Source organism: uncultured Psychroserpens sp. (assembly GCF_947492715.1).
In the GTDB taxonomy this organism is placed as follows: domain Bacteria; phylum Bacteroidota; class Bacteroidia; order Flavobacteriales; family Flavobacteriaceae; genus Psychroserpens.
In genome coordinates, this window is sequence record NZ_CANLNS010000006.1 from 115,343 (window position 1) to 309,097 (window position 193,755).

The 193,755-nt window shown below is 34.0% G+C and carries 191 protein-coding genes and 2 tRNA genes (1 of these 193 running past the window's edge); 88 read left to right on the top strand and 105 right to left on the bottom strand.

Going from position 1 to position 193,755, the window contains the following annotated elements; genetic code table 11:
- The 38 genes from Q0787_RS14770 to rpsL all read right to left on the bottom strand — a co-directional run.
- Nucleotides 1-841 carry the 5' portion of a T9SS type A sorting domain-containing protein gene (locus Q0787_RS14770; RefSeq protein ID WP_298903611.1) on the bottom strand. 1,922 nt of this gene lie to the left of the window's left edge, so only the first 841 of its 2,763 coding nucleotides appear in the window; the start codon lies at nt 839-841; its stop codon lies off the left edge, out of view.
- Between the two features lie 22 nt (nt 842-863).
- On the bottom strand, nt 864-3,212 hold the full coding sequence (locus Q0787_RS14775) for a T9SS type A sorting domain-containing protein (protein WP_298903612.1): 2,349 nt from the start codon (nt 3,210-3,212) through the stop codon (nt 864-866).
- Between the two features lie 96 nt (nt 3,213-3,308).
- A complete protein-coding gene (locus Q0787_RS14780) occupies nt 3,309-4,070 on the bottom strand; it encodes a LytTR family DNA-binding domain-containing protein (protein WP_298903613.1) in 762 nt (253 codons plus the stop codon).
- A 20-nt stretch (nt 4,071-4,090) separates the two neighbouring features.
- A complete protein-coding gene (locus tag Q0787_RS14785; protein WP_298903614.1) occupies nt 4,091-6,070 on the bottom strand; it encodes a tetratricopeptide repeat protein in 1,980 nt (659 codons plus the stop codon).
- Between the two features lie 432 nt (nt 6,071-6,502).
- Nucleotides 6,503-7,795, bottom strand: a complete 1,293-nt coding sequence (eno, locus tag Q0787_RS14790) for a phosphopyruvate hydratase (RefSeq protein ID WP_298903615.1) — start codon at nt 7,793-7,795, stop codon at nt 6,503-6,505.
- A gap of 158 nt (nt 7,796-7,953) precedes the next feature.
- Nucleotides 7,954-9,057, bottom strand: coding sequence for a glutamine-hydrolyzing carbamoyl-phosphate synthase small subunit (carA, locus tag Q0787_RS14795; protein WP_298903616.1), 1,104 nt, complete (start codon nt 9,055-9,057; stop codon nt 7,954-7,956).
- A gap of 86 nt (nt 9,058-9,143) precedes the next feature.
- Nucleotides 9,144-9,614: a 50S ribosomal protein L17 gene (rplQ, locus tag Q0787_RS14800; RefSeq protein ID WP_298903617.1), complete on the bottom strand. Its 471-nt coding sequence runs from the start codon at nt 9,612-9,614 to the stop codon at nt 9,144-9,146.
- Nucleotides 9,615-9,679: 65 nt separating this feature from the next.
- Nucleotides 9,680-10,672: a DNA-directed RNA polymerase subunit alpha gene (locus tag Q0787_RS14805; RefSeq protein ID WP_298903618.1), complete on the bottom strand. Its 993-nt coding sequence runs from the start codon at nt 10,670-10,672 to the stop codon at nt 9,680-9,682.
- Between the two features lie 94 nt (nt 10,673-10,766).
- Nucleotides 10,767-11,372, bottom strand: coding sequence for a 30S ribosomal protein S4 (gene rpsD / locus Q0787_RS14810; protein WP_298903619.1), 606 nt, complete (start codon nt 11,370-11,372; stop codon nt 10,767-10,769).
- Nucleotides 11,373-11,542: 170 nt separating this feature from the next.
- On the bottom strand, nt 11,543-11,926 hold the full coding sequence (gene rpsK, locus Q0787_RS14815; protein WP_298903620.1) for a 30S ribosomal protein S11: 384 nt from the start codon (nt 11,924-11,926) through the stop codon (nt 11,543-11,545).
- A gap of 105 nt (nt 11,927-12,031) precedes the next feature.
- Nucleotides 12,032-12,406 (bottom strand): 30S ribosomal protein S13, encoded by a 375-nt coding sequence (gene rpsM, locus Q0787_RS14820; protein ID WP_230936862.1) that lies wholly within the window; start codon nt 12,404-12,406, stop codon nt 12,032-12,034.
- Between the two features lie 2 nt (nt 12,407-12,408).
- Entirely contained in the window at nt 12,409-12,525 is a 117-nt protein-coding gene (gene ykgO / locus Q0787_RS14825) for a type B 50S ribosomal protein L36 (RefSeq protein WP_081990159.1), read from the bottom strand.
- A 4-nt stretch (nt 12,526-12,529) separates the two neighbouring features.
- Nucleotides 12,530-12,745, bottom strand: a complete 216-nt coding sequence (gene infA, locus Q0787_RS14830; RefSeq protein ID WP_026753784.1) for a translation initiation factor IF-1 — start codon at nt 12,743-12,745, stop codon at nt 12,530-12,532.
- An 86-nt stretch (nt 12,746-12,831) separates the two neighbouring features.
- Nucleotides 12,832-14,184, bottom strand: coding sequence for a preprotein translocase subunit SecY (gene secY, locus Q0787_RS14835; RefSeq protein WP_298903621.1), 1,353 nt, complete (start codon nt 14,182-14,184; stop codon nt 12,832-12,834).
- A gap of 12 nt (nt 14,185-14,196) precedes the next feature.
- The gene (gene rplO, locus Q0787_RS14840; protein ID WP_298903622.1) at nt 14,197-14,649 is read right to left on the bottom strand and encodes a 50S ribosomal protein L15; all 453 of its coding nucleotides are present in this window, start codon (nt 14,647-14,649) and stop codon (nt 14,197-14,199) included.
- Between the two features lie 9 nt (nt 14,650-14,658).
- A complete protein-coding gene (rpmD, locus tag Q0787_RS14845; protein ID WP_298903623.1) occupies nt 14,659-14,841 on the bottom strand; it encodes a 50S ribosomal protein L30 in 183 nt (60 codons plus the stop codon).
- Between the two features lie 11 nt (nt 14,842-14,852).
- Nucleotides 14,853-15,377: a 30S ribosomal protein S5 gene (rpsE, locus tag Q0787_RS14850; protein ID WP_298903624.1), complete on the bottom strand. Its 525-nt coding sequence runs from the start codon at nt 15,375-15,377 to the stop codon at nt 14,853-14,855.
- Between the two features lie 6 nt (nt 15,378-15,383).
- Nucleotides 15,384-15,740: a 50S ribosomal protein L18 gene (gene rplR, locus Q0787_RS14855; protein WP_298903625.1), complete on the bottom strand. Its 357-nt coding sequence runs from the start codon at nt 15,738-15,740 to the stop codon at nt 15,384-15,386.
- A 10-nt stretch (nt 15,741-15,750) separates the two neighbouring features.
- Nucleotides 15,751-16,293: a 50S ribosomal protein L6 gene (gene rplF / locus Q0787_RS14860; protein WP_298903626.1), complete on the bottom strand. Its 543-nt coding sequence runs from the start codon at nt 16,291-16,293 to the stop codon at nt 15,751-15,753.
- Nucleotides 16,294-16,311: 18 nt separating this feature from the next.
- Nucleotides 16,312-16,710: a 30S ribosomal protein S8 gene (gene rpsH, locus Q0787_RS14865; protein WP_298903627.1), complete on the bottom strand. Its 399-nt coding sequence runs from the start codon at nt 16,708-16,710 to the stop codon at nt 16,312-16,314.
- 92 nt (nt 16,711-16,802) lie between these two features.
- Nucleotides 16,803-17,072 (bottom strand): 30S ribosomal protein S14, encoded by a 270-nt coding sequence (gene rpsN / locus Q0787_RS14870; protein WP_099563531.1) that lies wholly within the window; start codon nt 17,070-17,072, stop codon nt 16,803-16,805.
- Between the two features lie 3 nt (nt 17,073-17,075).
- Nucleotides 17,076-17,627 (bottom strand): 50S ribosomal protein L5, encoded by a 552-nt coding sequence (gene rplE / locus Q0787_RS14875; protein WP_298903628.1) that lies wholly within the window; start codon nt 17,625-17,627, stop codon nt 17,076-17,078.
- Nucleotides 17,628-17,629: 2 nt separating this feature from the next.
- Nucleotides 17,630-17,941 (bottom strand): 50S ribosomal protein L24, encoded by a 312-nt coding sequence (rplX, locus tag Q0787_RS14880; RefSeq protein ID WP_298903629.1) that lies wholly within the window; start codon nt 17,939-17,941, stop codon nt 17,630-17,632.
- An 11-nt stretch (nt 17,942-17,952) separates the two neighbouring features.
- The gene (rplN, locus tag Q0787_RS14885) at nt 17,953-18,321 is read right to left on the bottom strand and encodes a 50S ribosomal protein L14 (protein ID WP_028871112.1); all 369 of its coding nucleotides are present in this window, start codon (nt 18,319-18,321) and stop codon (nt 17,953-17,955) included.
- A 2-nt stretch (nt 18,322-18,323) separates the two neighbouring features.
- Nucleotides 18,324-18,581 carry a 30S ribosomal protein S17 gene (gene rpsQ / locus Q0787_RS14890; RefSeq protein ID WP_087491761.1) on the bottom strand — a complete coding sequence of 86 codons (258 nt, stop codon included), beginning with the start codon at nt 18,579-18,581 and terminating at the stop codon, nt 18,324-18,326.
- A gap of 18 nt (nt 18,582-18,599) precedes the next feature.
- A complete protein-coding gene (gene rpmC / locus Q0787_RS14895; RefSeq protein ID WP_040278737.1) occupies nt 18,600-18,791 on the bottom strand; it encodes a 50S ribosomal protein L29 in 192 nt (63 codons plus the stop codon).
- A 13-nt stretch (nt 18,792-18,804) separates the two neighbouring features.
- Nucleotides 18,805-19,224 (bottom strand): 50S ribosomal protein L16, encoded by a 420-nt coding sequence (gene rplP, locus Q0787_RS14900; protein WP_298903630.1) that lies wholly within the window; start codon nt 19,222-19,224, stop codon nt 18,805-18,807.
- Nucleotides 19,225-19,246: 22 nt separating this feature from the next.
- On the bottom strand, nt 19,247-19,966 hold the full coding sequence (gene rpsC / locus Q0787_RS14905) for a 30S ribosomal protein S3 (RefSeq protein ID WP_298903631.1): 720 nt from the start codon (nt 19,964-19,966) through the stop codon (nt 19,247-19,249).
- An 8-nt stretch (nt 19,967-19,974) separates the two neighbouring features.
- Nucleotides 19,975-20,382 (bottom strand): 50S ribosomal protein L22, encoded by a 408-nt coding sequence (rplV, locus tag Q0787_RS14910; RefSeq protein ID WP_298903632.1) that lies wholly within the window; start codon nt 20,380-20,382, stop codon nt 19,975-19,977.
- A 6-nt stretch (nt 20,383-20,388) separates the two neighbouring features.
- Nucleotides 20,389-20,667 carry a 30S ribosomal protein S19 gene (rpsS, locus tag Q0787_RS14915; RefSeq protein ID WP_298760247.1) on the bottom strand — a complete coding sequence of 93 codons (279 nt, stop codon included), beginning with the start codon at nt 20,665-20,667 and terminating at the stop codon, nt 20,389-20,391.
- 10 nt (nt 20,668-20,677) lie between these two features.
- Nucleotides 20,678-21,505, bottom strand: coding sequence for a 50S ribosomal protein L2 (gene rplB, locus Q0787_RS14920; RefSeq protein ID WP_298903633.1), 828 nt, complete (start codon nt 21,503-21,505; stop codon nt 20,678-20,680).
- Between the two features lie 10 nt (nt 21,506-21,515).
- Nucleotides 21,516-21,806, bottom strand: coding sequence for a 50S ribosomal protein L23 (rplW, locus tag Q0787_RS14925; protein WP_204346315.1), 291 nt, complete (start codon nt 21,804-21,806; stop codon nt 21,516-21,518).
- A 7-nt stretch (nt 21,807-21,813) separates the two neighbouring features.
- Nucleotides 21,814-22,443 (bottom strand): 50S ribosomal protein L4, encoded by a 630-nt coding sequence (gene rplD, locus Q0787_RS14930; RefSeq protein WP_298903634.1) that lies wholly within the window; start codon nt 22,441-22,443, stop codon nt 21,814-21,816.
- A complete protein-coding gene (rplC, locus tag Q0787_RS14935; protein ID WP_298903635.1) occupies nt 22,443-23,060 on the bottom strand; it encodes a 50S ribosomal protein L3 in 618 nt (205 codons plus the stop codon). Before rplC ends, rplD begins: the two co-directional genes overlap by 1 nt.
- A gap of 137 nt (nt 23,061-23,197) precedes the next feature.
- Nucleotides 23,198-23,503: a 30S ribosomal protein S10 gene (gene rpsJ, locus Q0787_RS14940; protein WP_007650482.1), complete on the bottom strand. Its 306-nt coding sequence runs from the start codon at nt 23,501-23,503 to the stop codon at nt 23,198-23,200.
- 12 nt (nt 23,504-23,515) lie between these two features.
- Nucleotides 23,516-25,642 carry an elongation factor G gene (gene fusA / locus Q0787_RS14945; protein ID WP_298903636.1) on the bottom strand — a complete coding sequence of 709 codons (2,127 nt, stop codon included), beginning with the start codon at nt 25,640-25,642 and terminating at the stop codon, nt 23,516-23,518.
- A gap of 8 nt (nt 25,643-25,650) precedes the next feature.
- On the bottom strand, nt 25,651-26,127 hold the full coding sequence (gene rpsG, locus Q0787_RS14950) for a 30S ribosomal protein S7 (protein WP_298903637.1): 477 nt from the start codon (nt 26,125-26,127) through the stop codon (nt 25,651-25,653).
- Between the two features lie 22 nt (nt 26,128-26,149).
- On the bottom strand, nt 26,150-26,524 hold the full coding sequence (gene rpsL / locus Q0787_RS14955) for a 30S ribosomal protein S12 (RefSeq protein WP_008269190.1): 375 nt from the start codon (nt 26,522-26,524) through the stop codon (nt 26,150-26,152).
- 172 nt (nt 26,525-26,696) lie between these two features.
- On the opposite strand from rpsL, the gene Q0787_RS14960 reads away from it, so the two are divergent.
- From Q0787_RS14960 to rlmB, 7 genes are all read left to right on the top strand, one after another.
- Nucleotides 26,697-28,382 (top strand): BamA/TamA family outer membrane protein, encoded by a 1,686-nt coding sequence (locus tag Q0787_RS14960; protein WP_298903638.1) that lies wholly within the window; start codon nt 26,697-26,699, stop codon nt 28,380-28,382.
- A 106-nt stretch (nt 28,383-28,488) separates the two neighbouring features.
- Nucleotides 28,489-31,578, top strand: a complete 3,090-nt coding sequence (locus tag Q0787_RS14965; protein WP_298903639.1) for a SusC/RagA family TonB-linked outer membrane protein — start codon at nt 28,489-28,491, stop codon at nt 31,576-31,578.
- Between the two features lie 12 nt (nt 31,579-31,590).
- On the top strand, nt 31,591-33,111 hold the full coding sequence (locus tag Q0787_RS14970) for a SusD/RagB family nutrient-binding outer membrane lipoprotein (RefSeq protein ID WP_298903640.1): 1,521 nt from the start codon (nt 31,591-31,593) through the stop codon (nt 33,109-33,111).
- Nucleotides 33,112-33,123: 12 nt separating this feature from the next.
- Entirely contained in the window at nt 33,124-33,978 is an 855-nt protein-coding gene (locus tag Q0787_RS14975; protein ID WP_298903641.1) for a hypothetical protein, read from the top strand.
- Between the two features lie 13 nt (nt 33,979-33,991).
- Complete coding sequence (locus Q0787_RS14980) at nt 33,992-35,038, top strand: hypothetical protein (protein ID WP_298903642.1); 1,047 nt, start codon at nt 33,992-33,994, stop codon at nt 35,036-35,038.
- A 143-nt stretch (nt 35,039-35,181) separates the two neighbouring features.
- Entirely contained in the window at nt 35,182-36,834 is a 1,653-nt protein-coding gene (locus tag Q0787_RS14985; RefSeq protein ID WP_298903643.1) for an aryl-sulfate sulfotransferase, read from the top strand.
- Between the two features lie 63 nt (nt 36,835-36,897).
- Complete coding sequence (gene rlmB, locus Q0787_RS14990; protein WP_298903644.1) at nt 36,898-37,632, top strand: 23S rRNA (guanosine(2251)-2'-O)-methyltransferase RlmB; 735 nt, start codon at nt 36,898-36,900, stop codon at nt 37,630-37,632.
- Here rlmB and Q0787_RS14995 read toward each other — a convergent pair.
- Nucleotides 37,629-38,378, bottom strand: coding sequence for a rhomboid family intramembrane serine protease (locus Q0787_RS14995; protein ID WP_298903645.1), 750 nt, complete (start codon nt 38,376-38,378; stop codon nt 37,629-37,631). The genes rlmB and Q0787_RS14995 overlap by 4 nt on opposite strands.
- 94 nt (nt 38,379-38,472) lie before the next feature.
- On the opposite strand from Q0787_RS14995, the gene Q0787_RS15000 reads away from it, so the two are divergent.
- Nucleotides 38,473-39,753 carry a replication-associated recombination protein A gene (locus Q0787_RS15000; RefSeq protein ID WP_298903646.1) on the top strand — a complete coding sequence of 427 codons (1,281 nt, stop codon included), beginning with the start codon at nt 38,473-38,475 and terminating at the stop codon, nt 39,751-39,753.
- On the opposite strand, the gene Q0787_RS15005 is transcribed toward Q0787_RS15000, so the two are convergent.
- From Q0787_RS15005 to radC, 6 genes are all read right to left on the bottom strand, one after another.
- Nucleotides 39,750-40,595, bottom strand: a complete 846-nt coding sequence (locus Q0787_RS15005; RefSeq protein WP_298903647.1) for a hypothetical protein — start codon at nt 40,593-40,595, stop codon at nt 39,750-39,752. The two genes, Q0787_RS15000 and Q0787_RS15005, sit on opposite strands and share 4 nt — an antisense overlap.
- Complete coding sequence (locus Q0787_RS15010; RefSeq protein ID WP_298903648.1) at nt 40,588-42,000, bottom strand: DUF5723 family protein; 1,413 nt, start codon at nt 41,998-42,000, stop codon at nt 40,588-40,590. Before Q0787_RS15010 ends, Q0787_RS15005 begins: the two co-directional genes overlap by 8 nt.
- A 4-nt stretch (nt 42,001-42,004) precedes the next feature.
- A complete protein-coding gene (locus tag Q0787_RS15015; protein ID WP_298903649.1) occupies nt 42,005-42,565 on the bottom strand; it encodes a hypothetical protein in 561 nt (186 codons plus the stop codon).
- 48 nt (nt 42,566-42,613) lie between these two features.
- The gene (locus tag Q0787_RS15020) at nt 42,614-43,303 is read right to left on the bottom strand and encodes a YjjG family noncanonical pyrimidine nucleotidase (RefSeq protein WP_298903650.1); all 690 of its coding nucleotides are present in this window, start codon (nt 43,301-43,303) and stop codon (nt 42,614-42,616) included.
- Entirely contained in the window at nt 43,293-44,510 is a 1,218-nt protein-coding gene (locus Q0787_RS15025) for a polysaccharide deacetylase family protein (RefSeq protein ID WP_298903651.1), read from the bottom strand. Before Q0787_RS15025 ends, Q0787_RS15020 begins: the two co-directional genes overlap by 11 nt.
- A 98-nt stretch (nt 44,511-44,608) precedes the next feature.
- Complete coding sequence (radC, locus tag Q0787_RS15030) at nt 44,609-45,307, bottom strand: DNA repair protein RadC (RefSeq protein ID WP_298903652.1); 699 nt, start codon at nt 45,305-45,307, stop codon at nt 44,609-44,611.
- A gap of 70 nt (nt 45,308-45,377) precedes the next feature.
- On the opposite strand from radC, the gene Q0787_RS15035 reads away from it, so the two are divergent.
- The 3 genes from Q0787_RS15035 to Q0787_RS15045 all read left to right on the top strand — a co-directional run bounded on the left by Q0787_RS15035 (nt 45,378) and on the right by Q0787_RS15045 (nt 47,071).
- Nucleotides 45,378-45,821 (top strand): DUF1569 domain-containing protein, encoded by a 444-nt coding sequence (locus Q0787_RS15035; RefSeq protein ID WP_298903653.1) that lies wholly within the window; start codon nt 45,378-45,380, stop codon nt 45,819-45,821.
- Between the two features lie 27 nt (nt 45,822-45,848).
- The gene (locus Q0787_RS15040) at nt 45,849-46,361 is read left to right on the top strand and encodes an FMN-binding negative transcriptional regulator (protein WP_298903654.1); all 513 of its coding nucleotides are present in this window, start codon (nt 45,849-45,851) and stop codon (nt 46,359-46,361) included.
- A gap of 278 nt (nt 46,362-46,639) precedes the next feature.
- Nucleotides 46,640-47,071: a hypothetical protein gene (locus Q0787_RS15045; protein WP_298903655.1), complete on the top strand. Its 432-nt coding sequence runs from the start codon at nt 46,640-46,642 to the stop codon at nt 47,069-47,071.
- A 66-nt stretch (nt 47,072-47,137) separates the two neighbouring features.
- Here the strand turns inward: Q0787_RS15045 and Q0787_RS15050 are convergent, their stop codons facing one another.
- The 4 genes from Q0787_RS15050 to Q0787_RS15065 all read right to left on the bottom strand — a co-directional run bounded on the left by Q0787_RS15050 (nt 47,138) and on the right by Q0787_RS15065 (nt 51,760).
- The gene (locus Q0787_RS15050; RefSeq protein WP_298903656.1) at nt 47,138-47,779 is read right to left on the bottom strand and encodes a hypothetical protein; all 642 of its coding nucleotides are present in this window, start codon (nt 47,777-47,779) and stop codon (nt 47,138-47,140) included.
- A gap of 108 nt (nt 47,780-47,887) precedes the next feature.
- On the bottom strand, nt 47,888-49,282 hold the full coding sequence (locus Q0787_RS15055) for a hypothetical protein (protein WP_298903657.1): 1,395 nt from the start codon (nt 49,280-49,282) through the stop codon (nt 47,888-47,890).
- Between the two features lie 86 nt (nt 49,283-49,368).
- The gene (locus tag Q0787_RS15060; RefSeq protein ID WP_298903658.1) at nt 49,369-50,724 is read right to left on the bottom strand and encodes a Mur ligase family protein; all 1,356 of its coding nucleotides are present in this window, start codon (nt 50,722-50,724) and stop codon (nt 49,369-49,371) included.
- A gap of 79 nt (nt 50,725-50,803) precedes the next feature.
- Nucleotides 50,804-51,760, bottom strand: coding sequence for a tetratricopeptide repeat protein (locus Q0787_RS15065; protein ID WP_298903659.1), 957 nt, complete (start codon nt 51,758-51,760; stop codon nt 50,804-50,806).
- 193 nt (nt 51,761-51,953) lie between these two features.
- On the opposite strand from Q0787_RS15065, the gene Q0787_RS15070 reads away from it, so the two are divergent.
- Together Q0787_RS15070 and Q0787_RS15075 are read left to right on the top strand one after the other, a co-directional pair.
- Nucleotides 51,954-58,352 (top strand): carboxypeptidase-like regulatory domain-containing protein, encoded by a 6,399-nt coding sequence (locus Q0787_RS15070; protein ID WP_298903660.1) that lies wholly within the window; start codon nt 51,954-51,956, stop codon nt 58,350-58,352.
- A gap of 66 nt (nt 58,353-58,418) precedes the next feature.
- Nucleotides 58,419-58,790 carry a DoxX family membrane protein gene (locus tag Q0787_RS15075; RefSeq protein ID WP_298903661.1) on the top strand — a complete coding sequence of 124 codons (372 nt, stop codon included), beginning with the start codon at nt 58,419-58,421 and terminating at the stop codon, nt 58,788-58,790.
- Between the two features lie 37 nt (nt 58,791-58,827).
- Here Q0787_RS15075 and Q0787_RS15080 read toward each other — a convergent pair whose 3' ends face one another.
- The 4 genes from Q0787_RS15080 to Q0787_RS15095 all read right to left on the bottom strand — a co-directional run bounded on the left by Q0787_RS15080 (nt 58,828) and on the right by Q0787_RS15095 (nt 62,293).
- The gene (locus Q0787_RS15080; RefSeq protein WP_298903662.1) at nt 58,828-59,376 is read right to left on the bottom strand and encodes a DUF664 domain-containing protein; all 549 of its coding nucleotides are present in this window, start codon (nt 59,374-59,376) and stop codon (nt 58,828-58,830) included.
- An 84-nt stretch (nt 59,377-59,460) separates the two neighbouring features.
- A complete protein-coding gene (locus Q0787_RS15085) occupies nt 59,461-59,985 on the bottom strand; it encodes a DUF4136 domain-containing protein (protein ID WP_298903663.1) in 525 nt (174 codons plus the stop codon).
- Between the two features lie 162 nt (nt 59,986-60,147).
- A complete protein-coding gene (gene obgE, locus Q0787_RS15090; RefSeq protein ID WP_298903664.1) occupies nt 60,148-61,146 on the bottom strand; it encodes a GTPase ObgE in 999 nt (332 codons plus the stop codon).
- A gap of 37 nt (nt 61,147-61,183) precedes the next feature.
- Nucleotides 61,184-62,293, bottom strand: a complete 1,110-nt coding sequence (locus Q0787_RS15095) for an adenylate kinase (protein WP_298903665.1) — start codon at nt 62,291-62,293, stop codon at nt 61,184-61,186.
- A 156-nt stretch (nt 62,294-62,449) separates the two neighbouring features.
- Between Q0787_RS15095 and Q0787_RS15100 the strand changes: the two genes are divergently transcribed.
- From Q0787_RS15100 to Q0787_RS15120, 5 genes are all read left to right on the top strand, one after another.
- Nucleotides 62,450-63,604 carry a 5-(carboxyamino)imidazole ribonucleotide synthase gene (locus Q0787_RS15100; protein ID WP_298903666.1) on the top strand — a complete coding sequence of 385 codons (1,155 nt, stop codon included), beginning with the start codon at nt 62,450-62,452 and terminating at the stop codon, nt 63,602-63,604.
- Nucleotides 63,605-63,606: 2 nt separating this feature from the next.
- Nucleotides 63,607-64,086, top strand: a complete 480-nt coding sequence (gene purE, locus Q0787_RS15105; RefSeq protein WP_298903667.1) for a 5-(carboxyamino)imidazole ribonucleotide mutase — start codon at nt 63,607-63,609, stop codon at nt 64,084-64,086.
- 171 nt (nt 64,087-64,257) lie between these two features.
- The gene (locus tag Q0787_RS15110; RefSeq protein WP_298903668.1) at nt 64,258-65,091 is read left to right on the top strand and encodes a hypothetical protein; all 834 of its coding nucleotides are present in this window, start codon (nt 64,258-64,260) and stop codon (nt 65,089-65,091) included.
- Between the two features lie 6 nt (nt 65,092-65,097).
- On the top strand, nt 65,098-67,131 hold the full coding sequence (locus tag Q0787_RS15115; RefSeq protein WP_298903669.1) for a M3 family metallopeptidase: 2,034 nt from the start codon (nt 65,098-65,100) through the stop codon (nt 67,129-67,131).
- A 27-nt stretch (nt 67,132-67,158) separates the two neighbouring features.
- Nucleotides 67,159-67,941: a hypothetical protein gene (locus tag Q0787_RS15120; RefSeq protein WP_298903670.1), complete on the top strand. Its 783-nt coding sequence runs from the start codon at nt 67,159-67,161 to the stop codon at nt 67,939-67,941.
- 1 nt (nt 67,942) lies between these two features.
- Here the strand turns inward: Q0787_RS15120 and Q0787_RS15125 are convergent, their stop codons facing one another.
- Nucleotides 67,943-68,653: a T9SS type A sorting domain-containing protein gene (locus Q0787_RS15125; protein WP_298903671.1), complete on the bottom strand. Its 711-nt coding sequence runs from the start codon at nt 68,651-68,653 to the stop codon at nt 67,943-67,945.
- 116 nt (nt 68,654-68,769) lie between these two features.
- Between Q0787_RS15125 and Q0787_RS15130 the strand changes: the two genes are divergently transcribed.
- From Q0787_RS15130 to Q0787_RS15170, 9 genes are read left to right on the top strand one after another with little or no spacing between them, the layout of a single operon-like run.
- Nucleotides 68,770-69,273 (top strand): ArsR family transcriptional regulator, encoded by a 504-nt coding sequence (locus Q0787_RS15130; protein ID WP_298903672.1) that lies wholly within the window; start codon nt 68,770-68,772, stop codon nt 69,271-69,273.
- 55 nt (nt 69,274-69,328) lie between these two features.
- A complete protein-coding gene (locus Q0787_RS15135) occupies nt 69,329-69,613 on the top strand; it encodes a hypothetical protein (protein WP_298903673.1) in 285 nt (94 codons plus the stop codon).
- 41 nt (nt 69,614-69,654) lie between these two features.
- Nucleotides 69,655-70,008 carry a hypothetical protein gene (locus Q0787_RS15140; RefSeq protein WP_298903674.1) on the top strand — a complete coding sequence of 118 codons (354 nt, stop codon included), beginning with the start codon at nt 69,655-69,657 and terminating at the stop codon, nt 70,006-70,008.
- 3 nt (nt 70,009-70,011) lie between these two features.
- Entirely contained in the window at nt 70,012-70,425 is a 414-nt protein-coding gene (locus Q0787_RS15145) for a hypothetical protein (protein WP_298903675.1), read from the top strand.
- 22 nt (nt 70,426-70,447) lie between these two features.
- Complete coding sequence (locus Q0787_RS15150) at nt 70,448-71,266, top strand: hypothetical protein (RefSeq protein ID WP_298903676.1); 819 nt, start codon at nt 70,448-70,450, stop codon at nt 71,264-71,266.
- Between the two features lie 3 nt (nt 71,267-71,269).
- A complete protein-coding gene (locus tag Q0787_RS15155) occupies nt 71,270-72,172 on the top strand; it encodes a TIGR01777 family oxidoreductase (RefSeq protein ID WP_298903677.1) in 903 nt (300 codons plus the stop codon).
- A gap of 2 nt (nt 72,173-72,174) precedes the next feature.
- On the top strand, nt 72,175-72,873 hold the full coding sequence (locus tag Q0787_RS15160; protein WP_298903678.1) for a DUF2071 domain-containing protein: 699 nt from the start codon (nt 72,175-72,177) through the stop codon (nt 72,871-72,873).
- Nucleotides 72,874-72,932: 59 nt separating this feature from the next.
- Entirely contained in the window at nt 72,933-73,484 is a 552-nt protein-coding gene (locus Q0787_RS15165; RefSeq protein WP_298903679.1) for a sigma-70 family RNA polymerase sigma factor, read from the top strand.
- Nucleotides 73,485-73,488: 4 nt separating this feature from the next.
- Complete coding sequence (locus Q0787_RS15170) at nt 73,489-73,740, top strand: hypothetical protein (protein ID WP_298903680.1); 252 nt, start codon at nt 73,489-73,491, stop codon at nt 73,738-73,740.
- On the opposite strand, the gene Q0787_RS15175 is transcribed toward Q0787_RS15170, so the two are convergent.
- Nucleotides 73,723-74,466: a hypothetical protein gene (locus Q0787_RS15175; RefSeq protein ID WP_366915896.1), complete on the bottom strand. Its 744-nt coding sequence runs from the start codon at nt 74,464-74,466 to the stop codon at nt 73,723-73,725. The two genes, Q0787_RS15170 and Q0787_RS15175, sit on opposite strands and share 18 nt — an antisense overlap.
- A gap of 213 nt (nt 74,467-74,679) precedes the next feature.
- On the opposite strand from Q0787_RS15175, the gene gcvP reads away from it, so the two are divergent.
- The 4 genes from gcvP (at nt 74,680) to Q0787_RS15195 (ending at nt 80,139) form a co-directional block, all read left to right on the top strand.
- Nucleotides 74,680-77,529: an aminomethyl-transferring glycine dehydrogenase gene (gcvP, locus tag Q0787_RS15180; RefSeq protein ID WP_298903682.1), complete on the top strand. Its 2,850-nt coding sequence runs from the start codon at nt 74,680-74,682 to the stop codon at nt 77,527-77,529.
- A gap of 176 nt (nt 77,530-77,705) precedes the next feature.
- Nucleotides 77,706-78,764 carry a 3-oxoacyl-ACP synthase III family protein gene (locus Q0787_RS15185; RefSeq protein WP_298903683.1) on the top strand — a complete coding sequence of 353 codons (1,059 nt, stop codon included), beginning with the start codon at nt 77,706-77,708 and terminating at the stop codon, nt 78,762-78,764.
- Between the two features lie 2 nt (nt 78,765-78,766).
- Complete coding sequence (locus Q0787_RS15190) at nt 78,767-79,291, top strand: methyltransferase (RefSeq protein WP_298903684.1); 525 nt, start codon at nt 78,767-78,769, stop codon at nt 79,289-79,291.
- Complete coding sequence (locus tag Q0787_RS15195; protein ID WP_298903685.1) at nt 79,291-80,139, top strand: glycosyltransferase family 2 protein; 849 nt, start codon at nt 79,291-79,293, stop codon at nt 80,137-80,139. The genes Q0787_RS15190 and Q0787_RS15195 overlap by 1 nt, the downstream gene beginning before the upstream one ends.
- A gap of 1 nt (nt 80,140) precedes the next feature.
- Here the strand turns inward: Q0787_RS15195 and Q0787_RS15200 are convergent, their stop codons facing one another.
- Genes Q0787_RS15200 through Q0787_RS15210 form a run of 3 tightly spaced genes read right to left on the bottom strand, consistent with a single transcriptional unit; the run spans nt 80,141 to nt 82,306 of the window.
- Complete coding sequence (locus tag Q0787_RS15200) at nt 80,141-80,950, bottom strand: DNA/RNA non-specific endonuclease (RefSeq protein ID WP_298903686.1); 810 nt, start codon at nt 80,948-80,950, stop codon at nt 80,141-80,143.
- A complete protein-coding gene (locus tag Q0787_RS15205; RefSeq protein ID WP_298903687.1) occupies nt 80,943-81,746 on the bottom strand; it encodes a hypothetical protein in 804 nt (267 codons plus the stop codon). The genes Q0787_RS15200 and Q0787_RS15205 overlap by 8 nt, the downstream gene beginning before the upstream one ends.
- On the bottom strand, nt 81,743-82,306 hold the full coding sequence (locus Q0787_RS15210) for a sigma-70 family RNA polymerase sigma factor (protein WP_298903688.1): 564 nt from the start codon (nt 82,304-82,306) through the stop codon (nt 81,743-81,745). The genes Q0787_RS15205 and Q0787_RS15210 overlap by 4 nt, the downstream gene beginning before the upstream one ends.
- Before the next feature lie 87 nt (nt 82,307-82,393).
- Here Q0787_RS15210 and Q0787_RS15215 point away from each other — a divergent pair, with 87 nt between their 5' ends.
- The 7 genes from Q0787_RS15215 to Q0787_RS15245 all read left to right on the top strand — a co-directional run bounded on the left by Q0787_RS15215 (nt 82,394) and on the right by Q0787_RS15245 (nt 91,943).
- The gene (locus Q0787_RS15215) at nt 82,394-83,122 is read left to right on the top strand and encodes a hypothetical protein (RefSeq protein ID WP_298903689.1); all 729 of its coding nucleotides are present in this window, start codon (nt 82,394-82,396) and stop codon (nt 83,120-83,122) included.
- Nucleotides 83,123-83,191: 69 nt separating this feature from the next.
- A complete protein-coding gene (locus tag Q0787_RS15220; RefSeq protein ID WP_298903690.1) occupies nt 83,192-85,954 on the top strand; it encodes a CHAT domain-containing tetratricopeptide repeat protein in 2,763 nt (920 codons plus the stop codon).
- Between the two features lie 55 nt (nt 85,955-86,009).
- Entirely contained in the window at nt 86,010-87,632 is a 1,623-nt protein-coding gene (locus Q0787_RS15225) for a vitamin K epoxide reductase family protein (protein ID WP_298903691.1), read from the top strand.
- Between the two features lie 78 nt (nt 87,633-87,710).
- Complete coding sequence (locus tag Q0787_RS15230) at nt 87,711-89,900, top strand: peptidase domain-containing ABC transporter (RefSeq protein ID WP_298903692.1); 2,190 nt, start codon at nt 87,711-87,713, stop codon at nt 89,898-89,900.
- A gap of 84 nt (nt 89,901-89,984) precedes the next feature.
- Complete coding sequence (locus tag Q0787_RS15235; protein ID WP_298903693.1) at nt 89,985-90,251, top strand: hypothetical protein; 267 nt, start codon at nt 89,985-89,987, stop codon at nt 90,249-90,251.
- A 92-nt stretch (nt 90,252-90,343) separates the two neighbouring features.
- Nucleotides 90,344-91,636, top strand: coding sequence for an HlyD family efflux transporter periplasmic adaptor subunit (locus Q0787_RS15240; protein ID WP_298903694.1), 1,293 nt, complete (start codon nt 90,344-90,346; stop codon nt 91,634-91,636).
- Nucleotides 91,637-91,718: 82 nt separating this feature from the next.
- The gene (locus Q0787_RS15245; RefSeq protein ID WP_298903695.1) at nt 91,719-91,943 is read left to right on the top strand and encodes a hypothetical protein; all 225 of its coding nucleotides are present in this window, start codon (nt 91,719-91,721) and stop codon (nt 91,941-91,943) included.
- Between the two features lie 73 nt (nt 91,944-92,016).
- Here the strand turns inward: Q0787_RS15245 and Q0787_RS15250 are convergent, their stop codons facing one another.
- Complete coding sequence (locus Q0787_RS15250; RefSeq protein WP_298903696.1) at nt 92,017-92,817, bottom strand: tetratricopeptide repeat protein; 801 nt, start codon at nt 92,815-92,817, stop codon at nt 92,017-92,019.
- Nucleotides 92,814-93,377, bottom strand: a complete 564-nt coding sequence (locus Q0787_RS15255; RefSeq protein ID WP_298903697.1) for a sigma-70 family RNA polymerase sigma factor — start codon at nt 93,375-93,377, stop codon at nt 92,814-92,816. The genes Q0787_RS15250 and Q0787_RS15255 overlap by 4 nt, the downstream gene beginning before the upstream one ends.
- 285 nt (nt 93,378-93,662) lie before the next feature.
- On the opposite strand from Q0787_RS15255, the gene Q0787_RS15260 reads away from it, so the two are divergent.
- The 11 genes from Q0787_RS15260 to Q0787_RS15310 all read left to right on the top strand — a co-directional run bounded on the left by Q0787_RS15260 (nt 93,663) and on the right by Q0787_RS15310 (nt 105,113).
- Nucleotides 93,663-94,133, top strand: a complete 471-nt coding sequence (locus Q0787_RS15260; protein WP_298903698.1) for a hypothetical protein — start codon at nt 93,663-93,665, stop codon at nt 94,131-94,133.
- A 9-nt stretch (nt 94,134-94,142) separates the two neighbouring features.
- Entirely contained in the window at nt 94,143-96,902 is a 2,760-nt protein-coding gene (locus Q0787_RS15265) for a CHAT domain-containing protein (RefSeq protein ID WP_298903699.1), read from the top strand.
- A 58-nt stretch (nt 96,903-96,960) separates the two neighbouring features.
- Nucleotides 96,961-98,580, top strand: a complete 1,620-nt coding sequence (locus tag Q0787_RS15270; protein WP_298903700.1) for a thioredoxin domain-containing protein — start codon at nt 96,961-96,963, stop codon at nt 98,578-98,580.
- 124 nt (nt 98,581-98,704) lie between these two features.
- Nucleotides 98,705-98,914: a hypothetical protein gene (locus Q0787_RS15275; protein ID WP_298903701.1), complete on the top strand. Its 210-nt coding sequence runs from the start codon at nt 98,705-98,707 to the stop codon at nt 98,912-98,914.
- A 45-nt stretch (nt 98,915-98,959) separates the two neighbouring features.
- A complete protein-coding gene (locus tag Q0787_RS15280) occupies nt 98,960-99,133 on the top strand; it encodes a hypothetical protein (protein ID WP_298903702.1) in 174 nt (57 codons plus the stop codon).
- A gap of 86 nt (nt 99,134-99,219) precedes the next feature.
- On the top strand, nt 99,220-99,420 hold the full coding sequence (locus Q0787_RS15285; RefSeq protein WP_298903703.1) for a hypothetical protein: 201 nt from the start codon (nt 99,220-99,222) through the stop codon (nt 99,418-99,420).
- 81 nt (nt 99,421-99,501) lie between these two features.
- The gene (locus Q0787_RS15290) at nt 99,502-99,687 is read left to right on the top strand and encodes a hypothetical protein (protein WP_298903704.1); all 186 of its coding nucleotides are present in this window, start codon (nt 99,502-99,504) and stop codon (nt 99,685-99,687) included.
- 81 nt (nt 99,688-99,768) lie between these two features.
- Nucleotides 99,769-101,958, top strand: coding sequence for a peptidase domain-containing ABC transporter (locus tag Q0787_RS15295; RefSeq protein ID WP_298903705.1), 2,190 nt, complete (start codon nt 99,769-99,771; stop codon nt 101,956-101,958).
- Nucleotides 101,959-101,960: 2 nt separating this feature from the next.
- Nucleotides 101,961-103,250 carry an HlyD family efflux transporter periplasmic adaptor subunit gene (locus Q0787_RS15300; protein ID WP_298903706.1) on the top strand — a complete coding sequence of 430 codons (1,290 nt, stop codon included), beginning with the start codon at nt 101,961-101,963 and terminating at the stop codon, nt 103,248-103,250.
- A gap of 156 nt (nt 103,251-103,406) precedes the next feature.
- Nucleotides 103,407-103,559 carry a hypothetical protein gene (locus tag Q0787_RS15305; protein ID WP_298903707.1) on the top strand — a complete coding sequence of 51 codons (153 nt, stop codon included), beginning with the start codon at nt 103,407-103,409 and terminating at the stop codon, nt 103,557-103,559.
- Nucleotides 103,560-103,970: 411 nt separating this feature from the next.
- A complete protein-coding gene (locus Q0787_RS15310; RefSeq protein WP_298903708.1) occupies nt 103,971-105,113 on the top strand; it encodes a T9SS type A sorting domain-containing protein in 1,143 nt (380 codons plus the stop codon).
- A 67-nt stretch (nt 105,114-105,180) separates the two neighbouring features.
- On the opposite strand, the gene pafA is transcribed toward Q0787_RS15310, so the two are convergent.
- Complete coding sequence (pafA, locus tag Q0787_RS15315; RefSeq protein ID WP_298903709.1) at nt 105,181-106,860, bottom strand: alkaline phosphatase PafA; 1,680 nt, start codon at nt 106,858-106,860, stop codon at nt 105,181-105,183.
- 109 nt (nt 106,861-106,969) lie between these two features.
- On the opposite strand from pafA, the gene Q0787_RS15320 reads away from it, so the two are divergent.
- Together Q0787_RS15320 and Q0787_RS15325 are read left to right on the top strand one after the other, a co-directional pair.
- Complete coding sequence (locus Q0787_RS15320) at nt 106,970-107,707, top strand: ABC transporter permease (protein WP_298903710.1); 738 nt, start codon at nt 106,970-106,972, stop codon at nt 107,705-107,707.
- Nucleotides 107,707-108,474, top strand: a complete 768-nt coding sequence (locus tag Q0787_RS15325) for an ABC transporter ATP-binding protein (protein ID WP_298903711.1) — start codon at nt 107,707-107,709, stop codon at nt 108,472-108,474. Before Q0787_RS15320 ends, Q0787_RS15325 begins: the two co-directional genes overlap by 1 nt.
- A gap of 1 nt (nt 108,475) precedes the next feature.
- On the opposite strand, the gene Q0787_RS15330 is transcribed toward Q0787_RS15325, so the two are convergent.
- The 7 genes from Q0787_RS15330 to Q0787_RS15360 form a co-directional block, all read right to left on the bottom strand.
- On the bottom strand, nt 108,476-109,957 hold the full coding sequence (locus Q0787_RS15330; protein ID WP_298903712.1) for a DUF389 domain-containing protein: 1,482 nt from the start codon (nt 109,955-109,957) through the stop codon (nt 108,476-108,478).
- 2 nt (nt 109,958-109,959) lie between these two features.
- Entirely contained in the window at nt 109,960-111,039 is a 1,080-nt protein-coding gene (locus Q0787_RS15335; RefSeq protein ID WP_298903713.1) for a mannose-1-phosphate guanylyltransferase, read from the bottom strand.
- Nucleotides 111,032-111,640 carry a SprT-like domain-containing protein gene (locus Q0787_RS15340; RefSeq protein ID WP_298903714.1) on the bottom strand — a complete coding sequence of 203 codons (609 nt, stop codon included), beginning with the start codon at nt 111,638-111,640 and terminating at the stop codon, nt 111,032-111,034. The genes Q0787_RS15335 and Q0787_RS15340 overlap by 8 nt, the downstream gene beginning before the upstream one ends.
- A gap of 7 nt (nt 111,641-111,647) precedes the next feature.
- Nucleotides 111,648-115,682 carry an FG-GAP-like repeat-containing protein gene (locus tag Q0787_RS15345; RefSeq protein ID WP_298903715.1) on the bottom strand — a complete coding sequence of 1,345 codons (4,035 nt, stop codon included), beginning with the start codon at nt 115,680-115,682 and terminating at the stop codon, nt 111,648-111,650.
- A gap of 129 nt (nt 115,683-115,811) precedes the next feature.
- Complete coding sequence (locus Q0787_RS15350) at nt 115,812-116,720, bottom strand: TIGR01777 family oxidoreductase (RefSeq protein WP_298903716.1); 909 nt, start codon at nt 116,718-116,720, stop codon at nt 115,812-115,814.
- A 54-nt stretch (nt 116,721-116,774) separates the two neighbouring features.
- On the bottom strand, nt 116,775-117,452 hold the full coding sequence (gene mnmD, locus Q0787_RS15355) for a tRNA (5-methylaminomethyl-2-thiouridine)(34)-methyltransferase MnmD (RefSeq protein ID WP_298903717.1): 678 nt from the start codon (nt 117,450-117,452) through the stop codon (nt 116,775-116,777).
- Between the two features lies 1 nt (nt 117,453).
- The gene (locus Q0787_RS15360) at nt 117,454-117,975 is read right to left on the bottom strand and encodes a DUF4920 domain-containing protein (RefSeq protein WP_298903718.1); all 522 of its coding nucleotides are present in this window, start codon (nt 117,973-117,975) and stop codon (nt 117,454-117,456) included.
- Nucleotides 117,976-118,091: 116 nt separating this feature from the next.
- Here Q0787_RS15360 and Q0787_RS15365 point away from each other — a divergent pair, with 116 nt between their 5' ends.
- Entirely contained in the window at nt 118,092-119,165 is a 1,074-nt protein-coding gene (locus Q0787_RS15365) for a branched-chain amino acid aminotransferase (protein ID WP_298903719.1), read from the top strand.
- Between the two features lie 27 nt (nt 119,166-119,192).
- On the opposite strand, the gene Q0787_RS15370 is transcribed toward Q0787_RS15365, so the two are convergent.
- Nucleotides 119,193-119,579, bottom strand: coding sequence for a nucleoside triphosphate pyrophosphohydrolase family protein (locus Q0787_RS15370; RefSeq protein WP_298903720.1), 387 nt, complete (start codon nt 119,577-119,579; stop codon nt 119,193-119,195).
- A 35-nt stretch (nt 119,580-119,614) separates the two neighbouring features.
- Here Q0787_RS15370 and Q0787_RS15375 point away from each other — a divergent pair, with 35 nt between their 5' ends.
- From Q0787_RS15375 to Q0787_RS15400, 6 genes are all read left to right on the top strand, one after another.
- A complete protein-coding gene (locus Q0787_RS15375) occupies nt 119,615-119,800 on the top strand; it encodes a hypothetical protein (RefSeq protein WP_298903721.1) in 186 nt (61 codons plus the stop codon).
- A gap of 311 nt (nt 119,801-120,111) precedes the next feature.
- Nucleotides 120,112-121,134: a hypothetical protein gene (locus Q0787_RS15380; protein ID WP_298903722.1), complete on the top strand. Its 1,023-nt coding sequence runs from the start codon at nt 120,112-120,114 to the stop codon at nt 121,132-121,134.
- Nucleotides 121,135-121,144: 10 nt separating this feature from the next.
- Nucleotides 121,145-121,585 (top strand): hypothetical protein, encoded by a 441-nt coding sequence (locus tag Q0787_RS15385; RefSeq protein ID WP_298903723.1) that lies wholly within the window; start codon nt 121,145-121,147, stop codon nt 121,583-121,585.
- Nucleotides 121,586-121,588: 3 nt separating this feature from the next.
- Nucleotides 121,589-123,376 carry a sensor histidine kinase gene (locus Q0787_RS15390; RefSeq protein ID WP_298903724.1) on the top strand — a complete coding sequence of 596 codons (1,788 nt, stop codon included), beginning with the start codon at nt 121,589-121,591 and terminating at the stop codon, nt 123,374-123,376.
- Nucleotides 123,373-123,996 carry a response regulator transcription factor gene (locus Q0787_RS15395; RefSeq protein WP_298903725.1) on the top strand — a complete coding sequence of 208 codons (624 nt, stop codon included), beginning with the start codon at nt 123,373-123,375 and terminating at the stop codon, nt 123,994-123,996. The genes Q0787_RS15390 and Q0787_RS15395 overlap by 4 nt, the downstream gene beginning before the upstream one ends.
- Before the next feature lie 130 nt (nt 123,997-124,126).
- Nucleotides 124,127-124,834, top strand: a complete 708-nt coding sequence (locus Q0787_RS15400; RefSeq protein ID WP_298903726.1) for a hypothetical protein — start codon at nt 124,127-124,129, stop codon at nt 124,832-124,834.
- A 96-nt stretch (nt 124,835-124,930) separates the two neighbouring features.
- On the opposite strand, the gene Q0787_RS15405 is transcribed toward Q0787_RS15400, so the two are convergent.
- Nucleotides 124,931-126,970 (bottom strand): dihydrofolate reductase, encoded by a 2,040-nt coding sequence (locus tag Q0787_RS15405; RefSeq protein ID WP_298903727.1) that lies wholly within the window; start codon nt 126,968-126,970, stop codon nt 124,931-124,933.
- A gap of 104 nt (nt 126,971-127,074) precedes the next feature.
- Here Q0787_RS15405 and Q0787_RS15410 point away from each other — a divergent pair, with 104 nt between their 5' ends.
- On the top strand, nt 127,075-128,094 hold the full coding sequence (locus Q0787_RS15410; RefSeq protein ID WP_298903728.1) for an SRPBCC family protein: 1,020 nt from the start codon (nt 127,075-127,077) through the stop codon (nt 128,092-128,094).
- Nucleotides 128,095-128,097: 3 nt separating this feature from the next.
- Entirely contained in the window at nt 128,098-128,466 is a 369-nt protein-coding gene (crcB, locus tag Q0787_RS15415) for a fluoride efflux transporter CrcB (RefSeq protein ID WP_298903729.1), read from the top strand.
- On the opposite strand, the gene Q0787_RS15420 is transcribed toward crcB, so the two are convergent.
- Complete coding sequence (locus Q0787_RS15420) at nt 128,463-129,068, bottom strand: DUF1684 domain-containing protein (protein WP_298903730.1); 606 nt, start codon at nt 129,066-129,068, stop codon at nt 128,463-128,465. The genes crcB and Q0787_RS15420 overlap by 4 nt on opposite strands.
- Before the next feature lie 229 nt (nt 129,069-129,297).
- Between Q0787_RS15420 and Q0787_RS15425 the strand changes: the two genes are divergently transcribed.
- The 3 genes from Q0787_RS15425 to Q0787_RS15435 are packed head-to-tail and all read left to right on the top strand — an operon-like array spanning nt 129,298 to nt 131,675.
- Nucleotides 129,298-130,509 (top strand): MFS transporter, encoded by a 1,212-nt coding sequence (locus Q0787_RS15425; RefSeq protein WP_298903731.1) that lies wholly within the window; start codon nt 129,298-129,300, stop codon nt 130,507-130,509.
- A complete protein-coding gene (locus Q0787_RS15430; RefSeq protein ID WP_298903732.1) occupies nt 130,506-130,883 on the top strand; it encodes a VOC family protein in 378 nt (125 codons plus the stop codon). Before Q0787_RS15425 ends, Q0787_RS15430 begins: the two co-directional genes overlap by 4 nt.
- A 30-nt stretch (nt 130,884-130,913) precedes the next feature.
- Entirely contained in the window at nt 130,914-131,675 is a 762-nt protein-coding gene (locus Q0787_RS15435) for a DJ-1/PfpI family protein (RefSeq protein ID WP_298903733.1), read from the top strand.
- 2 nt (nt 131,676-131,677) lie between these two features.
- Here the strand turns inward: Q0787_RS15435 and Q0787_RS15440 are convergent, their stop codons facing one another.
- Together Q0787_RS15440 and Q0787_RS15445 are read right to left on the bottom strand one after the other, a co-directional pair.
- A complete protein-coding gene (locus tag Q0787_RS15440) occupies nt 131,678-132,232 on the bottom strand; it encodes a hypothetical protein (protein WP_298903734.1) in 555 nt (184 codons plus the stop codon).
- Between the two features lie 40 nt (nt 132,233-132,272).
- Nucleotides 132,273-132,716, bottom strand: coding sequence for an Lrp/AsnC family transcriptional regulator (locus Q0787_RS15445; protein ID WP_298903735.1), 444 nt, complete (start codon nt 132,714-132,716; stop codon nt 132,273-132,275).
- A gap of 116 nt (nt 132,717-132,832) precedes the next feature.
- Between Q0787_RS15445 and Q0787_RS15450 the strand changes: the two genes are divergently transcribed.
- Complete coding sequence (locus Q0787_RS15450; protein WP_298903736.1) at nt 132,833-133,228, top strand: hypothetical protein; 396 nt, start codon at nt 132,833-132,835, stop codon at nt 133,226-133,228.
- Here Q0787_RS15450 and Q0787_RS15455 read toward each other — a convergent pair.
- The 3 genes from Q0787_RS15455 to Q0787_RS15465 form a co-directional block, all read right to left on the bottom strand.
- Nucleotides 133,225-134,781: a sodium:alanine symporter family protein gene (locus tag Q0787_RS15455; protein ID WP_298903737.1), complete on the bottom strand. Its 1,557-nt coding sequence runs from the start codon at nt 134,779-134,781 to the stop codon at nt 133,225-133,227. The genes Q0787_RS15450 and Q0787_RS15455 overlap by 4 nt on opposite strands.
- A 92-nt stretch (nt 134,782-134,873) precedes the next feature.
- Nucleotides 134,874-135,992: a hypothetical protein gene (locus tag Q0787_RS15460; RefSeq protein ID WP_298903738.1), complete on the bottom strand. Its 1,119-nt coding sequence runs from the start codon at nt 135,990-135,992 to the stop codon at nt 134,874-134,876.
- A 257-nt stretch (nt 135,993-136,249) separates the two neighbouring features.
- Nucleotides 136,250-139,660 carry a methylmalonyl-CoA mutase family protein gene (locus tag Q0787_RS15465; RefSeq protein WP_298903739.1) on the bottom strand — a complete coding sequence of 1,137 codons (3,411 nt, stop codon included), beginning with the start codon at nt 139,658-139,660 and terminating at the stop codon, nt 136,250-136,252.
- Between the two features lie 355 nt (nt 139,661-140,015).
- On the opposite strand from Q0787_RS15465, the gene Q0787_RS15470 reads away from it, so the two are divergent.
- Nucleotides 140,016-141,116 carry an OmpA family protein gene (locus Q0787_RS15470; RefSeq protein WP_298903740.1) on the top strand — a complete coding sequence of 367 codons (1,101 nt, stop codon included), beginning with the start codon at nt 140,016-140,018 and terminating at the stop codon, nt 141,114-141,116.
- A gap of 42 nt (nt 141,117-141,158) precedes the next feature.
- On the opposite strand, the gene Q0787_RS15475 is transcribed toward Q0787_RS15470, so the two are convergent.
- Together Q0787_RS15475 and Q0787_RS15480 are read right to left on the bottom strand one after the other, a co-directional pair.
- Nucleotides 141,159-142,271: a TlpA disulfide reductase family protein gene (locus Q0787_RS15475; RefSeq protein ID WP_298903741.1), complete on the bottom strand. Its 1,113-nt coding sequence runs from the start codon at nt 142,269-142,271 to the stop codon at nt 141,159-141,161.
- An 82-nt stretch (nt 142,272-142,353) separates the two neighbouring features.
- Nucleotides 142,354-143,304, bottom strand: a complete 951-nt coding sequence (locus Q0787_RS15480) for an MBL fold metallo-hydrolase (RefSeq protein WP_298903742.1) — start codon at nt 143,302-143,304, stop codon at nt 142,354-142,356.
- A 44-nt stretch (nt 143,305-143,348) separates the two neighbouring features.
- On the opposite strand from Q0787_RS15480, the gene Q0787_RS15485 reads away from it, so the two are divergent.
- The gene (locus tag Q0787_RS15485; RefSeq protein WP_298903743.1) at nt 143,349-144,056 is read left to right on the top strand and encodes a DUF4197 domain-containing protein; all 708 of its coding nucleotides are present in this window, start codon (nt 143,349-143,351) and stop codon (nt 144,054-144,056) included.
- Nucleotides 144,057-144,064: 8 nt separating this feature from the next.
- Here Q0787_RS15485 and Q0787_RS15490 read toward each other — a convergent pair whose 3' ends face one another.
- A complete protein-coding gene (locus Q0787_RS15490; RefSeq protein ID WP_298903744.1) occupies nt 144,065-144,574 on the bottom strand; it encodes a hypothetical protein in 510 nt (169 codons plus the stop codon).
- 251 nt (nt 144,575-144,825) lie between these two features.
- Between Q0787_RS15490 and Q0787_RS15495 the strand changes: the two genes are divergently transcribed.
- Both Q0787_RS15495 and Q0787_RS15500 read left to right on the top strand, forming a co-directional pair.
- Nucleotides 144,826-145,026, top strand: coding sequence for a Lacal_2735 family protein (locus Q0787_RS15495; protein WP_298903745.1), 201 nt, complete (start codon nt 144,826-144,828; stop codon nt 145,024-145,026).
- A gap of 75 nt (nt 145,027-145,101) precedes the next feature.
- Nucleotides 145,102-145,329: a Lacal_2735 family protein gene (locus Q0787_RS15500; protein ID WP_298903746.1), complete on the top strand. Its 228-nt coding sequence runs from the start codon at nt 145,102-145,104 to the stop codon at nt 145,327-145,329.
- Here the strand turns inward: Q0787_RS15500 and Q0787_RS15505 are convergent.
- The 8 genes from Q0787_RS15505 to Q0787_RS15540 form a co-directional block, all read right to left on the bottom strand.
- A complete protein-coding gene (locus Q0787_RS15505) occupies nt 145,304-146,089 on the bottom strand; it encodes an ABC transporter substrate-binding protein (protein ID WP_298903747.1) in 786 nt (261 codons plus the stop codon). The two genes, Q0787_RS15500 and Q0787_RS15505, sit on opposite strands and share 26 nt — an antisense overlap.
- A 38-nt stretch (nt 146,090-146,127) precedes the next feature.
- On the bottom strand, nt 146,128-146,943 hold the full coding sequence (gene pyrF, locus Q0787_RS15510) for an orotidine-5'-phosphate decarboxylase (protein WP_298903748.1): 816 nt from the start codon (nt 146,941-146,943) through the stop codon (nt 146,128-146,130).
- A 6-nt stretch (nt 146,944-146,949) separates the two neighbouring features.
- Nucleotides 146,950-147,519, bottom strand: coding sequence for a nucleoside monophosphate kinase (locus tag Q0787_RS15515; RefSeq protein ID WP_298903749.1), 570 nt, complete (start codon nt 147,517-147,519; stop codon nt 146,950-146,952).
- 39 nt (nt 147,520-147,558) lie between these two features.
- A complete protein-coding gene (gene prfA, locus Q0787_RS15520) occupies nt 147,559-148,635 on the bottom strand; it encodes a peptide chain release factor 1 (RefSeq protein WP_298903750.1) in 1,077 nt (358 codons plus the stop codon).
- Nucleotides 148,636-149,032: 397 nt separating this feature from the next.
- Nucleotides 149,033-150,211, bottom strand: coding sequence for an AIR synthase related protein (locus Q0787_RS15525; protein ID WP_298903751.1), 1,179 nt, complete (start codon nt 150,209-150,211; stop codon nt 149,033-149,035).
- A gap of 36 nt (nt 150,212-150,247) precedes the next feature.
- Entirely contained in the window at nt 150,248-150,928 is a 681-nt protein-coding gene (locus Q0787_RS15530; RefSeq protein WP_298903752.1) for a Curli production assembly/transport component CsgG, read from the bottom strand.
- A 224-nt stretch (nt 150,929-151,152) separates the two neighbouring features.
- Entirely contained in the window at nt 151,153-151,293 is a 141-nt protein-coding gene (locus tag Q0787_RS15535) for a hypothetical protein (RefSeq protein WP_298903753.1), read from the bottom strand.
- Nucleotides 151,294-151,503: 210 nt separating this feature from the next.
- Nucleotides 151,504-153,690, bottom strand: coding sequence for a glutamine synthetase III (locus tag Q0787_RS15540; protein ID WP_298903754.1), 2,187 nt, complete (start codon nt 153,688-153,690; stop codon nt 151,504-151,506).
- Between the two features lie 189 nt (nt 153,691-153,879).
- Here Q0787_RS15540 and Q0787_RS15545 point away from each other — a divergent pair, with 189 nt between their 5' ends.
- Nucleotides 153,880-154,893: a glutamine synthetase beta-grasp domain-containing protein gene (locus tag Q0787_RS15545; protein ID WP_298903755.1), complete on the top strand. Its 1,014-nt coding sequence runs from the start codon at nt 153,880-153,882 to the stop codon at nt 154,891-154,893.
- A 51-nt stretch (nt 154,894-154,944) separates the two neighbouring features.
- Here the strand turns inward: Q0787_RS15545 and Q0787_RS15550 are convergent, their stop codons facing one another.
- Nucleotides 154,945-155,892, bottom strand: a complete 948-nt coding sequence (locus Q0787_RS15550) for a calcium/sodium antiporter (protein ID WP_298903756.1) — start codon at nt 155,890-155,892, stop codon at nt 154,945-154,947.
- A gap of 167 nt (nt 155,893-156,059) precedes the next feature.
- Here Q0787_RS15550 and Q0787_RS15555 point away from each other — a divergent pair, with 167 nt between their 5' ends.
- Together Q0787_RS15555 and Q0787_RS15560 are read left to right on the top strand one after the other, a co-directional pair.
- Nucleotides 156,060-156,419 carry a BlaI/MecI/CopY family transcriptional regulator gene (locus Q0787_RS15555; RefSeq protein WP_298903757.1) on the top strand — a complete coding sequence of 120 codons (360 nt, stop codon included), beginning with the start codon at nt 156,060-156,062 and terminating at the stop codon, nt 156,417-156,419.
- A gap of 2 nt (nt 156,420-156,421) precedes the next feature.
- The gene (locus Q0787_RS15560; RefSeq protein ID WP_298903758.1) at nt 156,422-158,650 is read left to right on the top strand and encodes a M56 family metallopeptidase; all 2,229 of its coding nucleotides are present in this window, start codon (nt 156,422-156,424) and stop codon (nt 158,648-158,650) included.
- Nucleotides 158,651-158,719: 69 nt separating this feature from the next.
- Here the strand turns inward: Q0787_RS15560 and Q0787_RS15565 are convergent, their stop codons facing one another.
- Complete coding sequence (locus Q0787_RS15565) at nt 158,720-160,660, bottom strand: endonuclease (protein WP_298903759.1); 1,941 nt, start codon at nt 160,658-160,660, stop codon at nt 158,720-158,722.
- A gap of 661 nt (nt 160,661-161,321) precedes the next feature.
- Between Q0787_RS15565 and Q0787_RS15570 the strand changes: the two genes are divergently transcribed.
- Nucleotides 161,322-161,474, top strand: coding sequence for an SsrA-binding protein (locus tag Q0787_RS15570; protein ID WP_298903760.1), 153 nt, complete (start codon nt 161,322-161,324; stop codon nt 161,472-161,474).
- A gap of 39 nt (nt 161,475-161,513) precedes the next feature.
- Here Q0787_RS15570 and fusA (Q0787_RS15575) read toward each other — a convergent pair whose 3' ends face one another.
- Together fusA (Q0787_RS15575) and Q0787_RS15580 are read right to left on the bottom strand one after the other, a co-directional pair.
- Complete coding sequence (fusA, locus tag Q0787_RS15575; protein WP_298903761.1) at nt 161,514-163,586, bottom strand: elongation factor G; 2,073 nt, start codon at nt 163,584-163,586, stop codon at nt 161,514-161,516.
- Nucleotides 163,587-164,390: 804 nt separating this feature from the next.
- Nucleotides 164,391-164,464: transfer RNA gene (locus Q0787_RS15580), tRNA-Arg, on the bottom strand.
- Nucleotides 164,465-164,568: 104 nt separating this feature from the next.
- Between Q0787_RS15580 and Q0787_RS15585 the strand changes: the two genes are divergently transcribed.
- The 7 genes from Q0787_RS15585 (at nt 164,569) to Q0787_RS15615 (ending at nt 172,384) form a co-directional block, all read left to right on the top strand.
- Nucleotides 164,569-165,129, top strand: coding sequence for a YeeE/YedE thiosulfate transporter family protein (locus Q0787_RS15585; protein WP_298903762.1), 561 nt, complete (start codon nt 164,569-164,571; stop codon nt 165,127-165,129).
- 1 nt (nt 165,130) lies between these two features.
- Nucleotides 165,131-165,541 (top strand): DUF6691 family protein, encoded by a 411-nt coding sequence (locus Q0787_RS15590; protein WP_298903763.1) that lies wholly within the window; start codon nt 165,131-165,133, stop codon nt 165,539-165,541.
- A gap of 106 nt (nt 165,542-165,647) precedes the next feature.
- Entirely contained in the window at nt 165,648-167,054 is a 1,407-nt protein-coding gene (locus Q0787_RS15595; RefSeq protein ID WP_298903764.1) for an MBL fold metallo-hydrolase, read from the top strand.
- 125 nt (nt 167,055-167,179) lie between these two features.
- On the top strand, nt 167,180-167,776 hold the full coding sequence (locus Q0787_RS15600; RefSeq protein WP_298903765.1) for a TetR/AcrR family transcriptional regulator: 597 nt from the start codon (nt 167,180-167,182) through the stop codon (nt 167,774-167,776).
- Nucleotides 167,777-167,925: 149 nt separating this feature from the next.
- Nucleotides 167,926-170,274 (top strand): efflux RND transporter permease subunit, encoded by a 2,349-nt coding sequence (locus Q0787_RS15605; protein ID WP_298903766.1) that lies wholly within the window; start codon nt 167,926-167,928, stop codon nt 170,272-170,274.
- A 19-nt stretch (nt 170,275-170,293) separates the two neighbouring features.
- Nucleotides 170,294-171,067 (top strand): outer membrane lipoprotein-sorting protein, encoded by a 774-nt coding sequence (locus Q0787_RS15610; RefSeq protein WP_298903767.1) that lies wholly within the window; start codon nt 170,294-170,296, stop codon nt 171,065-171,067.
- 108 nt (nt 171,068-171,175) lie between these two features.
- A complete protein-coding gene (locus Q0787_RS15615) occupies nt 171,176-172,384 on the top strand; it encodes a hypothetical protein (RefSeq protein WP_298903768.1) in 1,209 nt (402 codons plus the stop codon).
- On the opposite strand, the gene Q0787_RS15620 is transcribed toward Q0787_RS15615, so the two are convergent.
- The 8 genes from Q0787_RS15620 to Q0787_RS15655 form a co-directional block, all read right to left on the bottom strand.
- Nucleotides 172,381-172,656: an ATP-dependent Clp protease adaptor ClpS gene (locus Q0787_RS15620; protein WP_298903769.1), complete on the bottom strand. Its 276-nt coding sequence runs from the start codon at nt 172,654-172,656 to the stop codon at nt 172,381-172,383. The genes Q0787_RS15615 and Q0787_RS15620 overlap by 4 nt on opposite strands.
- Nucleotides 172,657-172,771: 115 nt before the next feature.
- On the bottom strand, nt 172,772-173,809 hold the full coding sequence (locus Q0787_RS15625; protein WP_298903770.1) for a M57 family metalloprotease: 1,038 nt from the start codon (nt 173,807-173,809) through the stop codon (nt 172,772-172,774).
- A 221-nt stretch (nt 173,810-174,030) separates the two neighbouring features.
- Nucleotides 174,031-174,867, bottom strand: a complete 837-nt coding sequence (gene prmA / locus Q0787_RS15630; protein ID WP_298903771.1) for a 50S ribosomal protein L11 methyltransferase — start codon at nt 174,865-174,867, stop codon at nt 174,031-174,033.
- A gap of 12 nt (nt 174,868-174,879) precedes the next feature.
- Nucleotides 174,880-175,629 carry a triose-phosphate isomerase gene (gene tpiA / locus Q0787_RS15635; protein WP_298903772.1) on the bottom strand — a complete coding sequence of 250 codons (750 nt, stop codon included), beginning with the start codon at nt 175,627-175,629 and terminating at the stop codon, nt 174,880-174,882.
- Nucleotides 175,630-175,666: 37 nt separating this feature from the next.
- Nucleotides 175,667-176,158: a TlpA disulfide reductase family protein gene (locus Q0787_RS15640; protein WP_298903773.1), complete on the bottom strand. Its 492-nt coding sequence runs from the start codon at nt 176,156-176,158 to the stop codon at nt 175,667-175,669.
- A gap of 58 nt (nt 176,159-176,216) precedes the next feature.
- Nucleotides 176,217-177,293, bottom strand: a complete 1,077-nt coding sequence (locus Q0787_RS15645) for an ABC transporter permease (RefSeq protein WP_298903794.1) — start codon at nt 177,291-177,293, stop codon at nt 176,217-176,219.
- A gap of 21 nt (nt 177,294-177,314) precedes the next feature.
- Entirely contained in the window at nt 177,315-178,409 is a 1,095-nt protein-coding gene (locus Q0787_RS15650; protein WP_298903774.1) for a BT_3928 family protein, read from the bottom strand.
- Nucleotides 178,410-178,415: 6 nt separating this feature from the next.
- The gene (locus tag Q0787_RS15655; protein ID WP_298903775.1) at nt 178,416-178,961 is read right to left on the bottom strand and encodes a DUF1599 domain-containing protein; all 546 of its coding nucleotides are present in this window, start codon (nt 178,959-178,961) and stop codon (nt 178,416-178,418) included.
- Nucleotides 178,962-179,091: 130 nt separating this feature from the next.
- On the opposite strand from Q0787_RS15655, the gene folP reads away from it, so the two are divergent.
- The 5 genes from folP to Q0787_RS15680 are packed head-to-tail and all read left to right on the top strand — an operon-like array spanning nt 179,092 to nt 182,995.
- Nucleotides 179,092-179,862 (top strand): dihydropteroate synthase, encoded by a 771-nt coding sequence (folP, locus tag Q0787_RS15660; RefSeq protein WP_298903795.1) that lies wholly within the window; start codon nt 179,092-179,094, stop codon nt 179,860-179,862.
- Complete coding sequence (locus Q0787_RS15665; protein WP_298903776.1) at nt 179,862-180,581, top strand: hypothetical protein; 720 nt, start codon at nt 179,862-179,864, stop codon at nt 180,579-180,581. Before folP ends, Q0787_RS15665 begins: the two co-directional genes overlap by 1 nt.
- Nucleotides 180,582-180,616: 35 nt before the next feature.
- Nucleotides 180,617-181,399: a diadenylate cyclase CdaA gene (cdaA, locus tag Q0787_RS15670; protein WP_298903777.1), complete on the top strand. Its 783-nt coding sequence runs from the start codon at nt 180,617-180,619 to the stop codon at nt 181,397-181,399.
- Nucleotides 181,400-182,185, top strand: coding sequence for a DUF3667 domain-containing protein (locus Q0787_RS15675; RefSeq protein WP_298903778.1), 786 nt, complete (start codon nt 181,400-181,402; stop codon nt 182,183-182,185). It begins immediately after the preceding gene.
- Nucleotides 182,186-182,194: 9 nt separating this feature from the next.
- The gene (locus Q0787_RS15680) at nt 182,195-182,995 is read left to right on the top strand and encodes a DUF3667 domain-containing protein (protein WP_298903779.1); all 801 of its coding nucleotides are present in this window, start codon (nt 182,195-182,197) and stop codon (nt 182,993-182,995) included.
- A 1-nt stretch (nt 182,996) separates the two neighbouring features.
- Here Q0787_RS15680 and Q0787_RS15685 read toward each other — a convergent pair whose 3' ends face one another.
- Nucleotides 182,997-184,763: an ABC transporter ATP-binding protein gene (locus Q0787_RS15685; RefSeq protein WP_298903780.1), complete on the bottom strand. Its 1,767-nt coding sequence runs from the start codon at nt 184,761-184,763 to the stop codon at nt 182,997-182,999.
- The gene (gene truA, locus Q0787_RS15690) at nt 184,764-185,513 is read right to left on the bottom strand and encodes a tRNA pseudouridine(38-40) synthase TruA (RefSeq protein WP_298903781.1); all 750 of its coding nucleotides are present in this window, start codon (nt 185,511-185,513) and stop codon (nt 184,764-184,766) included. It lies immediately after the preceding gene.
- Nucleotides 185,514-185,630: 117 nt separating this feature from the next.
- Between truA and Q0787_RS15695 the strand changes: the two genes are divergently transcribed.
- Nucleotides 185,631-186,125 (top strand): metallophosphoesterase family protein, encoded by a 495-nt coding sequence (locus Q0787_RS15695; protein ID WP_298903782.1) that lies wholly within the window; start codon nt 185,631-185,633, stop codon nt 186,123-186,125.
- Nucleotides 186,126-186,195: 70 nt separating this feature from the next.
- Here the strand turns inward: Q0787_RS15695 and Q0787_RS15700 are convergent, their stop codons facing one another.
- Entirely contained in the window at nt 186,196-186,606 is a 411-nt protein-coding gene (locus Q0787_RS15700) for a DUF4293 domain-containing protein (protein WP_298903783.1), read from the bottom strand.
- Nucleotides 186,607-186,828: 222 nt separating this feature from the next.
- On the opposite strand from Q0787_RS15700, the gene rho reads away from it, so the two are divergent.
- Nucleotides 186,829-188,481, top strand: a complete 1,653-nt coding sequence (gene rho / locus Q0787_RS15705; protein ID WP_298903784.1) for a transcription termination factor Rho — start codon at nt 186,829-186,831, stop codon at nt 188,479-188,481.
- Nucleotides 188,482-188,624: 143 nt separating this feature from the next.
- Here rho and rpsT read toward each other — a convergent pair whose 3' ends face one another.
- The 3 genes from rpsT to proS form a co-directional block, all read right to left on the bottom strand.
- Entirely contained in the window at nt 188,625-188,879 is a 255-nt protein-coding gene (gene rpsT, locus Q0787_RS15710) for a 30S ribosomal protein S20 (protein ID WP_298903785.1), read from the bottom strand.
- Nucleotides 188,880-188,904: 25 nt separating this feature from the next.
- A tRNA-Glu gene (locus tag Q0787_RS15715) sits at nt 188,905-188,976 on the bottom strand.
- Nucleotides 188,977-189,121: 145 nt separating this feature from the next.
- The gene (gene proS / locus Q0787_RS15720) at nt 189,122-190,600 is read right to left on the bottom strand and encodes a proline--tRNA ligase (RefSeq protein ID WP_298903786.1); all 1,479 of its coding nucleotides are present in this window, start codon (nt 190,598-190,600) and stop codon (nt 189,122-189,124) included.
- 100 nt (nt 190,601-190,700) lie between these two features.
- Between proS and Q0787_RS15725 the strand changes: the two genes are divergently transcribed.
- Nucleotides 190,701-191,765 carry a hypothetical protein gene (locus tag Q0787_RS15725; protein WP_298903787.1) on the top strand — a complete coding sequence of 355 codons (1,065 nt, stop codon included), beginning with the start codon at nt 190,701-190,703 and terminating at the stop codon, nt 191,763-191,765.
- 40 nt (nt 191,766-191,805) lie between these two features.
- Complete coding sequence (locus Q0787_RS15730; protein ID WP_298903788.1) at nt 191,806-193,323, top strand: OmpP1/FadL family transporter; 1,518 nt, start codon at nt 191,806-191,808, stop codon at nt 193,321-193,323.
- Nucleotides 193,324-193,755: the final 432 nt, after the last annotated feature.

Here is a 193,755-nt window from a genome sequence, read left to right on the forward strand (position 1 = left end):
GAGACACATCCAAATCTGCAAGCTGATTATGATTGCACACTAAAGTTTCTAGGTTACTATTTTGTGTTACATCCAAGTTTGTTAACTGGTTATTATTACATTCAAACCGTTTTAAATTTGTGTTTTGGGATACATCTATTGAGGTCAACTGACTTCCGTAGCAAATTAGAGTTTCAAGATTGATGTTTTGGGATAGATCAATACCAGCCGTTAAAGGATTCCCCACACACTCAAGAACTTCCAAATTTAAATTTTGACTTACGTCTATAGTGGATATCTCATTACCAGAACATTTTAAGGTTTTTAAGTTTAGGTTTTGACTTACATCTAAAGCTCCAAGGGATATATTAGAACAATTTAGATATTCAAGATTTATATTTGGAGATACGTCAAGACTTGTGATATCAATGGCACTGCAATCTAGTGTCACCAAATTTAAATTTTGAGATATATTTAAACTGGTCATTGGATTGCCATTGCAATACAGAGCTATAAGATTGATATTTTGGCTAAGGTCTAGATCTGTCAATATATTGTGCCAACAATGAAATTCAACCAAGTTCACATTTTGAGACAAATCTAGACTCGTTATGCCATTCAAATCACAGTTTAAATATTCGAGATTGGTAAATGCTTCTATTCCTGTTAAATCTGAAATTCCAGATTGGGAGACATCTAAGGTCGTTATTGTTTGAGCTTCACTTTCTTGAATTTCTCCATCAGTATTAACATCAACACCCAAATTAATCAACGCTGTTTTAAAATTGGCATCGGGAATATTGACAATCTGCGCATTGGCAAACCAAGAAGTAAATAATACTATATATAGAACTCTTTTCATACTCAATAATTAATTCAAACCTTTATTGCTTGACGATTTTTTCTAAATGTTCTCCTTTCGTTGTTTTTACTTTTATAAAATAAATCCCATCAGTTAAATTTGAAATATCAATAGTCATTTGAGCCAGATTAGGAAATAAAGATCTAACCCTTCGCCCTTGCAGATCATAAACATCTATATATTTGATAACCGACTGTGTATTGATGTTTATTAGATCTGCTGAAGGGTTCGGGTAAATGTGTATTGTGTTGTCTTCAAATTCGTTTACAGATAGCGCGTCAAAAACAGTATTCGCAACATTTGTTTCGATTGGAAAATTGTAATCGAAGAAAATATTGGCTTTATTATCTACAAAGTCGCCTTGTACTAAGGTTTCTAATGATTTTATTTTGAAAACTATATTGCCTTGACCTTCTGGCGCTAAGTTGATATTATCAAAAAAGAACTCTACAATTTGCCCTTCGATGGTGGTTGTCATGTCATGAGAACTATATAGAACTTCTAATGTATTAATATCTAATTGGGTATTATCAATACTATCTTTAACCGCTATAAATGTTGCAGCAGCTGTCCCTGTATTCTCAAAATTGATATTGTAATGCAGGTATTCTCCAATATGTTCTGGATTTACAATATCGCCTTCTAAGCAAGTAATATCATTAGGATCGTATGATCCTACTACAATTTGATTAAGATCAAAGCTATTATCTGAAGGCAAGTCATCTGTAGCTAAAGGTGAGATACTAGCATTGAATTGTAAAATATCTCCAATATTTACAGCAGGTGTTTCCATAGGAGAATTGACATTTAAAGTCACTTCAATAACTCTACTTTCAAAAGGTTGAAGGTTAAGATAATTCCATGATAAAATACCTGTAGATTGTGTAACTGGCATTTCGCTAGAAAAAATATAATTGAGAACAGCATCATTAAAACTAAAGTCAATACCTCCTGAAACTATTTGGTTTCCATTATTTTTAAAAACAATGTCATAAACTACATCAAAACCAGGTTGAGCAGGAATTATTGGTACGATAACGACCTCTACGTCATTATAAGCACTATTTGTTGTTAAGCAAAAATCTTGAAACTCTATATTATTATTGTCATCAGCAAATGAAATCGATGTTGATGCAGGAGTAATGTTAAACCAAGGAGCACTTGCAAAATCTGGTGCGACATCGAAATTTCCTTCATTGGTATAAAAAACATATGTTCCATCAGCATTAGTGAAAGTTGACCCTTGATTTACGCCATCATCGATAGTAATCTTTATATTAAATTGAGCCGTATCATTTACATCACAACCATTATTATCGCTATCAAAAAATGCTGTACCTGTAATGGTGTTATAGTCACCTCCAGGAGTAACCGAGCAATAATCTGTAAAAAGCACTTCCTGGTCGAATTCAAACGCCATAAAGTATGCAAAGTCGCTATCTGGATCATCAACACACATCACTTCTAAACTTGTTAGATTTTCAAAGTTGCCATAATTATTAGCATCACTATAATTATTATTTCCTGTTTTATAGTTTAAATAGGTAAGATTTGGATTATCATTTATAGAAATATATTGTACAGTAGTTAAACTACTTAAATCTAATGTAGTAAAAGCATTATTTGCACAACTAAAACTCCATAGATTGGAATTAATACTCACATTTATATCTGTCATTTGGTTACCATCACACCTTAAAATATACAATAGAGGATTGCTACTTAGATCAAGGCTAGATAATTGATTATTACTAAGACCTAAAGCGTTCAATAGCGGAAGATTGCTCACATCTATACTAGACATTAGATTTTCACTAGCAAAGACATTTAATAACCCTGTATTGGTACTTAGATCTAATGTTGTGAGTTGGTTCTCATAAATTTCAATATCTGTTAATGACGTAAGGTTAGTTAAATTTATATCACTCAAGTGATTATACATTGCACGTATAGTTGTTAAAGCTACATTACCACTTAAATCTAGACTTTCTATTTGATTAAAAGAACAATCTAAATTCGTTAACGATGAGTTATTGCCAAGATCTAATGCTGTCAATGCATTGTTAAACACATATAATTCTTCAAGATTACTATTATTACTTAAATCCATAGAGGTTAGTAAATTGTCTTGACAAAACAGCTTTTCTAAGTTAGTAAATGCTTCTATTCCTGTAAGATCAGCTATCGCTCTTCCGCTTAAAAATAAATTTTGAACCGTTGCAGCTTCTGTAAACTGTATTTCATTATCTTCATTGGTGTCTATGTCTGTATAGTTAAGCAAGTAATCCTTAAAATTAACATCAGGAATATCGACGATCTGCGCTTGAAGATATCCTACCGTAAAAAATAATAAAAGCGTAATGTTTTTCATGGTTGTTATTTTACATAAATGTACTAATGTTCTAAGGTAATTTTAGGTGTTAATGAGTAAACTAAGGGTTTGACTTAGAATTCGATAATCTCTGACTTAAATTGTTTTTAAAATTTCTTGTAGGCGTTCTTTTTTCCGTTGAGAAATGGGTAAATGACTTTCATCCTCCATAATGACATAGCCTCCATCTCTTTTTATATATGATTTGAGGTATTTTAAGTTGATTAAATGCGACTGATGAATGCGTTCAAAGCCATGTTCTGTAAGAAGTTCTTCATACTCTTTTAGCGTTTTTGAAATGAGAACAGTTTTGGTATTTTTAATATAAAATTTTGTGTAATTATCCTCGCTTTCACAACGTATTATATCGCTAATATTAAACAAGTGAATACCATCAGAAGTAGACAATGCGATACGTTTAAAATTATCAACCTTCTTCCTTATGTTTTCTAACAACAGGTCGATATGAGCATAGTCATTATTTTTTTCTAATACGGCTTCAATTTTCTTAATAACCTTTTGCAATTCTTCTGGATCAACAGGCTTAAGCAAGAAATCTAAAGCACTAAATCGAAATGCTTTTATGGCATATTGCTCGTATGCTGTTATAAAGACAATATTGGAAGTAATAGCACCATTTTTTTTTGCAACTTTTTCTAAAATATCAAAACCCGTTCCGTCGTTTAATTGTATATCTAAAAACACAACTTCTGGTTTTAATGTATCCATAGTAACAATGCCAGATGCGACACTATCTGCTTCACCAATTATTTGGATGCTTGGAGCAAACAATTCTAGCAACTTTTTCATGCCCTCACGGAGATTTTTATCATCGTCAATTAAAATAGCTGTTATCATATTTTAAATTATGTTTTACATTACATACTAATTGTTGTTCTGGTTTCAATGTATTGCAATGGCAATCGAAGTTCTACTTTTGTTCCTTTTACGATATCATCATTGCGAATTTCGTCTATGTGTATTGTTGCTACTTGCGCAGTTGAAGACGTCATCATTTCTAGTCGTTTTTTTATAATATCTAAGGCCATTGATTTATGAGCAACTACTGAGTTTTCTTTATTCTTTTTTGAGGTATGAATACCTATACCATCGTCAACAATTGTGCAAATTAAAATGTCATCACCAAGCGAAAATTTAACCGCTATGTTACCCATTTCTTTTTTAGGAATAACCCCATGAATAATGGCGTTTTCAACAAAAGGCTGTATGAGTAGAGGTGGCATGGATACGTCATCATCAATATGTTCACTTTTATGAATACTGAAATCGAACATGTGATTAAATCTAAGTTGTTCTAGCTCTAAATAATTTTGCAAACTCTCTATCTCTCTATCAATTGGTATTAATGATTCTTTAGAATACTCTAATGTTAATCGCATAAGTTTAGAAAACTTTGAAAGGTATTTAATGGCCGAATCTGTCCCATTTTGTACAATAAAGCTAGATATTGATCCTAAACAGTTAAACACAAAATGTGGATTCATTTGTAAATGCAAGGCCTTTTGTTCATATTCGGCTAGCTCTTTTTGAAGTGTTAATCGCTTTTTAAGTTGAGATCTGTTATAAATTAAAAAGCCAATTCCAAACAGTAAAAGTGCAGTTAAAGCACCAAAAATTAATTTCATTTTTGAACTTTTCGCTTCTTCTTTTAGGCGTATTTCTCGCTTTTCATTTTCTTCTTTTTGAAGTAACTCCTTCTTTTCAAATTCGTACTTCATTGAAGCCTCAACAGACTTTCTAATATTAGCTTCATTGATTAAACTGTCTCTAGCAACACTATATTTTTGAAAATGTTCTAAGGCTAAGGTGGTGTTTCCTTTTTTCTCGTAAATATCACTTAGGAGTTTTTCAGTTGTTGATTTTGCTTCTAGAACACCAATATCTTCAGATAAACCCAAAGCTATTTGGGTCATATGCAATGCTTTATCAAGATCATTTCGTTCATAATAGAATTTCCCTAAAAACAAATAGGTATCAGACAAGCCAAATTTATCATCAAATTGTTTAAACGTAGTTATCGCATTTTCCCAGCTTTCGATAGTCTTTGAATCCTCATTCTGAGATTCGTAATACAAACCAATATTATTATACCATTCCCCTAAAGCTCTAGGGTTTGGATTATTATCCAAACTTTGTTTTGCCAGAGTATAATATTCAAAAGCCTTATTTGGATTAGCTTGATCCTGATAAATATTAGCAATATTGGTTAGAGTAATACCTATATTGGGGTCATTTAATCGCTCTTGAAGATTTTTAGACTTTTCAAAATATTCTAGAGCTTTAGCATATAACGACTGTGATTTATAAACCACACCAATATTGTTATATAATCTAGAGCATTTAACATCATTTTTTAAGCGCTCATAGAGTTTAACAGATTTAAGATAAAATTCTAACGCTCTCGGATAATTACTTTGTTCGGAAAAAACAATTCCCATACTGCCATACGCTTGTGCAAGTCCTTCGGCTACATCATTATTTTGAGCATCCGAACCTTGTTGCCCTTCAAAAATGGTTTTGGCTATCGAAAAATCATCTAGAGATTGTTTATAATTACCTAGAATAATATTTGAGGTACCAATATTTAGGTAGGCGTTAGCCTCTCCTATGGAATTAGAGCTGCGCTTTGATAGTTCGAGTGCTCTATTACCATACTCTGCCATTTTATTCGGGTCTGAGTATTTATAAGCGTTAGAAATAGTATTTAATAACTTAACTCTCTCCAAATCGTTATCAACATCGAGTAACCTTTGTTGCAAACTGTCTAAAGTATGAGTTTGTCCATGTACAGTTATCGAAAAGAGAACTATAAAGAATAGAAGTGCTTTTACTTTCATTTTAAATTTATAGATAAGTTAAAAGTAAAGATTTAGTTGTTTAGATGATGTATTCATTTAGAATTTTAGGGGTTTCACTTAGAATTCGATATAAACCGTATTTTCAGACTTTCTAATAGGAGGTATAAGTTCATCAAATCAGATTGATTCGGGTTTTAGATACCATTAAACTTTAGATTTTAAAACATTTTAGCACAGAATTACCAATAGTTGTTTTCACATCAACAAAATAAACGTCACTAGATACGTTCGAAATATCTATCTAATATGTTTCCGAAATCATCACATCTTGAGCTTTTCCTCCTTGAACATCAAATAAGGTCTATTCTACTATTTGATGGTATAATAGTCTTTAATAAGTACTTGAAGATACAAAAAAAAGCCAGTAATAAAATTATACTGGCTTGTTTAATATGCTTTTGAAAATAGGTCTTATTTCACCTTGAATGCTTTTTCTTGAGGGTAATAAGCGACTTCATCAAGTTCTTCTTCAATACGTAATAACTGGTTGTATTTTGCCATTCGATCACTACGAGAAGCAGACCCTGTTTTAATTTGTCCTGTATTTAAGGCTACAGCCAAATCTGCAATAGTATTATCTTCTGTTTCACCAGAACGATGAGACATAACAGATGTATAACCAGCATTATGAGCCATATTCACTGCAGAAATCGTTTCAGTTAAAGTCCCAATCTGGTTGACTTTAATTAAGATAGAATTAGCGATACCATTTTCAATACCACGAGATAGACGTTCTACATTCGTTACGAATAAATCATCTCCTACTAATTGCACTTTATCACCAATTCTTTCGGTAAGATATTTCCAGCCTTCCCAATCATTTTCATCCATACCATCTTCAATAGAAATGATAGGATAATTATTGGCCAATTCGGCTAAATAATCGGCTTGTTCTTTACTAGAGCGTACTTGTCCAGAATCTCCTTCAAAGATGGTATAATCATATTTACCATCTTTATAGAACTCGGCAGCAGCGCAATCTAATGCAATCATAACGTCATCACCTAAAGTATATCCAGCATTAGATACAGCTTTAGCAATAGTATCCAAGGCATCTTCAGTTCCTCCTTCTAAGTTTGGTGCAAAACCACCTTCGTCACCAACAGCTGTACTTAAACCTCTATCATGTAACACCTTTTTAAGATGATGAAAGATTTCGGTTCCCATTTGCATGGCGTGAGTAAAATTCTTGGCCTTTACTGGCATTACCATAAATTCTTGAAATGCTATTGGAGCATCACTGTGTGAACCTCCATTAATGATATTCATCATTGGTACAGGTAGCGTGTTGGCAGATACACCTCCTACGTATCGATATAAAGGCATTCCCAACTCACCTGCAGCAGCTTTTGCAGCAGCCAGAGATACGCCTAAGATTGCGTTAGCTCCTAATTTAGATTTATTAGGCGTACCATCTAAATCTATCATTAATTGATCTATTCTATTTTGGTCAAATACAGATTCTCCTAATAGTTCTTGAGCAATTATCGTATTGACGTTATTAACAGCTTTGGAAACTCCTTTTCCCATATAAGTATCGCCACCATCTCTCAATTCAACGGCTTCATGTTCACCAGTCGAAGCACCAGAAGGAACTGCTGCTCTTCCCATCATTCCGTTTTCGGTAACGACATCCACTTCAATTGTTGGATTTCCTCTAGAATCTAAAATTTGTCTTGCATGAATATTAATTATAATGCTCATTATATCTAATTTATGTTGTTGTTATTTTAAGTTTCAAATTTACGAAATTGTTGGTCTAATAGCTCCTTATATAAAGCAGATTTACATTATATCTCAACGATAATGTTTTCGTAAAACAAGATTGGCAACGAAATTTAAAATTCATTGCCAATTCTGCATTAGTTGTTTTTTATGTTTTCAATAAAGGTATCAAACAAATATGTTGAATCATTTGGCCCAGGGCTGGCTTCTGGGTGGTATTGTACCGAAAAACAATTCTTATTTTTCATTTTGATTCCGGCAACAGTATGATCATTAAGATGTACGTGTGTAATTTCTATATCGGGATGCTTTTCAGTTTCTTCTCGATTAATAGCAAATCCATGATTTTGCGATGTAATTTCACCTTTAGTAGTTACAAGATTCTTTACAGGATGGTTAATTCCTCTATGTCCATTATGCATTTTATAAGTTGAAATTCCATTAGCTAGAGCAATCACTTGATGTCCCAGACAAATACCAAATAGTGGTAAATCTCTGCTTATAATTTCTTTAGCAACAGCCTGAGCTTCTACCAATGGTTCTGGATCTCCTGGTCCATTTGATAAGAAGTAACCGTCGGGTTGAAACGCTTCTAGGTCTTCAAACTTAGAATTATAAGGAAACACTTTAATGTAAGCATCTCGCTTGGCTAAGTTTCGTAATATATTCTTTTTAATACCAATATCTAATGCAGCAATTTTATAGGTAGCATTTTCGTCTCCAAAGTAATAAGGTTCCTTTGTAGATACTTGAGATGCCAACTCTAAACCTTCCATACTTGGAACTTGAGCTAGTTGTTTTTTCAATCCGTCAATATCATCCACCTCTGTAGAAATTACCGCATTCATTGCTCCATGATCTCTTATATGACTCACCAAGGCTCTAGTATCTACATCTGAAATAGCTAAGAGGTTATTATCATTTAAAAACTCTTCGAGCGACTTGTCGCCTGCTGGTCGAGAATATTCAAAACTGAAGTTTTTACATATGAGCCCAGCAATTTTAATAGAATCAGATTCTATTTCTTCAGATTGGGTTCCATAATTACCTATATGAGCATTAGTAGTTACCATTAACTGACCATAGTATGAAGGGTCAGTAAAAATTTCTTGGTATCCTGTTGTTCCTGTGTTGAAGCAAACTTCACCAAAGGCAGTTCCTTCTTTGCCTATTGATTTTCCATGAAAAATCGTTCCATCTGCAAGAAGGATTAAGGCTTTTTTACGTTTTTGGTATATCATTTTTTTAGAAAAGTTTTACAAAATTGCATAAAAAAAAGGATAATCTAAAATAGATTATCCTTTATATATTAAATGCTTATTAACATTTATTCTTCTTCGTTAGTTGCTTTCGTTTCAACTGGAGCCGCAGCTGGTTTAGAGCCTCCTCTTCTACTTCTTCTAGTAGTTTTCTTCTCTTTCTTACCAGCGTTGTAGATTTCGTTATAATCTACTAACTCTATCATTGCCATATCAGCATTATCACCAAGTCTGTTTCCTAATTTGATGATTCTAGTATAACCACCTGGACGATCTCCTACTTTTACAGCTACATCTCTGAATAATTCAGTAACAGCATCTTTTTGTCTTAATCTAGACATAACGATACGTCTGTTATGAGTTGTATCTTCCTTTGATTTAGTAATCATTGGTTCAACAAATTGCTTTAACGCTTTTGCTTTAGCAACAGTTGTGTTGATGCGTTTATGCTCAATTAATGAGCATGCCATATTAGCTAACATTGCTTTTCTATGAGCAGTTTGTCTTCCTAAATGGTTAAATTTCTTTCCGTGTCTCATGACTTTCTATTTATCATCTTGCTTCCAAACTCATTTTCTGAGGAGCAAAATATGATTATTATAATTTAATCTTTATCTAATTTGTATTTTGCTAAATCCATTCCGAAGTTAAGACCTTTGACATTTACAAGCTCTTCAAGCTCTGTTAAAGATTTCTTACCAAAGTTACGGAACTTCATTAAGTCATTTTTATTGAATGATACTAAGTCTCCTAAAGTATCTACCTCTGCAGCCTTTAAACAGTTTAGTGCACGAACCGATAAGTCCATATCAACTAATTTAGTTTTAAGCAACTGTCTCATGTGAAGTGATTCTTCATCATAAGTTTCAGTTTGAGCAATTTCATCAGCTTCAAGAGTGATACGCTCATCAGAGAATAACATGAAGTGGTGAATTAAAATCTTAGCAGCCTCAGTTAACGCATCTTTTGGATGAATAGACCCATCTGTAATGATTTCAAAAACTAATTTTTCGTAATCGGTTTTTTGCTCAACACGGAAGTTTTCAATGCTATATTTAACATTTTTTATTGGTGTATAAATTGAATCTGTAAAGATTGTTCCAATTGGTGCAGAAGCCTTTTTATTTTCTTCAGCAGGAACATAACCTCTTCCTTTTTCAATTGTAATTTCCATGTTAATATTAACTTTAGGATCTAAGTTACAGATCACTAAGTCTTTATTTAATACTTGGAATCCAGAGATGAATTTTTGAAAATCACCTGCTGTAATTTGATTTTGTCCAGAGATAGAAATTGAAACAGACTCATTATCAACCTCGTCAATTTGACGTTTGAAGTTAACTTGTTTTAAGTTCAAAATCATTTCTGTAACGTCTTCTACCACACCTGCAATAGTAGAGAATTCGTGGTCTACACCTTCAATTCTAACTGATGTAATAGCGAAGCCTTCTAAAGAAGATAATAAAACTCTTCTTAAAGCATTACCTACTGTTAATCCATAACCTGGTTCTAAAGGTCTAAATTCGAATTTACCTTCAAACTCAGTAGAATCAATCATGATTACTTTGTCGGGCTTCTGAAAATTTAATATTGCCATGTATTCTTCGTTTTAATTGTTATTCAGTTGCGCGGTTTAGAGGTTTGAAGAAGGCCAATAAACCCTTTGGCTAAATACCAATATGATTAATTTATTATTTAGAGTATAATTCGACGATGTATTGTTCGTTGATATTTTCTGGAATTTGAATTCTTTCAGGAACAGAAACATAAGTTCCTTGTTTTGTATCATTATTCCAAGTAATCCACTCATATACATTACTAGAATTAGCTAATGAATTTTGAATAGATTCTAACGATTTAGATTTTTCTCTAACCGCAACAACATCACCAGCTTTTAATTGGTAAGATGGAATGTTTACGATACCTCCGTTAACAGTGATATGTCTGTGAGATACTAATTGTCTAGCTCCACTACGAGATGGAGACAATCCCATTCTGTATGCAACATTATCTAAACGAGATTCACACAATTGAAGTAAAACTTCACCTGTAATACCTTGAGCAGCAGTTGCTTTTTTGAACATGTTTCTGAATTGCTTTTCTAAGATACCATAAGTGTACTTAGCTTTTTGCTTTTCCATTAATTGGATAGCGTATTCAGATTTTTTTCCACGACGCTTATTAGCACCATGTTGACCTGGAGGATAGTTTCTTTTTTCGAAAGCTTTATCATCTCCAAATATAGCTTCGCCAAATTTTCGAGCTATTTTAGTTTTAGGACCAGTATATCTTGCCATTTTTAAATTTGTTTTGAGAGTGTTTGTGAATTAAGGTCTTAATCTTATCCTTCGACAACCGTTGATCTCTCGTTGATACTTGTTTGTTATTTTTCAGTTTGCAAATTTACATATAAAAAATGAATATCAACCATTAAAAACAGTTGATATTCATTTAGTATGTATATAAATTATACTCTTCTTCTTTTTGGAGGTCTACATCCATTGTGTGGTAATGGAGTAACATCGATAATTTCTGTTACTTCAATTCCAGAATTGTGGATAGATCTAATAGCAGATTCTCTACCATTTCCAGGACCTTTTACGTAAACTTTAACTTTCTTAAGTCCAGCTTCTTTAGCAACTCCAGCAGCGTCTTCTGCAGCTAATTGAGCAGCGTAAGGGGTGTTCTTCTTAGAACCTCTAAATCCCATTTTACCAGCTGATGACCATGAAATTACGTCACCTTTTTTGTTTGTTAAAGAGATGATGATGTTGTTAAAAGATGCAGCTACATGCGCTTCACCTACAGCATCTACAATGACTTTACGTTTTTTTGTACTTGACTTTGCCATATTTTTCAGTTTCTAGTTGTTAGTTTTTTTGTTTTTAGAATCCTAAACATTACTATTTCAAACAGATTCCTCTAACGGTTAAAACTAATGACTAATGTCTATTTATTATTTAGTTGCTTTTTTCTTGTTAGCAACAGTTTTTCTTCTACCTTTTCTAGTTCTAGAGTTGTTTTTTGTTCTCTGACCTCTTAATGGAAGTCCAGCTCTATGACGTATACCTCTGTAACATCCAATATCCATTAATCGCTTAATGTTTAATTGTGTTTCAGAACGTAATTCACCTTCAATGGTATAAGATCCAACAGCGTCACGGATTGCTCCAATTTGCTCATCTGTCCAATCTTGTACTTTGATGCTTTCGTCTACTTTAGCCGTTGCTAAAATTTCTTGTGCTCTACTTCTACCTACTCCGTAGATATAAGTTAAAGAGATTACTCCTCTTTTCTGTTTTGGTATGTCTACACCTGCAATTCTTGCCATAATTACCCTTGTCTTTGTTTGAATCTAGGATTCTTTTTGTTAATGACGTAAAGTCTACCTTTTCTGCGGACTAATTTACAGTCTGCGCTTCTTTTTTTAATGGATGCTCTTACCTTCATGGTTTTAGTATCTATAAGTTATGCGAGCCTTTGTTAAATCGTACGGGCTCATTTCTAATTTTACTTTATCTCCAGGTAACAACTTAATGTAATGCATACGCATTTTACCCGAAATGTGTGCTGTCACAATGTGACCGTTTTCTAGTTCAACTCGGAACATCGCATTTGACAATGCTTCTATGATTGATCCGTCTTGTTCTATTGCTGCTTGTTTTGCCATATTATATATTTTAGTGTTTAACCTTGGATTAGCAAATACCTTGCCTAAAATTTTTCCGAAGGTTACCCTCTAAATTAGTATTACATTTAAGCTACTGCTTTTCTGTTTTTACCTGTCTTCATCAAGCCATCATAATGTTTATTCAACAGATATGAATTCACTTGCTGCATTGTATCTATTGCAACTCCAACCATAATTAGTAGCGATGTGCCACCAAAGAATAATGCCCATCCACCTTGAACACCCATAATCTTTACAATAATTGCTGGGAACACAGCTATCAATGCTAAGAAAATAGAGCCTGGTAATGTAATTTGCGACATTACTTTATCTAAATATTCAGATGTTTCAGTTCCAGGTCTAATTCCTGGAATAAATCCACCACTTCTTTTTAAATCATCTGCCATCTTGTTCGTTGGAACTGTGATTGCAGTATAGAAATATGTAAAAATGATAATTAATAATGCAAATACAACATTATACCATAATCCAAAAGGATTACCAAACTCGGCTTGCATCCATTGTCCTACTTCACTAGAAGCTCCAAATGATTTTCCAATTAAACTTGGTACAAACATAATTGCTTGAGCAAAGATAATTGGCATTACACCTGATGCATTCAATTTTAATGGTAAAAATTGTCTATTACCAAACACATTTTTCTCGTAACCACCAGAAGCCGTTCTTCTTGCATATTGTACAGCAATCTTACGCACTGCCATAACTAACATTATCGATGCTAAAATGATTACAAACCAAACTACTAGTTCGATTAAGATCATCATTAATCCACCATTTCCACCACCATCTAATCTAGCTGATGCATTTTGTAAGAATGATTGAGGTAAAGTAGCGATAATACCCACCATAATTAATAATGAAATACCATTACCAATACCTTTATCTGTAATCTTCTCTCCTAACCACATAGCGAATATACAACCAGTTACCAAAATGATTACTGACGATATATAGAACGTTGGTCCTGTACCTAATAAGAATGCTGAAGAAGGAATACCAAATGCAGGTTGTAAACTAGCCAAATATCCAGGTGCTTGGAACAAGCAAATAATAATGGTTAACCAACGTGTAATTTGTGTAATCTTCTTTTGCCCACTTGCACCTTCTTTTTGAAGTTTCTGTAAATAAGGAATCGCAATTCCCATTAATTGTACAACAATAGAAGCTGAAATGTAAGGCATAATACCCAATGCAAAAACAGAAGCGTTTGCGAAGGCACCACCAGTAAACATATTAAGAATTCCTAATATCCCACCATCTGCACCATCTTGCAAACCTCCAAGTTGAGTTGCATCAATACCTGGTAAAACAACCTGAGCACCAAAACGGTAAACTAAAAGCAGACCAAGCGTAAGAATGATTCTGTCTTTTAACTCTGTTATTTTCCAAACATTTTTTAATGTATTTATAATTTTCATACTAAAGTGTTCTTATAAAGTTACAGCTTCTCCTCCTGCAGCTTCAATAGCAGCTTTTGCCGTCGCCGTAAATTTATGAGCAGTTACTGTTAATTTTGATTTTAATTCACCACGACCAAGAATTTTTACTAATTCATTCTTTCCCGCCAAACCTAGATCAACTAAAGTTTGAAAATCAACTGCATCCTTTATTTTCTTGTTATCTACTAACTCTTGTAACGTATCTAAGTTTACACCTTGATATTCTACACGATTAATATTTTTGAATCCAAATTTAGGAACTCGTCTTTGAAGAGGCATTTGACCACCTTCGAAACCTAATTTCTTAGAGTATCCAGAACGAGACTTCGCTCCTTTGTGACCACGTGTTGCCGTACCACCTTTTCCAGAACCTTGTCCTCGACCTACTCTTTTACCTTGATTCTTTACAGAACCTTCTGCTGGTTTTAAATTACTTAAGTTCATCTTATATTATTATTTTGTTTCTTCAACAGAAACTAAATGTGAAACTTTACTTACCATTCCAAGAATACTTGGAGACGCATCATGTACTTTGGTTTGACCAATTTTATTCAATCCAAGAGCTTCTAAAGTTCTCTTCTGATTTTGCGTACGATTTATTGCGCTTTTTACTTTTGTTACTTTAATCTTTGCCATCGTCCTATTGATTAACCGTTAAACACTTTTTCAAGTGAAATTCCTCTATCTCTAGCAATTGTATTTGCATCTCTTAATTGTAACAAAGCATCAAAAGTTGCTTTTACTACGTTATGAGGGTTAGAAGATCCTTGAGATTTTGATAATACGTCATGTATACCAACTGCTTCTAAAACTGTTCTCACAGCTCCACCAGCAATTACACCTGTACCAGGAGCAGCAGGAATGATATTTACTCTTGCTCCACCATATTTACCTTTTTGTTCGTGAGGTAAAGTTCCTTTGATAATAGGAATTCTTACTAAGTTCTTCTTAGCATCTTCAACAGCTTTTGCAATTGCAGTTGCTACATCTTTAGATTTCCCTAAACCGTGTCCTACAACTCCAGCTTCATCACCAACCACTACGATCGCCGAAAAACCGAAAGCTCTACCACCTTTTGTTACTTTAGTAACTCTTTGAACACCAACTAAACGATCTTTAAGATCAATTCCACTTGGTTTTACTAATTCTGCGTTTTTATATTTTTGATACATAGTGTCTTAGAATTTAAGTCCGCCTTCTCTTGCGCCTTCAGCTAATGATTTTACTCTTCCGTGATATTGGTATCCTCCTCTATCAAAAGAAATGGTATTGATACCTGCTTTGATTGCTTTCTCAGCTACAGCTTTACCTACTAAGGCAGCTATTTCTGTTTTAGTTCCTTTTTCAGAAGCTATTGCTTTATCTCTTGAAGATGATGCTGCTAAAGTTTTACCTGTAACATCATCAACAACTTGAGCATAAATTTCTTTATTACTTCTGTAAACAGCTAAACGCGGTCTTGCTTCTGTACCAGAAACTACCTTACGTATTCTGCTTTTTATTCTTAGTCTTCTTTCGTTCTTTGTTAATGCCATAACTAATTTTTTAAGCTGATTTACCTGCTTTTCTTCTTAATTCTTCACCAACAAACTTAACACCTTTTCCTTTGTAAGGTTCTGGCTTTCTAAATCCGCGAATTTTCGCAGCAACTTGTCCAACTAATTGTTTATCGTGAGATGTTAATTTAACTATTGGGTTTTTACCTTTTTCTGAAATGGTCTCAATTTTAACCTCTGGTGCTATATCTAAAACGATATTGTGAGAGAATCCTAAAGCCAAGTCTAATTTTTGACCTTGGTTAGATGCTCTGTAACCTACACCAACAAGTTCTAATTCTTTAGTCCATCCTTTAGAAACACCATCAATCATGTTGCTTACTAAAGATCTGTATAAACCGTGTTTAGATTTTTGTTCTTTGTTATCTGCTGAACGTGTTACAAGTACGTTTCCGTCTTCAACTTTAACTTCAACAGCGTCGTATGGTTGTGTTAATTCTCCTAATTTACCTTTTACAGTAATTACGTTGTCTTTAACTTCAACTGTAACTCCTTCTGGAATTGCTACTGGGTTATTTCCTATTCTTGACATTGCTCTTTCTGCTTTAAATTAGTAAACGTAACACAATAATTCACCACCAACATTTTCGCGCTGTGCTTGCTTACCTGTAATTACACCTTTAGATGTAGACACGATAGCAATACCTAAACCATTAAGGATTCTAGGCATTTCGTTTGCGCCAGCATATTGACGTAAACCTGGTGTACTGATTCTTTGAATTTTTTTGATAACCGATTCTTTAGTTTCCTTGTTGTACTTTAAGGCAATTTTAATTGTCCCTTGTACAGTTGAATCGTCAAATTTATAACTTAAAACATATCCTTGATCGAATAATATTTTAGTCATTTCTTTCTTTAAGTTTGATGCAGGAATTTCAACAACTCTATGGTTGGCCTTCACAGCATTTCTGATTCTTGTTAAGTAATCAGCAATTGGATCTGTATTCATTTATATTAATTTGCGGTAATGGTTTTCGACTTTCTGCCGAACCTAAAACCAATTTATAATTCTTGTTTATAATCGCGATAAAACGATTTGGTTTACCAAGATGCTTTTTTAACACCTGGAATCAAACCTTGGTTTGCCATTTCACGGAATGTTACACGTGAAATACCGAAAGTCCTCATGTACCCTTTTGGTCTTCCTGTTAGTTTACATCTGTTGTGCATTCTAATAGGAGAAGCATTTTTTGGTAACTTTTGTAATGCTTCGTAATCTCCAGCTTCTTTTAAAGCCTTACGTTTCTCAGCATATTTAGCTACTGTTTTTGCTCTTTTTACCTCACGGGCTTTCATTGATTCTTTAGCCATATCTTAGTTCTTTTGAAATGGTAATCCCATTTCAGTTAATAACGATTTTGCTTCTTTATCTGTTTCTGCAGATGTTACGAAAGAAATATCCATACCAGAGATTTTATTGATTTTATCAATGTTTATTTCTGGAAAGATAATTTGTTCAACAACACCTAAGTTGTAGTTTCCTCTACCATCAAAACCTGTAGCTTTGATACCATTGAAATCTCTAACTCGTGGTAACGCAGAAGTTACTAAACGATCTAAAAACTCATACATTTGCTCTCCTCTCAAAGTTACTCTGGCACCAATTGGCATTCCTTTACGTAATTTGAAAGATGCAACATCCTTTTTAGACATTGTAGCAACAGCTTTTTGACCAGATATCATTGTTAACTCATCAATAGCATGATCAATTAATTTCTTATCGGCAACGGCAGCTCCCACACCTTTAGATATAACAATCTTCTTAAGTTTAGGAACTTGCATTACGTTTTTATATCCGAATTCTTCTGTAAGAGCAGAAACAACCTTGTCCTTGTACTCTTGTTTTAATCTTGGAATATAAGCCATAACTATATTACTTCATTTGATTTTGTTGAAAATCTTACTTTCTTGTCACCTTCCATTTTGTAACCTACTCTTGTTGTTTCTCCCTTTGCGGTTAACAACGATAGGTTAGACATATGAATTGGTGCTTCTTTTTCTACAATGCCTCCTTGAGGATTTTGTGCACTTGGTTTTGTATGCTTCTTAACCATGTTCACGCCTTCTACGATGGCTTTGTTTTTATCCTTTAATACTTTAAGTACGTTACCTTCTGTACCTTTGTGGTCTCCAGCTATTACTTTTACAGTATCTCCTGATTTAATTTTAAACTTTGTCATTTTATTAGTCATTAAAGCACTTCTGGTGCTAATGAAACAATTTTCATGAATTGTCTATCACGAAGTTCTCTAGCTACAGGTCCAAAAACACGTGTTCCTCTCATTTCTCCAGTTGGATTTAAAAGTACACAAGCGTTATCGTCAAATCTAATATAAGATCCGTCTGGACGTCTAACTTCCTTTTTAGTACGAACAACTACTGCTGTTGACACTGCTCCTTTTTTAATGTTTCCATTAGGAGTAGCATCTTTAACTGAGACAACAATTTTATCTCCAATAGACGCGTATCTTCTTTTTGTACCACCTAGAACACGGATAGTTAATACTTCCTTTGCTCCTGTGTTATCAGCTACTTTTAATCTTGATTCTTGTTGTACCATAATTACTTCGCTCTTTCAATTATTTCTACTAATCTCCAACATTTAGATTTACTCATAGGTCGTGTTTCCATGATCTTTACAGTATCTCCAATGTTACAATCGTTTGTTTCGTCGTGAGCAACATATTTCTTTGTTTTCAAAACGAACTTTCCGTACATAGGGTGTTTTACTTTTTTAACTTCAGCAACAACAATTGATTTTTGCATCTTGTTGCTAGTAACAACACCTATACGCTCTTTTCTTAAATTTCTTTTTTCCATCTTTCAGCCAGAATACAATTATTGTATTTCTCTTTTAGTTAATTCTGTTGCAATTCTTGCTACTGAACGTCTTACGTTACGTAACTGAATTGGGTTATCTAATGGAGAGATTGCATGTGCCATTTTAAGGTCTGCATAACTCTTTTTAGTTTCACCAAGTTTCTCTTGTAACTCAGCTACTGATAATTCTTTAATTTCTGATTGTTTCATAATATCAAATAAATTATGCTTCGTAATCTCTAGCGATTAAAAACTTAGTTTTTACTGGTAATTTCTGTGCAGCTAAACGTAAAGCCTCCTTAGCAACGTCCATTGGTACTCCACCAACTTCGAAGATAATTCTTCCTGGTTTTACTACAGCTACCCAGTATTCTACAGCACCTTTACCTTTACCCATACGTACTTCTAATGGTTTCTTTGTAATTGGCTTGTCTGGAAATACTTTAATCCATAATTGACCTTCTCTTTTCATATAACGAGTTGCAGCAATACGCGCAGCTTCTATTTGACGAGATGTCAAGAAATTAGCATCTAAAGATTTTATTCCAAACATACCATTAGAAAGCATATGTCCTCTTCCGGTATTTCCTTTCATACGTCCTTTTTGGACTTTACGAAATTTTGTTCTTTTAGGTTGTAACATCTTATTACTTTTTCTTTAAAAATTACTTTCTACGACGAGATTTGTTGTTCCCACCGCGTCCTCCAGACTTGCCACCTTGCTTCTTAGACAAGCCAACTAATGGAGAAAGTTCTCTTTTTCCGTACACTTCACCTTTCATGATCCATACTTTAACACCTAATCTACCATAAGTAGTATGTGCTTCAACTAAAGCATAGTCAATATCAGCTCTAAATGTAGATAAAGGAATACGTCCTTCTTTATAGTGTTCTGAACGTGCCATTTCAGCACCGTTTAAACGACCACTAATCTGAATTTTTATTCCTTCAGCATTCATACGCATAGCAGCAGCAATAGCCATTTTAATTGCACGTCTGTAAGAAATACGATTTTCAATTTGACGAGCAACACTAGATGCTACTAAATATGAATCAAGTTCAGGTCTCTTAATTTCAAAGATGTTTAACTGAACTTCTTTTCCAGTAATTTTCTTAAGCTCTTCTTTTAACTTGTCTACCTCTTGTCCACCTTTACCGATAATAATACCAGGTCTAGCAGTAGTGATAGTAACGGTTACAAGTTTAAGCGTACGCTCAATGATAACTCTAGATACACTAGCTTTCGATAAACGAGCATGGATATACTTTCTGATTTTATCATCTTCAGCAAGTTTATCACCATAATCATTTCCACCATACCAGTTAGATTCCCATCCTCTGATAATTCCTAAACGATTTCCGATTGGATTTGTCTTTTGTCCCATATCTCTATTTAAGCTTGTGTGTTATTTTTAGCTCCAATCACTACTGTTACGTGATTAGATCTTTTTCTAATTCTGTGAGCACGACCTTGAGGTGCTGGACGTAATCTCTTTAACATAGATCCTCCATCTACTCTAATCTCTTGCACAAATAAATCTGCTTCTTCCATGTCTGCATCTTCATTTTTTGCTTGCCAGTTAGCAATTGCTGATAACAACAATTTCTCTAATCGACGAGATGCTTCTTTTGAACTAAATCTTAAGATTTGTAGTGCTTTCTCTGCTTCTTTTCCTCTTACCAAGTCTGCAACTAAACGCATTTTTCTTGGTGAAGTAGGGCAGTTATTCAACTTTGCAAATGCAACGTTTTTTCTGCCTTCCTTAATAGCGTCTGCCATTTGTTTTTTACGACTTCCCATAGCTTACTATTTTTTTCCTTTATTTTTTGCACCTGCGTGACCTCTAAAAGATCGTGTTGGTGAAAATTCTCCTAATTTATGACCTACCATGTTTTCTGTTACGTAAACTGGTACAAATTGACGACCGTTGTGAACTGCAATAGTTTGACCAACAAAATCTGGAGAAATCATTGAGGCTCTTGACCACGTTTTGATAACTGTTTTTTTGTTAGCTGCTACATTAGCTTCTACTTTTTTAGCCAATTTATAGTGGATGTAAGGTCCTTTTTTTAATGAACGTGCCATATTATTTCAATTATTTCTTTCTACGTTCTACAATATACTTATTACTCGCTTTCGTCTTAGAACGTGTTCTATAACCTTTAGCTGGAATACCATTTCTTGATCTAGGGTGTCCTCCGGAAGATTTACCTTCACCACCACCCATTGGGTGATCAACTGGATTCATTACTACTGGTCTTACTCTTGGTCTTCTACCTAACCATCTTGTTCTACCTGCTTTACCAGATACAGTTAATTGATGATCAGAATTAGAAATAACTCCAATTGTAGCCATACATTCTGAAAGAATCATTCTTGTCTCACCAGAAGGTAATTTTACTGTTGCAAACTTACCGTCTCTTGCCATTAATTGAGCAAATGCTCCAGCACTTCTTGCCATTACAGCCCCTTGTCCAGGACGTAACTCAATACAAGAAATAATTGTACCTAATGGAATTTGACTTAATGGCATAGCATTACCAATTTCTGGCGCTACTCCTTCTCTACCAGACACTACATTTTGCCCAACTTGTAAACCATTTTGAGCAATGATGTAACGCTTCTCACCATCTTGATAATTCAATAATGCGATAAACGCTGTTCTGTTTGGATCATATTCGATAGACTTAACTTCACCAGGAACACCTGTTTTGTTACGTTTAAAATCGATAATACGATACTTTCTCTTATGACCTCCACCAATTTGGCGCATGGTCATTTTTCCTTGACTGTTTCTACCACCAGATCTTTTGTTCGGAACGAGTAAACTCTTTTCCGGCTTATCAGTAGTTATGGCGTCAAATCCATTTACTACTCTAAATCGCTGAGCTGACGTGATTGGTTTTAATTTTCTTACTGACATTGTTGTCTAATTACATGTTAGTGTATAAATCAATTACTTCACCTTCCGCCAGTTGTACAATTGCCTTTTTAACAGCATTTGTTTTACCATGTTGAATACCTGTTTTTGTATAACGAGTACTACGATCTGGACGGACATTTATAGTACGAACTTTTTCAACAGAGACACCATAAGCAGCTTCAACTGCTTTTTTGATTTCTACCTTGTTCGCCTTGGTGTTCACTTGAAATGTAAAGCAGTTATTCAACTCACTATTAGTTGTTGCTTTTTCAGTGATGATAGGTTTAATTAAGATACTCATTGTCTTCTTATTTACTTAAATTCGATTCAATTCCTTCTAAAGAACTCTCTAAAAGAACTAATTTATTTGCGTTTAAAATTTTGTAAGTACTTAATTCTGAGTTCATTACAACTTCAGAGCCTTTAAAATTTCGTGATGACAAATATACATTATTATTCGACGCACCCAACACAAACAGAGATTTTTTATCTTGTATGTCTAGTGCTTTTAATACAGCTGTAAAGTTTTTCGTCTTTGGCGCATCAAAATTGAAATCTTCCAAAACAACGATATCTTTATCATTTGCTTTCATTGTTAACGCTGATTTACGTGCTAAACGTTTCAGGTTTTTGTTCAGTTTAAAACTGTAGTTTCTAGGTCTTGGTCCGAACATACGTCCACCACCTTTAAATACACCAGATTTGATACTACCTGCTCTCGCAGTACCTGTACCTTTTTGTTTTTTAATCTTACGTGTACTTCCTGTAATTTCTGCTCTTTCTTTAGCCTTATGCGTTCCTTGACGTTGGTTAGCAAGATATTGCTTAACATCTAAGTATACTGCATGATTATTAGGCTCTATAGCAAACACATCTTTAGAAAGGTCTACCTTTCTACCTGTGTCTTTTCCGTTTATATCTAAAACTGCTACTTTCATTACTTCTGAATAATTACATAAGAGTTTTTGTGTCCTGGAACACATCCTTTAACTACAAGTAAGTTCTTTTCTGGAACTACTTTATATACTCTTAAATTTTCAACATTCACTCTTTCGCCACCCATTCTTCCGGCCATTTTCATTCCTTTGAACACTCTCGCAGGATATGAAGCAGCACCAATAGAACCAGGAGCTCTTAAACGGTTATGTTGACCATGCGTTGCTTGACCAACTCCAGCAAATCCATGGCGCTTAACAACACCTTGAAAACCTTTACCTTTTGATGTACCAGCAACATCAACATACTCACCTTCTATAAAGTGCTCTACTGTTATTGCATCACCTAATTTGTAATCTCCTTCAAATCCTTGAAATTCCGCGACTTTAACTTTAACAGAAGTACCCGCTTTTTTGGCATGGCCAATTTCAGCTTTAGTAGCACTTTTCTCAGTCTTGTCATCGAAACCAAGTTGAAGGGCATTGTACCCGTCGACCTCTTCGGTTCTGACTTGGGTAACGATACATGGTCCAGCTTCGATTACTGTACATGGAATATTCTTTCCATTTTCATCGAAAATGCTGGTCATACCGATTTTTCTTCCTATTAACCCAGACATAATTATTAATTTATTTATTATTAGTATTTATTAAAATTCAAGGCCGAAAATACATTCGACCTTGAATTGTATTTTTACCGTTTTTCCTTCGCACGCAGCTCCGGACATGTTCTTTCCACCATTGTGGAATAAGTTCATTACACTTTAATCTCTACTTCAACTCCACTTGGCAATTCAAGTTTCATTAAGGCATCAATTGTTTTAGAAGATGAAGAATAGATATCCAATAATCTCTTGTAAGATGATAATTGAAATTGTTCTCTTGACTTCTTGTTTACGTGTGGTGAACGTAATACAGTGAAAATCTTTTTGTGTGTTGGTAATGGAATTGGTCCAGTTACAACAGCACCAGTACTTTTTACTGTTTTTACAATCTTATCAGCAGACTTGTCAACTAAATTATGATCGTAAGACTTTAATTTTATTCTAATTTTCTGACTCATTTTCTTTTAGTTTTAAGCTTCTACGCCTTTAGCTGCTTTGATTACTTCTTCTGAAATGTTAGAAGGAGTTTCAGCATAATGTGAAAATTCCATTGTTGATGTTGCACGACCTGAAGATAATGTTCTTAATGTTGTAACATAACCGAACATTTCAGATAATGGCACAGTAGCTTTTACAGTTTTTGCACCAGCTCTATCTCCCATATCACTTACTTGACCACGACGACGGTTTAAGTCACCTACGATATCACCCATATTTTCTTCTGGAGTAATAACTTCAAGTTTCATGATTGGTTCCATGATTACTGCTTTAGCCGCTTTTGCTGAATTTTTAAATCCAAGTTTTGCTGCTAATTCGAACGATAATTGATCAGAATCCACATCATGGTAAGAACCATCAGTTAATGTTACTTTCATTGAATCAACTTCGTATCCTGCTAATGGTCCATTAACCATTGCCATTTTAAATCCTTTCTCAATAGATGGGATAAATTCTTTAGGAACATTACCACCTTTAATTAAAGACTCAAACTGTAATCCAACAGTTCCTTCATCTGCAGGTTCTAATGTAAATACAATATCGGCAAATTTACCACGTCCACCAGATTGCTTCTTATAAACCTCTCTGTGTTCTGCACGTTGTGTAATAGCTTCCTTGTACTCTACTTGAGGCTGTCCTTGGTTAACTTCAACCTTAAACTCACGCTTCAAACGATCTACAATAATATCTAAGTGAAGCTCACCCATTCCAGAAATAATTGTCTGTCCTGAAGCCTCATCTGTTCTAGCCGTAAATGTTGGATCTTCTTCAGATAATTTAGCCAAAGCCATACCTAATTTATCAACATCTGCTTTAGTCTTAGGCTCCACAGCAATACCAATTACTGGATCTGGGAAATCCATAGATTCTAAAACGATAGGATTTTTTTCATCAGACATAGTATCACCAGTCTTGATATCTTTAAATCCTACTGCTGCTCCAATATCTCCTGCTTCGATAAAATCGATAGCATTTTGTTTATTAGAGTGCATTTGGTAGATACGAGAGATACGCTCTTTCTTACCTGAACGATTGTTCAAGATATATGAACCAGCATCTAAACGACCTGAATATGCTCTAAAGAATGCTAAACGACCAACATAAGGATCTGTAGCAATCTTAAATGCTAAAGCCGCAAAAGGCTCTTTTACATCTGGCTTACGTAAAATCTCTTCACCTGAATTAGGATCTGTACCTATAATACCTTCTTTATCTGTTGGAGAAGGCAAGTAACGACACACAGCATCTAATAAGAACTGTACACCTTTATTTTTAAAAGCAGAACCACAAATCATAGGAATAATAGACATATCCATAACAGCAGCTCTAAGTGCAGCGTGCACTTCGTCTTCTGTAATAGAATCTTCATCTTCCATGAATTTTTCTAAAAGATTCTCATCATAACCCGCAACTTCTTCGATTAAAAGTGCACGATACTTACGAGCTTCTTCTTTCATATCTTCTGGAATGTCAATAACATCAAAAGTTGCCCCTTGAGTTTCATCATGCCATACGATAGCTCTATTTTTTACTAAATCAATGATACCTTTAAAATCTGCTTCATCACCAATGTTTAATACAATTGGCACTGCATTTGATTTTAACATATCTTTTACCTGCTGACAAACAGCAAGGAAATTAGATCCTTGACGGTCCATTTTGTTAACAAAACCAATTCTAGGAACTTTATAGTTATCAGCTAGTCTCCAGTTAGTTTCAGATTGTGGCTCAACACCATCAACTGCACTAAATAAGAATACTAAACCATCTAATACACGTAATGAACGATTCACCTCTACGGTAAAATCAACGTGACCAGGAGTATCAATAATATTGAAGTGGTATCCTTTTGTATCAGGAGTTGGTTGTCCATTCTCCATTGGGAAATTCCAAGTACAAGTTGTAGCAGCAGAAGTAATTGTAATACCTCTTTCTTGCTCTTGCTCCATCCAGTCCATTGTTGCAGCACCATCATGTACTTCACCAATTTTGTGAGAAACACCTGTATAATAAAGAATACGCTCTGTTGTAGTAGTTTTTCCTGCATCAATATGTGCAGCAATACCTATATTTCTTGTAAATTTTAAATCTCTTGCCATGTCGTTAATTAAAATCTAAAGTGAGAGAATGCCTTGTTTGCTTCTGCCATTTTATGAGTATCAACTCTCTTTTTAACAGCCGCTCCTTCTTCTTTAGCTGCTGCTAAAATTTCAGCTGCTAATTTTTGAGGCATAGATTTTTCATTTCTTTTTCTTGCGTATCCAATCAACCACTTCATTGCAGTTGAAACTTTACGGTCTGGACGAATTTGCATTGGAATTTGAAATGTCGCTCCACCAACTCTACGACTACGTACTTCTACGTGAGGCATAACGTTAGATAAAGCATCTTTCCAAGTCTCTAACGCTGTTTTTTCATCGTCAGTTTTCTTTGATTCTACGATATCAATTGCATCATAGAATACTTTAAAAGCGATAGACTTCTTTCCATCCCACATCATCATATTAACGAAACGAGTTACTAACTGGTCGTTAAATTTTGGATCTGGTAAAAGCGGTCTCTTTTTTGCTGCTCTTTTTCTCATGTCTTCTTCTTAAAGTTTTAAATTACTTCTTAGGGCGTTTTGCTCCATACTTAGATCTACGTTGTGTTCTACCTGCAACACCTGCTGTGTCTAAGGCACCACGAACGATGTGATATCTAACTCCTGGCAAATCTTTTACCCTTCCACCTCTAACTAATACTATCGAGTGCTCTTGTAAATTGTGTCCTTCACCGCCGATGTATGCATTAACCTCGTTTCCGTTTGTTAAACGAACCCTTGCTACCTTACGCATTGCTGAGTTTGGTTTCTTAGGCGTCGTCGTGTAAACACGAGTACACACACCACGTCTTTGTGGACACGAATCTAGAGCAGCCGATTTACTCTTCTTAGTTATTTTGGCTCTTCCTTTTCGTACTAATTGTGAAATTGTTGGCATATATTACTATATATTTTTTATTAAACCCTCTCCTTAGAGGGCTGCAAAGGTAGAAATAAATATCAATAATTCAAATCCACAACGATTAATTTTAGAAAGTTTCTTAATTTATTTTCATTCGTGGATATTTTTACTGATATATTTCCGTTAGATTTGAAGAATATTTCTATTGATGCTGAGAAAAATTAGTCCTTTATTATTACTCCTATATATATTATGGTCAACAAAATTGTGTGCTCAAAATTTATATTTAAGCTCAGTTGGCAACACCGAAAAAGAAACCAAAACCATTGATTCTTTAGGATATAAAAAAACCTTTAGTGATTATCTGTCTTTAGAAAGCGAAGTCAAACAACTTCAAAAAAAGCTAACACAAATAGGGTATATAGAAAACGAATTACTTCATTTAAAAAAGCAGAACGACTCCTCATATCTTGCCAGTTTCAGTTTAAAAACAAAATACAAAACGATTACCGTTTTTCATAACAACCTAGTAGATCCTGCCATTTTAAAACTTACAGATTTTTTAGATGAGAATGCGCTTGTTATTCCAATTGCAAATCTCGAAAGCACGTTACAAATGATTAATACGGAAATAGCCAATCGCGGCAATCCGTTTAGTTCCTTAATAATTAAGGATATAAAAAAGATTGATAAGTATACGCTGTCTGGAGAACTATCTGTTTCTGAACCTAAATCAAGAACTACAGATAAAATTATTATTAAAGGCTATGAAAAGTTTCCAAAATCCTTTCTTAACCGTTACTTGAAAATTAAAACAAATGAAGTTTTTAGTTTAGCAAACATAAAAGACAAAACGGCGGTCTTAAATGATTTGGTGTTTGCAAATCAAATTAAAGACCCAGAAGTGCTTTTTACTCAAGACTCTACCATATTATATATGTATATAGAAAAAGCTAGAAGTAATACATTTGATGGTTTTTTAGGTTTTGGAACCAATGAGTCCACCAATAAAATTGAATTTGATGGGTACCTCGATTTAAACCTTACTAATAATCTTAATTATGGAGAGTCTTTAAAACTTCTATATAAAAGTGACGAAAATGATCAACAAACGTTTGATTTAAAACTAACAACTCCTTATATATTTAATTCGCCAGTAGGACTGGATCTAAATCTAAATATTTTCAAAAGAGACTCCTCCTTCCTAACGGTAAGTCAAACAGCAAAAATAAATTATCAAATTAATAGTAAACATATAATTTCAGCAGGAATTCAATCGGTGACATCAACAGATTTATTAGACATTCCAACAGCATCAATTACCGATTATGACTCTAATCAATACCTTATTAATTATACATTTACTAAACGACAACATTACGATCGTTTATTCCCAATAAACTTCTTATTCGATGTATCTTCTAGTTTTGGAAATCGGTCTTACGAGACTTTTGACGAAAAGCAATCTAATTTTTATATTAATACGTTTAAGATTTTCAATCTTAACGATAAGAATAGTTTCTACGGAAGAATAAATGCCAATTACTTGGTATCAGATACTTATTTAGAAAATGAATTACCCAGATTTGGAGGTATTAATTCTATTCGTGGTTTTGAAGAAAATAGTCTCATTGCAAATTTATATGCCGTACTTAATACGGAATACAGATATAAGTTAAACTCTACCATTTATGTGCATTCTGTAATAGATGCTGCCTACTTCGAAAATCAGATTTCAAATCAAAAAGAAAAACTTTTCGGATTCGGATTCGGATTCGGATTACTCACCAAAGCAGGCTTGTTTCGATTTAACTACACTAGTGGAAAAACAGAGCAAAGAAAATTCAGATTATCGGACTCAAAAATTCATTTAAGTTTAACAACTCAATTCTAATTTGAATGAATTCTTAAAAAAAATCAAAATTTTCTCACGGATTGATTGTTTCTTTAGCTTTTTATTATGAAATTTGGGCTAGACCAATTTTAATCAAATCAACAATATGAAAATAACGCTTAGTAAAGTGCTGACGCTTTTATTGCTGTTAGCTGTGCAACTTACGTTAGCACAAGAAAAAACCATTTCCGGAACTGTCGTAGACAATACCGGTTTGCCAATTCCCGGAGTTAATGTTTTAATAAAGGGAACGACAACCGGAACACAAACAGACTTTGACGGAAATTATAATGTAAATGCCAATGTAGGAGCTATCTTGGTGTTTTCATACGTCGGTTTAAAAACTCAGGAAATCACAGTAGGTGATCCTAATGTCATTAATGTAACAATGTTAGAAGATGCTGAATCTTTAGACGAAGTTATTGTAACTGCTGTAGGTATTAAAAGAAAACCTGATGAAATTACCACAGCCTATGAAAATTTAAAAGCAGACGAGATTAACGCTGCCAACAACCCAGATGCCGTACAAGCTCTTGCTGGTAAAGTTTCTGGTTTACAAATTAACACCATCAATACTGGTGTGACGCCTAACACTCAAATACGATTAAGAGGTACAAAATCTTTATCTGGAGATAATGCGGCGCTTGTAGTAATTGACAATGTGATTTCATCGGCAACGATCTTTTCTAATTTAGATCCAGACATCATCGATAACGTCACAATATTAAAAGGACCTAATGGTGCAGCATTATACGGTTCTAGAGGTGGTAACGGTGTTATTGTTGTCACAACAAAAAAAGGAACTAAAGAAGGTGGAAAAGTAACCGTTGGTGTTAACTCATCAGTTACTTTTGAAGATATTGCTTTTTTACCTCAGCTTCAAGATCGTTACGGTAAAGGATATTGGGGAGAAATAGATGCTATTGATCAAGGATCTTGGGGACCAGAATATGATGGTTCTATTCAACCCGTAGGATTACCTTTCCCAACATTCACAGATTTTAGAGATGAAGTTTATGAATTTAAGAAAGAGAATATAAGACCATTCTTTGACACAGGTATTACGCTACAAAATACAGTTACTGTAAGTGGTGGTGATGCTGAAGGTTACTTCACTTTCTCTGGTAACAAAAGACAAACTGAAGGTATTATTCCTGATGATGAGTACGTAAAGGATTTCTTTAACCTTAATGCAGGTAAAACTTTTGGTAAATTATCAGTAAGTGGTATTGCTAGGTTTATTAAAGAAAGAACAGATGTTGTATCTGGCTATTCTGGTGGTACATTATATGGTAACTTATCACAATTACCTAGTGATGTTGATATTGAAACATTCAGCTCAGGTGATAATGGCGATCACTGGACAGCTTTTGGCGATAGTCCATACTGGATTCAAAATAATTCGAGACGATCTACAAGACAGTTTACAAGTGATTTAAGTGGTGAAATTTCTTATCAATTTAACGATAACATTAGTTCTTTAATCAGAGCCAATGCCGTTAATTCGAGTTATGACTTTACAGATTACACTAACGCTTATACCGCAACATTTACAATTACAGGTGATGGTAGAAATATACAATCGGCGTTACAATTACAAGGTGGTAGATCTAGTAGATTTTATGTGGATTTCATTAATAATTTCAACTACACCCTTACAGATGATATAGAAATGAAATCATTATTAGGTGTTAACTTTACTGAAAGAAAAACATACTTCTTAGATACTCAAGGTAATGATCTTACAATTCCTGGATTGTATACAGCGAGTAACATTTCAAGTGGTATTCAAATTACAGATAATAGAACAATCTCTAGGCAGAATGCAATATTTGCTAATATCGATTTAAGCTATAAAGATTTCTTATTCCTAAACTTAACAGGTAGAGGTGAATGGAACTCTGTATTAGAGTCACCAACAGTAGATGATACATTCTTCTTCTATCCATCAATTGGTGCATCATTTATACCAACAAAAGCGTTCCCAGAAATTAAGAGCGATATTTTACATAGAGCAAAAGTTTCTGCTGGTTATGTAAGAGTTGGTAATGTTGGAGCATTAACACCGCATAGATTATTCGAAATAGGTGTTCAAGGTGCAGGATTCCCGTTTGCAGGTGGTGTTAACTCATTTTTAAGCCCAACTGGAACTGCCGTTGCAGGTATTAAACCAGAATTTGTTTCTACTTTTGAAACCAATCTTAATTTAGAGTTTTTAAATAGAGGTGGTAAACCAAGACTTACACTTGACGCTTCCGCTTCTTTTTATACTAATACCGATCAAATATTAAATACAGCAGTGTCTAGTTCTTCTGGTGCTACATCGTCTATCGTTAATATTGGTAAAACCGAAACAGATGCCTTTGAAATTGATTTAGGGTTTACACCTATCAAAACAGAAGACTTTGAATGGAATGGTAATATTGGATTTAGTACATCGAAAACAACGGTTGTAAAAGTTTCTGATGATTCTAATTCGCTTCCAATATTTGCAGGAGGTTTACCAAATCTTTACGCAATTGAAGGTCAAGAATTTCCAGTAATTCAAGGTAGTGCTTACCAGAGAGATGATCAAGGACGTGTGATTGTAGATGCCAATGGTGTGCCTCAATCGGATCCTTTAAAAATTCTAGGAACTACAACTCCAGATTATATATTAAATTTCGCAACTGAATTTAAGTACAAAGGGTTTAGATTATCTGCTACAGCCGATTTCAGAACAGGTCATGTATTTTATTCTCCAATTTTTAATAACCTAACTGGTCAAGGTCGTTCATTTATTACTGCTGAAAATGGAAGAGGACATTTTATCTTTCCTAATTCAACAGTACAAGGAACAGGAACAGACAATACAACCGTATTAACTGGTCCTTCTTATGGTGGACCAACTCCATATGCACAGTACCAATCTTTTGTTCAAAGTGGTGATTTTACTGGTGTAGATGAAAATTTCATCTTAGATGCTACAGCGTTTAAACTTAGAGAAATTTCTATAGGATATACTGTACCTGCAAAGTATCTTGAAAAGACCTTTATTCAAGGTTTATCATTAGGAGTTAGTGGAAGAAACTTAGTAAATGTTTTACCTAGAGAAAACAGACGCTATAATGATCCAGAAATTGGACAAGGACTAGGAGGTTTTGGACAAACACCTCCAACAAAATTTTATGCTATGAATATTAACTTAACATTTTAAACACTGATAACTATGAAAACATATATAAAACTCTTCGGATTGTTATTGGCATTTGGAATGCTAACACAATCTTGTGAAAATGTATCAGTCAATGAGAATCCAAACGGTGTTATTGTAGATGAATTATTACCTGAGGTAGTAATGCCTGGTGCGCAAGTGAGGCCATCGGCTTTATTGATGTCGCGTATGAACCAATTAGGGAATACTATGATTGCTACTTGGTCAGGAAATGCACAACAAATACAAGCGCCATACTTCGTTGAATTTTCTCAACAAGTAACAGCAGATTTTTACGATGATATTTGGGATGGTCTATACATTAGAACTGGAAACCTTTCTAACATTATTGATTACGAAGGTGAAACCAATTATGATTACTACCAAGCAGCTGCGAAAATATTAAAGTCGTTTTACTTTCAATATTTAGTTGACACCTATGGTGATATTCCGTATTCTGAAGCTCATAAACGTGGAGCAAATCTTTTCCCGAAATATGACGCTCAAGCAGAAGTCTATAGAGCTTTAGTAGATCAAATAGATAGCGCTATTAACCAAATAGATAATACCGATATGTCTACTGTTGTAAATATGGGCGGTAATGATGTTATGCTTAATGGTAACATGGACCTATGGAAACGTTTTGGTAATACCGTTAAATTAAGGTTGCTAGTACGTCTTATGAATCTTGCAGATCAAGATGGAGCAACACAATCTTACCTTCAGGAAGAATTTGCTAGTTTAAATGGCGGTTCTGGCTTTATTGGATTAGGTGAAGATATCACTATAAATCCTGGTTATACAGATGAGAACGGTAAATCAAATCCATTCGCTGCAACATACGGATTTAACCCTGGTGAATTTGGTCAAACTGGTAGTGAATTGTTTGGTAATACCGCTACGGGACCAACAACCTTCTTAGTAGAATTATTAAACGGAACGTCCAATGGTGTGTCTGATGCTAGATTATCTAGACTTTACGAAGTAAGAGGTGGACAAGCCACTATTCAAGGTAACACCCAAGGTGGTGAAGGGCAACCTTCTAAAATAGGACAAGGTCTATTGAGTTCTGCTGTTCAAGATGGTATTATTATGACTGCTGCAGAATCTTTATTCTTGCAAGCAGAAGCTACACATCGTGGTTACTTATCTGGAGGCGCAAGTGCGAAATCATTATTTCAAGATGGCATTACCGCTTCATTTAATAGATTAGGTGCTAACCTAGGAACTTATTTAACAGATTCTGATAATGTTAACGGTATCGGATGGGATGGTACTGCCGATAAAGTTGAGGCCATTGTTACTCAAAAATGGATTGCACTTGGTGGTACTAACGGATTAGAAACTTGGATCGAGTTCAACAGAACCGGATACCCAAGTAATATGCCATTACCAGATATTGCTAGTCAAGCAACTCAACCTAAGCGTATGCTCTACCCTACTTCAGAATATGTAGGTAATACAGCTAACGTTTCTGAATATGGACAAACGAATGCTTCGGCATTTAATACCAGTATTTTCTGGGATGTAAACTAAAAAAATTGAAAGATGAAAAAATTTAAACTTTTATTATTTGCAATTCCACTTTTAACATTTTCATGTTTAGTGGATGACGATGCTCTTCAAATAGAGGAAGACCTTTCCAACACACCTTTTGTTGTTGGATTTAATAATAGCTCTGCTGGTCCTGCTTTTTTAACTGACGGACAAGTAAATCTATTTAGTGAAAATATTGTTTTATTTGGTGGAAATGATTTTTCAACAAATCCAAGTATTACAGTAAACTTTGAAGTCGATCAAAGTTCAACTGCCGTTGCTGGAACCGATTTTGATTTTGTAAACCCGTCTCAGTCAGTAACGATTGATGCAGACAGAGAATTTGCAAAACTGGATATCAATTTCTACTCAGATGTTATAGATGTTGACAATCCGAAAACATTGATATTAAATATTACTTCAGCTACTAATGGTGAAGTTGCAGATGAATTTAGAACATTAGTAATTACTATTAATGGTATTTGTTTTTCAGATATTGGAGGTATGTACAGCGTAACAACTACATATGGATATCATGATTTCTTACCAGCTTACAATCCTCAAACTACCGATATAGAAATTGAGGCCTTAGGTGATGGTATGTATCGTGTATTTGATATGTCTAGCGGTTTGTATAGCTCAGGACCATATGCAGATGCTTATGGTACAGGCCCAACGAGCTTCGATGTTGTTTTTACAGAAAATTGCGGTGAAATATCTTGGGTAGACCAAAATGATCCTTGGGGATTAGTTATTCCTTTAGAAGGAGGCGTTAATTCTGTTGATCCAGATACAGGTGTTGTCACCATATCATGGTTCTGCGAAGGCTATGGCGAAAACGGAGTTTCAGTTTATACACCACTTTAATACTTTGAATAACATGAAAAATATACATAAAAAAATAAGTTACTCTTTAGTTGTTGTATTTCTATTAGGTCTTGTCTCATTTTCATGTGAAAATGATGATTCAATTCCTAGAAGAGGAAAACCAGAACTAAGATTGGCGAACAATTCAGTTACAGTAACTGAAGGAGAAACTGCAGTCTTCAATATAGACGTAGAATACCCAGTTTCAGAAAAAATAGATATCAGGATTGATATTTTAGACGCAGATGGAAATCCAGTACCGACAGCAAACCCTACAGATGGGGATCCTACTACAGGTAACGGTTTCTTAGACAGAATTCAATTTGAATCTATTGAAGTACCTTATCCTACATGGTTTGAATCTGGTTGGTTCCAGTATGGATATTTGGGCGGAACAGGATACGTAGCATCCTTCCCTCCTTTTACTGAAGCTATCGAGCTAAATATTGAAACTATTCAAGATTTCATTCCTGAAGGTGCAACAACAGTTAATTTAAGATTAACAGCTACATCTTTAATGGAAGCAACTATCGAAGAAGATATTAGTATTACTATTAACGACTTTGTTGGAAACGACCTAGTAGCTCGATTAAATTGGGCTGGAGATTACCTCGAAAGCGGTGCTGATCCTTGTGATATAGATAATGGGTTAGACTTAGATTTAGAATTAATCTATGGTGGTGCTTATATTCAAACTAGTTATAACGACTGTCCTGAAGAATTAACTATTCTAGGTTCTGACGCTGATGGTACTTATATCATTGATGCAAGTTTCTGGACTGCCAACGGTAACTCGGCTACAGATAATAGCAATGTTCCAGCTTCTATAGATTTTATGAAAGCAGGTGTATTTGTAGAATCTGTTGATTTATCGTCTTTATTTCCACTAAATGATGGTGGACTTAATGATGGGAACGGTAATGCAATTACATCGTTTACTATAGAAAAAGCAGGAAATACATTTACAATTACTGATAGTAATGATACGCAAATTGCTCAAGGACGTTTTTCTGATCACAGAATGACGATCAACGAAAAACGAGCATTAAAGAATAGATAATTTAATATATCTATACATTAAAAAAAGTCACCTAAATTTAGGTGGCTTTTTTTTGTTAAATATGGCTTGTCTTAACTATTTTTGCCTTTTAAATGTTAGGTTTACAAAAAAAACAGCACTAACCGTTTATCAAATCAATTGCTATGATAAGAAAACTACTCGTCTCTCTTACCTTACTCTTTTATTTTAATTCATCTGCTCAAAACACTTTAGGAACTACATTTATTACAGAAGATGTTTTCGAAGCATTTACCCTTTATACCGTAAATACAAAATCGTATTTATTAAATAATTGTGGAGAAGTCATTAACGAATGGACCAGCGCTTACCTGCCTGGCAATGCCGTATATTTATTACCCAATGGAAATTTACTCAGAGCTGGGCGGCTTGCAGATGGCTCTAGTGATATTTCATTAGGTGGTCAAGGTGGTATTATAGAACTCTATAATTGGGATGGAGATTTACTATGGTCTTATGTCTATAATACAAATACATTTAGACAACATCATGATGTCTTTCCTATGCCTAACGGAAATGTATTAATTCTTGCAGTAAAAACAATTACAGATACCGAAGCTATTGACGAAGGAAGAAACCCTGCTTTATTAGCTGACACACGCCTCTACATGGAGGAAATTTTTGAAGTGGAACCTGTTGGTACCAATCAGGCGAATGTGGTTTGGGAATGGAATATAAAAGATCACTTAATTCAAGATTTTGATAACACAAAAGCTAATTTCGGGGATGTTTCAGCCAACCCTGGAAAAATGGATATCAACTTTTTAAATGGAGGTTCTGGTGGTGAAAATTGGTTACATTTTAATTCTATTCAGTATTATGAAAATTTCGATCAAATTGTAATTAGTTCTAGAAACCTCAGTGAAGTTTTAATTATAGATCATTCTACAACGACAGCAGAGGCTGCCACAAGTTCAGGAGGAAATTCAGGAAGAGGTGGAGATTTCGTATATCGATGGGGAAACCCTCAATCGTACCAACAAGGAACGGCTACAGATCGTATATTATACGGACAGCATTATCCGCATTATATTGCAGATGGCCTAACCGATGAAGGGAAAATAATTTTGTTTAATAATGGCAATGGAAGAGAACCTAATTTCTCTGAAGTTTTAATTATAGATCCTCCTGTTTCTGACACTGGTATCTATTCTTACACGCCAGATACAGCTTATGGGCCATTAGCAGCAGATTATACATATTCCGATTTACCAGCCGATCCTACCGCAGATTCTGATTTTTATTCTGCAATTGTGAGTAGTGCACAACGACTGCCTAACGGAAACACACTTATTTGTGAAGGTCGAACTGGAGAAATTTTTGAAATTGATGCGAGTGATACGATTGTATGGGAATATCAAAACCCAATAAGCAATGCCGACGGAACATCATATATTCAAGGTGAGGCACCACCAGTTAACGGGCTTGTTTTTAGAGCTATTAAATATGCTCCTGATTACCCTGCATTTGTTGGTAGAGACCTAACACCTGGAGCTCCATTAGAACAAAACCCAGATCTTACGGCTTGTTTCAATTTAAGTGTAGATGATTTTGAAATTACTGAAATATCAATACATCCTAATCCAGCAACAGATTACATCAATGTAACATCAACTAGCAATATAGATAAAATTGAACTCTATTCGGTTTTAGGTAAAAAAGTACACGAAGTAAACGATGTTGATACTATGAACCTTTCAAATTTTAATTCTGGAATATATTTCGTTCGATTATATTCTGGCAATAATAGTATCAGTAAAAAAATAATAAAGCAATAAACTTGCTTTACATATATTAAAAACCATTCTATTTTTAGAGTGGTTTTTTTATACCTTTGAACCATGGAAAAAGAAACCACCATTTTTGGTATACGTGCTGTAATTGAGGCCATAAAGTCTGGAGAAAATATTGATAAAATTTTTTTACAAAAAGGATTACGAGGTGAGTTATTTACAGAGCTAGAACAACTGTTAAAAAAGGAGCGTTTAAATAGTTCTTACGTTCCAGTTGAAAAGCTCAATCGTTTATCTAAAAAAAATCATCAAGGTGTTATTGCTCAAATTGCTCCTATTTCATTTTATGATATTGAAAATTTAGTAATGAACGTTATCGAATCTGGAAAAACGCCACTCTTTTTATTATTGGATCAACTTAGTGACGTTCGTAATTTTGGTGCTATTGTTCGTACCGCCGAATGCACAGGTGTTTCTGGTATAATCATTCAAAAGAAAGGTGGTGCTCCCGTAAACGGAGACGCCATCAAAACCAGTGCTGGTGCGCTTTTCAAAATGCCTATTTGTAAGGTAGACCATATTAAAGATGCCGTATTTTATATGCAAGCCAGTGGTATTAAAGTTATTGCTGCTACCGAAAAGACAGATCATACAATTTATGACGTTTCATTTAAAGAACCTTGTGCAATTATTATGGGGTCTGAGGGTAGAGGCATTAATCCTTCAGTGCTTAAAATAGCAGATGATAAAGCGAAACTTCCACTTTTAGGTGATATTGAGTCGCTAAATGTTTCTGTAGCTTGTGGTGCATTTTTATACGAGGCCGTTAGACAACGTCTTTAATCGTTATTCTTTTTAAATGTATACGTAATCGATGGCTTCTCGTTTTCTTCGGAAATAGCCTCCTCCTCTACTTCTGGCTCTAAATTTTCAATAAAGTTTCCGTTTTCATCGAAATGTTTCAAAAAGGGATCATCCTCTTCATTATAATCTGGTTGTTGCCAAACGTAACGTTCAGGCTTAGCAATAGCTTTTCTAAAAATAACGGCAAAAATGAAACCTGAAATAAGACCTCCAAGATGTCCTTCCCATGACATACCATCTTTTACAGGAAATGCGTACCAAATCATACTTCCGTAGAGAAAAATGATAATAAGAGATAAGGCAACAAGTCTAAAGTGTCTTGCAAATATGCCTTTAAAAAAAATAAAACTTACTAGCACATACACCAATCCACTTGCCCCAATATGGTTTGCTGGTCTACCAATAACCCACGTAAACAACCCAGAAAGTACAATGCCAAAAAACAAGACTTTCCATGATATCTTCCTATAGAAGTAAAATAAGGCTACAGACAAGATAAACAATGGAATACTATTATGATACAGATGCTCTATATCTGCATGAATAAACGGACTTGTAAAAATGCCTAGCAAACCTTCTAATTCTTGAGGGTAAACTCCCATGCGTTTAATAGATGGAAAAAAGCGGACTTGCAACCAAAATACGATCCAAATGGAAAGCACGAAAGCAATAGGATAGGCAATAACTCCCGTAGAATATTTAAAATGTTGTTGGTTATTACTCATAGCCATGATCTAATTTAAAACTTTAATATCAAAATACTGTCCATTTATTAAAACTATGAAATATTGTCACCTCTGTTTTTTGTAATTTTACATTATGAATGAACCTCTAGCAGAACGATTAAGGCCACAAACTCTTGATGATTATTTAAGTCAGTCGCATTTAGTTGGCAAAACTGGCGTTTTAACCCAACAATTAAATCAAGGTGTTATTGCATCAATGATTTTCTGGGGACCTCCAGGGACGGGAAAAACAACACTTGCCAATATCGTTGCTAATGAATCTCAACGTCCTTTTTATACTTTAAGTGCCATCAACTCAGGTGTTAAAGATATTAGAGAGGTTATAGACAAAGCCAAGCAAAGTGGTGGTTTGTTTACTACCAAGAATCCCATTTTATTTATTGATGAAATCCATCGTTTTAGTAAGTCGCAGCAAGATTCTTTATTACAAGCAGTAGAAAAAGGCTGGGTGACTTTAATTGGTGCTACAACTGAAAATCCAAGTTTTGAAGTTATTCCTGCCCTATTATCGCGATGTCAGGTTTATATTTTAAACTCTTTCGAAAAAAGTGATCTAGAAGCCTTATTGCATCGTGCACTGAAAGAAGATAATCTTTTATCAAAACGAAATATTACGCTTAAAGAAACCGAAGCCTTAATAAGACTATCTGGCGGCGATGCTAGAAAACTATTAAATATTTTTGAGCTTATTGTTACTTCTTTTGATGAAAAAGAGGCCATTGTCATTACAAATGATGTCGTTTCTAAACGCGTACAAAGCAATACTGTACGTTATGACAAAACAGGCGACCAACATTATGATATTATTTCGGCATTTATAAAATCTATACGAGGTAGTGATCCAAATGCCGCTGTGTATTGGTTAGCTCGCATGATAGAAGGTGGTGAAGATGTTAAGTTTATAGCACGACGATTACTTATCTTGGCGAGTGAAGACATTGGTAATGCTAACCCTACAGCTTTGGTTATAGCTAATAACGCATTTCAGGCTGTTTCTGTTATTGGTTACCCAGAGTCTCGGATTATCTTAAGTCAGTGTACAACCTATCTCGCTACATCTCCTAAGAGTAATGCAGCCTATGAAGCGATTGGAAAAGCCCAACAATTGGTAAAAGAAACTGGTGACCTCTCTGTACCATTATCTATTAGAAATGCACCTACAAAATTGATGAAAGAATTGGGTTATGGAGATAATTATCAATACGCACATAAATACGAGAACAACTTTGTTCCGCATGAATTTTTACCAGAAGAAATTAAAAACACAACGCTCTATAAGCCTGGAAACAACGCGCGAGAAAATGCCCAACGCGAATTTTTAAAATCGCGGTGGAGAGGTAAATATGATTATTAAAATTTCAGATTAATTTTTTTAACACGAAGACGGTTTCCATCATTTTCGGCATAAACCCATCCGCTTTCATTTCTATAAACAACAGCATCTTTGCCCTGAACAATATACATATCGGGAGAACCAGAGTACAATAACATCATGACCTTCTTAGGCTCTGTATCTACAATTTGAAATCCATTGTCAATAGGTTGCGCATATAATATGTCTTTTTTATCCACCACTTCGGAAGTAATAACAGGCTCCTCCTCCTCTTCGATGATTTCAATTTCATCAGGAATTTTAACCTTCTCATCAGCTGCTTTGATTTCAGATTCTACGACTTCAAGTGTTTCTTTACTATCAACTTTAGTTTCGGCCGCTTTTTCTTTCACAGCTTCAACGTTAGTTGTTTTGCTTTCTGAACTTCCGTTATACTTATAATCAAAGTCTTGATACGTAATAAAAGCATCTCTAGTAGCCTTAGTATACGCTTTTTTATAGTTCTTAATTTTAGTAATACCTATTACAGATGTTGCAACGGTGTTATTTTTACAATCCACCAAATCGATCTGAATTTTAGTTACTAGAAACCCACCTTTTACATCCTTTAAAATAGCTTTGAGTGCCATACAGTTGTCTGCTCCTAAATCACTAGGAAACTCATCACTTTGCAAATATGCTTGATAACCATGTTTGTTAAACAAAAATTTGGTTAAGGAGTTCAATTGATATTGATCTTCAGATTTTTGAAAATCATACTGTGTAGGAACAATAATATATTTATAGTTATTAATCGCATCTTGAGCGTAAGTACCAAACTGAAATATAAAGCTAAAGGCAATAAAAAAAAGTATTCTATTCATCTGAATCAAAAATTAGGTTTATTCCGAATTGTAAAGATACACTTTGTGCTCTAGAAATATTTTGCAATTCGGATAAATTATTACCCATGAAGTACATATTAAAACTACCGATATGAAAAGAAGCTCCTAAACCTATGTTATGGTAAGAAAAATCATCCACTGTATAGGTGAGTTTAAGTCTTAAAAAATCAAATAACCTGCGGTAGTAAAATGCTGTAGCCGCAAACTGAGGTTGCCTTGGTCTAAATATTGAAAATAATTGCAAACCTACGGCATTTTGATAAGGCTTTTTCCCTGCGTAACAATCACAATCTTCCCCATTCTCCTTTCCAAAATTATAACGATAAGATGCATTGAATTTTGTTGAACGCCATGTTACATAATTACCTTTTAGTGTATCTATTTTTATATTTTCGTCAAACTCATCTTCCAAATTTTGCCAATATGGCGTTGTTCCTTCGGCATTAATTAAAGGCGGAAACACGAGCTCAACTCCTTCTGTTGTATAACTTCCATTGAGATGATACGTTTCGACATCTTTAGTATGAAAAACAGCACCTAGATCTAACAAGCTACCAGTAATGACATGTTGTTCTTTGGGTTGATATGTAAACCCTACATCAACACCTAAGCCTAAATTACCACCTAGAAAAACGCGTTTTCTAAGCGTTTTTATATCCTCTTTAATATCAGAATTATCATCAGCCAAGAGGGAAGCAATTCCTGAGGTCTGCGCTTTTCCATCCAAAAACTGAAACACGTGTTCATATACATTATCGCCTGTTGTACTTGGACGCGTTGTAAATGTTCCAGAGTTATTTGTACTGTTTACATTTGCAATACTTGAATACAACTTTGCTCTGGCTCCAATGGTTAATTTTTTGCTTACTTGCTTGTTGATTCCAAAATGAAACACAGATAAAACCTCCCCTTTAAAACTCACATCTCCTAAGGAAAATGATTGTCCAATATAATCTGCATTTCCATCCCAAAGTAAAATTGCAAGATCTTTAGGGAAATATGCAATGATATCGGCCTCCTCATATATACCATATGAAAAATATGTGGTTTCATTTTTTCTCCATCCACCATTAATAACCTCTAACTGCTGGTTAAGTGTAAAATAATCTCTTTTAGAGAGAAAAAAAATGGCGTTTCTAATTTTCGTATTAATATTTACACCATCGTCTTTAAAAATATCATAAGCCGAAATACCTGAGCTACCAACATTTAAGTGAAATTGTGATAATAAAGGGATTCCAAAGTGCTTGTCAAAAGATACGAGAGCACCTGGATTTTGATTTAACGTTTGAGGCAGGTCATTAAAATCATACAATAGCTCTTTGTTCTGGCCAATTGCCAATACTGAAAGCAATAATGCTATGTAGGTTATTTTTAGACGCATTCATTTATAATTCGAAATAAAAAGTGGCCTTAGATTCCAATTTCAATGATCCTAAAGTTGTAGCATCAATGGGATTGGTACTTGCTGGCAATGTTATCCTGTAGATTAACTTTGTAGCTTCTTCAAAAGTACTGAGTTCTGGTTCTTCGATTAAAAAACTAGAAGTTACCTCTATAGGTGCGTCATATTGACCAGAAGGCACATCAATTTGAGCTAAATAGCGCTGTTCATCGGCATCAGTAACAAAAACTAAATCGATATTAAAATTTCGATCTATGCTATTGGTAAATTCAAAGGTTAATTCAGTTTTGGCGAGTTGATCAACAAAAAAGTCTGAATTGATATATTCAAGTCGTGTTGTATCTGTTAAAATTAAGACCTCATCTTGAGTAACATCATCAACAAAGCTAGGCCCTTCGAGGTTAGAAAAAATTAAACTGGCTTCAAAAACTGGAGTCGGTAAGATGTTCTCAGCTTGGTCAAAATCTACATCACTCACGCAAGAAGAGCATAGAAGAATACTTGCTATTATAGTAACTAACAATAAGAACTTAGGCTTTTTCATAATGACTTAGGCTTAGTACTTAAACGAAAATCCCGACAGTTAAGTATATCACAAATACTTTTTTAAATCTTCAAGTCGTTTTACCTGTTTAATATGATCTATAGTTTTATAGTCGTGATAATTGTATAAAATTACATCTAACCCCACATCCAATGCTCCTAAAATGTCAGCTTCATAGTTATCTCCAATCATTAAACTTTCATTAGGCTTTGCATTGGCTAAGTTCAGGGCATGGTTAAAAATGATAGGGTTAGGTTTCTTAACACCTGCTCTTTCAGAGTTTGTTATGGTTTTAAAATATTTAGCAATATTGGCATTATCCATTTTTTTCTGTTGTGCCTCTTCGAAGCCATTGGTAATAATGTGCAATTGATAGTTTTCTTGCAAATGCTCCAAAATAGAGATGGCACCATCAAATAGGTGATTAAACGAAGTTAGGTATGTAATATAATCTTCAGATAATTGATTAATAACATCGTCTGTTACAGTATAATTTACCGCATCAAATGAATCTTTTAATCGTTTATATCTCAGGCTCCGTTTATCAATTTTTTCTTCCCTATAAAGTTTCCAATAACTGAGGTTAATGGGCTCATAAGCCGTTAAAAATTCTCTTGCATTAATATCTAATTTATGTATTTCAAAGATCTTTTTAAATGTTAATGCCGAATTCTTATCAAAATCCCAAAGCGTATGATCTAAGTCAAAAAATATATGTTTTACCCCTTCAATTTTCATGTCGTGATTTTAAAATTTGAGTAAATAATTGTCTAAATCCTTTCCACCTCACATCGCTTCCAAAACAATAATTATGAAACACTGGTGTAAATGTTCCATTCACTCCTTTAACGGTATCAATAAGTCGCTGCAATTCTTGAGCTTTATCTAATTGCGATTGGTATTTAAGCAAGGCGTGGTCTAAACAATGAAATGAATGAATTAGCAAAGGTGTTCGCATTTCATAATCGAGATCATAAAACAAAAACGGTGTACAGGTGCCAGCTCTAAAACCTAAATGATTGAGATAACCCATGGTGAAATCATTCTTTATCTCTAACTCTATAAGGTTGCGGTACGAGTTAGGCAAATTGATTTTAGAAAACGAATTTCGGGTGGCATCTAACTCATAGTTTGTAACAAACTCCATTTTCTTCTTTTCTTTTTTCAGAATGGCAATACTATCTAATGAAAAATAAGAAGCCTTAAGTCCAACCTTACAATAATCTGTAATAGATTTGATAAGCGACACAAATTTCTTTTTATTAATATTTATGTTCTTATCGAAAGTAGAATAATCTCCAATTAGAAAAAAAACAATAAACTTAAAATCGCACTGTTTTTGTTTATTTATAATCCACTTAAAAGTATCATACGGATCTCGTTGAAAGCCAAACAGTACTAAAAATCGTTGATAAAATCGTCTTAACTTGAATCTAAATAAATCATTAATTGTACCTCCAACTGTACGCATTAATCCTTTCTGTTTAAAGTAGTACGCCATAGGTACGTCTATAACAGGTTGTATGTTATAAGTACGCTCTGGAAATTTGAAGTCTTCGAATTTCTGTTCTAATATTGCTTTGAACTTATAGGCCCAAATATCTACTACTGGTTGATGCAAAAAATCTTCCTTATACGCTATACTTTCTGTGGCCGTAAATCGACCAAATTCATCTTTAACATGCGGAAGGTATTCCTCATAACGACTTAACAAATAAAACGACGCTGCAAAAATATCAAACGGTAAAGCACTCTTTTCACCTGTTGAAAAAAAGCATTTGGTATCGTCCCAATCTTGAACATTAATATCTATATCTGACAAACCTTGTTCAAATAACAACTCGTGATTTCTTATAAAAATCTCATGGCTCAATGGCTGTCTTGTATAAGACATTTTTAAACTATCGTGCGCTATAAACTCCTCAATGGTTGTTGTAAATGACACAGGTATACCTAGAACCCTTGTACAAAGGTGTTTAAAAGCAAAACGGAGTCGAGGTGTAATTTTATGAGTATAAACGAGTAGCAATAGTCTCTTTAGTTTTAAAGCAGGTTTTCATCTGCGAAACTAAAATATGCTTTTTCTGTGATAATTAAGTGATCTAAGACCTTAATATCTAAACTTTGAGCGGCTAGCTTCAATTTTTGAGTGAGATTTTTATCGGCTATGCTCGGTTTTAAATTACCAGAAGGGTGATTATGCGTTAGTATTAAACCAACAGCACCAGACTCTAAGGCTGTTTTCATTACTAAACGTACGTCGACCAAGGTTCCTGTTATGCCGCCTTTGCTCAATTGCTGTTTTTGAATCACTTTATTAGCATTATTGAGATAAATTATCCAAAATTCTTCATGAGGCAATTCTCCAATTATCGGTTGCATCAATTCAAAGACCGAGTGACTAGAAGTGATTTTATTTTGCAACAAGGCTTCACCTCCTCTCCTACGTCTCCCTAATTCTAAGGCTGCAACAACTGAAATAGCTTTAGCCTCACCAATACCTTTAAAGGCCATTAATTGTTTTAATGTTAATTTTCCGAGGGCGTTTAGGTTATAATCAACACTACTCAAGATTCGCTTACACAAATCAACAGCGCTTTCTTCTCTATTTCCAGAACCAATAAGTATGGCAATCAATTCGGCATCGCTTAAGGCTGGTAACCCCTTATCTCTAAGTTTTTCTCGTGGTTGATCATCCTGTGACCAATTTTTTATTGAAAATGAACCATATTTTTGAGTCATCTTATAAAGATATATTGTAACTTTCTAGAGTATAAATATAATGCATTATATAGAAAAAATACTACACTTTATGAAATCTATATTCAATACTGAGGCACATCAGGAAATTATGGACAGACTCGAACAGCTCAATGAGAATTCTCAAGCCAATTGGGGTAAAATGAATGTTGCACAAATGACATGGCATTGTCAAGGTCCTTTTAATATTATGCTTGAAAAAAACAACTATGGAATGAAACCCAGTTGGTTTGCCAAGATGTTTTTTAAAAAATCACTTTACAACGACAAGCCATGGCGGAAAGGATTACCTACGGCCAAGTTTTTAAAACCTACAGAGGACAAAAATTTTGCTAATGAAAAAGCTAAACTTGCAGAGCTCATCGATGAAACTCATGCGCAACGTGTTAAAAGCGAATGGAATCCACATCCTGCCTTTGGTTACTTCACAGCTGAGCAATGGGGACAAATGCAATACAAACATTTAGATCATCACTTTAGACAGTTTGGTGTATAACTTGAACAAACCTAAAACATTTGAAAATTGAATTATCCTCCTAAATATCATCAAGATAATGACCAAAATCACTTGATTGAGGTTATAAAAACCTATCCTCTTGCGACTGTAATTTCTGTTGAAAACAACCAACCTTTAATTACACATTTACCCCTAATATTTAAAAACGGAAAGCTGGTTGGTCACATTGACGTCTATAATCCACAGGCTAATTTGTTAAAAAACGGTAATGAGGTAACGCTCTTATTTTCTGGGCCAGAATGTTATATCTCACCTAGTGTCTATGGAACAACTCAATTACCTACATGGAATTACATAAAAGTTCATCTCAAAGGACATGTTGACGCTATTGAAAGTAAAGAGGCTTTAAAACAATCATTAATTTCAATGACAGAATTTTTAGAGGCGCCAGATTATAAGTATGTGTTAGAACCAGATAACCCGAGACTAGATCGTAATCTTGATTACATCAAAATGTTTGAGATTAGCATTACGCATTGGGAAGGAAAATTTAAGCTGTCGCAAGATAAAAAAACCTAGTGATACCACTTATGCTCGTGAGGAGCTTATAAGAGCAAACCAAGAGAGTATTAAACAGTTTTTAGACAACGTATTTTAAACGCCTAGACCCAAAACAAATCTGCCCAAATGGGTCAATACACAAACCTCAAATTGTTTTAGAAAATAGGCTTTAGCAGGATTAAAACCACCATCTCGGTTTCTAGTTGAAATGTTAATTTCACATCAGATAAATTTGCTATATCATAAAAATGTCCGAATTTCGTTTTATATTTAAAACAAAAGCAAACTCAAGAACAATGAAAAAGATTTTATTACTAATGCTATTTGTGTGTAGCATTACTTACTCATGCCTTCCAGATGATAGTGACTCTGGTGCAGAACCAGATGGACCAACGATTTCAAATATTAAATTTGAAGTAACAACAACAAGAAATACTGAGGGTATTATCACGACAACTATTAATAATGATACAGAAACCGAAGAGGTAGAAAATTTACCATATAGTCGCACCTATGCTCAAGTGGAGTTAGAAAGCGGTATCTATTTTAAATTAACATTTCTAGAAAACGGAACGTACAGTGCCTCTTCTGGAGGTGGTACTAGTTGGACAGACTATACAGCTGTGCTAACTATTTCTATTGATAATGTTGTGGTTAGAACAGAAATATTTAATATCAATGAAGACAATGCTTCAACCGTAAGAGAAATTGATCTTACTGTAAATTAAAAGCTATATATCAATAAAAAAAAGCCACGACTTAAATCGTGGCTTTTTTTTTTCTACTAAGCTATACTACTCTGCAATAGAATAGCTATCTAAACGTCTTATAACTGATGGTATATCACTACTTACAAAAGATGATGTGTCATAGATTAAACCGAAACCATCTGCATAATAAAAATAATCTACCGCTGGAGAGTTATTGCCATCTGGTAATATGGCATAACGTTGAGAATTAACGCAAGTAAATGTTCCCGCTTCAACATCTAAAGTGCTTTCCCCTTCAGCTAGTTGCTCTACGATATTTCCCCAATTGTTTTCGCTCAAAACCCTAACTGAAAAATCATTATTCGTGAACTTTACATCGCCCACACTCGTTACTAAATTGCCATTGGTTTCTCTTAAATACTCAAAATGTTCTCCGTTTGCATTACAAAAGGTAATGCCTTCTTCATTTCCTGTTGTTAGTCTTCTAAACTTGAAATATGTGTTTCCTGAAATATCTTCGGTAGCAACAATACTAACAGAATCAATAACTCCTGTATCATCATAAACTTCGGTTTGAGGGTTATACCTGTAATTCTTATAAACCCATGAATTGCCAACCGTTAAAGCATAAAAATTGTCCTCTTGAATTTCAGGAGTGGTTGTAGCATCGTTCGAACAAGAAAAAAGGCATGCGGTAAAGCATATGCAGAAAAGAATACGTTTCATAATAATTAATGGTTTTGGTTAATAATTAGTAAACGTAAAAGTGTAGTATAGAATGAGTTGGTTTGGTTGTTGTAAGAATAACGCTATAAAATTTAGTTTATTACAATCCTATAAATTATTTCTTTTATAAGTATCAATCGTATTTATTGGGTACTTATATCTAAGCTCTTCCCGTTCATCAATATAAGCCTCGCTGCTTTTAAATTCATCAAATACAGTTTGCTCTTTTTCTCGTAAATCGTGAGCTGCCCTAAATTGAGCAGACAGCGCTGTAATATACTCTTGATATGTCGTTTCTTCTGAAATGATATAATTAACAACAGTCTCTTTGGAAATATAATTTTTAAATTTTCTAATCAACATAGCGTGAGGAACTACAAGACTATCTATTACAATCTCATTTCCAACGTGGACATTCAAACTATCTTTAAATGACCTATTATTCAGAAACGGCTCAGGAATTGGTGGATAAGATGAAGCATCTCCTGGTCTAAATTGAAGCACATGATTTGTTATAAAATTTCTAAAACTCTGCTGATTGTAATTTCTTGTATAGGGGTTCTCATTATAAACAACATAGCCCACCATATAATACCCCGAAGCGTATAAGTTTGCCTCTATTTGTTTAACATAATTGAGTTTTATGGTCTTGTCTATAGACAGTCTAATCTCTAAATAGTCTCGTAATTCTTCCCTAAACCATAAACTTTTTCTTGCAATTTCACTAGGGATTTTGTGCATTTCGATGGTATTACCTTCTTCATTTTTTATAACGATTTTTCCATCATTATTCTTTATCACCTTAAAATCAATTTGAGGATATCTCCATTGCGTATCACGATAATAAAATGACGTTGGCAGATCTACAACAGGATTAGCTTCTAAGGCTATTTGATCTATGGCTTTATAATTAGTCAAATTAACTCTACTCAACCCTAATGAAAGTAGACAAAGTACTATGGCGTGTACTAACATAAATTTCCACTTTCTTCTTTTCAAAACCTTATTTAAGGTTTTCCATGATTCGAGGTATAAAGCAATAATTAAAATCCCAGCTATTATATATCTAGAATCTGACCAAATGGGATATTCTACACAGCATATTGCAAATGCTCCAAACATGAACCCCAATTTTGCAAACCAATGTGCAAAATTAAAGCCTAAGAAGATTTGTTCGTTTACAATTCGTTTTCGTTTAAAACCTCGCCTCGACATCAATTTTTGAGGTCGACTAAATATAAAACTTAGAGCTATTGAATTACCCAAAATAAGCGATAAGCCGGCAAAGAATAAATTATAAAAATTCCTGTCTGTTTCATTTAGAATATTTGGGTAGAGATCGTAGCTAAAAGATATCACTCTAGACACTTCACGTATGATATAAGAAAAACTATAGATGACAACGCCAGAGGCAAGTCCGATAAATATAGCAACCAATAATCTACGCTTAGACATTTGTCTAAGATTAATATGATCATCATAAAATCGTCGGTTGAATTTCATAAATCGTGCTTATAATTATAAGTACAATCCTGAATCAAAACGTTACAATAATTAATACGCTAATACATTGAATCTTGATCGAGATTTTAAACAATAAGTCCTTTCACCTCGTCAAAATCTAGGCCTCCGTAATTTCCAGAACTCATGAGCAATAATGCTTTATCATCAAAATCTTGAGAAAAGAGATACGACTTAAAATCGTCTGGATTGGTATAAATAATGAGATCATCTCGCTGAAAAGCATTAGCTATTTGGTCGTGTGTGACCTCATCTAATTGCTTGATTTCTACAGCATGCGGAGAATAAAACACAACAGCAATATCGGCGGCATCTAAAGCACCTTTATACTCTTTTAAAAACTCGGCATTCAAACTGCTGTAAGTATGTAGCTCTAGGCATGCCACTAAAGTTCTATTTTGATATTGCTCTTTTACAGCATTTGTTGTGGCTTCAACTTTACTTGGCGAGTGGGCAAAATCCTTGTAAGCAACGCTTTTAGAACTTTCAGCAATTTTCTCCAGTCGCTTACTGGCGCCTTTAAATGTTGAAATAGCCTCATAAAAATCATCTTCATCAATGCCCATATGCTGACAAATCCATTTGGCACCTGCCAAATTATTGAGGTTATGCTTTCCAAAGACTTCAATAGGTAAATCACCTTCTGGCGTAGCAAGCAATGTTTGCCCATTTTCAACACGATACTCAGGCGTATGATAAGCCAGTTTTCTTATGGTATTTTCGCTAGCCTCAACAACATGTTTTACTGCTTCATCTTCTTCGTTATAGTTGATGCTGCCACCTTCAACAATCGAATCTACAAAAATTGAAAACTGTTCTACATAATTATCATACGTTGGGAACACATTGATATGGTCCCACGCAATCCCACTCAATAAGGCAATATTGGGTTTGTATAAATGGAATTTAGGTCGTCTATCTATTGGAGAGCTCAAGTACTCGTCACCTTCTAGCACTATAAAATCATTGTCTTCGGTTAATTTTACCATGACATCAAAACCTTCAAGTTGCGCTCCAACCATGTAATCGACATCTCTATCATGATAATGCATAACATGTAAAATCATGGAAGTAATCGTTGTCTTCCCATGACTCCCTCCAATCACAACACGTGTTTTGTTTTTAGATTGCTCAAACAAAAATTCAGGGTAACTGTATATTTTCAAATTGAGCTCTTGCGCTTTTAATAATTCTGGGTTATCAGCCTTAGCATGCATTCCTAAAACAATAGCGTCTAAATGAGATGTGATTTTTTCTGGAAACCAACCAAAAGATTCTGGTAGCAATCCCTTAGCATCTAATCTTGATTTTGAAGGTTCAAAAATAGTATCATCACTTCCCGATACCTGATATCCTTTATTGTGCAGAGCCAAAGCCAAGTTGTGCATTGCACTACCTCCAATAGCTATAAAATGTACGTTCATTTACTGAATTTTAGACCTTCAAATATACTAATTGAAGCGTTAAAATGAACGAACTATCTCAGAAGATTTTATACAGAAATTATAGCTTTTGAATCTTTTGCTTTTCCTTTTTAAAAACTTTGATCTTTGGCAAACTCAACATGGCTTTATCAATCCATTTTAGTGCTTCTTTCTTTTGACCTTTGTTCTTGTAGATTTGGGCCAATCGATAGTAAGCCCATGCCTTTGGCACACCATCTTTTGCCGAATAATTTTCAATATAAGTTAGCAGGCAGTTTCTTCCTTTATCGAGTTGAATATTATATTCTGCACAGACTTTTCCAATTTGATAATGCATGGCATTACGTTGATGTTTTTTACCAGAAGATTCTAAATTAGCAATAGCTTTTTCAGGCTGGTTCTCTTTTTCATAGAGTTTGGTAAGTTTATCATAGCAGGTTAGAGAACCTCCTACATTAATAGCCAATTTATAATATTTCTCGGCTAATTCTGGCTCATCATCATACTCATATATATAACCTTTAGCTAAATACCCGTCTACCTTAGACAAGGCTTCTAATTCTTTCGCATATTTTAGAGATTTGCTCTTACTTCCACCAATTATACCAGGTAATTGCATATAAAGTTCAACCAGCGCCCAGCGTGTATCAATATGTTTTGGATCTAACTCTGCCGCTTTTAAAAAAGCTGATTTAACATCTCCAATAATCCCTAATGCCTTTATTTTACTTACACTCAGGGCCTTCATTCCTAATGCTCCTCCATATTTATAATGAAAGTTTGCATTGCTAGACTCGAGCTTTGTTAATTTTTTATAGTGTGTAGCTGCTTCGTCCCATTTTTTCTGATGACCATAAGCATCTCCTAATAACTCAAGCCCTTCTTTGTCATTTTGATGTGCTTTTACATACGTTGAAAGTAACTGCTCTGCTTTTTCAAATTTTTTGGCATCAAGAAGTGTCCTAGCATTATTTAATGTTGATGCTTGGCCAAAACTTAATATTGGAACTAACAGAAAAATATATAAATATTTCATACGTCTCTTTAAACAAAATGCATACCAATAATTTATAATTTTAGAAATGGTATTGTTTTTGATTTTCAAGTTGTAAATATAATGCGTTTACGGCTAAAATTCATAACTTCACTCAACCAAACGAGGTAATACCTAATTTGTTGTTTTACAGTAAGTTTTTAAACTTTAGTTTGCACAGAAACAATTGAAACAAATGAAACCATTTATAAGCCTATTAATGATACTCCTTTTTGCCAATTTCTCAAATGCTCAATCTCCTGAAGACTATAATAAGCTCTGGAAAGAAGTTAGCGATTTCGAAAGAAAGGGGTTACCAAAATCAGCTCTAAAAGTTGTCGAATCAATCGAAAAGAAAGCAAAAGCAAGTCATAATACACCTCAAGAAATTAAGACTTTACTTTTCAGAAGTAAATATGCACTAATTCTTGAAGAAGACGCGCAATTTAATATTATCAACGAGTTTAAAACTGTTATTTCAAAAAGTGAAGCTCCAACTAAAAATGTGCTACAAAATATGCTGGCTACACTGTACTGGCAATATTTTAATCAAAATAGGTGGAAATTTTATAATCGAACAAAAACAAGCGAGAAAGTTGATGAAACCGACTTTAGAACTTGGGACCTTCAAACCCTATTTGATGATATCCATTCTAATTATCAGCAGTCTTTACAAAACGGATTGATACTTCAACAAACGCCTTTAAAAGATTACGAAGCTATTTTGGTGAGTGAACCAGATTCTAAATTATATAGACCTACACTTTTTGATCTTTTAGCTCATAACGCCCTTGCATTTTATAAAACAGACGAAACCAATATTGCAAAACCTGCATATAAATTTGAAATTGACAACCCAGAGTTACTAAGTCCTTATAAATCATTTATTACCTTAAAATTAGATGCTAAGGATTCGACATCTCTCCAGTTAAACGCACTAAAAATTTATCAAGATTTATTGAAATTCCATAGGTCTGATGCCTCCCCAAAGGCTTTGGTTGATGTTGATGTAGAACGTTTGTTTTTTACGTATCAAAATGCCACTTTCGATGATAAACAAGACATACTATTAAAGGTTTTAAAAGACGAGAGTGCGCATTGGCATAAGGTTAAATCCGATGTAGCCGCATTATATGATTTTGAAATTGCTAAAATTTATGTTGAACAAGGTCATCAGTATGATCCAAAAAAAGAGGATAACAATTTTCGTTGGAAATTTAAACAAGCATTAGAATTGTGTGAATCTGCTATTAAAGGTTTCCCAGGCAGTAAAGGAGCTCAAAAATGTGAAGTGCTTAAAAACCAAATTTTAGCGCAGTCTTTGCAAATAACAACTGAAAACTTTGTACCTATTGAGACCCACTCATTGGCCTTAATTCGTTATAAAAACATAGCCGATATCGATTTCAAGATTGGAGTTATTAGTGATCCTGAAGATATAAAGATTATTTATAGTCATCGTAAAGACATGCAGTTTGATATTCTTAATAGAATGCACGCAATCCATAGTTGGACGGCAAAACTCAAAGACGAAAATGATTACCAAACACATAGTACAGAAATAGCTGTACCAAAACTTAAAAACGGTCGTTATTTTATTTTTGGTAAAGTCCAAAATAGTAACAATACATATGCTTTTAAAGAAATACAGGCGACTAACATAGCTTATATCCAAAAAGAGCAAAAAGAAGTTACTACCTATCAGGTCATTAATAGAGCAAATGGAAACCCTATAGCTAATGCCAAAATCACTTACTCCTATATTAAGGATTATCAAGGTGATCATAAAACCAATACGTATACGACCGACGCTAAAGGAGAATTTCATATCAAAAGAAAAGTTTACAGGAGAAATAGTATTAAACTCAAAATTGAATCTCAGGATGATATAGCATACTTTGAAAACCTGTATGTAAATCGCTATTACAATAATAGGCCATCTAAAAATCAAGCCTATAAGGGGTTTCTATTTACTGATCGAAGTATCTATAGGCCAGGTCAAACCCTCTATTTTAAAGGCATAACCATGGTAACTAGAGATAACAAATCTATGGTTACCAAGGATCAAGCTGTTAACGTAACCTTATACAACACTAATGGAGAGGAAGTCAAAAAACTAGAACTAACAACAAATGATTTTGGTTCGGTATCAGGAGAATTTATTCTTCCCAACACAGGACTAACAGGTCATTTTTCGTTGCGCCTTACAGGCGGAAATAACTTAAACGTTTATCATTCTTTTTCTGTTGAAGAATATAAGCGTCCAAAATTTGAAGCGACTTTCAAACCTGTTTCTAAAACTTACAAAATAAATGATACCATTAGCGTTAACGGAAACGCACTTGCCTACGCAGGAAGTAATATAACCGATGCTAAAGTAGTATATCGTGTTCATCGAAAGGTACGTTATCCAAACTGGTACTATTGGTACAGGCCTTATTTTAATAGTGAACCTCAAGAAATCACTCACGGAGAAACCACGACAGATGCTTCTGGAAACTTTGAGATTAAATTTAAAGCCATTCCAGATGAAAGTGTAGATAAGGCATCACAGCCTATTTTTAATTATGAAGTCATTGCCGACATCACAGATATTAATGGTGAAACAAGAAGCACTACAACTACTGTAAAGGTAGGTTATCATGGGCTTGTGGCTTCCGTTACTGTAACGGATCGTTTGGATAAAAACGATAAAAAGAACCAAATAAATATCGATACTAGAAATTTAAATGGTGAATTTGCACCTGCCACAGGGTCTGTTAAGATATATAAACTTAAAGCTCCAAATTCTGTTTTAAGAACACGACCATGGCCTGCGCCAGATTATGTTCAGTTTACAAAAGAAGAATTTAAAACCTTATTTCCTAATGAAGCCTTTTCTAACGAGCATAATGTTTTGTTTTGGGAAAAGGGTGAAATGGTTTACTCTAAAGCGTTTGACACGGAAAAATCGAAAGCCTTAGAATTAGGCCGCATTAAACGCTGGAAATCTGGCAAATACCTTGTCATTCTAGAAAGTAAAGATCGTTTTGGGCAAAACATAAAAGATGAAGCCCGATTTTCACTGTATAGTGATAATGATAAACATCTTGCCGACCATCAACTTTTTAGTGTAAGTACTAATAAAAGTTCGTATAAAATCAATGACACTGTCGAGCTTACTTTAGGGTCTTCTGCCAATATTTATGTTACTGTTGATATTGAAAAAGATCATGAAATTATTGATACACAAATCATTCATTTAAATAATGATAAGAAAACCATAAACATTCCTGTAACTCGTAATGACTTAGGAGGTTTTGCTATTCATTATACCTATGCGTTTCAAAATACGCATGCTCAAAGTACCTTAACTATTTCTGTGCCTTACCCAAAAACAGATCTAGATATCGAAACGTTAACATTTAGAGATAAACTACAACCAGGAGTTGATGAAACATGGCGTTTTAAAATTAAAGGACCGAAGGGAGATAAAGTCGCGGCAGAGTTATTAGCTAGCATGTATGATATGTCTTTAGATCAGTTTAAAGCACATCAATGGCATTTTAATCCAATAAGTAATAGGACTTATTATTCTTCATTTAGACCAAATTATGGCCGAAGTTTTAGCGTTCAGCAGTTTAGAGTTGAAAACCTAAAAAGAGACATTGGTAGTTATCACGTTCAAAATTATGATAGATTGAATTTTTTCGGACTCTATTTTAGTCATTACTACTATGGCAGACAACAATACCTAAAACGCCTTAAACATTCAATTCCGTCGACTTATACGAGCAAAACAATTAAGAGTCAGAAAAAAGGAATCATCAAAGGTATCGTATATGATAATGACGGGGTTCCTTTACTTGCAGCAAATATTTTGATAAAAGGTACCTCAACAGGAACTACTACAGATTTCGACGGTAACTTCTCGCTTAAAGCTAAAAAAGGTGATGTATTAGTTATTACATACATAGGTTATAAATCGTTAAACATAAAAATTTCAGAAGACAATTACTTCACCATTACACTTTATGAAGACGGAGACCTATTAGATGAAGTTGTAGTTGTTGCCGAACAAGTTTCTCAACCTAGAGCAGAATCAGGAATACTAAACCTTATTAGTATGGATGATGAGGCCGACAAGGATAGTTTCGGATTTGAGACTAATGGAAAGTTTAAAAATTCTGGAAACAAAAACTTTAGAGATGGTGATTCACGATCTACAGAAGCCTATAAAAAAGAACAAGAAAAGAAGGATGAACAAAATTTTGACGATGTTAAAATTAGAAAGAACCTTCAAGAAACGGCTTTTTTCTTTCCACAATTGCAAACCGATAAAGATGGCAATGTTAGTTTTAGTTTTACGACACCTGAGTCTTTGACCAAATGGAAATTGCAATTATTAGCGCATACTAAAACATTAGACCATGGCACTATGTCTCTAGAAACAGTGACACAAAAAGAACTCATGGTGTTACCCAATATACCGCGTTTTTTACGTGAAGGAGATCAAATTACAGTGAGTACCAAAATTGCAAATCTTACAGATAAAGAATTAAAAGGTGTTGCTGTATTGCAGTTATTTGACGCACTAACAGGAAAATCTGTTGACAGTGAATTATCTAATGCCTATAATGAATTAAGTTTTACGGTTTCAGCGGAAGGAAACACTAGTGTATCATGGAATCTTGATATTCCTTTTGATATTGATGCAGTACAATACAAAATTATTGCAAAAGCAGGCGATTTTAGTGATGGCGAACAAAATGCATTGCCTGTATTAAGTAATCGTATGCTTGTTACAGAAACCTTACCAATGTGGATTAAAAGTAACGAAACAAGAACCTTCACTCTTGATAAACTTAAAAATGTATCGTCGTCTACGCTTAGACATCAAAAGTTAACTTTCGAAATGACTTCGAATCCTGCTTGGTATGCTGTACAAGCCTTGCCATACCTTATGGAGTATCCTTATGAATGTAATGAGCAAACCTTTAGTCGATACTATGCTAATGCTTTAGCAAGTCATATTGCTCATAGTAATCCAAGAATTCAAGAGGTATTCAATCAATGGCGAAATACGGATGCTTTATTAAGTAATCTTGAAAAAAATCAGGAGTTAAAATCTATTTTAATTCAGGAAACGCCTTGGTTACGTGATGCGCAAAGCGAAACCGAACAGAAAAAACGCATTGCCCTTTTGTTTGATTTGAACAAAATGAACAACGAGCTGGCTATGGCTAAGAATAAATTAAAAAATGGTCAAATGGCAAATGGAGCTTGGCCTTGGTTTAACGGAGGACGTCCAAGTCGTTACATTACACAACATATTATAACAGGGTTTGGACATCTCAACAAATTAGGAGTGACCACTAGCGAAGAATCATCAATGATAACTAAGGCTCTTAATTACTTAGACGCCGAATTTGTTCAAGAATACAAGGATCTTAAAAAGTATAATCCTGATGTCGATTTGTCTAAAGACCATCTCAGCTATACACAGCTACATTATTTATATATGCGTAGTTTTTATCCTGAGATTGACGTCACAAAAGAAGTACAGACTATAATAGACTACTACCAAACGCAAATACAAAAGTATTGGTTAAGTCGTTCGCTCTATGCCAAAGGCCTAATGGCACTTGTAACACATCGAATGGATGACAAAAGCACAGCCGAAAGCATCTTAAAATCACTTCGTGAAACGAGTATCACGTCTGAAGAATTGGGCATGTACTGGAAAGCGAATACAAGTTCTTGGTATTGGTATCAAGCACCTATTGAAACGCAAGCCTTACTTATTGAAGCTTTTTCTGATATTGAAAATGATACCGCCACAATCGATAATTTAAAAATATGGTTATTAAAAAATAAACAAACGAATCGTTGGCAAACTACAAAGGCTACAACAGATGCTATTTATGCTTTATTATTGCAAGGCAGTGATTGGTTGAGTGTTACAGATATGGTTGATATTGTTTTAGGCGGACAAGCCATAGAGCCTTCAAAATTGGAGGACGTCAAAGTAGAAGCTGGAACTGGATATTTTAAAACCTCATGGTCTGCTAATGAAATTACACCAGAAATGGCCACTGTTAAACTTACCAAAAAAGGAGATGGTATTGCCTGGGGAGGTTTGTATTGGCAATATTTTGAAGATTTGGATAAAATCACATCTGCCGAAACACCTTTAAAATTGAAGAAAAAACTTTTCAAAAAAGTGAATACAGACACAGGCGAAGAAATTACTGAAATTACAAAGGAGACCGAGTTAAAGGTTGGTGATTTGGTAAGAGTTCGTATAGAACTACGTAGTGATCGTGCGATGGAATTTGTTCATATGAAAGATATGCGTGCGGCTGGATTAGAGCCTATAAATGTGTTGTCACATTATAAATATCAAGATGGATTGGGCTACTATGAAAGCACAAAAGATGCTGCTACCAACTTCTTTTTTGATTATTTACCAAAAGGCGTTTATGTTTTTGAATACGATCTAAGAGTCAACAATGCTGGTCATATGAGTAATGGCATTACCACGATTCAAAGTATGTATGCGCCAGAATTTAGTAGTCATAGTGAAGGCCTAAGAATCTCTGTAGAAAATGATTAACTGTTAGTAAATAAGGTCATTTTCGACAAATTCACTATATTGATATACTAACTAATATTAAATATTATGAATTCAAAGGTGTTTTTGGTCTTGAGAATTTTACTCGGACTGTTCGTTTTAGTTTTTGGACTAAACAAGTTTATTGGGTTTATTCCAGACTTCCCACTAGAAGGTGATGCATTAGCTTATTTTGGTGCATTAACCAACTCTAAAACAATGACGTTAGTTGCGATTGTAGAAATTGTAGCTGGATTAGCATTAATTACTAATAAGTTTGGAGCTTTACTCGCCATCATTTTAATGAGTGTATCGGTAAACGCAGTGTTGTTTCATGCAACGCTAGATCCTGCAAACAGCGCTGGCGCTATTGCGTTGTTGGTACTAAACATTGCTGTGCTTATAGGCTATAAAGATAAATACAAAGCATTATTAAATTAAGTAAAAAAAAGAGAGGCTTTAAAAAGCCTCTCTTTTTTTAGATGCGTTTTACAATAAGTGCTAGTTGCCCCATATGATTGGCCTGATGTTCCATAACATGAAACCAAGCCCAATGATTGGTCATAGTCCCATTTTTTTTCTTAAACCACTTATCGTCTTTTGTTTTTAGTAATGCTTTGGTTTTGGCTCTTACTTTATCATAGATTTCTAAATAGTAGGATATTGGCTTTCCTTTAAATTCCTGTCTAGCTGTATCACCTAGATTTAAAGCTGTATTCCATTGTTTGCGTTCCTCAGCATTAAATCCTCGTCCTTCAAAAGTATACACCTGATAATAGGCTTCGGTGGCTGCTAAATGATAAATAATGGCTCCTGGACTATTAGCTTGATCATCTAAAAGAAAATCGGTGCCTTTTTGATCTAAGCCTCGAACATTTCTTTCGACACGGGCTTTTAAGTTATCTAACATAGATACCATCTGCCCAACATCATTAGAATATCCTTTAGGGATTTTAATTTCAGAACGTTGCGCAAATAATGTGACAGAAGAAAGGAATAGGGCAAATACTAGTGATACTGTTTTCATGGTTATTGTTTTAATTTCTATTAAAAATAAAACAATTCGCAACTCATAGCGATATCATTAACAGCTCCTTAACGCTCTTACTAGTTATTTTGATTCTGGAGGAAATCCTTGAAGTACTTTATCTACTAGAGCAGTAAATAGCGCTTCGCGTTTGTCTGGCGTGGCATTTGGTTTATAGTTCGACTCCGAAACAGCCTGCCAAAAGAGTCCATTTTTACGTTCGTCTACAAAATCAAATATAATTTCTCTTCCTAATTGACTTTGACCGATTGGCAACCCAATAGAAATTCCGCCACCAACATTGCGGCCAGTACCTCCAACGCCTACTCCAACATTATTATTACGTTGTTGTTGAAACTCGGCACTTTTAATATCGATAAAAAAATCTGGTGTTTCCGACAAACTATAACCCTTACTTTGCAAGGCTTGATTTAAAGCATTAATAAGACGCTTATCGTCTAATTCGTTCATACCTGTATTAAGGTTGGTATAATAATTATATGTTTTATAAGCGGAAAAGTCGGTTGTTTTCTCGTAGTCGTAATTAACTCGGATTGGCGCACAAGACGTAAGTAAAGCCAATATGAAGATGATATATATATTTTTCATTGCTTTTTTATTTTAAAGATAATCAAAAAAGTACTATGTCATTACAACTTTAACTTAACCCTATGCGTTAAGGATGGAATCATTGTTGGAGCTCCTCTTAGAGAGCGACTGATGAGAGCCTGACGCTTTGTTGTAAATACGACAAAGGGTAACGCCCAAAAGTTAATCGTTAAGAATTTTCCAGAGTTTATCTTTTAGTTGCATAATACCTTGTTGCGCTACAGAAGAGATAAACATATACTCAATGGGAAGGCTTTTATCCAACTCACTTTTAAGTTCTGCTTTAAGTTCGTCATCCAACATGTCACTTTTTGAAATGGCAATCATGCGTTCTTTATCTAACATTTCTGGGTTATAACGCTTAAGTTCATCTAGCAAAATATCGTATTGTTTACGAATATCGTCGGCATCGGCCGGAATAAGGAATAACAATATCGAATTACGCTCAATATGTCGTAAAAAATAATGACCAAGTCCTTTACCTTCGGCAGCGCCTTCAATTATTCCAGGAATGTCGGCCATCACAAACGTTTGATAGTCACGATATTCTACAATACCCAAATTTGGTTTTAAGGTTGTAAATTCATAATCTGCTATTTTAGGTTTAGCAGCGGTAATCACTGACAACAAGGTTGATTTTCCAGCATTAGGAAAACCTACTAATCCAACATCGGCTAAGATTTTTAGTTCGATGGTAATATCTCGTTCTTGAAGCTCTTCACCAGGTTGTGCATAACGCGGTGTTTGGTTTCGAGAATTTTTAAAATGCCAGTTTCCTAGTCCGCCACGACCACCTTGAACCACAATTTGTTCTTCATGGTCTTCGGTAATTTCGAACAAGACTTCATCTGTCTCGGTATCTTTAATAACGGTTCCGAGCGGTACATCTAAGTAGACATCCTCACCATCGGCACCTGTACTCCTACTCTTACTTCCGTGTCCTCCATGACCTGCTCTCGCATGACGTTTAAATTTTAAATGCAATAAGGTCCAAAGATTAGAGTTTCCTCTAATAATTACATGACCACCACGACCACCATCGCCACCATCTGGGCCACCTTTTTCTATAAATTTCTCGCGATGTAAATGCGCAGATCCTTGTCCGCCTTTTCCAGAAGAAACATGCATTTTAACGTAGTCAACGAAATTGCCTTCAGTCATAGTATTGTATTAAGTAAAATCGTTTACCGATTAAAAATTAAAGCGTATTAATAACGACTTTTAAACGTTCTGTTATGTCGCTAATGCTACCAACACCATCAACACCATAATATTTATTTTGAGTTGCGTAATACTCTTTTAGAATGGCCGTTTTATTGTAGTATTCGGTAATGCGGTTTCTAATGATAGACTCATCTGCGTCGTCTTTTCGTCCACTTGTTTTTCCGCGTTCTAAAAGACGTTCAACCAATACTTCGTCATCCACTTCTAAGGCGATCATTGCATTAATTTGAGAATCCTTATTCTCCATAAGGTTATCCAGAGCTTTGGCCTGTGCATTTGTTCTTGGGAAACCGTCAAATATGAATCCATTAGCACCTGCATTTTTTTCAACTTCAGCGCTAAGCATATCAATAGTAACTTGATCTGGAACCAATTCTCCCTTATCCATATAAGATTTAGCCAACATGCCTAAAGCTGTTTCATTTTTTATATTGTATCTAAACACATCACCTGTTGAGATATGTACAAGATTATAGGTTTCTTTTAAAAAATTAGCTTGTGTTCCTTTTCCTGCGCCTGGAGGTCCAAATAGCACTAAGTTAGTCATGTGTTGTGTTGTTTTTAATTGATATATTTCTGGTAAGTCTCGTCCTAATCCGTTATAGTCTAAACCATAACCGACAATAAATTTATTTGGAATCTCTTTACCAATATAATGCAGTTTATAATCTTTTTTGTAGGCTTCTGGTTTATAAAAAAGTGTTGCTATTTTAAGCTCATCAACACCCTCATTTTCAAAAATGCGATGTACTTCTTCGAGGGTGTTACCAGAGTCGATAATATCTTCTAGTATGATTACTTTTCTTCCAGACAAATCCTGTGTTAAACCAATAAGGCGGTGAATATCCTCGGTCGATTTTAAACCTTCATAAGATGCTAGCTTTATAAATGTGACTTCGCAAGGTTTAGGGTACTTTTTTACAAAGTCGCTCACAAACATAAACGAGCCATTTAAAATTCCAACAAATACTGGTACTTCGTCCTGTAAATCAATTGCAATTTCGTCGACCATACGTTGTACAATATCATCAACTTCTTGCTCAGAAATAAAGGGTTTAAAGTATAAATCGTGTAGTTTAATCACTGGATTTTGATTTTAAAAAAGCAAAGATAATCAATAGATTGGCGATTACCGATTTTTGAATTCTATTTTTGTTAATCCTTTCTATTTTATAATGTATTTTTGTGAAAGAAAAGCAATAGGTTTAACTTTTAGATTTTCTTAGTACAGGAAATACATATGAATTATTTTTCTTCAAATTTCAAACTCGGTATTCTCGGTGGAGGGCAATTAGGTAAAATGATGTTGTATAGCACCAGAACCTTTGACATTACAACGCATGTAATGGATGCTAGCAATGAAGCTCCTTGTAAGCTAGCGTGCAATCAATTTACTTTGGGTGATTTAATGGACTACGATGCTGTTTATAACTTCGGAAAACAAGTAGATGTGTTAACTTTTGAAATTGAGAATGTTAATGTTGACGCCTTAGAATCCTTAGAAAAAGAAGGTGTTCTCGTTTATCCATCATCTCAAACCTTAAGAACCATTCAAAACAAAGCAACTCAGAAGTTGTTTTACAGAGATCATGATATTCCAACATCAGATTTTACAAGGTTCGCCTATCTTTCTGAAATTAAGGACGCTATTGAAAATGGCGGATTAAAACTTCCATTTGTTTGGAAAGCGGCTCAGTTTGGATATGATGGTAATGGCGTTAAAATTGTAAAGCAATTATCGGATTTGGAAGGTTTACCAAAAGGCGAATGTATTGCAGAAGATTTAATTCCGTTTAAAAATGAATTGGCAGTGATTGTAGCAAGAAATAGTTCTGGAGCAATCAAAACCTATCCTGTTGTAGAAATGGAATTTCATCCAGAAGCTAATCAGGTAGAATATGTCATTTGTCCGGCTAGAATTGACGATGCCGTTGCAAGAAAAGCTCAGGATATAGCCCTTAAAGTTTCGGAAGCCTTTAATCATGTTGGATTGTTGGCTGTTGAAATGTTTCAAACTAAATCTGATGCTATTCTCGTAAATGAAGTAGCGCCTAGACCTCACAACTCGGGGCATCAAACAATAGAAGCCAGTTACACCTCACAATTTGAGCAACACATACGAGCCATTTTGAATCTTCCATTAGGAAATACCGAAAGTAAAGTTGGAGGTATTATGGTTAATTTGGTAGGAGCCGAAGGTCATACAGGACCTGTGATCTATGAAAATATAGCAGATATTATGCAACTTGATGGTGTCACACCACATATTTACGGAAAAAAACAAACCAGACCTTTTCGTAAAATGGGACATGTTACCATTGTGAATGAAGATATTGGTGAAGCAAGACGTATTGCTGAAACCGTTAAAAAAACGATTAAAGTTATAAGTAAATAATTATGGGAAAAGTAGCAGTAGTTATGGGAAGTAAAAGTGATCTTCCTGTTATGCAAGATGCCATAGACATCTTAAAAGAATTTCATATCGATGTTGAAGTAGATATCGTATCTGCGCATCGTACGCCTGAGAAATTATTTGATTTTAGCAAGCATGCACATACTAAAGGTATTCAAGTTATTATTGCTGGAGCTGGTGGTGCAGCACATTTACCAGGAATGGTTGCATCGTTATCACCTTTACCTGTAATTGGTGTTCCTGTAAAAAGCAGTAATTCTATCGATGGATGGGATTCTGTATTATCTATACTTCAAATGCCTGGAGGTGTTCCAGTGGCAACTGTTGCCTTAAATGGCGCAAAAAATGCAGGTATCTTAGCCGCACAAATTATTGGAGCTGGAAATGAAAAGGTCCTTAAAACTATAATTGATTATAAAGAAAGTTTGAAGTCCAAAGTTATTGAGTCTTCCAAAAACTTATAGGATAAAACAAAAAAAACCTCGCTGTTACACGAGGTTTTAGAGCTATTAATCAATTCTTACTAAACCTTACAAAAAATAAGTTTTAATAATACTGCAAAAGTAATAATTAATTTGATAAATCGCTCTTAACTAATCGTTAATGATATAATAAAATATTAGACACCCAATTTCATGAAAAAAACAGCATTACTTATACTATTATCTTTCATACTAAGCTGTAGTAGCAATGAGAATCCTGATATTTATTCTGGCGAAATTTCTGCCTTACAAACAGAGGAAGACCTTAAGGCTTATTGGCAAAAACTTCATGATCTTGATCAAATTACCTACTTAAAAGAAACTAAAGGACACCTACAAGGTGATTCTATTTCAATAAGTAATATGATTAGAACGGCACTCATGTTTGAAATTCATGGACCTGAAGTTTACACACCAGACAACGTTGTACCAATTTTGAACTTTGCCCATAATTATTATGGCAAATCAAATATCGCCTTTTGGCCAATTATTCAGGCCTGTAAAAAAACTGGAGGCGTTATCGAATCATTTGGAGGCAAGTTTCCTGCATATCCACTAGAAGCTTTAAGTCTGACTTTTTATGATTTTTCGCTGTTCCAACAAGATGAACGCTATGATGGACTATTAGCGAAACTAAATAACAAAACCTATGATAAAGTAAGTACTACGCTTTTTGAACTTCAAGGTGAACAACGACGATTATCTCAATTAGAAGTTAAAGACGTCATTGGCAAATGGCATATAGAACGTATGAAAAACATTGAAGAAAAAGGATTCTTTGAAATTGTTAAAATGTCGGATAACACACTATACATAAAACGAAAACATCGCTTACAAAGGTTAGTTTCTGTAAAAACAAGCGACAATACTGAACATTACAAGATTGAAGATGAACCTTTTGGTTGGACCTATATACTCAACAATGGAAATTTGAGTTTAGTAGGTGACCAAGGTAGTACGCTAATTGATTACAACATATATAAATAAAATAAGATGAGTATTCTAAATTCTAAATTCGACACACCATACCATACAGCACCCTTTTCACAAATAAAGAATGAAGACTATTATCCTGCATTTTTAAAGGCTATTGAAAAAGCACGTGAAGAAATACATACCATAACGTCAAATTTGGAAGCGCCATCGTTTGAAAATACGATTGAAGCCTTAGATTTTTCAGGTGAGGAATTAGATAGGTTATCGAGTATCTTTTTTAATTTAAATAGCGCAGAGACTAATGAAGATATTCAAAAGATTGCTCAGAAGGTTTCTCCTCTCTTATCCGAATTTAGTAATGACATCACACTTAATGAAGATTTATTTAAACGCGTTAAAGCCATTTATGACACTAAAGGGTCATTAGATTTAAATACAGAACAACAAACCTTGCTCGATAAGAAATATAAAAGTTTTTCTAGAAATGGTGCTAATCTTTCCGAAGCTAAAAAAACAAGGCTTCGAGATATTGACAAACAGTTAAGTAAGCTAAAACTTAAGTTTGGTGAGAACGTTTTAGCCGAAACCAACACATTTGAAATGCATCTTACAGATGAAAGTCAAGTAGCTGGGTTGCCCGAAGGCGCAAAAGAAGCGGCACAACAACTGGCAGAATCTAAAGGAAAAAAAGGATGGGTAATTACACTCGATTATCCTAGCTATATTCCATTTATGACTTATGCTGATAACCGAGAGCTGCGTCAAAAACTAGCTATTGCTGCCGGAGCAAAAGCCTTTAAAGGTGACGACTTAGACAATCAGGAGAATGTTCTTCAAATTGCAAAATTACGTCATGAACGTGCCAACCTTTTAGGTTATGAAACCCATGCTCATTTCGTATTGGAAGAGCGTATGGCAAAAACTCCAGAAACGGTTGAGACCTTCTTAAACGAACTTTTGAGTAAAGCAAAACCAGCTGCAATTCGCGAATTCAATAACCTAGAGGCATTTGCTAAAGAAATGGATGGCATTGATACCCTTCAAAAATGGGATGGCTCATATTATTCGGAAAAACTAAAACAAAAACTCTTTAGTCTTGATGATGAGCAACTTAAACCCTATTTCAAACTTGAAAACGTTATAGATGGTGCTTTTACTATTGCAGAACGGCTGTACGACCTAAAGTTTGAGAAAATTGATACAATTGATAGGTACCATGAAGATGTATTAACCTATAAAGTCACAGATACAAAAGGAAATTTAGTATCTATTTTTTATGCCGATTTTTTCCCGAGGGCAGGAAAACGTAATGGTGCTTGGATGACAGTATATAAGCCTCAGTATATTAAAAATGAGACCAATGACAGACCGCATATCTCGATTGTATGCAATTTTACCAAACCTACTAAAAGCAAGCCTTCGTTACTAACATTTAATGAAGTGACGACCTTATTCCATGAGTTTGGTCATGCCTTACATGGTATTTTGGCAAATACGACGTATCCAAGTTTATCTGGTACAAGCGTGTATTGGGATTTTGTAGAATTACCTAGTCAAGTTTTAGAAAACTGGTGCTATGAAAAAGAGGCGTTAGAATTGTTTGCTACCCATTATGAAACAGGTGAAGTTATTCCTATGGAATTAATCGAAAAGATTAAGGCTTCTGCAACATTTCATGAAGGTATGCAAACATTGAGACAAATTAGTTTTGGACTATTAGATATGTCTTGGCATGGTCAGGACCCATCGCAAATCACCTCTGTAAAAAAGCATGAAACTAATGCTTTTGAGAACACGAAATTATATCCTGATGTTTCTGAAAATTGCATGAGCACTTCATTTTCTCATATCTTTCAAGGTGGATATAGTTCTGGCTATTATAGCTATAAATGGGCTGAAGTTTTAGATGCAGATGCCTTCGAATATTTCTTAGAAGAAGGTGTGTTTAATAAGGATGTAGCTAAAAAATTTAAGGATAATGTTCTTTCGCAAGGTGGCATTGAAGATCCTATGGTACTATACAAACGTTTTAGAGGAAAAGCACCTAAACCCGATGCTTTACTAAAACGTGCTGGTTTAGTTGAAAAATAATAGGTTGGAATTTACGTTAGGTTTTATATGAAACTATTGAGAGCCATAGGGCATCTTATTATCATTATATTCCTTACGGCTTTAACCCAAGTTGGCGGTTTAATTTGGCTTCTGGTCCTGCTGTTAGCATCCAAGTTTAAATTAAAAAAACGCTATCTATTTCCTATTGTGTACTTGGTTTTTAATCTGTTACTTGTTCCGCCAGTAGCCAAGTACTTTGGCAGAGAACAATTACCAGTATTTGATAAAGATCTTAAACCAAGACATTATTTATATCCGCTACTATTTAGAAATTATGTTGTTCCTGAAATGAAAACCCTTCTGGAGCAATCTGCAGAGCATTTAAAATATCAATCTATTGGGATTACTTATTTAGACGCCAATTTTCCATTTTTGGATGGATTTCCGCTTCTTCCGCATTTAAGTCATAGCGACGGAAAAAAAATAGACCTCTCATTTCAGTATGTGAATTCAAAACATCAACCTACAGACAAAAAGCCTTCGCTTTCTGGTTATGGCGTATTTGCTTTGTCGGAGCAAAATTTCACGAGCAACTCATGTATTGAAAATGGCTACTGGCAATACGATTATAGTAAGTATTTGACGTTTGGTACCATTAACGATTTAAATTTTGATAGTAAGAACACAAAACTTCTTATCCAAGAGCTGCTAAAATATCCAAGTACCCAAAAATTATTTATCGAACCACATTTAAAGCAATCCTTAGGATTAGGCCATATGGATAAGATTAGATTTCATGGTTGCCAAGCAGTGCGACATGATGATCATATTCATTTACAGATAAGATAGGTCAATGTTTGAGTAATTTTACTGTCCTGGTTGTTTGCCCTAACGTAAGTTTTACAATATAAATCCCAGCTCTTTTTAAGCCTAAATCATAAGTCACAGTGCCTGTAATTGTGAGTATATCATTCTGAATTAATTTACCAAGAATATCATATACCTTAATAGAATAAGCACCGCTTTTTACGAATTTCAAACTACCATTAAGTACTATTACATCCTCACCTATCAAAAAATCATTTACAGTTAAAGTGGCCGCGTTAAATCCATAATCCGATCCTTTTAAATCGGCCGACTGTCTCGATAAATCGTCTGTTGTAATTAAAAAGTACCAATCATATACTTGTATTCCGTTAGGAACGCTAACTAAGTTTTGAGACACCGCTTCTATATATTGCCTCGTTTTTGGGTTAAAAGTTGCGACATAATACCCCAAAGTATTATCATAAGTTAGAGGAATCATTTGTCCAAGATTGGCTAAAGTAAATTCGCCATCGTTATAGTCCCAAGTAACAGGATCAGCATCGGTTTGTAAACCCGTGTAGAGATATAAATTAGGATTACTAAAAGGGTCAAAAATGGAATAATCGCCAAATTCGCCATACTTAAATGTGAATGTACCTGAATTGATATTACTTGGGTTTGGTTGCAACTCTATTTGAGAAAACCCAAGTGTGGTAAATAAACAGCAGAGTATAAAAAGTAATGGTTTTGTCATAGCAAAGATTTTAGTATGCTTAAATGTAATAAAAAAAATAATTCAAAAATAAACTTTCAATAATTATTGAAAGTTTAAAATATTTTATATATTTGTCATGTAAAACAATTCGAACAATGAATTACGAAGAAGCTAAAATGAAGTTTGTAAGTACCTGGGGAAGTTTAGGTTCTCTTTGGGGCATCAACAAAGCTATGGCTCAAATTCAGGCCTTATTGTTTGTATCAACCAAGCCATTATCGATGGAAGACATCATGGAAGATCTTAAAATTTCACGAGGAAACACAAGCATGAATTTGCGTCAATTAATGGATTGGGGCATTGTAACGAAGGAGATTATTCCTGGTGAGCGCAAGGAATATTTCACAACAGAAAAGGATGTTCAAGAATTGGCGCGCATCATAGCAAAAGAGCGCAGTCGTAGAGAGATTCAGCCAGTAATTAGAGTACTAAAGGACGTCTCTTCTATTAAAGATGATGGCACAGCGAAAACGAAAGAACTTATAAAACAAACTAAAGCCTTGCATGATTTAACCGAAACAGCAGATGATATGATTAATAGATTAGTTAATCAAAAACAAAATTGGATCACCAAGTCTTTACTTAAACTCATTAAATAAAAAAATTTGAACCATACTTTCAATTTTTTCTGAAAGTTTAATACATATTTAAACTATGAAAACAACATTAAAAACATCAAAGATTATCAACATTATAGCGCTGTGTTTGTTAGTATTAGGGCCATATGGGTTACCATTCACTGGCTTTTTACAAGTTATTGCAGCTATTTTATTCTTAATTGTGTTTCCAAAAAACAAAATGATTTACCTCTATTTTATTCTGGTAGGCGTATTCTTTACACTTTGGGACGGAAGTATTACCACCTTAAATTGGTTATTAATCATTCCTCCTTACCTATTAATTCATTTAAGCTTGCTTGTACACACTAAAAAAATTTAAAAGAAACTTTCAAAATTTTTTGAAAGTTTAAAACACAAACCATGAATTATAATATCCTAACATATTGCATTTATCTGCCTGTCATAGCTGTAATTATGATTAAAGTAGGCTGGATGTTTTATACACATGGTGAGGTATTCTTATATCATTTATTTCAACAGCATACAACAATAGTAAAACCAATAAATAACATATTACTCATTGGCTATTATCTCGTTAACCTTGGATATGCCATCATTACTTTGGCGTATTGGGAAACTATTGAGTCAATACCTCAAATGCTTAACACATTAAGTGAACATCTTGGCGTCATCATTTTGGGCTTAGCACTTTTACATTATAACAATGTGTTATGGCTTAATTATCTCGTAAAATCAAAAACCTTAAAACAATAAATCATGGACAATTCAAAAATTATAATCGGATACCTCATCTATTTACCAATTGTGATTATACTCACTATTTACGTATCAAAAATGCTATTCAAAAATGGCAAGTACTTTATGCTCGATATTTTTAAAGGCAAAGAAGATATTGCACTGGCTACCAACAAACTTTTTGAAATTGGCTTTTACCTCATCAATATTGGTTGGGCGCTATTAATTCTCAAAATTAGTTATAGGAGTTCAATAGATATGAGTTCTCAAACTCTGATTGAAATTTTAAGCAAGAAAATTGGTGGTTTTTCTATCTACTTAGGCATCATGTTATTTATCAATTTATTCTTCTTCTTTAGAGGGCGACGCAAATCAAGACAAAGCCATAAAATAGTACCAAAAACACCCGTTTTTGATGCTGGACAGAAACACTAATATAATAGTGAATTAGTATACAATGAAAACGCTAGAAAACCATACATTACTATATGATCAAGATTGTCCTCTATGTCAGATTTACACATCTGGATTTATAAAAACCAGAATGCTCGACACTAATGGACGTACTCCGTTTAGCGATTTTTTTGCTGAAGAATTTGATTTTATAGATATGAAGCGTGCTTCTAATGAAATTGCTTTGGTAAACAAAAAAGAAAAGACTGTAATTTATGGTATTGATAGCTTATTACGTGTTATTGGCGTTAGGTTTCCAATTGCAGAAAAAATTGGAAACTTAAAGCCTATAAAATTTGTACTAAAACAATTGTACTCATTTATTTCGTATAACAGAAAAGTGATTATACCAAGTAAAGAAAAAAGTGATAAAACACTTCAATGTATTCCTAGTTTTAATACTAATTATCGCCTTTCATATATCGTATTAGCTATCTTAATGACAGCGTTTGTCTTATTCTCGTTTTCAAATACAATAACATATTTGTCAGAATCCTCAATAATTAGGGAGAGCTCTATAACCATTGGGCAGATTATTTTTCAAGGTCTATTTATAGTTAAGTTAAATAAAAAAACCGTTCTAAATTATATAGGCAATTTAATGACTGTATCCCTAATGGGCTCACTACTCCTATTACCTATACTCTTACTACAGAGTATAACTTATGTTTCTGATAATATTTTATTGTTATGGTTTGGTATCACGGCAAGTTTAATGTTCTTAGAACATTATAGAAGAATCAAACTGCTTAAACTACCATACTTTTTATCATTTACTTGGGTGTTATATCGCATCCTCATTTTATTAATCATATTAATTTAACTTATGAAGACTATAGTAATAGCAGGAGGTAGTGGTTTTTTAGGACAAGTCTTAGAGCACTATTTTTTGAAAAACGGAAACCGAGTATATATCTTAACAAGGCACCCAAAACGGGAAAATGATGTCTATTGGAATGCCAAAAGTTTAGACAAATGGACTTCCGTTATAGAGGGATCAGATGTTCTTATTAACCTTACTGGAAAATCGGTAGATTGTAGATATAATGAGACCAATAAAAAACTAATCTTTGATTCGCGTATAGATTCTACTCATGTCCTAGGATTAGCCATCAATTTATGTGAGCAACCTCCTAAAATTTGGTTAAATTCTTCTACTGCTACAATCTATAGACATTCGCTTGATAAAGAAATGACAGAATCTCATGGCGAAATCGGAGATGATTTTTCAATGAATATCGCAAAGTCTTGGGAAAAGGCTTTTCATTCAATCATAACACCTAAAACTAGAAAAATAGCATTACGAACCTCCATAGTTATGGGTAAAAAAGGCGGAGCTACACAACCATTAAAACATTTAGTACACTTTGGTCTAGGCGGAAAACAAGGTACTGGAAACCAAAAAGTAAGTTGGATTCATGAACTTGATTTCGCAAGAGCTATCGCGTTTTTAATAGAAAACGAACACCTCTATGGTGACTTCAATTTATCTGTCCCAAAACCAACAGATAACAAGACACTCATGAAAAATTTTAGACATGTTATGAATGTCCCATTTGGATTTTCACACCCCAAGTGGCTTATTAAAATTGGCGCATTATTAATAGGAACCGAACCCGAATTGGTTTTAAAAAGTAGAAATGTAATTCCTGAACGATTGTTAAAAAACGGATTTAAATTCATACATTCAGATATAGAAATTGCGCTTGACGACCTTTTAAACAACTAACTATGAATTTCTTAAGTGCTTATTGGAAAAACCTTATACTCATAAACTATGAGGTAGATCCCTCTATATTAAAGCCATTCGTTCCAAAAGGAACCGAACTAGATCTTTTTAACGGAACTTGCTTCGTAAGTCTTGTAGGCTTTATGTTTATGGACACAAAAGTTCTTGGTTTAAAATTTCCCAATCATATCAATTTTGAAGAGGTCAACCTGAGGTTTTATGTGAAACATAATGGTAAAAGAGGCGTGGTTTTTATCAAAGAGATTGTGCCTAAGTCACTTATTACATTAGTTGCCAACTCAATGTATCACGAACATTATCAAACGTGTAAAATGACACATGCTTGGACCGAAACCGATAAAAACAAATGTTTCGAATATCAATGGAAAACTAAAGACCATTGGCAGTCTATTTCTGTAAAAACTAATAAAGAATTTTCAGATATTACAGACGGTTCTGAGGCCCAATTTATCACCGAGCATTATTTTGGATATACTAAACATGGCAATACAACATTCGAATATGAGGTAGTACATCCATCATGGCGACAACTAGAGGTAACTGATTTTAAAATCAACGTAGATTTCGAAGCCAATTACGGCTCAAACTTCAAATTTCTTAACAAAGCAACACCAACTTCAACGATCTTGGCAGAAGGTTCTAAAGTGCATGTCAAAAACAAAAAAACCATACATAAGTAAAACTTTAGATAAAATCATTTTTTTACGTTATTTTTGAGGTGAATTTTTCAGGAAAAAAAATGCCAAAACACGTCATAGATCCCAATCAGTGGATTAATCTGTATTCCGATTATCTTTTTAATTATACGATTACTCGTGTAAATGATAGAGAGGTTGCTAAAGATTTAGTACAAGATACTTTTGTTGCTGGATTAAAATCTATGAAGAATTTTAAAGGTGAAGCGAGCGAGCGAACTTGGCTCATTTCAATCTTGAAGCGAAAAATTATCGATTATTATCGTAAAATTAATTCTAACAAAGGAAAGGCCGAAGTTAGAATGAGTTATAGTGGTGACGAAAGTGAGGGTGATTGGCTTGAAGAACGAGTTGCCGATCCATTTGATAAAACAGCCGAAGATACTATAGAAAACACCGAATTAGGTATGGCTATACATGATTGTCTAGGTAAGTTACCAGAAAAGCAAGCCAAAGTTTTTAAAATGAAAACTTTATTAAATTTTGAAACGGAAGCAATTTGTAATGAATTAGATATTACTGCGTCTAACCTATGGGTAATCATCCATAGAGCTAGAACTGCTATGGCTGCTTGCATGGAAAAAAATTGGTTTTAAAATTATGACTAAAATAAAATTAGAGTGTCACGAAGCAAATCATATCTGTGACAAAAATCAGTACAAAGAAGCAAACTTTTGGGAAAAAGTGAAGCTAACTGTACACTTAATTTATTGTCGCGCTTGTCGAAAATATACAAGCCGAAATACAAAATTAACAAAGTTGGTGAACAACCCAAAAGTGGATGCTATGGATAGATCTGCTAAAGAAGAATTAAATGCTGCCTTTGAAAAGGAATTAGCAAAACAACAGTAATAATACTAACCAACCTATGGGTATACTCTCTACCCAAAAAGAACTATAATATTCATTTTGATTTTTATTAGCAAACACTAAAAACAATAGTGTAATTGCAGTTATCACACCATTGATCATTAGTCTACAAGTATCAATATCATCTTTAAAATAATTCAAAAAATAAAATACAAAGAGCAATAAAACACCCACAATTTTAGTTTGTTTTACACCTATTTTTTGCGGTATGGTCGCTAACTTCAAGCTATCATAATGTAAATCTCTTATTTCAAAAGGAAGCATTAGTACCAAAACCAATAAAAAACGTTGGATTCCAGTAAAAATGATATCTTCTGAAATAGAATAACCATTATTGATTAGAGGTAAAAAAACGGTAACTCCTGTCCAGACCAAAGCAATAATATAAATTTTCAAACCGCTTATACTCCTTAAATTTTGCTGGTTGTCTAAAAAGATTTTTTTGGGAATTAAAGGAATGGCATATAGAAAGGTCATCGCACCAAAAACACTCACATATATCAAGCTCTGCTTTTCTAATTTTAAAACGTAATAACACAATGCAAGAAAGCAAAGTAGCGAAAAAACCTGAATAGCTTTTAACCAACCCGCTAAACTACGATGATGAAATTTTGCTAGTCCAAAATACTTTACAAAATTATATCCTGTTATCGTCGAAAAAAAAACAAAGTAAAGCACATTTTCATCATATGGAATATTAAATTCCAACAAGGTTAACCACGACAGTGCATATACAGCCAAAGCCACATGAACACTACTATTGATATAAAAATCAAATATCGTTTTTAAAACACGCATATTACAAAAATAGGCAAACTGTTAATAACCGATTCAAATGGTTGAAAAGTTTCATTTTCGTTAACAATTAAAGGCTAATATTTGCTTAATTTTGCGACAACTAAACACAACTTAAATATCTTAATGAATACAACAGATTTTTCACTACGTCACATTGGTCCTAGAGATGAGGATCAACAACAAATGTTACAAACCATTGGTGTAGATTCTATAGAACAATTAGTCTACGAAACTATTCCTGATGACATTCGTTTAAAGTCAAATTTAAATCTTGATGCGCCAATGAGCGAACAAGAGTATTTGTTACATATATACGATCTGTCTAAAAAAAATAAGGTATTCAAAACATATATAGGTTTGGGATATCATCCAACTATTCTACCTGCAGTTATTCAACGTAACATCTTAGAAAATCCAGGTTGGTACACAGCGTATACACCTTATCAAGCTGAAATAGCTCAAGGACGACTAGAAGCGCTTTTAAATTTCCAAACTATGGTCACAGATCTTACAGGAATGGAAATTGCAAACGCTTCTCTTCTTGATGAGAGTACGGCTGCAGCTGAAGCCATGAGCTTATTATTTGCCGTGCGCGAACGTGATCAGAAAAAAGCTAACATCAATAAGTTTTTTGTTTCTGAAAATATATTACCTCAAACTTTGTCTCTGTTACAAACAAGAGCAAATCCAATTGGTATTGAATTAGTTATTGGTGAGGAAGATCGTTTTGAATTTTCTGAAGATTTCTTTGGAGCTATTTTACAGTATCCAGGAAAACACGGACAAATCGCAGACATTAAGTCTTTTATTGAAAAAGCTAAAGCAGCCCGAATTAAAGTAGCTGTCGCTGCTGATATAATGAGTCTTATAAAACTTGAGGCTCCTGGTAAGTTTGGTGCAGATGTCGTTGTTGGTACTACACAACGCTTCGGAATCCCAATGGGATATGGAGGGCCACATGCGGCTTACTTTGCAACTAAAGAAGCATATAAACGTGATATTCCAGGACGTATAATTGGTGTTACGAAAGATACTAATGGAAATAGAGCTCTTCGTATGGCGCTTCAAACACGTGAGCAACATATCAAACGTGCTAAAGCCACGTCCAATATTTGTACTGCTCAGGTACTTCTAGCTGTAATGGCTGGTATGTATAGCGTATATCATGGACCTAAAGGTTTAACATTTATCGCTAGTGATATACACAACAAAGCCGTTACATTATCAAATACACTTAAACGTTTAGGTTTCGAGCAAAACAATACATCCTTCTTTGACACCTTGCATATCAAGGCCGATGCCAAGGTCATAAAAACGGAAGCCGAAAACAATAATATTAATTTCTATTATCCAAATGAAAATGAGGTTGTAATATCTATAAACGAACCAACCACTATTGAGGAATTAAATGACATTATTGCAGTTTTCGCAAAAAGTATTAATAAGGAAACCATTGTAATTTCTAACATTTCTGAAGGAAATGAAATAGACGCCTCCATTGAACGTCAAACAGATTTTTTACAAGAGCCTGTTTTTAATAGTCATCATTCTGAAACCGAGTTGATGCGTTATATTAAACTATTAGAACGTAAAGATTTGGCCTTAAACCATTCTATGATATCACTAGGATCTTGTACTATGAAACTTAATGCTGCTGCCGAAATGCTACCTTTAAGCTGGTTTAAATGGGGTAAAATTCATCCGTTTGTACCTGCGGCGCAAGCACAAGGTTATCATACAGTTTTAAAGGCTCTTGAAGATCAATTAACCGAAATTACTGGTTTTGCAGGAACTTCACTTCAACCAAACTCCGGAGCTCAAGGTGAATTTGCCGGATTAATGGTTATAAAAGCCTATCACGAATCTCGAGATGATCATCATAGAAATATATGTATCATCCCATCATCTGCACATGGAACTAATCCAGCAAGTGCAGTCATGGCAGGAATGAAAGTTGTTGTTACTAAATCTACTGAAGAAGGAAATATAGATGTTGATGATTTACGCGAAAAAGCCGAATTACATAAGGACAATCTTGCGGCATTAATGGTAACTTATCCTTCAACACATGGTGTATATGAATCTGCAATTAAAGAGATTACTCAAATCATTCATGATAATGGCGGACAAGTTTACATGGATGGTGCTAATATGAACGCTCAAGTTGGATTAACAAATCCAGGACATATTGGAGCAGATGTTTGTCATCTTAACCTCCATAAAACATTTGCCATTCCACATGGTGGTGGTGGACCAGGCGTTGGGCCAATTTGCGTTGCCAAACAGCTCGTGCCTTTTCTCCCTGGAAATCCTTTAGTAAAAACTGGAGGAGATCAAGCTATTACAGCAATTTCAGCTGCGCCTTTTGGATCGTCTTTAGCTTGTATTATTTCTTATGGCTATATAAAAATGTTAGGAGCGTCAGGACTAAAAAAATCTACAGAAATGGCAATTCTTAATGCCAACTATATTAAAAAACGTCTTGAAGGTGCCTATGACACTTTATATTCTGGTGAACGCGGACGTGCTGCGCACGAAATGATTATTGATTGTAGACCATTTAAAGCACATGGTGTTGAAGTTGTAGATATTGCAAAACGATTGATGGATTATGGTTTTCATGCTCCTACCGTTTCTTTTCCTGTAGCAGGAACCATGATGATTGAACCTACAGAAAGTGAAAGTAAACAAGAAATGGATCGTTTCTGTGATGCCATGATTGCTATCAAAAATGAAATAGATAACGTTTCTAAAGAAGATGACAATAATGTTTTAAAGAATGCTCCGCATACCATGGATATGATTACGAGTGATGAGTGGTTGTTGCCATATACGCGTCAACAAGCAGCATTTCCTTTAGATTATGTAAGAGATAATAAGTTCTGGCCAAGTGTTCGTCGTGTAGATGACGCCTATGGAGACAGAAACTTAATCTGTACTTGTGCACCTATCGAAGAATATATGGAGGCGTAGTAAAAAAGCAAATATGTAAAAGCGTACCAATAAAGGTGCGCTTTTTTTTAATTTTAGTTAATTAATATCCGTTTTTTTAAGAATTCCGAAAAAAAATTAACTTATTTCCTTAACATTAAATTAAGACATTATTAATTACTACATTAGTAAATCGTAATGTTCAAAAATTACTTAATATGTCGATAAAGATAACAGGAACAGGAAGTTTTATTCCTAGCTGTATTGAAAAGAACGAAAATTTCTATAATCACGAATTTTTAAATGCAGATGGGTCAACAATAAATAGCTCAAATGAGATTATTGTTGAAAAATTTAAAGCCATAACAGGAATTAAAGAAAGGCGTTATGTTAAAGACGATTTATTAAATTCTGATATTGCTTTTTTTGCTTCTGAAAAGGCTATTGCAGACGCAAACATCAATAAAGAAGAAATAGATTACATTATAGTTGCTCATAATTATGGTGACGTTAAACATGATTCGGGACAAAGTGATACCGTACCCAGTATCGCTTCAAGAGTGAAACACTTATTGCAGATTAAAAACCCAAAATGTGTGGCTTACGACGTTCTTTTTGGCTGCCCAGGCTGGATTGAAGGTATGATTCAAGCTAAAGCATTTATTGCATCTGGTCTTGCAAAACGTTGCTTAGTTGTAGGCTCAGAAACATTATCGCGCGTCATAGACAAGCATGATCGCGATTCTATGATTTATAGTGATGGTGCTGGAGCAGTTATTTTGGAAGATATTGACGAAGATGGCGGTTTTATAAATCATGAAACAGTAACATATACCTACGATGAAGCGCATTTTATTTATTTTGGAAAAAGTAATCATCCCGAAATAACGGATCAACGTAGATACATTAAAATGTATGGTCGGAAAATCTATGAATTTGCTCTAACTAATGTTCCGATAGCACTAAAATCTTGTTTGGAAAAAAGTGGTTACTCGATAAATGATGTCAAAAAAATATTGATTCATCAGGCTAATGAAAAAATGGACGAAGCTATTGTAAAACGTTTTTATAAACTTCATGGAATAGAAATGCCAGAAGGGGTTATGCCTATGACTATTAATACACTTGGAAACTCAAGTGTAGCTACTGTTCCAACGTTATATGATATGATTTTAAACGGGCAACTTGAAAACCAAGAAATCAATAAAGGCGATGTGATTATTTTTGCTAGCGTTGGTGCAGGTATGAATATTAATGCCATTGTTTACAAATATTAATAATGTACGAAAAAACGTTTCCTAATAAACGATTTAAACATACCATTCAGTTTTTAAAACAGCATATTGACACCTCTGCATCTATCTTAGATTTAGGTGTAGAAAACCCTTTATCCGATATTTTAAAATCTGAGGGATTTACTGTTAAAAACACCTCTGGCATCGACTTAGATTTAGATACTTCTGAAATAGAAAATTCTCAAGCAGACGTCGTAACGGCTTTTGAAATTTTTGAACATCTTCTATCTCCTTTTACCGTTTTAAAATCAATTAAAGCAGATAAATTAGTTGCAAGCATCCCATTAAAACTGTGGTTTGCCTCGGCATACAGAAGCAAAACAGATATGAGAGATCGACATTTTCACGAATTTGAAGATTGGCAGTTTGATTGGTTATTAGAAAAATCTGGGTGGCGAATTATTGCAACAGATAAATGGACAAATCCAACAAAGAAAATTGGAATACGACCATTATTTCGTTGGTTCATACCGCGATACTATATTGTTTATGCTGAACGAATAAAATAATGAACTTCTATATTGTCATTCCTGCTCATAACGAAGAAAATTCTATTGCCAAGACTCTAGAATCTTTGACAGCACAATCTCTAAAGCCAAAAACAGTTGTCGTAGTTAATGATCATTCAACTGATAGTACACAAAGCATTGTACAAAATTTTGTGTCTCAGTATGATTTTATTTCACTTGTTAATGCAAGTTCTTCCGATGAGCATTTACCCGGTTCTAAAATTATTAACGCATTTTACAAAGGTTACGAGAGACTAGATGACCAATATGATGTTATATGTAAGTTTGATGCCGATCTCATTTTTCCGAAGAATTATTTAGAACAATTAGCAATTCATTTTAATAAAAATCCGCAGTTAGGTATGGCTGCAGGGTTTTGCTATATAGAAAAAAACAATGCTTGGGTCCTTGAAAATCTTACTCGCAAAGATCACATTCGTGGTGCCCTCAAAGCCTACCGAAAAGCCTGTTTTTTAGATATTGGCAAGCTCAAACCTTCCATGGGTTGGGACACTGTTGACGAATTATTGGCAGCATATTACAACTGGGAACTACTAACCGACGAATCTCTTCACGTTAAACATCTTAAACCTACAGGAATAAGTTATAACAAAGCATCTAAATATTTGCAAGGAGAAGCCATGTACAAAATGAGATATGGGTTTGTAATCACTTTAATTTCGGCATTAAAATTGGCTTTTAAAAAGAACAGTTTTAGACTATTTAGAAACTATATGTCTGGTTACTTTAGAGGAAAACGTCATAATCTAAATCACTTGGTGACTAAAGAACAAGGCCGATTTATACGACGTCTACGCTGGAAAGGCATGCTCAACAAATTAAAGTGAATTAATTGAAACTCCAGTCTTTATAGCTACTTGACGCCTCTAACCTATCTTCAATAGCATCGTCTAATTCTGGGAAAAAGTCTATCCCAGTTAGTTTTTCTACAGTATCTACAGATACAACATACTCATATAAGGGTTTGTTAGAATCTTCGTGAGGCATCAAAAATGCAATAACTTTCGTTTTTCCCGTATTATTATCAATAAGTAACTTATAGAATTGATTAGGTACACTTACATCCTCATCTCCAATAGTTTTCATATTTCCGTTCAAAACACCACCAGTGACTACAAAAACACCATCATATTTACGCGCCCAATAGCGCACTTTTTGTTCGAGCTTATTCCATATTCCAGAATTAAATTGATGGTTTTGTGGGCTAATATTACTCGTTAAAAAGGTTTCATCATGAGCTTCTTGGCTAAACCTCCTATCACCTGCAGGGCACAAATGACCTCGATCATATCCCGATTTTTTATAATTCCTCCAATGTGCTGCTCCAGTTTTTACGGCTTTGTCTATTTCAAAATAAGGACGTTTAAAATTTGTTGTAGATAAATGCGACTTTTTTAGCTCGTAGGCCACCCACTCTGCTTGTTCATGAGGTTCACTATAAGATAGTGAATAGCCTTCATGATGCACAATTTGTCCGGTTGTGCTCGTAGGTAAAAAATACTCGTTAGTATCAGTTTTTACAGCTCCTCCCTTTTCAATAACTGCATTAGATGCTTCCTCCTTTAAAAAATGTTCGTAGCTATAAATCCCAACAACTATTAAAATAGCAACAAGGGAATAAATGGTTTTTCTATTCATTATTTAATTCAGATAGTAGTGCTTCTGCTTTTTCATGATTGTCGAGCGATTTTGAAACAATCATACTTAAAATGAATTTTGCTTCGTCTACTCTATCTTGTTTTAGAAGAAGTAACGCTTTATACCAGTGCCCAGCGTTTCCATCAATAGCATTATTAGTTATTAGGGTATCAAACGTAGTCGCTGCTTCATCAAATAACTTTAGTTCAGTTTGCGCTATTCCTGTGTAAAGGTATAATGTAATATTGTTTTTTTCACTTTCTAATAGAGGCTCAAAAATAGTGAGTGATTCCTCGTAATTCCCTTTTTCAAAAAGTTGTTGCGCCGTGATTAATTTTTGTTCAACTTCATTTCCAGAACTTCTCGTTGCAAACGACGGTAAGTCACCATAGTTTATATAATCATTGTATAAATCTTGGTTCGATATATTTTGATTAAAAAAGAGCTGGAACGCTAATAAAACAACTATGGATGCCGCGGCCAGGTAATAGAATGTTGTCTTATTGAATGTATTAGAAGTTTTCTCTTTATTAGCACTAACTTTATCTATGGTATGCTTTAACGCTTGCATATCCTGACCATCCAATAATTGTCGATGCTCCTGCACCTCTTGTGACGTATTATCAACAAAACTCCAATGATCCTTTCCCAAGGTTTCAAAAATTTGTTGCTCAAATTCAAACCCTTCCTTCAAAGCATCATCAGACTGCAATTGTTTTAAAAACGCAGATTCCTCGTCTTTTGATAACAATCCTTTTAAATACTTCTCAATTAAAATATGATCTTCTTCTGTCATAATTTACTTAGTAAAGAAAAACGTTTATCTTTTTTTATGAACGTCTTCAATCTATTTTTACACTTAAAAACACTTTGTCTGGCAACAGTTTCCGAACTATAACTAAATTTTATCACCATGTCCTCATAGGATACTTTGGAAAAGTAGTGTTTTAATATTTGTTTGCATTTTTCAGAAATTAACTCTAAACTTTCAGTGTATAATTCCCAACGCTTTTGTTCCAAAACGGCCATAGCAATGTCTTCATTATCATCCCTCAGTTCTACAATTTCATGTTTTGTTACCCAAATTTTTGACTTATTTAATTCTCTACGCCATAAATTCTTACAAACTGTAAAGAAATATGCTTCAAACGTAGATTGAATGACAAATTTTTCTTTCTTATACCTCACTGCTAATTGCAATAGGGCTTTTTGAAAAACATCTTCAGCATCTGTTCGTTGCCCTTTGTTACTAGCAACAAAGCTTAATACTTGAGAAAACATTTTTTGATAGATTTGAGCAACAACAGCTTCGTTATTGTTTATTAATCCATTCAAGTAATAATCAGGGGTTTTCATTAAATTTATTAATAAATTAAAAAAAAATGCTTTTTTTGGGGTAACAAATATATATATTTATCACAGATGGGTAAAACAATTAATATTATGAAAACACAAACGTTTAAATTATTTACCATTTTAGCTTTATTGCTAACAACAAGTTGTTCTGTTGACAACCTTCAAGATGATTTTGAAAGGGAAACTCTTGAGAGAGAAACCAATGCGAAACCCAATTCGGAAATCCCCAAAGATGCAATGCCTAAAGGTAGTGATGTCGACCAACAACGTGCAGGAAATCCTTCACCAACATACAATCCTAATTTAATTGAATTGAATCCAATTCCATTTGGTGCAGATATCGTAGGAATGTATCTAGATATGGATCAGCAGGAAGCTAATTATAATGGTACCTATTCTGGTTCGTTCAGCTTACACTTCAGAAATGAAATGATGACCCATTTTACTATTTATAGTGTTGAAACAAGTTCAAATCCAGATTGTGGAAATGTAGAATTATGGATAGTGAATCTAGATGAGTATAATGACTATATGGTTTCTATTGGAGGCACTGTAATTGTAAAAGACGTAGATACTGGAGGCAGTGGCACTAGTAATACCGGCAGTAGTGGTGCAACAATTGGAGGTGTTGATAAAAACAAAAAAGACCCTAATGAACCTGATGCTGAAGTTGGAAACAACAATAATAATAACAATGATGATGTCGGAGACCCTGATGTAGAACCAGATAAAGGGATACCAACATATTATTTCAATTCGCCTTATGGTATTATTGCCATGGTTGCACATTGTTTTGAATCTGATATCATTGATTAATAAGAAAAAGGGTAGTAAAAACTACCCTTATTTTTTTTATCAAACTCACTTTGCAATTGCTACTCCAAAATGAAAAACAACATTACTATATTCATTATTTTTATTTTTAGCCTTAATTCTTTTTCTCAAGACCCTTATGATATTGTAAAAGATATTTCTAATAGTAAAATAAGTGAAAACGAAAAACAACAGAAGTTTGACTCAATTCTCAATACACATAAAAAAAACAAAAATTTAGATCAATTACTTAAATACAGATTTGAAATTTTAAAATGGCATAAAAGAAGAAGAAGACTCACAAAAGCTATTGAACTCAACAAAAGAAACATTTATCAAATGGATTCTGTCAATTATCAAGACAGATATGCATATCGAAAAAATTTATACAGTCTAGGTTTTTATGAAAGAAAAAACCATGACCTTGAAGATGCCATAAATACCCTTAAGCGTTTATTAAAGTATAAAGAGCCAGATAAATTTGCTTATTTAGCGGCGTTTCAAATTGCTGAAATTTATTTCTTCTCATACGATCAATATCACACATCTAAAGAATACTTCACATTAAGCAAAACTATAGCTGAGCGCTTAAATAACAATACATTCATCGTTAAAAATGCTATTGGTATAGCGCAATCCTGTAAACTTATAAACACCAGAAAAAGCCTTAAATCAGGTATTAAAGTATTATCTAATACCATTGAATTTACAAATGCCATTAATTGTGATGACGACGGCAATAATAATATTCATAAAAAACATATTCATGGCCTGTACAATCAATTAGGCAATATGTATATTGATAGAACTGACTACGATTTTGACAACGGTAAACTTAATTTGGACAAAGCACTTTTAATTGCTGAAGAATTAAATGAGGATAAAAAACTTTTTAATAAAGAACAATATATCTATAGCACCTATAATGACATTGGTGTTTTATATTTAAAAGACGAACGTGAGGAAGCTGAGTTTTATTTTAAAAAAGCTCTAACATACGAGCCTAATCGATTAATGAAGTCTGTTATATATAGAAACTTAAGTAATCATCATCTATTTTTTAAAGACTATGACAAGGCACTTCGGGATATACAAACTGCACTAGTAACTCTCATTGATTTAGATACATCTGACACTAGAAACCTACCTTCAAAAGTAGATTTGAGTAATTCTAGTGTCAAATTACAATTGATTTCTAATCTTATTGACAAAGCACTAATTTGGACAAAACTTGCAGAAGAAATACCAGAAAATAAAAGCTATATCGATGAAGCCATAAAAACTTTTGAGTTAGCCGATTTTTTAACTGAAAAAGCCAGGATCGATAGTAAAGAATTTAAATCGAAATTGTTTTGGAGAAAAACAGCAACCGATATTTATGTTGGAGCTACAAAGGCAAGTTTTTTATCAAACGATCCTGAAAAAGCGTTTTATTTTATCGAAAAGAATAAAGCATTACTGCTACTTGAGGATGTATCTCTTAAGATGTCAAGGAACAATACTAAAATTCCTGAAAGCATTGTAAAGCAAGAATCGCAACTTAGAACTGATATTGCAGAACTAGAAGAGCGTATAATTATGTCCAAAAACAAAGACGTTATTCAAAGCCAGTTACTTTTGGCTAACGACGATTATGACCAATTTATCAACTCACTAGCCCCTAATTATCAATTTTATTACAAAACCCAAAAACCAGCCGAAATAATAAACTTCAAATCATTTAAATCTACATTACTAGATAATACTAATGCCTATATCGAATATATTTTGGGAGATAAAGAAGGTTTTGGTATTCTCATTACCAAAGATGAAACGCAATTGTTTGAAATAAAAGATTTGGATCGACTAAAACAAAACGCGCGAATCTATCGTCAACTTATAGAACAACCTTTCCTAGATAAAACATCAACATCACAATTCAACACGGTTTCAAATGCACTTTATGAAGCTCTGTTTCCTGATCAAATAAAATCACTAATAAAAAATAAAAAACTAACAATTTTAGCGGATTATTATTTGCAAAATATTCCATTTGAATCCCTTCAAACATCTAAGGAGGATAGGAGTTATCTTATTTTTCAAAATGAAATAAGTTATGCCTATTCGTTATCCTTTCTTAGCGAGAATAATAAAATTGAAAGATCAAATAGGACTAATTTAATAGGGTTCGCTCCTGTTGAATTTTCAGATAAATTAACGTCCCTACCAAATACAGAAGAAGAGCTCAACTTAATTGATAAATTATTTCCATCAAAAGTCTATTTAAATGAGGGGGCAACTAAAGAGCGTTTCTTTAGCGATGGTAAAAATGCAAAAATCATACACATCGCTTCTCACGCAGATGCCAATGATAGTATTAGTCCTTGGATTGCATTTCGTAATTCTAGAGTAGATTTAAAAGGGCTTTATAATTTTAATAATACGGCAGACTTGGTTGTTTTAAGCGCCTGTAACACATCGTTAGGTGAGCTTAATAAAGGAGAAGGTGTGATGAGTTTATCAAGAAGTTTTTTTAACACAGGATCTCATAGTGTATTGCCTACACTTTGGGAGGTTAATGATAAAACAACCGTAAAGCTATTAGAATCATTTTATAAAAATATTCAATTAGGTCAAAATAAATCTTTAGCGCTTCACAATGCAAAATTAGATTATCTTAAAACGAGTACTTCCAATCAATCATTACCATACTATTGGGCATCATTTATTTTAATTGGTGATTCCGGAGCTATTGATATCAACAATGGAATTCCGTCAATATACTACTACATATCTATTGCTATCTTATTGTTAATCATTGGATTAATAATACAACGAAAAAAAATCAAAAATTAAAGGGTAACAAAACTACAAGTCTTGCACAGTAAGGAAACATTAAATATCCAATACTGTGAAAGACACTTTAAGTTACCTCGTATGGCACTTGTTAAAAACGCACAAGATAAGAGTTGATTTTGAAGAATTAACCTTCCAAATAAAAAGTCATCCAACCTACCCTAGCTTGCATGCCGTAACCGGAGTTTTAGACCATTTTAATATTGAGAATCTAGCTTTAGACATTCCTAAATCTGTAGAAACTCTTAAGCAGCTGCCTACAACATTTTTGGCTCAAATAGAAGAAGACAACGAAAAAGCGTTTGTCGTTGTGTCAAAAACTAAGAACACTTACAAGTTAGTTTCATCTAAAAAAGAGGTAAAAACAGAGTCTGCATCTAACTTCCTAAACCAATTTACAGGCATCGTATTAGCCGTTGAGAAAGATAAAATTGAGGTTAAGTCAGATTCACATCGCACTAAAACGCTTATAATTCAAATGCTTGTCATAAGCACTCTAATTTTATGTAGTATTTTATTATTTATTTCTACCAATAGCATCATTAGCACACTGTTTTTATGTCTTTCACTTGTAGGTGCATACCTTACTAAGACCATTTTAAAGCAGGAACAAGGCGAAGCTACAATACTTGGCAATGCTTTTTGTTCTAACACTTCAGAAAAGAAAAATTGCGATGCTGTCTTGTCATCAAAAGGAGCGACAGTAGTACAAGGAATCAAGTTAAGCGATCTAAGTTTTATGTACTTTACTGGCTTAACCCTAGCCAATGTATTGTTAATCATAAACAACTCTGCCTTATCCATTCTAATGCTAGTAAGTCTGATAGCATTACCAATAACCGTCTATTCTATATACTACCAAGCGCTTGTCATAAAAAAATGGTGTTTCTTATGCCTAAGCATTGTAGCATTAATGTGGATGCAGTCTTCAATCTCAGCAATATTCTTTGAACCTGTTTTTGAATTAAAAAGTCTTATAACAGTTTTACTTTCGTTTACAGTTGTTAGCTCACTTTGGCTGGTTCAGTCAAAGTTCCAAAAAGATAATAAGTCACTAATTTATACAAAACTTGAATACTTTAAATTTAAAAGAAACTTTCAGCTTTTTAATAATCAATTAAGTAAATCTAAAACAATAAATACACGAGTTAAAAATACTGAAGAAATCACATTTGGCAATCCAAACAGCGACCTTCAAATAACGATTATTACAAATCCATTATGTGGACATTGCAAACCAGTTCATAAATTAGTTGAACAAATAATACGCCTCTATTCTCAAACTATTAAACTCACACTAAGATTTAATGTAAGTACAAAGAACCCTGAGAATAGATCAGTTCAAATTGCCACACGTCTTTTAGAAATATATTACACTGAAGGTCCAGAAACCTGTATGAATGCGCTGCATGAAATATATGGTAATTCCTTGCCTGATGATTGGTTTAAAGAATGGCAATACTGTTCAGAACCATCAACATATTTATCAACCTTAGAAAGAACATATAATTGGTGCACTGATAATGCGATAAACTTTACCCCTGAAATTCTAATCAACGGCAAAGCTTATCCCACAATTTTTAACAGAAGTGACCTTGAGTTCTTTATTGATGACTTAATAGAACAATCTGCAACCGATAACAAAAACGTCGAGTTTTTACCAATTCAAGAAGCATAATATCATTAAAAGTTTTGAATTAAATGACATACCTGATGTAGCATTTTAAATGTTCATCGCTAAATGATTTATTAAAAATTGAGAAATAAATTCCCTACATATCAACAAACAGAAGCTAAAGATTGCGGTCCTACGTGTATAAAAATTATTGCAAAACACTATGGCAAAACAATCAACACTCAAGAACTCAGGCAGCTTAGTAGCACCACGCGTCAAGGTAGCAGTTTAATGGGCTTGAGCGATGCTTCAGAATCGATTGGATTTCGTTCTTTAGGTATTAAATTAGCTTTCAAAAAATTAATTGAAGCTCCTTTACCTTGTATAGTACATTGGAATAATGACCATTATGTTGTATTGTATAAAATTAAAAACGATACTGTTTATATTTCCGACCCAGCTCACGGGCTCATTACATATACTAAAAAAGAATTTATAAAATCTTGGATTGGTGAAAATGCAAATGAGAATACTGAAGAAGGTATTGCATTAATGATTGAACCTACCCCAACTTTCTACCAAACCGAATTTAATGATGATGAGACGTTTGGTTTCAGTTTTATTTTCAAATATTTATTTAAGTATAAGAAATTCATAATTCAGCTAATCATCGGGTTAGTTGCAGGAAGTTTATTGCAATTAGTTTTACCATTTCTAACACAAAGTATTGTTGATATTGGGATTCAAAATCAAGATCTCAATTTTATTTACCTCATCCTTTTTGCTCAACTAGCTTTATTTGTTGGGAAAGCATCTTTAGAAATAATTAGAAGTTGGATTTTACTTCATTTAAGTACTAGAATCAACATCTCATTAATTTCAGATTTCTTCATCAAATTAATGAAGCTACCTATCTCCTATTTTGATGTGAGAATGACTGGAGATTTATTACAACGTATCAATGACCATAAACGTATTGAACGTATTCTTACGACATCGTCCCTAACAATTCTATTTTCATTTTTCAACCTCATTATCTTCAGTTTCGTTCTTGCCTACTATAGTCTTCAAATATTTGGAGTATTTATCATTGGAAGCGCATTGTATATAGGATGGGTACTTTTCTTCTTCAAAAAACGAAAAGAACTAGACTATAAACGTTTTTCTAAAGTTAGTGAAGAACAAAGTAAAGTGATCGAACTCATTAACGGCATGCAAGAAATTAAACTGCATAATGCCGAACGACGAATGCGTTGGAACTGGGAATATGTTCAAGCAAAATTATTCAAAATTGCCTCAAAAAACCTTGCTTTAGAACAAACACAAAGTGTAGGCTCTAATTTGATTAATGAACTAAAAAACATGTTCATAACCATTTTATCTGCGACATTAGTTGTTGAAGGAAATATTACGTTGGGTATGATGATGGCTATTAGTTATATGGTTGGTCAACTCAATGGACCAATTGTACAACTCATTAATTTCATGAGAGAAGTACAGGATGCCAAAATATCTATCGAGCGTTTAGGTGAAATTCACAACATGGAAGATGAAGAAAAACCTGAAGATCGTAAAATCACTACAATTCCGAAGCAAACCGATTTAAAACTCAGCAATATTTCATTTAAATATACAGGAGGTTTAGATTCTGTAATAAAAGATTTGTCATTAACTATTCCAGCAAATAAAACAACTGCAATTGTAGGCACCAGCGGTAGCGGAAAAACCACATTAATGAAACTACTGTTGCGCTTTTATGACATTGACAAAGGTGACATTCACGTTGGAAATTTTAATTTGAACAGTATCTCACAACGCACATGGAGAGCCAATTGTGGTGTGGTTATGCAAGAGGGATATATTTTCAATGACACTATAGCAAATAATATTGCCGTAGGAGAAGACTACATCGATATTAATCGCTTAAAACATGCTATAGATGTGGCTAATATTTCAGACTATATAGATCAATTACCATTAAGCTATAATACCAAAATCGGAAGTGAAGGTAACGGATTAAGTACTGGTCAAAAGCAACGCTTACTCATTGCTAGATCTGTCTATAAAAACCCAAAGTTTTTATTTTTTGACGAAGCAACCTCAGCGTTAGATGCTAATAACGAAAAAGTAATTATGGAAAAACTCAATGCTTTTTTTAAGGACAAAACTGCTATAGTCATAGCACACCGATTAAGTACTGTAAAACACGCACATCAAATTGTAGTATTAGAACAAGGGAAAATTGTAGAAATAGGCAATCACAAACAATTGATCCAAAATAAAAGTAACTATTATAATCTAGTTAAAAATCAATTAGAACTAGGTAATTAAAAACATTCTCTCGCGAGGAATAGACACAACCCTTGGGTGTCTTTAAATGACCGAGGTTAATTTAATTTATTAAAACATTTTATTATGAAAAATTTAAAAAACTTAGGAAAAACATTAAACAAAATTGAACAAAAAGAAATTTTTGGAGGTATGCTTACGCATTATGATCCAAATTGTGATGATACTGAAACTTATGTAAGTCCAGGTTGTCCATGTTTTGCAAATTCTCAATGTGCAAACATGCAAAATCCAGATCATAATCAAGGATCTTATGATCCACTAGGAGGACCAAATCAAAATGGATCTGTTTTTGTGCAAGGGACTTGTGTAAATGGTGGATGTGTTGCCTAATCCAAAAAGCAATAAACAGGAGGTTGTTTACCAACCTCTTGTTTATTAACCCTTACAACGGTAATTAATCTTTTATTAGACTTATAAAATCCATGGAGATAGAAAACAAACCATTAGAACTTAGAAGTGAACAAATCCAGGAGCTCCTTAGTGCAGTGCCAAATTGGATGATTCGTTATGGAAACATATTGATATTAGGACTTATTATAATGCTTCTCATGCTCTCATGGTTTATAAAATATCCAGATGTTATTTCATCTGAAGCGCAAATAACAACAAAGCTTCCACCTCAAAAAAAATATGCCTTAGTCACAGGAAAACTGGATTCTATATTAGTTAATGATAGTGCTTCAGTTAAAAAAGGAATGATCTTATCTGTTATTGAAAACACAGCAAATTTTGAACACATTCAGCTCTTAAAATCTACGATTGATACTATCAGACCTAATCATAAGTCTTTTACTTTCCCAATAGACAAATTACCAGTTCTATTTTTAGGTGATATCGATTCTCAATATGCCTTATTCGAAAATAGCTACATAGAATATCAGCTAAACAAAAAACTCAAACCTTTTTCCAATGAGCAAAACGGAAATCGGTTCTCTAAGGCCCAGTTATACTCGAGACTAAAAATACTAGAATCCCAAAAAAACATTAATACCACCGAATTGGCATTTCAGAAAAAAGACTTGGAGCGTCAACAACATCTCTTTGACAAAGGTGTTATTGCAAAACAAACATTAGAAAATCAAGAATTAGCCTATCTTCAAGCCGAACGAAGCTATGCCAGCATGGACGCATCTATAGCCCAAATTAAAGAAGCTATAAGCAATGCAAACACAAATCAGGTATCAACGTTAATAAAGAAAACTAAGGAAGAAATTAGTCTACTTAAAAATGTCATTCAATCCTTCAATCAACTAAAAAGAGCCCTTAAAACTTGGGAAATGACCTACACAGTTACTTCTGACATCAATGGAAAAGTGGCTTTTTCTAAACTTTGGGTCAAAAATCAAACTATCAATCAAGGTGAGTTATTATTTACAGTTATTCCCGAAGAAAACTCCTCATACATAGCTAAGTTAAAAACGCCCGCTCAAAATTCAGGGAAAATAAAAGTTGGACAAACTGTGAATATTAAACTAGAAAACTTTCCAGATACAGAGTTTGGGACCATAAAAGGTCATGTAGAAGCCATTTCCTTGCTTACTGATGATCATGGCTATTATTTAATTACAGTAGCACTCCCATCTCAACTTATCACATCCTATAATAAAGAAATTATGTTTAAACATGAAATGCGTGGATCTGCAGAAATTGTTACTGAAGACCTACGATTAATTGAACGCTTTTTTTACCGCTTAAAAAATGTGTTCAAAAACTAAAAACATTCTCTCGCGAGGAATAGACACAAGCCTTGGGTGTCTTTAAATGACTACGGCTAATTTAATTTTAAATATTTTAATTATGAAAAATTTATTGAATTTAGGAAAAGGTTTAAACAAAGCCGAACAAAAGACCATACTAGGTGGAGGGTTAATTCACGTACCAGAAGAAGGACAAGAATGTATTGAAGGAATGTGTGCTAATATGCCAAACCCAGACTATGATTTAGGTCCTACAGGACATAATCCAGGTAATCCTGCCTTCGTACAAGGTGTTTGTAGAAATGGTGAGTGTTTTTACGCTTAATCTAAAAACAATAATCAAGAGGTTGTTTACCAACCTTTTGATTATTAACTTTCTTACAACAGTATTTAATTTTTTACTTCAAATCACTTAACAGTGCTTCCGCCTTAATATGATTATAGTATGATTTTTCAACAATCTCAGTAAGAAGGGCTTTGGCCTCATTAATCTTATCTTGTTTTAAACATAACAGGGCACTATACCAATACCCTTTTGGTGCATCAAGGAGGTCGCTTTTTATAAGTGTATTAAATGTTTGCTCGGCAGCATCATATTGTTCTAATTCAATTTGAGATAGACCTTGGTAAATATAAACTGCACCATTGTCTTTTGACGCTTTCAAGTACGATGTAAATATTTCCGATGCTTCTTCATATTGTTTGTTTTCAAAAAAGGTCTCAGCCTTAAATAAACCGTCCTTATCTTCTTCGCCTCGACTTACGAACGAAGGCAAATTTGAATAGTCTGAATAACTGCTATACAATTCGTCATTAGAGGTACCAAAATCAACAAACCATGACACTGCTAATAGAATAACCAACGAAGCGGCTATAGCATAAAAATAATAATTCTTCTTAGGTGCTACAGATAACTTCTGATTAGATTTGCCAACTTTTTCTATAAGATCTCTAGATTGCTGGCCTTCTTTACTTTTGATAAAATCTATCATGGCCTTTAGGTCTGCAGAATCTTCATTACTATTAAATTGCCAGTCTGTTTCACCTAAATTAGCATCCAGTTGTTTACTCAACTCTATATAAGATTTCAATTCTGAATTCAGCTCCATTTCACGCTCAAAAGCTATATTTTGCTCTTTTGTGAGTAAGCCTCTAAGATAATCTTCAGCACGGTTTATGTCCTTTTCAGATAGATTCATAATAATTTCAATTGCATGTATTTACCATCAGTTTTAATTAACTGTACCAGTTTGTTTTTACATTTAAAAACGCGTTGTCTCGCAACGTTTTCAGAGTTATAACCAAAATTTTGAGCAATATCTTTATAAGGTATTTTTTTAAAATAGCTCTTTAATATATTTTGGCAATTTTCTGATATCAGTTTAAGCTTTTCCTGAAAAAATTCCCATCGCTCCTGTTCAAGAACACTCAACGCAATATCTCTTTCTTCACTAACTTGTTCTTCAATAGAATAATTTGTTACCTCTTTTCTTTTCTTATTTAATTCTCGTCTCCATAGATTTCTACATGACACGAACAAAAATGCCTCAAAAGATGATGTAATTTGAAAAGGTCGTGTTTTAGCTCTTACTATAATTTGCATCAAAGCTTTTTGAAATATATCGTCGGCATCTGCGCGTTGACCATTATTTTTACCAATAAAAACGAGCACTTTATTAAAGGATTTTTGATAAATTTCTTGAACAATATGCTCTTCATTATGGATTAGCCCTTCTAAGTAATAGTTTGGGTCTTTCATAGAATACTACGTTATTTCAGTGTTTCTTAAAGTCACAAATATATAGATTTATCCGTTAGCGCTTTTTATACTTACCTGAATGACGCAAAACTTAATCTACTCCAATTTCAGTTATTTTAAATCAATACATTCCTGCATAAATAAAATATAATAATTTGACTATTATTCATCGCATCATCAAATTGGAATTAATATTTTCAATCTAGTTCAAATAAACTTTTATCTTTGATTGGGTAACAAAATATTCTTTCTAGAAACTATACTAAGAATCAAAAATATTTTATTATGAAAAAAATTAATTTAATGAAGAGTGTTAGTTCTGTATTAATCTTACTACTTGTATGTGCATGTACAAGCGATAATATTAACGAGGACCCCAATAACACCGAAGTTTCAGACACCGTTTTATTGAGAGGCGGAGGCAATTGTTTAGTAGATGATACCATTGAGGTTATTGTGGAGTATGGCTTTCCTTACCATGTGTTACCTAATGGGCAAATTTTGACTATTGCTCCTGAACAACAACAGGAAATTAAAGACGATTATTTTGATGAAATGTCTAGGCTTTTCACAATTTGTCGTGTTCTTAGAAGTAGTTGTGATAATGTAGAAAAGTGGATTGTACTTGAAGATGAGTATAACGCCGCTGGTGGTCCATCTTTGGAAACCAACAATAATTCAACAACTGAAGGAGAATCTGTTCTAAAAAATCCAGAAGATTATACAGGAGATTGTACCTTTAATTCTAAATCTTAAATAAACAAAATGGGAAAGAGAACAATCACTTCATATATTCAATATATACTTGTAATTCTCTTTTCCTTTTTTATTCACTTCTCCAGTGCTGCTCAAGATGCTTCTGAAAGCTACACTAGCATAAAAAATCTAAATCTTCCTTCTAAAGACACTGAACAAAAACTAGATAGTTTGTTTCAATCTTATGAGGATAAACAAAATTACAAAGCGCTATTCAACGATGCTTATCATTATGCCAGATGGTTATATTCTCAAAAGCCGAAGCAAATAGATAAAGCCATAAGTATTAGTCATAAGGCCATAAATTCTACAACAAAAGATTCATCCTATAATGACAGTCGCTTAGGCAGTTTAATGCATAATCTAGCCTATTTTTATAAGTATCAAAATAACATTCCAGATGCGGTAGCTACGTATCAATCGATTACTGAAAAAGTAAAATCTTTGAACCAAGTTTCAGATGCCTATTTAAGACTGGGTGAACTCTCTAGGCTTTCTGGTGATTTATACAAGTCTGCCGAATATTACGAGGCTTCAATTGCCTACGCAAAAAAAGACACCTTAGTCGATCCAAAAATTTCGAGGTCAATAGATGCCAGTATTATATATAAACTTATTGCAACGCCCAAAAGCTACGAACGCGGTATTGAACTATTGGAAGAAGCTGAAAAAGCTATCGTAAATAACACCATAGATGTATCAAAATTAAAAGCTAAAACATCTTTCTTTTTATACAATCATTTAGGCAACATTTACAATGAAAGCGGAAAGCACAATTACGAAAAGGTCAAAACATATTATGATAAAGCATTAGCTATTGCTATTGCCTCTAAAAACACCAGAGATATTGCTTCCATAAATAACGATTTAGGCTTTTTATTAATTCAAAATGAAGACCCGAATGCTATAACTTATTTAGATAATGCTTTGTCCTACCAACCAAATACAGAAACTACAGCCATTATTTATAGAAATAGAACTCGGCATTTTTTGCTTTTAAATGATGAGCAACGTGTTTTTGAGAATCTTCAAAAGTCATTTGAAACGCTTATCCCTAACATAGATAGCGCACAATTAAATAATGAAACCCTATCTCTATGTACATACAAATCAGGTCTATTAACTACGCTCATAATGCAAGGGCAAGCATGGTTGAAATTTTATGATCCTTCAAAACCCGAAACTCATGACTATCTTTCTAATGCGCTACGTGATTTTAAACAAGCAGATGATTGGGTTGATTTAATTCGCTTTAATAGTAATGAACAAAAAACGAAGTTGTTTTGGAGAACCATAGCTTCTGATATTTATACTAATGCAACTAAGGTTTGTTTTTTATTAAATAAACCAGAGGAAGCGTTTTACTTTATGGAAAAAAACAAGTCGTTACTTCTTTTGGAAGATATAACGCTTCAGCAACTTAAAGAAAAAGCCAATATTCCGTTAGATATTCAACAAGAAGAACTTCGCTTAAAACGTAATATAGTTGCTTTTACCGAGGACTTCCCAAAGGAAAAAAGTGCAGATCGCAGAGACACTTTACGATTACAAATGCTCCAGTCAAAAGCCTTATATGAGCGTTTTCTAGATTCAATTAATACAGATTACAAACAGTTTTATATAGGTCAACAACCTGCAAAAATTTTAACATTAAACGAGGCTCAAAAAACCCTTAGTGATGCTGATACAGTATATCTAAATTATATTTTGAATGACCAACATGGTTATGGCTTACTTATTACAAAAGACTCAAGTACTTTTTTTGAAATTGATAAGGTTTCAGAATTACTAAAAGATGCCACTCAATATCGTAAACTATTGGAAACACCTTTTGTTAATCAAGGCAATATCGACCTATACAATGAAGTATCCAAGGCTATGTATATTAAGTTATTTCCTAAATCAATTCATGGCAGTATTGAAGGAAAAAAACTAATTATAATTCCAGATTACTATCTTCAAAACATACCTTTTGAAGCCCTAAAAACCCTGGATAATAACAACTACCTCATTCAAAGTAACGATATTACTTATGCATATTCTATTTCTTTTTTAACCGAAAACAGCAAAAGACAACGTATTAATGACACACAGTTTTTTGGATTGGCACCAATTAATTTCACACAGAATTTGGTGAGTTTACCAAAAAGCAAAGAGGAAATAGAAAACATTTCGAAGTTGTTTTCTTCAAACATTTATATTAATGACAGTGCCTCTTCAAAAAACTTCTTTGATAACATAAACAACCATAGCATTATTCATTTAGCATCGCATGCCAACGCAAATGACAGTTTAAATCCTTGGATTGCTTATTCAGATAAAAAAATATCATTAAATGAACTTTACCTTAGTGAGAACTCTGCAGATTTAGTTGTATTAAGTGCTTGTCAAACGTCACTAGGCACTTTGAATAAAGGCGAAGGCGTTATGAGTTTAGCTCGAGGTTTTTTCAACACTGGTTCAAACTCAGTGTTATCATCGCTTTGGAATGTGAATGATAAATCCAGTTCAGAAATTATGATTGGTTTTTATAAAAACCTAAAACAAGGAAAAACCAAATCTGAGGCTCTGCGTTTATCAAAGTTAGATTATATTAATTCTCATGAGCTTAGTGATGCTTCCCCCTATTATTGGGCATCTTTTGTACTCATTGGGGATTCAGAAGCAGTGCCTTCTCTAGAAGGAAATTCTAAGCATTTGTTACTAATTATTGGTGTCATTTTAACACTTCTACTTTTAGTGTTTTTATATTTTAAGTTAAAAAAATAATTTTTTGGGTAACAGAATTTAAGTTGTTGAAACATTACACAAACAACTTCTATTTTTTATGCAAAATAGCCTAGCATTTTTAACTCAAGAATTACTAAAACGTCATGCTATTTCTATTGACAAGAAAGAACTTTATTTTCAAATTGAAAGCCATCCATCATATCCAAGTTTACATGCTATTACCGGAGTTTTAGATCATTTTAATATTGATAATATTGCTCTCGATATTCCTAAAACAGAAGAAACATTAGCACAACTACCTAAAACGTTTTTAGCTCAAATTAATACAAGCGATGGGCTCGAGTTCGTAATTGCCGTTAATGAGGGTCTCCATTATCAACTTATCAAATCTTCAAAGCAAAAAATAACGGTATCAATAAAAGATTTTTTACAGTTATTTACAGGAATTATTGTTGGTGTTGAAAAATCTGAATTTATAGTTGAAGACACCCAAGCAAATTTAATGTTTAATCAAATTTTAATTGTATTAAGCATCATCACGGTTATAGGCATATTCTTTATGATAAAGCCTCCTATTCTAACGCTTTCTTTTTTAGTAATAAGTTTAGTTGGACTGGTATTAAGTATTGCCATAAAAAAACAAGAACACGGACAAGAGACAGTTTTAGGACAGGCATTTTGCTCTAATGAATCTGAAACCAAAAATTGTAATGCCGTCTTAACATCTAAAGGTGCTTTTCTGTCAAAGAACTATAAATTAAGTGACCTCAGTATTATTTATTTTATCGGACTTTCATTAACCACGTTTAGTCTTATTTTATTGAACCAAACATTAACAGTGCCTTACCTTATAAGTGTGGCAACTCTTCCTATTACCATCTATTCCATTTATTATCAGTCTTTTGTCTTAAAAACATGGTGTTTTCTGTGTTTGAGCGTTGTTGGTATCTTATGGATACTATCTGTTTTTATATTTGTTGATAGTACAAGCGTAGCGATCGATTCTAGTTTAAAAATCCCTGTGGTCTTAGGAGCTTTCAACTTCATAATAACTCTTATAATATATAACATTATATCACCAAAACTTAATGAATTAAAAGCCTTAAATAAAACAAAGGTTGACTTTCATAAGTTTAAAAGAAATTTCACCCTTTTTAATACGCTACTGGAGAAATCAAAACCAATTAATACGACAATAACTCATGATTTTTCAGGCATAATAATGGGCAACCCTGAAGCTAAACTCGAAATAACTATCGTCACTAATCCTTTTTGTGGCTACTGTAAATCTGTTCATACTTCAATTGAAAACATTTACAGAAAATATGGCAAGAATGTTATGCTCCAAATTAGGTTTAATGCTAACCCGAGTGAACAGGATCATAAAAGTACAAAAGTGGTTATAAGATTATTGGAGCTATATCATGTTAACGGTCTAGAATCTTGCATGATTGCCATGAATAGTATTTATAATAATCCAAATGAAATCTCGTGGTTAAAAGAATTCGGTGCATGTAGCAACGCTGAGTACTATAGTGCTATACTAGAAAAACAATATAAGTGGTGTGTAGACAACCAAATCAATTTCACACCAGCAATTTTAATAAATGGTAAGAGCTACCCTAACGATTACAGTAGAGACGATCTTATTTTATTTATTGAAGAATTGCATGAAAACTGTTGTATTGAGCATGCAGATTTACAACTAACAACATAAACAACAAAGCCCTTATAAATAAGGGCTTTGAGCGTTGAACAATATTCTCTCGCGAAGAATAGACACACACTGTGAGTGTCTCTAAATGTTCACAGCAAATATAATTTATTAAAACTTTTTAATTATGAAAAATTTGCAAAACATGAAAGGTGCAAAAGCACTGAGTAAAACACAGCAACAATCAATTAATGGTGGTGGCTTACAAAAAGCAGGAAACGTTTGTAGTCAAGTATGCCCAAATGGAGCCTATGGTCACAGGTGTGATCTTCATGCCGGTTGCCCTGGCTCTAATGATGGCATGTGTGATGGAAATGGTGGTTACTACTTACTGTAACACTTTTTCAGATTTTTTAAATACAAATATTAAAATTTAAACAAAATGAAAAATTTGAAAAATTTGAAAGGAGCAAAAATGCTAAGTAAGCAAGAGCTCCAAACTGTTAAAGGAGCAGGACCATGTCCTGTACCACAAACTCAAGCGCAATGTCAGGCTATAGGTGGTTATTGGCTACCTAACAATATGTGCTTGCACTGGGTTAACTACTGCTTATAAAGCAGAAGAGTTGCATTATTCAGTAGGACGCAAGCTGTGAGCGTCTTTAAATGTTCACAGATTTAAATATTTAAAATTCATATAAAATGAAAAAATTAAAAAATATAAAAGGTGCTAAAGCACTTGATAAAAAGGAACAACAATCTATCAATGGAGGAATGCCAACACCCGTACCAGTCAACAGACCATGTGGTGACACAGGTGGAGCACCAGTATCTTCTCACTGGTGTATTATTGGAACTGGAGGATTCATTTGGTATAACGGCGTTTGCTACGTTTGTTACTAATCATAGAATTTAACAAAGTAACTAGCTCTTTTAATTAAGGGCTAGTTTCTAAAAAAATATAAATATCAAAATTTAAACAAAATGAAAAAGTTAAAAAATTTAAAAGGTGCTAAAGCACTTAGTAGAGAACAACTACAATCTATTAATGGTGGAGATGCCAAGGCTGATTGCGAAAGTGGTGGAGGCACATTTACTTGTGAAGGAGGGCCTTGGTTCTATGTTTGCACTTGTAGTTGTCCAAATCATCACGGTCAACAAAACAAATAAACTTTAGTAGTCGATTCAATTATGAATCGGCTACTATTTAAAAAAATTCAGACTTATTAGAACCTTTTTTAGCATAAAGCATTGAGAAAATTCCCTTCATATAAACAAATAGAATCCAAAGATTGCGGACCAACCTGTATCAAGATTATTGCTAAACACTACGGCAAAGTCATTAATGCAGAGCAACTACGAAAACTAAGTGAAACTACAAGAGAAGGTAGCAGTTTACTTGGTTTAAGTGATGCCGTAGAAAGCATAGGGTTTCATTCTATAGGTGTGAAAATTTCATACGACAAACTAAACGAAGTTCCTTTACCTTGCATTTTACATTGGAATAAGAACCACTATGTGGTTATCTATAAAATAAAGAAAGATATTGTATACATTTCAGATCCCGGTCATGGTCTAATTACATATACCAAAGAAGACTTTATAAAGCATTGGATTGGCAATAACGCCAACGAAAACACAGAAGAGGGTATCGCCTTATTATTAGAACCCACACCCCTATTTTACGAAGAAGAGTTTGATAAAGATGAGAACAGTTTTGGCTTTGGTTTCATTTCAAAATATTTGTTTAAATACAAAAAATTTATTATCCAGCTCATCATTGGACTCTTAGCTGGTAGTCTGCTACAACTTATTTTACCTTTTTTAACCCAAAGCATTGTTGATGTTGGTATCAAAAATCAAGATCTTAATTTCATATACCTCATATTAGTTGCTCAACTGTTTTTATTTATTGGAAAAGCGGCACTTGAAATTATAAGAAGCTGGATTCTTCTTCATCTCAGTACTCGAATTAATATTTCACTAATCTCAGATTTCTTTATCAAATTAATGAAATTACCTATTTCATTTTTTGATGTAAAGATGACTGGAGACCTCCTTCAGCGTATTAACGATCACAGTAGAATTGAACGTGTATTAACGACCTCATCATTATCGATGTTATTTTCATTTTTCAATCTTATTGTTTTCAGCTTTGTTTTAGGTTTTTATAGCCTTCAAATCTTTGGAGTTTTTCTTTTAGGTAGCCTACTCTATATAGGTTGGGTTCTTTTCTTCTTCAAAAAACGAAAAAAATTAGACTACAAACGCTTTTCACAACTTGGTCAAGAGCAAAGTAAGGTTATTGAACTTATCAATGGTATGCAAGAAATCAAATTGCACAATGCCGAAAAACGCATGCGCTGGAATTGGGAATTTACACAAGTTAGATTATTTAAAATTGCAACAAAAAATTTAGCACTGGAACAAACACAAAGTGTTGGGTCTAATTTTATCAATGAACTAAAAAATATGTTCATCACCATTTTGTCTGCAAAATTAGTTATAGATGGTGAAATCACTTTAGGTATGATGCTCGCCATTACTTATATCGTAGGTCAATTAAATGCTCCTATTACTCAATTAATAAGTTTTATGAGAGACATTCAGGACGCCAAAATATCTCTTGAACGTCTGGGAGAAATTCATAATAAAGAAGATGAAGAACATATTAATGATGATAAAATAACCGATATCCCAGAAAATGCATCCATCATTCTCAATAATGTTACTTTTCGATATACGGGTGGTTTAGAACCTGTTATAAAAGACCTTTCTCTTACGATTCCAGCAAATAAAACAACCGCCATTGTTGGTGTTAGTGGTAGCGGAAAAACGACTTTAATGAAGTTGTTACTGCGGTTTTATCATGTCGATAAAGGAGATATTCAAATCAATAATTTTAATCTAAATAATATTTCACAAAAAGTTTGGAGAGACCATTGCGGTGTTGTCATGCAAGAAGGTTACATTTTTAATGACACTATTGCCAATAACATAGCTGTTGGTCACGACCATATAGATAAAGATAAACTGATACATGCTATAGATGTTGCCAACATTTCCGACTTCATTAATGGCTTACCGTTAGGGTTAAACACAAAAATTGGTGCTGAAGGCTCTGGGTTAAGTACTGGTCAAAAGCAACGCCTTTTAATTGCTCGTTCTGTATATAAAAATCCTAAATTTTTATTTTTTGATGAAGCCACATCAGCTTTGGATGCCAATAATGAAAAAGTCATTATGGAAAAACTAAATACATTTTTTGCAAATAAAACTGCCGTTGTAATAGCACACAGATTAAGTACAGTAAAAAACGCACATCAAATTGTTGTTCTAGACAATGGAAAGGTTGTAGAAATAGGTAATCATGAATCTTTAATAAAACAAAAAGGAAACTATTATAATCTCGTTAAAAATCAACTCGAATTAGGAAAATAATTATGCCAATCAATACAACAGATATAGAATTACGAAGTGAAGAAGTTCAAGATGTACTTGAATCTGTACCTCATTGGATGATACGCTATGGTAACATGGTTCTTTTGGCACTCATAATAATGTTGCTATTTATATCGTGGTTTGTTAAATACCCAGATATTATTACCTCTGAAGCTGCTGTAACCACAAAACTTCCTCCTCAAAAAAAATATGTACGGCTATCAGGCAGATTAGACTCGCTGTTTGTAAAAGACAATCAAATGGTAAACAAAGGTGATATCTTAGCACTTATTGAAAATCCAGCTAACTATAATCATATAAAACGTCTTAAATCTACTATAGATACTATAAAACTCAATGACAAAAAATTCTCTTTTCCTTTGGAAGAACTTCCAATTCTATTTTTAGGTGAAATTGATTCTGAATATGCGCTTTTCGAAAACAGCTATTTACAATATCAACTCAATAAAGAACTTCAACCTTTCTCTAATGAACAAAACGGAAATAGGATTTCAAAGGCACAACTATACGCCCGACTTAATACACTTAAAAATCAAAAAACAATTCAGAAGCAGGAACTAGATTTTCAGAAAAAAGAATTAGAAAGGCATCAAAAACTCTTTAATAAAGGTGTGATTTCAAAACAAGAAATTGAATCTAAAGAACTGGTATATCTGCAATCCGAGCGTAATTACGCCAATATGGATGCTTCTATATCTCAAATCCGTGAGGCTATTGGAAATGCAAACACCAATACCATTAACACCACAATAAATCAAACCAAGGAAGACATAGGTCTCCTAAAAAACGTTATCCAATCTTTTAACCAGCTTAAAAGGGCTTTAATTAGTTGGGAAATGAAATATGCCGTGGTATCAGATATGGATGGAAAAGTTGCTTTTTCAAAATTATGGGTTACCAATCAACGTGTTAATCAGGGCGATTTATTATTTACAATTATTCCAGAAGAAAATTCTGCTTATATCGCAAAACTAAAAACACCAGCACAAAACTCTGGTAAAATTAAAACTGGACAAACAGTAAACATTAAACTGGAAAATTATCCCGACACAGAATTTGGAACAATCCAAGGTCATATCAAATCCATATCTCTTTTACCAGATGAAAATGGATTTTACCTTATCACCGTATCGCTTCCAGACAAACTAATAACCTCGTATAAAAAAGAGATTCCTTTCCGATATGAAATGCGTGGTTCGGCAGAAATAATAACAGAAGATTTGAGATTAATAGAACGCTTCTTTTATCAGCTAAAGAACGTATTTAAATAACAATAACATTCTCGCGAAGAACAGACGAGAGCTATGCACGTCTCTAATGAACCATAGCACATTTTAATTTAAACTTTTAATTATGAAATATTTAAAACGCTTAAAAGGTGCAAAAAACACTAAACAAGAAAGAGCAAAAAAGAAATTAATGGAGGTATGACACCAATACAATTATGGGTTGGGACAGGTACTGGCAGTGCTAGTATTGTTAGTCACTCTAGCGCACGTATTAGTTATAAAGGTAAATGTACAATTAACGCTTACTTAGTGGCTTGTACTGGAATTGGAGATCAATTTTGGTTCTATTAATTTTTTTCTGATCTCTATTATTGGGAAAGCGAAAGCTTTCCCTTTAATAATAAATACTTCTTTCACTTTAAAGTCGTTAAAAACTCCTGCCCTCACTTCTCTATTCTACAACATGCTTCCCAAATGTTAAAAATACTTCAAGAGGGTAACAAAGCAAATAAGCCAAGAACTCTTAACAAACAATTTCAATTGAAAAGTTGATTATTAAATGACACTTCAATGTCATATTCATTCATAGTGATATGCGCTAGGTTAAGCCTAAAAAAAATAGGTTTCTAATAGTAACAACTGTTTAACAAGATTTTGTTTAAGATATCAATGCATTATATCCTGTGTCTATCTACAAACACATAATTGTGGGTCGCGGAAACTGAAAAGCGTAAGAGTAAGTATCATAAAATAATGAAAATAATGAAAACTATTACAAAACTGTCATTCTCAGTATTGGTTTTACTTTTAAGTTTAAACCTGAGTTACGGTCAAAAAGGAATTAGACCGATAGATGATTGCAACTTAATTGATATTCATCAACCCTTAAATAATCCTAGTTTATTCAACTGCACATTTAGTTGGCATGTAAAAGAAGATTCTGGTAATACACTTAACTATCAATTTACAGTAAAGAATTTATCCAACAATCAAACCGAAATATTAGCATTTGGTTCTGGCAATAATATCTTTAGTACGTCATTCGACTATAGTAATTATGCTGGAGGAACATATCAAGTATGTCTAACACTTTCTGTCCCAAATGGGTCTAGAACGCCTTGTCAAGAAACTGTTTGTACAACATTTACACTACAAGATGATGATGGTGATAATATACCAAATGAATGCGACAATTGCCCAGATGACTACAATCCTAGTCAAACAGATAGCGATAATGATGGTATAGGAGATGCATGTGAAGATATAACTGTTGAAGGTTGCGAAGCCTCAGTTGATGACATTTGGTGTAATGTCAATAACGGGCCAAATTCTGCAACTTACCCAACACTAATAAATAGTGAAGTATTACTCACAAATCCATTTTCAAATCCAGCTTCTGGTTATGTACGCTGGAATGATGCCTATCTAAACGGACAACAGGCTGCTGGTGGTGTTTTTGGAAACTTGGCTGTTGGTGCCCAAAATCTTCTATTCCCATCTCAATTTTATGTGAATATTTCTACTCAAACAACAAACTGGCCATCTGGATTCTATGTACCAATGGAAGTTAAATATGTAGATAATGTAACTGGAGCTGAATGTTATGTAACGTTAAATCCACTTATTACTGATCCTTGTGATTCTATTGGACAGCAAAGAGATCATTCGGAAGATGGAATTAAGGTTTACCCTAATCCAACAAAATCAAAGGCTGATATTAAATTTGAAGGTATTGATCTTAACGACATAAATTCTATAGAGGTTTTAGATTTACGCGGAAATTCTAAATCGAAAACGAATCCGTCGACTAATACATTACGTTTAAAAAACTTAGCACCAGGCATGTATGTCATAAAATTTGACACTAAAGATGGTGTCAAACTTAAGAAAATCATTGTTGAATAATTTTCTCAGTTGCTAAACAAAAAGCCTTAAATACATCAATATTTAAGGCTTTTTTATTTTATCATTTTTAATCAATAACGAATTCTAGTGGTTGACCAGTAGCGGCATTTGGAAAGCTAATTCCCAAAAGAGCTGATAGCGTAGGCGCAATATCTGGAATTATTGTTTTCTGGTAAGTACTTCCTTGCTTAATTCCTTTTCCGAAGAACAACAAAGGCACATGCGTATCATAATTTAATCCGCTTCCATGAGTAGACCCTGTTCTGCTGTATGAAATAAAGGCTACATCATTAACAACAATAACATCGCCAGAGCGCTTTTGATTATATCCATTTTGTAACAAAGATTCAATCCCTTCTGTAAAATTAGCAGCATTCATTGTTGTTGCCGAATATGCTTTAGCTACATTATCGTATGTTATTTGTTCATTAACAATAGCCTGTTGTACATCGCTCAAATCTAAACCTAGTTCCATTATTTTAGCTCTATTGAGAAAAATTTGATTGTTACTAATATTCTCTAAAATATCTGCAGTCCCATAAGTCGCTTTTAAAAAGGCTTGGAATTTTTCTTTTCTGTCACTATTGCTAACGTAACCAGCAGGAATATTAACCGAACTTAAATATGAAGGTACGTTTACAGCTCCATGATCAGCAGTTAAAAAAACGGTATACTCCCCAGCACCAACTTGTGTGTCTAAATAATTAAATAATCGTTCTAAATCCTTATCTAATCTAATATAGGTATCCTCTACCTCTTTAGAATTTACACCAAAGTTATGACCAACATAATCGGTACTTGAAAAACTTAGTGCTAATACATCTGTAAATTGATCTTTACCTAACCCCTCTCCTTCAATAGCTGCTATGGCGAAGTCTGTTGTTAGACTATTTCCGTAGGGGGTTTCTTTTAAAATATCGAAGCCACTATTATCCATTTTTAATGCAGCCAAATCATATGGAAACACGGCTTTATCTTTTCCTTTAAATCCTCTTTCGAAGGTGTTTTCATCGCTTCCGCTTTCAACATATGTCGATATATCATATAAAGTATTCCATTCTTTAAAATAAGATTCGGCTTTATTAGATGTATTAAAATCTGTTACCCATTGCGGCAAAGCATTCATATAAAATGTACTCGTAATCCAAGCACCTTCATCTTTTCCGTGAAACCAATATGCGGCATTAGCAGTATGACCTGCTGGTAAAATTGCACCTCTATCTTTTAACGATACACCTATGGTCTTTCCTCTCATCTGACTAAATAATCTATTTTCGTCTGCAAATGTTGTCGTTTGCATTCTATGAGGAGACATTTTACCTGCATTATTTGTTGTTCCCACTGGTGCCACATTATCATCTCCTGCACAATAAACAGATGTCTTTAATTCTTTGTCATACCAATAGTTGCTAATAACACCATGGTACTTAGGGGTTGTTCCTGTATGGACTGAAGCATGACCTGGCCCTGTATATGTTGGTATATAATTAAAATGATTATTCTTGCAGTTAAATCCTTCATTAATCATACGTTTAAATCCGCCCTGTCCAAACTTATCATAAAATCGTGTTAGATAGTCATATCTCATTTGATCAACGACAATACCTACAACCAATTTAGGTCTACTATTATTGTCAATAACATCTTGGGTTTCGTTACTACCATTAGAATCTTCCTTCGGCATTTGAGCTGCACAGGACATCATAAAAAGTAATCCGAAAAACAAAAGAAAAATGCGTTTTATCATGGTCATAGAGTTTTGAACTTCAAAAATACAGATTTTAGTTTATCATCTTTTAAACTTAAGGTTAAATAAGTCTATGTAATTTTTTACTTTAGCGGTAACAAATTTCACTATGCAATACCTTCACAATATTGGCGCTTATTTTTTAATGATTGCCGAAATGTTTCGCAAACCCACAAAATGGTCGGTTATGCGTACACTTATCTTAAAAGATATTGATGATTTAATCATTGGGTCTTTAGGAATTGTGGCTTTTATTTCGTTTTTCGTAGGAGGCGTAGTTACGATTCAAACAGCTTTAAATATTAGTAACCCTTTAATTCCGAAGTATTTGGTTGGATTTGCCACAAGACAATCGGTAATTCTAGAGTTTGCTCCCACATTCATTTCTATAATTATGGCTGGTAAAGTAGGCTCTTTTATTACATCAAGCATTGGTACAATGCGGGTTACAGAACAAATTGATGCCTTGGAGGTTATGGGAATTAATTCTTTAAATTATTTAGTATTTCCAAAGTTTATCGCTTTAATGTTATATCCTTTTGTCATTTCTATTGCAATGTTTTTAGGTGTTTTAGGAGGACTGGTAGCTGCGGTTTATGGCGGATTTGGAACATTAGAAGATTTCGTTTTAGGAGTTCAAACAGACTTTATTCCATTTCATATTATCTACGCTTTTATTAAAACATTTGTATTTGCTTTCATTTTAGCAACAATTCCATCATTTTATGGCTATTATATGAAAGGTGGTGCTTTAGAAGTTGGTAAGGCTAGTACAACTTCATTTGTATGGACTAGTGTTGTTATTATTCTGTTGAATTATGTACTAACCCAATTACTCTTAAGCTGATGATAGAAGTTAAAAACATACAGAAATCGTTTGGTGATGCTCATATATTAAAAGGTATTTCAGCAACTTTTGAAAAAGGAAAGACAAGTTTAGTCATTGGACAAAGTGGATCTGGTAAAACCGTATTTTTAAAATGCTTATTAGGTTTATTCTCTCCGGAACAAGGAAGCATAGCCTATGACGAAAAAATATATTCGGAACTTTCTGATGATGAAAAACGAAATTTAAGAGCAAAAATGGGTATGGTGTTTCAAGGTAGTGCACTTTTTGATTCCATGACCATTCAAGAAAATGTTATGTTTCCTCTACGTATGTTTACTAAACAAAGTAAAAGTGAAATGGAGGATCGAGCAGATTTTGTATTAAAACGCGTGAATCTAGAAGGTGCACACCACAAAATGCCAAGCGAGGCCTCTGGAGGTATGCAAAAACGTGTTGCTATTGCAAGAGCAATTGTTAATAATCCAAAATATCTATTTTGTGACGAACCTAACTCTGGTCTTGATCCAAAAACTGCTATCGTTATCGATAATCTTATTCAGGAAATTACAGATGAGTATAATATTACAACCGTTATTAACTCACATGATATGAACTCTGTTATGGAAATTGGAGAAAAAATAGTGTTCTTAAAAGACGGACTTAAAGCATGGGAAGGCTCAAAAGAGACTATTTTTAAGACCGACAATGAGGTTGTGACAGATTTTGTATACTCGTCCAATTTATTTAAAAAAGTACGTCGTATGTACTTAGACGAAAACGATTAGGTTAGTTTCTTTTAATCACAACAGTATCCGTTTTCAGTTCTTTTTGCAACCACTCCTGTAGCGCTTTTTCCTGAACCAGTACTAAACTATCATTTAGAGAAACCTTCCATCTCACATTGGCCATTGTTACTGTATCAATATTGATAAAATCTTTAGACTCTAACATCTTAGAATATCCAAAATACTCCAAATCATTAAATCGAACCTTAGCATCTCTTGATAAATCGGTAAATGATACTGACGTCTGAGAGTTGCTTGACTCCACTTGCCTATTTAAGTTAGTAATACTCTCTTCCAAATTTTTGATTTTTTCATTAAGACCATCGATAATGATTTTCTTCTCATCAAGCTCATCAATAGCCCTATCATAAGCATCAACGATTTTATCAAAACTTCTGTTCTTATTTCCTTCAATGTTTAATTTAAAGTCCTTTATCTTATCATAGTTTTTTATTTTATTTTCTAAATTTCTAACCATTTGATCAGAAACTTCTCCATTAAAATAAAGTGTAATTTCTTTATCCTTCCAAACAGGCATATCATCTTGATTTTGTAACCAAAGTTCATTGTTGGAAGTCACTTCTTCTTTTAAAAATTTCTTATAATCACTTTCTAATCCGCTTTGTTTTATAAAATTTACAAAGGTCCAAATAGCTGGGGCCATAACTAGTAAAGCAACCAAAGAGGCTAATTGGGCAATACGTTTACGTTTTTTTGAATTGGCATATTTGAGCATCGGAAAACGCAAAATTTTCAACACTAAAAACGTTGCTAATGCGATAAAGATGGTGTTAATTGTAAATAAATACATCGCCCCAACGAAAAAGTCCCAGTTATGTGCTAAACCATAACCTGCCGTACATAATGGCGGCATTAAGGCTGTGGCAATTGCAACACCAAAAATCACAGAGGCAATCGTTCCTTTTTTGGTTCGTGCAATTATTAAAGCCGCTCCACCAAAAAAGGCTATAAGTACATCTCTCACATCTGGTTTTGTTCGACCAAAAATCTCATTTGTTTCAATTTCAGCAGTGGGGAAAAATTTAAAAAACAAATAGGCCGTTAATAAACTCAGTACGATCATCGTTGCCAAATTTATAAGCGACTTTTTTAAGGTATCAATATCATTTACTGCAATAGAAAAACCTATTCCTAAAATAGGTCCCATAAGCGGAGAAATTAACATGGCTCCAATCACTACAGCTGTAGAATCTGCATTCAATCCAACCGAAGCCACCATAATCGAACATACTAAAATCCATGCTGTAGCTCCCTTAAAAGGAATATCATTCTTTATCGCTTCAATTGTAGCATCACGATCTGTATCATCTCTAAAATCCAGTAACTCATTTAAAAATCGCTTAGTGCTTTGCCATAGTCCTTCGGCATCTTTTATAACGGCTTCTTTAGACTCTTCTACGGCCTGTTCTTTATTGGCTTTTGAATCTTCCTCAGAAAAATTAAATTTATTTTCGTCACTCATAATTATCCGTAATGTTCTCCAAATTTATCCTTAACTTTTTGGAGTACTTTTTTAATATCTTGTTCTTTAGTCTTAGGAAAGATAAGCAAAACTTCATCTTTATCTACAATAATATAATCTTTCAATCCGTCTACTACAACCACTTTGTCGGTTTTAGTGCGTATCATATTTCCCGAAGCATCCTCTGTTAATGTTTGGGCATTAACCACGGCATTTTCATTTTCATCTTTATCTAATTTATCGTATAGACTACCCCAAGTACCTAGATCGTTCCAATCAAAAGTTGCTGGTATAACAAATACGTTTTTTGAATGCTCCATAATGGCATAATCTACCGAAATATTTTCGGCCTTACCATAATTATCTCGTACGAAATCATCTTCAAAATCGGTATTATAAACATCATAGCCCGATTCAAATAACGCGTAAAGTGTTGGCTGATTATTTTTAAACGCTTCAACAACACTTTTTACGCTCCACATAAAAATTCCTGCATTCCAAAGAAAATTTCCTTGAGCAATGAACGCTTTTGCCGTTTCATAATTTGGCTTCTCTCTAAATTGATTAACGGTCTTGATATTTGTAACGTTAGATTTATCAAACTCGATATAACCATAACCTGTATTTGGAAATGTTGGCTCAATACCTAAAGTCATCAAAGCATTGTTTTGAGAACAAAAATCAAACGCCTCCTTTACATTCTCAGTAAATGCCTGTTCATCCTCAATCCAATGGTCGCTTGGTGCCACAATCATTACGGCATCTTCGTTTTCTTTTTGAATCTTCAATGCTGCATATAAAATACAAGGTGCTGTGTTTCGCATTGCTGGTTCTAAAACCACTTGGCGCTTCGTTACTTCAGGAAGCTGTTCAAGTACCAAATCATTGTAACGTTCGTTAGTAAGAATGAATATATTCTCCTTCGGAATTAACTTCGACAGCCTATTAAACGTTTTTTGAATTAAGGTATCTCCCGTTCCTAACATATCATGAAATTGCTTTGGAAAACCTTGTGTACTCACTGGCCAAAATCTCGAACCTACTCCTCCAGCCATTAAAATGGCATAATAATTTTTATTCATTTACTTCTTTTAATAATTCTACCTCAGCATTAGGGTTGAACAAATACGTACGTCCTGTGTTTAACTCAACACTTTCAAACCGCTTAACCCGTTTATGTCCCATTTTAAACACTCTGCCATTATATAACTTAAAAGTGCTTCCAAAAGGTACTTCAAAAATATAAGTTTTATCGTTAGGTTCATCAAATTGTTTTAAAGCTAAGGCCAATTTTACATCTGTATCGCTACTTGCTTTTGGGTTTTTAAAGTGATTTGCTAGCAAAGGTAACAGGTCTAGCGGAAAAACCTCAGGGTTTAAAAATGGTAACATTAAATGCTGAAATGTTCGTTTCCATTCTATTCCATGCGGTTTTATAGACTTTCCGTAAGTTTTATATGCTTCAAAATGAGCAATCTCATGAATTAAAGTAATTAAAAACCGATAACAATTTAAGTTAGAATTTACAGAAATTTGATGCTTTCCGTTAGGTAACCGTTGATAGTCACCATGCTTTGTTTTCCGTTCTGATTTAACTTTAACAGTTAAATTATCATGATCTAAAAGGGTAATGATTTTAGGGATAGCTTGCTCCGGAATATACGTTTTAAGTGTATGCTGCATAACCAAATTAACGCTTAATAATCAACATTTTAGACTCATCATTAATATTTAGAAAATATAAGCCCGCAGATGTTCCTTTAGGAATCGTAAGTTTTGTAACACTACCAAACTCGTTAAATTCTGTTTTAAGAATATTAACTTGTCTTCCTCTTATGTCGAATATAGTTATCACATCCTCAACCGCAGTGTTGGTTATAAAAATCTCACCATTTGTTACTGGGTTAGGATATATAATTTGCTCGGTAGGTTCAATTACTACGTCTTCTCCACTAAAATAAGGTACGGCGAAAGCAAAAGCATCATTGCCAACTTTCTCTCCAATTAATCGTCCAGGGATGTCATCGGCTGGAGGGTGAATACCTCCCCAAATTCTTGACAAACTCGTTTGGTCCGACGCATCTCTATAAGTGGCCCATTGTAATTTTATATCAACAGAAGGCCCTTGTTCAAATACTAAAAAATCATTTTGCCTCGCTACAAATTCTCCAAGTCCTCCTGGAAAAAATGGACTTCCAGTTACCTTCGTTAGTACTTCAGAAGCTGCTCTAGAATACGTAGAATGACCAGATACATAACCTGCAAAAGGAGGTGTTACAAAAGTAGGACGCTGATAAGGCCACCAATTTTCGGCAAGAATCCAATCAACTCCTGCTATATCTGTCGTTTCGTCATCAATAAAATCTGGTCCTTTCCAAGTAAATAACTTTATCTTACCAACATGCTCGTTATCTTCTCCTCTCAAAGGATCTGATGGTCCGACCACCTCAATATAGCCTTCCATCAATGGCAATCCAGCAACATTATAATTATCCTGAGTCTCGTCCGAGCTTTGACCAAGCAACGCCATATTTCGTATTGCTGAAATCGGCCTAACATAATCATACCATCCTTTTATACTCCAAGCTGAAATAGCAGAATCATGCATAGCTCCTCCCAATATAAAATAGGTTTTTACATCCCATTCTAAATCGGAAAGCACATCCCCTTCCCCTTCAAATTTTTTCTCAAGAAGTGGATGTTCGCTCACATAATTTAAAATAGTAAACCAATGTCCTGGCGGTGTCTCAGAATCTGGTCCGTCTGCCCAAAATTCTGCTAATACTCTTGCGTAATCACCTCTTGGAACCAATTGTGGGTCATAAGGCTCTCCAGTTACCGGATTTATATTATGGCCTGTACCTATATCACCACCTTCTAGAATATTGTAAAAGTTGGGATAATTAGCATAGTTTGTTGGAAACGTTGAAATATCAGTGTTTCCAATAGCACCAGGAGAAATATCCCAAAGAACGCCATCTCCTGGATCAAGGTGAGCCCCCCAAATAGATACCATAGAAAACCCAAGTTTATAAGCATCACTAGATGCGTCGTTTGTTGTTAGATTAAGATATGGCGGATCACTAGGATCATTATAAACACGATAAGAATCACCCTCGCGCTGAAAAATTGTACTATCATCTTGAGGCATGGCAAAAGGGTGTACATTTCCCCATTCCGGGCTTAAAAATTCGACGGTTGAACCCTCTATTAAATTTCCACTCTGATCTATAAACGTATTCAAACTTAAAGGCTGCCAACGATTTGGATCAAACATGAACTCTGTTGTTGGAACATTTGGCGCCAAAGGCTGGTTAACTGAAAAATAGTACTGATTATTAAAAAAATTCAACTCTTGAGAGCCATCTCCATTTCCGTAGTTAATTATCACTTCGGCCACATAATTTCCTAAAGCCGCAGCATTTCCAAACTCATAAAGCGTAGACACTGCAAAGGTCGTTTCATATCCCAACTGTTCCATAACCAAATCAAACAATTCCTGTAGTCGTGACGAATTTGGTGCATTTTGAAACCTATAACTCAATAAACGATACATGGCATAACTTATGGCCTTTTTACGGGATTCTTCAATAGATTCTAACGGAATAAAATCTAGCAATTCTGTCGTAAAGTTATTTACAGTATTTCCTATAAGATATGGTCGCGCTTCATCATCATAAATTGCCCATATATCATACATGGCAACGCTAGAGTGAAACAAATTACGCGCATGAATAGTTGGTCTTGCAAAGTCATTCCTAATTGCTTCTAGTAAAACTTCATTCCATAGTCTAGCAATAGAAACATCCTCAGGAAGATCATTTGCATTTAGCGTAACTTCTAAATGTTGTTCTTCACTAAAACAATTACCATCATTCTCTCTAACACTTAAACTTCCTGTTTCATTTAGATTCCATTTTACAATTACTGTGTCAGTATTCTGTCCATCTAATAGCTCTCCTCCAATAACTGTCCAACTAGCCGTAGAATTAGGTTCTATAGGATATGTATAAATCTCCTCTGCTAAAAAACCAGCGGTTGTATTTCCTGAAATTGCGTTTGGACTCAAATAAGTACAAGTACCATCATCTAATGTAGCTTCTGGATTATATGTACAGGAAAATGGATCTGTACACCCATAAATTTTCTGACTTGGAGCAATATCTAGAACCTCTAAACCTTCACCTTCTATGACTCTAACTGTAGTATCTACATCCAAGTCTTGAAAAACCTCTATCAGGCCAGATGGCCATTTAATTTCCAATTCTACGATTTGAGTCTCTTCTGCTAAGCCAAAATGAACTGCTTGTAAACTTTGAGATAAAAACCCAACACCTGTATAATATCTGCTATAAATACCAGAGTTTGTGGTAAGTTTTAGAATTGTACCAATGGCATCACGGTTGGATACTGTCCCTTGCAACATGACCTTAAACCAATGTAAGGAACTTTCTTCATCAAAGCTAAGAAGTTTGTTTTCGTATAAAATAGATTGCTGATCGGCATTAGTAACATAAATATCTAAATCACCATCATTATCATAATCAAAATCGATGGCTTCCACGCTAACTGTGGCGGCATTAAAATTGACGTTATCTGAAGCGTCTTCAAAACCAGACATTCCTTCTGAAGCCAAATTTGTATAATAGACATTAGCTTCTGTGGTTCGTTCTTCAAATTCGTAACCATTAACAATAATTAAATCTTCATCACCATCTAAATCAAAATCTGCAAATCTTGTTCCCCAAGCCCATCCTGTTCCTGTAATATTATTAATAGCTGTAACATCTGTAAAATTATTAGCTCCGTCATTTTGCAACAAACTATTCTCATCTATTCCTGTAATAAACACATCAAAAGCACCATCGAGATTAAAATCTCCAAAAGCAACTCCCATGTCATCAATAGTATTATCAAGTCCGTAACTTTGAGCATCTTCAACGAATGTCGTTCCATTTTGATTCATAAATAAGCTATTAGGCTCGTTAAAATCATTAGAAACATACAAATCCATCCAGCCATCTTTATCAATATCAAAAGGGACAGCTGTATAACTTGCGTAAACGCCATTATCTTCCATATTAGTCTCAACCGTAACATTGGTAAATGTACCGTTGCCGTTATTACGGTATAATGAATTGGTTCCACAGGCATCCCAGTCGTTCACATAAATATCTAAAAATCCGTCATTATCATAATCAAACCAGGTTGCACCTGTATGTCTACATTCACTAACAGCATCCAACCCCGCACCTTCAGTTACCTCGGTGAAATCGCCTTCCTGATTAATAAGAAGTTGTAATCGTTCAGAATGCGTAAGTAGTAAATCTGGATAACCATCATTATTATAATCTCCCCAAGATGCCCCATGCTTAAACCCTTTCAAACCAAAAAACGGTTCAATATCTTCATCTAAAGATAATAGATTGCTTAAACCAGCCTGACCAGTAACATCTGTAAAAGTACCATCGTTATTATTTCTAAATAATTTAGAAATAGTCGTTTCATCTCCCAATATATCTTTGGTAAGGGTCACAACATAGATATCAAGGTCGAGATCATTATCATAATCGGCTACAGCAACGCCATTATTATTAGCCAAGCTGCCTAATCCCGAAATAACTTGTGCCTGCTCAAACTGTTGAGCATTGAGCAATGCAGTACATACTAAAATAAAAAAAGCAAAGCTCCTTTTAAGAAAGAAAAAAGGTATTGTTTTATTCACGAGTTGGATTTTTTATAAATATAAGGATTCAAAAAAATATACGAAGAACTACGTATTGATTTTATATATAAAACAACCGATTGCGTTTAAATCCTGACTGGTTTAACGTTTTCAACTAAAATTGTACCCTCAACTAAAAATTTCCAACAGAGCTGGTTCTAGATGATGGTAAGTGAATAAGAAACCTGCATTTTCAATTTTAGAAGCACTAACGCGCTGACTTTCAAATAAGAGTATATGCATATCACCTAAGGCTAATTTCATCGCAAACTTTGGAATATTTGGTAGCACCAAAGGTTTGTGCAATATTTTTGCGACCGCCTTGGTTAATTCTGTGTTTGATACTGGGTTTGGGGCAACGGCGTTATAAATACCTTCTAAGTTATTGGTAACGGCGAAAACAAATAATTGAGCGAGATCTTCAATATGAATCCACGATTGCCACTGGTCGCCACTACCAAAAGCTGCTCCAGCACCAAAACGTATTGGTTTTGCAATTTCGGGCAAAGCTCCACCTTTTTTAGAAAGAACTAAACCAATTCTAATCTTAGCCACACTAATTCCTAGGGCAGAAAACTCATCTAAAGATGTTTCCCATTTTTGAACTACTTCTCCTAAAAACGATTTGGATAGATCTGATTCATCTTCTTCGTAATAATTGGTTATGGAATCAGGATATATTCCAATTGCACTAGCTGAGACAATGTGTTTAACAGGAAGCTGATGTTCTATAATGGTCTGCTTTAGTAATCTAGCCGCCATGATCCTACTGGAAATAATTTCAGCCTTATAGCTATCTGTCCATCGTTTTGATATGGCTGCTCCAGCTAAATTAATTATGACATCAATCCCATCAAAACAACGTTCATCAATTTCATTTTTAACAGGATTCCAATAGAATCCTTTATAGTTTTCTTGTGTGCTAAGTTTAGTTTTGGAGGTTGTTAAATAATGAACGACAAGATTTTGGTCGTGGCAAACTTTAACAATTTCCCTACCAATTAAACCTGTTGCTCCTGTAATTAAGACCTTTCTCATAGCTAAGCAAATTTACAGAAATCCAGAACCATGCCCAGCTATTTTAGTAAGGGTTTAACGTTTCACTGCTCTGAGCATATGTCGCTTACCAGGTGGTCCTTGAAGTTTTTCTACCTCAAATCCCAATGACTCCATTGTTCGTCTTACATGACCAATAGCTGCATATGTAGTTAGTACGCCATTAGGTTTTAAAGCGCGATACATAAGTTTAAAAATGGACTCTGTCCAAAGTTCTGGTTGCACACGGGCTCCAAAGGCATCGAAATAAATCACATCAAATGCGTTTTCTTCTGAAATATCTTTAAAGAACATTTGCTGTTTTGTCAAAGTAAATACTTCCGAAATTCTATGGGGAGATTCCCATGAACAGTTATGTAAGATTTCAAAGTTATGCTTATCGGTTTGTAATTCTGAAGCATAATTAAGTTGTTTCAATTCATCCAACGTCACTGGATAGGCTTCAATACCAACATAATTAATACTTTGTTTTAATTCATTCGCCTTAAGCAATGTTAACAGTGCATTTAAACCAGTACCAAAACCAATTTCTAATACTGAAATATTGGTTTTAGGAAATGATTTATTTTTAGAATATAAAAAAAGCAAACCATGTTTAATATACACATGATTTGCTTCCTGTATCGCACCATGAACAGAATGGTACTGCTCATTCCAATCTTCTATTTGAATGGTTTTCGAGCCATCTGCGGTGGTAATTATTTTACGTTGCAAACTACTTAGTTTTCAATAAAACACCGTCTGCTAAAAATGAATACGTTTTTTTTGGTTCGGTAATTTTTGCTATCTCTTCTGGGGTAGCACCTCCATCCTCAGCATAATGACGTTGTTCATCAACAGGAACTTCATTTACAAAGGCTTTTCCATTAATAACCACTTCTTTACCTGAAATATCCTTAGGCATAAAAAAGCCATAGTCCTTAAACTTAACCATAACTTGTTCTCCATTAGGTAAATCTAATTTCATCCAACACCCTTTTGCCTGACAAACCTCATCCACCTTAGCAATCATCTTTGCATCAATCGAGTCACCTACAGTCATATTTTCATAATGTACCGCCATACGTTTTGCTGGAAGAGCATCTGACGCTGTAATTTCTTTGCCAAAAGAAGTATAGGCAATATCTTGAAGCTCTGCTTTTTCTTCTACATGAGTCACATTCTCAGCTTGTTTAGCCTCTTCTTTACAAGACACAAGAACTAAAACCACTAATACTATTGAAAAAATATGTTTCATTTTTATTGTATTTACTTAAAATTTATAAGCACCAAAGTTACGCTTTTTTTGTGAAAATATTATGTTTTATAACCCATCAAAAATGACTATTTTTGCAAAACACAAAACAACCAAAAATGTCAAATATATATACTAGTAATTTACACGTAGAAAAAGCAATTTCTTCAAAGCTTAAAGATGTTAATTTTGAAAATTTAGCCTTTGGAAAGACCTTCACAGATCATATGTTTATGTGTGATTTCATTGATGGAGAGTGGCAACAACCAAAGATAGTTCCTTATGGTCCAATGCCTATGGAACCTTCTGCTCGTGTATTTCATTATGGACAGGCTGTTTTTGAAGGTATGAAGGCATATAAAGATGATAATGGTGATGTCTTTTTATTTAGACCTGAAGAAAATTTTGAACGTATCAACAAGTCTTGTTCTCGTTTGGCAATGCCGGAATTCCCTAGAGAGTTTTTCTTTGAAGGACTAGAAACACTTATCAGTTTAGATAAAGATTGGATTCAGACAGGCGTTGGTAACTCATTATATATTAGACCTTTTGCCATTGCCATAGAACCTGTTATTGCGGCAGCACCTTCTCAAAGTTATCGTTTTATGGTTATCTGCTCACCTGTTTCTCCTTATTACAAAGGGAAAGTTAGAGTTTTAATAGCAGAACATTTCAGTAGATCTGCAGATGGTGGTGTTGGTTATGCTAAAGCAGCCGGAAATTATGCCGCACAGTTTTACCCAACAAAATTAGCACAAGACAAGGGTTATCAGCAAGTTATATGGACAGACTCTAATACGCATACATTATTAGAAGAGGCTGGTACAATGAATGTATTCTTTAGAATTAATGATACGCTTATCACAGCACCTACAAGTGACCGTATCCTAGATGGTGTCACAAGAAAAAGTGTCATTCAGTTGGCTAAGGATAGTGGCATTGATGTTGAAGTACGACCAATTAAGGTGCATGAAATTGTTGAGGCTTCTGAAAATGGCTCATTAAAAGAAATTTTTGGTGCTGGAACTGCTGCAGTTATAAGTGAAATTTCTGCATTTGAATTCCGAGAAAAAGTTCATGAAATTGAAGATTTGGGTGATCAGGGTTTTGCAGCTAAACTTAAAAAGCAAATGTTACATATCCAGCATAATCTGTCTGAGGACAAACATAACTGGAGATATCAAATAAAATAAAAAAAAAGAGCCTAACGGCTCTTTTTTTTATGCTTCTAAAATTTCTTTTATATGAGGTTTAAAATAGTTTGGTCCCTTTAACACTTTTCCGTCGTCTCTATAAATAGGCTCTCCATCTTCGCCGAGCTTACTCATGTTACTACGTTGGATTTCGTTAAACACTTCTTCAATTTTATATTGGAGCCCGTGTTCTATAATTGTACCACAAAGAATATACAACATATCCCCAAGCGCATCAGCCACTTCAACCAAATCATTAGCATCAGCCGCTTCTAGGTATTCTTCATTTTCTTCACGCATTAATTTATAGCGTAACTTATTCTTATCGGCACCTAAATTTGCTTTTGGTGTTTCTCTATGACCTATTTTAAATGCGGTATGAAATGCTTTAACAGCTTCTATTTTATCTTTCATTTTAATTGTCTTAATTTTGCCATAAAAATAGCTATATGTTTACTAATGGTCAATTGATTTTCGGAATTTTATTCGCAGTAGTTTTTGCTATCATCATTTTTGCTGCTTATCGAAAAGATGTAAAACTCCATAGAAAATACTACAAAGGAAGTGTTTGGGTGTTGATTGCCTTTATTGCGTTTATCCTATTAATTGCAGCCATTAAATTTGTGTTTGTTTAAGGCATAACGTTCTCGATTTGATGCTAGCGTCGGAAATTTCTTCCTAAATCTTGTTTTTTTTGTAACTTAATGGATTAAAATACCCATCATCAGGTATGTTTTAATATGCTACTGCGTTGCATATTTGTGGTGTTAACTAATTAATTAATCCAACCAGAATGAAAATTATTTCCTCACATTTGTTATTGCTCCCTAAACAGTGCTGTTTCTTTTTAAAAGATCCATGCTTCTATATTTTCGTTTGTTAATTCTTCGGTGAAAAAATGAAAATTAGTAGATTTTTTATCACAAAAAAGGACGCGAATCTCGCAATGACAGAATACAGTGACTCGTTTATCATTTATGAAGGAATTGAATTTATAGCTGTTTTTAAAAAGAAATTTCTGTTTTGGAAATACTATGTACTACGTGTTGGCTATCTCGAAAACAAAGACGAAAAATCAGTTGAAAGAGTGAAAATCTTTCAAAAAAATATTGACGATATACCTTCATACCTACCAATACCTAATAATAGATTGCACATAACAAGTCCTCTTAATAAAAACGAAACAAAAAATAAACCGAAATATATACGTGTATATAAAAAACCAACAGAAAGAATAAGCATTAAAAATTATAGTGAAAAAGGTAAATATGAATTTTTAAGAGTATATACAGAGCATTATGAAACAGGAGGAACCGTCGGAGGTTTGTTTTCTTTATCTAAATTTCCCAACGAATTATTTGGTATTAGTAATTGGCACGTCATAAAAGGCAAAAGTGGTAAACTAGGAGACCCTATATATAAACACTACATAGATTCTCGTGGAAGATTTGAAGATAAACGTATTGTAGGGAATTTATTTTGGGCTTCTAAATTTAATGAGATAGATGCTGCTATATTCCATTTTAATTTTGACTCTATTAAGGACGAAATTTTAAAAAAAGACATACTACGCGGAGTGCCAATAATTAATAAAATAGGTGTTCCTGAAATTGGAAAACGTGTGTTAAAAAAGGGAGTTCGAACAGGAGAAACGGAAGGCAAAATTTTATCAGATAATACAACCATAAAATTTGAAATAGAGCATGGTAAAAATAAAGAGATCAAAATATTTAGAAATCAAATAATGGTTGAAAAAATATCTGATGATGGGGATAGTGGATCTATATTGTTTTCTGAAGACAAAAAGGCTATTGGATTAATTTTTGCAAGTAATAATTCAGATTCCGGACAGCAAATGTCTCTGGCCTGCAATATTAATGATATTTTAAATCGAGATTTTAAACCTGAACATCCAGGATATTATAGAAAAAAAAATATAACTATTAAAAAATTAATATTAACTAATTAAATTTACAATTATGGCAACAGAAAGAAGACCTATAAGTAAACAAAAAACATCGTTTCAACTCCTACATGGAGATATTAGATTGAAAGAAACTATTTTAGCGGGAAAATTCTATTGGATACCAAATACTGATAATCTTGACAAGGCAGATTTTAAACTCTTTAATGTACAATATGATAAAGAAAGATATGTTTTAGATGACGTTTTGTGGTGCCAAGACGAGAAAAGAATTGAAGTTCACATCACTCGTGACGAGCAGAATGCTCAAGATATAGAGATTAAAAATAGTGTCAATTTAAATGGGATATCATTTAAAAAATATGAGGAAATTAAATTAGTATTTAGGGTAAATGAAAACACAAATCCTCCGCGAAAGCCACATTGTGAAAAACTAAATAATATTTTAAATCCAGATGACAAGGATGGCTCAATATTAGTTGGAAGAAGACCTTAAATATTGAAAAAAATAAAAATCATAGCTCTACTTTTACCAGTAAGTATATTTCTTACTGGTTTTTGCTATTCTCAGAACGCCTCACTTCAGAAGGCTGAGTTTTTTTTGAAACTAAAAAATCAAGACTCTACTATATTTTATTTAGATTCTATTAAAACAGAGGACTTGTCTGCCTTTGAAAGTGCGAAGTTTCAAGAAGTAAGGGGAATTTTAGAAATTCAGAGAGACAATCATGGTTTAGCGTTTGAGGCATTAAAAAAAGCGAAAAATGAATACACCCTAATTGATAGTCTAAAACAAGCAGCTAAAATCAACCTGCACATTATTGACTTACTTGCGCATCAAAGAAACATTAAAGTATCATCACAACCTTATATTGACGAATACTTAGCTTTCTCAGAAAATTCAAATGATTTGATCGACAAAGCAAATGCCTATTCAACTCTAGCTGTAACTTACCTGAAGGCCGATGAAGCATTAGAATCAGAGATCTATTTTGATAAAGCAATAAAAGCAGCACTTTTAGGTCAGGACACTTTATTAGCAACAGATTTTTTGTTTAATAAAGGGGTTGTTTATAATACCATCTCAAAAAAATACGATGAAGCCTTAAAAATTTTCAAACAAGTTATTCCCGTATATAAAAAAAATAATGATTTAACCTTTATCGCATATAGCTATAATAACCAAGCTGAGGCTTATAAAAAAAAGCATGACTATCTAAGAGCTATAAAATATTATCAAAAAGCAGATTCAATTAATTTAAACAAGAATGATTTAAAATCAAAGGCAATATTTTATCAAAATTTGACAGATGTTTATGAAAAAACGAAGGATTACCAGAGAGCTTTAACGTATTCAAAAAAATTAAATACTATAAAAGACAGTATTGATAATCTTGAGCAAAATATTGCAATAAACGACATTCAAGAAAGATATGATAACCAGACTCTTAGAGCCGACAACCTAGAAAGCGAAACAAAACGTTTAGAAAGCGAAGCCAATGCTAGAAAAAAACAAAATCTCGTTTATGGTCTAGGTGGCGCCCTAGCCCTAGGCAGCATCATTGCCTTCCTCCTCTTTAAAAACACCAAACGTAAACAAAAACTGGCTGAGCAAGACAAAGAACTAGAAACTCAAAAATTGACCACAGTTTTAAAAGAACAAGAATTGAAATCTATCGACGCCATGATTGAAGGTCAAGAAAAAGAACGTCAACGCATTGCTAATGACTTGCATGACGATTTAGGAGGACTCATGGCCACAGTTAAACTCCATTTTAATGCACTTAAAGACAAACAAACGCCAGAACTTTACGATAAAACGAACCAGCTTATTGATGAAGCGTATGACAAGGTAAGAACTGTAGCTCATGCGAAAAACTCTGGTGTTATAGCCAAACAAGGACTATTAAAAGCCATAAATGATATGGCTGAGAACATTTCCGCATCAAATAAAATAAAAATAGATGTAATAGATCATGGCTTGGAAACTAGGCTTGAGAACAGCCTTGAGCTCACCATCTTTAGAATCATTCAAGAACTCATTACAAATGTGATTAAGCACGCTAGGGCTTCTGAGGCTACTATTCACATTACCAATCATGAGGACAGTTTAAACATCATGGTCGAAGATAATGGTATTGGTTTTAACCCTAGTCAGGTCACAAAAACCAATAAAGGCATGGGAATTAGCAGTATTGATAAACGCATAGAGCATTTAGAAGGCTCGATGACTATAGAATCTGAAAAAAAACAAGGTACTACTATAATTATTGATATTCCATTATGATACGATTAGCCATAGCCGAAGATCATCAATCGCTTATTGATGGCATACAATTACTTCTTGAATATGAGGATGACATTTCTATTGTTGGCACTGCCAATGATGGTGAAGCGCTTTTGAAAATCGTCGAAAAGAAACGACCTAATGTTGTATTAACAGACATAAGAATGCCCAAATTAGATGGTATTGAAGCCACTAAACGTATTAAAAAAACGAACCCAGAGATAAAGGTGTTATCGTTTTCAATGTTTGATCAAACTGATGCCATACAACAAATGTTAGATGCTGGAGCAACTGGTTATATTTTAAAAAACTCATCGCTTAATGAGGTCTTAAATGCTATTCGCACAGTTGCTAAAGGCGAAACATATTTCGATGCAAATATTAACACTAATATTCTGTCTTCAGAAAACAAAACAAAAACTAAGGGCTTACTAACCAAACGGCAAATAGAAATTCTAGAATTAATTGCCTTAGGTAAAACGTCTCGGGAAATTGCGGATGAGCTTTTTATTGGTGTCCATACTGTTGATACGCATCGCAAAAACATGGTACGTATTCTAGGTTTACAAGGTAAAGGTGAACTTATGCGTTATGCTTTAGAAAAAAAATATAAGTTTTAGCATCAAGTAAACATTAACAGTTAAAAATACCCATTAAAGGGTATTTTTTTGTGCTCAATTGAAACATACTTTTGAGAAGTAACATTTCACTTATTATCGACAGTTTATTGAATAACATAAATCAACTATCATGAAAAAAAAAGCATTATTAATAGTTTTACTTATCTCATTTTCGACGCACACTTTCAGTCAACAAAAAAAATACTTAAAACCATTTAAAAATGACGATGGCGTACTTAGTCTTAATACTGATGACGGCAACGATACTTTAAAAAAGACTGAAATCGATTTAGGAACTATTAATGAAGCCGTTTCCTTTGGGCTAAGCCTTGGCTTTAACAATAGTTTAGAGACTTTATATCTAGCGCAGATTTCACCAGTGAATAGAACTTTAATATTAAGTGACGCTCAGAACACAAGTTTTGTTTTATCTTCTGTTGTCTCTGTTCCGGTCACATTCAAACGAAAAGTTTATAGATTTACAAATAAGGACGGAGATGAAATTGGTGAACTACATAAAATATCTGGATTAAGTTTTATAGGCATTGTAAATCTGGCAACATTTAATGAATCTCAAAATGGCTCTATCTTTAATCAAAAAATAAGTGGCGGTTTAGGAATTTCATATAATTTCAATGAACATGTTGCTATTGGATTATCTTATGAATTGTTATCATACAGAAAACCAAAGGACTTTTTAAGAGCATTATCTGGACAAGAAGTTTTAGAAAATGGGGAAGCCATTGAAAGTATAGACATCTCTGACAACAACTATTTCTTTGATAGATATGCTAATACTTTTTCGCTCAAAATCATTTACAAATTAACAACTAAATAGTAAAGTTGATAAAAACTATAGGGAGAGAACATTTTATCAACAAAAAAGGATGTGACAAAAGTCACATCCTTTCTCCATTTATATAACTTTAACAGTTTAGTTTTCTTCAGGAAGGAAACCGTATGTTTTACTATACTCTAACATCTGTCCTTCAAATGTATCCGGTTGTGTCACTTTAATTGATGTAATGTCTCCATCGTCATTCTTTTCAGCAACTAGAACAGGGTTTACAAAACCACTATAAGGTGCAGATGTAAATTGCTTATTACGCTCTAAAACTTCAGCATGAATATCTTGATCTACTTTTACACCATAGCCTTCTACCAAAGCCTCAACTGCTTCAAAATCACCTTCAGATTTAATACGTTGTGTTTCTCTTAAAAGCTGACCAAATAACTCATGTAGTTTTTCATAATCGTTAATATTGAAATAGGTTTTACCATCTCGTGTCACTTTTTCTATAACATTATCCTCAAGACCTTTCTCAAATACCCATGCAGATACCCATTGTCTATTTCGCATATGCGCTTCTTCTACGTCATCTCCAAGATTCAATCTAATTAACTGAGTCATAAGTCCGTTTCTTATGTAGCCATCGTATGCAGCTTTACCTACGGCCTTCCAATCTTCAACTAAACCTAGCTCTTGAAGTTTTGGATTGTATAAATAGTATAGTCCAACTAAATCGGCACGCCCTTCTTCTAATGTAGAGGCATAGTTTTTTAATGTTTCTTTAGTCTCACCAACACCCTTGTTTAATTGTCCAGATGCATGTCCAATTACTTCATGTAATGCAGTGTGTAATTTATCTGCCAATTGTCCGTATGCTTTTTCAAGTTCATACTCTTCTTCGTCATGAACAAATTCCTTTAATCTTCCGGTACTACCAGCATTATTGTAAGCATGGATAATATTACCTAATGATACAGATTTACTTCCAACTTCCTTTCTTATCCAGTTGGCATTAGGTAAATTCACACCAATAGGTGTGCTTGGAGATGCATCTCCAGCTTCACCAGCCACTGTTACAACTTTATACGTTACTCCAACCACGCTATCCTTTTTATGTTCGTCCATCAATGGAGAGTTATCCTCAAACCATTGTGCATTGTCAGAAAGTACAGCCATCTTCTTAGACATATCAAAGTCATTAATTTGAACGATATTCTCATAAGAACCTCTATATCCTAATGGGTCATTATAAACTTCAATAAAACTGTTAATATAATCTACATTACCAGCAGTAGCTGCTGTCCAAGCAACATTATAGTCATCCCATGTTTGTAAATCACCTGTTTTGTAATATTCAATTAGTAATCCTATGGCATCACCTTGAGCTTTATTTTCGGCAACTCCTTGAGCCAATTCTAACCATTTCACAATTTCATCAATTGCTGCTCCATATAAGCCTCCCGATTTATATACACGCTCTTTCAGAACACCGTCTTCTTTTACCAATTGAGAATTTAAACCATAAGACAAAGGTCTTTCTGAGTTTGGAGACACTTTATTTTTATAAAAACTCTCTACATCGGCGTTGGTCACATCTGGACCATAAAAATTAACCGCTGATAGTAATACATTGTCAACATCTTTTGCCTGATTTACTTTTTTAGAGTCTTTATCATTAAAAATGACATCAAAAGCCTCACCTTCAAGTGTGGTGTTCGTATCTGCTAATAGACTTTGCAGATAATCAGAAGAAAATTCTGGTTTTATTTTATCATTAGAATAATGATGATGTATCCCATTTGAAAACCACACGCGCTTCAAATAAGTCTCAAAGGCTTTCCAATCATTAGATGTTTTATCACCTCCGTAATTAGCGTATACATTTTCTAGAGCATGTCTTATTTTCAAGTTATGTCTGTAGTTTTGATCCCACATAATATCCCGACCTGCTAAACCAGCTTGCGTTAAATAATATACTAATTTCTGCTCTTTTAAGGTCAGGTTTTCCCAACCAGGGATTTGGTAACGTAAGATTTTAATATCTGCAAATTGCTCAACATTAAAGCTAAATTCTTTTGTTTTTTCTACATCAGTCGTGTCTGTGTTTTCGCCTTTTTTATCTTCTCCACATGAGAACATAATACCAGCCATAACAGCACACACTAGTATAAATTTTAATTTCATTGTTAAATATTTAATTGTTGTCTCGCAAATGTAAACATTTATTAACATCTCCTAAAATTGATTATCTTTGAGTACCTAATTAATGTCACATCAAAAATCAAAAAATGAAAGCACTTAAGTATATTCTCTTTTTATTGCTCATCCTTTTTATTGGCTTGTCAATTTATGTAGCCGTTCAGCCAAATTCATTTGAGGTCACACGTACAAAAACGATTAACGCGCCAAGCAGTGTGGTTTACAATAACATTATAGACTTTAAAAATTGGGAATCTTGGTCCTCTTGGGTCGAAGCAGATCCAGACATGGTACTTACACTTCCTGAAAAAACTAGAGGAATTGATGGGTCTTATAAATGGGAAGATGCTGATGGCATCGGAACGATGAAAACCATAGACACAAAAGCCAATGAAGTAATTGTTCAAGAAATGCAATTTGCCGACTTCCCAAAATCTGATATCACATGGAATTTAAAAGACAATACCAATGGTACTACGGATGTGACATGGTCTATTTCAGGTAAAGATTTACCATTTGGTTTTAAAGCGTTTTCAGCATTTATGGGTGGAATGGAAAAACAAATAGGACCACATTATGAAAGAAGTCTTGAAAAACTAGATAGTGTTTTAGTTGCAGATATGTCAAAATACAGTGTTAATGTAGAAGGAATCACCCAACATGGTGGTGGTTTTTATCTGTATAATACGACCTCTTGTAAAATGGAAGATTTTAAACAAAAAATGCAAGACATGTTACCAAAAGTTGGAGGTTATGCTATAGCCAATAATATTACAATGGCAGGAAAACCATTTGTTATTTACCATAAATGGGATGTAGAAAATAATGCAGTAATGTTTTCTTGTTGTGTACCAACAACCTCAAAAATTGTAACTAACGATCCAGACATACTCACAGGTCAAATAGAGCCTTTTAAAGCTGTTAAAACAGTACTACATGGAGATTATGATAATCTGAAAGAGGCTTGGGAAAAAGCGATGGCTTATATTGCCGAAAACAACTTAGTTCAACCTGAAAATGGGATGGCTATTGAAACCTACACAACAGACCCAATATCTACGCCTAATCCAGCTGAATGGACAACCGAAATTTATTTAGAAGTTGAATAACCTATGAAGCAACTTCTATTGGTATTTATTGGTGGTGGATTTGGTAGTGTTCTTCGATATCTTATTGGAAAATTTCTCAATGATTCTGAAAACGGTATCCCTTATGGAACATTTGCTGCCAACATTCTAGGGAGTCTACTTATTGGAATCATACTAGGATTGGCTGCAAAAAATGATGCCCTAAGTTCAAATCAAACTTTATTTTTAGCTACAGGTTTCTGTGGTGGTTTTACAACTTTTTCTACATTCGCTTATGAAAATCACCTTATGTTAAAATCTGGAGATTTCACTTCCTTTGCTATCTATACTATTGCAAGTTTTGCTATAGGTTTTCTAGCCGTATTCTTTGGAATGTATTTAGTTAAATCTTAATGTTTGTCGAAGGTCTTAACACCTGCCTTTATTTCTAAATCTAAATAATTTTCTCTTGGCACTATAGGGCAAGAATAGCGTTCGTTATAAGCACAATATGGGTTATAAGCCTTATTGAAGTCTATAAGTATGCTATTGCCATCTGGAATCCTCAAATCTATATAACGTCCACCTCCATAGCTTTCACCTCCATTGGTATTATCTAAAAACGGTAGAAACAAGTAATCCTCGTAACCTTCTTCTTTAATTAAATCTTGGTTCTGGTAAATGTTCAGCTGATAGCTTTTATCATGAAGCTCAAAAGAAACCACACCATATTTTACATATTCTGGTAAACGACTTGTTGTCGTTTTCATTTTAAACACGTTTTCATTAGGCGTTCTTTTAAAATTAGCTTTGACCACAAACGTAGAGTCGAACTTAAAAAAATCTAAGCCCTTAAAGTTCTTTCTATCCTTTTCCTTTAGAGGCGACGTTGTAGCATCTTTGTACTCTGCGTTTATTTCTTTCTGAAATTCGGTTTCACCTTTAATGGGTCTCTTATCCTGTGAGCAACCTAATGTTGATACAAACATCACTAAGAGTAGTAAATTATGTTTCATAATTATATTTTTCATATCAAAAATACAACTTAAACAATTTTTTCATAGCTTTGGTGCACAATAATTAATAAAAATGCGAAACTATATCGTAACATATTCTCAGAGACAAAAGACCTCTTTTATAAAGAGTCGGGCCTCCTATATGCTATGATAATATAATTATATAACTAATCAATCATAAAAAGTCCGACGATATCGTCGGACTTTTTACATTTATACAACAACCAAAATGAAAACGCTTTTTAACAATTATATAAATACTTTTAGAGGACTCTCTAAAGAAGTCTGGTGGCTAGCACTCATGACATTTATCAATAGATCTGGAACAATGGTAATTCCGTTTCTATCTATATATCTCACCGTCGATTTAGAGTTTTCTCTTACAGATGTGAGCTGGGTTATGAGTTGTTTTGGTCTAGGCTCTGTAGTTGGAACATGGATTGGTGGTAAACTCACTGATCAAATAGGCTATTATAAAGTTATGGTCCGAAGCTTATTAAGTACTGGAATTCTATTTATAGCACTTCAGTTTCTTACTACATTTTCTCAAGTTTGCCTTGGAATCTTTTTAGTCATGGTAGTCGCAGACACCTTTAGACCAGCTATGTTTGTAGCCATGAGTGTTTATAGCAAACCTGAAAACAAAACACGATCTGTTACATTGATTCGTCTTGCTATTAATTTAGGCTTTTCTGCAGGACCAGTTCTTGGAGGTCTAATTATTGCGACCATAGGTTATAGTGGATTATTTTGGGTAGACGGTATTACTTGTATTCTAGCAACTTTATTACTAATAAGAGTACTCAACCCGAGAGTTGCAAAACCTATTGATGATAAAATTACAGAAAACCCAGTTTCAGTTTTTAAAGACGGACCGTTTTGGATATTTTTTGTCGCTATGCTTATTTTCGGAATTATATTTTTACAGTATTTCTCTACCATGCCTTTATATTACAAAGACATTCATCGTTTAACAGAACCTGAAATTGGTTTGCTTTTAGGGCTTAACGGATTCTTTATTTTCGTATTAGAAATGCCGCTCATTAAATGGTTAGAAGATAGCCGCTATACAAAAGTAGGCTTAATGTTATTTGGCTTATTGCTTACTGCACTAAGTTTTTATGTTCTGAATTTAACGAGTTGGATTGGCATACTTGTTATAGGCATGTTATTTATGACAGTTGGAGAAATGATTGCATTCCCTTTCTCAAATGCTTTTGCAATGAATAGAGCAAAAAAAGGAAAGCAAGGTCAGTATTTATCCATGTATATTATGGCGTTTTCAATTGCTCATGTTTTTGGTCATACTCTTGGCCTTAGATTGGTTGATAGCTTAGGGTACGATAACACTTGGTATGTCATGGTAGGTCTTGGAATTTTGGGTGTTTTACTTCTATTATACTTAAGAAAAATTCTTTCAACTAAAAAAGAGCTGACATGAATTTAAACCAAATCACAATACCGTCTTTAGATGTAGAAAAAGCCTCAGAGTTTTATGAAATTCTGGGGCTAAACCTCATCGTTGATGCTTTGCCTCGCTATGTACGATTTGAATGCCCTGACGGAAATGCAACCTTCTCGATTCATAAGGTAGATGAATTACCATCTGGAAATCGTATTAGCATTTACTTTGAAGAAGACAATCTCGATGACATAGTAGGTCATCTTCAACAAAAAGGAATTATATTTACCTCTGAACCTGAAGATAAAGATTGGCTATGGCGTGAAGCCCATTTGTACGATTTAGATGGAAATCATATTATTCTATTCAAGGCAGGCGACAATAGAAAAAATCCGCCGTGGCGTATTAATTAATTATATTTTGACAAGTACAAATTCTAAATTATGAAACACACTATTTATATTTTGATATTGCTCTTTTTTGTGAGTTGTAATATTTCCGAAGACAAGAAAAATGTAAAAAATGAGCAAACAAAAGCCAAAGATTTAGATTCGGAAAAGTACGTTCCTGTGCTAGAACCCAACCGATACAATGTTGCTTTTTTAATAATGGATGGTGTTTATAATACCGAATTAACCGCGCCTTTTGATATTTTTCAACACACTATTTTTAGAGATCGTATTAAACCTATGAATGTATTCACAGTAGCAAATACAAATGCGCCTATTGTAACTTTTGAAGGCATGCGTATTTTACCCGATTTCAACTATACCAAGGATGATTTACCAAAAATAGATATTCTTGTAGTGCCAAGCGCTGAGCATCATTTAGATAGTGATTTAGAGGATACTGTAATGATTGATTTTGTGAAACGTATTGACAAAGATGCACAGTTTATCACGTCGCATTGCGATGGTGCTTTTGTTTTGGCTCAGGCCGGACTATTAGATAATGCTGTATCAACAACATTCCCTAGCGATATAGATACAATGCGCGAACGTTTTCCTGAATTAGATATAAGAAAAGATGTACTATTTGTTCATGATGGCAAATACATCACATCGGCAGGAGGTGCGAAATCTTTCGAAGCTGCACTATATTTATGCGAACACCTCTATGGAAAAGACATTGCTAAAAGTCTAGCAGGAGGTCTTGTAATTGATTGGGAACTTGATAAAGTTCCGCACTTGATAATTAAAGACTGAATTTAGTTTTTATAATTATTATCTTTTTCAAGGCGCTTTAGTTTTTTACCTCGGTTTCGTTTTCTTTCAAGAGTGGCTAAACCATCTTTAATGATTAATTTAAACTTCTCTTGATCTGTTTTCAATTCTTCTTCTGTAAACACTTTAGGCTCTTTTTTTGCCATTAATTTTTGGATACGTTTAAACTGTCTTTTATGACTGTAATCTACCAATTTATACTTAACACCAACAGTCATTAATCCAGGAACTCCATTTGCTTCAACAAAGTAAATTTTTCCAGCTTCAAGATTTGCTTCTAGATAATCTGTGTTTTCTGCTTTCACCCAAAACATATGTTCTCCTGGCTCACACTCATAACGCATATAGTTTACACCTTTAAACTTTCCTAAATACGTCGTATTATCAAAAAATCTAAAATTTAATAGTCCTCCAACACCGCTTGTCCTCATGAAATAAATGACGCTCTTTCCTTCAGTAGGTGGTTCTATAGTAACTTGAGCATTAATAGAAAAAGTAAATAAAAACAAACAAAATAATGTGCTGCATATTAATTTCATAAAAGGGCTTTTTTTTTAAGATGATTACAAATATATATTTTTATTTTAATGGTTTTACCTCATTGTGTTTTACCACATGAGACAGTACAATTTGAGTTTTGGTTTCACCATAAACGATGAGTTGATCAATAAAGGATTCGAGATGCTTTTGGTTTTTTAAAACAACTTCCATTACGATATTTTCATTACCAGTTATGCGATAACAATTAATCACTTCTTGATATGTTTTAACCTTCTCTAAAAACGGCTTTAGCATACCCATAAATGCTCGTAATGTAATCAAAGCCTTAAGTTGATAACCTACTTCAAAAGGAGAAACTAAGGCGTTGTAATTTTCAATAATCCCGGCATCTTCCATTTTTTTTATACGCTCGGACACTGCAGGAGAGCTAATCCCAACTTGCCTCCCAATTTGAGTGTTCGATTGCCTCGCATTTTGTTGAAGGCATTTTAAAATCTTCCAATTTAAGGAGTCTATATACATTTAAAGTAATTAAAAAATATACGTTAATAATTAAATCAAATATACGCTTTTACTTTAAATATTAAAGTGAATTGTCATGACTTGTTACTAATTTTGTTACCATTGCTATTGAAAAAATGAATTATAACCTACCATCGAACTTATCAGAACTGCCTATATATCAAAAGGCTATGGATATTCTTGTATTATCAAGAAACATTTCCACGTACATTAATCAAGATTTATCATATTTGAGACCAGATGGTTCAGAAGATACCGATATCTATTTCTCAGGAGACATCATTCAGCAGTCTGAATCTTTAGCTCCTGAAATAGAAAAGGCACAAGCAGAGCGCTTCTCAGATAAAAAACATAAGCATCTAGCTTCTATAGAGCGGCTAACACACCGTTTACATCTCAACTGTAATCGTCTACAGCACTGTAATAGTAATGGTAGGGACTATTTACCAATACTTCAAAGTGAACTTAAAAAGTTTAAACGTTTGCAGCGCAGTTGGATGATGACACTTTAAGCGCTTTTCTTTAATTTGTCTTGTATTAGTGATTTATATTTTGATAATTCTGCTGCAACCTTTTTGCGAAGTAAAAATAGACCTATCATATTTGGCACTAGCATGGCAAATACCATTGCATCGCTAAAATCTATGACAGCGGTTAATGTTGCTGCTGCACCAATTACGGTAAATACGCAAAACAACAACTTATATGTATATTCTGTTTTTTTTCCTCTTCCAAAGAGAAAGCTCCACGATTGATACCCATAATAAGACCAAGATATCATAGACGAAAAAGCAAATAAAATAACTGCAACAGTTAGCACGTAGGGAAACCAAGAAATACCACTTTCTAAAGCAGTTGCTGTTAAAATAACACCTTGCTCAAAACTTATTTCTGCACTGGTATCGACCTGTCCTGTAATTATCAAAACAAGAGCGGTCATTGTGCATACCAAAACCGTATCAATAAAAGGTTCTAGTAAAGCCACTAATCCTTCGCTAGCCGGATGTTTAGTCTTTACAGCACTATGAGCAATAGAGCTACTACCAATACCAGCTTCATTACTAAACGCTGCACGTTTAAACCCTTGAATAAGTACACCTACAAAGCCGCCTCCAATACCTTGTGGACTAAATGCTCCATCCCAAATTGCGACAAATGCGTCTGGGATCTTAGAAAAATTTATACCTAGAATTACTAAAACGGCTAGTATATAAACCACAACCATTACTGGTACAACCTTATCTGTAACCTTCGCAATTTTTTTAATACCTCCAATAATAACTATACCAACAAATATGGCCATTACGAGTCCGAAAACCCAACCATTCCCAGATAAAAAACTGGTTTCTCCTCCTGTTACATATTCAAATAATTTAAAAGCCTGATTCACTTGAAACATATTTCCTCCGCCGAAGGAACCACCAATACACATAATGGCAAAAACAACCGCAAGGAATTTACCCAATTTCGCAAGTCCTTTTTCAGATAGTCCTTTTTTAAGATAATACATAGGGCCGCCATAAACAGTTCCGTTGCTATCGACTTCTCTGTATTTGACACCAAGTGTGCACTCTACAAATTTAGACGACATGCCCAACAAGCCTGCTAAAACCATCCATAACGTCGCTCCAGCTCCACCAATTGATAATGCAATGGCTACTCCTGCGATATTCCCTAAACCTACAGTTGCAGATACTGCGGCAGTTAAAGCCTGAAAATGACTTACTTCTCCTTCTCCATGCCCTTCAACCCTAATTGTATCTGGTTGATCGCCATCTGCTGTTCGTACTGAGTCTGAAACCGAAATGATCCCAGACTCCTCTAAATCATCATAATTACCTCTTACAACTTTAATGGCCGTAAAGAAGGCTCTAAAATTTATAAACCTATAGTACAATGTAAAATAGCCTGCTCCTAAAATGAGTATGATGAGCACCCACGGAATACCAACGGTTTCAGTAATTGGTATTTCGGCAAGAATAGCATCAACGAACCATTGTGTTCCGTTGCTAAATTGAGTATTAATCTGTTCGTCTAATGATTGATTTTGAACTAGAAGTATCATGAATGAAGTTTTTGGCAAATTGCATTGAAACTTCAAAAAGTGAAAGGTTACGTAGTGCTGAAATTTTAGTCTAGCACTAGTTAACCATGTACTTACTCATTAAACTTTATGGTAGCAAACTGAAGAAAATTATGCTCTTTTGCATAAGCTATTAATTGCTCTTTACCCTCACTGCCCTTTATATTGAGCATCTTTTTTATTTGATGAATGTGCGTTTGAAACCCATCTGCACTAATATGCATCTCTTCAGCAATCTCTGTATAAGATTTATGATGACCTACAAGAGCCAAATTAGCTAAGACCTCCTTTTGTCTATCAGAAAGCTCAATTTTATGCAATTCCCTCAGACCAATCAACTCTTTTTTCATGCTTTTAATGGTATCTAGATGGCTTTCATTTGCTAATGTGATCTTTTCTATGTCAAGTTGTAATGACTTATTGTGCTCTGTTAATTCGTTAACTATGGATTGCTGCTGTTCTTTTTCAGAAAGAAATTTCCAACTATAAAGTAAAATTGAAAACAATAAAATAAAGAGAAATTTAAACGAAATGGCTGTAATACTCCCAACAACGCTCCAAAATTGTTGATCGATTACTTGTATAACTTGATCTTGAGGGATAATACGATGTGATACTGCAACTATAATAAGAAGAAACAATGCGAATGTTGGTAAATACATAAACTTCATCTGCCTACTCTTAAACGCTTTATTCAATTCATAGAGCAATGACAAGGCTACAAAAATTGAAATCGGTATATCTATGAGCCAAATAAAATTATTACTTATGGTTTCATTATTATAAGATGTCGCAACAAAGACAAAGGTAATCATACCTAGAACACCAGAATAAAGTAAGATGAATTCTTTAGTTGAAAAACGCTCAATCAATCTCACAATAATCCCTCTTTTAGCATTGTGTTCAATAGATGGTAAAGACAGTAAGATAAACAGTGAATTAGCTAACGAGATAACAACTCCAAAATAAATAATTAATTTATGACTAGCAGACCAACCTAAAACACTAGTAAAGACGCTATTAAATACTGCGCCTAAACCCCATACAAAAATCGCTAGTCCAAACCACTTAATTCCATTAATAGCTTCTTTGCTGGTGCCTCGTTTCTGTTCTTTTATAAATATTCTCTGAATAATTATTGCCGTAATAATACAAACAATCGATGTTACAGTATATTCTATTATTGAAAGCATTAATCTTTATTTGGAATACTAAATATATTAAAACTTATTCGGCCTTTAATAATTTAATGAACTTTCTCTTTGCCTTAAATTTTTGAAACTCTTGAATGTTATGATATCAACTTCTAGAATTTTGCAGTAAAGATTTTAGAACGACATGAGGTTCAACACGAAAATATAGCTCTGATTTCACTATTTAAAATCAATTATTTATATAAAAAAATCCCGAAATAACTTCGAGACTTTTTTAATATTTGATAGATTTCTAATTACATATTTCTTCTATATTGTCCTCCTACTTCAAACAAAGAAGCAGTAATTTCCCCTAATGAACACACCTTACACACGTCCATTAAAGCTTCAAAAATATTTTCGTTATTAATAGCTTTATGCTGTAAGTCTTTTAACAACGTCTTGGTATCGTTAGCACTATGAAGATGTTCTAATGTATTAATTTGAAATTGCTTTTCTTCCTCAGTTGCCCTAATTACCTCAGCAGGAATAACCGTTGGAGAACCTTTAGAACTCAAGAAAGTATTAACACCAATAATTGGGAACTGTCCATTGTGTTTCAATGTTTCATAATACAAACTCTCTTCTTGAATTTTGCTTCGTTGATACATTGTTTCCATGGCACCAAGCACGCCTCCTCGTTCTGTAATACGATCAAATTCAAGAAGCACTGCTTCTTCAACAAGATCTGTCAACTCTTCAATAATAAATGAACCTTGAATTGGATTTTCATTTTTAGCCAAACCTAACTCCTTATTTATAATCAATTGAATTGCCATCGCTCGTCTAACCGATTCTTCTGTAGGTGTTGTAATCGCCTCATCATAAGCATTGGTATGTAATGAATTACAATTATCATAAATGGCATATAAGGCTTGAAGCGTTGTACGAATATCGTTAAAATCAATTTCTTGAGCATGCAAACTTCGTCCAGATGTTTGAATATGATATTTCAGCATTTGCGCTCTTGCGTTAGCGCCATACTTATGTTTCATGGCTTTAGACCATATTTTTCTAGCCACGCGACCAATAACGGCATATTCTGGATCAATACCGTTTGAGAAGAAAAAGGACAAATTGGGTCCGAATTTATTGATATCCATTCCTCTCGATAAATAATACTCAACATAGGTAAATCCGTTAGCCAATGTAAATGCCAATTGCGATATTGGATTAGCACCAGCTTCAGCAATATGATATCCTGAAATAGACACCGAATAGAAATTACGCACATTGTTCTCAATAAAATACTCTTGAACATCACCCATTAAACGCAAGGCAAATTCAGTAGAAAAAATACAAGTATTTTGTGCTTGATCTTCTTTTAAAATATCGGCTTGAACAGTCCCTCTTACTTGGGCAATAGTTTTTGTCTTGATATCCTGATAAATATCAACTGGCAACACCTGATCTCCTGTAACGCCAAGAAGCATTAATCCAAGACCATCATTCCCTTCTGGCAACTCACCATTGTACTTTGGGCGTTCTTTGTCTTTATAAAGTTTAGCTATTTTCCCTTGAACTTCTTTTTCTAAACCATTTTCTTTAATATAAATTTCGCACTGTTGATCGATAGCTGCGTTCATAAAGAATCCAAGCAACATAGGCGCTGGCCCATTAATTGTCATACTAACCGATGTCATAACATCAGCTAGATTAAAACCAGAATATAATTTCTTAGCATCATCCAAACAGCAAATAGACACACCTGCATTCCCTATTTTCCCATAGATATCTGGTCTGTGATCTGGGTCATTTCCATATAATGTTACACTATCAAAGGCGGTAGATAAACGTTTAGCAGGTAATCCCATACTTACGTAATGAAAACGACGGTTTGTTCGTTCTGGTCCACCTTCTCCTGCAAACATACGTGCAGGGTCTTCGCCAGTTCTTTTAAAAGGATATAATCCAGATGTATATGGAAACTCACCAGGAACATTTTCTTGCAATGTCCATCGCAAAATATCGCCCCAAGCCTGATATTTAGGCAAAGCCACTTTAGGAATTTGCGTATGTGACAAAGACTCTGTATGCGTTTCAATTTTTATTTCCTTATCACGAACTTTAAATGAATATATTGGGTTTTTGTACTTATTAACTTTCTCATCCCAACCTGTAATTACTTCCCAATTATAAGGATCTAAATTAAGTTTTACTCTATCAAATTCTCCAACAAGCAACTTTATAAAATCTTTATTCTCGTTAGACGTTAAAGACGCTGAATCAATACCTGCCTTGTCTAATTCTGGTTTCTCTCCAATAACCGACTCTAAGGTTTTATAGATTCCATAGAGCTTTTGAGCCACTTCCACCTGTTCGTTAGCTGTTTTATCATAAGCACGATTATTTTCGGCTATTTCAGACAAGTAGCGTGTTCGAGACGGAGGGATCACAAAAATCTTTTCACTCATTTCGTTTGAAATATGAAAAGTTGATTTTAAGTCGGTATCTGTTTTTTCTACAATTTTATCCATTATCGCTTTGTAAAGCGTATTCATTCCTGGATCGTTAAATTGTGATGCAATAGTTCCAAACACAGGCAATTCATCTTGCGGCGTATCCCAAAGATTGTTATTACGCATGTATTGTTTTTTAACATCTCGCAAAGCATCCAAAGAGCCTCGCTTGTCAAATTTATTGATAGCAACCAAATCGGCAAAATCTAGCATATCAATTTTCTCTAGCTGTGTAGCCGCTCCAAATTCGGGAGTCATCACATATAAAGAAACGTCACTATGTTCGATAATTTCGGTATCAGATTGTCCAATACCAGATGTTTCTAAAATAATTAAGTCAAATTCTGCTGCCTTTAATACTTCAACAGCCTCATTAACATATTTGGATAGTGCCAAATTAGATTGGCGTGTCGCTAAACTACGCATATATACTCTAGGAGAGTTAATGGCATTCATTCGAATTCTATCACCTAAAAGTGCACCTCCTGTCTTACGTTTTGAAGGATCTACAGAAACGATACCAATCGTTTTTTTAGGAAAATCTATTAGAAAACGTCTTACAAGTTCATCAACCAAACTTGATTTTCCTGCACCTCCTGTTCCTGTAATACCAAGTACAGGTGTTTTTGAATTTTTATTTTTTGTATGAATTTCATCCAAAGTCGTTTTGGCAACGTCTGGGAAATTCTCTGCCGACGAAATAACGCGAGCAATAGCTTTAGGGTTTTTGTTTGGAAGGCTTTCCAATTCCCCATTAAGCGCATCTCCAATGGCAAAATCAGATTGCTCTACTAAGTCGTTAATCATTCCTTGTAAGCCCATCTCACGGCCATCATCAGGAGAATAAATTCTCGCAATACCATAGTCCATAAGATCTTTAATTTCAGAAGGCAAAATAACGCCGCCACCGCCGCCGAAGATTTTAATATGACCAGCACCTTTTTCCTTTAATAGGTCATACATGTATTTGAAGTACTCATTATGACCACCTTGATACGACGTTAAGCATATAGCATTAACATCTTCTTGTATTGCCGTATTTACAACCTCTTCAACGCTTCGGTCATGTCCTAAGTGAATAACCTCAACACCTGTTGACTGGATAATTCGACGCATGATATTAATAGATGCATCATGACCATCAAAAAGAGAGGCTGCAGTTACAATTCTTACTTTATACTTTGGATTATATGGTGCGACTTGCTTCATTCGTAAAATTATGATGTTTTAAAGACACAAATTTACGGAATTTTCAAAAGAAGCGCCTTATTAATTAGAATTCTTTAATAGAAAAAAAGCAACTCCTTAGTATCACTATTAAAAATATTTGTAAGATTTTTTATATTAAAAAATTGTGGTATTTTTTAATATAATGTTAAATTTTTATTAATTTTATAATTAAATATCTTAAAATCAATGTGTATTCGCAAAATTTTAAGAAAACCTCATATTCACTAAAAACTACTACAAAGTGACCTATCGAAAAATTAGGTGTCTAACAAATGGTCAAACAAACTGTATTGATTCAAAATATTATCTATAACCATTAACTAATTTTAATTTTATGAAACAAAAATTATTTTTATTCCTATGCTTGATTGCAAGTGTAGGTTATGTGCAAGCTCAAGGGCTTCCGTCAAATCCAGAACCTGGTAAATGTTATGTTAAATGTATTACTAAAGATACATTCAAAGAAGTTACTGAAACTTTACAAGTTTATCCTGCATACACAACTTTAGAAGTTGTTCCTGCAACATATAAAACTGTAGAAGAAACAGTATTAGTTAAAGAAGCTACAGAAAAATATGTTTACACTCCGGCAACATATGAAACCGTAGATGTTTCTTACGTAAGAAAAGAAGGACGTACAGATTTAAAAGTTGTACCTGCTTCATTTGGTAGAGATTCTAGAACTTTTGAAACTTATCCTGCAACTTCAGGATGGGAGTACAAAATTCTTGAAGATTGTCCTTCAGTAAACAAAGATGACTGTGTGGCTGCATGTTTTGTAGAGTATCCTGCAACTAACAGAGATGTTCCATTCACAACATTGGCAACAGATGCAAGCACTAATGCTGTACCAGTATCTGAGCAAATGACGTCTTACAAAAAACGTGTTATCAAAACGCCAGCAAGAATGGACAAAATAGAAATTCCTGCTGAGTACAAAACTATTACACGTCAAGTTGTTGATGTTCCTGCTAGCACTAGAAGTAACACTATTCCTGCAAGAACAGAAACTGTAACAAGAACTATTCTTGATCAAAAAGGAGGAATTACTACATGGGAAGAAGTTGAATGTGAATTATTAAACCCAACTGTTATTCCTATTTTTTATGAAACAGCGAGTGCTCGTTTAACACCTGCATCTAAAAGAACTATTGATGAAACTTTATTACCTATCTTAAATGATAAGCCAGTAAGTATTGAAATTATGGCTCATACAGATGCTAGAGGTAATGATGATTACAATATGTCTTTATCGCAACAACGTGCTAACTCTGTTGTAAACTATTTAGTATCTAAAGGCATCTCTAGAAGCCGTTTATCTGCAAAGGGATATGGTGAATCTAGATTAACAAACCGTTGTTCTAATGATGTTGATTGTTCTGATTCTGAACACCAGAGAAACAGACGTACAGAATTTAGAGTTCTAAATAACTAATCGTTATTTTATAATATTGGATAATATAAAAAAAAGACACCTTTAAGGTGTCTTTTTTCTTATGGTATAAACTTTATAATTACCTTTCTCTTTATTGACTTTAATACCATAGGTATCTTCCATATCACTCTGCATAAGATTATAAAACCTATGATGTATTTGCCAATCATGGTTCAACTCGTCTGCATTTGCTCCTTTGGTTACAATAGGCAGATCGAGCACTGAGGCCAACTGAAACATCACATCATTAAACGTTACATTATCGGCCTGGATTTGCGTATCGTCTATTAAGTACTTCGCTGTATGTTTCCCCCAATCAATTTGATGAACATCCCAATATTTAATATTAGACAAATCTAGCATTAGTACATCTCCTGTAGCCTCCGTATGAAATAAATCTAATTTCAATTCTTCCAAAATTTGGAATGTAGCATTTGTTCCTTTTTTAATATAAACCTCATAGGTTCTATTCAATTCTGGAGTCAAGTTAATCTGGCTATTTAAGATTTTATATTCTCTAGCTATGATGCTTTTCAAATCTCCTTTGTAATGAACGTACTCCCCTTTAACACGTCTAACCAGAGTTTCGTAGGTTTCGTTTTTAAGTGATTTAATTTCAAAATCAGATGTTGGGATATAATCTGCTTTTGCTGTCTGCTCTTTTATTTCTTGTACTTTAAAAACCTTATCTATTGATTTTTGCTTTACATTTTGTCTTAAAAAACGTTCTAAATCGGATTTTTTAAAATCGGTAGGACTTCCTTTCCACAAGATTTTTCCATTAGCATCAATAAGAAGCCCATATGGCAATATTCTAATGTTATTATCTCTAAAAGTTTCTCCTTTATAATCTATTGATATAGCTAGATCTGTTGGCTTTCTTTTTAAAAATCGCTTAACAACCTCTGGGTTTTCTTCGCTTAGTGAGATGACATAAAAGCGATCTGGATACTGTTTCTGCAATACTCCCAAATATTCAGACGCATAGACACAGGGACCACACCATGTTGCCCAAAAGTCTATAAAAAAAAGTGATGCCTTTGTATCTGTTGCAGATTTAGATACTTGTATTGTTTCAGAAAAACGAATTTGACTATAACCAGAAAACGACAATCCGACACAAAATAATAGTAAAAGAAATTTATTAAAATTCATTCATTTGCTTTTATAACTCCCTTTATATTAACAACTATTGTGCTAAAATAGTATTTTATACGAATTATTCGAACTTTTCTAATTACAATTCGAATTCCGCTCCCTCTTTAGCAAAATTAAATCCTAAATTTTGAATACTGTCTTTTAGTGGATGCGTATCTTTTAGCGTAGGATTTGTGTGATTAAAATGAATAAAATAGATTTTTCGCTTGGTTTCTAAAGATTCATTCTGAAACAAGGTGGTAGTTTCTGTCGTAAACGGATGTGGAATTTTACTCATATCTCGTTTCAACTCTCCATCTCGAAAGAAAGAGGCATCAATAAAAGCATAATCGACGCGCTTAACCTCTTCAATAATATCTCTTTCCCAAAGATGCCATTTATCAATATCTGGAATAAACAATGCCGATTTATGAGGTCCTTTAACCTTGTATCCAACTGTTTCAGAAAATTCATCACGATGTGGCACTTGCAATGGTGTAATCTTTAACGAACTACTAATATTAACTGTAGAGTCTTTTTGAAGCCCATTCAATTTGATATTATTAAAACTAACTAATTGACTCCAAGGGCCATTTGTTTCTAAAAATGTTTTCATCCTAGGCATAGCATAAATAGGAATATCATCTCCACCTAAAGCCTCAAAACCAAAATGCATTAACCCTGTATAATGTCCTATATGAGCATGTGTTAAAAAAACACCATCAATAACATTATTATTATCAAGGTGTTTTGTTTTTAAAATTTGAATTTGCTCTGGCATATCTGGAGTGGCATCGAATAACCACTTCTTTTTAGCTTCTAAATCAACTAGACCCAAGCAAGACACCATTTTCTTAGATTCTTTCTCCTCATAAAAGGACATGCAACACGCCTTTTCACAATCAATTTGTGGAAAACCTGCATCTTGCGCAATTCCCAAAACCGTAATATATTGCTTAAAATCTCTGGCGCCTATAGTTTCAACCTCTTTCTTTTTACAATTAAAAAACAAAAACGTTGTTATTAGGCATAAAATTTGAAAGCTTCTCATAAGTAAAATATCTATATTTGTTAAATATATAAAATCCCAAACCCATGATTCGTAAATTTTTAGCTTTTGTTTTAGTGTTTAATCTTACAGCTTGTGCTGAACTTCAAGATGTTGTTAATAGTCTTCCTCAAGGTGGAGGTGTGTTAAGTAATGCTGATATTGCTTCAGGATTACGACAAGCACTTGACTTAGGTATTGACAAGCAAGTGAGCAAACTAACTCAAAAGGATGGTTTCTTTAGAAATGAATTAGTAAAGATTTTATTACCTGAAGAATTGCAAAAAGTCGACAAAGGTTTACGCGATATTGGCTTAGGAAATTTAGCCGACGAGGGCTTAAAAGTTCTCAACAGAGCAGCAGAAGATGCGGTAAGTGAAGCTACACCAATATTTATAGATGCTGTAAAAGGCATTACATTTAATGATGCGAAAAATATTTTGCTAGGAAACGATGATGCTGCAACACAATATTTAACTTCAAAAACTCAAACAGCACTTTACAACAAATTCAAACCTGTTATCAACAACTCATTTTCTAAGGTTGGAGCAGATCAAATTTGGGAGAACCTCATCAACAAATACAACGCTATACCGTTTACAAATAACGTTAACCCCGACCTTACAGATTATGTAACAGGAGAAGCTTTAAAAGGTGTATATACTATGATTGCTGTAGAGGAAAAAGAGATTAGAAACAAGGTATCCTCTCGAACTACAGACCTATTGAAAAAAGTATTTGCACTTCAAGATTAAGCGATACATTACTTTTTACTTTTCATTTTATAGAGCCCGTCAAAGGCAATAGTAACAGTTTTACCTTCGGTGTATGTTTCCCATAGTTGTCGAACGGATCCATCATCATTTTTTGTCCAGGTAATCTGATGGTAGAAGGATTTACCTTCTTTATTGATCTGGTCATCTGTACGCATGATCATTTGATTTCCTTTTCTGTTACCTTTCAGTTTTAGGTGACCGCCCTGATTATCTATCCACAACTGTTCCCATTGTTTGGTTTTAAGGTTGTAAAAATTCTGGCTTGTTCCTGTATAGCCTCCTTTGGCGCTAGTCCATCGTTCTAACAAAATACAATTGTCTTGAATTTTCTGAATAGAATTTTCGCCAGCAGGACTACCATCTGGATTAGTAACCGTCCACTCTCCTATCCAAAAGTTGAAAGCCTCATGATTTTCAGTACAACAATTACAGGTGTCTTTTTGAGCAAAAACTAAAGAAGAAAAAAGCAACGCAAACGAAAGTAGAATATGTCTCATTATGATGTGTTTATTATAAATCTATTAAATCACTTTTAATATAAAGCTAATATTAACATAACATAAAAATAAAAAATATGGACCATATTTGTATCAGTTAGTAAGATTACATTTCCTTATTCATTACGAATTAGAACATTAGTTAAAAATCGACCATTAAACTTCAGGTCGATTTTTTTTATTAACATTTTCAAAAATTATAGTGTTGAATTACAATATTTTATCTAAATTTAATTACAAATTCCCTCGTGATGGAGTACACGCAAAAAATTATAGACAACCATAACTTGCTGCTAGCTCGTTACAAGTCGCTTATTGAGCAAGCCTATAATTTTCGTCAAACAGATTCTGCCTTGAGTGATATTTCAGAATTTAAAGCAATCAAACTCCTACACAAGATAAACAAACTCAAGTATTTGAATAGAGATTTATCATTAGCGCTTCAAAATTAATTTCACATTTTCTTAACGCTCAACTTTCATCTAAATGCAGTTTTTTACTCGTATATAGATTAAAAACACGTTATCATGAATTCACAATTTTGCAAAGTTGGAAAAATAAGACCAGAGATAAATAAGGTATTTAGCTTAAAAGAATTAGAGGAGAAATATGTTCGTTTTATGGAAGAAGCCTACAACTTAGAATATACTGATATGAGCCTAAGTGATATCTTATTATACGAAGCACATAAATTAAAACAACGCATTCTCAATTTGAAAAAAGCAAACACTAAAGATCTTGATGTAGCTTTTTAAAATAGTCAAATGCATTTTGCAACCTTGAACCATACCAAGAAAAATATTCTCCATCAACTACTATAATTTTGGTATTCTTAAGCTTTTGAGCCAATGATGCCACATGACTTTCATTGAAAGGAAAAGGCTCACTAGACAATAAAACGGCGTCTAAGCTATCATCAAGAGCTTCTATATCGATCTCAGGATAACGTTTTAAATTTTCAAAATAATTTTCGAAACCATTTAGAGAAATCATCTCATCAATAAAGGTCTCTTGCGCCGCAACCATCCACGGATCTTTCCAAATAAAATAGGCTACTTTTAACTTAGGTCTGTTTTCAGTATATTTTGAAAAATCATTTTTAGCGCTTACAATGTTTTGAGTTATAATCGCCGATTTCTCCTCTACTGAGAACAATTTGCCATACATATTAATAAGTTCTAATGCATCTTCTATATTATATATATCGCTAATATGAACTGGTGCAATACTTTCGAGTTCTGATATCATATCTTTCGTATTTTCTTCTTTATTACAAAGAATGATATCGGGATGTAATGCTATGATTTTATCGTAATTCACTTTTTTTGTACCTCCAACGACATTTGTTTTTTGTCTCAGATCGGAAGGATGTACACAAAATTTAGTTACACCCACAATAAAAAATTCCAAGCCTAAATCTACCAACAATTCGGTTTGAGAAGGCACTAAAGAGACTATACGCTTAGGCGTCTTTTTAAGCTCTATAGTACGTTGTAGTTGGTCGAGGTATTTCATATTACAATAACAACTTCAATACTTACTACGAGAGATGATTAATGGTTAATTATGACCTCCATTTGCAGCTGTAACGCTTTCGCTTTTTGAGCAGCAGCTTGAGCAAAATCATCACTTTGTGATGCATATATAATACCGCGTGACGAATTGATCAGTAAACCTACAGAGTCATTCATCCCGTATTTACATACCTCTTGCAAATTTCCGCCTTGAGCCCCAACACCTGGAACCAACAAGAAGTTATTAGGGATAATCTGTCGAATATCTGCCAAAAACTCTGCCTTAGTAGCACCAACAACATACATTAGATTTTCCGAATTACTCCAAGTTTTAGATGTCTCCAGAACCTCTTTATAGAGTTCTTTCCCTTCAATGGTTTTCGTTTGAAAATCAAATGCTCCTTTATTAGAGGTTAATGCTAAAAGAATGGTGTGCTTATTATCAAATGCCAAAAAAGGTTCTACAGAATCCTTTCCCATATAAGGTGCCACAGTAACACTATCGAACGCTAAATCCTCAAAAAATGCTTTAGCGTACATTGTACTAGTATTCCCTATATCGCCTCGTTTAGCATCGGCTATTGTGAAAATTTCAGAATAATTCTCATTGAGATATTCTATTGTTTTTTCAAGAGCCCTCCATCCTTTAAGTCCGTAAGCCTCATAAAACGCAGTATTTGGTTTGTAGGCTACACACAAGTGATGTGTTGCATCTATAATGGCTTTATTAAATGCAAAAATAGGGTCATCTTCTGCCAACAAATGTTTCGGAATTTTATCTAAGTCTACATCTAATCCAATACATAGAAAAGAGTTCTTTTTTTTGATTTGGTTTGTAAGTTGTTCTGTTGTCAATTTTTATTAATTTATTAAACTAGACTTTATATTATTCGTAATAGACGCTATTGTCCCTAAACCATCAAATGTATCAACACTCATTAAAGTGGCCAGATAGTTTATTGCAGGTTTGGTTTCGTTTTCAAAAACTTCAATTCGCTTCACATGTGTATGCTCATCTTTGTCATCTTTACGATTAGAAGTAGCTGCTCTTTTTTTTGCTCTAACAAGCAACTCTTCCTTAGGAACTTCAATATGAAGCACCTTTTCAACATTTAGATTTCTTTCTTTTATTAGCTCTAAAAGGTCATCTACTTGAGGAATTGTTCTTGGATATCCATCCAAAATCATACCTTTTTCATTCAAATTTTCATCAAGCGTCATACCAAATAATGTTTTCATTGTACTATCCGGAACTAAATCGCCATTTTCTTCGTACTTAGACAACAAGAGACCTATTTCGGTTTTATTTGATGTTTCTTTTCTACAAACATCTCCAGTAGAAATATGCTTGTAATTTAAAATGTCTTTTAAAAATTCACACTGGGTCCCTTTTCCCGAATAAGGAGGCCCCATAATAATTAATATGTTCATTTACTCATTAAAAAAGCCTCCAAAATAGAGGCTTAAAGTTTATATATGTTCGTCACTAGCTTTTAACTTTTCTGTATTGTCCGCCAGCATTAATTCATCAATTAATTTCTGAATATCGCCATTAATTATATTCTGCAGGTCATATAGCGTTAATCCAATTCTGTGATCGGTAACTCGTCCTTGCGGGTAATTGTATGTTCTAATCTTTGCACTTCTATCACCAGAGCTTACCATACTTTTACGTTTTTCAGAATCGGCTGCTTGTTTCTTAGCCAATTCTTTCTCATATAAGCGTGAACGTAGTACTTTTAAAGCCTTTTCCAAGTTTTTGTGAGATGACTTTTGATCTTGACAACTTACAATCATTCCTGTAGGTTCATGGTGCAACTTAATTGCCGAATATGTTGTATTTACAGATTGACCTCCTGGTCCAGTTGAAGTTGTACGTTCAATTCTAACTTCAGTCATATCGAGTTCTACATCGAATTCTTCAGCCTCAGGCAACACCATTACAGTGGCAGCACTAGTATGCACACGCCCTTGCGTTTCAGTTTGCGGAACCCGCTGCACACGATGTACACCAGCTTCAAATTTCAAAGTTCCATAAACATCTTCACCAGAAACTTCAAAAATAATTTCTTTATAACCTCCAGCAGTACCTTCATTTAAGTCTACAACACTAACATTCCACCCCTTACCTTCACAGTACTTGGTATACATTCTAAATAAATCTCCTGCAAAGATACTCGCCTCATCTCCTCCAGTTCCTGCCCTTACCTCAACAACAACATTTTTCATGTCATCTGGATCTTTTGGTATAAGCAAAAATCGAATATCTTCTTCGAGCTTAGGAATACCTTCCTTAGCTTCATCGTATTGCATTTTAGCCATTTCAACCATTTCGGCATCACTACCATCCGCAATAATTTCTTCTGCTTCGTTTAAATTATTGGTCAATTCTATATACAACTCGCGCTTATCCATAAGAACGCGCAAATCTTTATACTCCTTATTAAGCTGAACATAACGCTTTTGATCTGTAATTATATCGGGCTGAATGATTAAATCACTCACCTCATCAAAACGCTGTTTTACTATTTGTAATTTCTCTAACATTTATCTTCTAAAATTGTGTTTCAAAAATACGATAATTTATGAATTCATCATAGTGAAAAACTTGTTACTCAAATGAAAAATAATCTCATATGTTTTGACGTTATATCAACATGCAAAAGCAAGTCAAATCTATATTAAACTATTACAAATCAATGGCATTATGGTCATTTATCGTAACGCTTGGAATTACTATAATTAACCCTGAGCTTATCTTAGCGCTATCAACAAAACTATTTTTGGTTTTCGTGCTATGGTTTCTAATTAGCGATAGAAAGGTAAGACAACGTTTACGTTTTTATAGAATACGTGGTGTTTCTAATATGAAATTTTTTACTGTTATCTTTTTGTTTGACGGCTTCTTAACGGTTTCTTTTCTACTTTTAATAAAGGGCTTTATTTAGTATTCAAAAACACCATAAGAGCTTTTTATTGTAAGTTTCTTTTCTCCAGAAGATTCCACGCGACCGATAATTTGAGCATTAACATTAAACGATTTTGAAATAGCAATTATATCTTCTGCTATTTCCGGTGTAACGTATAACTCCATGCGATGACCACAATTAAACACTTGATACATCTCCTTCCAATCTGTTTTGGATTGTTCTTGAATAAGTTTAAACAATGGAGGTATCTCGAACATATTATCCTTAATGATATGCAAATTCTCAACAAAATGGAGAATCTTAGTTTGCGCTCCTCCAGAGCAGTGCACCATACCATGTAACGTTTCCGAAGAAAACTTTGAAAGTATAGCTTTTATAATTGGAGCATATGTACGTGTTGGTGACAGCACTAACTTACCTGCATCTAATGGCGAATTTTCAACAGAATCAGTTAGCTTTGTTTGTCCCGAATACACTAGATCTTCAGGAACAGACGCATCAAAACTTTCGGGGTATTTTTCTGCCAAATACTTATGAAACACATCATGTCGCGCAGAAGTTAATCCATTACTTCCCATACCTCCATTATATTCACTTTCATAAGTAGCTTGACCGAAACTTTCTAAACCAACAATAACATCACCTTCCTTTATGTTTGCATTGTCGATAACCTCGCTTCGTTTCATTCGGGCCGTAACAGTCGAGTCGACGATAATAGTTCTTACGAGATCACCAACATCGGCAGTCTCACCTCCCGTAGAATGTATAGTTACACCAAAGGTCTTTAAATCTTTAATAAGCTCTTCTGTGCCATTAATAATTGCCGAAATAACATCTCCAGGGATACGGTTTTTATTACGACCAATGGTAGAAGAGAGCATTATATTATCTGTAGCTCCAACACATAACAAATCATCTATGTTCATAATAAGTGCATCTTGAGCAATACCTTTCCAAACCGATAAATCTCCTGTTTCTTTCCAGTACATATAAGCTAAAGAACTTTTAGTTCCTGCTCCATCTGCATGCATGATTAGACAATAGTCATTGTCATTCGTCAAATAATCTGGTACAATTTTGCAAAATGCCTTAGGAAACAATCCTTTATCTATATTCTTGATTGCATTATGCACATCCTCTTTAGAGGCAGAAACACCTCTTTGCGCGTAACGTTTACTAATATCTTGGCTCATCTAATTATTTTGAGCCACAAAAATAAGAATTGTTAATTACAATTTGGGTCTATTTTTATCATCAGTTATTGAATTTGATTCAATTTCGGTTGAATAATCTTCCAAGATTTTAGCTTTCTTTTCCGCACCACCAAAATAGAAGTTCATACCAAAGGCAATTCTAAAGTACGTATCATCAGATGCTCCAGCTTCTAAACCATCGAGTGTATCGCTAGACACATAGTTATAATCTGTGTATAATTTAAGTGCAAATTGATTAGATACGATGCACTCCAAGCCTATTCCTCCTTGAACTTTTGGAGCTGTTTGCTTAAAATGATTGGACGCATTATAACCTGCACCTGCGAAAATAAATGGTGAAAATCGCTCATGTGGTATTACCAATAGTTCTAGATTAAGATCAAAAGACATAAAACCTTCATTAAAAAGATCGATATATGCCAAATTAAACTTATGATACCCAAAATCTATTGCTAAATGTGGTGTTAGATGTCGCTTGTAACCAAAATGACTATAAATCTCGAACATAGGATCAATGAAATCTCCATTGATTACAGAAGTTCCTAAAGCCACATCGAAGGCATTAGTTCCTCTTATTTCGTAAAATTTGGTTTTGGGTTCCTTTGGTGTTTCGGATAACTCCTGAGCTACCGACTGACATCCAATTAAACAAACTACTAAGATTAGTAAATTGAAACGAATTTGTTGTGCTATCATCAAATTTTGTTTTGGTTAAACTAAACCAATAACAAAGTGATTTTAGGTTCAAAAGATTTGGTAAGGCGGCTGGCAATATAAAAAATTAATTATCAATGACTTACATTTTTAAGAAAATTAACTGTCCTATATAAAAAAAGACAAATGGATTTATAAAATTCATTTGTCTTTTTAACTGGCAATGAAAACTATGCCAACTAATTTTTGTAAGCATCAGAAATCATTTACGATTCTGCTTGAAATCTCGCTTCGGTCTTTACAACGCTGTCCTGAGTTAGGTCATCTTTAACGTCGTTAGAGTCGTCCTGAGAAAACAACAAGGTAGCAAACATGAGCGCAGCTACGCTTAGTAGTAACTTTTTCATTTTTACAAAAAATTGATTAATAGCATTACAAACTTAACCAATTATGTTAGTGTTTATATAGCTTTAACTATATTTTCGACTAGTTGATAAAATTATGGGGTGAAATACATTAAATAGGGATTGTATATACGTAAGACTACGTACAGATAAGCCTAAATTTCATCCATTTAGCGCTAAAAACCTCAATAAACAGGGCTTTTAGAAACACTTTTATTTTGTAAATAACAACTCTCTATACTTCGTCAACGGCCAAAGTTCGTCATCAACAAGCAATTCTAACTTATCGCAATGATATCTAATATCATCAAAAAGAGGTTTCACTTTATTGCAATAAGCATGAGCCTTATTTTCTAAGTTTTCGATAGCATTGGCTTTCCTCCTTTCCTCTGTCATTTTTGTGACTTTAGAGTTAATACCTTCTATATGACTAGATATATCTTCAATTAAATTCAGTTGTTCTTTTGCCAACTTTTTAAAAGACGCACCATAAATCTCCTTAAGTCCTTTTACATTATCAATCAAAATGTTTTGGTAACGAACGGCTGTTGGCACCACATGATTTCTGGCAATATCACCCAATACCCTTCCTTCAATTTGAATTCGAAGCACATATTCTTCCATTTCAATTTCATAGCGTGCTTCCGTCTCTACACTATTCATTACGCCTAATTCTTCAAAAAGGCGAATGGCCTTTTGCGATACTTTCGCCTTTAAAGCTTCTGGAGTCGTTTTGTTATTGCTAAGTCCTCGTTTTTTAGCCTCTTTCTCCCATGCCTCACCATAGCCATTGCCTTCAAATAGAATTGGTTTCGATGTTTTAATATACTCTCTCAGCACATTAAAAATAGCGTCATCTTTCTTCATGTCCTTCTTAGAAATAAGTGCATCGACCTCATCTTTAAAATTAATTAACTGTCTGGCAACAATAGTATTTAAAACGGTCATCGGATTAGCACAGTTAGCTGTAGAACCTACAGCCCTAAATTCGAATTTATTACCAGTAAATGCAAAAGGAGAGGTTCGGTTCCTATCTGTATTGTCTAACAACACATCTGGAATCTTTCCAACAACATTTAATTTTAAATCGGTCTTTTCTTCAGGAGAAAGTTTCCCATTGGTTACATTTTCTAACTCGTCAAGCACCTTTGTTAACTGTGCTCCAATAAATACAGACATAATCGCTGGCGGTGCCTCATTAGCCCCTAAACGATGATCGTTACTTGCCGAAGCAATTGCCGCTCTTAATAATTCTTCATTGTCGTGAACCGCTTTAATTGTATTAATAAAAAATGTCAAAAATTGAAGATTACTCATTGGGGTCTTTCCTGGACTTAGCAAGTTCACACCTGTATTTGTTCCTAAACTCCAATTATTATGTTTACCAGAGCCATTAACTCCAGCAAATGGTTTTTCATGAAAAAGCACTTTAAAATTATGTCGTTCAGCAATCTTCTCCATAACATCCATTAATAAAGAATTATGATCAACAGCCAAGTTAGCTTCATCGTAAATTGGTGCTAATTCAAACTGGTTAGGAGCCACTTCGTTATGCCTTGTCTTTACAGGAATACCAAGTAACATACATTCGGTTTCTAAATCACGCATATAGGCCATCGCTCTATTTGGTATTGTACCAAAGTAGTGATCATCTAGTTGCTGTCCCTTAGCTGGAGAGTGTCCTAATAAGGTTCTACCAGTGAGCACAATATCAGGTCGAGACATAGCTAAACCACTATCTATCAAGAAATACTCCTGTTCCCATCCTAAAGAAGCATTTACTTTTTTTACATTTTTATCAAAATATTTACAAACAGCAACCGCAGCCGAATCTACTGCCTGCAACGCTCTTAATAATGGTGTTTTATAATCCAGAGCCTCTCCTGTATAGGACACAAAAACGGTTGGTATACATAATGTCGTTCCATAAATAAATGCCGGAGACGTAGGATCCCAAGCCGTATAACCTCGAGCTTCGAATGTATTCCTAATACCTCCATTAGGAAAACTCGAAGCATCTGGTTCTTGCTGTACAAGTTGCCCGCCCTCAAATTTCTCGATTGAAAGGCCATTACCAATTGTTTCAAAAAATGCATCATGCTTTTCTGCAGTGGCACCAGTTAAGGGCTGAAACCAATGTGTATAATGTGTAGCACCTTTGGAAATCGCCCATTCTTTCATACCTGTTGAAATATGATCGGCAATTCTTCTATCGATTTTAGAACCGTTACTAACAGCATCCATAACACTTTCAAATGCTTCTCTAGTTAAATATTGCCGCATCGTAGATTCGTTAAACACATTAGACCCAAAAATTTCAGATCGTCTTGCCTGTTCCTTAATTTGAATTGGTCGATGATTAAATACTTCCTTTAATGCATGAAATCTTAAAGTAGACATATTATTACTGTTTATTAATTTTATTAGGGCAAAAATAACTAATATTTGAAAACATATACAATATACCCCTAAAAAAATAGGGTATCAACAGTTGTTAATAACATTTTATCTAAAATAACCCTCTTTTTTTTGACCAAAACATAAAAATTACAATATTTGTGCTTTCAATTTTTAAAAAAATTAATAAGCATGAGCAAATCTAAGTTAGAATACATTTGGTTAGATGGCTATAAGCCAACTCAAAACATGAGAAGCAAAACTAAGGTTGAAGATAACTTTAGCGGAAAACTAGAAGACTGTCCAATCTGGTCTTTTGATGGCAGTTCTACCCGACAAGCTGAAGGAGGATCTTCAGATTGTTTATTAAAGCCTGTTGCTATTTATCCAGACCCAGCTAGAGAAAATGGTTACTTGGTAATGACAGAAGTTTTAAACGCAGACGGAACAGCACACGAATCTAATGCCAGAGCTACAATAGAAGATGAAGATAATGACTTTTGGTTTGGGTTTGAGCAAGAATACTTTATCATGGATACACATACGCAATTACCACTAGGTTTCCCTATTGGAGGATATCCTGGACCACAAGGTATGTATTATTGCTCTGTAGGTGGAAGAAACACACATGGACGTGATTTTGTTGAAGAGCATGCAGACTTATGCATTGCGGCAGGATTAAACTTCGAAGGTATTAACCAAGAAGTAGCATCTGGGCAGTGGGAATTTCAGCTGTTTGCAAAAGGAGCAAAAATAGCTGGTGACGAAATTTGGATTGCGCGTTATCTTTTAGATCGTTTAACAGAAAAATATGGTTATTATATTGAGTACCACCCAAAACCAGTAAAAGGTGATTGGAATGGTTCTGGAATGCACGCCAACTTTTCAAATACAACATTAAGAACTTGCGGAAGTAAAGAGGTTTATGAAAAAATTTGTGAAGCCTTTAGACCAGTAACAAAAGAACATATTGCGGTCTACGGAGAGTTTAATGACCAACGCCTTACTGGTTTGCATGAAACAGCTTCTATTGATGATTTTAGTTATGGTGTCTCAGATAGAGGAGCCTCTATTCGTATTCCTATTATTACAGTAGAAAAAGGATGGAAAGGCTGGTTAGAAGATAGGCGCCCTGCGTCAAATGGTGATCCATACAAAATTGCCGGTCGTATTGTAAAAACAGTAAAATCTGCCAATATTGGTTAGATACCATTGATATATTGTTCATAAAGGCGCCTTCTTCTAAGAAGGCGTTTTTTATGATTGAGATTTAAATGCTAAAAATATAAAGGCGCCATAGGCCACAACCAACAGGAGGCCTTTGTATCGCGAAATCTGAAACCTTTTAGGTATAAGAATCAATAGAATCAACACTGCAGCAAATCCTAACATCCAAAAAATATCATGATCCAAAATAGAAGCATTTGTTACAGGAATCGTCTTTACGATAGATGTTAAACCAAGTACAGAACCAATATTAAAAATATTTGAGCCTATTAAATTCCCCAAAGACAATGCTTTTTCTTTCTTAACAGCCGCAATAACAGAAGCCGCTAATTCTGGTACGCTAGTACCAATGGCGATTACTGTTGCCGCAATTACGGCTTCACTTACACCAACATCTGTTGCCAAATCTTTTGCTCCTTCTACTAACCATTCTGATCCATAATACAGTGCTGCCGCACCAATAAGTAACCAAATCCCAATTTTAAAATTAGATACTATCGCAAGATTATCATCAACAACTTCGGTTGTCGCATCTTTTTTTGCAGATCGTATAAGGACGACTAAAAAAACAATTAGACCTGAAAATAAAATAAGACCTTCCACAGAGGTTAGTTGATTGTCATTAGACAGGAAATAATAAAGCGCCATTGAAAATAACATCATGACTGGCCAGTTAAGCCTGTAAAACGACTTGTCTACCGCAATAGAACTTACCAATGCCGTAATACCTAAGACCAGCCCAATATTAGCAATGTTTGAACCAATAACATTGTTTATAGCAATCGCAGGAGACTCATTTAATGCGGCATTTAAACTCACTAATAGCTCTGGAGCCGATGTTGCAAAACTAACAACGGTCATACCTATGACCATCTTAGAAATGCTCAATTTAAATGATAGCGCAACCGATGAACGCACTAAAAACTCACCACCAACAACCAACAACATTAATCCTAAGATTATCCAGACTAAACTCATGTATTCTAAATTTTTGCGAAGATAGCATAATTTGCATAGTGACAAATAGTTAAAATCCCCCTATTTCATAATTGCAAAAACTTAAATTTTAGTTAAATAACTAAATAAATAGTTGTATAACTATAAAAATAGTTATAGATTTGTCACACAATCAAAACCTATCAATCGTGCAAAAGTTAACTAATAAAGAAGAAGAAATTATGCACATCTTATGGAACCTTGAAAAAGGTTTTGTTAAAGATGTACTTGCAGAAATCACCGAAGACAAACCTCACTATAACACCTTATCAACCATCATAAGAAATTTGGAAGAAAAAGGATATGTAAGTTACAACGCATATGGTAAGACACATCAATACTTCCCTATTGTGAGTAAAGAGGCCTACAAAAAACGTTTTATGAATACTGCTATCGAAAATTATTTTAATAGTTCGTATAAAAACGTGGTGTCTTTCTTTGCTAAAGAAGAAAAAATTAGTGTTGACGAACTTAAAGAAATCATTGCTTTAATTGAAAAAAAGAAATAATTATGGACTATTTACTTAAGGCTTCTGCCATACTTTTAATATTCTATCTATGTTATCAGTTGTTTTTGCAACGAGAAACTTTCTTTCAAGCAAATAGGTGGTTTTTACTGTCGGGTCTGGTATTCGCCTGCTGTATTCCATTGATTGTTATTCCCACTTATATTGAATATACGCCAACTCAAACTACAGGTTTCACCTTTGCCACAGATACTTCTATATATGTTAATAATCAAGGGATTGAACAAGAGACACCTTTTAATTACTCTCAATTGATACTGTGGGCTTATTTAGCTGGACTCCTATTTTTCTTAGGAAAATTAGCCATAGAGTTCTTGTCTCTAAGGAAAATTTTAAAGACAAGTCAAGTGGTAGCGTCCCATTCACATAAACTCCTTGAAACTAAAGCAGAGGTTCCTCCTTTTTCATTTTTTAATCGTATTGTTTACAATCCAAATCAGTTCAAAGATGATGAACTAGCACACGTTATTAATCATGAAAAAGTTCACACCTCCGAATTACACTCTGTAGATACCATCCTTGCCCAGTTGTCATGTATTCTATTCTGGTTTAACCCGATTATCTGGTTGTACAAAAAAGCGTTACAACAAAATTTAGAATTTATTGCGGATCAAAAAGCTCAGTACATTTCAGAATGCGATAAAAGTTATCAAACGGTTTTATTAAAAGCGAGCGTGAAAAATCATAGGCTGATATTTACTAATAATTTTTATACATCATTAATTAAAAAACGAATTGTTATGTTACACAAATCAAAATCACACAAAATTAACCAACTTAAATTTGGACTAGTACTTCCGGTAATAGCCTTATTTATGATGAGTTTCAACACAGAAACTATATATATTGAAGCGCCTTCAGAAGACATTTCAACATCTAGTTCTCCTGCTCTTCAAACTGGAGATATTGAAGTAGTTATTTCCAAAGATACTACCGACAAACAACTTGAGAAACTTCAGGAGCGCCTCAAAGAAAAAGGAATAACTTTTACTTATACAGACCTTAAACGAAATGCAAAAGGAGAAATCACAAGTATTAAAACAGATTTTAAAAGTGCCGAACGTTCATCAAACTACAGTATAAATGATGAGGACGGTATTGCTGCATTTCGCTTTAAAAGCACTGAGAAGTCATTCAATATTGGGACTATAGATAAAGCATATACAGTTTGGGAAAGTGACGATGATAAGAAAGTAAAAGTATATAACTCCTGGAAAAAAGATGATGATGACAAAAAAGCCAAAGCCACTAAAATTAAGGTTCACACCTCTAATGGCGATGAATCTGAAATCCATGTCCAAGCTACAGGGCGAAATTTTTGGATTAGTGATGATGGCACAAAGACAAATATTAACGCCTCTCAAAATGGAAATAAGACCAATATTTTTATTTCGGAATCTGATAATCCCTTATTTATAATTGACGGGAAACAGGTAGACAAATCTGTTTTTGAAAATATTGATTCTGAAAAAATAAGCACTATTAATGTTTTAAAAGGCACCTCTGCCTATGAGCTTTATGGCGAAAAAGGAAAAAATGGTGTTATCATAATGACCAAAAAAGGATCAAAAAACATCTTTGTTAAATCTGACGAAAAGTACAAAACAGGAGTCTTATACGAATTTATTGAAACCGACGGTAAACAACCACTTTATATTGTTGATGGAAAAGTTATTGCTAACGGAAAAGTAAGTGATATAGACCCAAATAGTATAAACACTATAGATATAATAAAAGATAAAACAGCCGTTAAGGTATATGGAGAAAAAGCGAAAAATGGCGCAGTCGTTGTTAGAACGAAGTCCCCTAAAGTTGTGAGGGGTTATAGAACAGGAACAGTTGTTACTGGTAGTCAATATAGTCCAACAGTAGTAGAAGTTGTAGAAGGCAGCCCTAATGTATTTACAACTAACGCATCTTATGCTTTTGTAAGTGACGATCATAGCTTAGCGGAATTTATAATAACTAAAGACGCTAGTGATGACAACTTAAAAAGACAAAAAAGCCAATTAAAAAAACTTGGCATTGATGCAAAATTCACAAAAGTACGTCGCAATAAGGCAGGAGAGATTACGGGAATAAAAATTACCTTAAATGATAAAAACGGAAACAAATCAACATCGAGTTGGAAAGAAAAAGATCAGGCGATTCCAGATATCATCATGGGAAAATCTAAAGGCAACAATCTATTCATTCGAGCAATAGGTCATTAATTGACAATCGTCTATAAAAAAAGCGTTTCAATATTTTTGAGACGCTTTTTTTATGGATTCAATACGAAGTTATCTAACTAATAACTTTTTGACAACTGTTTTTTCTTCTGAAATTATATGAAGTACATACATTCCGCTTGCCAAGTTAAAATCTATCACATTATTGGCACTCCCTTTTATGGCCTTAATCTGTCTGCCCTCTACAGACAATACATTAACCACTGCATCGGTGTTTAAACCTTGGATAGAAATCCTACCGTTAGAAGGGTTAGGATACACTTTAACCGTATTAACATCAAACTCGGTTACATTGAGTTCTTGATCCCAAGTATCTCCAACATTAGTTCCCCAAATATATTCTACCAAATCTGGCTGATCGATAAAAGGGTTTCGATTAAACTGCCAAGTATAAACGATATTATTCCTATTCATTTCGAAATCATCAGGAGGATCATTTCTATGCCAATCTAGTAAAGTTGCTAAATCTCCTAACTCTCCTGGTCCGTTTTCAGGAAAGCCATTAACGACTTGTAAGCCATTATATCTAATTTCCATATACAAAACGCTTCTCGCAACATCACCATAGAAACTACCTTGTGTTGCTACAGGCCCAGTATATTGTCCATAATGTTGATTACCTCTTGTGCTATTTTGCGGTCCGTCTGCAGCGCGAAGCGCATGAGCATCAGAATTTCCGTGACGTAAAGAATCTGCTTTTGTCGTCCAAAACACATCTACCCCATCTGCAATTTCATCTGCCTCAATATCATTAAAACCGCCTCTCGACCTCGGATACGTATGTTCCCTATTCCATTTCCCATTATTATCAGAACCTGTTTGTAAATCTAATTTAGCTCTTCCTTGTTCAGTATATAACAACCAGACTTGGTTACTATTTAAAGGGTTTTGATCGGCATCCATAAGAATGTCTAAAACATCAGCATAAGTTTGAGCTCTTACGACACTTGGATCTGCAATAATATTTTGTAACGCCTGACGTAAATCGTCATCAGCAAGCCCATCGAGTGTGTTGTAATAACCTGCAGGTTGTGCACTAGTTACATTTCCGAAGGTAGGATTTAACGGTGTTCCAAAATTAGCCACTGTAAAATCATTGTCTACAATTCTAATTTGTAGATTATTATTAAGGGCGAGGTAAGCAACTGGTAAACTCTCAAATCGAATTCGAGTAACCTCGTCGCCTTCATCATCAGAATCATCAATTAAGGTAATTGTTGTTGAAGCTGTACTCTGATTCATAGGAATTGTAATCGCTGTATTTCCAGTAAAATCTGATGAATCAAATCCAAAATTATCAAGTAGAATATTAAAATTTAAAGTTTCGGTCACAGGTGTTTCCGAAGTAAAGGTAATATCAAACGCTTCGTCTTCATTATATTGTGTTTGGGCAACACTCATACTAATTCCGTTAAGTACAACCCCACTACCATCATTAAGCTGCCTTGGTGTAGGATCTGTAGCGGTATAAGTTACATTATCATCCATATCAACAAATCTCTGAATGGAATTGGTATTGTTCCCAGGACCTTCATTAATTTGTTGAATATCAGCAAATCTAGGATCTTGATTAAAAATATTTATCATATCGACATCGTCAGCATCGGCTGTTCCATAAATTAAAACATCGACTAAATTATCAATAGTGGCAACAGTTTCTTCTGGGAAATCTGTAGCATTTGCCTGATAAATAGCAACGGCATCTGCTCCATTTTGAAATACATTTTCTGAAATTAGTACTTGAGGTACAGGGCTCACCGAATTACTACCAATAAGCAACAATCCATTTATATCGGTAACGTAACCATCTAAATCTACTGTAAAATAGCTAGAGTTCATTCCCGAAGTGGACCCATTAAAAAATACGACAACATAACCATCTAAAGGAAAGTTTGGGGTGTCACTTAAAAGTTCTAGGAATTCCATATTATCAACTCCAGGTGTATCACAATCGAGTTCGTTAATAACCACTTGTGAAAATGAAAGCTGCATAAAACATATGGATATGAAAAATAATAGCGGTGTTTTCATTGTATGTTTTTTACAAATGTAATCATCTCCTAAGGCTATTTTGAATTATCCATTCAATAAATGATAAAATTTAACAAAAGATTACTTTTTCCTAAGTATTGATTGTAACTCATTTTTCAAAAAATTGAAAAACGAAAAAGACGAAATCTTTATTTTTTCGTGTTTTTATGACGAAATGCCCCTTGGTAAAAAAAAACAAGCTCAAAAACCCCCTTGAATTATTACAAATTAAAACAAAAACTATTATTTAATATTACAAAATGAAATATCATACAAGAGAGTCACATAAATACCGAAACAAATACCGTCTTTTTAGTTATAATTCTATATGCAATTTCATAGATTTAGCTATAAATGTTTGGAAAATGGATTGCCAAAATTATATATTGAAAACTCAATCAAGAAAATGAGATAATTATTAACCTTAAAACCAAAACATTATGATGACACTTGCAAAACTAATAATCGATATTCTTTTTTCGATTAGCTAAATCAACCACAAGATTGTAAAACTTAGTCTAGAATAAGTTTTACAACATTTAAAAATTAAAAAGAAGTTCTTTGGCATCCATTTCAAATCTCTTAAATTTACGATTAGGTTTAATCTTTAAACCCAACGTATATGAAGCAGAATTTCTTTAAGGGACTTGCCAAACTTAATAGATTACTCTTACCAAGTTATTCCAAACAACAGTTAGACCTCAGCAAAGCAACAAAACTCCAGTTAGCCATTATTGGATGGCGAGTTTACGTGACCAAGCGAGCTTTGGGGTAAGAACATAAAAAAGCGCCACAACATTGTGACGCTTCGTTATTAACACCCTATCTGGTCTAATATACGTTCAGGTACTTTCCTATATTTTAATAGCTGTAAAGTAACAGAACCACGACCACTAGTTAAAGTTCTTAAAGCGGAAATATATCCGAAAGTCTCTATTAAAGGAACTTCAGCACTAACAATTCGTTTTATACCGTTTTCCTTAATTGCTGTAATCACACCTCGACGTTTGCTTACATCTGAAGTTACATTACCTAAATAATCCTCCGGGCAGCTAATTTCGGCATTCATAACAGGTTCTAACAATTCTGGTTTTGCCAAAACGGCGGCTTTTTTAAATCCGTTTCGAGCCACAGTTTCAAAATCCAAAGCGCTAGAATCCTCATCATGAATTTTTCCATCTATAAGAATGACTCGCATACTTTCTAAAGGATAACCTGCCAAAACACCAGAGGACATCGCTTCCAAAAATCCTTTTTTCACATTAGGAATAAATTCCTTTGGAATAACACCTCCCTTAATTTCACTAACAAACTCCAATCCTTTTTCTTGATCTCGTCTAGGGCCAAGAATAAATGAAATCTGAGCAAAGTGCCCAGTGCCTCCAGTTTGCTTTTTAAACACTTCTGTATGTTCTACATCTTGTGTTAAAAGTTCTCGATAAGACACTTTAGGGTTGCCTTTATTGAGTTGAATTCCAAAATCTGAACGCAAACGCTCTAGGCGAACTTCTAAATGCAATTCTCCCATCCCTTGAAGTAAGGTCTGGCCTGTTTGCTTATCAAAAGCCACTTGTAAAGAAGGGTCTTCTGCCAAAATTTTGGCTAAAGCTTCTCCAAAATGTTTTTCATCATTTTTAGATTTTGGTTCTATAGCCAAACTAATCACAGGATCTAAAACCTCTATATTCTCTAATGAAAAAGGCATATTAACCTGAGATAAGGCATCTCCTGTTTTTACATCTTTCAATCCTATGAGAGCTACGATATCTCCTGATTGTGCTTCATTTAATTCAGTATGCTTATCGGCATGAATCTTTAAAATCCGACTCACTCTATTTTTTAGATTTGTCCTAGAATTTAAGATTGTTGATCCAACATTAACATGACCAGAATACAACCGTACCATAGCTAATTTCCCAAAATACTTATCTGTTATTACCTTAAATACAAAAGCTGTAAGCTGTGCTTCTCTTGTACAACGTATGCGCTCTTTTTCATTAGATAATCTATTTATTCCTTCAATATATGCGATATCTTCAGGTGAAGGCAAATAATTAATAACAGCATCCAATACGGGTTGTACACCAATATTCTTATAAGCCGAACCACATAATATAGGAACTGCTTTCTGCTGTAACGTAATCTCTCGAATAGCCTCATTAAGAATATCAGTACTTATGATGTCGTTACTTAAATATTTAAGCATTATAGTTTCATCAAAATTGGAAATCGTTTCAATTAAAATGGTTCGCCATTTGTCTGCTAAAGGTTTCAAATGATCAGGTATATCTTTAGTTTCCCAAGTATTTCCATGATTATCTGAATTCCAATACAGGGCTTTTTCTTTTAATAAATCAATAACACCTTCAAAATCATCCCCTTCACCAATAGGTATCTGCAAAGGTAAAGTTGACACATTAAATTCGACTTCAATGTCACTCACTACCTTAAAATAATCGGCTCCAATACGATCCATTTTATTAATAAAACAAATCTTAGGAATGTTATATTTATCAGACTGGCTCCAAACCGTTTCAGATTGAGGTTCTACTCCTGAAGACGCGCAAAATAATGCAACTGCTCCATCTAAAACACGTAATGAGCGCTCAACTTCAATTGAGAAATCAATGTGTCCAGGCGTATCAATAATATTAATTTGATAGGTCTTTTCATTATAATTCCAATTAGCAGAAACTGATGACGACGAAATTGTAATACCACGACTAGCTTCTTGATGATCGCTATCTGTAACTGTATTTCCATCATCAATATTTCCTAATGTATGGATGTTTCCTGTGTAATATAAAATACGCTCTGTGGTCGTTGTTTTTCCTGCATCTACGTGTGCTATAATTCCTATATTTCTTAATCTTCTATGCTTTTTCATTATTATAAATTTAATTGTTTAAATAAAAAAAGCCTCTCATTTCTGAGAAGCTCTACGTTTTTTTAGACAATAGGTTACCTCTCCCGAAAATTTCGGAACACATTTAATGATACTATGAATTTTAATGTCAACATGTTTAAGGTTTGTTATTATCTGTTTTGGATTCTAGAATAGGTAGAATAAAAAAAGGCTTTCTAAAAAGAAAGCCTTACTATATATAGAAGATTTAATTTTTAGAATGCAGAATTTATCCTACCAAAAAACACAGTTCTGATAGCACCGTTTAAAGCAATTATATGTACTCTAGTTGTTTTCATTTGTTTTTGAAATCTCTGCAAATATAGGTTTTAATTTTATTTAGACAAGTTTGATAGCGGTTTTGAAAAAATTGAAAACAACGTCTTACTTCGTATAACGTCACACTTCACAGGCGGATGAGACTTACTACGCCTTTCCTGACAAAGCTCCGCTCCATCTAACAGGATTGGCTACGCCCTTCCTGACAAAGCTCCGCTCCATCTAACAGGATTGACTCCGTCCTTCCTGACAAAGCTCCGCTCTATCTAACAGGATTGGCTACGCCCTTCCTGACAAAGCTACGCTCCATCTAACAGGATTGACTCCGTCCTTCCTGACAAAGCTCCGCTCTATCTAACAGGATTGACTCCGTCCTTCCTGACAAAGCTCCGCTCCATCTAACAGGATTGGCTACGCCCATCCTGACAAAGCTCCGCTTTGAAAACAAAAAAGCCACAAAATAAAAAAAGCAAGCTATTTTATTTTGCTTGCTTTTTTGTTTATTCGTGACCATGGCAGGATTCAAACCTGCAACCTCTTGAGCCGTAATCAAGTGCGCTATTCAGTTGCGCCACATGGCCTAATTTTGTGGATGCAAATATACTACTTTTATTAATTTATATCCAAACTATTAATTCAAAAATCTAAATTCTTATTTTTGAATTTAATTTTTACATTCATTTTTATGCAATCCATTCTAGAACCCTGGCCATGGTATGTGTGCGGTCCACTTATCGCACTCATCATGTTTATATTAATATATTTTGGAAAAACTTTTGGAATGTCTTCCAATTTAAGGACACTTTGCGCCATTGGTGGTGCTGGAAAAAAAGTAAAATTCTTTGATTTCGATTGGAAAGAACAACGCTGGAACCTTACGGTAGTTTTAGGTGCTATTATAGGAGGTTTTATTGCCCATTCTTACCTCTCGACACCAACAAATATTGACCTTAACCCAGAAACTGTAATAACACTTCAAACGATGGGGTTTGAAAATGCAGGCAAATCTTTACTGCCTCCAGAGCTTTATAGTTGGGATGCCGTATTTAGCCTCAAAGGGTTAGCTATTTTAATTATTGGTGGTTTTCTTGTTGGTTTTGGTACACGCTATGCTGGAGGTTGTACGTCTGGCCATGCTATTACAGGATTAAGTAGTTTACAATTGCCTTCACTTATAGCTGTGATAGGTTTCTTTATGGGCGGACTTATTATGATTCATCTTTTATTCCCTTTAATTTTCAGTTAATATGGCAAAGTATATAAAATTTCTATTCGTCGGAATTATCTTCGGAATCGTACTCGTAAAATCTGAAGCCGTGTCCTGGTATCGCATCTATGAAATGTTCAAATTTGAATCGTTTCATATGTATGGTATTATTGGGAGCTCTGTAATTACTGGAATAATTTTACTGCTAGTGAGCAAAAAATTCAAAAATATTAATGGCGGACTTATGACTGTTCCCAAAAAAGCTAAAGGCCTGCCTCGTTATATTATTGGAGGTACCATTTTTGGATTAGGATGGGCCTTGTCTGGTGCCTGCCCTGGCCCAATGTATATTCTTGTTGGAACAGGGGCGTTTTCAGTAATCATTGTAATTCTTGCCGCTATACTAGGCACCTATGTTTATGGAATTTTAAAAGATAAATTACCGCATTAGTTAAACCTGACTTTTGTCACTTTTAAAAACAGAATACTTCGTATCTTTGGGGCACAATTTACAGTTGTTAATTATCCCGTTCACGGAAACGAAATCTTATATTACTATGAAAATAGAACAGTTATATACAAGTTGCTTAGCACAAGGTGCTTATTATATAGAGTCAAATGGTGAAGTGGCTATTATTGACCCGCTTCGTGAAACCCAAGCTTATATTGAAAAAGCGCAAAATAATAATTCAAAAATCAAATATATTTTCGAAACGCACTTTCATGCAGATTTTGTTTCGGGTCATGTAGATTTAGCAAAAAAAACAGGTGCCACAATTATTTATGGTCCTGGTGCCGAAACAACATATGACAGCCATATAGCTAAAGATAATGAGATCTTTCAACTCGGAAATATCACAATTAAAGCCTTACATACACCTGGACATACTTTAGAGTCTACAACGTATTTATTAATAGATGAAAACGGACGAAATCATGCTATTTTTTCTGGTGACACCCTGTTTTTAGGCGATGTAGGAAGGCCCGATTTAGCCATTAAATCTGATCTCACAAAAGAGGATTTGGCAGCGATGTTATTTGATTCTCTTCGAAATAAAATAATGCCTCTTGCTGACGATGTTATCGTTTATCCAGCACATGGTGCAGGTTCTGCTTGTGGTAAAAACCTGAGCAAAGAAACCGTTGGAACTATAGGAGACCAAAAGAAAACTAATTATGCATTAAGAGCCGATATGACAAAGGAAGAGTTTGTTAAAGAAGTACTTGATGGTATTGCTCCTCCTCCTCAGTATTTTGCGAAGAATGCCATGCTAAACAAATTAGGATATGATGCATTTGAGACGGTTTTGAATACGGGTAATATTCCATTAAACCCTGACGATTTTGAAGGAATAGCCAACCATGAAGAAGCGCTAGTCCTAGATGTTAGACCTCAGAGTGATTACATTAAAGGCCACATCCCTAATTCTATATTTATTGGTTTAAATGGTGGTTTTGCTCCTTGGGTTGGAGCATTAATAACAGACATTAAACAACCTATTCTTTTAGTGGTTCCAGAAGGAAAAAGTGAAGAAGCTGTAACCCGTTTATCACGTGTAGGGTACGACAATACTCTTGGATATTTAAAGGGAGGAATTGATGCCTGGAAAATCGCAGGAAAAGACATTTCTACCCTAGAATCTATTTCTGCAGAAACATTCGCAACTCGGGTTAAAAATGGAGACATTAACATCTTAGATGTTAGAAAAGATGGAGAATATAATAGTATGCATTTAGAAAATGCACAACATTTTGCTTTAGACTTTATAAATGACAATATGAGTGAGGTTACTAAAGATAAGGCGTACCATATTCATTGTGCTGGAGGTTATAGGAGTGTTATAGCAGCATCTATTTTAAAGGCACGTGGCTTTCATAATTTAGTTGATATTGCTGGAGGCTTTGGAGCAATTAAAAAAACAGATTTACCTACAAAAGATTTTGTTTGTCCGTCAACATTATAAACCGCGAAAAACACCTTATATAATCAAAACTATAACTGCTCTTTTTCTTCGTTATAAAAAATTTAACAGTTAAAAATTTTATTTACTAGACGAGTGGTCATATATTTGCATTGTTAAATTAAATTATGGCCAAGACCTTAAAACATGATATTAAAGCAAATACTCTTTTAGATAAGGGTATGGAGTTGTTATGGAGTAAAGGCTATAATGCGACAAGTGTCAATGATATTGTAAAAGTCGCCGGCATTCCAAAAGGTTCATTTTATTTTTATTTTGAAAGTAAAGAGGATTTTGCAGTAAAAGCAATCGAAAAATACTTTGACGACCATTTTACACCTGCGAAAGAAATTTTACAAAACAATACGATTTCTCCAAAGCAGCGTCTTTTAGACTTTCATGAATTTAGATATAACATTCTGAAAAATGAATTAGACTGTAAAATGGGATGTATGGCTTGTAATGTGGGTAACGAAATGTCTGAACATAGTGAGCTTATTAGAACGAGTATTTTGCGTAAAGAACAAGAAGTACTCTCTATTATTACTGCAGTCATTCAGGAAGCTCAAGATTATGGAGAAATAAGTAATACCATGAATGCTGAGGATATTGCTGCTTTTATTGAAGATGCAGGAAAAGGATCAATGACTACAATGAAAGCAATGAATAGTTCATATCCAATAGATAATTTCATGAATATGATACGAAACATTTTCTTTAAATAATTTTTTTTAACCATTAATAGACGACTGGTCAATTTTTAAGTTATAGTAAAAATTGTCCCCGAACATAAAACGGTAAACGTCTTAAAAGTAACTAACAAAGATCTGTGTCAAAATGAATAATTGACTGGTCAATTAAATCAATCAAAAAAATGAATGCACTTAAAAAAGTAAGCGACAAATCCAACAAATTCGCAAAACAATGGGCTGAATTTGTTATCAAAAGGAAATGGTATGTGTTAATTGCCTCTCTAATTCTTGCACTAGGATTGGGCTCTCAAGGCAATATGGAATTCGATGGCGATTACCATGTCTTCTTTAGTAAATCCAACCCAGAATTAGAAGCATTTGATGCCTTACAAGAAAAATATACCAAGGATGACAATGTGATACTCGTATTATCTCCTTCCAACAAGAATGTGTTTACCAAAGCCAATCTTACAGCTATAGAAGAGTTAACAGCCGAGGCCTGGAATACTCCATACTCTTCTAGAGTAGATGCCTTAACAAACTTTCAACATACGAGTGCTCAAGGTGACGATTTATACGTTGATGATTTATCTTATGAATCTGCTCTAAAGACCGATATCGAAATAGCAAGTATCAAAGAAAAGGCTTTAAAAGAACCTCTATTGGTCAATCGCATTCTAAATGAAAAAGGAAGTGTTACTGCCATAAATATTACGGTTAGATTACCTGGAGAAGATAGTGCTAAAGAAATTCCTGAAGTTACTGCATTTGTGAGAGATATGATTGCAAAATTCAAGGAAAACCATCCAAATTTTGAGGTACACTCTTCTGGGTTGGTTCCATTAAACACAGCCTTCTTTGAAGCATCTATGAGAGACCTTATGTTAACCATGTTAATGTTAATCATTGTGATTATCACAACATTTATTTTAACTCGAAATATTTATAGTACTCTAGCAACTTTAGTTGTTGTAATGTTCTCTATAATTAGTGCTGTGGGATTTGTTGGACTCATGGGAATTAAACTCACCCCACCTTCATCTGTGTTCCCGACCATGATCTTAACGCTTGCTGTGGCTGATAGTATTCACATTTTAATTACGATGCTTCAAAAAATGCGAAAAGATGGCCTGACAAAATTAGACGCTCTAACAGAGTCTATGCGATTAAACTTTATGCCAGTATTCATCACTAGTTTAACAACAGTTATTGGGTTTTTAACCATGAACTTTGGAGATGTTCCTCCATTTTGGGATCTAGGAAACATTACTGCCTTTGGTATGACAATGGCCTTTATATTTTCAACAACAGCCCTACCTGCTTTAATGGCCATATTACCTGTAAAATCTAAAGCTAAGCAGAGCAAATCAAAAGGTAGTCGTGCAAACTGGTATACCGCTCTTGGAACTTTCGTTGTTAAGCAACCAGGTAGATTAACTATCATATCGCTCATTATCATTGGTGGTTTAACATATCTCGCCACAAAAAACACTTTTAATGATGAATTTATCAACTACTTTGATGAAAGTGTAGAATTTAGAACAGACACAGATTATATAAGCGATAACCTAACAGGAATCTATAACATAGAATACTCTATTGGTAGTGGAGAAAGTGGTGGAATTAACAATCCAGAATACCTAAGGCATCTTAATGCTTTTGAAAACTGGCTAAAAGAGCAACCTGAAGTTGTTCATGTTAATGCCTTCAGCGAAGTAGCAAGACGTGTTAACCGATCTATGCATGGTGATAACGAGGCCTTTTATCGTGTTCCTGAAAGTCGCGAAGAAGCGGCTCAATATTTATTACTTTATGAGCTCTCATTACCTTTTGGTTTAGACTTAAATAATCAAATTAATGTAGATAAATCTGAAACCCGTGTTACTGTTACCATTGAAAACATTACGAGTGCAGATATGATAATCTTCTCAAAAAAAGGTGAAGATTGGCTAAAAAACAACACGCCAGAAGCTATGCACGCTATTGGAGTGAGCCCTACTCTAATGTTCTCCAAACTTGGGTTTAGACAAGCAGACAGCATGTTTAAAGGAAACATTATAGCACTTATTTTGATTTCTCTAGTCTTAATGTTTGCCTTACGAAACTTCAAACTCGGATTACTAAGTATTATTCCAAATGTTACACCTGTATTAGTAGGTTTTGGAATTTGGGCACTATATAAAGGACAAATAAATACAGGGATGGTCATCGTTTTTGGTATGACATTAGGAATTATTGTTGACGATACTGTACACTTTATGAGCAAGTTTTTAAGAGCAAGACGAGAGTTAGGTTATGATGCAAAGCAAGCAGTAATATATGCGTTTGAAACTGTTGGAAAGGCCTTAGTTACTACAACACTAGTTTTACTTGCTGGTTTCGCTATACTTTCTACCTCATCATTTGCCCTTAATAGTTATATGGCAAGAATTACTGTAATCATAATTATATCTGCTTTGGTTATAGATTTTATTCTCCTGCCTTCCCTGCTCATTTTAACAAGCAAAAAAAAACACCATCAGTTAAAATAAATAATTAAAGTAAATAAAAATGAAAAAACTACTAATTACAATTACAGCATTATCGTGTGTCTTATATATGAATGCACAAACGCCTGAACAGCGCGGTTTAGAAATTGCCAAAGCGGCTGAAAAGGCCGATCTCGGATTCAACAGTTCGTCTGTAGAATTAAAAATGACCTTAAAGAATAAAAATGGACAAACAAGTGAACGGTCTCTAACAACTAAAACCTTAGAATTAACAGAAGATGGAGACAAGTCTCTGATTGTTTTTAATAGTCCGAAAGATGTTAAAGGCACAGCAACTTTAACGTTTACTCATAAAATAGGTTCAGACGATCAGTGGTTATACCTACCTTCAATAAAGCGTGTTAAGAGAATTTCATCTAATAATAAATCTGGACCATTTGTTGGAAGTGAATTTGCTTATGAAGACCTATCATCTCAGGAAGTGGAAAAATATGCTTATAAATTTTTAGAAGAAAAAAATGGGCTTCTCATAGTAGAACAAGATCCTGTAGATCCTAAATCTGGTTATACGCGACGCTTAGTGAGTTATAATAAAGATAAAGGCTACAGAATTGAAAAAGTAGAATTCTACGATCGAAAAAATGCGCTGTTAAAGACGCTTACATATTCAGATTATAAACTCTACAAAAATAAGTTCTGGCGTGCCGGTGTTTTTAATATGATAAATCATCAAAGTAACAAGGAGACCCGATTAGAATTTAAAGATTATAATTTCGACATCAACCTCACAAGTGATGACTTTTCACAGGTTGCATTAAAAAGAGCAGGTAACTAATAGCATATAAGAAAGCCGCAATATCATTAACTATTTACTTTCATCGTTTTAGTTAGTATTGATTAATAGCAATAGTTTTTGGTATTGCGCTTTTAAATCATAGCATCAATGAACAAACAAAAACCATTATACTTCTTTGCCTTCCTTTTATTTATAGTTCAATATTCTGGCTATGGTCAGGGAAAAGATAAAACGCTATCTCAAGATTTTGAACTTGAACTCGAAGCTGAATATCGATATTTCCCAAATAAAGGACAGTTTCAAGGGCAAAAAGATCATTTCCCTTCAATTGCCATTCAACCAGAATATAACTTAGCATGGAATAAGGGATATGAGAGTATTAACATCACTGGTTTTTTTCGGTTGGATCAAGACGATAACCGAACGCACTGGGATATTAGAGAGTTCTATTATCAAAAAGCCAAGAATAACTGGGAGCTTAGTGTAGGGCTTAAAAAAATATTTTGGGGTGTTACCGAAAGCAATCACCTCGTAGATATTATTAATCAAACAGATGTAGTTGAGTCTTTTGATGGGGAGGACAAACTAGGGCAACCGATGATCCAGTATACGTTATCTACTAACTATGGGAATTTTGATTTTTTCTATTTACCATATCATCGAAAACGCATTTTTTCTGGTGAAAAAGGCCGTTTACGATTTCCTTTGGTTATTGATAAAGATGACATAAATTATGAGAGCGGCGCAAAAGAATGGCGTCAGGATGTTGCTTTTAGATGGTCTCATTTTATTGGTGCCTTTGATATTGGTTTGTCTCATTTTTATGGTACTGGTCGTGAACCATTGTTTTCTTTTGACAATGCGGGAGGAATCAATGCATTTTATCCCGTGATTAATCAAACAGGCTTAGATCTTCAAGTAACGCACGATGCGTTTCTCTGGAAATTTGAATCCATTTATAGAAGTTCTGAGGTTCAAGATGTTTTCGCCTTAGTAGCGGGTTTAGAATACACATTTAGCAATATAGATGGTAATGGTTTGGATATTGGTGTTTTAGGCGAATACCTTTATGATGATAGAGATAATCTGGCTCTAAATGCTTTACAGAATGACATATTCTTTGGAAGTCGTATTGCTTTAAACGATACACAAGACACATCTGTGCTTATTGGAGGTATTACTGATTTAGAATCGAATAGTAAAATTTTTAGCATTGAGGCTTCTCGAAGAATCGGTAGCAGCTGGAAAGTTGAATTGGAAGGTCGATTTTTTAGTAATATAGACACTAACGAATTTATCTTATCCAATTTTAAGGAAGACGACTTCTTTAGAGTATCTATTTCTAAATTTTTTTAAATAATTTCAGCACTTAACCCTGCTTCTAATAGCATAGTGCAACGTGGTTCAAGTTCTTTATATTCACCAGTTTTTACAGTACATTGGCCTTTATAATGCACTATAATAGAACATTGTTCTGCCTGCTCGGGAGTGTGATCACAGGCATAGATTAAAGTATCAATGACATGATCAAATGTATTCACATCATCGTTGTATAATACGATTTCATTTAGAGGCTGCTCTAGGGTATCGACGAGGAGCTCTTCTTGTACTTTCTCTTTGGTACTCATCAACAAATTTTATATAAATTTAAAAAAAAACAGGTAATAAAAAAAGACTTCTATTCATAGAACAGAAGTCTTTTAAAATTATTGCAATACCAATATTGAGAATTAAATTTTATATTTAGCTACACGGCCCAATTAGAGTCCAACCTCCACTTACGCGCTCATAAAGGTTACCAAAATAAGTAACGCGTTCGCCAATGCTATAACTTACTCCACTTTGCCATTCAGAGACTCCATCACAAGGACCTGAAGAACCTGCTGGATACATAGCCTTTAGAGCGGTAACATCATTATTATTAAAGTTCCCGCTTACACTAGTTGAAAAACAAGCCTGCATAACCGAAGTTAAATCTCTTCCTGTTGGCGTTCCTGATATATGTACAGCACCATTAGAACCTGCGCCTTCATTACCTTGAAAAGATGGAGGGCAACTTAAACGGTCAAACCAATCTGAATGACGAAAACCAATAGAATGTCCAATTTCATGCGTAATAACATGCTCATTTACACCTGTAGAAAATTGTTCGATATTATATATTTGAACAAATTTATGAGGTGCTCCTGCTGATGTTGGGAAACCCGCTACACCACCTTGACTATTAGGTGTATTTACAGAATTATCGTACACTACCATGTCTGCTGCCTGGTAATTAGTACCAAATGATAAATTAAACTGTAATGTCATATTGCTTATATTATTATAATTAGCAACTGCTCTAGTTAAAGCCGTTTGCGCCTTACTAGATAATGCTTGGCTGCCTCCTGTGTAGCCTAAGATATTAATAGTTTGATTGTTACCAGTTACTAAATTAAACGTTCTATATTGACGATCTAGTCCAGAACCAATTCCTACTAATGCGTCTAGTTCGTCTCTAGTAAAAGTAATATCGCTTCCTATATAAATTCGTTCTTCCACAGTTCCATCAGGTAAGTGAAAATCTCCTATAGAAACTATCCCTACATCAATATCCAAAGTCTTAATGGCGTCTAGTAATTCTGTGTCAGTGACTAAAGTCCGATTCTCTAAACTGTTCATATTAATGATTATGTCCTCGTCTAGATTTGAAATATTCTCTGTTATATTTTCTTTTTCACAAGATTGAAAAGAAAATACAAGGCATAGACTCGCTATTGCCACAAATTTGATTTTTTTCATTTTTGAGTAAATTAAGTTAATAAATAGTATTCACGTAAATAGGATGAGCTAAAAAAACAATGCTATGTGTTTGAATTAGTCTGTGATAATTATCAGCGCGAAGTTAGCCAATTCAATATTACACATATTAAGGATATCCCGTAGAATTGTTACGGGTCGTTTATTTATTATGTTAAAATTTTGAGCTATTCATCGAAGAAAACCCAAATAACTATAATAATTTACTTTTCAAATTTGAGAGCAACCCAATTGTTTCGCTCTAATGTCTCGACATGATTTAAACCATACATAGCACATTCATCTCTAATAATAGCGATGTCATCATTGTAAAAACCACTTAGAAACAAAACACCATGTGCATTGAGTGTATCTGTATAGGTTTTCATATCATTAAGTAGAATATTCCTATTAATATTAGCAATTACAATATCGTATTTACGTCCTGGTAAAAGACTGGCATCTCCTTCTAAAACCGTAATGTGATTACAGGCATTTCTCTGTACATTTTCTAAACTATTAAGATAGCACCAATTATCATAATCAATGGCATCTATTGGATTGGCGCCTTTCATTTCTGCTAGAATCGCAAGAACACCAGTTCCGCATCCCATATCTAAAACCGCTTTATTCTGAAAATCGTGATTTAAAATATACTGAATCATCATATGAGTAGTTTCATGGTGACCAGTTCCAAAACTCATTTTAGGCTCTATAATGATATCATATGTTGTGTCTGGTTTATCATGAAATGGAGCGCGAACCGAGCATTTATTGTCTACAACAATTGGACTGAAATTTTTCTCCCACTCCGCATTCCAATTAGTTTGTTCTATTTCATCAAATGTAAATGTAATAGTAAAGGCATCAGAATTCAATATGTGAATATCATCAAGAATATGTTCATTCCAATCATTTTTCTGAATATAGGCAGTAACACCTTCATCGGTTTCAACAAAACTTTCGAAACCTGCATAGCCCAACTCTGCGATTAATATTTCAACCGCTGGTTGCAAAGGATTTGCTTTGAAGTAATACCCTATATATATTGTATTAGACATGTCTGTGTTACATTAAAATGCGTTAACAATAGCAAAAAAGTCTTCAGCATTTAAAGATGCTCCACCAATAAGTCCACCATCAACATCAGGCTTTGAAAAAATTTCCTTAGCATTAGCTGGTTTTACGCTTCCACCGTAAAGAATTGACACAGATTCTGAAACATTCTTACCATAAGTATTTTCTAATGTTTTTCTAATAAATGCATGCATATCTTGGGCCTGCTCAGGAGAAGCAGTCTCACCTGTTCCAATAGCCCAAACGGGCTCATAGGCCAATACAATGTGTTCAAACGCCGAAGCATTTAAATGAAACAACGCTGCTTTAATTTGATGCTCCACTACGTCCTCTTGACGTCCAGCTTTACGATCTGATAACTCCTCGCCAAAACAAAAAATGATTCGCATGTTATTAGCTAATGCAGCGTCAACTTTTTTAGCCAGTGATTGGTCTGTTTCATTATAATAGGCACGTCGTTCACTATGTCCCAAAATCACTGTTTTAATTCCTAAACTTTTAAGCATTCCTGCACTAACCTCGCCAGTGTATGCTCCTTTTTCAGAAAAGTGCATATTCTGAGCAACAACCTCGATATCATACTGTCTTGTTGCTTCAAAAGCATGCCATAAATTTGTAAAAGATGGTGCAATCATAACCTCTGCATCCGATGTTTTTTCCTGTTGTTTTAATTCTGAAATTAGGGTTTCAGTTTGTATTAAACCATTATTCATCTTCCAATTTCCTGCAACAATATGCTTTCTCATGAGTCTTCTATTTTTAAGTTTCCGTAGAAACGTTAATTTACTTTAAATGTTCTTTTATTTTAGGGTCACTAATTTTTACAGCTCGAAACAATTTGATATGTCCATCTTTATCTATAATCATGTATCGAGGTATCCAATCTAAATCTACAAATTCACTAAACGCACTATCCCATCCTGAGGGCATAAAATAATGCGCTCCATCTATTTTATATTTATCAATTCCATTTTTCCAACTTTTTTGAGTCTTATCCATGGATAAGAATAAATAAACCACATCGCTATGTTCTTTTTGAAGCGCCTTAAGGTCGGGCAACCCAACAATACAATCGCGACACCAACTAGCCCAAACATCTATTAAAATCGTTTGTCCTTTGTAGGTGTTAAGTATAGATTCTAAGGTTAAAGATTTGCCTTCTATAGTAATAAATGTATCCTTTAGGGCTTCATTAGAAAAATTTGTAGGATCTGGTTGTGCTTCACAATTAATAAAGAAGATCCCAAGACAAAAGATAATTAATAGCTGTTTCATTCACTTTAGTTTTTAGTATTCATTTCAAACTATTATATAGTTCTTCTGAATTATTTTATTATTTCAATTTCACTCTAGGATCCAACCAACCATAAATCACATCTACAAAAATATTAATCAGGATAAATAGTAATGCAATGACTAATACCGATCCCATAATAACTGGCAAATCTAAGGTATTTAGAGCATTTACAATTTCTTTTCCGAGACCATTCCACCCAAAAATATACTCAACAAATACAGCGCCTGCCAACATAGATGCAAACCATCCTGAAATAGCCGTAACTACGGGGTTCAATGCATTTTTTACAGCATGTCTTTTTATAATCTGAAATTCACTTAAACCTTTAGCCCTGGCAGTTCTAATATAATCTTGATTAAAGACTTCTAACAATGAATTTCGCATCAACTGAATCACAACGGCCAAAGGGCGAATTCCTAAAACAATTGCTGGGAGTATTAAATTTTTCCATTGGATATTAACCTTTTCGCCAAAGTCATCTAACTCATATAAGCTACCTGTCATTTCTAAATTGGTATAATTATGTAACACAAAACCAAACAACCAAGCAAACAAAATAGCACTAAAAAAGGAAGGTACGCTCATCCCTAAGGTACTAAAAATTTGAATGGTTTTATCAATCCAACGATCTTTATATAAGGCAGAAATTATCCCGAGAATAATACCTAAAAAAATGGCGATGAAAATTGCTGAAACGGCTAGCACGAAAGTATTTGGTAATGTTTCTCCAATAACTTGTGCTACTTTCTTTCCCTGCTTCGTAAAGGATTCTCTCAAATACGGAAACTTCACAACCATCGTAGTTTCTCCAATGGTAAATAACTTAGATGCGCTGTACTTTCCATCACGTAAAAACGTATAATCACTTGAATTAGTTGAATGAAATGATAGTGGCGACAAATCGTTTAAATAATAAACGTATTGTGTTGTAATTGGCTTATCAAAACCATACTTAGCCTTTACAGCTGCAATTTGCTCGCTGTCTTCATTTTGACCAAGCATCATTTGCGCTGGATCTCCTGGTAGAACATTAAATAAGAAAAAAATTACGGTTACTACACCAAATAAAGTGAGTAATGCATAAAACGTTTTATTTAAAATGTAGCTAATCAGATCATTATTATTTAGAATTAATTAGAACTTCAAATCTTCAAGATCGTTCCAATGCACTTTTTGAGTGACTGTTCCTTTTTCTAGAACAATCACACCAGGATTAGCTCTAACTATTGTTTTTAGCACTTTTTCATCACATAAATAGAAGTCAACATCTAAATGATATGTATCTTGAATCTCCTTTTTCTTAGATTCACCAGAAGCTGTTAGTCCAATAACTGGATATCCTTTATCCTGAGCCTTCTTAACCATAGCTTTAAGTCCTCCCATTCCTTCAATTTCTGCTTTTTCTAAACTGTATGCAACAATAATAACTAATTTATCTTCTGCTAAAAATTGCTGTGTTAAATCTTCATCTTCAGATTCTATAGAAAAATCTTGAATTTTAGGCACATCTGCCTCTTTAATAACAACTGTTTCTACACCCACAATTTCATCGTAGGTCTTTGGACCACGACCTCTATCGGTCAAGGTTTTTTCTTCACCATTTAGCTTGTACGTCCAAATATAATCACTTACTGCTCTTTGAGCATCTGGCGGTAAAGACATATTTTCTTGTAAGTTGTCTCCTATTTTATAAGCTCTAAAATCGAATGCAGGAAGATGCATAAGTACATAATATCCAAACCAAAGGCTAAAAATAAAACTAAGCAAGGCCGTTACCGATAAACCAAATTTGGTCAATAGAGGTTTAATGTGTCTTTGACCAATAAATAAGATAACAATCATCACTAATAAAATCACGTCTTTCCAGAACGATTGCCAAGGTGATAATTTCAAGAAATCCCCAAAACATCCACAGTCTTTTACTTTTTCAAAATATGCAGCATAGAACGTTAAAAACGTAAAAAACACAATCATTGCTAATAAACTCCACACTGTAAATTTAGGTTTATATCCAATAAGTAAGAACACGCCTAGAACAACTTCAAATACAACAACAAATATTGAAATTCCTAGTGCATATGGTATAAGTGATGGAATATCTAGTACATCGTAGCTAAAATATTCTTGAAGCTTATAAGAAAATCCTAGAGGATCATTCAGTTTTATAAATCCTGAAAAAATAAATAGACCTCCAACAAGGACTCTACAAATATGAACTAGTGCTTTCATGTGTTGTTATTTTTTATCTTCGTTTAAATGAATTAGCGCAAATACCGAATAATTTATCATGTCTTGATAATTGGCATCAATACCTTCACTAACTATTGTTTTTCCTGCGTTATCTTCAATCTGCTTTACTCGTAACAATTTTTGTAAAATCAAATCGGTTAAGCTACTTACGCGCATATCTCTCCAAGCCTCTCCATAATCATGATTTTTATCCATCATTAATTGTTTGGTAACAGACACCTTTTCGTCATAAAGAGAAGTGGCCTCATCCAAATCCAAATCGGGTTGTTCAACAACGCCTTTATCTAATTGCACCAAAGCCATAGTACAATAATTAATGATTCCTATAAACTCACTTACTTCCCCTTCATCTACTTTACGTTCACTGTTTTGTTGTAAGCCTCTAATGCGTTGCGCTTTTATAAAAATTTGATCTGTTAAGGAAGGTAATCTCAAAATTCGCCATGCACTTCCGTAGTCTTTCATTTTATTAATAAACAGACTTCGGCATTGCGAAATCACATCATCATATTGTTTTGAAGTATCTTGCATTTAAAACATTTAATTTTCCGTAAATTTCGCATAAATTAATCAGATTTAAAAACTTTAACCATACTATATAGTTTTGAGTAAAAGCATCAATTGCAAAGGACAATTAATAGACCTTAGTCGACCAAAAATTATGGGTATTTTAAATGTCACTCCCGATTCATTTTATGATGGAGGACAATACAAAAATACAGCAGCTATTTTAGGGCAAGTTCAAAACATGACTGAGGCCGGAGCAACCTTTATTGATATTGGCGGTTATAGCTCTAGGCCTGGTGCTCATGACATTTCGGTTAAAGAAGAATTGGAACGCGTTCTGCCAATTATAGAAGCTATTCTTAAAGAATTTCCAGACACTTTAATTTCTATCGACACGTTTAGAAGCGAGGTTGCCAAATGTGCCATAGATGCAGGAGCCTGCTTGATTAATGATATTTCCGCAGGACATTTAGATCAACACATGTTAGAAACAGTTGCGCAATTAGGCGTGCCCTATATTATGATGCATATGAAAGGAACGCCTCAAAACATGGCTCAACAAACCAATTATGACGATATAATAAAGGATATCCTCTTTTATTTTTCTGATCGCATTGCTGAAGCTAGGCGTTTAGGAATCGTTGATTTGATTGTAGATCCTGGGTTTGGATTTGCTAAAACGGTAGAACAAAATTACGAGCTTCTCAATAAGTTAGAGCTTTTAAAAATGACCAATTTGCCAATTTTAGCTGGGATATCTAGAAAGTCAATGATTTACAAAACACTTAATAATTCTGCAAAAGAGGCGCTTAACGGCACCACAGTTCTTAACACAATTGCACTTCAAAAAGGCACTGCTATTTTAAGAGTTCATGATGTTAAAGAAGCTATGGAATGTATTACTCTCACTCAACAATTACACTAATGAAACGACTATACATATTACTCATTACTCTTATCTTATTGTCATGCGGAAATGGGAAATCGGTACTACTTCCTGAAATTGAAAATGCTACGATAACCGAAATTCATGATGTTTCTCATGCCTATTTATTTTATGATGAGACTCAAACTGACAGCATTGAACTTAACAGGAAAAATTTAATTAGCACAACCAACTGGCTTATCAACGTAGACAAACGCCTTACTTTAGAACAAGCCATTCCGAAGATTAAATTTTTACAAGACAAAAAACGCAATGCTAAGATGCATAAAAATGAGGATGCTAAAAATTACTTTACTTGTCATGATACGACTATTAACAATTTAGGGTTTTTGGAGTTTACAGATGTCGTTTACACATTAGACAATACCAAAGCACCATTAAAAAACAATACAACACCGTTTAACGAAAGTGATTATAAACCAGACGGCAATTTTTATAGAGGCTTAGACATAACCCAAAATATTACATTGTACTTTGAAAGTACTGAAACAGTCTATGGAATTTCCACAATTTTAAAAACTAATCAAATTAAGAGTTATCTCGAAGCATTATTAAAACCTGGAATTGCTAACAAATTAGAAATTTCATTAATCTTTAACAAAAACTTAGACTTTCAGGACTATATTAACTTTAAATCTATTCTCTCAAAACTTAAATCAGACATTGTTACAATAAACAATAACGAATTCATTTATTAAGCAATAATTATTACATTTACACAAACGCGCTCGCCTTGGAAAAATTCAAATTTTGGGATTTTGGGATTATAGATTTTATAGACGTCTTTCTTGTCGCTATTCTTTTGTACTATGTCTATAAGCTCGTAAAAGGTACAGTAGCTGTTAATATTTTTATTGGAATCATTATTATCTATTTGGTTTGGAGGGTTACAGAGTTTCTAGATATGTTCATGCTCCATCGCATCTTTGATGGGTTTATTAAAGTAGGAATTATTGCGCTTATTGTGGTATTTCAACCCGAAATACGAAAATTCCTCCTTATGGTTGGCTCTACGAACTTAAGTGGTCGTGGGAAGTTTTTCAAAAAGATGAAATTCTTAAAAACGGAAGTTGAAACAGAAACAGACATTAATGCTTTAGTAAATGCTTGCGAGCGTATGAGCCAGTCTAAAACAGGAGCTCTTATTGTCTTAGAGCGCAATAACAATCTCGATTTCTTGGTTAATACTGGTGACGCAATGAACATTAAAGTCACACAGCCCATTATTGAAAGTATCTTCTTTAAAAATAGCCCTTTGCATGATGGCGCCATTATCATTGAAAACAACGTTGTAAAGGCGACACGTGTGATATTACCTGTAAATAACGAGAAGAATATTCCACAGCGTTTTGGTTTACGTCATCGTGCAGCAGTTGGGATCACAGAAAAAACAGATGCCATTGCTTTAGTGGTTAGTGAAGAAACTGGTCAGATTTCATATATAAAAAATGGAGAGTTCGTAATGTTTGAAGATTTACCAGAACTCACTACCTTATTGTACAAAGACTTAACATAAATGAATTGTAAAAATTGCAAAACATCACTTAATTCCGAACAACATTATTGCTTCGAATGTGGCGCAAAAGTTATAAAAAATAGGCTAACCGTTAAAAATCTATCTGCAGATTTTAGTGAACAGTTTTTAAGTTATGACAATAAGTTTTTCAGCACCTTTATTGATCTTTTCAAAAAGCCCGAAGCTGTCATTGATGGTTATATCAATGGTACACGTAAAAAATACATTAATGTTGTTCAATACCTTGCTATATCTATAACGCTTCTTGGTATACAATACTTTATTATTAATGCTATTAATCCTGGTTATTTTATTCCCGAACCAAGTGAGTTTGATAAGTTAATGACAAAATATTACCCAAAAGAGGCGCTAGAAATATTTACTAGTTTTTCGCGATCTATGAACGAATACTTAGGATTAATCTACATCATTGGTTTGCCTGCAAGTGCTTTAATAAGCTGGGTTGTGTTTTTAAACGAGCGTGTACATAACTTTACAGAGCATATTGTTATCAATATGTATGTTACAGGCCAGTATATTATTTCCTCAGCAATATTATATCTTATTGCTTTTGCTTTAGGAATTGATGTCACTGTTCTTATAATAGTGGTCACTTCCTTATATGTTCTATATTTTGCATTCGTTTTTTACAGATTATACAAACTAAGTGTTTTAGCTTTAATTATAAGGTTTGTGTTCTCAATGGTCTTGTTTTTAGCTGTTACCATGATACTTTCCATTCTAACAGGTCTCCTTCTATTCCTATATCTGAAATTTTTAAAGTAAATTGAACCTGTGAATTGTAAAAACTGCCATACCGAACTTCAAGACAATAGTGATTTCTGTAATAGCTGTGGAGGGAAAGTAATTAGAAATCGTCTGACGTTTAAAAATCTTTTTGAACACATAAGCGAAACTTTTTTTAATTACGACAATAAGTTGCTTCGCACATTTGTTGATTTGTTTAAAAAACCAGAACTCGTTATTGGAGGCTACATCGATGGTGTTAGGAAACGCTATGTTAATCCAATTAGTTATTTTGGTTTGGCTTTAACTTTTACGGGATTGTACCTATTAATATTAAAAAAATTCTATCCAGAAGCTCTAGATTTCTCAAATTATGTCATGAAGGGTCAAGAAGAATTTCAACGAAGAAACGTGACTTTCATACAAGAGTACATGTCTATATTTATGATGCTTTATGTTCCTCTTTATGCCTTTATTGCACGTATCTCATTCATGGGTCTCAAAAAATTCAACTATACAGAACTTATGGTTGTATTAATATATTGGCAAGCTCAAACCTCGATCATCACGTCTGTTATCATCATTATTGTGGCAATGCTAGGTATTACCCAAGGTATGATAAGTTTTATATTTTTACCCTTAATGATATTATATGGAGCCTACGTTTTTAAGCGCTTGTATAACCTCAGTATAGGGCAAATTGTATTGAGAACGTTTCTGTTTTTAGGAGTCCTCGCTTCCACAATGATTATTATAACTATAATTATAGTGATTATCATGTTCTTAACAGGAGATCTGCAAGAACTTATAGAAGCCCAACGAGCTGCCGTGGAAGCTGCCAAACAATAAACTATACAGCTTCAGCCTTTAAAAATTGAACTTCGTATAGATTTCTATAATAGCCGTTTTCAACTTTTAGAAGTTCTTTATGTGTTCCTTTTTCTACAATTTTACCTGCATCCATTACAATAATTTGATCGGCTTGTTGAATTGTAGCCAATCGATGTGCAATCACAATAGAGGTGCGTCCTTCAGTAATTTTATCGGTAGCGTCTTGTATTAATTGCTCTGAATAAGAATCTACAGAAGACGTTGCTTCATCCAAAACTAAAATACTTGGATTGGTGACATATGCTCTTAAAAATGAAATAAGCTGACGTTGACCAGATGATAACATTGCTCCACGCTCTTTCACATTATAATGGTAACCGTTTGGAAGACTCGAAATAAATTTATGAATCCCAATATCCTTAGCGGCTTGAATAACTTCTTCTTCTGAAATATTAGGATCTTTTAGCGTAATATTATTTAAAATAGTATCGGCAAATAAAAATACATCTTGAAGCACTACAGCAATTTGTGACCGTAAGGACTTCAAGGTCATATCTTTAATATCTGTGCCATCTATACATATTGTACCTGCATTAATATCATAAAAACGATTCAATAAATTAATAATCGTTGACTTCCCAGCGCCTGTGGCTCCAACTATCGCAACCGTCTCTCCTGCCTTGACATCTACAGAAATTCCTTTAAGAACTTCTTCATTTTCAACATAAGAAAAATGCACTTCTTTAAATGAAATATCACCTTTAAACGCCTTAGCTTCAGCTTTACCCGAATCGTCAATTTGAGATGTTGTATCTAAAACTTTAAAAACACGATCGGCAGCAACCATTCCCATTTGAAGTGTGTTGAATTTATTCGCAATCTGGTTTAAAGGTCTAAATAACATGGGAACAAACATGATGTAGGCCGTCAAATCTCCAATGGTTACAGTTTTCTGAAAAACCACCATATATCCTCCTGCCCAAATAATGGATCCCAATGTAATAGATGATAATAAGTCGGCTATTGGAAAAAACACCGAGTTATACCACACTGTTTTTAACCATCCTTTTTTATGGCGTTCATTAATTTCTTTAAACTTCTTATACTCCGTATCCTCTCTTGTAAATAACTGAAGTATTTTCATTCCTGTAACACGCTCTTGAACAAAAGAATTTAAGTTAGATACTTCATTACGTACTTCTTCAAAAGCACGTTTCATATATTTCTGAAAAACCTTAGTCGCAAATAGGATAATTGGCATGGTTACAAAGGCAATTAAACTTAATTTCCAATTTAGATATAACATCGCTCCAGCCACAAAGAGCATTTTAAGAATATCGCTAAATATCATAAATAAACCTTGACCAAAAATATCAGCAATGCGCTCCATATCGGTTACAGCCCTAGTTATTAAAACACCTACAGAAGAGTTATCATAGTACTTCATTCTAAAGCGTAAAATATGGTTATAGAGTTTTACTCGTATATCCTTAACCACATTTTGGCCCAACCAACTGGCATAGTAAATAAATAATAATTGACTTACAACTTCAAATATTAATAAAGCCAACATGACAATAATATAAAACAAAAAGCCATTGTAATCTTTTAATACAACATGTTCATCAATAGCTTTTTGAAGTGCTAAGGGTCTTAACATTCCAAAAAGAGCGAGACCTATTACACAAAGTATCGACCCAAAAAACACAATTCTATAAGGTCTAATATATTGTAACAATCTCTTGAACAATGTCAAATCAAAGGCTTTTGTTTTTTTATCCTCCATTTAGTTTTTTAATAATTTAATATGCTCTGGATATTCGATACTCGTAAGGTATAAACCATGAGCTGGTACAGAAAACCCGGCTTCGCTTCTATTTTTAGATTTTATAATGGAATGCAAATGTTCTAACTCTATTTTACCTAAACCAATATTAATAAGCGTACCAACAATAGCACGAACCATATTTCTCAAAAAACGATCTGCTTTTACGGTAAATAACAATTCATTATTCTCAACAGTCCAACGCGCTTTCATGAGCTTACAAGTATACGTTTTTACATCTGTATTAACCTTAGAAAAGCATTGAAAATCATTATACTGCAATAGAATATCACAAGCTTTATTCATAAGGTCCATGTCCAACTGCTTTTGTAAAGCATAAGCGTAATCAAAATTAAAAACATTTTTTTGTGTCGACAGCCGATAATGATACGTTCTACTCAAGGCATCAAAACGTGCATGAGCTTCCTCTGTAACTCTAAAAATAGCAGTAATTGCAATATCTTTAGGCAAAAAGGAATTCAATTTAAAAATAAAATGTTCTGGAAAATCTTCCTCTGTATCAAAATGAGCAAACATTTGTGAAGCATGAACTCCTGCATCTGTTCTTCCTGCTCCTACAATACTAATAGTTTGCTTCAATAATAATGACAACGCATTCTCAAGAACTTCTTGTACAGAAATAGCATCGGGCTGATTTTGCCATCCATGATATGCTTTTCCGTTGTATGATAATTCGATAAAAAAACGCAATAGAAACCTTACTTTTGTAAAAGCACAAAGATAAATGTTTTTGTCTCTTTATACTTGCTATTAACATAATTAAAGGTTTTCTTCGGAAAACGTCGCAATCATAATTTACAACCCTTTATGACCAAAATTCTATTACTTTCTGACACACACAGTTATATAGATGATGCTATTTTGAAATACGTTAAACAGGCTGATGAAGTTTGGCATGCTGGAGATATAGGAGACCTTAGTGTCACAGATGCTATAAAAGATTTAAAGCCTCTACGAGCAGTTTATGGCAACATTGATAATGCTGAAGCTAGAGCCGAATTTCCAGAACATAATAGGTTTATGTGTGAAAATGTTGATGTTTGGATGACACACATAGGTGGTTATCCGCCAAAGTATAACATGAGAACACGTGATCTTATAAAAGATAATCCGCCTCGTATTTTTATCTGTGGGCATTCACATATTCTAAAAGTTATGCCAGACAAACGGTATAATTTAATTCATATGAATCCTGGTGCCGTTGGAAAGCATGGCTTTCATAAAATAAGAACGATGCTCAGATTCACAATAGATGGGCATCAAATTGATAATCTTGAAGTTATAGAGTTTCCGAAGCGCTAACAATCATCCATAAAAAAACCCAAGGTCTTCACCTTGGGTTTACGCACTAAAATAATTAAGATAATAGGGTTTATCGTAATCGATCAACAGATTTTACGAGGTCTTCATCCTTTTTTATGGCTTTATTGGCTAAGACCAATAACACGATAGATAAAATAGGTATGAATATCCCAACACCTTTCTCTGAGATGTTACTCTCTCCAGGAGGTATTAGTAATTGATACACAAAAAATCCTAATAAAATAAAGTTTAATATTATATTAAGTCGGCCCAAAACAAATTGCAGCTTCCTATTTTTAAAACAAAAAATCGAGATTAAAGATAATAAAGCAGATCCTAAAAACAAACCTAAATATAAGTATTCATCTTTAGCATAAACCAAAACATCATCGGTCTTAGTCCACAAATGAAATACAAAAATTAAACCTGCAGACACGCCTGCTGCAAATAAAAGAAATATGGATTGTATACGTTGAATCATTTATATTTATCTATAACGAGGCACAAAATTAACAGTTTCTTTTTTAAAAGTAGTATTAAATTTTAAAAATAAAATTGTATTATTGCATTAATAATGTGTTACCTACAGTGTAGCAGGTTATTAAATCTTCAGATTTTTTTCAAATTTTTCCCATTTTATATTTTTTAGAAAAGTAAGAAACTAATCCATTTCAAAGAATAAACTTAATTAGTACACATATACATGTTCGAAATTTCCGAATTAAAAGCAAAGAAGCTTCCTGAACTTCAGGAAATCGCTCAAAAATTAAACGTACCTAAATACCGTTCGTTAAAAAAGCTAGACCTTGTCTATCAAATCTTAGACTTCCAAGCAGCCAATCCAGATGCTGTAAAAAAAGAAGTAGCACCACCTACTCCTAAAAAAGAAGAACAGAAAAAACCTACTCAGCAAAGAAAGCCTAGAGCTCGTGTTGAAAAGAAACAAGCTCAAAACTCTTCTCAACAAAAAATGGAGTTGGATGACAAAAAAGAAGATAAACCTTCTCAAAATAATCCTAACGATAAGAAGGACAATAGAACGAATCAAAGAAATAATCAAAACAACGATACGCGTTCTAAAAATTCTAATGATAGTAAGCCTAATCCGCGTCAAAAGGATAACAAGCAAAATCAATCAAAAGACCATAAAAAAACTAATACGCGTCACAAAGATGGCAATACGCACAAAAACAACGGCAATAAAGATAGCAGGAATCGCTATAGAGAGCCTGATTTTGAATTCGATGCCATCATTGAAAGTGAAGGTGTTTTAGATATCATGCAAGACGGTTACGGTTTTTTACGTTCGTCTGATTATAATTATTTATCATCTCCTGATGACATTTATGTTTCACAATCTCAAATTAGATTATTTGGATTAAAAACAGGAGATACTGTTTTAGGTCATGTAAGACCTCCTAAAGAAGGAGAAAAATACTTTCCGTTAATAAAGGTTAGTAAGATTAATGGTCAAAAACCAGAAGTGGTAAGAGACCGTGTATCTTTTGAACATTTAACACCGCTTTTTCCTGAGGAAAAATTTAATATTGCTGAAAAGCAAAGTACGATTTCTACACGTATAATGGATTTATTTTCTCCAATCGGAAAAGGGCAACGTGGTATGATCGTATCACAACCTAAAACTGGTAAAACGATGTTATTGAAAGATGTAGCGAATGCAATTGCTGCAAATCATCCGGAAGTTTATCAAATGATTTTATTAATTGATGAACGTCCTGAAGAAGTAACAGATATGCAACGTAATGTTCGTGGAGAAGTTATCGCTTCAACTTTTGACAAGGAAGCTCACGAACATGTAAAAATTGCAAATATCGTATTAGAAAAGGCAAAACGTCTAGTAGAGTGTGGCCACGATGTAGTTATCTTATTAGATTCTATAACGCGTTTGGCTAGAGCATATAATACAGTTCAACCAGCTTCAGGAAAAATATTAAGTGGTGGTGTAGACGCCAATGCATTGCATAAACCAAAACGTTTCTTTGGAGCAGCTCGTAACATTGAAAATGGTGGGTCTTTAACAATCATAGCTACTGCATTAACAGAAACTGGGTCTAAAATGGACGAAGTAATCTTCGAGGAATTTAAAGGAACTGGTAATATGGAATTACAATTAGATCGTAAAATATCTAATCGTAGAATTTTCCCTGCTATCGATTTAACATCATCAAGTACGCGTCGCGATGATATTTTATTAGACGCATCAACAATTCAAAGAATGTGGGTAATGCGTAAATATCTTGCCGACATGAACCCTGTTGAAGCCATGGAATTTATTAATGATAGATTTAAACAAACAAGAAATAACGAAGAGTTTTTGGTATCTATGAATGGATAACAAATCTAAACCAACTCTTGTATAATAAAAAAGCTCTCAGTACTAGTACTGAGAGCTTTTTTATTATGAAATTTTGGGCTAATAAACCGCACAAAAAAAGCCTCTCATACGAGAAGCTTTAATAATTTTAATATAAGTTCTTGTTAGCTTAGGGAAGCTACGTGCTTAGTTAATTTAGATTTTAAATTAGCTGCTTTATTATCATGAATGATATTATTCTTAGCTAGTTTATCGATCATTGAAATAACTGCAGGCAAGTATTCTTTTGCTTCTTTAGCTTTTTCCATATCACGTAATCTCTTGATAGCACCACGTGTAGTTTTGTGCTGGTATCTGTTACGCAAACGTTTAGCTTCGTTACTTCTTATTCTTTTTAATGCTGACTTATGATTTGCCATTGTTTTCTTTCTTATTAAAAAATTGTAGCCCGTAGGGGAATCGAACCCCTCTTACCAGGATGAAAACCTGGCGTCCTAGCCGATAGACGAACGGGCCATTTGAGTTATTTCAATTGTAGTTTTAAAAATTTAATTATCTTCTTACTACGATTTCAAATGAACGTGCAATTACTCATTGCGGATGCAAAAATACAACTATTTTTAAATGTTGCAACACCTAGATAAACTTTTTTAAAAAAAATTTAATAAGCTTTTGCAAATAAGACTCTATTTGTTGAAGAATTACCAGTGTATACGCACTTTCCAGCTTCTTTTTTAATATCCATTGGAATACATCTTATTGTTGCTTTAGTTAACTCTTTTATCTTTTGTTCGGTTTCGGCAGTACCATCCCAGTGGGCAGAAATAAAACCTGTCTTCGCTTCTAAAACCTCTTTAAAGGTTTCAAAATCATCTACCTCTGTGATATGCGAATCCCTATAATTAAGTGCTTTATTAAATAAATCGTCTTGAATTACTTTTAAAAGCGATTGCACTACAGGCACTAAATCTGTCATCGCAACGGTCTCTTTTGTTAACGTATCTCGTCTAGCCAGTTCAATCGTTTTGTTTTCAAGATCTTTAGGTCCGATAGCAACTCTTAATGGAACGCCTTGCAATTCATGTTGAGCAAATTTGGCTCCTGGTCTATGTGTCGTTCTAGAGTCAAATTTACAAGAAATCCCTAAAGATTTTAATTCTTTAATTATGGCATTCGCCTTTTCAGTAATTAAATCTAGTTGCTCATCATTCTTATATATAGGAACAATAACAACTTGCGAAGGCGCTAAATTTGGTGGAAGCACTAGTCCCTTATCATCACTATGCGTCATAATTAAAGCTCCCATTAATCGTGTAGAAACACCCCATGATGTTGCCCATACATGGTCTAACTTCCCTTCGTTATTTGTGAATTTCACATCAAATGCTTTAGCAAAGTTCTGTCCCAAAAAGTGAGATGTTCCTGCTTGTAATGCCTTTCCATCCTGCATCAATGCTTCAATACAATAGGTCTCTTCAGCTCCGGCAAAACGTTCACTTTCAGTTTTTACACCTTTAATAACTGGAATAGCCATAAAGTTCTCAGCAAAATCTGCATAAACGTTATTCATTTGCTCAGCCTCTATTAGTGCTTCATTTTTGGTTGCATGAGCCGTATGTCCTTCTTGCCATAAAAATTCAGCAGTTCTTAGAAATAAACGTGTCCTCATTTCCCAGCGTACAACATTTGCCCATTGGTTTATTAAAATAGGTAAATCTCTATAACTTTGAATCCAACCTTTATATGTATTCCAAATAATAGCCTCACTAGTTGGTCTTACAACAAGCTCTTCTTCTAACTTTGCTTCTGGATCAACACGTAACTTCCCTTCGTTATCTGGGTCATTTTGTAACCTATAATGTGTCACTACTGCACACTCTTTTGCAAATCCTTCGGCATTCTTTTCTTCGGCTTCAAACAAACTTTTAGGTACAAAAAGAGGAAAATACGCATTTTGATGTCCTGTTTCTTTAAACATTCTATCTAATTCTGCTTGCATTTTCTCCCAGATTGCATAGCCATAAGGTTTGATAACCATACAACCCCTAACCGCTGAATTCTCAGCTAAATCGGCCTTTACGACCAATTCGTTATACCATTTTGAATAGTCTTCTGCTCTACTTGTAAGGTTTTTACTCATTTTAAGTGTTTTGGCACAAAATTTGTGATAATGTTAAATAAAAAAATAGTTCAACAAAACTAACTATTTTTGTAATGTTCAACAATAAAAATCAAGAGATATGCAATTAAACAATTACATACAGAACAAATTTCCATTTTTTGTTGCACTAAGCTTTACATTTCTATTAGCTTCTTGTGGTTCATACCAATATGTTGGTTATGATAGTGATGGTATTTACAGTGACAGTGAAGTAGTCTATGAAGAAACAAGAACGGTTCCTGTAGAAGATAATAGTTACTATAAAGATTATTTTACCGAAAAGTCAAATCAGTATGATAACATTCCTGATGATGGTAGTGCTATTTTTACAGATATAGATTCATACGTAGGTGATTACGATGAAGAACCTTCAGAGGAAGTTCAAACTGGTTACGCTGGTTGGGGACAAGATTCTGACCAAGTAAATGTCACTATATATAATAATGGATGGAATACTTGGGGTTGGTATAGACCTTGGGGTTATGGATATGTAAACTCTTGGGGATGGAACAGATGGAATAGATGGGGTTCGCCATGGGGACCGTCTTGGGGACCATACGGCGGATTTGCATATGGTAGCCATATAGCTTTTAACGGTTGGAATCCTTATTTCGGATATGGCGGTTTCAATGCTTGGTGCCCACCTGGATACTACGGTTATGGATACAACAATGGTTATTACAATAATGTAGCCTATAACTATGGTCGCAGAGGTTCCTTAAATAACGGACTTAATAGATCTGTTAGAAGAGGATCTGCAGTTAACACCAGATCTAATTCGGCTTATACAAGACCAAGAACAAGACGAAATAACACAAGTATAAGAGCTAATACTAATACGAGAACTAATACTAGAATTACAAGACCTAATACAAGAGTTAGGACAACGAGACCTAATACCAATACTAGGATTACAAGACCTAATACTAGAAGTAATAATACAAGAATTAGAACAACAAGACCTAGTACCAGAAGTAATAGTTCTAGTGTTAGAACAAGATCAAACAGAAGCAATAGTTCGAGTGTAAGAAGCAATAGATCTTCAAGTAGAAGTTCATCTGCAAGAAGCTCGTCTAGAAGTTCTACAAGATCGTCTGGTTCTTCTAGATCTTCGAGTAGAGGTAGCTCTGGTCGTAGAGGATAATCTAAACTATTTAGCTCTAAAAAAATTATAAAATTTTACTATGAAAAAATTAACTATACTAGTCATAGGTGTACTTTCTATGTCTAATGTTATGGCTCAGGACATATCTGATGCCCTTAGATACTCGCAAGATGAAATTCAAGGATCTGCTCGATTTAGAGCATTAAGCGGTGCTTTTGGAGCCCTTGGAGGTGACATGTCTGCCGTAAGTATTAATCCAGCAGGTTCTGCTATTTTTAATAGAAGTCATGCTTCAATATCACTCTCAAGTTTAAACTTAGACAATGATGTTTCCTTTTTTAATGGACAAAGTTCTTCTTCAGATTCAAAAGTTGATTTAAACCAAGGTGGTGCTGCATTTGTTTTTACAAATAATAACTTAAATTCACCATGGCGCAAATTTGTTCTGAGTGTGGCCTATGACAAAACTGCTAATTATGATGATCAATGGACAGCTTCTGGGCAAAATACAAATTCTATAGACAGCTACTTTTTAGCGTTTGCTCAAGGTCAAAGGCTTGATGAAATATCTGCTTTTCCTGGAGAAACGATATCAGAAGCATATGCCGATATTGGAGCTATTTATGGCTTCGGAAATCAGCAAGCCTTTTTGGGATACGAATCTTTTATTCTAGAACCAGATGCTAATACTGATGAGAACACTTTGTATACATCTAATATAGCAACAGGAACATTCGATCAAAGCTATAATCTTGTTACTAGAGGTTATAACGGGAAATTTAGTTTCAATGCGGCTGCTCAATATGAAGACAAATTATATCTTGGAATAAACCTTAATACACATTTTATCAACTACGAAAGGTTTACGTCTTTTAATGAATCTAATTCTAATGATGGTTCTGTTGTAACCAGAGTTGGTTTTGATAATAATTTATTGACAACAGGTAATGGCTTTTCTTTTCAATTAGGAGCTATCTTAAAACTTACTAAAGAACTAAGAGCTGGTTTTACCTACAACTCGCCTACTTGGTTAACTATAACAGAAGAAACCTCTCAATATGTAGAAACGGTTAGAAACGAAGGAGGTAATAATGTATCTGCATTTATAAATCCTAACGTTATCAATATTTTCCCAGATTATCGACTACAGTCTCCTGGTAAAATAACTGGAAGTTTAGCTTATGTTTTTGGAGAACAAGGTTTATTAAGTTTCGATTATTCAAGAAGAAATTATAAGAACACAAAATTTAGACCTACTTCTGATTCATTTTTTGCTGCTCAAAACGACATTATAGATAATGTTTTCAAAATTGCCAACACATATAGGTTTGGTGGTGAATATAAAGTAAAACAATTTAGTTTTAGAGGTGGATATAGATTTGAAGAAAGTCCGTATGTAGATGACACATTTTATGGAGACCTAACTGGTTATTCTTTAGGTATTGGTTATAACTTCGGAAACACAAGATTAGACCTAACCTATGACCAAGCAGAACGTACAGTTAATAATCAGCTTTACTCAGTAGGATTAACTGATGCAGCTACGCTCGACACTAATAATTCTAATATAACATTATCTTTAGGTTTCAACCTATAATAATAGCATCATAAATTAAATGATAAAAATGCTGAACGTTCGTTCAGCATTTTTATTTTATACTATACATAACATCGTGAGTTTCTGAAGTATCAAAGCTCCCTATTAATCTCTAAACATTAATAACCAAGGGATATCACCAAATGAACTATATAATCGAAACATAGTAACATGATTCTTCCATTAAGAATGATTAAGATATACCAATACCAATCGCAACCTACCTAATTTCAATATATTATTTTCTGTACGCTAAATTCACATTCGAATTAATAGTTTTTAAACATGTCTAAAGTCAAAATAAAAAGGCTGTGCAGAAATGCACAGCCTTTTTATTTTTTCATTCAGCTCATTATTATCTTTTCAGGGTAAAATGGGCTTTAAATTCTTTACGGTCACCTGTATTAGGTTCATTATACTCAACTACAAACC

Bases quoted from the DNA above. Each gene is read 5' to 3' on its own strand.
- Q0787_RS15470 (WP_298903740.1), top strand. From the start codon at position 140,016: ATGAAACAAAAATTATTTTTATTCCTATGCTTGATTGCAAGTGTAGGT.
- Q0787_RS14805 (WP_298903618.1), bottom strand. From the start codon at position 10,672: ATGGCAATATTAAATTTTCAGAAGCCCGACAAAGTAATCATGATTGAT.
- carA (WP_298903616.1), bottom strand. From the start codon at position 9,057: ATGATATACCAAAAACGTAAAAAAGCCTTAATCCTTCTTGCAGATGGA.
- Q0787_RS15655 (WP_298903775.1), bottom strand. From the start codon at position 178,961: ATGCAAGATACTTCAAAACAATATGATGATGTGATTTCGCAATGCCGA.
- Q0787_RS15080 (WP_298903662.1), bottom strand. From the start codon at position 59,376: ATGAAAACAGTATCACTAGTATTTGCCCTATTCCTTTCTTCTGTCACA.
- Q0787_RS15260 (WP_298903698.1), top strand. From the start codon at position 93,663: ATGAAAAAAATTAATTTAATGAAGAGTGTTAGTTCTGTATTAATCTTA.
- Q0787_RS15375 (WP_298903721.1), top strand. From the start codon at position 119,615: ATGTTTACTAATGGTCAATTGATTTTCGGAATTTTATTCGCAGTAGTT.
- rpsT (WP_298903785.1), bottom strand. From the start codon at position 188,879: ATGGCAAATCATAAGTCAGCATTAAAAAGAATAAGAAGTAACGAAGCT.
- Q0787_RS15200 (WP_298903686.1), bottom strand. From the start codon at position 80,950: ATGAATAGAAAAACCATTTATTCCCTTGTTGCTATTTTAATAGTTGTT.
- Q0787_RS14780 (WP_298903613.1), bottom strand. From the start codon at position 4,070: ATGATAACAGCTATTTTAATTGACGATGATAAAAATCTCCGTGAGGGC.
- Q0787_RS15615 (WP_298903768.1), top strand. From the start codon at position 171,176: ATGAACAAACAAAAACCATTATACTTCTTTGCCTTCCTTTTATTTATA.
- Q0787_RS15560 (WP_298903758.1), top strand. From the start codon at position 156,422: ATGGACTATTTACTTAAGGCTTCTGCCATACTTTTAATATTCTATCTA.
- Q0787_RS15525 (WP_298903751.1), bottom strand. From the start codon at position 150,211: ATGAGCCAAGATATTAGTAAACGTTACGCGCAAAGAGGTGTTTCTGCC.
- rpsD (WP_298903619.1), bottom strand. From the start codon at position 11,372: ATGGCAAGATATACTGGTCCTAAAACTAAAATAGCTCGAAAATTTGGC.
- Q0787_RS15130 (WP_298903672.1), top strand. From the start codon at position 68,770: ATGAATTACGAAGAAGCTAAAATGAAGTTTGTAAGTACCTGGGGAAGT.
- Q0787_RS15500 (WP_298903746.1), top strand. From the start codon at position 145,102: ATGAATTCACAATTTTGCAAAGTTGGAAAAATAAGACCAGAGATAAAT.
- Q0787_RS15540 (WP_298903754.1), bottom strand. From the start codon at position 153,690: ATGTCTACTTTAAGATTTCATGCATTAAAGGAAGTATTTAATCATCGA.
- Q0787_RS15085 (WP_298903663.1), bottom strand. From the start codon at position 59,985: ATGAAAAATATATATATCATCTTCATATTGGCTTTACTTACGTCTTGT.
- rplC (WP_298903635.1), bottom strand. From the start codon at position 23,060: ATGTCTGGGTTAATAGGAAGAAAAATCGGTATGACCAGCATTTTCGAT.
- rplN (WP_028871112.1), bottom strand. From the start codon at position 18,321: ATGGTACAACAAGAATCAAGATTAAAAGTAGCTGATAACACAGGAGCA.
- Q0787_RS15365 (WP_298903719.1), top strand. From the start codon at position 118,092: ATGTCAAATATATATACTAGTAATTTACACGTAGAAAAAGCAATTTCT.
- Q0787_RS15255 (WP_298903697.1), bottom strand. From the start codon at position 93,377: ATGAAAGACCCAAACTATTACTTAGAAGGGCTAATCCATAATGAAGAG.
- Q0787_RS14995 (WP_298903645.1), bottom strand. From the start codon at position 38,378: ATGAGTAATAACCAACAACATTTTAAATATTCTACGGGAGTTATTGCC.
- Q0787_RS15115 (WP_298903669.1), top strand. From the start codon at position 65,098: ATGAGTATTCTAAATTCTAAATTCGACACACCATACCATACAGCACCC.
- folP (WP_298903795.1), top strand. From the start codon at position 179,092: ATGGGTATTTTAAATGTCACTCCCGATTCATTTTATGATGGAGGACAA.
- Q0787_RS15595 (WP_298903764.1), top strand. From the start codon at position 165,648: ATGAAAATAGAACAGTTATATACAAGTTGCTTAGCACAAGGTGCTTAT.
- Q0787_RS15310 (WP_298903708.1), top strand. From the start codon at position 103,971: ATGAAAACTATTACAAAACTGTCATTCTCAGTATTGGTTTTACTTTTA.
- Q0787_RS15150 (WP_298903676.1), top strand. From the start codon at position 70,448: ATGAAAACGCTAGAAAACCATACATTACTATATGATCAAGATTGTCCT.
- Q0787_RS15665 (WP_298903776.1), top strand. From the start codon at position 179,862: ATGAAACGACTATACATATTACTCATTACTCTTATCTTATTGTCATGC.
- secY (WP_298903621.1), bottom strand. From the start codon at position 14,184: ATGAAAATTATAAATACATTAAAAAATGTTTGGAAAATAACAGAGTTA.
- Q0787_RS15475 (WP_298903741.1), bottom strand. From the start codon at position 142,271: ATGAATTTTAATAAATTTCTTTTACTATTATTTTGTGTCGGATTGTCG.
- Q0787_RS15545 (WP_298903755.1), top strand. From the start codon at position 153,880: ATGAGCAAATCTAAGTTAGAATACATTTGGTTAGATGGCTATAAGCCA.
- radC (WP_298903652.1), bottom strand. From the start codon at position 45,307: ATGACTCAAAAATATGGTTCATTTTCAATAAAAAATTGGTCACAGGAT.
- Q0787_RS15320 (WP_298903710.1), top strand. From the start codon at position 106,970: ATGCAATACCTTCACAATATTGGCGCTTATTTTTTAATGATTGCCGAA.
- Q0787_RS15400 (WP_298903726.1), top strand. From the start codon at position 124,127: ATGAAAAAAAAAGCATTATTAATAGTTTTACTTATCTCATTTTCGACG.
- Q0787_RS15535 (WP_298903753.1), bottom strand. From the start codon at position 151,293: ATGAAAAAGTTACTACTAAGCGTAGCTGCGCTCATGTTTGCTACCTTG.
- crcB (WP_298903729.1), top strand. From the start codon at position 128,098: ATGAAGCAACTTCTATTGGTATTTATTGGTGGTGGATTTGGTAGTGTT.
- Q0787_RS15405 (WP_298903727.1), bottom strand. From the start codon at position 126,970: ATGAAATTAAAATTTATACTAGTGTGTGCTGTTATGGCTGGTATTATG.
- ykgO (WP_081990159.1), bottom strand. From the start codon at position 12,525: ATGAAGGTAAGAGCATCCATTAAAAAAAGAAGCGCAGACTGTAAATTA.
- rplE (WP_298903628.1), bottom strand. From the start codon at position 17,627: ATGGCTTATATTCCAAGATTAAAACAAGAGTACAAGGACAAGGTTGTT.
- Q0787_RS15725 (WP_298903787.1), top strand. From the start codon at position 190,701: ATGCAATTAAACAATTACATACAGAACAAATTTCCATTTTTTGTTGCA.
- rpmD (WP_298903623.1), bottom strand. From the start codon at position 14,841: ATGGCAAAGATTAAAGTAACAAAAGTAAAAAGCGCAATAAATCGTACG.
- Q0787_RS15430 (WP_298903732.1), top strand. From the start codon at position 130,506: ATGAATTTAAACCAAATCACAATACCGTCTTTAGATGTAGAAAAAGCC.
- Q0787_RS15300 (WP_298903706.1), top strand. From the start codon at position 101,961: ATGCCAATCAATACAACAGATATAGAATTACGAAGTGAAGAAGTTCAA.
- Q0787_RS15435 (WP_298903733.1), top strand. From the start codon at position 130,914: ATGAAACACACTATTTATATTTTGATATTGCTCTTTTTTGTGAGTTGT.
- Q0787_RS15650 (WP_298903774.1), bottom strand. From the start codon at position 178,409: ATGAAAGCACTAGTTCATATTTGTAGAGTCCTTGTTGGAGGTCTATTT.
- Q0787_RS15265 (WP_298903699.1), top strand. From the start codon at position 94,143: ATGGGAAAGAGAACAATCACTTCATATATTCAATATATACTTGTAATT.
- Q0787_RS15110 (WP_298903668.1), top strand. From the start codon at position 64,258: ATGAAAAAAACAGCATTACTTATACTATTATCTTTCATACTAAGCTGT.
- Q0787_RS15155 (WP_298903677.1), top strand. From the start codon at position 71,270: ATGAAGACTATAGTAATAGCAGGAGGTAGTGGTTTTTTAGGACAAGTC.
- obgE (WP_298903664.1), bottom strand. From the start codon at position 61,146: ATGACTGAAGGCAATTTCGTTGACTACGTTAAAATGCATGTTTCTTCT.
- Q0787_RS15360 (WP_298903718.1), bottom strand. From the start codon at position 117,975: ATGAAACATATTTTTTCAATAGTATTAGTGGTTTTAGTTCTTGTGTCT.
- rpsL (WP_008269190.1), bottom strand. From the start codon at position 26,524: ATGCCAACAATTTCACAATTAGTACGAAAAGGAAGAGCCAAAATAACT.
- pafA (WP_298903709.1), bottom strand. From the start codon at position 106,860: ATGATAAAACGCATTTTTCTTTTGTTTTTCGGATTACTTTTTATGATG.
- proS (WP_298903786.1), bottom strand. From the start codon at position 190,600: ATGAGTAAAAACCTTACAAGTAGAGCAGAAGACTATTCAAAATGGTAT.
- eno (WP_298903615.1), bottom strand. From the start codon at position 7,795: ATGAGCATTATAATTAATATTCATGCAAGACAAATTTTAGATTCTAGA.
- rplV (WP_298903632.1), bottom strand. From the start codon at position 20,382: ATGGGAAGTCGTAAAAAACAAATGGCAGACGCTATTAAGGAAGGCAGA.
- Q0787_RS15205 (WP_298903687.1), bottom strand. From the start codon at position 81,746: ATGACAGAAGAAGATCATATTTTAATTGAGAAGTATTTAAAAGGATTG.
- Q0787_RS15505 (WP_298903747.1), bottom strand. From the start codon at position 146,089: ATGAAATACCTCGACCAACTACAACGTACTATAGAGCTTAAAAAGACG.
- Q0787_RS15210 (WP_298903688.1), bottom strand. From the start codon at position 82,306: ATGAAAACCCCTGATTATTACTTGAATGGATTAATAAACAATAACGAA.
- Q0787_RS15285 (WP_298903703.1), top strand. From the start codon at position 99,220: ATGAAAAAATTAAAAAATATAAAAGGTGCTAAAGCACTTGATAAAAAG.
- Q0787_RS15245 (WP_298903695.1), top strand. From the start codon at position 91,719: ATGAAAAATTTATTGAATTTAGGAAAAGGTTTAAACAAAGCCGAACAA.
- rlmB (WP_298903644.1), top strand. From the start codon at position 36,898: ATGGAAAAAGAAACCACCATTTTTGGTATACGTGCTGTAATTGAGGCC.
- Q0787_RS15420 (WP_298903730.1), bottom strand. From the start codon at position 129,068: ATGAAACATAATTTACTACTCTTAGTGATGTTTGTATCAACATTAGGT.
- rplF (WP_298903626.1), bottom strand. From the start codon at position 16,293: ATGTCAAGAATAGGAAATAACCCAGTAGCAATTCCAGAAGGAGTTACA.
- Q0787_RS15585 (WP_298903762.1), top strand. From the start codon at position 164,569: ATGCAATCCATTCTAGAACCCTGGCCATGGTATGTGTGCGGTCCACTT.
- Q0787_RS15515 (WP_298903749.1), bottom strand. From the start codon at position 147,519: ATGAACATATTAATTATTATGGGGCCTCCTTATTCGGGAAAAGGGACC.
- Q0787_RS15290 (WP_298903704.1), top strand. From the start codon at position 99,502: ATGAAAAAGTTAAAAAATTTAAAAGGTGCTAAAGCACTTAGTAGAGAA.
- Q0787_RS15600 (WP_298903765.1), top strand. From the start codon at position 167,180: ATGGCCAAGACCTTAAAACATGATATTAAAGCAAATACTCTTTTAGAT.
- Q0787_RS15195 (WP_298903685.1), top strand. From the start codon at position 79,291: ATGAACTTCTATATTGTCATTCCTGCTCATAACGAAGAAAATTCTATT.
- Q0787_RS15120 (WP_298903670.1), top strand. From the start codon at position 67,159: ATGAAACTATTGAGAGCCATAGGGCATCTTATTATCATTATATTCCTT.
- Q0787_RS15070 (WP_298903660.1), top strand. From the start codon at position 51,954: ATGAAACCATTTATAAGCCTATTAATGATACTCCTTTTTGCCAATTTC.
- Q0787_RS15455 (WP_298903737.1), bottom strand. From the start codon at position 134,781: ATGATACTTCTAGTTCAAAATCAATCATTAGACGAACAGATTAATACT.
- Q0787_RS14985 (WP_298903643.1), top strand. From the start codon at position 35,182: ATGATAAGAAAACTACTCGTCTCTCTTACCTTACTCTTTTATTTTAAT.
- Q0787_RS15060 (WP_298903658.1), bottom strand. From the start codon at position 50,724: ATGAACGTACATTTTATAGCTATTGGAGGTAGTGCAATGCACAACTTG.
- rho (WP_298903784.1), top strand. From the start codon at position 186,829: ATGTTCGAAATTTCCGAATTAAAAGCAAAGAAGCTTCCTGAACTTCAG.
- rplX (WP_298903629.1), bottom strand. From the start codon at position 17,941: ATGACAAAGTTTAAAATTAAATCAGGAGATACTGTAAAAGTAATAGCT.
- Q0787_RS15590 (WP_298903763.1), top strand. From the start codon at position 165,131: ATGGCAAAGTATATAAAATTTCTATTCGTCGGAATTATCTTCGGAATC.
- Q0787_RS15050 (WP_298903656.1), bottom strand. From the start codon at position 47,779: ATGAAACGTATTCTTTTCTGCATATGCTTTACCGCATGCCTTTTTTCT.
- Q0787_RS15035 (WP_298903653.1), top strand. From the start codon at position 45,378: ATGAAATCTATATTCAATACTGAGGCACATCAGGAAATTATGGACAGA.
- rpsC (WP_298903631.1), bottom strand. From the start codon at position 19,966: ATGGGACAAAAGACAAATCCAATCGGAAATCGTTTAGGAATTATCAGA.
- Q0787_RS15270 (WP_298903700.1), top strand. From the start codon at position 96,961: ATGCAAAATAGCCTAGCATTTTTAACTCAAGAATTACTAAAACGTCAT.
- prfA (WP_298903750.1), bottom strand. From the start codon at position 148,635: ATGTTAGAGAAATTACAAATAGTAAAACAGCGTTTTGATGAGGTGAGT.
- Q0787_RS15625 (WP_298903770.1), bottom strand. From the start codon at position 173,809: ATGAAAAAAATCAAATTTGTGGCAATAGCGAGTCTATGCCTTGTATTT.
- Q0787_RS15330 (WP_298903712.1), bottom strand. From the start codon at position 109,957: ATGAGTGACGAAAATAAATTTAATTTTTCTGAGGAAGATTCAAAAGCC.
- Q0787_RS15610 (WP_298903767.1), top strand. From the start codon at position 170,294: ATGAAAAAACTACTAATTACAATTACAGCATTATCGTGTGTCTTATAT.
- rplO (WP_298903622.1), bottom strand. From the start codon at position 14,649: ATGAACTTAAGTAATTTAAAACCAGCAGAAGGTTCTGTAAAGAATCAA.
- Q0787_RS15045 (WP_298903655.1), top strand. From the start codon at position 46,640: ATGAAAAAGATTTTATTACTAATGCTATTTGTGTGTAGCATTACTTAC.
- Q0787_RS15605 (WP_298903766.1), top strand. From the start codon at position 167,926: ATGAATGCACTTAAAAAAGTAAGCGACAAATCCAACAAATTCGCAAAA.
- Q0787_RS14975 (WP_298903641.1), top strand. From the start codon at position 33,124: ATGAAAAAATTTAAACTTTTATTATTTGCAATTCCACTTTTAACATTT.
- Q0787_RS15280 (WP_298903702.1), top strand. From the start codon at position 98,960: ATGAAAAATTTGAAAAATTTGAAAGGAGCAAAAATGCTAAGTAAGCAA.
- rpsM (WP_230936862.1), bottom strand. From the start codon at position 12,406: ATGGCAAGAATTGCAGGTGTAGACATACCAAAACAGAAAAGAGGAGTA.
- prmA (WP_298903771.1), bottom strand. From the start codon at position 174,867: ATGTCTAATACAATATATATAGGGTATTACTTCAAAGCAAATCCTTTG.
- Q0787_RS15190 (WP_298903684.1), top strand. From the start codon at position 78,767: ATGTACGAAAAAACGTTTCCTAATAAACGATTTAAACATACCATTCAG.
- Q0787_RS15480 (WP_298903742.1), bottom strand. From the start codon at position 143,304: ATGAGAAGCTTTCAAATTTTATGCCTAATAACAACGTTTTTGTTTTTT.
- Q0787_RS15010 (WP_298903648.1), bottom strand. From the start codon at position 42,000: ATGCGTCTAAAAATAACCTACATAGCATTATTGCTTTCAGTATTGGCA.
- Q0787_RS15305 (WP_298903707.1), top strand. From the start codon at position 103,407: ATGACACCAATACAATTATGGGTTGGGACAGGTACTGGCAGTGCTAGT.
- rpmC (WP_040278737.1), bottom strand. From the start codon at position 18,791: ATGAAACAATCAGAAATTAAAGAATTATCAGTAGCTGAGTTACAAGAG.
- Q0787_RS15350 (WP_298903716.1), bottom strand. From the start codon at position 116,720: ATGAGAAAGGTCTTAATTACAGGAGCAACAGGTTTAATTGGTAGGGAA.
- Q0787_RS15380 (WP_298903722.1), top strand. From the start codon at position 120,112: ATGACAGAATACAGTGACTCGTTTATCATTTATGAAGGAATTGAATTT.
- purE (WP_298903667.1), top strand. From the start codon at position 63,607: ATGGGAAAAGTAGCAGTAGTTATGGGAAGTAAAAGTGATCTTCCTGTT.
- rpsH (WP_298903627.1), bottom strand. From the start codon at position 16,710: ATGAATACAGATCCAATTGCTGATTACTTAACAAGAATCAGAAATGCT.
- Q0787_RS15165 (WP_298903679.1), top strand. From the start codon at position 72,933: ATGCCAAAACACGTCATAGATCCCAATCAGTGGATTAATCTGTATTCC.
- rplQ (WP_298903617.1), bottom strand. From the start codon at position 9,614: ATGAGACACGGAAAGAAATTTAACCATTTAGGAAGACAAACTGCTCAT.
- rpsN (WP_099563531.1), bottom strand. From the start codon at position 17,072: ATGGCTAAAGAATCAATGAAAGCCCGTGAGGTAAAAAGAGCAAAAACA.
- Q0787_RS15675 (WP_298903778.1), top strand. From the start codon at position 181,400: ATGAATTGTAAAAATTGCAAAACATCACTTAATTCCGAACAACATTAT.
- gcvP (WP_298903682.1), top strand. From the start codon at position 74,680: ATGAATACAACAGATTTTTCACTACGTCACATTGGTCCTAGAGATGAG.
- Q0787_RS15695 (WP_298903782.1), top strand. From the start codon at position 185,631: ATGACCAAAATTCTATTACTTTCTGACACACACAGTTATATAGATGAT.
- Q0787_RS15550 (WP_298903756.1), bottom strand. From the start codon at position 155,892: ATGAGTTTAGTCTGGATAATCTTAGGATTAATGTTGTTGGTTGTTGGT.
- rplR (WP_298903625.1), bottom strand. From the start codon at position 15,740: ATGGCATTAACAAAGAACGAAAGAAGACTAAGAATAAAAAGCAGAATA.
- Q0787_RS15140 (WP_298903674.1), top strand. From the start codon at position 69,655: ATGAATTATAATATCCTAACATATTGCATTTATCTGCCTGTCATAGCT.
- Q0787_RS15235 (WP_298903693.1), top strand. From the start codon at position 89,985: ATGAAAAATTTAAAAAACTTAGGAAAAACATTAAACAAAATTGAACAA.
- Q0787_RS14965 (WP_298903639.1), top strand. From the start codon at position 28,489: ATGAAAATAACGCTTAGTAAAGTGCTGACGCTTTTATTGCTGTTAGCT.
- Q0787_RS15005 (WP_298903647.1), bottom strand. From the start codon at position 40,595: ATGAATAGAATACTTTTTTTTATTGCCTTTAGCTTTATATTTCAGTTT.
- Q0787_RS15410 (WP_298903728.1), top strand. From the start codon at position 127,075: ATGAAAGCACTTAAGTATATTCTCTTTTTATTGCTCATCCTTTTTATT.
- Q0787_RS15385 (WP_298903723.1), top strand. From the start codon at position 121,145: ATGGCAACAGAAAGAAGACCTATAAGTAAACAAAAAACATCGTTTCAA.
- Q0787_RS14785 (WP_298903614.1), bottom strand. From the start codon at position 6,070: ATGAAAGTAAAAGCACTTCTATTCTTTATAGTTCTCTTTTCGATAACT.
- rplB (WP_298903633.1), bottom strand. From the start codon at position 21,505: ATGTCAGTAAGAAAATTAAAACCAATCACGTCAGCTCAGCGATTTAGA.
- Q0787_RS15250 (WP_298903696.1), bottom strand. From the start codon at position 92,817: ATGAATCTATCTGAAAAGGACATAAACCGTGCTGAAGATTATCTTAGA.
- Q0787_RS15220 (WP_298903690.1), top strand. From the start codon at position 83,192: ATGAAAAACAACATTACTATATTCATTATTTTTATTTTTAGCCTTAAT.
- Q0787_RS15485 (WP_298903743.1), top strand. From the start codon at position 143,349: ATGATTCGTAAATTTTTAGCTTTTGTTTTAGTGTTTAATCTTACAGCT.
- Q0787_RS15125 (WP_298903671.1), bottom strand. From the start codon at position 68,653: ATGACAAAACCATTACTTTTTATACTCTGCTGTTTATTTACCACACTT.
- Q0787_RS15170 (WP_298903680.1), top strand. From the start codon at position 73,489: ATGACTAAAATAAAATTAGAGTGTCACGAAGCAAATCATATCTGTGAC.
- Q0787_RS15145 (WP_298903675.1), top strand. From the start codon at position 70,012: ATGGACAATTCAAAAATTATAATCGGATACCTCATCTATTTACCAATT.
- Q0787_RS15570 (WP_298903760.1), top strand. From the start codon at position 161,322: ATGAAGCAGAATTTCTTTAAGGGACTTGCCAAACTTAATAGATTACTC.
- rpsJ (WP_007650482.1), bottom strand. From the start codon at position 23,503: ATGAGTCAGAAAATTAGAATAAAATTAAAGTCTTACGATCATAATTTA.
- fusA (WP_298903761.1), bottom strand. From the start codon at position 163,586: ATGAAAAAGCATAGAAGATTAAGAAATATAGGAATTATAGCACACGTA.
- Q0787_RS15240 (WP_298903694.1), top strand. From the start codon at position 90,344: ATGGAGATAGAAAACAAACCATTAGAACTTAGAAGTGAACAAATCCAG.
- Q0787_RS15460 (WP_298903738.1), bottom strand. From the start codon at position 135,992: ATGCTTTCAATAATAGAATATACTGTAACATCGATTGTTTGTATTATT.
- Q0787_RS15530 (WP_298903752.1), bottom strand. From the start codon at position 150,928: ATGATAGCACAACAAATTCGTTTCAATTTACTAATCTTAGTAGTTTGT.
- Q0787_RS15640 (WP_298903773.1), bottom strand. From the start codon at position 176,158: ATGAAACAGCTATTAATTATCTTTTGTCTTGGGATCTTCTTTATTAAT.
- Q0787_RS15185 (WP_298903683.1), top strand. From the start codon at position 77,706: ATGTCGATAAAGATAACAGGAACAGGAAGTTTTATTCCTAGCTGTATT.
- Q0787_RS15465 (WP_298903739.1), bottom strand. From the start codon at position 139,660: ATGAAGCAAGTCGCACCATATAATCCAAAGTATAAAGTAAGAATTGTA.
- Q0787_RS15395 (WP_298903725.1), top strand. From the start codon at position 123,373: ATGATACGATTAGCCATAGCCGAAGATCATCAATCGCTTATTGATGGC.
- Q0787_RS15275 (WP_298903701.1), top strand. From the start codon at position 98,705: ATGAAAAATTTGCAAAACATGAAAGGTGCAAAAGCACTGAGTAAAACA.
- tpiA (WP_298903772.1), bottom strand. From the start codon at position 175,629: ATGAGAAAGCATATTGTTGCAGGAAATTGGAAGATGAATAATGGTTTA.
- Q0787_RS14980 (WP_298903642.1), top strand. From the start codon at position 33,992: ATGAAAAATATACATAAAAAAATAAGTTACTCTTTAGTTGTTGTATTT.
- Q0787_RS15135 (WP_298903673.1), top strand. From the start codon at position 69,329: ATGAAAACAACATTAAAAACATCAAAGATTATCAACATTATAGCGCTG.
- rpsG (WP_298903637.1), bottom strand. From the start codon at position 26,127: ATGAGAAAAAGAGCAGCAAAAAAGAGACCGCTTTTACCAGATCCAAAA.
- Q0787_RS15015 (WP_298903649.1), bottom strand. From the start codon at position 42,565: ATGAAAAAGCCTAAGTTCTTATTGTTAGTTACTATAATAGCAAGTATT.
- Q0787_RS15490 (WP_298903744.1), bottom strand. From the start codon at position 144,574: ATGAGACATATTCTACTTTCGTTTGCGTTGCTTTTTTCTTCTTTAGTT.
- Q0787_RS15425 (WP_298903731.1), top strand. From the start codon at position 129,298: ATGAAAACGCTTTTTAACAATTATATAAATACTTTTAGAGGACTCTCT.
- Q0787_RS15325 (WP_298903711.1), top strand. From the start codon at position 107,707: ATGATAGAAGTTAAAAACATACAGAAATCGTTTGGTGATGCTCATATA.
- Q0787_RS15340 (WP_298903714.1), bottom strand. From the start codon at position 111,640: ATGCAGCATACACTTAAAACGTATATTCCGGAGCAAGCTATCCCTAAA.
- Q0787_RS15100 (WP_298903666.1), top strand. From the start codon at position 62,450: ATGAATTATTTTTCTTCAAATTTCAAACTCGGTATTCTCGGTGGAGGG.
- Q0787_RS15020 (WP_298903650.1), bottom strand. From the start codon at position 43,303: ATGAAAATTGAAGGGGTAAAACATATATTTTTTGACTTAGATCATACG.
- rpsE (WP_298903624.1), bottom strand. From the start codon at position 15,377: ATGTATCAAAAATATAAAAACGCAGAATTAGTAAAACCAAGTGGAATT.
- fusA (WP_298903636.1), bottom strand. From the start codon at position 25,642: ATGGCAAGAGATTTAAAATTTACAAGAAATATAGGTATTGCTGCACAT.
- Q0787_RS15370 (WP_298903720.1), bottom strand. From the start codon at position 119,579: ATGAAAGATAAAATAGAAGCTGTTAAAGCATTTCATACCGCATTTAAA.
- Q0787_RS15730 (WP_298903788.1), top strand. From the start codon at position 191,806: ATGAAAAAATTAACTATACTAGTCATAGGTGTACTTTCTATGTCTAAT.
- Q0787_RS15450 (WP_298903736.1), top strand. From the start codon at position 132,833: ATGAATTATAACCTACCATCGAACTTATCAGAACTGCCTATATATCAA.
- Q0787_RS15620 (WP_298903769.1), bottom strand. From the start codon at position 172,656: ATGAGTACCAAAGAGAAAGTACAAGAAGAGCTCCTCGTCGATACCCTA.
- Q0787_RS15440 (WP_298903734.1), bottom strand. From the start codon at position 132,232: ATGAAATTAATATGCAGCACATTATTTTGTTTGTTTTTATTTACTTTT.
- Q0787_RS15215 (WP_298903689.1), top strand. From the start codon at position 82,394: ATGAAAACACAAACGTTTAAATTATTTACCATTTTAGCTTTATTGCTA.
- Q0787_RS15685 (WP_298903780.1), bottom strand. From the start codon at position 184,763: ATGGAGGATAAAAAAACAAAAGCCTTTGATTTGACATTGTTCAAGAGA.
- rpsS (WP_298760247.1), bottom strand. From the start codon at position 20,667: ATGGCACGTTCATTAAAAAAAGGACCTTACATCCACTATAAATTGGCT.
- Q0787_RS14960 (WP_298903638.1), top strand. From the start codon at position 26,697: ATGCTGAGAAAAATTAGTCCTTTATTATTACTCCTATATATATTATGG.
- Q0787_RS15445 (WP_298903735.1), bottom strand. From the start codon at position 132,716: ATGTATATAGACTCCTTAAATTGGAAGATTTTAAAATGCCTTCAACAA.
- Q0787_RS14970 (WP_298903640.1), top strand. From the start codon at position 31,591: ATGAAAACATATATAAAACTCTTCGGATTGTTATTGGCATTTGGAATG.
- Q0787_RS15075 (WP_298903661.1), top strand. From the start codon at position 58,419: ATGAATTCAAAGGTGTTTTTGGTCTTGAGAATTTTACTCGGACTGTTC.
- Q0787_RS15000 (WP_298903646.1), top strand. From the start codon at position 38,473: ATGAATGAACCTCTAGCAGAACGATTAAGGCCACAAACTCTTGATGAT.
- Q0787_RS15335 (WP_298903713.1), bottom strand. From the start codon at position 111,039: ATGAATAAAAATTATTATGCCATTTTAATGGCTGGAGGAGTAGGTTCG.
- rplD (WP_298903634.1), bottom strand. From the start codon at position 22,443: ATGAAAGTAGCAGTTTTAGATATAAACGGAAAAGACACAGGTAGAAAG.
- Q0787_RS15565 (WP_298903759.1), bottom strand. From the start codon at position 160,660: ATGCAGCTTTCATTTTCACAAGTGGTTATTAACGAACTCGATTGTGAT.
- Q0787_RS15160 (WP_298903678.1), top strand. From the start codon at position 72,175: ATGAATTTCTTAAGTGCTTATTGGAAAAACCTTATACTCATAAACTAT.
- rplP (WP_298903630.1), bottom strand. From the start codon at position 19,224: ATGTTACAACCTAAAAGAACAAAATTTCGTAAAGTCCAAAAAGGACGT.
- rplW (WP_204346315.1), bottom strand. From the start codon at position 21,806: ATGAGTATCTTAATTAAACCTATCATCACTGAAAAAGCAACAACTAAT.
- infA (WP_026753784.1), bottom strand. From the start codon at position 12,745: ATGGCAAAACAAGCAGCAATAGAACAAGACGGATCAATCATAGAAGCA.
- Q0787_RS14775 (WP_298903612.1), bottom strand. From the start codon at position 3,212: ATGAAAAACATTACGCTTTTATTATTTTTTACGGTAGGATATCTTCAA.
- rpsK (WP_298903620.1), bottom strand. From the start codon at position 11,926: ATGGCAAAGTCAAGTACAAAAAAACGTAAAGTCATTGTAGATGCTGTA.
- Q0787_RS15700 (WP_298903783.1), bottom strand. From the start codon at position 186,606: ATGATTCAACGTATACAATCCATATTTCTTTTATTTGCAGCAGGCGTG.
- Q0787_RS15065 (WP_298903659.1), bottom strand. From the start codon at position 51,760: ATGAAATATTTATATATTTTTCTGTTAGTTCCAATATTAAGTTTTGGC.
- Q0787_RS15495 (WP_298903745.1), top strand. From the start codon at position 144,826: ATGGAGTACACGCAAAAAATTATAGACAACCATAACTTGCTGCTAGCT.
- rpsQ (WP_087491761.1), bottom strand. From the start codon at position 18,581: ATGGAAAAAAGAAATTTAAGAAAAGAGCGTATAGGTGTTGTTACTAGC.
- Q0787_RS15055 (WP_298903657.1), bottom strand. From the start codon at position 49,282: ATGAAATTCAACCGACGATTTTATGATGATCATATTAATCTTAGACAA.